A 230686-nucleotide genomic window follows, 5' to 3' on the forward strand; every position below is an offset into this window, starting at 1 on the left:
CTTCAGGCCATGCTCGACGGAATGCACGAGGCTGCTGAACCAGCTGCCGCCGGCAACACCGTCGAGCTGCTCCATCGAGAGTTCGCAATTGGCGTTGTCGTTAATCTGATGGGTCATGTTGTCTCTCCTGTTCACGCTGCGGGATCATCCCTGCAACTGTTGACAGCATGCCGCATGCATCACGCGAGCGCCGTGACCGGTATCACGTTGCTCTCCCTGTCGCGAATTTCGTCGCCGGAGTCCTATCCCTCGTATTGGTCCGGGCCCATCGCCCACGAGGCCTGATCGTGGCTGTAGGCGTAGTTGCGGTTGTTCACCGCCGGATTGCGATTGACCATCGGCCGCATGAACATCGGATGCGTCGCGCTGCGCACCTCGTGCTCGACGGTGAAGAGAGGCTTGCCGCTGTCGAGATCGACGATGTCGCAGAAGCGGTACTGATACTGGTTGTCCTCGCGGGAGATCAGGTCGCGCGCCAGCAGCTTGCGGTAGGGGCCGGAGAAATCGGTGATGTACATCTGCACATGGTGGCCGTCATAATCGGGCTGCGTCCGGTCGGTCTCGCGGAATAGCAGATGCTGGTCGCGGCCGGTCTTCACCGCCGCGACCTTGCCGTCGCCGTTGCGCAAGGCCGCGGGCATGCCCATGATCTCCGGATAGAAGGCGCAGATCGCCTGCGCCGATCCGGCCGGCACCTCGAACTCGACATAGGGGATGCCGAGCGTGATGCGTCCGAAGCGCGCCGCGTCGGGTTCGTGGACGCGGATGCGGTTGCCCCATGGGCAGGTCGCTTCGACATGGTCATTATGCTCGGCGTATGCGAAGGCCGTGCCTTCGAGCTTGCTTTTGACCGAGGCCAGTCGCGCCAGCAGCGCCTCGCGGCCCTCGATCACGAGCCCGGTATGGCCGCGCAGCACCTGCGCCTTGCCGCTCGGCAGATGAAACTGGCTTCGTCCGGCATTGATCCACATGTTGGTGTCGGACACCATCAGATAGGGATCGCGGGTCAGTCCGAGGCCGGTGACGTAGAACAGCGTGGCGAGGCGCTGGTCCGGAACCTGGATGTTGACGTGCTCGAAATGGATGGCGTTGCCGAGATCTTCTGCGGATCGATCGAATTGTTGCGGCATGGATGTGAGCTTCTCGCTGGAGGGACGACTGGGTCCATACTAGAGCAGAATTTCCGCCAGCCGAAACGGTTGAATGATCACATCTTGGGAGCGCGGCAACGTGTGCGCTGCACCTTGCCGTGGCACCCATTCCCTGTAATCTGACCGCAAATCGTGAGCGAAAGAAGAGGTCGATGGGGGGAGTTCTGGAAGGCGTGCGCGTCCTCGATTTCGGGCGCTATATCGCGGGCCCGTATTGCGCGACATTGCTGGCCGAGTTCGGCGCCGAGGTCATTCGCGTCGAAAAGCGCGACGGCAGCGAGGATCGCTTCGTGGCGCCGGTCGGCGAAGGCGGCGAGGGCGCGCTGTTCCTCCAGGTCAACCGCAACAAGAAGTGCATCACGCTCGATCCGATGACGCCGGAGGGGCAGGAGGTGATGCGCCGGCTGGTAGCGACGGCAGACGTGGTCGTCGCCAATCTGCCGCCGCAGACGCTCCGCGCCATGAAGCTCGATTACGACTCGTTGAAGGCGATCAAGCCGGACATCATCCTGACGACCGCCACCGCTTTCGGCGGGCCGGGGCCGTGGTCCGACCGCGTCGGCTTCGATGGCGTCGGACAGGTCATGTCGGGCTCGGTCTACATGACCGGCGCCGGCAATCCGCCTTACCGCGCGGCGGTGAACTGGGTCGATTTCGGCACCGCGCTGCATTGCGCGTTCGGCACGCTCGCAGCCCTGATCGAGCGCGGCAAGTCCGGGCGCGGGCAGATCGTCGAGGGCGCGCTGCTCGCAACCGCATTGTCCTTCACCAATGCGACGCTGATCGAGCAGGCGGTCATCAACGTCAATCGCGTTCCGACCGGCAATCTCGGCCAGACCGCGGCGCCCGCAGATATCTATCGGACCAAGGACGGTTGGGTGCTGTGCCAGGTCACGGGGCATCCGCTGTTCAAGCGCTGGGCGAGACTGATGGGCGAGGAGGAGCTTTGGCTGAACGATCCGCGCTTTGCCGACGACATCAGCCGCGGCAATAACGGACCCGTCATCAGCGAGCGGATGGCGCGCTGGTGCGCGGAGCGCACCACGCAGGAAGCGGTCGATACGCTCGGCAAGGCGATGATTCCAACCGGGCCTGTGCTGAGCCCGCAGCAGGCGCTGGATCATCCGCACATTCGCGCCGCCGGCTTCTTGCAGGACGTCGACTATCCCGGCTTGCCGAAGCAGGCGCCGGTTGCCCGCGCCGCCATCCGGTTGTCGGAAACACCCGGCGAAATCGCGGCGCGTCCGCCGACGCTCGGCGAGCATACTGATTCTGTGCTGGCGGAACTCGGCTACGACAAGGCCGCCATTGCAGCGCTGCGGCAGAGCGGCATCATTTAGCCGCGGCAATCGAGACAGGAGTGGAAATGAGCCGGCGCGTCTGCTAGACGACTGGCGGCTCATCCTCGCGCTTTTTGCGTTGGCCGGCGACCTCTGCGTCGCACGAGGTTGTTTTGGGGAGGCGTGCCTTCGCACGCCTCGTCCCATTTGCATGACCAACCGCGACCGAATCGAGACGAACTCGGCTGCGCGTGCCATTAGCGACTGCCTACGACGAGAAACGGATTCACGTGCGTCATTCCAAGAAATTGCGGCCAGCCAAGAGCTCTCCGAAGAAGGGCTCGCTCAAAAAGCGCTCACTCGCCAAGAGCCCACTCGTCAAGAGTTCGACAAGCAGGCGCTCACTGAGCAAGAGCACTCCCAAGACGAGCAAAGGCGCGCAGCGCGCCACGATCGCGTCGTCTTCGCCGCTGGGCATGATGGCGCTGCACCTGCTGGCGCAGTGGAAGGACTCCGGGCGCAGCGGTCTCGTCTTCCTCGCCGAGAGCGAGAACAGGGCAGAGCGGCTCGGCAGCGTGATTCACGCGCTCGACCCGTCCTGCGAGGTCCTGGTCTTCCCGCGGCTGAACACGCTGCCGTTCGATCAGCTGGAACCATCGCGCGAGATCGCCGGCCGCCGCGCCTCGGTGCTGCGTCGCCTTGCGAAATCCAGGCAGCCGATCTTTCTGGTCTCGACGGCGGAAGCGGTGATGGAGCGCCTGCCGCCGCCGGCGAGCCTGCTGCGCCTGAATACGGGTTTGAAGGTCGGCGGCAGTTTCTCCGAGAGCGAGCTTCGCGTCCGTCTCGAAGAGCTGGGCTATGATCTCGACGACGAGCCGGATTATCCGGGCGGCGCGCTGTTTCACGGCCAGACCTTTGAGATATTTCCCGCAGGCGCGCTGGGGCCGTTCCGGGTGGAGCATTCCGGGCGCATCATCAAACGGATCGTGGCGTTCGATCCGCAAGAGCACGACATCATCTTCGAGACCAAGGAGCTTCTCGTCGATCCCATGTCGGAGCGGCTAGCCATCACTGGCGCGCGGCCTAAGCGCGCGACGCTGTTCGACTATTGCGGCAAGGCCAAATGGATCGCGGATGCCGGCGTTGCCGTGCATGCCGATGCCTGGCTGAGCACGATCGAGGAGGCCGCGGGCCGCGCCGACCGGGAGCGCGAATATCTGGCGTGGAGCGACTGGAAGCAGGCGGCCCGTGGCATGAAGGTGCTGCCGCGGTCCGCTCCATTCCAGCCGACGCCGGAATTTTCCAAGCTCTCATCCGCCAGGAAAGCGCTTCGCGCCTTCGTCGATGAAGCCAGGCGCGCCGGTTCGCGTCTGATCCTCGCTGCCGCGATCGAGGAGGATCTGCGCACGATGGAGCGGATGAGCGGCGTCAAGGCGGAACGCGTCGCAGATTGGGCCGAGGCCGAGGACGCGCGCCCTCGCGACGTGGCGTTGCTCGCCGATCTCGATGGCGGCTTCGTCATTCCCGGCAAGAAGCCTGCTGTCGTCCTGACCGCGACCGACGTGCTCGGCAGCCGCGCGCATCATCCGCAGCCGATGGCGCGCAGCTGGAGCGCGGCGTTCGATCATGCCGACGTGCCGGAGCAGGGCACGGTGGTGGTGCATCTCCAGCGCGGCATCGGCGTGCTCGATGGCTTGCAGACCGTGAACACGGGCGGCGGCGCCATGCGTGAGATGGTCCGGCTGTCCTTCGCCGGCGACAACGCAGTGCTGGTGCCGCCGCCCGATCTGGCGCAGATGTGGCCCTACTCGACGGAGCGTGGCAAGCTCGCACTCGACAAGGCGGATGGCAGCACCTGGTGGGCCCGCCGCAGCGAGGCAGAGCAGGAGATCCAGGCCGCCGGCAAGGTGCTTGCCAAGCACATCAGCCAGCGCAAGCGGCGCAAGGCGGAAAAGCTGGTCCCGCCGGGCTCGGCCTACGAAAAATTCGTCGCGCGCTTCCCCTATTTCACGACGATCGATCAGGCCAAGGCGATCCACGACGTGCTGGATGATCTCGCGTCCGGCCATCCCATGGACCGCGTGATCTGCGGCGACGTCGGCTTCGGCAAGACCGAGGTGGCGCTGCGGGCGGCGGCAGCCGTCGTGCTGTCCGGAAAGCAGGTGGCGATCGCGGTGCCGACGACCGTCTTGGCCCGGCAGCATGTCGCGACCTTCCGCAAGCGGTTTGCGCCGCTCGATATCGAGGTCGGCAGCCTGTCGCGCGCCACCTCCGGTGCCGAGACGCGGGAGACCAGGGAAGGCTTGCGCAGCGGCCGGATCAAAGTCGTGGTCGGAACGCAGGCGCTCACCTCGAAGGACGTGAAGTTCGACGATCTCGGGCTCGTCATCATCGACGAGGAGCAGCATTTCGGCGCCGCCGAGAAGGCAAAGCTGTCCGGGCTCGCCAAGAATGCGCATACGCTCTGGATGAGCGCCACGCCGATCCCGCGCACGCTCGCCGCGGGTCTTGCCGGCTTCAGGGATCTGAGCGTCATCGCATCGCCGCCTGTGCATCGGCTCCCGGTCGCGACCAAGATCGCGCCGCTGTCCGATGCCGCCATCGCCTCGGCCTTGCTGCGCGAGCAGCGGCGGCACGGGCAGAGTTTTCTGATCTGCCCGCGCATCCAAGACCTCGAGCCGATGCTGGCGCGCGTGCAGGCGGTGGCGCCCGATCTCAAGATCGTCTGCCTGCACGGCAAGCTGCCGGCCGACGAGATCGACGAGCGGATGATGACGTTCGTCGAGGGCAAGGCCGATGTGCTGCTCGCCACCAACATCGTCGAGAGCGGCCTCGACATCCCGCGCGCCAACACCATCGTGGTGTGCTGGCCGGAAAATTTCGGTCTCGCCCAGCTGCATCAGCTGCGCGGGCGCGTCGGCCGTGGCGGCATCCGGGCCTTCGCCTATCTCCTCACCGAGTCGGCCTCGGTGCAATCCGAGAAGCGGCTCGCCGTGCTGGAGGAGTTCAGCCGGCCGGGCGCGGGTTTTGCGATCAGCGAGCGCGACCTCGATCTTCGCGGCGCCGGCGATCTGTTCTCGGAGCAGCAATCCGGCCACGTCCAGGTGTTCGGCCCCGTGCTCTACAGTCATCTTTTGAAGATGGCCTCGGAGAAGGTCGATGACGGCATGTCCGTGGTGTGGGTGCCCGACCTCAATCTGCCGGTCGCGGACATGCTGCCCGCAAGCTACGTGCAATCGGCGCCGGTGCGGCTGGAGCTCTATGCCCGCGCCGCGCGCTGCGCCAACGAGGACGAGCTGGACGATCTCGAGGAGGAAACCTCGCGCCGCTTCGGACCGTTGCCGCCGGCTGCCCGCGATTTCTTCGCGGCAGCGCGGTTGAGGCTGGACTGCAAGCGCAGAGGCATCATCCGCCTCGACGTCGGGCAGGCCGCGGTCGCCGCGACGTTCCTGCCGGGACGGTTGCGGAAGTCGAAGGGGAAGACCCTGCAGCGCGACGGCGATCGCGTCGTCTATCACAGCCCGATGCGCGATGCCCCGTTCGAGCGGGTCGAGGAACTGCTGGAGCTGCTCGACGAGTCCTGACCTCGATTGCAACCCCACGAAGTGGGAACTGTCTTACCTCTGCGAATTGGTACATCTCGCCCAATCCTGGAGTGCTCAACCATGCTCACCGTCTATGGCGAAGGCCGGGGCTTCCGTGTTGTCTGGCTGCTCGAGGAATTGGGATTGGCTTACCGGCTGCATCCGGTCGATCTGCTCGCAGCCGAGATTGATCGCGATTTCCTCGCGATCAACCCCGCCGGCTTCATTCCCGCGCTGCAGGACGGCGAGACGATCATGGTCGAATCGATCGCGATTCTCGAGTATCTGCTCGCCCGCCACGGTTCAGGTTCACTCGCCGTCGCCCCGAACGATCCCGCCTTCGCGTCCTATCTGCAATTTCTCCACTTGGGCGAGGCCGGGCTCGCCGGGCCTATGAACGCCGTCATCGTCGGCCGCCAACTGGCGCCCGAAGCCGAGCGAGAGGTGCGGGTGACCCGTTGGGCGCACGAGACCTTCGAGAGCCGGCTGGGGTTGGTGATCCGCCGCCTCGCGGATTGCCCCTATCTCGCCGGCGACCGATTCACGGCTGCCGATATCTCGGTGAGCTACGCCCTCCTGCTCGGCCTGCGAACCGGCAATTACGTCCCGGGTTTGACCGAGCGGGACTATCTCGCCCGCACGACGGCACGCCATGCCTACATGCGAGCGATGGAAAGCTGTCAGGCCACCAAGGCCTGGGCGGCGAGATCGCCGGGATTGTAACTCAAAGCGAACTGCCGCCGCAGATCACGAGCTGCTGGCCGGTGATCGCACCGGCATCGGCCGAGAGCAGGAACGCGACCGTGGCCGCGACTTCATCAGGTTGAATGAAGCGGCCGATCGGCGGGAGTTTTGGCGTGACGTTGGCCCGCGTCGGGTCCTTCAGCATCGGCGTCTCGGTCGCCGCAGGAGCGACGACGTTCACCGTGATACCGCGCGGTGCGAGCTCGCTCGCCCAGGACCGCGCCATTGCGACCAGCGCCGCTTTCGTCGCCGCATATTGGCCACGGCCGGCCGCGCCCGATGCGGTGCGGCTGCCGATGAAGACGATGCGTCCACCCTCCGGCAGACGTGGCGCCAGCGCGTCGGCGAGACGCTCGGCGACATCGACATGCAGCCGCCACATCGCAGCGCCGTCGTCATGGTCGAGCGATCCGAGCGGGCCGACCTTGAGCAGGCCGGCGGCATGAACGAGCGCGGTCGGCGTGAGATCAGCGACGGCGCTCGCGATAGTCTCGACCTTGCCGAGGTCGAGCGACAAATGACCGAACGCCGGATGGTCGAATGGGGCAGGCCGGCGGCTGATGCCCGTGACGCGCCAGCCGTCGCGCAACAGGCGCTCGACGATCGCAGCGCCAATCCCGGAACTGGCACCCGTGACGAGCGCGTGCGGCCTCTTGTCCATCAGTTCAGCCCTGCTTCACCCAGTTCTTTTCACCCAAGCCTCGGTCACGCGCACATATTTAATGGCGCGGCGATGGAAGGTGAAGGCCGTGTGGATCGCGTCGTCGGCGGTCTGCTTGACGCTGGGATAGGACAACTCGCGATTGGTCTGGTCGCGCGAATTGTTGGTCATGCAATAGCCGTCGCCAATTTCCACGTTACGCTTGGCCCAGCTCTTTCCGCCGTCGGTCGAGATCGCCAGCGTCATCGGCGCCCGCGGTGCGCCCCAGAACGCGGTGCGTCCGTCCGACTTGCTGCCGTCGCCGGCGAGCACGGGCGGGAGATCGTCCTCGATCTCGTCATAGAGCGAGAGGCGGCGTCCGGTCGCATCCTTGGAGCTGGAATCGTTGAAGACCAGCGCGAGATGACCGTTGCCGAGCCGGGTGAGCTGGATCGAGGAGTTGTTGTTGGGCAGCGCGGTCGCAACCGGCGCCGACCAGGTGCGGCCATGGTCGGTCGAGCGGCTCTGATAGATATTGTCCGCCCAGCGGCTGCGATACACCGCGATCAGCGAGCCGTCGTCGAGGCGTTCGATGCACATATGCACGCAGCCACGGCTGCCGGGAACATCCACATCGCGCCAGGTCGCACCGGCGTCGGACGAGATCTTGACGGCGCTGGTATCCTCGTCGCCGTTCCATTTCTTGCCCGGCATGCTGTGGCAATAGAACACCGGCAACAGCCAGTCGCCATTGTCGAGCACGACGATCGGCTGCCGGATGAAGGTGCCGCGGCCGCGGTGCTCGGGAAACAGCGTCTCGATCGGACCCCAGCTCTTGCCATGGTCGCGCGAGAGGCGACGGCGGATGATGGCGGTGTCCTGGTTTCCGGCCAGTTGCGCCGTCCACATCAGCCACAGCGTGCCGTCAGGGGCCGGGAATAGCACCGGGTTCTGTTCCGAGCGGCCGGAATCGTCCGACAGCTTCTCCACGCGCGACCATTGCGTCGTGCCGCGGGGAAGCCGCGAGAAATACACCGAGATGTCCGACATGCCCTCCTGCGTGCCGCCGAACCAGACGCAAGCCAAATCGCCATTGGCGAGCGGCATCAGATTGGCGGCATGGTTCTGCACGCAAGGCGAGGGAATGAAGGCGTCGAACCTATCAGGGTCGCCGGCCGCTTGGCGCACGGCGCCGTCGGCCGTGATCTCGAGTTCGGCCATCGCGACCTCGGTACCGATGGTCATGTCGAAGTCCTTTCAACGAAAGCGGTGGGTTGCGCGGTCTGCGGCGCCGCGGGTGTGCGGCCCATCACCAGCCGCTCAATCGCCATCACCAGAAGCGGCGTCACGGCGGCGATGTACATGTTGTCGATTCCGAAGGGATTGCCGAGCAGGTACCAGACCGTGGTCGAGACCGCAGCGCCGATCAGGCCGGCGGTGGCGCCACGGTTGCTGGCGAACAGCGGCAGATAGAAGCCCATCATCGCCACCATCGTCACCGACAGCCGCAGGGCACGCGTGAAGAACGACAGCTTCAGGATCTCCGGAATGAAGAACACGAAGATCAGCGGCACGATCGCGATCACGATCGAGAACACGCGTGTCATCTTCAGCTCGCGCTCCGGCGTCGGCTTCCAATAGGGCACGTAGAAGTCGCGCACCACCAGCGAGGCGATCGCGAGCGCGACCGTGCAGACGCTGACGAAGATCGAGGCGACCAGCGAGGTCGTCACGAAGGCCGAGGCGAGCGGCGGCATCTTCTCCAAAAACACCGGCAGCGCGTAGAGGCTGTTCATGTCCGGGTAGAGATATTTTGCGGCAACCCCGATCAGCGCGAGCAGGAAGCCGAGCGGGAGACAGAACGCGGCGGCATAATACGTCGCCTTGCGGGCGTCATCGGCGCTCGGCGTCGACGAGATCGCTTGCACGATGAATTGCGTCGAGAAGATCGCGCCGACCGTGCCGAAGGTCCAGGCGAAGATGGTCGTGAAGCCGATCTTGCCGTCCCAGGAGAAATAATAAGCCGGCAGCTTGGCCTGGATCGGCGCAATGCCGCCGGTCAGCGACATCGCGACCGTAAAGATGATAATGATGCCGACGACCTTGAAGGCGCTGTGCAGGATCGTCACCCAGGCGACGCCCTTCAATCCGCCGAACACGTAGTAGAAGGTCGAGACGACAGCGATGATGCACATCGCAACGGGCAGGCTGACATGCAGCGCGGTGGCGATCGCAGCGGCGCCGCTGACATAGTTGCCGACATTCACCAGCAGCAGCGCATAGATCATGATCACGGAGACCGTCAGCATGGTCGACTTGCCGTATTTCTGCGCGATCGCGGCCGAGATGGTGTATTCGCCGGAACTGTAGAGCTTCTTCACCATCAGCATGCCGAACAGCAGGAAGCCGATCGAGGCGCCGAGCACGGCCCATCCGGCCGCCATGCCGGACTGGAACGCTTCCTGCGCGGTGCCGACGGTCGACTTGGCGCCGACGAATTCGGACATCATCAGCACGCCGACGACGACGGCCGGCATCGCGCGGGACGCGGTCATGAACTGATCGCTGGTCCGGCTGCGCAGCTTGAGCGTGAGCCAGGAGGTGAAGGCGATGTAGGCGACGATCATCGTGACGACGAGCGTGCTTTCGCCGGAAAGGATGGCTTGCATCGGTGACGTTTCCTCTGATGGCCCGGGACGCGGTGTTGTGGCCCCGCTTCTGCCCGATGGCTGAATGTTCGGAATGCGAACAAATGTTGTTGAAATCCATTAAACCTGTCCGGGCGCCGTGCGTCAAGCACGCGCCGCGAGGCATCGTGGAAATCCGGGTTCCCGAGAGCAGTTGGGCGATCGCATTTGGGAGGGATTCCCTGTGGCCATCCTTCGAGACGCCCGCCGTTGGCGGGCCCTCAGGATGAGGATGGAGTGTGCGGCCGCAGTTTTGACGAGCACCGACGCCGCTTAGCCTCATCGCTGAGGAGACCGCGAAGCGGTCGTCTCGAAGGACGAGGCGCGCGCTCAGGTCGCGCAAAATGCCATTTGCGATCGCCCTGCAGCGAGCATGATGGGGCGCTATGACGCGGCCCTTCAGCGAGAGGGCTTCAACGCGCGTGCGCCATCTATTCGGCGCTGCGCTTCCAGGCGCCGGTGCCGAGCTTGCCGGTGATCACAGCCAGCGCATCGTGGATTTCGTAGGCGCCGCCGTCGCTGTAGCCTGACAGGCCCCTGGTTGCATGCAGGGACCAGCGGCCGTTCGTCGCCGTCATCGTGCCTTCGTGCGGACGTGCCGAGCGCTGTGGCTCGGCGTGGAACCTGTAGGTGCCGTCGCCCATGATCTGCCAGATCCAGCGCGACTGGCCGCGGCCGCTCGGCACCATGATCTCCCAGGTGCCGACCAGCGCGGGATCGATCGTCAGCGTCTGCGGCGGAGCAGGGGAGACGACGGCCGGAAGCGGGCTGGGCGGTGCTGCTGGCTCGCTGCCTGCCGCTGGCCGACCGGCCAGATAGATCGCCTTGCGCGACAGCGAACCGTAGACGAACGGCTGCTGTTCGTTGCGGGTTGCCTCCATCACGTCGTCGCGGACATTGCGGAACATGAACGTCACCTCGACGCCTGATACTTCGATGTTGCGCAGCAGCGCCGCTGCAAACGGGCTGTTGCGCGCATCGCCGTCGAGCGCCGTGGTGCCGTCGCGTGCGGCATAGGCGACGAGAACGTTGCCGACGGGTTCGATGCGGCCGAGCCCGCTGGTGGGGGCCGCCCGCGTGGCGATCGATCGGTTCATCCGTGCTGCAAACGGATTGTTGCGGCAGGCATCGAGGATAACGAGGCCAAGGCTCGTGGTGTTCGACACCTGCAGCATCACGCTTTGCAGGTTGATGGCTTCATTCGCAGCGTCCGTGTCCCGCTTCAAGTCTGCGTCGACAGGGATCAGCCAGTTCTCGCCATTGATCTCCATGCCATGGCCGGCGAAATACACAGCCGCCATGTCGGCGCCGGCGGCGTCGCGCCCCAATGCGATCAGGCCGCGGCGCATGTCATCGAAGCCAGCGTTCGTCGCCAGGAAGACGGTGAAGCCAAGTCGCTTCAGCGCTGCGGCGATGTCGCTGGCGTCGTTCGGCGGATTCGTCAGCGCCGGCACGTTCCGGTAGGCGCCGTTGCCGATCACGAGCGCGACCCGCCTGCCTTCCGCGGCTACGGCGGTCGACGCCACGCCTGCCAACGCAGTCGCCGCCGTCAGTCCCGAAACGAATTCGCGCCGGTTCATCCGGATCTCGCTGGCTAGAACGCGTTCCTATCCTAGCGCAACCGATCCGGGGGAGCCACGGGCCTGTCTCAGTTCGCCGACAGCGCTGTCTTGGCGACTTCGGCCATCCAGCTCGATGCCACGGGGAGGATCGCGTCGTTGAAATCGTAACGCGGGCCGTGCAGCTCGGCGCCGTCGCGCAAGGGGCCGTTACCGATCCACACGAACGCGCCGGGACGCCTCTGGAGATAGAAGGCGAAGTCTTCGCCGGCCATGCTGGGTGCGAGGTCGCGCCGCACCGGCGCACGGACCTTGTCCGCGGCCATGCGCGCGAGGCCGGCTTCCTCCGGCGAGTTGGTCGTCACGCCAACGCCCATGACGATGTCGGGCGTGACCTTGACGTCGAAGCTCGTGGCGATGCCGGCGCAGATCTCGCCGATCCGCGCGAGGATGATGTCCTTCACCTCGTTGCGGTGATGCCGCAGCGTGCCGCGGATCACGACCTTGCCCGCGATTTGATTGGGCGCCGTGCCGCCCTCGATCGTGCAGAGCGAGAGCACGGCGGTGTCGAGCGGATCAACGCCGCGCGACACGATTCCTTGCATCGCCACGATCAGGTGGCCGGCCGCCATCAGGGGATCGCGGGTCAGATGCGGCATGCCGGCGTGCCCCGCATGGCCCTCGATGGTGATGGTGACGCGTCCACCCGAGGCCATCACCACGCCGTCGTGAACCGCGATGGTGCCGGCTTCCAGGCCCGGCCAGTTGTGGAAGCCGAACACGCGATCCATCGGGAACCGCTCGAACAGCCCGGCCGCGACCATCGCGCGCGAGCCGCCAAAACCCTCCTCGGCCGGCTGGAAGATGAAATCGACGGTACCGCTCCAGCTCGTATCCGCGGCGAGCAGCGCCGCTGCGCCAAGCAGCGAGGCGGTGTGCCCGTCATGGCCGCAGGCATGCATCACGCCTGAAGTCTTCGAGGCATAGGCAAGCCCGGTGTCTTCGGTGATCGGCAGCGCGTCCATGTCGGCGCGCAGGCCGACGCGCCCCTCGGCCGATCCGCGCGTCAGCGTTGCGACCACGCCGTGGCCGCCGATGCCTGACACGAAGGGAATGCCGAGCTCGGTGAGTTTTTCCTGCACGAAGGCGGCGGTCGCCTTTTCCTGCAGGGAGAGCTCGGGGTGGGCATGCAGATGCTGGCGCCAGGCGGTCAGTTTCTTGTGCAGTTCAGGGGGCAAGGCGCGGCTCTCTCGCATGATGACGGCTAGCTGCCACTCTAGCCGATTATCCGTGCCCCGCATCAAGCCCCTTGGAATGCCTCGCGTGCAGCAATGCGTCCCTACGGCGCCAGCTTCGCCAGCCCCTTCCAGTCAAAATGGATGCCGTGGCCCAGCCGGTCCGGCGCCAGCGCCTTGCCGTCCTCGAGCACCAGCGGATGCTCGATATACTTGTCGAGCCCGAAGCCGTGGGCTTCCAGATACGACCGGTTCGGGCAGGCCGCAAGCAGATGCACGGTGATGTCGTGCGCGCCGTGGCTGGTGACGGGCAGGTTGAAGGCCTCCGCCAGCCGCGCGATCTTCATGAAGGCGCTGACGCCGCCGCAATTGGTGACGTCGGGCTCGGGATAGGACACCGCGCCCGATGCGATGTAGTTCTTGAACTCCCACAGCGAACGCAGATTCTCGCCCGCGGCGATCGGTACGCCGCCGGCCTGCATGATGCGGGCGTGGCCCGCGACATCGTCGGGGATGATCGGCTCTTCCAGCCAGGTCAAATCGTACGGCACGAAGGCGCGGGCGGCGCGGATTGCTTCCTCCACCGTCCATTTCATGTTGGCATCCGCCATCAGCGGAAAGCCGTCGCCGAGATGGTCTCGCATCGCCGCGACGCGTGCGACGTCGGATTTGAGATCGGGCCGGCCGACCTTCATCTTGATGGCGCGAAACCCCTTGGCGAGGTTGCCGTCGGTCTGCTTGAGCAGCGCCTCGACCGAGAGATCAAGATCGATGCCGCCCGCATAGCACGGCACGTGCGCGTCGAACCCGCCGAGCAGCTGGTACAGCGGCAATTTCGCGCGTCGCGCCTTCAGATCCCACAGCGCGATGTCGAGCGCGGACAGCGCCAGCACCGCCGGCCCGCCGCGTCCGCCATAATGCAGGCCCCACCAGACGTGATGCCAGATGCTTTCCGTGTCGTCCGCCTCGCGTCCCTCGACCAGCGGCGGGATCTCGCGCTTCAGGATATCGGCGGTCGCGCCCCCATTGCGCCCGACGGTGTAAGTGTAGCCGACGCCTTCAGCGCCATCGGCATCACGGATGCGGCAGGTGATCAGCTCGAACGCCGCGATCTCGCCATGGGTGGAATCGGACAGCGTGACGGGCAGGGGAATCCGGTAGAGCGCGGATTCGATTTTCGCGATGCGTGGCATGTGGCCTCCCTGCGTTTTCTTCTTGGTTCGTAGGATGGGTAGAGCGAAGTGAAACCCATCATTGTCATCGCAAGCGTAGCGATGGGTTTCGCTGCGCTCTACCCATCCTACAGTCTGTGCCTCACCGCATCGTCGCGAGCTGCACGGCCAGCGCGCAGGCGCGGTCGTATTCGTCGAGATTGATCCACTCGTCGATGGTGTGCGCCTCGTTCTGGCCGGCGCCGAAGGTCACGGTCGGAACGCCGTGACGGACCATCCAGTTGGCATCGAGGCCGCCATTGGCGGTGCGGACGTTCGGGGTGCCGCCGACCGCGGACACCGCCTCGACCGCGCGCTTGATGACGGGCTGGCTGTCCTTCATGCGGAACGGATAATAGTCGGTCTCGGCCTTGAACTTGACCTTGCCGGACTTGCCTTGCGTGTTCGTCACCTTCTTGGCCGCCTTCTCGAATGCGGTCTTGTAGGCCTTGGTGATCTCCTTGAAGAACTTTCCGTCATGGCTGCGGCTCTCGCCGCGCACATGCACGTAGTCGGTGACGACATTGGTGGCATCGCCCGCGGGGCGGCCTTCGCCGCCGGTGACGGGGCCGACATTGCTGGTGCCCGTCCGCGCGCTGGCGCCCTTGCCCTTCACCACCTTGCCGAACCAGCCGCCGGCCTTCACGTCGGCAAGCGCGAGCGCCATGATCATGGTCGAGGAGATGCCGCGCTCCGGCGCGACGCCGGCATGCGAGGCGCGGCCCATGATCTCGACGGTCCAGCGGTCGGCGCCGACCGCGCCGATCACGACGTTTGAGGCCGAGCCGCCGTCATAGTTGAACGCCATCAACGGCGAGCCGAGCTCGTCGAGCTTGACGTGGCGCGCGCCGTAGAGCCCGCTCTCCTCGCGCACGCAGAACAGCAGCGTGATCGGCGGATGGTCGAGCTTCTGCTTTTCGAGCTCGGCCGCGAGCGTCACCAGCACACCGCAGCCGCAGCGATTGTCGCCGCCGAGCGCGGTCTTGGCCTCGTTGACGATCTTGCGGCCGGATTTCTTCGGCTTGGCGCCGGCGCAGAGCGGCACGGTGTCCATGTGGGTCATGAACATGATGCGCGGCTGGTTGTGCAGCGCGCCGCGGCCGGGCAGGTCGACGATGAGATTGCCGGTCTCGGTCGGCACGGGAATGCGGGTGTTGGCGTCGTCGAGCCGGATCGCCTTGGCCGGCACGCCGCTTTCCTTCAGCGCGGCGGTGAGCTCACGCCCGATCGCCGCCTCCTGTCCGGTGACACCTTCCACGGCGAGGAAGCGCATGAGGCGGTCGGTGGCGGCTTTGGTGTCGACAGGCATGATTATTCCTCAGGTGCACGATCTTGTAGGATGGGTAGAGCGCAGCGAAACCCATCATGTCTCGATGAGAACGATGGGTTTCGCTTCGCTCACCCCATCCTACGAACGCGGTGACGTATAAGTCAAAAAGATCATCACCCCCACGAGCAGCGCAGCCGCCATGAACAGCAGCACCGCCGGCAGCCCCGCGAACGCGGCGACGGCGCCGGTGATCGACTGCATCAGGGCGGTGCCGAGGAAGAAGGCGAGGTTCACCGCCGCCAGCGCCTTGCCCGCGGTCTGCGCGTCCACCAGCTGCCGGCACATGCCGAACAGCAGCGGCTGTGCGGAGGTGGCAAGGCCGATCAGCACGAACAGCACGAGATCGTATTGCGGCGGCATGACCGGCACGCCGAACAGCCATGCAACCGCATAATGCGGCGCACCCAGCGCCATCAGCGCCACCAGCAGCGCGGCGACCGTGTGCGTGCCGGCGACGAGTTCGCGGCGCCGTCCGATCCTGCGGTCGATCATGCCGATGCACAGGGGACCGGCGATCATCGCCAGCGTATAGGCGCCGAGCTGGTTGCCGGCCTCGACCCGCGACAGGCCCTTGATCTCCATCAGCCACGGCCCGCCCCACAAACCGCGCAGCACCAGCGAGGTCGCCAGCGACACCATCGCCAGCGCGATCAGCCCGCGCAGCGGCCGCGACAGGCCGAGCCTGAGCACCTCGATCATCTGCGACAGCGGCGAGGATTCGTCCTTGTGCTCGGCCGGCTGGTTCGGCACCAGCGCGAACACGGCGAGCGCCACCGCGACGCCGCCGGCTGCTGCGATCCAGAACCCGGCGCGCCAGCCATATTGATCGACCACGAAGGCGAGCGGGCTCGACGACAGCAGCATACCGATATTGCCGATCGAGAGGATCGCACCCGACCACAGCCCGAACCGCGCCGCCGACAATTGCTTGGCCGCCAGCGTCATCGGGCACATCAGCATGCCTGAGGTGGCAATGCCCAGCATCAATTGCCCGAAGGCAAAACTCTCAGGTCCCGTCGCGAAGCCCGATGCGATCGCGCCGACGATCGTGCCCGCGAGCAGGCTCAGCGACACCGGCCGCACGCCAAAGCGGTCCATCGCGGCGCCCACCGGGATCTGCGCGGCCGCAAAGGCGAAATGATAGACCGAGGTGAGGCTCGCCAGCGCCTGCGGCTGCACGTGGAAATCCGCCGCCATCAGATCGAGGCTGAGCGCCGGGATGGTGCGCAGCAGGGTCGACAGCATGTGCCCGCAGGCGAGCGCCACCAGCGCAAAGATCAGCGCGCGGGTGCCATGACTCACATCATGTCCCGCTTCATCGTTGGCAACCGCACTCATCAACGTCCCGTCCCGGCAAGGATTTTTGGCAAGGGTTTTAGCAAGCGTTTTGGCCGGGTTACACGATTGGGGGGAGGGTGCCAATGGCGGGAGAGGGCAGCTTATCGCATGGCCCGCCAGCCGTGCCGACGGAGCACATAAAGCTGCGCGCGTTCCATGGACCTGGAACGTCGTTGCTTGTCGATGCAATGCCAATTCGAAGCTATCTAAAGTTGCGCATCCTGCCAGTGTGCTCTATCGTCGAGCAATTATTGGAGGAAGAGGTCGGCTGGATCGGGCGTTGCCTCAGATCAAATTTCGGAATCGCGACGGTGTCGGCAAGGTCCGCGGTTTGCGAACAGCTCAATTAATCCGACGGGCCTCTAATCAAGACCGCCCACCATAAAACAAAGTCGAATTTCTTGGAAGGTATCAATGACTGTCGGCCTAGTTTCCCCGAACGTGCTTTGGTTCTTGCATAAGGATAAAGCTCTAACGCCGTTTCTCAAGAAATGCGCGATCGCACACGAAGCAATCATCGTGAACCCCCATCATATGGGAGTGAACATAAGTTATGAGCTTGGGTTTGCAGATTGGCTCATATCAATGCTCTCTAACGATCCCGGAGATGCGATCGTCCTTGCGCGATTGATCGGGGAGCGTGGGTGCTTTCGAAGGCCAAGGCAATATGGAATAGCGGAGAACTCCATTGCGCATTCCGACTCCAATATTAGGCGAGTGCTGTCTTTGTACCCAACACTTCTGAACGGGAAAGATGAATTTTTGAGAAATTACGAGATCGGCGAAGTGAATCTCTTGGAGACTGTTGCCGACCTCGGGAGAGTCATGTTGCTGAAGGAGTCGATTGCGGATAGCTCTGGATTGTATGATGTTCGCCATCACTTTTTGATGAGCCGCTCGGGCTCAAGCGATCCAAACGAAGTTTCAATGCAATCCGTCGAAGAGTGTGAATTCGAGATTCCGGATTTTGGCTCTATGAGTTGGGAGCAAATCGAGATCCTAAGAAGGGACTCGCACATCCGCTACTTCCGAGAATTTTTGAACGAGAAGAAGAGCCCGGCGGCGACTTCTGATTCATTTTGGAAGCTTGTGGAAGAGCAAAAGCCCAACGCTATGACGACAGCGCTTTGGGGGGTGCTTTCGAATGCCCCCTTAGGTCCCGTCAATCCGATTGGCGTTGCGACGTCTGCTCACCAGCTAGTTCGAGCGGTCAAGGCGGATCAGAATTTTGGCTGGCTTTTCTTTTTGGAAAAGGCTCGTCGCATTGCAAAGTCGGCAAAGGCGAAATGATAGACCGAGGTGAGGCTCGCCAGCGCTTGCGGCTGCACGTGGACCGCTGCCATCAGATCGAGGCTGAGCGCCGGGATGGTGCGCAGCAGGGTCGACAGCATGTGCCCGCAGGCGGGCGTCATTCAATTCATGCACTCCCATTTGTGCAGGCACAAGTTCGATTGCTCTAATCTGTAGAAGTCCTCTGTCGCGATGAAGACGAGGAGGCCGAGCAGAACGATAGCTGCGATGTTCGAGCGCATGCTCGCGCCATTCTCCGCGCTGCGGCGATCCCGTTCGAACTTCGAGAGGTCGAGCATGCGCAGGATGTTCTCGGACCGTACATCGTCAGCGGGAGCTCTCTCGTCTCCTGATCGCTTGCGAAACGGGATGACATTTCCTCCGAAGTCCTGCTGAACGTCCCTCATCTTGCGCCTCGAATGACAATTCGCGTTGCCATCAACGTGTCGATGATAAGGCCCGACTTGAAACGAGCGTTCGTTAAATTTCCTGATCGCTGGCGCAATTCGGCGTGATGCGGGCTGCGATCCTTAACGCCTGTCCATATCGTTTCTGTCTGTTTCTTCCTTGGTTCGTCTCTTGGCGTTGATCATTTGCAATTCCTCGCTGCATCCAGGCGATTGTTTTGTCGCGATGCGCGAACATGACGAATTGTACAGAAAGTCGCACGCGATCGTTATTTTGCGGCGGCGAACCTGTCCGCGATACTTCGGCACGAACGAGCGCGTTTCACGTGCAAGCGGTCGCTTCACCTGAAGACAGGCACAGACAATAAAAATGGCGATGGATATGACAAGGCGACCGAAGCTCAGCCTCACGCTGTTTGGAATGTTTGCAACAGCCGCCGTCGGCTACGGCGCATGGTATGAGCTCGTCGGGAGTGTGAAGCCCGTCGCAGCGGCCGCTCAAGGCGCTTCCAATCAGGCCGCCGTCAAAATTCCCGTCACCTCGTTCGAGGTGAAGAAGGCCGACTTTCCCGTGCACACCTACGGTCTTGGAGTCGTCTCGCCGTTCAAGACGGTGACGATCAAGAGCCGCGTCGATGGTCAGATCACGAAGGTGTTCTTCAAGCAGGGACAGATGGTGAAGGAGGGCGATCCGCTTCTCGAGATCGATCAGCGGCCCTTTACCGCGGCTCTGGAGCAGGCGGTGGCGAAGAAGGCGCAGGACGAGGCCAATTTGCGCAACGACCAGCTCAACCTGCAGCGCTTTCAGACACTCGCGAAGCAGCAATTCGAAACCCAGCAGAATCTCGATACCCAGCAGGCACTGGTCGATCAGGTGACCGCGCAGCTGAAGGGCGACCAGGCCGCCATCGACAATGCGCAGACCAATCTCGGCTACACCTCGATCAAGGCGCCGATCAGCGGACGCATGGGTTTCCGGTTTGTCGACCCCGGCAACATCGTGCATGCCGCGGATACGAACGGGATCGTCACCATCGCGCAGCTGCAGCCGATTGCCGTGCAGTTCACCGAACCGGAAGATCAACTGCTCGCCATCGACAAGGCCTTCCAGACCGGCGACGTGCCGGTCGAGGCGCTGAGCTCGGACGGAACCAGGACGCTGTCGCAGGGCAGGCTCGCGATCATGGACAATTCGGTGAACCAGGCCACGGGCACCATCGGCCTGAAGGCCCGCTTCGACAACAAGGACAACGCGCTGTGGCCGGGATTGTCCGTCACCACGCGCATGCTGGTCGACACGCTCAAGCAGGTCATCGTCGTGCCGCAGGATGGCGTGCAGCACGGGCCGGCCGGCCTGTTCGCTTATGTCATCGGCGACAATGGCAAGGTCAGCGCCAGGCCGATCAAGGTCAGCCAGAGCGGCGATGCAAACGCCGTGGTCTCCGAAGGTCTCAACGTCGGAGACAGGATCGTGGTGGCCGGGCAGTCGCGCCTGTTCGATGGCGCGCTGGTCGATGAGAAGCCGCTGGTTGCCCTGGCAGCCCCGACGGCGGATGCGGGCACCGCTACTGCTCAAGCCAACAGCGCCAAGAACGGTACCACGAGCGAAACCAAAACCGGATCGGCTGACTGACATGGCAGGCGGTATCTCGGCTCCCTTCATTCGCCTCCCCATCGCGACGTCGCTGCTGATGGTCGGCATTCTCTTCGTGGGGATCATCGCCTATCCGCAATTGCCGGTGGCGCCGCTGCCCGAGGTCGATTTCCCCACCATCCAGGTCTCGGCCAGCCTTCCCGGCGCGGATCCCGAGACGATGGCGTCCTCAGTGGCGCAGCCGCTGGAATCGCAGTTCGCCCTGATTCCCGGTGTGTCGGAGATGACGTCGTCGAGCCAGACCAGCTCGACCCAGATCGTTCTCCAGTTTGACCTCGGCAGGAACATCGACGGTGCCGGGTCCGACGTGCTCGCCGCCATCAATGCCGCGAGCGGGCAATTGCCCAAGAACATGCCGAGTACGCCGACCTACCGAAAGGTCAATCCGGCGGACTCTCCCATTCTCCTGCTCGGGGCCACGTCGACGACGCTGCCGATGACGCAGGTGTCGGACGAGGCCTACACCAAGCTCGCGCAGGCGATCAGCCATATCGGCGGCGTCGGTCAGGTCAGTGTCGGCGGCCAGCAGGCGCCCTCGATCCGCGTTCAGATCGATCCCGCCAAGCTGGTGGCGAAAGGCCTGTCGCTGGAGGACGTGCGGACCCCGCTCTCCGTGATCACCGTCAACAATCCCAAGGGCACCCTCAACGGCGACACCCGCACCTACACCGTCTATGCCAATGACCAGTTCACCAACGCGGACGCGTGGAACGACATCGTCATTGCCTATCGCAACGGCAGCCCCGTCAAGGTCGGAGACATCGGCCATGCCGTCAGTGCGCCGCTGGACAATACCCAGTATGGCTGGGCCGACGGCAAGCCCGGCGTCTTCCTGGTCATCTTCAAGCAGCCCGGCGCCAACGTCATCGACACCGTCGACAACGTCATGAAGCAGTTGCCGCATCTGCAGGCGGGCATTTCGCCGGCGATCAAGATCTCGGTGCTGTCGGACCGCACGCAAACCATCCGTGCCGCCGTGAAGGACGTGCAGTTCACGCTGTTGCTGACGATCGGTCTCGTGGTGATGGTGATCTTCGTCTTCCTGCGCAGCGTCTGGGCCACCATCATTCCGTCGATCACGGTGCCGCTCGCGCTGCTCGGCGCCTGCGCACTGATGTGGATGGCCGGCTACAGCCTCGACAATCTGTCGCTGATGGCCCTCACCATCGCGGTCGGCTTCGTGGTCGACGATGCCATCGTGATGCTGGAGAACATCACCCGCTACATCGAGGAAGGCGAGACGCCGATGGCCGCCGCGGTGAAGGGCGCGGGCGAAATCGGGTTCACGATCATCTCGATCTCGGTTTCACTGATCGCGGTGCTGATTCCGTTGTTGCTGATGAGCGGCATCATCGGCCGCCTGTTCCGGGAATTCTCGGTGACGCTGGCGATGACGATCGTGGTGTCGGCCTTCGTGTCGCTGACGTTGACGCCGATGATGGCCTCGCGCTTCCTCAAGTCGCACGGCGAGGAGCATCACGGCCGGCTCTATATGCTGAGCGAACGGATGTTCCAGGCGCTTGTCGACGGCTACGAGCGCGGCCTCGATCTCGTGCTGCGCTTCCGCTTCGCGACCCTGATGGTGTTCTTCGCGACGATGGCGCTCACGGTCTATCTGTTCGTGATCATCCCGAAAGGCTTCTTTCCGCAGCAGGACACCGGCCTGATCACTGGCATCGTCGAAACCTCGCAGGACGTGTCGATCGCTGACATGGCGAAGCACATGCAGGAGATGGGCGAGATCGTGCTGAAGGATCCGGCGATCGACCACATGGCGATGCGGATGGGCGGCAGCGGCAGTACGCTCAACGACGGCAATATGTACATCACCTTGAAGCCGCGCGATGAGCGCACGGCCTCGGCCGACCAGGTCATCCGCCGCTTGCAGGTACAGACGTCGAAGGTTCAGGGCGCGCGCCTCTACCTCCAGTCGGCGCAGGATGTCCGCGTCGGCGGCCGCGCCGCGCGGACGCAATATCAGTTCACTCTGCAGTCGACCGACATGGACCAGCTCAACACATGGGCGCCAAAGCTGCTCGGCAAGATGAAGGAGATGCCCGAGCTGCGCGACGTCGCGTCCGACCAGCAGATGTCAGGGACCACGCTGACGCTGTCGATCGACCGCAACCAGGCGGCGCGTTTCGGGATCACCCCCGACGTCATCGACGCGACGCTGTACGACGCCTTCGGGCAGCGGGAGATCGCGACCTACTCGACCCAGTTGTCCACCTATTATGTCGTGCTCGAGGTGCTGCCTTCGCTGCAGAAAAATCCGTCGACGCTGGAGCAGATCTATCTGCATTCCCCGACGACGGGGGGCGAGGTGCCGTTGTCGGCCTTCACCAAGTGGACCACGGCGCCGGTGCGGCCGCTGGCGATCAATCATCAGGGCCAGTTTCCGGCGGTGACGATTTCGTTCAATCTCGCGCCCGGCGTCGCGCTCGGCCAGGCGACGCAGGCGATCGATGCGATGGAACGGCAGATGGACGTGCCGGCCACCATCACCTCCACGTTCCAGGGCACGGCGAAGGCATTCCAGGAGTCGCTCTCCTCCGTGCCCTTGCTGATCGTGGCGGCGCTGATCGTGGTCTATCTCATTCTCGGCGTGCTCTACGAGAGCTACATTCACCCGCTGACGATCCTGTCGACCTTGCCGTCAGCCGGCGTCGGTGCGCTCGCGACATTGTTGCTGTTCCATTTCGACTTCAGCCTGATCGGGCTGATCGGGCTGGTGCTGCTGATCGGCATCGTCAAGAAAAACGGCATTATGCTGGTCGACTTTGCGATCGTGGCGGAGCACGATCAGGGAATGACGCCGTTAGAGGCGATCCGCCGGGCCTGCCTGCTGCGCTTCCGTCCCATCTTGATGACCACGATGGCCGCCGTGCTGGGCGGCGTGCCGCTGATGCTCGGCCACGGGACCGGCTCGGAGCTGCGCCAGCCGCTCGGCTATGCCATGGTCGGCGGCCTCCTGGTCAGCCAGGTGCTGACGCTCTTCACCACGCCGGTGGTTTATCTCTATCTCGACCGTGTCTCCCAATGGCTCAGTCCGAAACGGCACGCGGGAGAGGACAGGGGAGTCGCAGACGACGGCGATCTGGACATCGTCGACGAGATGGACAGGAAGAAATCCAGGGTCCTTGCGGCAGAGTGACCCCGCCTTACGTCACGTCAGCAGCTCGGCCTTTTAAGCTCTATTGGCGAGGAATTCCTTGTGTTGGACATCCGCTCACCCAGCCCTGAATATACCGTTTATATCCCAGGTCGGCGAAAACCTGATCACCAGGAAGCATAACTTCAATTGCGAACTGGCGTCCCCTGGCGGCTACGCCCGGTTGCTCCGCGATGGTACTGAAAGGACTGTATTCATCGCCTTGAAGGGTCACTCTCACCGTATCGGGACATCTGTTGGTGAGCGTAAGCTTGGCGCCAGGCGGAAAGGGAGAACGATTACCGGCAGAGGGTGCGACTATTCCGGTGTCAGAGACGGGAGCCGGAGGCTCTGGGGGGAATTGCGCGTCGATGCAACTACATTCTGATGCCTTGACGATTCCAGGCTGCACGCCAAGTGTCGACCAACTTACTCCCTTGGCCGGTCTAATCTCGACGTCAGTTTGAGCCAAATGTTTCGCGCGCGGGGCAAGATGCTCTTTCGCTTGAACAACTTCATGGCTGATCAAAATGATGTAAAAGATGCCCTTCGTTATCCGCCAAGCCACCTTCATGATTCCCGATCCTGGTACTTAGCCCAAATGCTCTACACGCGTTTTGGTCCTAGCGTGCAACCATATGTTGTTGTTGACGCCTGTCTTTTCTCAAACGCTTGTGGTCCACCATTAATGGGCAGTTTCGCTGATTCCTGCTCCACGCAATGTTTGAATTCAAGGAAATTTTCGCCTTATAATTGCCGAGCGCAAACTGACGTGGGGCCGGCTTCGAGTGTGTTTCGGCGTGAAGACTTGAGCGCGAATCGGGTCCTGCCCAGTTGCGAGGCGTAAAATTCTTTTACTGAGCCTTTGTAATCGTTTGAGGTTGTCGAAAATGATAACGCGTCGCAATTTAAGCTTGGGCGCCCTTTGTACTGCACTTGTATCCAATGTTGGTAGTTCGGCTCAAACGGTGGACCCCGATCAACTACTTGAGGAGGTAACATATCCGTCTTTTGACGCGCTCGATGGCCGCCGACCGTTTGGTTACGATCCGGCGTCACAAGAAGAAATAGACATTGCTGAACAGATCGTAGCCAGAACTGTACTAGGACCTCGGCCCATCGATATCGCACAGAGCTTTGTCGATCGCTTCTATCGTGAGCACCCGAACTGGATCTCGCAATGGCCATATCCGGGACACTGGAATCCTCTGGTGGTTAAATTCTTCTCCGCTACGAGTTCTCCTCCCAATAACGACATGATTCCCTGGTGCGCGGCCTTCGCCAACTGGTGCATCGAACGCGCTGGGAAGAAGGGCAGTCGTAGTGCTTCGTCACAATCGTTTGTTGACAAGAAGTTTGAGAAAATCTTCGAGAAGACCACCGAGCCCAGGGAGGGAGACCTCGCAGTATTTACCTGCTACTCGCCTGCCGGTGAAAATCTCGGTCTCGGTCATGTTACCTTTTTCAAAGGTAGAGTTTCGGACACGGTGATCAATGTCGTTGGAGGTAATCAGGCGACGAGCGGCCACTCAAGCATCATATCCGCGATACCATTCTCGATCGCGGATAGGCCGACGCGGCGACACATCAACGGTTCGCTGGTACAATGTGTGATGAAGCTCAATACGTATATCCGAGTTTCGTGAGGATGAGCTTGCGCGCGACGTTCTTCCTAATCTCTTTTCTATTTTGCAATTGCGCGACTGCCCGAACCGTGGAGGAGATATTTTCGTCCAGCTCCAACGCGGTATTGTCCGTAGAGCTCTTAGATGAAAATGGTGGAATTGTTGACCGAGGAACGGCTTTCGTTGTCTCACGAGACGGATACGTAGTAACTGCCGCTCATTTGATGCCGCGAAAGCCGTCGCAAAAGTTTGTCGCGCGAGTGGGTGGGCGGCCGATCGAGCTTTATCCGCGAGACGCAGATGAAAAGCAAGATGTCGCCCTGTTGCAGCTTCCACCTTCGGAGCCTTGCCAGGATGCTCTGACGATTTCCTCATCAAGAATTTCGCGAGATACTAAGTTGCTTGCATTGGGCTTTCCTGGCAAGGAAGGACTTACACCTTTTCGTCTGGATGTTGCGACAATCTCAACAGCTGGTCATGGCTTCTATGGGACGGTCGGTCCCCTGCGCCCTGGCACTAGTGGCGGGCCGGTTCTTGATCTTGATAATGGTCGCGTCATTGGTTTCGTGCAGGGCGGTACGATGGATCAGACCAATAGCAATGATATTGTCCCGATATACTCGGCTATAAGCCTCTTAAGAAAGTTGGGGGTCGATGTATCTATAGATAAGGCGGCAGATGCAGGATCGTGTGTGACGAGTCGTCCTGTATCGGAGCCTGCACGGAGAACTACCGAGGACGTTTTTACAACGACAGATGTTATTTATTATTCCAAGCAGGCTGATGGTGACCGCATCGTTGGCGCTCTAAGTCGAGCAAACATTAAATATTCGCTCGGCCCATCTTCAAAGGGGCAGGAGAACGAGTCTGTGGCGATTGCGTGCACAACTGATGTTTCCCTCGATTCTCTGAAAGCGTTGGCTAAACTTCTCCTGCAGGCGGGCATGAACCTCAAGGTCATTAATCAAGTGCAGAATGCTCAGAGGCATCGAACATTGGAGATCACGTCCTGGGTTGCGCCAAGATTCGGCATTTTGCGGTCGCCTAATTTGACGACTGCTCAGATAGAGCAGCTATCATACTGCCCAGTTCGCTTTTCGAACGCATTTACGCAGGTGGAGGACGTCAGCAATGAGAATTTTATACCCTGGTATCGCTCCGATCAAAGCGTAGAGTATGGCGAAGCTGCAGATTATCTTTGCAAGAAAGAGTTTTTCAGCCGGGCTGCGTCCTACACCACGGCGGTGCAGCAACCGGGCGCAGTTCACTTTTTGAACGGGCAGACAGGCTCTTGCCAGAATTGTAGAGCATTCGTGAAGCTGACGTGTGAATACAAGCAATAATGTAAACGGCATCAAAGGAGATGTGAGAATAGCGACGGATACACTAGCACTGTCGTTCAGCTCCTTCAGCTATTCGGCCGCTTCCGCGAGCAACGCCGTCGGATAAACCGGCTTGGTGAAGAATTTTGCGCCGGGCGGCAGGGGGCGGGGCAGCGGACGGCCCGAGATCACGATGATCCGCATATCGGCATTGTGCTGCTGGGCGAAGTGCGCCAGATCGACGCCGTCCATCTTCCCGACCAGATTGATGTCGGTGACCATCAGCGTCGGGTGTTTTGCCTTGAGCGCCAGGGCCGCGGTCTCGGCATCTTCGCACTGCAGGACTTCGAAGTTCCGCTGTTCGAGCAGAAGCGCGAGCATCTCGCGTTGAATGTCGTCATCCTCGACGACGATGGCGGTCGGGCGAAGCGGCTTTGACTGGCCCATGATTGCACCTCACTTCCTATCATTTGTTAAGTGCGAAGGGGGTGAATCTGTTCCCGGTAGGGTGTGTTGGGTTCCACCCTCGCGGGAGTTGCCGATTGTTTCTGACGACGCCGGCAACGTGCGCAGCAGGCTCTCCGCTTCGCTGAGCATGGTGCGGACGAACTTCCGTTCGTCGATCGCTTCGCCGGTGAAAAAGCCGTGCTTGACGGCATTGCCGTTTCCAAACGGCGCGCCGGATCCCCATGCGCCGCCGTGCATGCGGCAGCGCGCCTTGCCGCGCAGTGCCGGCGCGCGGCAGGTTTCACCGTTTCGTGTTTGCGCGCCGCAACGCAGGCTCACCCGCATCGGGCCGGTGTTGCGGGCGTGGCTCATGCGGGGACGGTCGCGTCCGCCAGGCCCGGCTGCGCCGTGATCAGGTTCGCGTGCTGCGTGAAATGGCCGACGACGGCCTTGCCGCCATCCTGCACCGATAAATTCTGCACCGTGATCGCGCACGTGCCGTTGCTGCGATGGCGGCTCAAGGCCTCCATCTGGGCGGCGTAGGTGCGGGCCAGCCGGGTCAGTGCGCGGGTGAGGCTTTCCTGCTGCGGCACGTCGTCGGTGCAGGCGAGGCGGCAGGCGCAGCGCATCGAGGCGACGTGAATGCCGACCATCTGCGCCGACAGCATGGCTTCGAGCGAATCCTTCGGCGCGATGCTCTTGAGCATCGAGACCATGAAGGAGAGATTGCCCTGGTCCGGCTTCCGGGCAACCACGCTGGCTTTCACCAGCTGGCCCAACAGGCCATGCAGCGCGTCGCGGTCGACGGCGCCGATCGCCTCGGCCAGCAGCTTTTCGCCGGTGTGCGGATCGGGATGATCGATCACGATGCGCCTGCGCCGGAGCTTGACCTTCGGGCTTGCGATGATCGGGGTGGGGTCGTTCGCCGCGATGGGCGTCGTCTCGGTCAATGTCGGCAATGTCGTCATGCGCTGTCCTTTGCCGGCGCAGGCACGCGGGTTCGCGGCAAGCGAAGCCGATCGCGCGCTGGGCGGCGATTGAAGTTTTTCAGATGTCGATGAAGCGTGTTCGCGCGGGCCAGGTCGCGCGCGCCTGTGAGCGGGCGGGCCTGGACACGGGCTGATATCGCGATGATGCCACCGTGCGCCTGTTTTGCCCGACGTGTCAAACGGAATGTTCGGGATATACGAAGTCGGCTCTCCAAAGCCGGCTACTGTGCATGGGGTTGTTTTCGCAGTTTTGTCTGGATTAGCGGCGCCCGCCTGCCGTGCGGCGGAATGCCTGACGGAAACCCGATTGCGAAATCCGATGTGGCCGCTATTCATGACCAGCGAACGCGCCGCACCGACAACAAGCAGAGGCGCCGTGGTCCGGGGAGAGAACCAATGCAACGAACGGCCCGCCTGCTGGCGCTCATTGCCGGACTTTTCGCGTCGGCGCTGTCGACGGAGGCCATCGCGCAAAAATACCCGGTGCGGCCGGTGAAGGTCATGGTCGGCTTCAGCGCCGGCGGTCCGGTCGACGTCGTTGCGCGCATCATCGGCGACCGGCTCGGCGCCAAGCTCGGGCAGCCCTTCGTGGTCGAGAACCGCGCCGGCGCCAACGGCATGATCGCCGCCGAAGGCGTCGCGCATGCGGAGCCCGACGGCTACACCGTGCTCGCCTGCAACTCGTCCACGATCACGCTGAACAAGACGCTATTCAAGGATATCCGCTACGATCCGGTCAGCGACTTCGCGCCGCTGACCACCGTCGTCTCCGCGCCGCTGGTACTCGTGGTCAACCCGGAGAATCCCAGGACCGCCGACATCAAGACCGTCGCCGATCTCGTCGCGGCCGCGAAGGCGGCACCCGGCGCGCTCGCCTACGGCTCGGGTGGCAACGGCAACCTCGCCCATCTCGCCATGGAGCTGCTCGGCCAGCGCGCCGGCATCAAGATGATCCACGTGCCCTATCGCGGCGGTGCCGCGTCCGAGGTCGGCATCCTCGCGCAGGAGGTGCTCGCGGTGTTCGATCCGCTCTCCGCGGTGCCGCTGGTGAAGGCCGGCAAGCTGCGCGCGCTGGCGGTGTCCTCGGCCGAGCGGCTGCCGTCGCTGCCGGACGTGCCGACGGTTGCGGAAGCCGGCTATCCCGGCTTCGACCTGTCGTTCTGGGTCGGCTTCTTCATGCCGAAGGCGACGCCGGCGCCGATCCTCGAGACGCTGCACCGGGAGATCGTCGCAGCCGCCAAGGATCCGACGATCGAGGAGCGGCTCGGCTCGCAAGGCGTGGTGAGCGTGCTCAGCCCCGCCGACTACGCCGCCAAGATCGCGAAGGAGACCAAGGAGCTCGCCGAGGTGGTCGCGGCCGCGAACATCAAGGCGGAGTAGGGGCTACAGCCACAGGATCTGCTTGCGATAGCCGAGATCGTTCAGCAGCGGCGCTGCCGGCCCCTGGTGGAACACGGCGCCGCGCTCGAGTGCGAAGACGCGATCGGCCAGCGCCAGCACGAGATCGAGATTGTGCTCGACGATCACGATCGACATGTGGCGGCGGAGCGCATCGAACACTTTGAACAGCTCCAGCGTCACCGCCGGCGCAAGGCCCTCGAACGGCTCGTCCAGCAGCAGCAGGCGGACATTGCCCGACATCGCGCGCGCCACCGCGACCATCTGCTGCTCGCCGCCGGAGAGATAGTCGGCCGCGATGTTCATGCGCTCCTTCAGCCGTGGGAAGTACTGCAGGATCTGCTCCTCGTCCCAGACCACGCCGTCGCTGCCGTCGGTCTTGCGGGCGAGACGCCCGAGCGCGAGGTTTTCGCGCACGGTCATGCCGGCGAACAGGCCGCGGCCCTGCGGGACATAGCCGATGCCGCGGCGGGCGATGTCGGGCGCGGCGAGGCTTGCGATATCATCGCCGCGATAGGCGATGCTGCCGGACGCCGCCGGCACGAGACCCGCAATGGTTTTCAGCAGCGTCGACTTGCCGGCGCCGTTGCGGCCGAGCAGCGCGACGATCTCGCCCTCGCGCACGTCGAGCGCGGCGTCGTTGAGGATGTGGCTCTTGCCGTAGAACGTATTGACGCGATCGAGCCGCAGCACGGTGTCGTGCACGCCGGATGCCCCCTCGTTGCGTCGATGCTCGACGGCGGGAATGCCCTTGCCGGTATAGATCTCCTGCACCCGCAAATCGGCCCGCACGGCGGCGGGGCAGTCGGACATCAGCACCTCGCCCTGATTCATCACCGTGACGGTTTGCGAGAAGCCGAGCACGCGGTCGATGTCATGCTCGACGATCAGAACGGGGATGTTGGCCGCGATGTTCTTGACGAGGTTCGACACGCGCTCGCGTTCGGCCGCGGCAAGGCCGGCGAGCGGCTCGTCGAGCAGCAGCACCTGCGGTTTCGAGCCCAGCGCGATGCCGAGATCGACCAGCCTCTGCCCGCCATAGGAGAGCTCGCCGCCCTCGATCTCCTCGATGCCTTCGAGGCCGAGGAATTTCGTCAGTGCGGCCGTTTCGGCGTGGATCTCCTTGTAGAAGTCGATGTCGTTCCAGATGTTGAAGCGCATCGGCCGCCGCGCCTGCAGCGACAGGCGCAGATTTTCGTAGATCGACAGTCCACGAAACAGGTTCGTGATCTGGAACGAGCGCGCCAGCCCCTGATGGCAGATCGCATTCGCCGGCACGCCTGCGATGTCGCGGCCCTGCAGGCGGATCGTGCCCTGGTCAGGTGCGTAGAGACCGGAGACCAGATTGAACAGCGTGGTCTTGCCGGCGCCGTTCGGCCCGATCAGCGCATGGATCTCGCCGGCGGCGACCGTGATGCTCGCATTCTCGACCGCGCGGATGCCGCCAAACTTTCGGGAGACGTGGCTGACTTCCAGCACCGTGCCCTTCAACGCTTCCGGCCGCAAAAAGTCCGGCAGCGGCAAGCCCTCATAGATCTTGCGCCGGCTCATCGCCGCCGTCTCTTCCGCGGGCGGACGAAGGCGGCGCATGATGAGCGAGCCGATGCCGACGAGGCCGCCGGGCGAATACATTACGAAGGCCACGAAAGTGAGGCCGAACCAGAACAGCCAGTCCGACGTCCAGATCGAGAACAGCTCGCGGAACAGGATGAAGAACACCGCGCCGAGCGCGGGGCCAAGCAGGCTGCGCATGCCGCCGATCACGACCATCGCCAACAGCTCGCCGGCAAACGGTACCGAGACGGCTTCGGCGGAGACGAGATAGTTCAGGAATGCGATCAGCGCGCCGGCAACGCCGGTGATGACGGCCGAGATCACGAACACCGCGAGCTTGTAGCGTTCGACCGGATAGCCCTGAAAGCTCGCGCGCAGCTGGTTCTCGCGGATCGCCACCAGCACATGCCCGAATGGCGAGCGCAGCAGGCGCATCAGCACATAGAGCACGGCAAGCCCGATCACCGCGACCACGATGTAATAGTTGAGCGCGTTGTCGAAGCTCACGGGGCCGATGCCCCCGCGCTTCAGTCCGCCGAGCCCGTCCTCGCCGCCGGTGAGGCTCGTCCAGCGGAACGCGGTGGTGTAGACCAGGGCCGCCAGCGCCAGCGTCAGCAGCGAGAAGTACACCCCGCGCCGGCGCAGGATCAGCATGCCGATCAATGTCGAAGCGATCGCGACAACGACCATCGATCCCAGCAGTGGCAACCAGATCTCGCCGGGAAAGAAGCGCAGCTGGATCAGCCCGGCGGCATAGGCGCCGATGCCGAACCAGGTGCTGTGGCCGAACGAGACGAGACCGGTCGTGCCGATGCAGAGGTTGAGCCCCATCGCGGCGATTGCCAGCCCGACCATCCAGGTGCCGGTGTTGAGCGAGAGGCCGAGGGCGCGCAGCAGGAACGGCAGCGCGATCACCGCGACTGTCGCGATCAGCAGCGGCCTCAGCCGATCGATGGTCCAGGTATCCCTCATTCGAACTTCTCGATGCGTTCGCCGAGCAGGCCGCGCGGGCGTACCAGCAGCACCAGGAACATCAGGATGTAGATCGAGGCTTCGCCGGCTGCAGGCTCGAAATGAATGGCGATGCCGCGCACGACGCCGACGAGGAGGGCCGCGATGACCACGCCCCAGAAGCTGCCGAGCCCGCCGATCACGACCACCACGAAAGCGATGGTCATGATCTCGGCGCCCATGGCGGGATGCACGGTCGTGATCGGCGCAAAGAACGCGCCGCCGAGCGCGGCGAGGCCGACGCCGAGCATCACGATCGCGGTCATGTAGGGCTGCAGGCGAATGCCGAGCGCCGCGACCATGTCCGGCCGCTGGATGCCGGCGCGAACCACGCGTCCGAACGAGGTTTTTTGCAGGAGCCACCAGACGCCGAACAGGATCGTCGCGACGACGGCGAGGATCAGCAGGCGGTAGCGCGAGAACAGGAAGTCGCCGACGATGACCGAGCCGCGAAAGCTCTGCGGGATCTCGGTCGATACGGGCGCGGCGCCCCAGATGATGCGGATCGCCTGCTCTGCGACCATCGCCAGTCCAAAGGTCACGAGCAGGCTGAGGATCGGATCGGCCGTGTAGAAGCGGCGCAGGATGAATCGCTCGAACAGGATACCGAGGAGCGCAACCGCGAGCGGGGAGATCACCACCGACGGGCCGAAGCCGATGCGGCGGGTCAGCTCGACGCAGATGTAAGCGCCGAGCGCATAGAACGCGCCATGCGCGAGATTGACGATGCCGCCGACGGAGAAGATCAGCGACAGCCCGAGCGCGATGAGCAGGTAATAGCCTCCGAGCACGAGGCCATTCACCACCTGTTCCAGCAAGAACTCGAACTGCATGTTGCGTGCGCCTTGCCGGGTGCGGGCCTCACGCCTTCATCTCGCAGGGGTTCTGCTCTTTGGTCGGATAGATCGTCTCCAGAGGGTCGTTCGCTGCCGGCACCGCATCACCCAGCACCAGCATGTCCCACTGGTCCTTCATCTGGTCCTTTGGCTTGACCGTGAACGGATAGGCTTCCTGCACCAGCTGGTGATCCCAGGAGCGGAAGTAGGCCTTGCGCGCCTTGCCGATATCGAATTGCGCCTGCTTCTCGAAATAGGCGATGAGCTCGCCGCTGTCGGTCGACTTGGTGGTGTTGATCGCTTCCGCCAGGAGCTTCAGCGTGACGTAGTCGATCCAGGCATGGTTCTCCGGCGGCTTGCCGTATTTCTTGGTGAAGGCCGTGACGAAGGCCTGCGACGTCGGATTTTGCAGCGTGTGATACCAGACCGTCGGCCAGGTGCCGCTGAGATTGCCCGCGCCCGCGGCCCAGGCATCACCGGTGTTGAGGTTGAAGCCGACCAGCGGGTAGGGGAAGCCGAACTCGGCATATTGCTTGACGAGGTTGGTGACCTGGTTGCCGGCGAGGTTGCAGCAGACCACGTCTGGCTTTGCCTGCCGCACCTTCAGCAGATACGGGCTGAAATCGGTGACGTCGGTTGCGATCAGCTCGTCGCCGATCAGATTGGCATCATGCGCGCCGAAGAACACTTTCGCGGCCTTCAGCAGGTCATGGCCAAAAATGTAGTCGGCCGTCAGCGTGAAGAATTTCTTGCCCTTCACCATGCCCTGCTGCGACAGCGCGGTGCCGACCGCGTTGACCATCACGGTGTTCGGAATGTCGCAGTGGAACGAGTATTTGTTGCAGCTCTTGCCGCGCAGTGCGTCCGAGCGCGCGCCGGTCGAGAAGAACACCTTCTTGTTGCGCTCGGCCACCTGCATGATGGTAAGCGAGGACGCCGACGAGATTTCGCCGAGCAGCACCACCGCGCCGTCCTGTTCCAGCATGCGCTGCGCCTTGGTGGCGGCGGTCGCCGGGTTGATCGAGTCTTCCGAGAGCAGGTCGACCTGCTTGCCCAGAATGCCGCCCGAGGCGTTGATCTCCTCCGCCGCGAGCTTCGCACCCAGCTGCGCGTAGCTGCCGATCACGCCGAGAAAGCCGGTGAGCGGCGTCAGGTGTCCGATCCGGATCTTTTCGGCCTGAGCCCTGACGATCGCGGGAAACCCGAGCGCGGCCGCGCCAGCGAAGGCTGCGCCCGCCCGTAACAACGTCCGTCGTGGGTAGCGGATCATCTCTGTCTCCTCCCGGGTGCATCGCGTGCCTCCCTTCAAAACCGGGTATCCGGTATTGTGAGAGAGCTTTTTCTAATGCTGGAGGATAATCCCGAACGCCATTGCCGGTGTCAACCGGCAAAATCGCCGCTCGGGTTGCGGCTCAGGCTTTCTGCGTGAGCGCCTTGTGTGCCCGGTCCTTGGCGCCGAATTCGACCGACAGGCGATCGGCGGCGGCCTGCACGATTTGCGCGCCGGCATGCAGGGCCTGGTTGGACAGGCGCCAGATCGGCCCGGAAATGCCGAGCGCGCCGATCACCTGACCGGTGAAATCGGTGACGGGGACGGCGACGCAGCGCACTTCCGGATTGAACTCGCCATCGTCGAAGGCAACGCCGGTGCGCTGCACTTCGGCGATCTCGCGCATCAGCGCGCCGGCATCGCTGATGGATTTCGGCGTCGACGGTTTCAGTTCGACGCGATCGATGAAGCGCTTGAGCTGCTCGGGGCGGAGCGAGGCCAGAATGATCTTGCCGAGCGCGGTGCAATGGGCGGGCCGCACCACGCCGACGCGATCGGTGAGCTGGAACGCGCCCGGGCCGCTGGTGCGGGCGATCACAACCACCGCGTCGCCCATTCGCACAGCAAAATGCCCACTTTCGCCCGTCTGGCGTGACAGTTCCTCCAGCACGGGCGTTGCGACGTTGACCATCTCGATCTCGTCGAGCGCTGATGCGGCGAGTGCAAACAAGGGACGGCCGATGCGGTAGCGTTTGCTGTCCTTCTCCTGGCGGAGGTAGCCGAGCGAGACCAGCGTCTTGGCCAGATGAAACGTCGTCGAGTTGTGCAGGCCGACCAGCTTGCTGAGCTCTGCAAGCCCGATACCCTCGCGATGGCGCGCCACCTCTTCGAGGATCGAGAAGGCGCGACCGAGCGATTGAACGCCGCCGCCGCGCTGCTTGTCCTCGGCCTCGTCGTCGCCATCCGCCTTGGGTGCAGGGACCAGTTTGGCAATCGCGGCCTTGCGCGGGCTTGCAGGCTTCTCGCCGGTGGTCGGCTTGGTACGCGATCTCAAGGACTGGGCTCCCTCAGGTGAATCGATATGGCTCCGCATCTGCGACACTAGCACGCAACCAGCGCAGCCGTCGGCGCGGAGCTTCGCGTTTCCTCAGCGAGAAAGCCTATCACAATATAAATTGACGTACAGCATTATGAGAAATAGGCTTCCGGCGGCCCCATGATGACCGGCCGCGTTCTCCGCATCGGTACACAAGAAGTCGACGGGCCGAGAGGGAGACCGGTTGATGTCGAAAAACATGCTCAATGGCGCCCAGGTCATTGTCGATTATCTGATCCAGGAGAAAGTGCCGCAGGTGTTCGGGCTCTGCGGCCACGGCAACATCCAGTTCATCGACGCGCTGTACGAGCGATCCTCCGACATCAAGACGATCTCCGTGCATCACGAGAGCGTCGCCGGCTTCATGGCCGACGTTTACTACCGCGTCTCCGGTCGGCCGACCGCGACCTTCACCTCCTGCGGGCCGGGCTCGGCTAATCTGCCGATCTCCCTGGCGAACGCCTACCTCGATTCCGTGCCGTTCATGGCGATCACCGGCAACGTGCCGACCAGCCAGTTCAATCGCGGTGCGTTCCAGGAAATGTACCGGCACTATCAGGCCGACTTTCCCTCCACCGTGCGCACGATGTGCAAGAAGGTGTTCCAGCCGACGCGCGGCGAGATGGTGCCGCTCGCGGTGCGGCAGGCCTGGAAGACGATGGTCACGGGACGGCCGGGGCCGGTCGTGGTCGACGTGCCCTTCGACGTCTTCATGGAATCGGCGGCCGAAGAGGCGCCGAAGGCTGCCGAGTGGAGTGCCAACATCTCCAGCCGTTGCGGCGCCGATCCGGAAGGTGTCGAGAAGGCCGTCGACATGCTGCTCTCGGCTGAACGGCCGGTGATGCTGGTTGGACAGGGCGTGCGCTATGGCGGCGCGGCGGAGGAGTTGCGCAAGCTCGCCGAGCGGCTACAGATTCCGGTTGCGGCGTCCGCAAGCGGCCTCGGTGCGCTCGACGTCAATCATCCGCTGGCGCTCGGCCTCGTCGCACGTGCCGGGCACTATCAGGCCAATCACGCCGCGCGGCAGGCCGACGTCCTGCTTGCGCTCGGCGTCCGCTTCGACGACCGCACGTCGAGCTCGTGGATCCCCGGCTATTCCTTCACGATCCCGCCGACGCGGTTGATCCATGTCGACATCGACCCCGAGGAGATCGGCCGCAACTATCCTGTCGCGCTCGGCTTGATGGCTGACGTCCGTACCTTCCTGCGGCAGGTGCATGCCGAGCTCGATCGCCGCGACAACCTTTTCAAGAAGTCGGATGCGCGCAAGAAGTGGCTGGCGCAGATCGATGGCTATCGCAAGGAGTGGGACAAGTTCGTCGCGCCCGGCTTCTCCGACGACACCACGCCGATCAATCCGCAGCGCGCGGCGGCCGAGATCGACAAGGCGTTGCCGGAGGATGCCATCCTCGTCTCCGACATCGGCGTGCACCACAATTGGCTGCTCGGCTTCTGCAAGCCGAAGCGGCCGGATTCGCTGATCGGCTCGATGGGGTTCGGCCCGATGGGCTTTGGCGTTGCCGGTGTGATGGGTGCAAAATTCGCCGCGCCCGATCGCCCCTGCGTGTCGGTCTGCGGTGACGGCGCCTTCTTCATGCATGCCAACGTGTTGGGGACGGCGGTCGAGTATAATCTGCCAGTGGTCTGGGTGGTCTGGAACAATTACGCCTATGCCTCGATCCGCGGATTGCAGCGCGGCTATCTCGGCGGCCGCGAGCTTGCGACTGACTTCAAGCATCCGGAGACCGGCGAGCGTTACAACCCTGACTTCGCGGCGATGGCGCGCGCCTGCGGCGTCGAAGGCGTGCGCGTCGATCGCGCCGGCGATCTCGGCGAGGCGATCCGCAAGGGCATCGCCGCCAACAGGCCCTACCTGATCGACGTCGATATCGCCGCGGACGTCAATCCCTCGGGCGCCGGCGTCTGGGAGTTGCCGGGTCTCGGCCAGAGCAAGGCCGGCATCGGCACGCGTTTCCAGCCGGGCTGATCGCGGTTCGCAGAAGCAATCAACAAAATATCGGGAGATGGGAATGACGCTCGCAGGCAAGAAAATCGTCGTGATCGGCGGCTCCTCAGGCATTGGCCTCGCCACGGCGGAGCTTGCAAAATCACAGGGGGCCGACGTCGTCATCGCCTCGCGCAGCGCCGCGAAGCTCGATCCGGTCGCCGAGCGGCTGAAGGTGACGGCGATCCCGACTGACGTCACCAGCGATCAGAGCGTGGCCGAACTGTTCAAGCGCATCGGCGCTGTCGATCATGTCGTGCTGACGGCTGCGCAGCTTCGCACCGGGCCGTTCAAGACCGTCGCGATGGAGGATGTGCGGGCCACGATGGAAGGAAAATTCTGGGGCGCCTGGCGGGTGGCACGTGAGGCCGCCATCCGGCCCGGTGGCTCATTGACGCTGGTCACCGGTTTCCTCAGTGTCCGGCCGCGGCCGAACTCTGCGATCGTCAGCGCGGCCAACGGTGCGCTGGAGTCGCTGGCCCGGGCACTGGCACTCGAGCTTGCGCCGGTGCGTGTCAATGCAGTCTCGCCCGGCGTGATCGACACGCCGATCCGGGCTGCGATGCCTGAGGCTGCTCGGAAGGAAATGCTGGCCAAGACGGCGGCAGCACTTCCGGTCGGCCGCGTCGGCATGGCCGAGGACATCGCCCAGCAGATCGCGAGCTTCATGAACAACGGCTTTGCCACCGGCTCGATCGTCTATGTCGACGGTGGTGCGCTGGTGAATTAGGGAGCACTGGCATGACCGAGGAAAGCAACGGCGCCTTCATCCGCAACATCGCGGAAGTGCCCTGGCGCGAATTCCCCAACCACTTTGGCGGCGCGCTGTCCAAGCCGCTGGTGATGCCGGAAACGGCGGGCTCGCGCCGCATCGACTACCGCATCTCGATGTACCAACCGATGGCCTATGTGGCACGGCATCACCACAAGGTGCAGGAGCAGGTCTATCACGTGCTCGACGGCGAAGGATTGATGGAGATCGCCGGCAAGAACCATGTCGTCCGCAAGCACGACGTGATCTTCCTGCCACCCGGCGTCGAGCACGCGATCTCGAACTCCGGTCTGACCGATCTCGTTTTCCTGGTGGTGACCTCACCGGTCACCGACGACGAGAAGCCGGTCTAAGCTAGCCCGAGGAGCGCTCGCGCGCCGCAACGCGGATGGCGCGAGCCTTCGCACCCTTCGCGCGGGCCGCGATCATTCCGCGCGCCTTGCCGTGGGCCGCGCCGCTCTTGCGGAGCAGGACAACGAGGCGCTTGCGGGCGCGGTTCGCGGATAGCCGCGCCGCCAATTGCTCGGCCTTGCGAATGATGGTGGCGGTCGAAGGCGCGAGGTTGGCGGGTACCCAGGCGATGTCCTTGGTCTTGGACAGGCTTCCGATGCCTTCGCAAGGCGCCTCGCGCGGGAGGTCGATCCGGATCGCGAGCGCTTCCGACCGCTCGATCCAGTCTTCGGCCTTGGTGCCGGTGATGATGCGAACATAGTCGCGGGTCTCGCGCGGCAGCTCGCTCTCGCGAGCGAGCCATTTCTGGATGCGACCGGGGCCCGCATTGTAGGCGGCCGCGGCAAGGCCGAGATTGCCGAAATCGTCGCGGAGCTTGCGCAGGAATTTTGCCGATGCCGGCAGCGCCTTCATGGCATCGAAGGGGTCATCGAGCCCGACCTCGGCGGCGGTCTCCGGCATGAATTGCGCGACTCCTTGCGCGCCGGCCTGGCTGACCTCGTTGGAACGGAAGCGGCTCTCCTGCCAGAGCAGGCGGGCGAAGAACGGCACGGGAATGCCGCTCTCCTCGGCCGCTTGCTTGAGCGCGCGGCAAAACTGTTCAGTCGGTGACGCCGGAGCCTGCAAGGCGGTTTCGACGGCGCGCGGCGGCTCGATCGTCTCCTCGTACGATGCGCGTGCATTGGCGAGCTCGATGGCCTGCACGCTTGCAACAAACAGCTCGACAAGGGGAACCAGTGAGGGTGCGCGATCGGCCTTGGGTGTTGCGTTGTCGAAGCTGGAAGCTTGCCAGGTCGGCGGTGTGCTGACGTCGCACATCAAAATCAGGAACGCAGCGCAAGCCGCGACGAGAAATCGCATCTCGGTAAAAGTCCTCGAACTGTGGGGGAACGACCAGCGCGCGCCGGTGACAAGGACTTCTTAACCGTAATTGCGGCGAAGCTGCGATTCCGCGAGACGGCAGGTGTTAGTACGGTGTTCCCATCGCAGGAACGCGACATCGCTCCCGCGGTTCTGATGGAACCGCAGGAAACTCTGGACGGCTAGCGGTATTGAGGCAGGCCTGCAGCGCTTATGCCTTGGGGAAATCCTTGCGCATTGCGATCTCGGCGGCATCGCCGGGCGACAGCACGGTCTGCTCGAAGGCCGGCTGCGGCTTCGTCATGATGTCGTAGAGCGAGATGCCCTTGATCGGCTTGTCCATGAGGACACGAACGCAATCCGCCAGCGTGCCGTTGTAGACGAGATAGGGCGGACCACGGTCCTTCTGCCGCTCGCCCTTCAGCGATGGCCACTTCTTCAGTTCGGCCGGCGCGTCGTATGCGATCGGCGATCCCTCTTTGAACATGCGCGTGGCCCCGGGCGGCTTGGACTATCGGGGAATCCTAGAGCCGCCAGGTAAACGCGCGTTAAAGAATTAGTTCAAATCAGCCGGCAATGAAGGCGAGCAGGGTGCCGTTGGCTTTGGCCGGGGGCACGACGATCGCAGCTCCGCTGCGAACAGCCGCCGAACCCAGCGCCTTCTCCGTGGCCGCGAGATCGCCGCTGACGAGCACCAGCCCCGCGCCGCCGCGCTCGGAGAGGCCGGCGAGTGGCACGCCGGGATAGCGTTTGCCGAGTTGGTCGAGCGTCAGATAGACGAAATCGGCGCGGTCCCCGCCCGACGTCACCGTCACCGCGCCGTCGGCCTCTGCCTTCGCCTCGCGATCGATCAGCCGCGCCAGATGGGCTGCTTCCTTCGCCGGCTCGGGCGTCGCGATCAGCACCTCGCTGATCCGCTTCGCTGCATTGGCGTGCCTCATCAGTTCGGGGATCCACACCGTCTCGCGGGTCTTGTGCTGGCAGGCGAAGATGCGCACGCCGCCTGGCGCTTCCGCGGTCGGCCACATGAAGGTACGGAATTTGGCGGCCGAGATCGTGCCGTTCGGCAGCGTGACCGGCCGCTCGAAATCGGTCGGGCCGATCGGCGTCAGGCCACGCGCGCGGATCTCTTCGGCGCCGGCGGCGCTGTCGACCGCTGTGAACGCGATGCGTTCGATGCCCTCACCGTGGCGCTCGACGAAGGCCCGCGCCGGCGCGTTGTGTTCGGTTGCCACCAGCACGCCGAGCAGCTCCATATAGTCCGGGTCGAACATGATGGTGTAGTTGCCGGTACCCATATGTGCGCTGTGGGTGCCGCGCGGTGAAAGGGTGAAGCCGAGCTGCCTGTAGTTTTCGGCGGCCTTGTCGAGGTCCTTCACCATGACCACGGCGTGGTCGATACCGATGACGTTCTTGAGGGCCACTGTGATTTCCCCGGCAATTGCAAACTGACTTTGGACGGCTCGCGGCCGCTGGTCCTGTCTACGCCGGATGGGCGATCAAGTCATTTTCAAATCGGCGGGGGATACGGAATTTCGTTCCGCGAAAAGCGCGATCGACGCAAAGGTCGAGGATGTCAGCGATCCTGCTCGCTGATATAGGCGGCGAGGATGGCGCGCTCCTCGCTGGTCATTTCCGTGATGTTGCCCGGCGGCATCGCATTGGACCATGCCGCCACGCGCCCGATCAGGCGGATGTTGCGGTGGATGTGCTCGGGCGCGTCGAGCAAAATGCCCTTCGGCGCGGTGACGATGCCGGCCCAGACCGGCTCGGCGGCGTGGCACATGCTGCAGCGGGACATCACGATCTCCTCGACATTGGCGAGTGTCGGCGGTGCCGACAGCGCGCCCGTCTTCACCTCGCGCGGGCCGGCCGCGGACAGGAAGAGGATCGCGATCGCGCCCGCTGCTGCGACGCCCCACACCCACCACGGCGATTTACGCCCGGCATGGCCCTCGTTGAAGAAATGGCGGATCACCGGCCCCAGCGCCAGCACGATCGCGACGATGATCCAGTTGAAGCGGGTGGCGTAGAGCAGGGGATAGTGGTTGCTGATCATCAGGACGACGACCGGCAGAGTCAGATAGTTGTTGTGGACCGAGCGCTCCTTGCTGGTCTTGCCGAGTTTCGGGTCGGGCGCCTGGCCCGCGATCAGGCTCGCGACGATCTTCTTCTGGTTCGGGATAATCACCGCAAAGACGTTGGCGACCATGATGGTGCCGATGAGCGCGCCGATCTGGTTGAAGGCGCCGCGACCACTCAGGACATGGGTGAAGGCGTAGGTCAGCGCGACCAGGAACAGATAGCCGCCGATGGCAAAGGGCAGCTCGCGCTGCGCGAGCCCGGTGCGGCATGCGGCCTCATAGAGCAGCCACGCCAGCGCGAGGCTACCGAAGCTGAACAGCCCGGCCTGGATCGGCGTCAAATCGAGGATCGACTTGTCGACGAGGAATAGATCGGCGTCGAGATAGTACACCACCACCATCAGTGCGAAGCCGGACAGCCAGGTGGTGTAGGCCTCCCATTTGAACCAGGTGAGCTCGTCCGGCATCTGGCTCGGGGCCACCAGATATTTCATGATCCGGTAGAAGCCGCCGCCATGGACCTGCCAGGCCTCGCCCTGCACGCCATCAGGCAGATCACTCTTGGGCTTGAGGCTGAGGTCGAGGGCGATGAAATAGAACGAACTGCCGATCCAGGCGATCGCGGCCACCACGTGCAGCCAGCGCAGCAGCAGGCTCGCCCATTCCGATAAGACCGATCCCCACATGATCACCCCATCAATCGCGACGTCGATGCCGCAGCTTTGATGACCGCAACCGGCGGCCGCGCCCTTACAATCTGTCGCACCGATCCGCGCCGTTTTCCAGTACGATGGGTCATACCAAATGCACATCGTGCGGGCATGAGCTGACGTGGGATTTGGCAGAAAAAGTCCGGGAGGAAGGCGACGTGATATCTCGTGTTTCGCTCATGACGGCGCCCGCATGGCTGTTGGTGGCCTGCGCCGGCGTTCAAGCCGAACCCGTGCTGCAGGGCAAGGATGCCTATGGCAGCTGGCAGGCCGACAAGCCCGGCGTGGTCAGGCTGATCCGCCCGGAGGATCTGCCGAAGCCCGGGGCTTCGCCGTCGGTCTCCAATTCCACGCGGGTGACGTCGCGTGGCAGCGCCGCACCACTAGTACCTCCCGGATTCAAGATCGAGCTGTTGACCGACGGCCTGTCCGACGCGCGCGTGCTGCGCGTCGCACCGAATGGCGACATTTTCGTTGCCGAGACCGGGCCCGGGCGCATCCGCGTGCTGCGTCTTGGGGAGGGCGGCAAGGTCGTCTCGAACGAGGTCTTTGCCAGCGGACTCACCCGCCCGTTCGGGATCGCCTTCTTCCCGAACGGTGACAATCCGCAATGGGTCTATGTCGCCAATGTCGGCAACGTTGTCCGCTTTCCCTATCATGCCGGTGACCTGAAGGCGTCCGGCAAAGCTGACGTCGTGGTGGCGAGCCTGGCGCAGGGATCGGGCCATTCCACCCGCGACATTGTGTTCACGCCGGATGGCAAGCGCATGCTGGTGTCGGTCGGCTCCGCCAGCAATGTCGCCGAGGGCATGGGGAACCCGCCCGGCGGGCTCGAGGCCTGGTCCAAGGCGCAGGCAGTCGGCGCCTCCTGGGGCTATGAGGCCGAGCGTGCGGCAGTGCTCTCGTTCGATCCCGAAGGCAAGGACCGCAAGCTCTACGCCACCGGCATACGCAACTGTGTCGGTCTGGCGATCCAGCCGCAGACCGGCCTGCCCTGGTGCTCGACCAACGAGCGCGACGGCCTCGGCGACGATCTCGTGCCCGACTACGTCACCAGCGTGAAGGAGAGCGCCTTCTACGGCTGGCCGTGGTTCTACATCGGCAGCAACGAAGACCCGCGCCATGCCGGCGCGCGGCCGGACCTCAAGGACAAGGTGACGGTGCCCGATGTGCTGGTGCAGGCGCATTCGGCCTCGCTCGGCATGACCTTCTATCAGGGCACGCAGTTTCCATCCGAATATCAGGGCGACGCCTTCGCCGCCGAGCACGGCTCCTGGAACCGCTCGAAGCGCGCCGGCTACAAGGTGATCCGCATCAGGATGAAGGACGGCAAGCCGACCGGCGAGTACGAGGACTTTGCCACCGGTTTTGTCGTGAACGATACGCAGGTGTGGGGCCGGCCGGTGGGGATCGCGGTGGCGAAGGACGGTGCGCTGCTGGTGTCGGAGGATACGGGCGGCACGATCTGGCGGGTGACGCATTGACTTCACCCTCCCCTGGAGGGGGAGGGTAAGAAGGCACTGCGCTCGCCTTGCGCTACCCCCGCCGCACGCTTGCCCCGCCATCCACCGGCAGCGTCACCCCCGTGATGAAATTCGCCTCATCCGACGCCAAAAACAGCGCGGCGTTGGCGACGTCCCAGCCCGTGCCCATCTTCTTGCGCAGCGGCACCTTGCTGTCGCGTTCGGCTTCGACTTCGGCGCGCGTCTTGTGCCATTCGCGGGCGCGGGTGTCGACGGCCATCGGCGTGTTCATCAGGCCGGGCAGGATGACGTTGGCGCGGATGCCGTATTCGGCGTTCTGATAGGCGAGCTGCTCGGTGAAAGCGATCATCGCCGATTTCGTCGCCTTGTAGGCGACATAAGGATAGGTGGTGATCGCGGCCATCGAGGAGATGTTGATGATGGCGCCGCCGTTCTGCGCGCGCATGATCGGGATCACCTCCTTGGCCGCGAGGATGCAGCTCTTCAGATTGATGGCGACGACGCGGTCGAATGCTTCCTCCGTGATCTGAAGCAGCTCGGCATCGCCGCCGGACAGGCTGACGCCGACATTGTTGTGCAGCACGTCGATCCGGCCCCAACGCGATTTGGCGTCGGCGACCATCGCCTTGATGTCGGCAGACTTGGTCACGTCGGCCTTGAAGGCGGCCGCGATGCCTTGCTTCGCCGCAATCAGGTCGACCGTCTCCTGCGCAGACTCCAGGTGATGGTCGACGCACAGCACCTTCGCGCCCTCACGTGCGAAGGTCAGCGCGGTGGCGCGGCCGTTGCCCATGCCTTCGCCGGGGCTCTGGCCGGCGCCGACGATGATCGCAACCTTGTCGTTCAGGCGCATGTCACTTCACTCCCGGGATCGGGTACTGCTGGAGTACCTCTTTGTAAGTGGGCTCGTTGTCGATCTTCATGGTGGCGAGCACACGCACCACGCCGCAATAGAAGGCGATGGTGAGCACGAGGTCGACCATGTGCTCGTCGGAGAGATGTGTCTTGATCTCGGCGAAGGTCGCATCCGACATTGCGAGCTCGCGCACCATCTCGCGGGCGCCTTTGAGGATGGTCTTGGCGAGCGGCTCCAGCTTCGACGGCTTGCCCTCGGTCTCCGCCATCAGGCCGGCGATGTCCTCGTCGGTGACGCCGAACTCCTTGCCGATCTTCACGTGATGGGTGAATTCGTATTCCGACTTTTCCATCCAGCCGACCTGCAGGATCGCAAGCTCCCGCAGGCGCGGGTCGAGCTTGCTCTTGAAGCGGATATAGCTGCCGACGCCATTGAAGGCGCGCGCCATCTCCGGCGAGTTGACCAAGAGCTTGTGCAGATTGGTGTTGCGCTTGAGCATGTCGCGATATTCGGGCGCGACCTGGTCGGCTTCGAGATAGGGCAGGCGGGCCATTTCAGTGTTTCCTCTAGTGTTCTTGTGACTCGCGTTCGGGCGCTTGCAACGTCACGCCGCCGTCGACCACCAGCACCTGGCCGGTGATGTAGCGCGCGAAATTGCTGAGCAGGAATTTGACGGCATGGCCGACGTCCCAGCCGGTGCCTTCGGTCTTGAGCAGCGAGGCCCTGGCGCGGTTGGCGCGAGCCTGCTCGCTCATGCCGCGGGCATAGACCATCGGCGTGTACATCGGTCCGGGGCAGATGCAGTTGACGCGGATGTTGTCGCGGCCGTGATCGACCGCCATGGCGCGCGTCAGCCCGATGATGGCGGCCTTCGACGTGGTGTAGGTCGTGAGCCCGCGCGGCCGCAGCGCCGAGATCGAGGAGATATTGACGATCGCGCCGCCCTTGGCGGTCTTGATCATGGCGGGGATCGCGTGCTTCGAGAGCAGGAACATGGTCTCGACATTGACCTGCATGACGCGGCGGTATTGCTCGGGCGCCTCGTCGACGACGCTGCCGCGGCTGCCGATGCCGACATTGTTGTCGAGGAAATCGAGCCGACGCCAGCGGTCGAGCGCGGCTTCGATCAGCGCCTTGCAATCGGCTTCGCTGGTGACGTCGCCACCATGAGCCGCGGCCGTACCGCCTTCCGCCGTGATCATCTCGACGGTGCGCTCGGCGAGCTTCAGGTCGCGATCGGCCACCAGCACTTTTGCGCCGGCGCGGGCGAGCAGAATTGCTGCAGCGCGGCCGTTGCCGATGCCGTCGCCAGCGGCCCCGCCGCCACTGATCAGCGCCACCCTGCCGGTGAGGCCGGCATCGTCCTCAGGGCCCTGCATGTCGTTTCATCCCGATATTTTCGTGCAAACTAGCAATGGACCGCAGAGGTGAGAAGGCCGGCCGTCCCGCGCCGATGTCATTGACATCGCACGGAATTGCATGCCGCCGGACGAGATGAGCCGCGCTTGAGCGACGACGGTGCGGAACCCTCTTCACGCAACTGCGTTTGCGGCGGGGGAGTTTTTCGCGTTAGCTTCCCCTCGGGGTCTCCCAATCGCCAGTGGCTTGCCGATGAATCTGCTCGATCCACAAGGGCCGGTGGCTGCCGCCAACAGCACCATCCTGGTCGATTCCGTCGTCATCATGCTCGCGATCGTGGTGCCAACCATTTTCGCGATCCTGGCTTTTGCGTTCTGGTTTCGCGCGTCCAATCCGAAGGCGCGCTTTCAGCCCGACTTCGTCTATTCCGGACGCGTCGAGATGGTGGTGTGGGCGATCCCCGCGCTGACCGTGATCCTGCTCGGCGGCGTCGCCTGGATCGGCTCGCATAAGCTCGATCCCGCAGCGCCGGTGCCCGGCACGGGCAGTCCGGTGCGCATCCAGGTCGTCTCGCTCGACTGGAAATGGCTCTTCATCTATCCCGACCAGCGCATCGCCACCGTCAACACGCTGACGGTGCCGGCCGGCGCCGAGCTGAACTTCCAGCTGACATCGTCGAGCGTGATGAACGTGTTCTTCATCCCGCAACTCGGAAGTATGATCTACACCATGAACGGTATGGTGACGCGGCTGAACCTGCGTGCTGACAATGAGGGTAAGCTCCAGGGCCTGGGGGCGCATTTCTCCGGCGACGGCTTTCCGGAGATGATGTTCGACGTCAACGTGATCTCGCCGCTGTCATTTCCGGATTGGGTCGCGGCCACGGCGAAGAGCGACGCCGTGCTGAACGAGGACAGCTACAAGAAGCTGATGCAGCAGGGCGTCGAGAGGGGCAGGCCGACCTATCGGCTCGAGGACCCGCGCCTGTTCGACCTGATCGCAACCCAGCACATTCCGCCGGGGCCGGGACCAGAGCTCGTCTCCGATGCCGGCCGTCCCCACAGTGGAGGCCACGATGCTCGGTAAGCTCGACTGGTCGGCTATCCCGTTCGATCAGCCGATTCCGCTGATCGCGGGCGGCGTGGTGCTGGTGGGAATTCTCGCGGTACTGATCTGGGTCGTCGTGAAGGGGCATCTGCCCTATCTCTGGCACGAATGGATCACCAGCGTCGATCACAAGCGGATCGGCGTCATGTACATCCTGCTGGCCTCGGTGATGCTGCTGCGCGGCGGCAGCGACGCCATCATGATGCGGATTCAGCAGGCGATCGCCTACCAGTCGCAGGGCTATCTCCCGCCGGAGCACTACAACCAGATCTTTTCAGCGCACGGCACCATCATGATCTTCTTCGTGGCGATGCCGTTTGTGATCGGGCTGATGAATTTGGTCGTGCCGCTGCAGCTCGGCGTGCGTGACGTCGCTTTCCCGACGCTGAACTCGGTTGGCTTCTGGCTGACCGCGACCGGCGCTCTGCTGGTCAATCTGTCGCTCGTGATCGGCGAATTCGCCCGCACCGGCTGGCTCGCCTTCCCGCCACTGTCCGAGCTGTCCTATTCGCCCGGCGTCGGCGTCGACTATTACGCGTGGTCTCTGCAAATCTCCGGCGTCGGCACGCTGGTCGCCGGCATCAACCTGGTGACGACGGTGCTGAAGCTGCGGACCAAGGGCATGAACTATCTGCGGATGCCGATGTTCTGCTGGACCACGCTGGCCTCGAACCTGCTGATCGTGGCGGCGTTCCCGATCCTCACGGCGACGCTGGCGATGCTGCTGCTTGATCGTTACCTCGGCTTCCACTTCTTCACCAATGAAGCCGGCGGCAACGTCATGATGTTCATGAATCTGATCTGGGCCTGGGGCCATCCGGAGGTCTACATCCTCGTCCTGCCGGCCTTCGGCATCTTCTCCGAAGTGGTCTCGACCTTCTCCGGCAAGGCGCTGTTCGGCTATCGCTCGATGGTGCTCGCGACCATGGCGATCTGCGTCATTTCCTTCATGGTCTGGCTGCATCATTTCTTCACGATGGGCGCCGGCCCCGATGTCAACGCCATCTTCGGCATCGCCAGCATGATCATCGCGGTGCCGACGGGGGTGAAGATCTACAACTGGCTGTTCACGATGTATGGCGGCCGCATCCGCTTTGCGACGCCGATGCTGTGGGCGGTCGGTTTCATGGTCACCTTCATCATCGGCGGCTTGACCGGCGTGCTGGTCGCGGTACCGCCGGCCGACTTCATGCTTCACAACAGCATGTTCCTGGTCGCGCACTTCCACAACGTCATCATCGGCGGCGTGCTGTTCGGCGCGTTTGCCGGCTTCGAATACTGGTTTCCGAAGGCCTTCGGGTTTCGCCTCGACGAGCGCTGGGGCAAGCTGGCGTTCTGGTTTACCTTCACGGGCTTCTACATCACCTTCGTGCCGCTCTATGTGGCCGGCATGCTCGGCATGACGCGGCGCATGCAGCACTATGATGTCGCAGAGTGGCAGCCCTGGATGATCGTGGCGGCGGTCGGCATGGCCGTGCTGTCGATCGGCGTCATCTGCCAGATCATGCAGCTCGTGGTCAGCATCAGGAATCGCGAGGCCTTGCGCGATCGCACCGGCGATCCCTGGGACGGCCGCTCGCTGGAATGGGCGACCTCATCGCCGCCGCCGGTGTTCAATTTCGCCTTTCACCCGGACGTTCGTGGCGAGGATGCCTATTGGGACATGAAGATCGCGGCCCAGCAGCAATCGCTCGAACACGAAGCGCCCGAGTATCACGACATCGAGATGCCCAGGAACTCGCCGACCGGCTTCGTCTGTGCGTTCTTCGCCACCATCATGGGCTTTGCGCTGATCTGGCACATCTGGTGGATGGTGATCCTGGGCGGCATCGGCGCGTTCGCGACCTTCGTCGTGTTCGCCTGGCGCGACCACGACGAATACGTCATTCCGGCCGCGGAGGTCGCCGCGATCGACCGCATCAATCTCGAGGAACGGCGCAGTCTCGTCAGCATGGCGGGAGCGATCTGATGGCGATGACCGCAACCGTCGGCCACGCGCACGCGGATCCCCACCACATCGGCGTCGTTGTCGAGCATCCCGGGCCCGCGTCGAAGCGGATCGTCACCGCTTACGGATTCTGGGTGTTCCTGCTCTCCGACATCGTGATGTTCTCCTGCTTCTTTGCGGCCTATGCGGTGCTGGTCAGCCAGACCGCCGACGGCCCCAAGGGCTCGGAGATCTTTGAGCAGCGCAACGTTGCGATCGAGACGGTCTGTCTGCTGTTCTCGAGCTTTACCTGCGGCATGGCCAGTATCGCGGCCGACGTTCGCAACCGGTTCTGGTTCTATCTCGGCATGGCCGTGACCTGCGTGCTCGGGCTGATCTTTCTGGCCATTGAGTTCAAGGAATTCGCGGACCTCGTCGCCCGCGGCTATGGCCCGTCACGCAGCGCCTTCCTGACTGCGTTCTTCTCGCTGGTCGGGTGTCACGGCCTGCATGTGTCGGCCGGCGTGCTGTGGCTGCTCACCATGATGGCCCAGGTCTTCGCCAAGGGCTTTCGCGCCGACGTCTTGCGCCGGATGATGTGCTTTGCGCTATTCTGGCATGCGCTCGACATCATCTGGGTCGGCGTCTTTTCCGTCGTCTATTTGCTTGGGAGTGGCGTATGAGCGATCAGGCGCACACGCATGTCGAGCGCGACATCGCCCCCGGCGATGAAGAACAACATAGCGTCGGCGAGCGCATCGTCGGCTATGTCGTCGGTCTCGTCCTCGCGTTGCTGCTCACGGCGACCTCGTTCTTCATCGCCGGCACCGATCTGGTCTGGCAGCCGTCGATCCCGGTTGCGCTGATCGTGCTCGCGATCGCGCAGATGGGCGTGCACCTCGTGTTTTTCCTGCACATCACCACGGGCCCGGATAACACCAACAACGTGCTGGCGCTGGCCTTCGGATTGCTGGTCGTCTTCCTGGTGGTGGGCGGAACCGTCTGGATCATGTCCCATCTCAACCAGAACATGCCGCCGATGGATCAGTTCATCCGGATGCACAGCTAGAACAGCACAAAAAAGAAGAGCCGCTTGTTTGTGACAAGCGGCCCAAGTCTAGGGAGGAAACGCCCGAGCAAAGCAATCGGACCGAAGCCGGATTGCCGCCAAGGAAACGCTCGCGCAAAGCGCTTGCGTACACATATAGGTGTAGCAACTCCCCTTTGAGTTCAATCCCGGATCAATACTGTCTCGGACTACCACTCACGGCTGCGTGAACCAAAAGTTCACTTTGGCCGGCGGCAGTTATAGGCCTTGCGGAAGCCCGAGGCCTGCGCGTCGTCCTCCGAGCAGAACCAGCGGTCCGGCCTGGTGGTCGCGGCGTAGCTCGGGCAGCCCCGCAGATGGTAGATGCCGATATTGCCGGTGACGCGCGCGCGCACCGCAAGCTTGCCCTTGATGGCGCAGCTCGGCGGCGCCGTCAGCTCATCCGGAAAAAGCACCGCGCGAATCTCCTTATCACGGTCGGCGCGGCAGGCGGCGCCGAGCAGGGCGCCGTCCTTCTTCCCGGTGCGGAATTCTTGCGGTGCAACAAAGCAGCCCTTCCAGATCCCGGCCGAGGCCGTCTTGGCTTCGGCCGCCGCCGGCTTGACGTTGGCCTTGAGGGGTTCGCGCGCGATGGCAAAGCCCAGTTTGACCAGTTGCTCGTTCAACGAAACCTTGTCGCCCTCGACCGTGCAGATCGCGCGGTGGCGCTTGCCAAAATTCTTCTCGGGACCGACATCGTCGCAACGCACGGACTTTCCGCCGATCAGCTTGGTGAGCTGGTCGCGAGCCTCGATGCCACAGGTCCAGGGATCGGCGTGGTCGTCGATGCAGACCTGGTCCAGCTCGGGCGCGTCGACGCCGTCGAGCCGGTAGGTGACGTCGCCGAGCTGGATCGAATTGGCGTCCCGGACCGTCGCGGCCGCGGTCAGCGCGCTGGCGGGGCTGGAGGTCCCCAGAAATCCGGACAGAGCGAGAAACAAGACAAGCGCGAAGGTGCGGGTGGCGGCAAATGAATTCTCGACGGACATAATTTCTCGCTATCGATTGCGCGTGCCCCTCGTTCCTAGCATCCGGATAGGACGATACCAATGGTCTGCGCTGTGCGAAGTGCGACATTCGCCCGCCAGCCTTTACTCGCCGGCCGGTCTGCCCCTATCGTTTGTCGGCCTTGCGAGCCGTGATGGCCGAATCGCCCGGGAAGTGGCGAGGGCTGGAGGAAGACATCTTGACGAAAGACCCCGTGGACGTCCTGATCATCGGCGCCGGCGCTTCGGGCGCCGCGGTGGCGTGGTCGCTGGCCGAGACCAAGATGCACATTCTCTGCCTCGAGCAGGGTGGCTGGATGAACCCGGCGGAATATCCCAGCACAGGCCGCGACTGGGAGGCCAAGTTCTACGGCGAGTGGTCCTCGAGCCCCAATGTCCGCGGCCGGCCCGAGGACTACCCGATCAACGACGACAATTCGCCCATCAAGGTCGTCAACTACAATGCGGTCGGCGGCTCGACCGTGATGTACACCGCGCACTGGCCGCGGCTGCATCCGTCCGATTTCAAGGTGAAGACGCTGGACGGCGTCGCCGACGACTGGCCGATCGACTACGACGCGCTGACCCCGTTCTTCGAAGAGAACGACCGGATCATGGGCACGTCCGGTCTATCGGGCGATCCGCTGTCGCCGCTGACGCATCCGCCGATGCCGCAGCAGCCGCTCGGATTGTCCGGCGCGATCATCGGCAAGGCCATGAACAAGCTCGGCTGGCACTGGTGGCCGTCGGATACGACGGTCGCGACCACCGACTATGAGGGCCGCGCCCGCTGCATCAATCTCGGCCATTGCACGCCGGCCTGCGCGCAAGGCGCAAAATCCTCGACCGACATCACCTATTGGCCGCAGGCGGTCCGCGCCGGTGTCGAGCTGCGCACCCATTGCCGGGTGCGCGAGATCACGACCGACGAGAACGGCATGGCCACGGGCGTGGTCTATTACGACAAGGACGGTGTCGAGCAGTTCCAGCCGGCGCATGTCGTCATCATCGCCTGCAACGGCGTCGGCACGCCGCGGTTGCTCCTGAACTCGAAATCCGATCGCTTCCCGAACGGGCTTGCCAATTCGTCAGGTCTCGTCGGCAAGAATTTGATGTTCCACCCCTATGCGCAGATCTACGGCTACGTGAAGGAGCCGACCGATTCGAACCGCGCGCCGCCGACCTGCCTGTGGAGCAAGGAATGGTACGACACGGATCTCTCTCGCGGCTTTGTCCGCGGCTATGGCGTCCAGTTCGTGCGCGGGGCAGGGCCGGTGTTCGAGGCTGTCGTCAGTGAGCAAAAGGGCATTCTGCCCTGGGGCGCGGATCATCACCGCGTCTTCCGAAAGCTCAACGGCCACCGGCTCGGTTTCTCCGCGATCTGCGAGGACCTGCCGGAGGAGCACAACCAGGTTACGCTCGATCCCGTGCTGAAGGACAGCCACGGCATACCCGCGCCGAAGATCAACTACACGATCTCCGAGAACAGCCAGAAGATGATGGATCATGCGCTCGCCCGCGGCCGGGAGATCCTGGAAATGGCGGGAGCGACCGACATCTGCGTCAATTCGCCGATCCCGTGGGGCGGCTGGCATCTGCTCGGCACCGCGCGGATGGGCACGGATCCCAAGCGCTCCGTCGTCAACGAATGGGGCCGCGCGCACGACGTGAAGAACCTCTTCATCGTCGACGGCAGCATCTTCGTCACCTCGGGCGGCGTGAATCCGACCTCCACCATCCAGGCCCTCGCGCTCTACATCGCCGATCAGATGAAGCAGCGCCTTGCCAATCTGTTCGACTGAGGCCGCCATGTCCGCAGACACTCAACTCACGCGCGCCCAGCGCGACGACCTCCGCACCATCGCCGGCATGATCGTGCCCGCAAGCGACGAGTACAAGGTGCCGGGCGCCGACGACGGCGCGATCCAAGCCGACATCCTGGCAACGCTCGGCCGCGACACCAGATTGGTGATAGCGGCGCTGGACCATCTGGCACGGCTGGCAGGAGGTCAGCTCGCAGAGCTCGATGCCGCGAAGCGCGACGCGGTCGTGCAGGAGTTTCGCAAGAACGGTGGTGCGGCTGCGGCAACGCTCGTTCGTGTCGTCCTGCAATGCTATTACCGCGACGACCGCGTGCTGCGTTCGCTCGGACTCGAGCTGCGCGCGCCGTTCCCCAAAGGCTATGTGCTCCCGGACGGCGACTGGTCGCTGCTCGATCCGGTCAAGGAAAGGGCTGGCACGCTGCGGCGGGCGCCCTAGCCACCTGGGTAGTCAAGCACTGGCAGTCCAGCCTTGCGCCCCGGGCGGGTCACTTGCGCGGCACGGAACAGGCCACCATCTGTGTGAGCCTCAAGGACTTTTGCCATGCTGGATTTTACCTCAGATATCGTCGATGACGCTGCGTCATCGCGAGCCACTGCCGCCGCTCCGGTCGATGACCGGGCGCTGCTGGACGCCTATTCCAATGCCGTGATCGATGTGACCGACCGCGTCGGTCCTGCGGTCGTGCGGGTCGAGACGGGGCCGAAAACGCCGAGCGGTCGCGAGCGCGGCGGGCTCGGCTCCGGCATCGTGATCTCGCCGGATGGGCTCGTCCTCACCAATAGCCATGTGGTCGGTGCCTCCAAGGAAATCCGGCTGCGGGATGTCGAAGGCCATGTCGGCGATGCCCGGGTGCTCGGCGTCGACCCCGATACCGACCTGGCGCTGTTGCGCGCCAATGGCGTGCGTGACTTGCCCTATGCCGCGCTCGGCAATTCGAAGACGTTGCGTCGCGGCCAGCTCGTGATCGCGATCGGCAATCCGCTCGGTTTTGAATCGACTGTCACCGCCGGCGTCGTCTCGGCGCTCGGACGCTCGATCCGTTCCGTGAGCGGGCGCACCATCGAGGATGTGATCCAGACCGATGCCGCGCTCAATCCCGGCAATTCCGGCGGACCGCTGGTGTCGTCGAATGCGGAGGTGATCGGAATCAATACCGCCATCATCAATGGCGCGCAAGGCATCTGCTTCGCGGTCGCCAGCAATACTGCGCAATTTGTGCTGTCCGAGATCATCCGCCACGGCTATGTCCGCCGCGCCTTTATCGGCGTCGCCGGACAGACCGCGCCGGTGCCGCGACGGCATGCGGTGCTGGCCGGCGTCGAGAACAAGATGGGCGCACTGTTGATGCAGATCGAGCAGGACGGCCCGGCGGCGAAGGCGGGCCTGTTGCCCGGCGACGTCGTGATCAAGCTCGACGGCGTCGATATCAACGGCGTCGACGACCTGATCCGTGTGCTCGACCGCGACCGGATCGGCCGCAGACTCGCCATGGACGTGCTGCGGCGTGGCCAGCTGAGGGCGTTCGATATCGATCCGATCGAGCGGAAGCCGCAGCGCTAGCTGCGAGCCCGCGGGCGGGGTATGACGGTGTCATGCCTCGCCTCCGGACCCCTGCGGCATGATGCCGGCGCATGAGACCTACGACGTCGTTGTCATCGGCGCTGGCGCCGGCGGCATGACGGCTGCGGCGGTTGCTGCCGCCGAAGGTCTGCGCGTGCTGGTGATCGAGAAGACTGCCTTTGTCGGCGGCACGACCGCGTGGTCCGGCGGCATGGTCTGGATCCCCGCCAATCCCAAGATGAAGGACGCGGGGCTCTCCGACAGCATCACGGATGCCGTCCAGTATCTGTCGAGCACCGTGCCTGAGCCCGCGAATGCGGGCCTGCGCGCAGCTTTCCTCGCGCGGGGGCCCGAGGCGGTGGCTTATCTCGAAGCCAACACGGACGTGCGTCTGCAGCCGGTGAAAGCCTATCCGGATTATTATCCGGAGCGGCTCGGTGCGACGCCGGGCGGGCGCGTGCTGGAGCCGGTTGCGTTCGATGGCACCCGGCTGGGTGCGCAGTTCGCGCGGCTGCGCGCGCCGCTGCCGGAATTCACGCTGTTCGGCGGAATGATGGTCAACCGTCTCGACATCCCGCATCTGCGCCGGATCGGAAAATCGCTGCGTTCGACCTTGCGTGCGGCGCGGCTGGTTTCGGAGTACGCGCTGCAGCGGCTGCGCTGGCCCCGCGGCACGACATTGCATCTCGGCAATGCGCTTGCTGCGCGGCTTTATGCCTCGCTCCTGGCGCGGCAGGTCGACATCCTCTTCAGCACGGATGTCGAGGATCTGTCGATGCAGGGCGATCGCATCAGTGGCGTGGTCATCCGCCATGGCTCACGCGACCGTTCGATTGCCGCGCGCCGCGGCGTCGTGCTCGCGACCGGCGGCTTCTCGCACGATGCGATTTTGCGCAAACGCCTTTTCCCGGTGGCGGCCGGCTTCGTCTCGGCCACCAACACGGCAGGCACGGGCGATGGGCTTCGCCTTGCGGCCGCTGGCGGCGCCGCGCTCAACACGGACGCAGTGAGCCCGGCCTATTGGGTGCCGGCCTCACTATTCCGCCGCGCCGACGGCAGCCGAGGCGTGTTCCCGCATACGGTGACCGACCGTGCCAAGCCCGGCGTGATCGCCGTGAATGCTGCGGGCCGGCGTTTCGTCAATGAGGCGCTGTCCTACCACGAGTTCGTGCTTGCCATGCTGCGCGATGGCCAGGGCGAGCCGGATCGGCCGTTCTATCTGATCTGCGACCGTCGGTTCCTGTGGAGCTATGGCCTTGGTCGCATCAAGCCCTTTGCGCGCAGCGTGCGGCGCTACGTGGCGAGCGGCGAGTTGATCGAGGCGCCCGATATCGCGCAGCTCGCGGCGACGATCGGCATCAAGTCGTCTGTGCTCGGTGCGACGATTGCGAGCTACAATTCCGATGCGAAGGAGGGCCGCGATCCCGAATTCGGCCGTGGCAGCACCATCTATCAGCGGCACCTCGGCGATATCGACCACAAGCCCAACCCTTGCGTCGCGCCGATCATCCGCGCGCCGTTCTTCGCGATGCGCATCTACCCGGCCGATCTCGGCACCGCCATCGGCATGAAGGTGGACGCCCAGGCGCGCGTGCTGCGCGAGGACGGTACGCCGATCGCGGGCCTTTACGCCTGCGGCAACGACATGGGCTCGATCATGAATGGCAATTATCCGGGCCCGGGAATCACGCTGGGGCCGGCGCTGACGTTCGGCTACATCGCGGGGCGGCATCTGGCGGAGAGGGCGGGGATGGTGGTGACGCCAAGCGCAGCCACGACGTCACTCTAACCATCTCCACCGCTGTCATGCCCCGCGAAGGCGGGGCATCCAGTATGCCGGGGCCTATCGGCTCAACCACAACCGTCTCGGAGTACTGGATCGCCCGCCTCAGTGCGCAAGTGCACACAAGACGGGCGATGACACCGAGAGTGTGGCGCCAGCCTGCTCCTACTCCGCCGCCGCAGCAAACCGGCTGTTCTCGAGTTCCGCCTCGAGCCTCGCCTTCTCGGCTGCCGCCAGCTTGACGTTGGCTTCCTTGACGTGGCCAAACCCGCGGATGGTCTCCGGCACGCGCGCTAGTCGCGCCAGCAGCGGGATCTGCTCCGCCTTCAGCCCAGCTACCCGCTGATCTATCATCGCCAGATAATCCGCGACCAGCTTCCGCTCGGTCCGGCGTTCCTCGGTGCGGCCGAACGGGTCGAGCGCGCCGCCGCGCAGAAACCTGAGTTTTGCCAGCACGCGGAAGGCGTGGAGCATCCAGCCGCCGAATTCCTTCTTCTGAAGCCGTCCCGTCGTCTTGTCGCGCTTGGCGAAGATCGGCGGCGCGAGGTGGTACTTCAGCGTAAAATCGCCGTCGAATTTCTCAGACACCTTTTTGGCAAAGCTGCCGTCGGTGTAGAGCCGCGCGACTTCGTATTCGTCCTTGTAGGACATCAGCTTGAACAGGTTCTTTGCCACGGCGTCCGTCAGCTCCGTGGACGCGGGCGAGGCGGCGTTCTCCGCCTTGCGCACCTTGGCCAAGGCCGCGAGATAGCGGTCGGCATAGGCCTTGTCCTGATAGCCGGTCAGGAATTCGGCGCGCGTCGCGATGATGTCGTCGAGCGTCTTGGTCGGTGCGGACGCCCGGCTCTTGAATTGCAGCACGCTGCGCACCCGCGACATGTCGTGGGCGGCCAGCCGCCCCCAGGTGAAGGCGAGCTTGTTCATCTCGATCGCGGCGCCATTGATCTCGATGGCGCGCAGCAGGGCCTCCAGCGACAGCGGGATCGCGCCTTTCTGGAAAGCGAAGCCAAGCATGAAAGGATTGGTTGCGATGCTGTCGCCCATCAGCGCCGCGGCAATGCCTGTCGCGTCGATGATGTCGAGGTTCTTGTCGCCGACGGCATCGCGCAGCACGGTCTGCATCGTGCCCATCTCGAAATCGATATCGGGGTTTTGCACGAAGCTGGCGGTCGGCTGCAAATCAGCGTTGATATAGGCCCTGGTGACGCCGCGTTCGGCGCGGCTGAGCGCGGTCGGGCCGGCCGAGACGATCATGTCGCAGCCGAGGATGACGTCGGCGCCGCCGGTGGTGATGCGCACCGCGGAAATATCTTCAGGCTTTGGCGCGATGCGCACATGGCTCATCACGGCGCCGTTCTTCTGCGACAGGCCGGTGAAGTCCAGCGCCGAGCAGCCGCGGCCGTCGACATGAGCGGCCATGCCGAGCAGGGCGCCGATGGTGATGACGCCGGTGCCGCCGATGCCGGTGACGAGGATGTTGTAGGGGCCTTCCAGCTCACGTGCGGGCGGCAGCGGCAAGTCTGCGAACAGCTGGCCAGAATCCACCGCCGACGTCTTCATCCGCTTCAATGTGCCACCATGCACGGTCACAAAACTCGGGCAAAAGCCCTCGACGCAGGAAAAATCCTTGTTGCAGTTCGACTGGTCGATCTGGCGCTTGCGGCCGAACTCAGTTTCCAGCGGCTGCACCGAGACGCAGTTGGAGGCCTGCGAGCAATCGCCGCAGCCTTCGCAGACGAGCTCGTTGATGAAGGCGCGTTTGGCGGGATCGGGATAGAGACCGCGCTTGCGGCGGCGGCGCTTTTCCGCGGCGCAGGTCTGGTCGTAGATCACGACCGTCAGACCGTTGATGTCGCGCAACTCGCGCTGCACGGCATCGAGCTCGCGGCGGTGATGGATGGTCGCGCCTTGCGGGAAGTAGTTACCGTCAGGATATTTGGTCGGATCGTCCGAGACGATCGCAAGCCGCTTCACGCCCTCGGCCCAGACCTGGTGCGCGATCTGCGCGACGTTAAAAGCGCCCTCGGCCGGCTGGCCGCCGGTCATCGCGACGGCGTCGTTGTAGAGGATCTTGTAGGTGATGTTGATGCCGGCGGCCGATGCCGCACGAAGCGCGAGAAGCCCGGAATGCGTGTAGGTACCGTCGCCGAGGTTCTGGAAGATGTGCTTCTCGGTGGTGAAGGGCGACTGGCCGATCCAGTTCACGCCCTCGGCGCCCATATGCGAGATCAGGTCGGTGCGGCGGGTCGGCATGCTCAGGGCCATGCCGTGACAGCCGATGCCGGCCATGGCGCGGCTTCCTTCCGGCACGCGCGTCGAGGAATTGTGCGGGCAGCCCGAGCAGAAGAACGGCGTGCGCGCGAGCTTGATCTGCGACGTCGTGGTGACGGGATTGTCGAAGGCCTCTAACCGGGCGAGGCGCTGCTCCAGCACCGGGCTGTGATGGCCGAGCTTGCGCAAGCGCGCCACCAGCGCACCGGCAACGATCGTCGGCGTCAGCTCGCCCTCGCTCGGCAGCAGCGGCGCGCCGCTCTCGTCGCGTTTTCCGGTGACGGTCGGGCGGCGGGACGCATCGATGTTGTAGAGGATGCGCATGAGCTGGTCTTCGATGAAGCCGCGCTTCTCCTCGACCACCAGCACGTCCTGAAGGCCTTCGGCAAAGCGCTTGGCGCCGCTTTCCTCCAGCGGCCAGGTCAGCGCAACCTTGTAGATGCGAAGTCCGAGATCCTGCGCGTCCTTGTCGGTGATGCCCAAATCGGCCAGCGCCTGGCGCAGATCGAGATAGGCCTTGCCGGTGGCGACAATGCCGAGCCGGGCCGGCTTGGAATCGAGCACGATGCGGTCGAGCTGGTTGGCGCGGGCAAAGGCCTGCACCGCGGCCATCTTGGGGCCGAACAGCCGGCGCTCCGCGTCCAGCGGCGGATCGGGCCAGCGGATGTTGAGGCCGCCGGGCGGCATCTCGAAATCATCGGGGAGCTTGATCTGGATGCGTTCGGGATCGCTGTAGATGGAGGCCGAGCTCTCCACGGTCTCGCTGATCGCCTTGAAGCCGACCCAGCAGCCGGAGAAGCGCGACAGGGCGAAGCCATAGAGGCCGAGGTCGAGATAATCCTGCAGCGTTGCCGGATTGATCACGGGGATCAGGGCCGCCGCGAACACCTGCTCGCTCTGATGCGCCAGCGTCGAGGACTGGCAGCCGTGGTCGTCGCCGGCGAGCGCCAGCACGCCGCCATTGAGCGAGGTGCCGGCCGCATTGGCGTGCTTGAGCGCGTCGACGGAGCGATCGACGCCGGGGCCCTTGCCGTACCAGATGCCGAATACGCCATCGACCTTGGCGCCGGGAAACAGGCCGACCTGCTGGCTGCCCCAGACGGCGGTCGCAGCTAAGTCCTCGTTCAGACCGGGCACGAAGGCGATGTCGTGCTGCTGGAGGTGCGACTTCGCGCGCCACAGCGCGTGGTCATACATGCCGAGCGGGGAACCGCGATAGCCGGAGATGAAGCCGCCGGTGTTGAGCCCCTGGAGCCGGTCGCGCTCGCGCTGCAGCATGGGCAAACGGACCAGGGCCTGGGTGCCGGACAGGAAGATCCGCTTCGATTCGAGCCGGTATTTGTCGTCCAGCTCGACCTGCATCAGCGTCATTTCGAAAGTCCTTGTTTTTCTTGGTTCGGCGGGGATTTTGCGCCGCGGAAAAAGTTGCGGCTTGCGAAGCGGGTCTTTGCAGTCAAGAGCATGGGTGGCCGAAGTCAATACGGCTAGCCGCATCCGTGGCGCTCCTGCTAGTCATGGCTTCGACCGGAGGACACCATGACTGCAAGCGCATTCGACACCGAGATCACCGAGACCGCCGAGGGCCTGATCGGGCCATGGCGCCAGCCTCGGCAGATGCTGCATGCGCAGGTTTACGACGCGCATGCTTCCATCCACGACGATGCCACCGCGCAGAAGCTCGGCTTCAAAGGCGGGACCATCGAGGGGCCGACGCATTTCAGCCAGTTCGCGCCGCTCGGTGCCCGGCTGTGGGGACAGGCGTGGTTCGAGAGCGGCTGTCTCTCCGCGCATTATCGCAATGCCTGCTTCGAAGGTGAGGATGTGCAGGCGATCCTGTCGAAACCTCTGCCTGGAACGAGCCAGTGCCAGATCCAGATGATCAAGCGCGATGGCACCGAAGTGCTGCGTGGCTCGGCGTCAGTCGGCGAACCCCGCGCAGCGACCGCGCTGGAGACGCGCCTGACCGAGCTCAAGCCGCTCGCCGATCCCGTGATCCTGCGCGACGTGAAGGTGGCGCAGACGAGCAAGCGGCAGTCGGTGCGGATGGCGTTCGACCAGAACATGGGCGACCTCTATCCGTTCTCGCTGCGGCAGAAGCTCGCAGTCATCACCGAGAACTCGCCGTACTATTCGGGCGCTGACAATCCATGGGGCAGGGCCATCATCCCGATGGAGATGCTGAGCGTGCTGTTCCAGTACCGCTCCAAGGACGATCCGCTGCCGGCCAAGGGGCCGGCCGTCGGCCTGTTCGCGGACCAGGAGATCCGGCTGGTGAAGGGGCCACTGTTCGTCGACGAGGACTACGACGTCGAGCGCGAGGTCGTCGCGCTGTCCGGCAGCCGCCGCACCGAGAGTGCCTGGATCAAGACGCGTGTGTTCGACAAGGCGGGTGCGATGGTTGCGACCATGTTGCTCAACATGGCGACGCTGAAGGATTCCTATGCGCCGTATGAGGAGGAGCATCGGCGGCTGTATGGAAATACTGCCCGCTGACAAGCGAGCTTCGCGGCCGCTCATCCTTTGAGCAAATGCACGTCGCAAAGCCGTCGCACAGCGAATAAGCAGACGCGATCTCTTCCGATAACAGTCTGATAGCGCAGCGAATTTCTCCATGCTGCGCGGCCAATTGCAATTGTACACAATGGCACGGCGCTTGCAGAACTCCTGGCAAAGAGAGTTCTCGCGGGGGCCTGCGTCATGTTGAACTCAACCAAGTCGACACTGGGCGTCATCAGCGCCGAGCCAGAGCCGATCAAGCTCGACTGGTCGTCGACCGCGCTCGTCATCATCGACATGCAGCGCGACTTCATGGAGCCCGGCGGCTTCGGCGAGACGCTCGGCAATGACGTCAGCCAGCTTGCGCGCGCGGTGAAGCCGATCGGCGCGCTGCTGAAGGCCGCGCGCGACACCGGCATGCTCGTCGTCCACACCCGCGAGGGACATCTGCCTGATCTCTCCGATGCGCCGCCGGCGAAAGTCGAGCGTGGCGCGCCGTCCTTGCGCATCGGCGATCCCGGTCCGATGGGCCGCATTCTCATTCGCGGTGAAGCCGGCCACGACATCATCCCGGAGCTTTATCCGCTCGACAGCGAGGTCGTGATCGACAAGCCGGGCAAGGGCGCGTTCTACGCCACCGAGCTGACCGACGTGCTGGAGAAATACGGCATCGAGAATCTTCTGGTGTGCGGCGTCACCACCGAAGTGTGCGTCAACACCACCGTGCGCGAAGCCAATGACCGCGGCTATCGCTGCGTCGTCATCTCGGATGGCTGCGCATCCTACTTCCCCGAGTTTCACGAGATGGGCCTGAAGATGATCAAGGCCCAAGGCGGCATCTTCGGCTGGGTCGCGGACTCAGCCGCAGTACTGGAGGCGATGAAGGTTTCGACCACATAGGGGTAGCATCATGAGCACATTGACGGGGACGGCCGGCAAATCTGAGAGCAATGGGTCCGAGTTCAAGCCGGCATTATGGACATCGGGCGACTGGAACGCGTTTTTCGGCTTCGGCACCAACATCCTCGTCAACATGCTGGTGCTCACGGGCTTGCTTCGTTTCGTACTGAAGATGCCGGACAGCCTCGTGTTCGGCCGCATCCTGCCCGCGCTGGGGCTGATGATGTGCCTTTCCACCTTCTACTATGCGTTCCTCGCTTATCGCCTTGCGCAGAAGACCGGCCGCACCGACGTCTGCGCACTGCCCTCGGGCGTCAGCGTGCCGCATATGTTCATCGTGACCTTCGTGATCATGCTGCCGGTGACGCTCAAGACCGGCGATCCCCTAAAGGGATGGTCGGCCGGCCTGGTCTGGGTGTTCTTCCAGAGCTTCATTCTGATGATCGGCGGCTTCATCGCACCGTTTATCCGCAAGATTACACCGCGCGCTGCACTGCTCGGCACGCTTGCCGGCGTTTCGCTGACCTTCATCGCGATGCGCCCTGCGCTCGAGATGTACGTGACGCCGCAGATCGGTCTGGTCTGCTTCGCCATCATTCTGGTGAGCTGGTTCGGTGGCGTGAAATATCCGAAGAGTATCCCGGCCGGTCTGGTCGCGATTGTGGTCGGCATGATCATCGCCTGGGGCTCGAACCTGTTCGGTCTCGGCCTTGGCGGATTGAGCATCAAGGGCGTCGGGGATGCCTTCGCCAATTTCGGCTTCTCGGTGCCGATCCCGGCGGCGAGCTACGTCTTCTCTGGCTTCGAGTACCTCGGTGTCATCCTCGTCACTGCCATTCCGTTCGGCATCTATGACCTCGTCGAGGCCATGGATAACGTCGAGAGCGCGGAAGCCGCCGGCGATGAATATCCGACCACGCGGGTGCTGACCGCCGACGGCGTCGTCAGCCTGATCGGCTGCCTGATGGGCAATCCCTTCATCAACGCCGTCTATATCGGTCATCCCGGCTGGAAGGCGATGGGCGGCCGGATCGGCTATTCGGCCGCGACCGGCATCATGGTGGTGGTGTTGTCCTGGTTCGGCGTCATCTCGGTCCTGCTGGCGCTGGTGCCTGTCGTCGCGATCTCGCCGATCCTGCTCTATATCGGCATGCTGATGACTGCGCAGGCATTCCAGACCACGCCGTCGAAGCACGCGCCCGCCGTGGCGCTCGCCTTCACGCCGCATCTCGCCGCCTGGGCCAAGCTGCAGATCGACACCATGCTCGGCTCGACCATGAATGCGGCAGCAACCGTCGGCGGTATGGCGGCTGACAAGGCTGATGCGGTCAAGGCGGCGGCCATCGCGGCGCTGCCGCAACAGGGTGTGATCTATCACGGGCTCGAAGTGATGGGTGGCGGCTCTATCCTCGCGGGCCTCATCCTCGGCGCAGTCGGTGTCTTCATCATCGAGCGCGACTTCGAGAAGGCCTCGGCGTTCGCGCTGGTCGGTGCCGTGCTGACCTATTTCGGCTTCATGCACGGCGAAGCCGTCGGCATCGGCGGCGGCTTTGGCGTCACGCCCGCGGTGGCGTTCGCCTATGCCGTGATGGCGGCCGGTCTGTTTGCGGCCAGCAGGCTCGGCTCCACCGAGCATTATGCCGCGCATCCGGAGATGCACGCTGCACCTGCGGAGTAGGTTGTTTTGACATCAAACGCGGCCGGACGACATTATGTCGCCCGGCCGCTTCATTTGTGAGCGGCTAGATCGCCACACCCAGATCGGACAGGATATCGGCCCCGGCTCGAACTTCGTGACTAGACCCTTCGAAATCCTCGCCAACGGGCTCGCAGGCGCCGCCCAGATGCCGTGCAAAGAACGCTTCGGCAATTGCGAGATGGGAGAGCTGGTTCGGCGGCCTCTGGAATCCGTGTCCCTCATCGGGATAGACGATGTAGGTCACCGGAATGTTCCTGGCCCGCATGGCGGCGACGATGGTGTCGCTCTCTGCGATCTTGCAGCGAACGTCGTTGGCGCCATGAAAGATCAGCATGGGCTTCGTGATGTTGTCGACCTTGTTGATCGGTGAGCGTTCGGCGAGAAGCTTGCGGCCCTCCTCGGTGCGGGGATCGCCGTAGCTGCGATACATGAATTCGGCGAAACCAGCCCAATAAGGTGGCATCGATTCCAGTAGCGTTTGCAGGTTCGAGATTCCGACCACCGGTACCGAGCAGCAGAACACCTCCGGCGTGAAGGTCGCTCCGATGAAGGAGGCCAGTCCGCCATAGGATATGCCGAGATCGCAACCTTGTCCTCTTGGGCGATCCCCTGCGCGATCGCCCAATCGACCATGTCGATGAGATCATCGTGCATCTTTCGCGCGTGCTCTTTCTCGCTGGCTGCGACAAACGCCTTGCCGAAACCGGTCGATCCCCGATAGTTGATCGACAGCACGGCGTAGCCACGGTTGGCCAGCCACTGGTGATCCCGGCGATAGCCGTAGATGTCCCGGCCCCACGGGCCGCCATGGACGATGAGGACCATCGGCAGCGGCCGGGGCGGGCGGTCGCCCTCGATATCAGACGGCAAGGTCAGGTACGAGACTAGTGTGAGGCCATCGCGCGACTTGCCTTGCACTTCCTGCATCCGCGCCAGGCGATACGGCTTCAATTCCGGGCGCGCGTTGAACAGCTCGGTGATGGTTTGCTTGTCGCGGTCGAGGAGATGATATGCGACGGGTCGATTTGGCGCGTGGCCCGCCACGATCCACCGGCGGCCATCGTCGCTCTGGCTTTCGATGTGAAACGCATGATCCGGCAGTCTGGCTTTGATCAGATCAAGTTCGTCCGCAACCGCTGGCGTTAGCGCCGTCCATTCCGGCCGGCCGGGGTCGATGCAAACCGCTTCCGGTTCGAAGGTTCTGGCGTTGAAGATAGCGCCGGTCACATCGGCGCGGTCGCTTTGATACAGGATGTGCTCTTCGCCGGTCGCCCAGTTCATCCGCAACAGCGCCGATTTGTCTTGCTCCAGGCTCGAGCTCATGTGCAGGTGGTTGCATCCGGCATCGAACGTCCAGAGCCGCGTGCTGATGTAGGCCTCGTAGGGGACATCGCGCCAATGCGTCACCTTGCCGTCGTCGATGCGCCAGAGCCGCGTACCTCCGTCAGGCGCATTGCTCTGCGCGTAGCGGGGCCTCAACTGCCAGTCGAGTCCGACGTAGTGAAACTCCTGGCGATTTTCCCAAACCAGCGTGCGTTCACCGGTTGAGAGGTCGAGTACGAAGACATCATGCCAGCGCGCGTCGCGATCGTTGAGATTGACCGCAATCTTGTCCGGCACGATGTGCGACCAGTAGATCGGCACTGCACGGACATTGGCAAAGGGCGTCAGATCCCGGAGCTCCAGCGTATGGGGATCGACCACGAACAGATGTAGGTTTTCATCGCCGTTCTCGTCGTTGAGGAACATGATGTAGCGGCCGTCCGGGCTCCAGTCCTGCCAGTTGATCGGCCGGCCCCTGGTGCGCGTTACGGGCTGGCCGGCCGCAATGTTGTCGACCGGCGACACCCAGACATTCAGGACTCCCTCGACAGGGGCGCCCCAACACAACCATTGACCATCCGGCGACAGCTTGGCGCCGACGTAGGTCGGATTGCCAAACAGTTTTCGGCGCGGGATCAGGGGGCGAGCTGACATGTGGCGTCTCGCTGCTCAATGCTACGGTATGTAGCATATGAGCGCGAAACCCTTGCGTCAACTCCAAGTAGAACGCACCCTGGAGGATTGAGATTGGCGTGACTACCCGCCCTTGACCGCGCCTGCCGTGAGTCCAGCCACGATCTGCCGCTGGGCGAAAACCGTCAGCAGCAGCACCGGGAGGGTGACGATCAGCGCCGCGGCCGCCAGCGGGCCCCAGCTCAGCTGGTCGAACGAGATCATGTTGTAGACGGCGACCGGCAGCGTGCGGGTCTCGCGCCCGGCCAGCACGATGCCGAAGACAAAATTGTTCCAGGAGAAGATCACCGCGAGGATGAAGGCGACCGCGATGCCGGGCTTGGCGATCGGCAGCGCGACGTGGCGGAACACCTGCCAGCGGCCTGCACCGTCGATGAGGGCGGCTTCCTCCAGCTCCAGCGGCGTCGTCTCGAAATAGCCGATCATGATCCAGATCACGATCGGTACCGTCACCACGAGATGGATGATGATCTGCGGCACCAGCGTGCCGAGCAGTCCCAGCCACTGGAACAGCAGGAACAGCGGGATGAGGTAGGACAGGCCGGGCGTGATGCGGGCGATCAGGATCACGATCGCGGACTTATGCGCGGCCATGCGGGCGATGCCGTAGCCGGCGGGGACGCCGACGATCAGCGCGAGCGCCGTCGCGCTCCCGGTCACGATCAAGCTGTTGAAGAAATAGGTCACGAAGCGGTTGGAGGCGACCACGTCGGCATAGTTCTTCCATGCGAAATGCTCGGGGATGAAGACCGGCGGGTAGGCGGCGTTGTCGACCTCGAATTTGAGCGAGAGCGACAGCATCCAGAGGAAAAACAGGATCGCCGGCGACACGATGACGAGCACCGCGAACCACAGGCTGATCTTGCCGATGATTTGCTTCGGGGTCATGCGTCGCTCGCGATCTCGGTCCACAGCATGCGCTGGCGGGCATAGAGCATCACCGCCGCAAGCAGGACAATCAACAGGAAGAACACGACCGCGATCGCCGAGCCGTAGCCGAGGTCGTAATAGGTGAAGGCGACGCTATAGAGATAGATGTTGATCGTCTCCGACGCCGAGCCTGGTCCGCCCTGCGTGATCGCGAAGATGATGTCGAAGCTCTTTACCGCGTCGATCATACGGATCATGCCGGCGATGAACAGGAAAGGCATGATCAGCGGCAGGGTGATGAATCGGAACACCTGCCACATATTCGCGCCGTCGATCTGCGCGCTCTCATAGGGTTCGGTCGGGATCGCGGCGAGGCCGCCAAGCACGATCAGCATGACGAGCGGCGTCCATTGCCAGGTTTCGACCAGCACCAGCGAAGGGATCACCGTTCCCGGGTGGAATACCCAGAGCTGCGGAGGGATTCCGACCAGCGACAGCAAATAGTTCAGCACGCCGAGCTGCGGGTGGAACATCATGGTCCAGACCAGCGCGATCGCCACCGGCGTCGCCATCATCGGCATGATGAAGATGCCGCGCAGGAAACCGCGGCCGGCGAATTTCTGGTGAAACACCACGGCCGAGAACGTGCCGAACACGAGCGGCAGCAGCACGGACAGCACGGTGTAGACCAGCGTATGTCCGATCGCCTCGATGAAGCGGGGATCGCTGGTCAGCCGTAGATAGTTGGAGAACCCGACGAAGGTGGTCGACGAGCCGACCTTCCACTCGTTCAGGCTCATCCAGATGGTAAAGACCCACGGGAAGATGATGATGGCGAGAACGACGACCAGCGCCGGCACCACGAACGGCCAGTACGACGGCGGCCGCAATTCCTTCTCCGGCGCGGCATCAAACTGTGCCGCGTCCGGAGTCGATTGTGTCAACGCACTCACGCCTTTTCGCTACGCTCCAGGATCGGCCGGTACTGATCGTTGGCCTTCTTCAATTCAGTCGCGGGATCGGCACCCGACAGGGTCGCCGTCAGCGCCGCGCCGACGATGTCGCGGAATTCAGCGACCGGGATCACGACGGGCAGGCCGAGCTTGCTGATCTTGCCGGAATCGATCACCGACTGCAGCCATTCCTTCGGCATCTTGACGCCACTCTGGACCTCCGCATCGTTCAGGATCGAATTGCGGAACGGTACGCCGCCACCAGCCTGCAACAGCCGCGCGCCTTGCTTCTTCGAAACGATCCACTGGCAGAGCAGATAGGCGGCTTCCTTGTTCTTGCTCGCCGCGGCAATGCCGATGCCGTCGCCATAGGTGGCCGAATATTGGCCTTTCGGTCCGGCGGGCACCACGGTGTAGCCGACCTTGCCGACGACGCGCGAGGCGGCCGGATCTTCCAGCGGCGGCGCCCAGCCGACCCCGTCGATCCACATCGCCGAACGTCCTTGCGTGAACGAAGCCATCGACTCCATCCAGTTGAAGCCGGCGACGCCGGGCGGGGCGACTTTCGTCAGCAGCGTCTGATAGAGCTTGGTCGCCGCGATTGCTTCAGGACCGTCCGTCAGGATATTGCCCTTCGCATCGAGGAATTCGCCGCCATAGTTGAGGAAGAAGTTGGTCCACAACGTCATGTTGGCGTTGCGCAAGCCGCGGCCGACGAAGCCGAAGGTGCCTTCCTTGGGGTCTGTGAGCTTCTCCGCGGCCGCGACCATCTCGTCGAGGGTCTTGGGCACGGCAACGCCCTTCTTCTGGAAGAGCTCCTTGTTGTAGTAGAGGATGAAATAGTCGACCGACCAAGGCAGCGACAGCATCTGGCCCTTGTCGTTCTTGGCGTATTGCAGGCCCGCGGCCGAGAAATCGCTCTCGACAAGGTCGGGCGCGGTCAGCGTCGGATCCTTCATGAAGGGCGTCATGTCGGCAAGCCAGCCGGCTTTTTCGAACTGCCGCTTCTGCACGTGATAGCTGATATGAACCACGTCGAAGCTCGGCCGGCCCGAGGTGAGCTCGATGACGCATTTCTGGCGCTGCTGCTGCTCGGGAATCTGCTCGGACTCGACCTGGATACCGGTGAGCTCGGTGAATTCCTTGACGTATTTTTGCAAGTTATCGCCGCGCGGTCCCTTGGCGAGGATCACCTCCAGCTTGGTCCCGGCATATTTCTTCCAGTTCACCTCAGCGCGCGCCGGCAATCCCGTCAGGCTGAGCGCGCCAGCTGCGGCAGTGCCGGTCAAAAGCGTACGGCGCGAGATTTTGTGGTCAGCCACTTTAATTCCTCCCTGTGACTCAATTTGGGGGGATACTAGCGACCGTTCCACGCCTGCCTAGCCCTAATTTGGGCGTTACGGTCGCACCGCCGGCGTTTCCATCGGCATTCCGCGGGCCCGCGACATCAGATACAGCTCGAGCGCGACCAGCTCGGGCGCGCCATACTCGTAGGCCTGGGCGCGGACGCCGGTCATGCAGCTGCGCAGGCGCCGCTCCAGCGATCCCAGCATCTGCCATTCCAGCCGATAGAGCGGATATCCGGTCGGCTGCGCTTGCGTGATCGGCGAGCCGGCGAGGCGCTTCTCAACGTTGTCGTCATGGCAATTGGTGCAGGCCAGGTTGAGTTGCCCCTCGCGTTGCATGAAGAGAGTGCGGCCCTGTTCGACGAAAGGTTTTAGTTGTGGGTCATCGCCCGCGGTGATCGCAATGCCGCGCGACTGGTGGGCAACGAAGGCGGACAGCGCCAGGATGTCGCGGCTCTCGTAAGGCAGCGGGTTCGCCTGCTGATGATTGGCGCGGCAGAGGTTGATGCGCTGGTCGAGCGTGACGGGGCGTGCGAGGGTCTTGTCAAAGGCAGGGTAGCGTGCCGCGACGCCCTTCATGCTGCTCTTGGCATCGCCATGGCAGTCCGCGCACGCCTTGTTCGCGCTGCCGGTCTTCTTTGTCCACAGCGCCTCGCCGTCGAGCACGAACAGCATGCCCGGATTGGAGGTATCGTCATCCTGCATGGCGCGGGTGTCAGGGCCCATGAAGGAATAGCCGGAGCGGCGCGCATCGGGCGGGATTTCACCGGCGAGCAGGGCAGGGGCCGTGGCGACAAGCGCCGCCAGCACTATCGCGCGCCACAAATTCATTCGACCGTGATCGATGCCGACGCGGTGGACGAATAGCCGTTGTCGCCGATCCATTCGAACTCGAACTTGCCGCTCTCCTTGGCGACCGTGAAGAAGGACAAATACGGATTGGCGGCGATGGCCGGAAACAGATCGGCGCGAAAGATCTCGGCGCCGTTGTAGCGGCAGGTGAAGCTCGTGATGATGTCGCGCGGCACCAGCGCGCCGTCCATGGTGTGGCGAAAGCCGGTTTCCATGATGTGCGAAGTCAGCGTGCGAATCTCGATGATGTCGCCGCGCTTGGCCTTTGCGGGAACATTGATGAGGGCGGCCATCAGTTCACCTCCTCGGTGCAGGCGGCCAGCGTCACGACAATATCCGCCGAGACCTGCCAGAAGCTGTCGTCGGAGAGGCGGGCGATCGCGACCACCTTCTGGGTGTCGGCGAGCCGGATCCGCGTCGAAATCTGGGCGCGGCCCGAAGACGGGTTCAGATAGAAATTACCGATGTTCGGCTGCGGGTTCTTCTCGTTGAAGACGTGGATGCTCTTGACGTAGTCGTCCGCCGTCATCTGGCTCGCGACGCTCACCGTCATCGGCACGGTGTTGCCGTTCTCGACCAGCGGCGGAATGTCGAGCTTGACCTTGCCGGTGCGAATTGGCGCTTCGCCGACGACGTTGCGGATCGCGGTGTTGAGCATCGCCGGCGTTGCTTCGACCGGCCGCAGCGTGACGATCGGAATCGCGCCGACGGCAGTGACGCCGCCGGCAAGGCTCAGGAAATGTCGTCGCGTCGTTGGCATAAACAATCCTAGTCCCGAAGCGTTGCAAGAAAGGCCACGATGTCCTCGATCTCCGCAGCCGACAATATCGGTTTGCCCGCGAAATTGCGTCCGACGCGGACGAGGCCATCCGCACGATAATAGGAGGGCATGATGGTGTCCGGGTTGAAGCGCGCGGCGTCAACCATCCGAAGCCGCAACTGGCTCGCCGTCCAGCGGTTCCCGGCACCGGTGAGATCCGGCGCGAGGTCGCCCTGGAACCGCGTTTCCGGGAAGGGGCCGGAATGGCAGAGGATGCAGGTCGTCGTGCGCGCCAGCACCAGTGCGCGTCCGCGCGCGGCATCGCCGGGCGTACCCGTCAGCGAATTCGCGATGCCGTCGCCGGTGATCTGATAGGGCGCCAGTCCCTCGGCGCGCGCGCTGGAGACCAACACGAGACTGGCGATCAGTGCAGCGATGTAGACCCTCGATCTAGCCAAAGGTGTCCGCCGTGATGGTTTGAAACCAGCGCTCCGCCTCGGTCGCCTCGCGAGCGCGCAGTTCGCGCGGCGCATCGACCGGACTTGTCGCACCGCCCTCGACCTCCGCAAAGATGTCGCCCCTGGGCTGATAGTTGCCGGCGAGCGAGAAGCCGTAACCGGGCGCGACCGTATTGTAGCAGACGCCGCTCAGCCGTGGCGCTTCCGGCGTGCGCCCGGCGAGCAGATTGACGACGGCCGCAGCGCAGGCCTTGCCTTGTGCACTCGCGGCCGATGCCGATTTGGGAATGCCGCCGCCGAGGCAGGCGTCGCCGATGACGTGGACGTTGTTGACGAGCTTCGACTCGAAGGTGACGGGATCGATCGGGCACCAGCCGGTGGCGTCGGTTGCGCCCGCAATCTCGGCAATGTGGCCGGCGCGCTGCGGCGGGATGACGTTGGCGACATCGGGTGTGTAGTTGCCGAACTCGGTGACGATGGTTTTGGTCGCGGGATCGACCGAGGTCACGCGGCCGCCTTGCGACAGGCCGATGCGTTCGATCATGTCGCCGTAGAGTTCCTTCCACGCCTTCTCGAACAGCCGCTGCTGCGAGAAATTGTCCTTGGCATCGAGGATCAGCACTTTCGAGCGCGACTTCCTGGTCTTCAAATAATGCGCGATCAGGCTGGCGCGCTCGTAAGGAGCCGGCGGGCACCGCGAGGGATTGGGAGGAATCGCGATGGCGACCGTACCGCCGTCATCCATCGCCTCCAGCTGCCTGCGCAGCAATAGCGTCTGCGCGCCGGCCTTCCAGGCGTGCGGCATCTTTTCCGATGCGGCCTCGTCATAGCCGGGCAGGGCTTCGAAGCGGAAGTCGATGCCGGGCGAGAGCACGAGGCGGTCATAGGGCAGGGCGACGCCATCGGCCGTCAGGACGCTACGCAGCTGCGGTTCGATGGTGGTCACGGCCTGGCCGATCACGGTGACGCCCTCGGCAGCCAGCTTGTCGTAGTCAAACTGCTGCGCTTCGATGTCGCGCAGGCCCGCGATCACCTCGTTGCTGAAGGGGCAGGTGGTGAAGACCGCATTGGGTTCGATCAGGATGACTTGCAAGTCCGCTTGCGCGCGCTTGAGCGCGCGGGCGCAGGCCGCTCCGCCGAAGCCGCCACCGACCACGACGATGCGGCTTGTCGATTGCGCGCGCAGGACCGACGGCCGCGCCAATGTCGCGGTCGCGGCGGTGATGCCGAGCACGGCAGTTCGCCGTGTCATCGGTCGCGTTGTCATGCGGATCATCCAGGCAAATGCCGCGGCGGCCGTCATGGCCGCCGCGGCGTCTCTTACGCGAAGCTGATGTTCTGGTCGCGCAGCGGCACCGAGCGGATGCGCTTGCCGGTCGCCGCGAAGTAAGCGTTGAGCACCGCCGGCGCCGCAACGCCGATGGTCGGCTCACCGACGCCGCCCCAGAATCCGCCGCTCGGCACCATCACCGATTCCACCTTCGGCATCTCGTTGATGCGCATCGAATTGAACGTGTCGAAGTTGGTTTGCTCGATGCGGCCGTCTTTGACGGTGCAGCCGCCGTAGAACAGCGCCGAGAGGCCATAGACGAAGGAGCCCGCGATTTGCCGCTCCACCTGCGCCGGATTGACGACGTAGCCGGGATCGGTGGAGGCGACGATGCGAAGCACCTTGATCTTGCTGCCATCGGTCACCGAGATTTCGGCGGCGCCGGCGACATAGCTGCCATACCCCATCACCTGCGCAATGCCGCGATAGACGCCTTGCGGTGCCGGCGTGGTCCAGCCGATCTTCTCGGCCACGGCATTGAGCACCGCCAGATGCTTGGGGTTCTTGCCCATCAGCTTGCGGCGGAATTCGAGCGGGTCCTGGCCTGCGGCATGGGCGAGCTCGTCCATGAAGCATTCCATGTAGATCGCGTTGTGATTGACGTTCACGCCGCGCCAGAAGCCGGGCGGAACGTGCGGGTTGCGCATCGAATGCTCGATCAGGAGGTTTGGCACCGAGTAGCCGATCGCGGCCTCGCCGGATTGGGCGACGCCCTGGAACGCAGCCGGATCCATGCCGTTCTGCAGTGCTTCGGGGCGCACCGAGAACAGGATCGATTGCCCGGACAGGCGGTAGTGCAGAGCGATGAGATTGTTGTCGGCATCGAATGCGCCGGTCAATTTGCACTGGGTGATCGGGTGATATTTCCCGTGCGTCATGTCCTCTTCGCGCGACCACAGCAGCTTGATCGGCGTGCCCGGCATCTGCTTGGCGATCGCGACGGCCTGGCGGACATAGTCCGTCATGCCGCGCCGGCCGAAGCCGCCGCCGAGCATCACCTTGTGCACGTCGCACTTCTCCGCCGGCAGGCCGGAGGCCTCCAGCACTGCCGCGAACGCCGCCTCGCCATTCTGCGTCCCGCACCAGACCTCGCATTTGTCCGCGGTGTAGAGCGCGGTGGCGTTCATCGGCTCCATCGTGGCGTGGTTCTGGTAGGGATAGTTGTAGACGGCCTCGACCTTTTTCGCGGCGCCGGCAATTGCCGCCTTCACGTCACCGTTCTTGTTGCCGACATAGGCCGGCTGCGAATCGTCGAGGCCCTCGGCCAGCCACTTCGCAATCGTCTCGCTCGAGACCTTGGCGTTGTCGCCTTCGTCCCAGACGATCGGCAGGGCTTCCAGCGCGGTCTTGGCGTGCCACCAGGTGTCGGCAACGACCGCGACCGCGGAATCGCCGACCTTGACGACCTTCTTGACGCCTTTCATGCCGGCGACCTTGGCCTCGTCATAGCTCTTCACCTTGCCGCCGAACACGGGGCAATCCTTGATCGCGGCGTTCAGCATGCCCGGTAGCTTGATGTCGATGCCGTACACCATCGTGCCGGTGGTCTTGTCGGCGGTGTCGAGCCGCAGCAAGCCTTTGCCCGCGATGGTCCAGTCCTTGGGATCCTTGAGCTTGACCTCCGCCGGCGGCGTCAGCTTCGCCGCGGCCTCGGCAACCTTGCCGTAGGTCGTGGTCTTGCCCGATGCCTTGTGCGTGATGACGCCCTTGTCGACGGTGCATTCGGACGCCGGCACCTTCCACTCGTCGGCCGCGGCCTGGATCAGCATCACGCGCGCGGTGGCGCCGCCCTTGCGGACATAGTCCTGCGAGGTGCGGATGCCGCGGCTGCCACCGGTCGAGAAATCGCCCCAGACGCGCTTGCGGGCGACGCTCTGGCCGGGGGTCGGATACTCGGTCGTGACCTTCGACCAGTCGCATTCGAGCTCCTCGGCGACGAGCTGGGCGAGTCCGGTGAGCGAGCCCTGGCCCATCTCGGAGCGGGCGATGCGGATCACCACGGTGTCGTCGGGCCTGATCACGACCCAGGCATTGACTTCGGGCGAGCCGTCTGCCGCGCGGACCACGGCGGGGCCGCCGAAGGGGATATCGAAGCCGATGGCCAGGCCTGTGCCGACGGCGGCGGTGCCGATGACGAAGGCGCGGCGGTTCATCTTGGGGGAAACGTGCTTGTTCATGTGCCGGCTCCTTTAGGCGCTTGCGATCGTGTGGATCGCTTCGCGCACCTGCTGGAAGGTGCCGCAGCGGCAGATGTTGGTGATGGCTTCGTCGATATCGGCGTCGGTCGGCTTGGGCTTCTCGCTCAGCAGTGCCGCCACGGCCATGATCATGCCGCTCTGGCAATAGCCGCACTGCGGAACGTCCTTGGCGATCCAGGCCTGCTGCACCTTGTGCAGCGTGCCGCCGGAGGCGAGGCCCTCGATCGTGGTGATCTTCTTGCCCTCGGCCTCGGCGACCGAGATCCCGCAGGAGCGGGTGGCGACCCCGTCCATGTGAACGGTGCAGGCGCCGCATTGTGCAATGCCGCAGCCATATTTGGTGCCGGTCAGCCCGGCATTTTCGCGGATCGCCCACAGCAGCGGGGTGTCCGGCTCGACGTCGAGCGTGAAGGTTTTTCCGTTGATTGTTAGGTTTGCCATCGCAAGTCCCCTGATTGGCCCATCCACCGATGGACTCAGGCGCGCAATGTGTCCGGCAAATTGGAACCTTTCAAATCAATAGTCTGAGGGGCAGCTATCGAAGATTCTCGCATCTGCGGGAAGATTGTGGACCAGGCGGTGTTGTGCGCGTCTTGAGAAGGGCGGCCCGGCGCCCAAATCGCGCCATCTCCCTGAACGCCAGCGGCATGGTCTGAGGCGACGTCGGAACTGAAGTGTGAGCGACAGTTTGTCCCTTTTGCCGGGGTGCAAGGCGGAGCCGCTTTGGTACACTGGAGCAAAGCGAAAGGGGTTCCATGAACGCGCCGCGCCCTTGCAACGTGCTGATGCTCTACCCGCTGTTTACGGCGGAGTCGTTCTGGAGTTTTGGTGAGTCCTGCAAGCTGATGGGCGTCCGGCGTCCTGCTGCGCCGCTGGGCCTGATCACCGTCGCGGCGATGTTGCCGGAGAGCTGGACGGTGCGGCTGATCGACTGCAACACGCAAGCTTTCGGCGACGATGATCTCGCCTGGTCCGATGTGGTCTTCACCGGCGGTATGCTGCCGCAGCAGGCCGATACGCTGCGACTGATCGACCAGTGCCGCGCTGCGGGCAAGCCGGTGGTGGTCGGCGGACCCGATCCGACGTCGAGCCCGCACATCTACGCAAATGCGGACTTTCAGGTGCTCGGCGAGGCCGAGGGCGTGATCGACGAGTTCATCGCGGCCTGGAACAGTGGCGCGCGCGCCGGCGTCTTCACCGCGCCGAAATTCCAGGCCGATGTCACCAAGACGCCGGTGCCGCGCTTCGACCTGCTCAAATTCGAAGACTATCTTTATCTCGGTGTGCAGTATTCGCGCGGCTGTCCATTTACCTGCGAATTCTGTGACATCATCGAGCTCTACGGCCGCGTGCCGCGGACCAAGACGACCGAGCAGATGTTCGTCGAGCTCGAGCGGCTCTACCAGATGGGCTATCGCGGCCATCTCGATTTTGTCGACGACAATTTCATCGGCAACAAGAAATCGCTGCGCCAGTTCCTGCCCCAGCTCGCCGAATGGCAGCGCGCGCACGGCTACCCGTTCGAGCTGTCGACGGAAGCCTCGGTCAATCTCGCCGACGATCCCGAACTTTTGGCGCTGATGGGGGCTGCGAATTTCTTTGGCATCTTCGTCGGCATCGAAAGTCCGGATCCCGCGACCCTGGTCGCGATGCGGAAGAAGCAGAACACGCGGCGCAACATCGCCGAGAGCATCCACAAGATCTACGGCGCCGGCATGCTCGTCACTGCCGGCTTCATCGTCGGCTTCGACAGCGAGAAGGTCTCGATGGCGGAGGCCATGATCGATTTCATCGAGGAGGCCGCGATTCCCGTCGCGATGGTCGGTCTGCTCTATGCTTTGCCGAACACGCAGCTCACGCGCCGGCTCGCGAAGGAGGGCCGGTTGCACGCGGACCATGATCTGGCGTCCACGACGGGCGGCGATCAGTGCACCGGCGGCATCAATTTCGATCCGGTGCGCCCGTTGCGCGACATCCTGATGGACTACAAGACGGTGCTGGAGCGCGTCTACAGCCCGGCCGCCTATGCGGGTCGTGTCGACAAGCTGATGACGCTGCTCGACCGGTCGAGACAGCGCCACGAGCTCGCCGAAGGAGATATCCGTTCGCGGGTCGGCGCGATGGAGACCGTGCATCGCGTGGTATCCGCCATTCCGGACGGGCGCCCGCTCTGGCAGACCTTCATGAACTGCGCCAAGCGCGACACCTCCTCGGCGCGCATCGCGGTGCAGATGATCGCGGCCTATGCGCATCTCGGGCCGTTTTCGCGCAAGGTCATCGATGCCATCGACGCGCGCCTCGCGGCACTGGATGAGCAAGTGCCGGTTCCGGTCGTCGCCGACGCTGCGACCGTGGCGCGAAATCTGGCCTGACATTCCGCCAAATTCAGGATTGCGAGTGTGAGCCCCTCGCTTGACAGCACAACAACCTGGGGGCGATCGTCGTTGGATTAACACCGGGGTGTCATCGATTGCGGCGACTCGGCGAATTTCCAAGTTCATCGGTCATCCAGACCGGCATTGCGACGAACGGCTTTAGCGGAGTGGGGCATGTCCAGGAAGGTGATCGGCTGGTCGATCGCGGCGATCGTCGCGGTCATTCTGCTCCTGAATTATCTTCCTTCGTTCGTCGCTGACTCCCTCTACAAGAATGTCGACGACATTACCGACGGGGAGATGCCCGCCACCGTCACCTCCTTCGAATCCGGGCCGGAGGTCGTCAGCACGATCGGCGGCAGCGGCGAGGGACTGAATTGCAGCCTTCCCGCGCTGACCAACATCTTCTTCGACGGAAGCAGGGACGACAAGGGCAGACGCCACCTCGTCCTGCAGCGCTTCCGGCAGGCCTGCGTCTTTCACGATCTCTGCTATCGGCACGGCCTCGCCACCTACGGCTACAATCAGAACGATTGCGATCGCATCCTGCAAAATGCGGCGTTCCGGCTGTGCACCTATATCCGCAACGGCAGCGGGACCGGCAGTGCGACGCGCTGCCAGACCGATTCGAAGATGGTCCTCGCCGGCGTCAGCATGGGCGGGTACAACGCCTTTCGCGGATGGGATCGATCGACCTATTTCGAGTTCGAATCCGACCCGTTCCGCTCGGACGGTTTTCAGGCCAGCCGCGTGGTGGATCACCCGTTCAAGGCCGTCGATCCCGCCAAATATCGCAACGACCCCGATCAGGTCATCCTGTCCTTCGAGAACGTGCGATCCGACATCGCCGTCACCTGCATGACTTGCGGAAAGCTGCCCGTGTTCGAGTACACGCAGGATCCGAACGAGGTCGACGCCGAACTGCGCTCGGTCGGGGTGACCAGGCTTCCGGAGGCACTGCTCAAGCGCGAGCCGATGCTGTCGGAAACCGTTCCGATCTGGCTGCCGCCGCGCCGCCATCATGCGGCACCGCATTTGCTGGTCGATGCTGCGGGCAAGGATCATCTGATCTGGATGAGCCGGAACAATCCGCAGGACACCATGTCCTGCATCGTTGGTGGCGACGCCGCGCGGCTGCTGACCAATACGCTGCCGCGGCGGGATCTGTGCTCAAAGGATTCCGGCTCGTCGCTGAGCATGGTGGAGGTCGACATGTTCGCGACGTCTCCGCTGCCGATGGAAATTCCAGGCGCGCCGGAGCCGATCTATGCGACGGCCATCAGTCCGCAGAAGACGACCAGCCACGATCTCAGCTTCTGCTCGCGTTCGGCATCCCGCGCGGTCGAACAATCCGGCAATGACGATCGCTCCAGATGCATCAACTTCACCGGAGAGGCCGTCAGCAAGGGCGCAGCACTTGGCGCATTCCAGAATTTTCCGGTCGTTCGCCGCGGACAGCAGATCGTCTTCGCGCGGGACGTCGACCAGCGGACGAGTTCGCCGCTGACGGCGCTCTGGCAGCGCGTCTTCGGCGATACCTATTCACCGGGTGGCACGCTGCTCGTGATCGACGTCGCGCCGCCGGCCACGCCCAAGGCGGCCGCGTCCGCCACGCTGAAGAAGATCGTCCGGTTCAACATCGACGATCGCTTCGATCCGATGATGCCGATCACCCGCAAGGTCGACGATCTGCGTTTCCTGAGCCTGGAGGCATCGAAGCAGAGCGCTCACCTCCGCATGATCGATTTCGTCAAGGACAATCCCGCGGTCGGCAATGTCAGGCTGACGATGGGCGACGCTGACGTGGAGCTGGATCGTTCCTGGGCCGCAAGACCCCCGATGGTGCTGGAGACCAGGGATGCTCGGCCCACGACCAAGCTGGTGTTTTCGCGCGGTGACATCGCGATCAATCCCGACAAGCCCGTCTCGCCGGATGCGACGACGGAAACATTGACATTGCAGACCCTGGTGTTCGAGCGCGATGCCGCTGCGCCTTCGGATGCGCCGTTTGTGAAATCGGCCGGTGCGGCTTGCAGGATCACCTATGAGTTCGCGCCCGGTCACTCCGATTTTCCATGCTATCGCGCATTCAATCCTGATCGTTCGATGCGGGCCTCGCCGGCCGCGCGGATGCAGGCGTCGCAGATGCTGGTCGGGCATTTCTCGAAAGGCGCCGGACACGGCATTGCGTTTCCCGACGCCTGCCTGAAGTCGGAGCCGATCATCCTGGCGTCGCAGGGGGCTACGTTCACGCCCGTGAGCGACACCGCCGGTTGGGACGGTGCGTGGAAGCTGAGACGGACGGTCAAATGCGAACCGCTCGATGCGGCAGCCATCGTCAGTCGGCCGATCGCGCAGACGGCGCAATAGAGCCGGCCTACTTCACCGCCAGCCGCAGGAAGCTCATCACGCTGCCGAGCGCGGCAAAGCCTGCACCTAGCGCCAGTGCGACGGTGGCGCCGTTGTGGCCGGCGAGCGCAAAGCACGCCGCGGCAAGCGCCGCGCCGGTGGTCTGTCCGGTCAGGCGCGCGGTCGCGACGATGCCGGAGGCGCTGCCGCCACGGTGCGGCGGCGCGCTTCCCATGATCGCCTTCATGTTCGGTGCCTGGAAGAAGCCGAAGCCCATGCCGCAGATCATGATCCGCCAGACGATATCGGGAATACTCGGGCTTGCCGGCAGCAGCGCGAGCAGCGCCATGCCGAGGCCGAGCAGGATCAGGCCGATGCCGCCCAACAGACCGACCGGATGACGATCGGAGAGGCGGCCGGCGATCGGCGCCATGATGCCGACCACCAGCGGCCACGGCGTCATGAAGAAGCCGGTCTCGACCTGCGAGCGACCGAGTACGTCCTCGAAATAGAACGGCAGCGAGACGAAGGCGAGGCCTTGCACGGCGAAGGAGCAGACCGCGGTCGCCGCCGACAGCGCGAACATCGGCCGGCTGAACAGATCGATCGGCAGCATCGGCGCCGGATGGTCGGCGTGACGCCGCGTCAGGACGAAGCCGAGCGCGAGCGCCGTGGCCAGCTCGATGCCTACGATTACCGGCGACAGATTATGCGCGGCACTGCCGATGCCGGTGATGAACAGGCCGAGGCAGACGGCGGCGAGGAGCGCGCCGAGGAAATCAAAGCCGTGATCGGCCCGCGGCGTCTTCGGCAGCATCGCAAAGCCGATGCCGGTGGCGACGAGCCCGAACGGGATATTGACGGCGAACAGCCACGGCCATGGGCCGACCGCGAGGATGGCGGACGCGATCGAGGGCCCGAAGGTGAAGGCGGTGGCGACCACCAGCGCGTTGTGGCCGAAGCCGCGGCCCTGCATCCGGCCGGGATAGACGAAGCGCACCAGCGCGGTGTTGACGCTCATGATGCCGCTGGCACCCAAGCCCTGCAGCGTGCGCGCGACCAGCAAACTGTCCAGCGACCAGGCCACCGCGCACAACAGCGAGGCGACGGTGAATAGGACGAGGCCGCCGAGATAGATGCGCTGGTGCCCGACGATCTCGCCAAGCGCCCCTAACGGCAGCAACGTCGCCACCAGTGCGATCTGGTAGACATTGACCACCCAGACCGACTGCTCAGGGCTGACATGCAGATCGGCGGCAATGGCAGGCAGCGCGATGTTGGCGATCGCGGTGTCGAGCGAGGCCATCGCCAGCGCGGTGAAGATCGCGGCGATCGCCCAGCGCCGCTGCTCGGCCGGCAGGCCATCGGCTTTGGGGTGATCGGGCTCGCGCGCAGCGGCAGGTAACGTGATTGTCATTGCCTCTGCGCTTTGCTCCGGCGGCCTGGCTTCGATGATCTCCGGCATGTACTACGCTTGAGGCCGCTTCCACAGGCATATGCTTGCATGCATTGTATGCGCGAAGGTCAGGCGATGAGCCTGCGCCCTGGCGTATGATCGCGCCAGCTGCCGCTCTCGGAAGGGGATCACCATGCAAATCGTCGTTCTGCCGGGGGACGGCATCGGACCTGAGATCACGGCCGCGACGACGGGCGTGCTGCGCGCGGCGTCCGAGCGCTTCCAGCTCAATCTGCGGCTGGAGGAACATGCGGTCGGCCACGCGAGCCTCAAGCAGTTCGGCACCACCGTGCGGCCCGAGCTGCTCGACACCGTGCGCGCCGCCGACGGCCTGATCCTGGGACCGACCGCGACCTTCGACTTCAAGGACGAGGCGCATGGCGAGATCAATCCATCGCGCCACTTCCGCAAGAGCCTCGACCTCTATGCCAACCTCAGGCCCGCCCGCACCTATGCCGGCCGGCCCGGCCGCATCGGCGATTTCGATCTCGTCGTCGTCCGCGAGAACACCGAAGGGTTTTACGCCGACCGCAACATGGAGCAGGGCAATGGCGAGCTGCTGGTCACGCCCGATGTCGCGATCTCGCTGCGCCGGATCACGCGGCTGTGCTGCGAGCGCATCGCGCACGCCGCCTGCCGTCTCGCGATGAAACGACGAAAACATCTCACCATCGTGCACAAGGCCAATGTGCTCAAGATCGGCGATGGCATGTTTCTCGATATCTGCCGCGAGGCGGCGAAGGCGTACCCGGGCCTCGCGGTCGACGACATCCTGGTCGACGCGATGATGGCGCATGTGGTGCGCAACCCCGATCGTTTCGACGTGATCGTCGCCACCAACATGTTCGGCGACATCCTGTCCGATCTCACCGCGGAGCTCTCGGGCAGCCTCGGTCTCGGCGGCTCGCTCAATGTCGGCGACCGCTATGCGATGGCGCAGGCCGCACACGGCTCGGCGCCCGACATCGCAGGGCAGGACGTCGCCAACCCCATCTCGCTGATCCTCTCGACCGCGCTGCTGCTCGGCTGGCACGGCGAGAGAAGCGGCGCGGTCCGCTACGAGGAGGCCGCGCGTGCGATCGAGACGGCGGTGGCGAAAGCGCTTCGTGAGGGCAGGGCGACGCGCGATGTCGGCGGCAAGCTCGGAACCATCACGGCGGGTGCTGCGATCGCGGAGATCCTGCAGGCGGAGTGAAATTTTTTCTGCTTTTTCTTTCGGGCGAGGACCAAACGGCTCGAAAACAACCCCATGCACAGTAGAAGGCCTCTTGTTCGACAAGGCGTTTTTCGGCTGAACTCCGCTGCGACCTCTGGCGCGTCGGAAAAGTTGACACGTCGGGCAAAACACCGGCACGATGTCATCCTGGTGGTGATCCGGCTAAGCGAGAGACAAACGCAAGGAGGGTCGGACCATGCAGTTTGCAAAGCCCTTGTTCGCCGCTTTTGCTCTGGTCCTGCTTGCGCCACCGGCGCATGCCGAGCTTGACGTCGCGAGCCTGAAGCAATCGATCGAGGCTTCGTTCGAACGGGATTATCCAAAGCTCGATGCGCTCTACAAGGACATCCACGCCCATCCCGAACTCGCTTTCCAGGAGGAGAAGACCGCCGCAAAGCTCGCAAGCGAGATGCGCGCGGCCGGCTTCGAGGTGACGGAGAAGGTCGGCAGGACCGGGCTGGTCGCGCTCTACAGGAACGGCGACGGTCCGACCATCATGGTCCGCACCGAACTTGATGCGCTCCCGATGGAGGAGAAGACCGGCCTGCCTTATGCAAGCCACGACAAGACCAATTGGCAGGGGCGCGAAACCTTCGTCGCCCATAGCTGCGGCCACGACATCCACATGGCGAGCTGGCTCGGGACGGCGAAGACGCTGGTCGGACTGAAGGACCGATGGAAGGGAACGCTGATGTTCGTCGCCCAGCCCGGCGAGGAAGTGGGCGCCGGTGCGATGGCGATGCTGAGCGACGGCCTGTTCATTCGCTTTCCCAAGCCGGATGCCGCCTTTGCCCTGCATGACCAGCCGTTTCCCTACGGCACCGTCAGATACCGGGTCGGGGCTGGCTCTTCCAGTGCCGACGACCTCTTCATCAGGTTCAAAGGCCGCGGCGGTCACGGCGCGGTGCCACAGGCAACCATCGATCCCGTGATGATGGCGTCGCGCTTTGTGGTCGATGTGCAGAGCGTCATCAGCCGCGAAAAGGACCCCACCGAAACCGGCGTCATCTCGATCGGCTCGTTTCATGCCGGCACCTCGAGCAATATCATTCCCGACGAGGCGGTCCTGCGCGGCACCATCAGGACCTTCAAGCCGGAGGTGCGCGCCAGGATGCGCGATGGAATCGAACGGACCGCCAGGGCTGTTGCCGCCATGGCGAACGCGCCGGCACCTGACATCGTCATCACCGAGGGCATCAAGGCGGTCATCAATGATCCCGCGCTGGTCGCGACTGCCGAGAAGGCGCTGAAGCCGGCGTTTGGCGAGAAGCTGAGCCTGTCGCCGGCGAACACCACCAGTGAGGATTTCTCCGAGTTCGGTGACTCCGGCGTGCCGTTGATGATGTTCAATATCGGCGTGTACGAGGAGGATGCGTGGGCGGCGGCCAACAAGAGCGGGACGCCGCTTGCCGGCAATCATTCCCCGCTGTTCGCGCCGGTGCCGAAGCCGACCATCCAGACCGGCGTCACCGCGATGACGCTCGCCGTGCTCAGCGCGTTCGACCAGAGGGCCGGGGCGCCGTAACGACACGCCGTTGCTTCTCCAAGTCCAGGCAGCTGCTGTTTGGCCTCAATAAGCATGCAGCAATTGCTCGGAGCCGGGCATCGCTTTTCTGTTAGCTGCTCCTGCCGCTCTGCGCTTCCAAGTTGATGTATTTCTGCAACGCCACCGGCGAAAACAATCCAATATTCCGCATATCGCGCTGATATTGGCGAGCCTCAACCGAATGGTTGAGGCCGTGTTGCGGTCGGCTCGATATGGTTTTCTCCTCTCGTGCCGCTGTGGCCGGGAGGATCCGGCACAACCGCCGATCTCCGATAGCATGTCGATGTTGCCGCAATGAGCTTTACGACCAGGGGTGATGCCGGAACCAGCTTCCGGCGGAGGCTGTTCGGCGCGACGGCGCTGGCCGGTGCTGCCACTTTAATGGTCACCGGCGAGGCCGCGGCGCAAACCTGGCAGGTCAATGCAGGCAATTGGGGGACGGCGGCAAACTGGTCGCCGGCGGCGGTGCCGAACGCGACCGACGCGACGGCGACTTTCATCGCGACGCAGGTGGCGTCTTCCTACAGCGTGAGCCTCACCGGTGGACCGTTCACGGTCGGCACGCTCAATTTGAATGCCGCGGTTGGCGGCAGCGGCTATGTTTTTGGCGGCGGCACGCTCAATTTGCAGACGAGCGCGGGCACGGCCGCGATCAATGTTCAGACCAGCAACACCGTTGCGGACTTTCAGGGTGCCACCCTGTCCTTGAACGCGAACACGGTCATCACGACGGAATCGTCGGCGGCCACTCTTGGATTCGATGCGGCTTCGGTCATCACGGGCACGGGATCATTGACGATCGCGGGCTCCGGCACGATCAGGATCCAGAGTGCAAATACGTATACCGGCGGCACGATCATCAATGGCGGAACGCTCGTGCTGTCGGGGGCGGGCAATCTCGGCGCCAGCGCAAACAGCCTGACCGTCAATGGCGGAACACTCGATCTCGGCGGTAGCACGCAAATCCAAAACGGTGGCTTCGCCCAGGCCGGCGGTACGATCCAGAACGGCCTGCTGACGACCACGACTTATCAAATGACGGGAGGCACGCTGGCCTCATCGGCGACGGTCAATGCCTCGACCATGCTGGACATGCAGGCGGGTACAGTGAGCGGCGTGCTCACCGGCACTGCGGTCCTCGTCAAGACGACGGGCGGCACCGTCACGCTGGCCGGCTCCAATCTTTATACCGGCGGAACGACGGTCGACGCGGGATCGCTCGTCATCTCCGGCGGCGGAACGCTCGGCACCACCGCCAACAGCATTGCAGTGAATGGCGGCACGCTCGATCTCGGAACCACCACGCAAACCCAGAACGGCGGCGTCACGCAGGCCGGCGGCGCGATCCAGAACGGCGGTTTGATCACGGCGACGTACCAGATGAGCGGCGGCATGCTGGCCTCGTCGGCGACGATCAATGCGTCGACCGCGTTCGACGTCCGCGCCGGTATCGTCAACGGCGTCCTTGCCGGTGCGGGCGATCTGACGAAAACGACCAATGGCACTGTGGTCCTCGGTGGGGCCAACACCTACACCGGAGCGACCATCGTCAACGGCGGCACGCTGGAAGTCGATGGCTCGATCGGCTCGACATCGGTGACGGTGAATGCGGGGGGAACGTTGTCCGGCGTCGGCAGCGTCGGCTCGGGAGGAACGACCACGATTGCGAGCGGCGGCACGTTGGCGCCCGGCAACGCGGCCAATCCGACCGGCACCCTCGCGATCTCTGGCAATCTCGCCTTCGCCTCCGGTGCGATGTATTTCGTCCAGATCAACGGCCCGGCCGCATCTTCGACCAGCGTGACGGGGACCGCGACGCTTGGCGGTGCGACCGTGGATGCCGTGTTTCGCTCCGGCTCCGTCGCAAGGCAATACCGGATCCTGAGCGCAGGCAGCCGATCCGGCACGTTTGCGCCGACGGTCGTCACCAACATGTCCAACCTTCAAACGTCGTTGAGCTACGACGCTGGCAATGTCTACCTCGATATCGCGCTGAACTACTCAGCGGCTGGCGATCTGAACATCAATCAGCAGAATGTCGCCAACAGCCTGACCGGTGCTTTCGCGAGCACCGGCAGCCTCCCGGTCAGCCTTGCGCAGCTATCGCCGGCCGGATTGACGCAGGCCTCCGGCGAGCTCGCGACACGATCGCAGCAGACGACGTTCGACGCCATGGACATGTTCCTCGGTCTGTTAACCGATCCTTTCATGGAGCGCCGCGCTTCTTCGGCGGCGAGCGCATCGGCCTCTGGCTTCGTCGAAAGCGGCGAGGGTGCCGCAAGCTATGCCGCGACCAGGCGATCCGACGCATTCGCGATGTTCGCCAAGGCGCCGCCTCGCCCGTTTGAGCAACGGTGGAGCGTTTGGGGCGCTGGCTTCGGCGGTTCGCAGACCACCAGCGGAAATGTTGTGACCGGATCGAATGATGCTGCCAGCCGTATTTTCGCGAGTGCGGTCGGTGCTGACTATCTGTTCTCTCCGGACACGATCGCGGGCTTCGCGCTCGCCGGCGGCGGTACCAATTTCAGCGTGACGGGGTCCGGCTATGGCCGTTCCGATCTGTTCCAGGCCGGCGCTTACGTTCGCCACACCAGCGGCGCGGCTTATGTCTCTGCCGCACTTGCCTATGGTTGGCAGGACGTGACGACCGACCGCACGGTGACGGCGGCCGGGCTCGATCGCCTGCATGCGGAGTTCAAGGCAAACGCCTATTCCGGCCGGCTCGAAGGTGGCTATCGATGGGTCTCGTCCTGGATGAGCGGCCTCGGCGTGACGCCCTATGCCGCCGCGCAATTCACGACCTTTGATCTTCCGGCCTACGCCGAAACGGTCACTGTCGGCGCTGGCGCGTTCGCACTCGCCTACGGCGCAAAGAGCGTCACCGATCCGCGCAGCGAGCTCGGCGTGCGGTTCGACAAGTCGCTGGCCATGCCGGACGGCGTAGTGACACTGCGAAGCCGCGTCGCCTGGGCGCATGATTTCAATCCGGATCGCGCGATTGGCGCGACCTTCCTGGCGGTCCCGGGCGCCAGCTTCGTGGTCAACGGCGCTGCGCAGGCACCGGATTCCGCGCTGGTTTCCGCGTCGGCCGAAAAGCGGTGGCTGAACGGCTGGTCACTGGCCGCGACCTTCGAGGGCGAGTTTTCCAACGTCACCAGCAGCTATGGCGGCAAGGGCGTGGTTCGCTATGCATGGTAGATCGACCGTGTCTTAGGGGTGTTTCGGCGGATTGATGAGGGATTGCCGGCAGGCAGATGTCTACTTCTCAAATTGGGAGCGCGAGCTCACGTCTTCCGTAAGCTCGCGCCCAAGTTCGATCTCGCTCCAAGTGCGCTCAGTAATCCCAGAACACCGGCACCCAGCGGAAGGCGTCGCCGGCGACTGCGACGTGTCCGACGGACGGGAACGGCATGTGCGTGGCCACCAGCAGCTCGCCGCTCTTTGCGATCTCGCGCAGGAGACGGACACGAACGCGCGCCGCTTCTTCGGGATCGTGCTCAAAACCGTTGTGCCATTCGGGCTGGTCGAACCCGACGGTGAACACGGCGTCGCCGGCGAATGTCAGTGCTGCGTTGCCGGATGCCACGCGGACCACGCTATGTCCGGGGGTGTGGCCGCCGGTGCGGCGGACGACGACACCCGGCGCGACCTCGTGCTGCTCGTCGAAGGGACGAATCTGGCTGCCGTACTCCTTGACGAACCGCTTGGCGGCGGCGCGAAGCGCATCCGGGAAACCCTGCGGCATGTTGGTGTGGGTGAAGTCGGGCGCCTCCCAGAACTTGAGCTCGGCCGCCGCCACGTGGATGCGCAGGTCCTTGCGCAGCCGCTCCTTCACGCCGTCGACGAGCAGGCCGCCGACATGGTCCATGTGCATGTGGGTCAGCACGAGGTCGGTCACGGATGCCAGATCAATCCCGGCGGACTCCAGTCGCTTGATCAACTGACCCGCCCGCGGCAGGTGCAGGTCCGGGTCGGAGCCCAGTCCGGCGTCGATGAGGATGGTCTTGTCGCCGCTTCGCACCATCACCGCGTTCAGCGCCCAGTCGAAAGCATCCGGCGGCAGGAACATGTCGTGCAGCCAGTTGGCCCGGACGGCGGGGTCGGCGTTGTGCGCCAGCATCGTGGTCGGAAGCGGCAGCACGCCGTCGCTGACCACCAGAACGTCGATGTCGCCGATGCGCACCGCGTAGCGTGATGGGACGAGCTCTTCGGATTTCGAGGCAATGGACGTGTTGTGCAGATTCATCTTCGTCTCCTGTTGAAGGTCGAGGGTGGTGGTTGCTCAGAGAGCGGTGACGCGCTCGGGATCGGCCGAGGCGAGCGCTGCGGCACGTTCGGCCTTGGGCGGGTAGATCCAGACCGTGTTGATTTCCTGCTTGGTCTTCTTGGCGACGTCGCCGACCATCTCGACCGTGCGCTCCCAGCCGCGGGTAAAAAGCGCGCCGGCTTCGCCGAGGTCGAGGCAGGTGACGTAGGCTTTCTGGTGATAGGGCCTGGTCGAAACGCCGAGCAGTTCGGCCGCAGCATTGTTGCCGGCGAAGGCGCCCATCCGGGTCGCATGCTGACACGACATCAGCGCGTAATTGCCGTTGTCGTCACACGCGGCCCGCGCGGCATCGCCGGTGGCGAAGACGCCCCCCACCGATGGCACGCGCAGATCGCGGTCGACCAGCAGCCGGCCGAACTGGTCGCGCTCGGCGGGGATCTGCGCCGTCAGCGGGGCCGCGCGGATGCCGGCGGCCCAGATCACGGTTTCGCATGCGATATGCTCGCCGCTGGAGAGCGTGACGCCGGATTTGTCGAGCGAGGCGACGCCGACACCGAGCCTGGTCTCGACGCCGAGCTTGCGCAGGGCCTCCTCGATGATCGGGCGGGGGCCTGCGCCCATGTCGGGGGCGATTGCCTGGTTGCGGTCGACAATGACCACGCGCAACTCCGCGTCCTTGCCGAGAATTTTGCGCAGGCGCGACGGCACTTCAGTCGCGGCCTCGATGCCGGTGAAGCCGCCGCCGGCGACGACAACGGTGTTGCGCGCCTTCGAGGCCGGGCGGCTCGACAGGCTGTGCAGGTGACGATCGAGCGCGATGGCGTCGTCGAGCTGGTCGACGCTGAAGCCGTGCTCGGCAAGGCCGGGAACGTTCGGGCGGAACAGGCGGCTGCCGGTGGCGACGACCAGCCGGTCATAGGCCAGCTTCTTCCTGGCGCCTTCCGCGGCGGCGATCTCGACGACCTTGGACTTGGTGTCGATCGCCTCGGCGCTGCCCTTGATATAGACGACGTCGATCGCCTTCAGCACATCCTGCAATGGGGCCGTCAGGGTTTCGGGCTTCGGTTCGTAGAGCCGCGGGCGGACGACCAGCGTCGGCTCCGGCGAAACGAGCGCGATCTCGAGCTTGTCGGGCGAGACGCCCTGGATGTCGCGCAGGCGGGCGGCTGAAAGGGCGGCATACATGCCGGCGAAGCCGGCGCCGATGATGACGATACGCATGTGGGGGGTGACTCCTTGGTTGAGATGTTTGCGATGAGGGCGCGGGCTACGCCGTCACGAATTTGAGCAAGTCGGCGTTGATGATGTCGGGATGCGTCGTGCAGAGGCCGTGCGGCAGCAGGTCGTAGATCTTCAAGGTGCTGTGCTTCAGAAGCCCGGCCGACAACAATGCCGAGTCCGTGACGGGGACGATCTGATCGTCGCCGCCGTGCAGGACCAGCGTCGGCACGGTGATGGCCTTCAGGTCTTCGGTGAAGTCGGTCTCGGAGAAGGCCTTGATGCCTTCGTAATGGGCCTTGGCGCTGCCCATCATGCCCTGGCGCCACCAATTCCAGATCGCGGCCTGCGACGGCTCCGCGCCCGGACGGTTGTAGCCGTAGAAGGGTCCGCTCGCGAATTCGAGATAGAATTGCGACCTGCCGGCGGCGAGCTGCCGGCGCAAGCCATCGAACACCTCGCGCGGCAATCCGCCGGGATTGGACTCCGTCTTCAGCATCAGCGGCGGCACTGCGCCGATCAGCACCAGCCTGGCGACGCGATCCCGGCCGTGACGCGCGACGTAGCGCGCGGCCTCGCCGCCACCGGTGGAGTGGCCGATGTGGATGGCGTTGCGGAGATCGAGATGCTCGACGAGGGCCGCGACGTCGGCGGCATAATGATCCATGTCGTGGCCGTCGCTGACCTGGCTCGAGCGGCCATGGCCGCGGCGATCATGCGCGATGACGCGAAAGCCCCTAGCGAGGAAGAACAGCATCTGGGCATCCCAGTCGTCGGCGCTGAGCGGCCAGCCGTGATGGAAGACGATCGGCTGCGCGGACTTTGGTCCCCAGTCCTTGTAGAAGATCTTGACGCCGTCGCTGGTGGTGACGGAGGTCGCGACGTCGCTCTTCCCGGTCGAGAGCGCCGCGGTTTTGACATCGCTGCCTGCGGCCGAGGTGGAGCGGACAGTCACCGAAGCTGCGTACATAAGCGTCGTTGCGAGAATCTTTCGTCGTGAGGTGGTTGCGATCCGGCTGACGGAACTGATCAAGGCCATTTGAAATTTCCATTCCAGGAGTGGGGGCGCCACGATTCCTAGCGAACCGCATGTGCCGATGCCCCAGCGCGATTGACGCGATTGCAGCGCTATTGCTGCTAACGCGCGCGCCGCCGCCAATCGCGCGGCGATTCCCCGGTGAGCTTTCGAAACGCGGCGGCAAAGGCGGTCTGCGAGGAATAGCCGAGCGTGGCCGCGACCGAGACGACGGATGCGTCGGTGTCGCGCAGCATGTTCATGGCCTGCTCGAGCCGGTGCTGCCGCAGCCAGGCATGCGGTGAAAGCCCGGTGCTGTCCTTGAATGCGCGGCAGAAGTGAAAGCGCGACAGGCCGGCTTCGGCCGCAAGTGCCGCGAGCGAGACGTCGGCATCGCTGTCCGAGCGCAGCCGCTCGATCGCGCGCAGCAGCGTCTTCGGCGCCAGGCCACCCCTTGTCGGTGCGATCGCGTTCGGCGTGCCGCTGTGCGCCGCGAGAAGGCGTGTCGCCAGCAAATCCATCAGCTGCTGCCTGAATAGCGTGTCCAGCGCCTCATTACCTTCCAGGACATCCGCCGCGCTCAGCAGCAATCGCGACGTCACGGGATCGGGATGCGCGGTACGTTCCAGCAGATCGGCCGGCGCGGCGGCTTCGTCCGCGACACGCTGCAGCGTGGCCTGCGGAAGATAGAGCTGAACGACGTCGACGGGCTTTGGAATGTCCCACCGTGAGCTCGATCCTTCCGGAATGATGATCACGGCGCCGGGGCGAAAGGTCCCGATCGCGACGGATCGTCCGGACCGCCGCTCCATGCGCTGGACCGCGCCGTTGTAGGCCATGATGACATGATGGTTCATGGGTTCGACGACGTCGTGCAGCGGCTCGTGCTTCCAGTGCGCGATCCCGGCGCCGGAGGAATCCAGTGCCATGCGAAACGGCACCGTTCCGAGCACGCGCGCCATCTCCACATCGGCAGCGGGCCGGTCGCCGGCCGGCGCTGCGTCGCGCTGGGCCGGAGAGGCGGCGGGGATTTCGTTGGGAGACTCGCGCAAGACAACCTTGCTCATGGACTTTCGCTCGTGTGGGGGTGCGTCGCTGGGGGCGCGACGTCGTGATCATGGCGCCAGCCGCCGCATGGCGGGGCGGAACGGGCCGGTCTGGTGATCCCTGCGCAACGGTTGAACCGAGGGTTCGAAGGCGATCCGCCGCAGTTCCGTCACCGTTGATTTGCGGGTTTTAGGCGGCGCGAGAATCCGCGTCTTTCCTGAAACTGCCCTGCGTTGCCTGATCCTGCTCCGCGGACGCCGCATGCGTGCAGCCCGCGTGCGTTTGTGAAAAGTCGTGATGTCCTGTTTCGGTTCGATGACACCCGCGCGTCGTCAGGGTGTTCACTGGATCGCATTGAAATAATTGCTTAATTTTGATGTGGGCCGATCGGGGGCGAAGCTACGCGCCCGCCGGGTGCGACGTCGTCGGTCGTGGACAGCAAGGGGTGGATGGCCGATATACCGGTCTCGAACTGGCGGGTTGCTGTGGCCTGCTCTCGGACCATCACAGAAGAGACAGACGATGACCAGGACAGGCGCTTACGGTGAACGGCTCGGCGAATTCCTCCGCCTAGAGCAAGCGCCGCCCACGCTGGTGACCCGCTCGTTGCGCAGCACCGAGATCGCGGTTACCGAAACCCGCAACGACAATCCCGTGCCCGGTCTTTCCGGTTCGTTTGCCGCGGAAGATGCCTATCTCGTCGGCCTGAAGCTGCGCGACTATCCGGAGTGCGAGATCTGGGAGCAGGGCCGTCACTTCAAGAAGACGGATGTTCACGCCGGCACGACCTATATCTACGATCTCAAGGCCGACCCGCGTTACGTGATCGACAAGCCGCTTCACTCGCTGCATTTCTACGTGCCGCGTTCGGCGCTCGACGGCCTTGCCGATCAATCGGGGGCGCGGCGCATCGATACGCTCGACTGCAGCCTTGTCGGGCACGACGATGCCATCGTCCGCCATATCGGCGCGTCCTTGCGCCAGGCACTGCGCCGGCCGGATGAGGCCAACCAGATCTTCATCGATCACATGATGATGGGGCTGACCGCCCACGTCGCGCAGGCCTATGGAGGCTTTCGACACAAGGCCGAAACCATCCGCGGTGCGCTTGCGCCATGGCAGCTGGCGCGCGCCTGCGACAAGCTCGAAGCGGATCTCGGCGGCAAGCTGCCGTTACAGGCCATCGCCGCCGAACTCGGCCTCTCGGTCAGCCATTTCTCGCGCGCGTTTCGCGCGTCGACCGGCCTGCCGCCGTATCGCTGGCTGCTGCATCACCGCGTGCGAACCGCCAAGAGCTTGATGAGCGTGCGCGGCCTGTCGCTGTCCGACGTTGCGATTTCGGCCGGCTTCGCCAACCAGAGCCACTTCACGCGGGTGTTCTCCGCGATAACAGGCGTCAGCCCGGGCGCGTGGCGGCGCGATGCGTTGGGAACAGCAAGCCGCGTGGGGTGAGCGTACTTTGGTCGGGCCTGCGCGCTAGAACTGATATCGCCGCAATCCGCCATCGACCGGGATCACCGTTCCCGTGATATAGCGCGCCACGGGTGAGGCCAGAAACACCGCGAGTGCCGCGAGATCTTCCGGCTCGCCCCAATAGCCGACAGGAATCTCTTCCTCGGCAAAACGCTCGCGATAATCCGGCGGATAGTTGCGGCGGATCTGCTCGCTCATGATGCGGCCGGGCGGGATGCAGTTGATGGTGATGCCGTGCTCGCCGATCTCGCGCGACAGGCCCTTGGCCCAGGCGTGCACGGCGGCCTTTGCCGCGAAGGCGGCGTTGAGGCCTTCCGGCTCGGACTTGCCGGTGATGTTGACGATGCGGCCCCATTTGCGTTCGATCATCTGCGGCAACAGCGCGTGCGCGATGCGGCGGTAGCTGGTGAAATTCAGCGCGATCGCCTCGTCCCATTTGCTGTCGGGCGCATCGACGGGCAGGGGGCGGCTGCCGCCGGCATTGTTGATGAGGATGTCGACATGGCCGAGTTCTTTCAGCGCGAACGCGGCGATCTTTTCGGCTGCGTCCTTGGCCATCACGTCCTGCTCAAGCGGCGTAATCAACCCGCCGCCGACCTCCTTCACCAGCTCGGCCAGCAGGTCGGTGCGGCGCGCGACGCCGACCACGCGCACGCCTTCGGCGGCCAGGCCCTTGGCGATGGCGCGGCCGATGCCGATGCTTGCTCCGGTGACGACAGCGGTTTTCGATTTCAGCCCGAGGTCCATGGTCACACGCTCTCTTGATTGCTTCTTTGGTTTTTGGTGTTCGTTTTCCGCCCTGTCCCGGGTGCGGCGATTTGCCCGACCGGGACGAGCAGTGGTAACCAAGGCCGACACCGAAGGAAACACGAAAAAGAAAAGGCGTGAGTGATGGTCTGGGATCCGCAGCAATATCTGAAATTCTCCGGCCACCGGCTCCGGCCCGCAGTGGACCTGTTGATGCGGATTCCCGATGTCGCCCCGCGCACGGTCGCGGATCTCGGCGCCGGCGCCGGCAATGTCACGAAGCTGATCAAGGAACGCTGGCCCACCGCCGCGGTGACCGGCGTCGAAGGCTCGGCCGAGATGGTTGCCGCCGGGCGCAAAGCCGCGCCGGACGTGGAATGGTCGCATGAGGACCTCGGCCATTGGCGCCCGGCCAAGCAATATGACGTCGTCTATTCCAATGCCGCACTGCACTGGTTGCCCAATCATGCGGCACTCTTCCCCTCGGTGATGGAGAAGGTCGCGCCCGGCGGCATGCTTGCGGTGCAGATGCCGCGCAACTTCCTGGCGCCGTCGCATGTGCTGATCGGCGAGACCGCCCTGAACGGGCCGTGGCGGTCCAAGGTCGAGCACCTCGTCACGCCGCCGCCGGTCGAGGGGCCGGCCTTCTATCACGACGTCCTCGCGCCGCTGTCACAGAATATCGACATCTGGGAGACCGAATATCTCCAGGTCCTCGAGGGCGAGAATCCCGTGAAGGAATGGACCAAGGGCACCTGGCTGACGCGCTATCTCGACGTGCTCGCGGGCGACGAGAAGGCCGCGTTCGAAGCGGCCTATGGCGAGCGAGTCGCCAAGGCCTATCCCAAGAATGCGGCGGGCCAGACGCTGTTTCCGTTCCGGCGGCTGTTCATGGTTGCCCAGCGCAAGGGTTAATGCTCTTCGGCGATGCGACATAAGCGCTCGCTTCGCGGGGCCGGAGCGGGCGCCGGGTTGCGCATGCGACGGCCGCCAAGATAGCTTCCCTGCGGCATAGCTTCGCTGCGGCAAATTGGGCTTAGGTCTAGTTGTTCGGGGTTGGGATTGCTGCCACTACTGAAACCGTAAAACAAAAAAGAACCCGGTTTCCGAGGTTGTTGGGGAGGTCCTTCTCATGCGCAAACTGCTCTTCGCGGTCGCTGCGGCCGCGTTTGCTTTGGCCCCGGCTATTGCTCAAGCCCAGAGCCCGATCGTCATCAAGTTCAGTCACGTCGTCGCCAACGACACCCCGAAGGGCAAGGGCGCGCTGAAGTTCAAGGAGCTTGCCGAGAAGTACACCGACGGCAAGGTCAAGATCGAAGTCTATCCGAACTCCTCGCTCTACAAGGACAAGGAGGAGATCGAGGCGCTGCAGCTCGGCTCGGTGCAGATGCTCGCGCCCTCGACCGCGAAGTTCGCGCCGCTCGGCATCAAGGAATTCGAGGCGCTCGACCTGCCCTGGCTGTTCAAGGACGACGCGACCTATTCGGCGGCGATGAAGGGCACCGTCGGCAAATGGCTGTTCCAGAAACTCGAGGCAAAAGGCATCACCGGTCTCGCCTACTGGGACAATGGTTTCCACATGGTGTCGTCGAATCGTCCGCTGATGAAGCCGGAGGATTTCAAGGGCCTGAAGTTCCGCATCTCCGGCTCCAAGATCGCTGACCAGTATTTCCGCCTGATGGGTTCGATCCCGCAGATCATGGCGTTCTCGGAAGTCTACCAGGCGCTGCAGACCGGCGTGGTCGACGGCTGCGAGAACACCGCATCGAACTATCTGACGCAGAAATTCTACGAGGTGCAGAAGGACATCACCGTGTCCTATCACGCGCATCTGCAATACGCCGTCATCGTCAATTCGAAATTCTGGTCCGGCCTGCCGCCTGACATTCGCGCTCAGCTCGACAAGGCGATGGCGGAAGCGACCGAATACACCAACCAGATCGCGCATCAGGAAAACGAGGACGCGCTGGCCGAGATCAAGAAGGCGGGCAAGACCACGCTGCATTATCTGACCGACGCCGATCGCAAGGCATGGCAGGAAGCGATGCGGCCGACTTACACCTGGGCCAAAGGCCGGGTCGGGCAGGAAGTGCTCGACCTCGTCGCCAAGGAACTCGACGTCAAGATGAACTGACGCGGTTTCCGGGAGAATAATACCAACGGTCGGGAGTGTGCGCACTCCCGACCGTTTCGCATCGATAGGGGGGCTTTGATTTGCTTCGCGTGCTGAACCAGGGGCTCAACCATCTCGAAGAATGGTTGATCGCGACGCTCATTGCGGCTGCAACCGGACTGATCTTCATCGCCGTCGTGCACCGTTACGGTGCGGGCGAATCGATCGTGTTCTCGCGATGGGCCGCCGCGCACGGCATGACCTGGCTGGCATCGGCATCGATGGCCGTGTTCACCTTCCTGTCCGAGCTCGACCTGTCCTGGGCGCAGGAACTCTGCATCTACATGTTCATCTGGATGGCGAAGTTCGGCGCGGCCTATGGCGTGCGCACCGGCATCCATGTCGGCGTCGACCTGCTCGTCAACCGCCTGCCCGAGCATTCGCGCAAGCATGTCATCCTGTTCTCGCTGCTGTGCGGCGCGCTGTTCACCGGCATGATCGCCGCCTTCGGCGCCTCCTTCGTGCGCGAGATGTTCCACACCGGGCAGCAATCCAACGATCTGGAAGCGCCGATGTGGTTCGTCTATCTGGCGATCCCGCTCGGCTCCGGCCTGATGTGCTTCCGCTTCCTCCAGGTGTCCTGGTCCTACTACTGGACCGGCGAGTTGCCGCATCATGACGAGACCCATGTCGAGGGCGTCGAAGCCGATGGCTCGCCGGCGCTGCATCCGCAGCCCGCCGGTGCGGCAACAAGGGCTGCTGCGCGAAAAGTCTCGCCGCTCGGCGTGATCCTGATCATGGCGCCGATCCTGATCTTCATGCTCTGCCTCGGCGAGAAGACCGGCTTCATCGTGCTGCCGCACTGGATGCGCGCGGCGACCGTATTCGCCTTGCTGATCGCGCTGATGCTGACCGGCATTCCGGTCTCGATCGCGCTCGGCCTCACCGTGATGACGTTCCTGTTCACGCTGACCGCGGTGCCGATCGAAGCCGTCTCGATGAAGCTCTTCACGGGCATCGAGGGTTTCGAGATCATGGCGATCCCGTTCTTCATCCTCGCCGGAAATTTCCTCACCCATGGCGGCGTGGCGCGGCGCATGATCAATTTTGCGACCTCGCTGATCGGGCACTGGCACGGCGGCCTCGGTCTTGCCGGCATCGTCGCCTGCGCGATGTTCGCGCTGGTGTGCGGCTCGAGCGTGGCGACGGTCGCGGCGATCGGCGCCATCGTGCTGCCCGAGATGGTCCGGCACGGCTATCCGATGCGCTTCGGCGCCGGCATCATCACGGTCGCCGGCTCGCTCGGCATCCTGATGCTGCCGTCGATCCCGAAGATCGTCTATGCGGTCTCGACCAACACCTCGATCGGCGCGCTGTTCGTCGCCGGTCTGTTGCCGGGCATCCTGCTGACGACGATGCTCTGCATCGTCACCTGGTGGCTCGCGCGCAAGCGTGATTATCCGCGGCTGCCGAAGGCGACCTGGGGCGAGACCCTCCACGCTTTCCGCGAGAGCATCTGGGGATTGATGCTGGTCGTCATCATCATCGGCGGCATCTATAGCGGCCTGTTCACCGCCACCGAAGCCGCCGCGATGGCCGCGGTCTATTCCTTCATCATCGCCGTGTTCGTCTACAAGGCGATCAAGATGGTCGACGTGCCGCGCGTGCTGCTGCGTGCCGCCAACACCAGCGCGATGCTGCTCTACATCGTCACCAACGCGGTGCTGTTCTCCTTCGTGCTCTCCAACGAGAACCTGCCGGCGACGCTCGCCGACTGGATCGCGGCGCAGAATCTCGGCTGGGTCGGCTTCCTGCTCGTCGTCAACGTGCTGCTGCTGCTCGCCGGCAATTTCATGGAGCCGAACTCGATCATCCTGATCATGGCGCCGATCCTGGCGCCGGCCGCGAAGAAGCTCGGCATCGACCTCGTTCATTTCGGCATCGTCATGGACGTCAACATGGAGGTCGGCCTCTGCCATCCGCCTGTCGGCTTGAACCTCTACGTGGCCTCGATGATAGCCCGAATGCGCATCACCGATCTCGCCGGCGCGGTGATGCCGTGGCTGCTCACCATGCTCGGCTTCCTCGTCATCGTGACCTATTGGCCCGATCTGACGCTGTGGCTGCCGCGGGTGCTGGGCATGCACTGAGCTTGATCCGGAAAAGTGTGAAGCGGTTTTCCGAAAGGATCATGCTCGAACAATAAGCAGGGCCGGCGCGCGACATGGCTAACGCGCGGTAAACCTGCGCGCTCTAATGCTATCGGTGCGCTGGGAACCGATCTTTACGGGTCTGCGGTAGAAACATGCCCGCGAGGATCGGTGCTGGCATGTTGTTCAACAGAATGGAATCCGGACGGGCGTCGATTTCCGACGCCGTCTATGTGGAAGTCATCACGGGCCTGCACGGCACGACGATGCCCAACATTCTCGCGGCCGCCTGCCTGGCGATGGTGGGCGCCATCACGACCTACGAGACCGGCGACCTGGTGACGGCGGCCCTGACGGTCGCCGGCATCGTGGTGGCCATTGTCCGCCTGTTCGAGATTTTCGCATTCCGTCGCCGCCTCGCCCGTGCGCCGCAGCTCGGTCGGGCCGAGGGCGCGCGCTGGGAGCGGCGCTATGTGGCCGGTACCGTCGTGACGGCCCTGATCCTCGGCCTGTTTGCCGCGCGCAGCATCGTGCTGGGCGATGCGCTCTGCTGCGTGATGGCGATCGGCATCGGCTTCGGTTTTGGCGCCGGTGTGGTGGCGCGGCTGGCGCTGCGCCCGGTCGCGGCGCTGCTCGATCTGATCGCGATCGCCGCGCCCGCCGCGATCGTCACCTTCATGCAGCCTGATCTGCGCCATGTCGGGCTCGGGCTCCTGATCCTGATGTATGTGGTCGCGAGCTTCGAGATGGTGCGGCTGAGCTTCAACGCCTCGATCAACCAGATCACGCTGAAGCGTCAGTTCGAGCAGCTGTCGCGCGTCGATCCGATGACTGGTGTAGCCAATCGTTCGGCGCTGGCGACGGACCTGCCCGCCATGCTCGCGGTCGGGGCGATTGCGGTCCATACGCTCGATCTCGACCGCTTCAAGGAAGCGAACGACCGCTTCGGTCATCCCGTCGGCGACGCGCTGTTGAAGCAGGTCGCCGGACGGCTTGGCGCGATCGCCGCGACCGACGACCTCGTGGTGCGGATGGGCGGCGACGAATTCGTCCTGGTTCAACGCACCGCGCGTGATGCGGAAGCGATGGCAGAGCGTATCGTTCAGTCGATCAGCGCGCCTTATGACGTCGATGGACAGGCCATCGAGCTCGGCGTGAGCGTTGGCGTGGCCGTCGCGCCGGACGATGGCCGAACCGCGGAGGCGCTGCTGTCGCGCTCCGACAGGGCGCTCTACCGGGCCAAGCAGGATCGCGGCGGCTATGTGCTGGCGCGGGAATTGCGGATGGCGGATCCGACTGTGCCTGCCGCCGAAGGGCTCGCCGCGTAGACGGCGCACCCTCTCCCCCAAGGGGACAAGGAAGAGTGCACCTTCCTTGCCGCTGCACAGACTCCTGCCGATGGCAATCGACCGCGAGATGCGGTTAGATGCCGCGCATCAGGCCGGGAGGACAAAAATGACCGAGATTTCCAGCAATGAGCCGAAGGACGCAACGCCGTCCGTCATTGCGCAGCAATCGGCGATGCTGAATGCGCTGCCGTTTTCCGACACACGGGATTTCGACGACGCTGCGCGCGGCTTTCTCGGCACGATCGACAACGCGAAGATTACAAACCCGCAGGGGCGGACGGTCTGGAGCCTCGAGCCCTATGGCTTTCTGTCCGCCGAGCAGGCGCCGCCGACGGTCAACCCGAGCCTGTGGCGGCAGTCGCGGCTCAATATGCAGCACGGCCTGTTCGAGGTCGTGCCGGGCGTCTACCAGGTGCGCGGGCTCGACATCGCCAACATGACGCTCATCGAGGGCGACAGCGGCGTCATCGTGGTGGATACCCTGACCTCGATCGAAGGCGCGCGCGCCGCGCTCGATCTCTACTACAAGCACCGCGGCCTGAAGCCGGTCGCGGCCATCATTTTCACCCACACCCATACCGACCACTGGGGTGGCGCGCGCGGTGTGCTGGAAGAGGATGCGCTGGCGACAGGGCGCGTGCCGATCATCGCGCCGAACCTGTTCATGGAGCACGCCGTCTCCGAGAACATCATCGCGGGACCGGCGATGCTGCGGCGGGCGCAATACCAGTTCGGGCCGTTCCTCGCCAAGGGCGTGCGCGGGCAGGTCGATTGCGGCCTCGGCAAGACCATGGCAGCGGGGGCGGTGGCGCTGCTGCGGCCGACCGACCTGATCATGGCGACCGGCGACAAGCGCGTCATCGACGGCGTCGAATTCGAATTCCAGATGGCGCCGAACAGCGAAGCGCCGGCGGAGATGCACTTCTTCCTCCCGCGCTACAAGCTCTTGAACCTCGCCGAGAACTGCACGCACAATTTCCACAATCTGCTGCCGTTCCGCGGCGCCGACGTGCGCGATGCGCTGGCGTGGTCGAAATATCTCAACGAGGCGCTGCAGTTGTGGGGCGGCAGGGCCGAAGCGATGTGCGGCCAGCATCACTGGCCGGTGTGGGGACGCGAGCGCATCGACACCATGATCCGCGAGCAGCGCGACCTCTACAAATTCGCGCATGACCAGACCATCCGGCTGATGAACCACGGGCTGAATGCGGCCGAGATCGCCGAGGCGATCCAGCTGCCGAAAAGTCTCGAAGGCGCCTGGCACGGCCGCGGCTATTACGGCCATATCCGCCATAACGTGAAGGCGATCTACCAGAAATATCTCGGCTGGTACGACGCCAACCCGGTCAATCTCGATCCGCTGCCGCCCGTGGAGTCGGGCAAGAAATATGTCGAGTACATGGGTGGCGCCGACGCGATCCTGACGCGCGCTGCTGCGGATTTTGACAAGGGCGAATTCCGCTTCGTGGCGCAGGCGCTCGGCCATCTCGTCTTCGCCGAGCCGGACAATCCGGCTGCGCGCGTATTGCTGGCCGATACGCTGGAGCAGCTCGGTTATGCCGCCGAGAGCTCGACCTGGCGCAACGCCTATCTGTTCGGTGCCCAGGAATTGCGGCAGGGCATGCCGAAGACGCCGCCGCGCGCACCGATGCCGCGCGAGACGCTGGCCGCGCTGCGCACCTCACAGCTGTGGGACGTGCTCGGCATCCGCCTCAACGGCCCGAAGGCGGAGGGCAAGCATATCGTGCTGAACTGGAATTTCTCGGATACCGGCGAGACCTTCGTGCTCAATCTCGAAAACTGCGCGCTGACCTATACGGAAGGCGTGCAGGCCGACAACGCCGATGCCAGCTTCACGCTGGCGCGGGCCACGCTGGATGAGGTGATCGCGAAGCTGACGAGCTTTCCGGAAGCAGTCGCGGCCGGCAAGGTCAAGCTGTCGGGCAACCCGATGAAGCTCGCCGAGCTGATGGGATTGATGGATGAATTCCCGCGGATGTTCGAGATCGTGGAGCCGAAGCGGGCGGTGGTGGGGTAGCGATCTGTCACAACAATCTCGGTGTCGTCCCGGCGCAGGCCGGGACCCATAACCCCAGAGAGAAGTTTGGCGCGAGACTGGTCACTCCGAGTCTTCGCCAAACCGTTGCTGCGGCGTATGGGTCCCGGATCTGCGCTTCGCTTGTCCGGGACGACACTGTTGGTGGGAGTTACTTACTCCGCGCTGCTCACCAGCTTGATCCGCGGCGCAGTGGCCTCGGTCAGGCTGCGATAGGCGGCGAGATAGTCGAGTGCCATGCGCCGCGCCGTGAAGCGCTTCTCGAACTGCTTGCGGATGGCGGTGCGGTCGAGCTGCGCCAGGCGGTTGACGACGCCGGCGGCGCTGAGGATGTCCTCGACCACGAAGCCGGTGAGGCCCTCGTCGATGATCTCCGGCACCGAGCCTCGGTTGAAAGCGACCACCGGCGTGCCGCAGGCCATGGCCTCGATCATGACGAGGCCGAACGGTTCCGGCCAGTCGATCGGCAGCAGCAGGCCGAGCGCGCCGCTGAGGAAATCGGACTTCTCGTGATCGCTGATCTCGCCGATGAAATCCACCAGCGGGTTGTTGACGATCATCGGCTTGATCAGCTCGTCGTAATAGTCCTGATCGGCGCGATCGACCTTGGCCGCGATCTTCAGCGGGATACCGCAATGCATCGCGATCTTGATGGCGCGATCGACGCCCTTCTCCGGCGCGATGCGGCCGAGCACGGCGAGATATTCCTGCTTCGCCGGCTTCGGCGTCAGCAGGGTCTCCGGCAGGCCGTGGTGGATCGTCGTCACCCAGTTCGCCTGCGGCACCGGCCGGCGCTGAGCGTTCGAGATCGAGATGACAGGCATTTTGGAGAATGTGTTGAAGACAGGCTGATGCTCCGGCAGATCGAGCCGGCCATGCAGCGTGGTGACGAAAGGCGTCGGCTGCCGGTGGAACAGCGACCACGGATAATAGTCGAGATGGAAGTGGAGGAAGTCGAACTCCTCGTCGTCACATTTTTGCCGCACGCGTTCCAGGAGCACCATGTGCAGGGCATTGGGATCGCGCACGGAACCGTCGAGGCGAAGCGCCCGCGGCCATAATGCGTCCAGCTTCGCCGACGTCTGCGAGTCGCCGCTGGCGAACAGCGTGACGTCGTGACCAAGGGCAACCAACTCTTCCGTCAACCAATGCACCACCCGCTCGGTGCCGCCATACAGCTTGGGTGGAACAGCCTCCGTCAACGGAGCTACCTGCGCGATGCGCATCTCACCATCTCCTTTGTGCGATCATGGAAGTTTAAGCCCCTACCGAGTTCGGCACCGGCATGCCGGGGAGGGAACGTTCTCGCATTTGCGAAGTTCCTTCTCCCGAACGTTACTTCTTCGACACACTGCAGCGTGGCCGCGATGATGCCATCACCTCATCTCACATCGTCCGCATCCGCATGTCGTGATGGTTTCGCCCGGGAACCGAGGCGAAGCGGTCGATGTTCAATCGGCTAAGAGAAAAATTGAAACCATCACGACGGGGTCGCAGCGAATGGATCATCTCTCTGGATATGCGCGCAGGCCATTTGCCTTTGTCTTGCGCTATCTACGGCGTCGATTGGCGTCACATCTGGTGATCCTTGGCGCCGTCGTTGCAGCAGTTGCCTGCTCGGTAGGCACGCAGTATGGCGTCAAATCGCTTGTCGACGCCTTGTCCGCGGGAACCTCTCATGGCGGAAGCGTATGGCTGGCATTCATTCTGCTCATGTCGCTGATCGCCGCCGACAACTTCCTGTGGCGGATCGCGAGTTGGACAGCGAGCTTCACCTTCGTGCGTGTCACGGGTGATCTACGCCGTGACATATTTCGTCATCTGACCGGACACGCGCCGAGCTACTTCTCGGACCGCATGCCAGGCATGCTGACCAGCCGCATTACCGCCACATCCAATGCGGTGTTCACCGTCGAGAACATGTTCGTCTGGAATGTGTTGCCGCCGTGCATTGCCACAATTGCGGCAATCATGCTGATTGGAACCGTGAGCCCTTATATGGCCGCGGGCCTGATCGTGATCGCCGGCGGCATGGTGATCGCCATGTTCCGTCTGGCCGCGGCCGGCAAACCTTTGCATGACGACTTCGCCGACAAGGCGGCCGCCGTCGATGGCGAGATGATCGACGTCATCAGCAACATGCCGCTGGTGCGCGCCTTCTGCGGCATCGGCCACGAGCATGAGCGGTTCGATGCCACAGTGAACCGGGAAGTCAATGCGCGCGGGCGCAGCCTGCGTTATCTGGAGAAGCTGCGGTTGTTCCACGCAGCCGTGACCGTGCTTCTGACCGTCGCGCTGATGGCCTGGGCGGTCACGCTCTGGCAACAGGGTGAGGCGACCACCGGCGACGTCGTGCTGGTCTGCACCCTCGGCATTTCCATCCTGAGCGCGACGCGCGATCTCGCGGTGGCGCTGGTCGACGTCACGCAACATGTCGCGCGCCTGACCGAGGCGATCGCCACGCTGCTGACGCCGCATGAACTGAAGGATCACCCCGAGGCGGAGCCGCTGGTCAAGAGCGGCGCTGCGATCGCGTACAACAATGTCACCTTCGGCTATCCCGGCGCGGAGAAGATCTTCGAACGCTTCAGCCTGCGGCTGCAGCCCGGCCAGCGCGTCGGCCTGGTGGGCCAATCCGGCGGCGGCAAGTCGACCCTTTTCACGCTGCTGCAACGTTTCTACGATGTGGACGAGGGCAGTGTGACCGTCGACGGCCAGGACATTGCCATGGTGACGCAGCAGAGTCTGCGCGAGGCGATCTCGGTGGTGCCGCAGGACATTTCCCTGTTCCACCGCTCGATCCGCGAGAACATCCGCTACGGTCGGCCGAACGCAACCGACGACGAGGTGCTGCGGGCGGCGATTGCCGCGCGTTGCGATTTCATCGACAGCCTGCCGGACGGGCTCGACACCATGGTCGGCGACCGCGGTGTGAAGATGTCCGGCGGCCAGCGCCAGCGTATCGCGATCGCGCGCGCCTTCGTCAAGGACGCGCCGATCCTGCTGCTCGACGAGGCGACTGCGGCGCTCGACAGCGAGTCGGAGGAGGCAATCCGCGAGGCGCTGGCGCGCCTGATGCGGGGCCGCACCGTGATCGCGATCGCGCATCGCCTTGCGACGCTGCGCAATTTCGACCGGGTGATCGTGCTCAAGCACGGCAAGATCATCGAAGACGGCGCGCCCGACCGGCTGATGCAGGGCCACGGTCCGTACCGTGAACTGGTGACGCAGGAAATGAGCCGGCTCGCGAAGTTCGCCGCGTAAACCCAACAGTTGCGTTTGCGTTGGTCGCGTTCGAAACACAGGCCGCAGGGGAGCAGCTCATGGCAGCCGAAGCCGCAACCAAGATCGTCCCGGCATCGCAGACGATGGAGACCGTCGCGGAGCAAGCGTTCTACATTCCGATGACGGGGCCTGCCGCGCGGCCCCGTCGCTCGCTCAAGCACGACGATACATTCATCGTGCTGGACAGCCATGGCGACATCGGCGCGTCGGCCGGCGGGCCGGATGGCCTGTTCAACCATGACACGCGCTATCTGGCGCGACTGGAGCTCGTGCTCGACGATCTCCAGCCGCTCCTGCTCGGCTCGAACCTGCGCGACGACAATTCGGGATTGACGGTCGACCTGACGAATCCCGACATCTATCGCCAGGGTCGCATTGTCCTGCAAAAGGACCTGCTGCACATCGTGCGCACGATCTTCCTGTGGCGCGGCACGGCGTATCAGCGCATCGGGCTGCAGAACCACGGCGAGCAGCGCGCCAGTTTCGAGCTGACGCTGCTGTTCGATAACGATTTTGCCGATCTGTTCGAGGTGCGCGGCGAGCGGCGGCCGCGCCGCGGCACCGGCACCAGCAAGCTGCTCGGGCCGACCGACGTCCTGTTCGAATATCGCGGTCTCGACGAAGCCGAGCGGACCACGGGGCTCCATTTCGATCCGCGTCCGACACGGCTCTCGGTCAATGCGGCGACCTGGCAGCTCGAGCTGGATCCGCATGAGTCCAAGTCGCTGTTCGTCGCCGTGTCCTGCAACCGTCCGATCGCGGAGAAGCCGGCGCGTTTCTTCAGGGGTCTGCTGGCGCATCGCCGCGAGATGCGGCAGTCGACGGTCGGCGCGGCCAGCATCGAGACATCCAACAACATCTTCAACGAGGTGCTGTGCCAGGCCATGGCCGACCTCAACATGCTGATGACGGAGACGCCGCAAGGGCGTTACCCCTATGCCGGCATTCCCTGGTATTCGACGACGTTCGGCCGCGATGGATTGATCACGGCGCTGCAGATGCTGTGGGTCGATCCGCGGGTGGCCAAGGGCGTGCTGCGGCGGCTGGCGCATTTCCAGGCCAAGGCCGTCGATCCGCTCGCCGATGCTGCGCCGGGAAAGATCCTGCACGAGATGCGCGGCGGCGAGATGGCGGCGCTGCGCGAGGTGCCGTTCTCGCAATATTACGGCAGCGTGGATTCGACCGCCTTGTTCGTCCTGCTCGCCGGACGTTATTTCGAGCGCACCGGCGACGAGAAGACGTTGACCGAGCTGTGGCCTGCGATCGAGGCCGGGCTCGCCTGGATCGACGGCCCCGGCGACCCCGACCAGGACGGCTTTGTCGAATACCAGCGCGCGACCGAGAAGGGGCTCGCCAACCAGGGCTGGAAGGATTCTTTCGACGCGATCTTCCATGCCGACGGCAAGCTCGCGGAGGGCAACATCGCGCTCGCAGAAGTCCAGGGCTATGTCTACGCCGCAAAGCAGCTCGCCGCGCGTTGCGCGCTGCGGCTCGGCAAGCCTGATATCGCCGGGAAGCTCGAGGCGGAGGCCAAGGCGCTCGCCGAGCGTTTCGAGGAGGCGTTCTGGTGCGAGGAGCTTGGCACCTACGCGCTTGCGCTCGACGGCAAGAAGCGGCGATGCGAGGTCCGCACCTCGAATGCCGGGCAGGTGCTGTTCAGCGGCATGATCCGCGAGGACCGCGCCCGTCTTGTGGCTGCCGATCTGATGCGGCCGCACTTCTTCTCGGGCTGGGGCATTCGCACCGTCGCGCGCGGTGAGGTGCGCTACAACCCGATGTCCTATCACGACGGATCGATCTGGCCGCACGACAATGCGCTGATCGCGCTTGGGCTCGCCTATTACGGGCTCAAGCACTCGGTCGCACATGTGTTCAAAGGCCTGTTCGATGCCGCAACCTATATGGATTTGCGACGGCTGCCGGAGCTGTTCTGCGGCTTCCGCCGCGAGAAGCGGCGCGGCCCGACGCTGTATCCGGTCGCCTGCGCCCCGCAGGCCTGGGCCAGCGCAACGCCGTTCACGCTGCTGGAGGCGGCGCTCGGCATCGAGTTCGATGTCGCGCGCGGCGAGATACGCCTGCGCAATCCGCATCTGCCGCCGTTCCTGAACGAGGTCATCCTGCACGATCTGCAACTCGGGGAGTCCAGCGTCGATCTGCGGGTTATCCGCCACGGTCACGACGTGGCGCTGGAAGTGTTGCGCACGCGCGGCCAGATCCAGGTGTCGATCGTGCTGGCGCGCTAGGGAGCCGCGGCAAGGAGGGTTCATGCGTAGCGCCGGATGGTTGGCCTTGAGCGCCGCGATCGTCGCGGGATTGACGGTTGCGGTATCGCGCGCCGCGGAAGACCCGCCCGCGGCCGCGACCGAGGCGAATGCACCGCCGACGGCGCAGCCGCCGGCTTCGGTGGTGCCCGTCACGCCGAAGGATGCGGCGCCGCCGCCGTCGGTGACGATCATCGGCGCCAGCGACGCCCACGGCGTGCTCGGCCGTGACGTGCGCAGTGCTGCGGATGAGGACATGGGCCATATCGTCGACGTCATCGTCGATCTCACCGGCCATGTGCGCGCCGCCGTGATCGACTTCGGCGGCTTCCTCGGCGTCGGCAGCCGCAAGATCGTGGTGGATTGGAACGCGATGCGGTTCGGCAAGATCGTCAACAAGAAGGACAGCATTACGCTGGAATTGACCAAGGCGCAGGTCGCGGCCGCGCCGGAATACAAGGAGGACACGCCGATGGTCGTGCTCGGCGCGTCCGGCAGCCTTCAGCCGCTGCAAGCCATCCAATGAGGAGGGGGGAGGGCTGACCACCTGTGCTGTTGTCCAGGAAGCCGAACCATGCAGATCGCGAGGGACGCGTTGAACACGACAACGTCGCCGCACCCGTCGTTGCGGCCATTCCAGAGCCGTCGCGCCGGAGCCTGCGCGGCCTTGACTGGTTCATCTTCTTCCTCGCCGACGTGCAGACCGGTTTCGGGCCCTTCATCGCCGTCTACCTGACCACGCAGAAATGGACGCAGGTCGAGATCGGCTTCGTGCTGTCGATCGGCGGCATCGTCGCGCTGATCGGGCAGATGCCGGGCGGCGCCATCATCGATGCCGCGAAATCCGAGCGGCTGGTCGCGGCGCTCGCGATCGTGACCATCGGCTGCTGTGCGCTCGCCTATGCGGCGATGCCGATCTTTCCCGTCGTGGTGGCCGCCGCCACGCTGCACGCCGCGGCGAGCTGCGTGCTGGGGCCTGCGATCGCGGCGATCAGCCTTGGTCTGGTCGGTCCACTCAAGATCGGCGAGCGGCTCGGCCGCAACGCGCGCTTTGCCTCGCTCGGCAACGGCGTCGCCGCCGCGGTGATGGGGACCGCCGGATATCTTCTCTCCAGCCGATCGGTGTTCCTCGTCACCTTCCTGCTCGCGATCCCGACGCTGATCGCGCTGTCGCGCATTCGCGAGGAGGAAGTCGATATCGCGCGCTGCCACGGCGAGATGCCGCGTGAGGCGCCGGTTCCGGGCGACACCAATATCTGGCATCTGATCCGGCAGAAGCCGCTGATCGTCTTCGCGCTCAGCGTCCTGCTGTTGCAGCTCGCCAACGCCTCGATGATGCCGCTGATGGCGAGCGCGGTGACGGCGCGGTCGAGTCAATGGGCGACGGTGCTCGTTGCCTTCTGCATTGTCGTGCCCCAGGCGATCGTCGCGTTGTTGTCGCCGACGGTCGGGCGCAAGGCGCAGCTCTGGGGCCGGCGGCCGCTGCTGCTGATCGGGTTCGGCGCGCTGACGATCCGCGGCCTGCTGTTCGCGACCGTGCGCGATCCCTATCTGCTGGTGCTGGTGCAGGTGTTCGACGGTTTCACCGCGGCGGTGTTTGCGGTGATGATCCCGCTGATCGTGGCCGACGTCGCCTTCGGCAGCGGGCACTTCAATCTGGCGCAGGGCATCGTCGGCACGGCAACCGGCATCGGCGCGTCCTTGAGCACCGCGCTCGGCGGCTATGTCAGCGACCAGTTCGGTAATGCCACCGCGTTCTTCGGGCTGGCGAGCATCGCGGCGGCAGGGCTGTTGCTGATCCTGTTCGTGATGCCGGAGACCCGGCGCACGGGCATCGCGGCCAAAGAAATGGCCGGCTGAACGCGATCAGCCGGCCATCAGTGGGGGAAGAGAAGACGATCAGGCGTCGAGATTGTGCAGGCGCTGGCGGTTGCGCAGCACGATCTGGCGGGCGCCGGAAAATCCCAAGATGCCCTGGGCGTGAAGCTGCGACAGCGCGCGCGACACGGTTTCGAGCGTCAGGCCGAGATAGTCGCCGATGTCGCGGCGGCACATCGGCAGCGCCATCATGCCGGCAACGGCCAGGCGACGATCCATTTCCAGCAGGAAGGTCGCAACCCGCTCCATCGCGGTCTTGCGGCCGAGCAGCAGCATGTGGTCTTCGGCATGGCGCAACTCGCCGGCCGTCATGGCCCAGAGCTTGCGGGCAACCTGCACGTCGGTGCCGGCGGCCTTCTCGAGGCTCGCCCGCTTCACCAGGCGCACATTGGTGTCGATGATGGCTTCGGCGGCGAGGCGATGGCTGGCACCGGATTCAAGGCCGAACACGTCGCCGGGAAGGTGGAAGGCGCCGATCTGGCGGCGGCCGTCGGAGAGCAGCTTGTAGGTGCGGACCGCGCCGGAGACGACCTGGTAGACATATTCCGCCGGCTCGTCCTCGCCGTAGATCTCCTCGTCCTTGCGGTAGCAGAACTCGGTAGCGACCAGGCCGACATGACCGGTGATCGCACCGAATTGGTCGGACGCGGGACGGGCAGGGGCGATCTTGCCACGAACTTGCGTGTTGATCGCCTGGGTGTTGAGCGTCTCGGTCAGCATCTGCGCCATCTCCGTTGTGATGACGCCTTGGTACGCGGTATCGGGTGCTTCGAAAATTTCGCGAGATATCTTAAGGGGAGCCCCTTACGTAGAATCCCGTAGGTCGGGGCCGCCGCAGAGCCGGGATACCCCGATCTTCACACTTCGGTGTCCGGGAAATATCTGGTCTCCAGGGCAAGTCATGTCATCGGAAGCGTTCACGCCAGCGGAGATGCCCGATGACAGCGAGATTTATCCCACTTCTGGTCGCCTTGTTGTTGCTGCCGTCGCTGGCCACGGCAGGGACAGCCCGGCCGCGAGTCGACACTGTCGCCGGCCGATTGTATTCAAATCCGATCGAAGGCCGCCAGATCGCAGCTCCGCCGTGGAGCGCGGCCTGCACGACCGATCACGGCCCAAGCGAGTGCGGCGAGCCGATGTGGATTTACGGTCCTCACAGCGAGCTTTCGCAGTACAGGAGCGCGTTCTGAGGCCATGCCTAGTTTCCGCGTCTGTTCTGGATGGCATGGCGGATGCGTTTGACCAGGTTCTCGTCGAGAAGCGGCTTCAAAATCACGTCTTTCACGCCTGCGGCCGCGGCGCGGGCCGAGATGTTGCCGTCGGGATAGCCGGTGATCAGGATCACCGGGGTGTCGCCGTCGGACTGGCGCAAGCGGCCGGCCAGCTCGATGCCGTTGATATCGGGCATCTTGTAATCGATGACGTAGCAGTCGGCGCCGGGCGGGTTCGTCGCGTTGAGCAGCGCGGTGGCGTTCCGGAAGGTCCGCACCGCAAAGCCGTCGGTTTCCAGCAGGAAGCGCAGCGATCCCAGCACGGCGTCGTCATCGTCGACCACGTAGACGATAGGCTGTGCGGATGATGCCATTGGCCGCTGCTGGTGCGAGACGATCTCGATCATCCCACCTGGCTAGCACAGCTGGACCCTTCCGTTTTGACTTAGCTCAACCGGGCCTGTCTCAAGCCGGTTTGCCTCAATCCTTCAGCATGCCGGCGCGCATCGCCAGCCGCACCAGCTCCGACAGGCTGCCCGCCTGCATCTTGGTCATGACATTGGCGCGGTACACCTCGATGGTGCGCGGGCTGATGTCGTAGTCGCGGGCGATCAGCTTGTTGGAGAGGCCGGCGACCAGCCCTTCCATGACCTGTCGCTCCCGGGGACTCAGCGAGGCGACGCGGGCGGCGATGTCGTGGGCAATGGCCTCGTTCTTGGCGGCAGGCTCCGCCTGGCGGATCGCGGTCTCGATCATGGTGGTGAGACGGTCGTCCTCGAACGGTTTTTCCAGGAAGTCGACGGCCCCTAACTTCATCGCCTCGACGGCCAGCGGCACGTCGCCGTGGCCGGTCATGATCAGGATCGGAAACGGCGAGCTCTGTGCCTTCATCCGCTTCAGCAGCTCGATCCCGTCGAGGCCCGGCATCCTGATGTCGGAGACGACGCAGCCGAAGGCGAGACCGGGCAGGGCGTCGAGAAAGCTTTGCGCGTTGTCGAACAGCGTGACGCCGAAGCCGGACGAGTCCAGCAGGAAGTTCAGCGAGTCCCGCATCGCCTCGTCGTCGTCGATGACGTAAACATGTCCCTTGGTCGTCATGGCTCAGGTCTCGTCGGCTGCCGGCAGGGTGAAGCGGAATGTCGCGCCGCCCGATGCGTTGCTCTCGGCCACCATGCGGCCGCCGTGAGCTTCGATGATCGAGCGGCTGATCGACAATCCCACGCCCATGCCGGTCTCTTTGGTGGTGAAGAAGGTCTGAAACAGGTTTGGAATGACGTCGTCCTGGAAGCCGGAGCCGGAGTCCGACACCTCGACCTCGATCATGTCGTCATCGATGCGCTTGTTCGTCACAACGAGTTCGCGCCGCGACGACTGCGCCATCGCTTCCAGCGCGTTGCGGAACAGATTGACCAGCACCTGCTGGATCTGCACCCGGTCGGCGAGCACGAGGTCGGCGCCGGGATCGAGATTGAAGCGCAGCTGCACGCTCTGCTCGCGCGCGCCGGCAAGGCCGAGCGCGCCGGCTTCCTCGATCAGCTTCGACAGGCTCTCGACCCGCTTCTCGGATTCGCCGCGGGAGACGAAGTCGCGCAGGCGACGGATGATCTGGCCGGCGCGCAGCGCCTGTTCCGAGGCGCGGTCCAGCGCGCTCTCGATCTTCGCAGTGTTGGGATCGGTGCTGCCGGCGAGCAGCCGCCGCGATCCCTTCATGTAATTGCTGATCGCCGCCAAGGGCTGGTTGATCTCGTGGGCGAGCGCGGAGGCCATCTCGCCCATCGCCGTCAGCCGCGAGACGTGGACGAGTTCGGACTGCAATTCCTGCAGCCGTGCCTGGGTCTTCTGATGCTCGGTGAGGTCGCGGACGAAGCCGGTGAAATAGGGTTCGCCGCCGGACTGCATCTCGCCGATCGACAGGTGCATCGGGAAGGTGGTGCCGTCGCGACGTTTGCCGGTGACGATGCGGCCGATGCCGATGATGTGCGGATCGTTGGTGGAGCGATAACGCGCGATGTAGCTGTCGTGGCGGGTGCGGTCCGGCTCCGGCATCAGGATGCTGACGTTCTGGCCGATCGCCTCCTGCTCGGACCAGCCGAACAGGCGCTCGGCGGCGGTCGAGAACAGCTGCATGATGCCGCGACCGTCGATGACGATCATGGCGTCGGGAATGGTATGCAGGATGGAGCGGAGGTGGGTCTCGCGCGTGCGTAGCGCTTCCTCGACCTGCTTCTCCTCGTCGATGTCGAGGAGGATGCCGCTGAGATGGCGTGCGAGGCCGGCCTCATCCCTGATCAGGCCGGCGCGGGCCCTGATCCATTGGCCCCGGTCGGAGGTGCCGGCGATCCTGAAAGAGACGTCGAAGCCGCCGCCATGCTCGGAGACCTGTTTGATCGCGGTCTCGACGCGCGCGCGGTCGTCGGGCGCAAGGCGCGACAGGAACAGGTCGTAGCTCGCAGGTCTGCCGCGCTCGACGCCGAGCAGCATCCGCGCGGTTTCCGACCATTCCAGCTCGCGCGTCGTGAGGTCGAGATCCCAGGTCCCAACGCCGAACCCCTCGATCCGGACCCGGAAATGCTCGCCGCGATGATCGTCTGGCGGATGCGTCACGCGGGTCGGCGACAAGCAAGGGCTCCATTCTGTTGCGTGACGAGGTGTTGCGAACGTCTCGACAATTTCGCCCAAGGGCGGCTCCGAAGCAAGTTCGGATGTCTGATTCCATTGACGGATTTGCCGCTGAATCGCGTGGGGCGATTTGATCTATCTCATCTTGCTCCGCGCCGGCGAGGCTAGATTTCGCGCCAATCGATTGGTTCGGAGACGCCCCATGACATATGCCACCGTGATGGTCAGCCTCGCGCTCGATCAGCCGAACGAGCCGCGCCTTCGGGTCGCAGGCGAGCTCGCCGAACGATTCGAGGCCGCGCTCGTCGGGGTCGCCGCGGCAAAGTTCGCGCCGCCGCTTTTTTTCACCGATGGTGCCGAGGCCCAGCGCCTGCTCGATGAGGAGGAGGATTCCGTCAAGCGGTGCCTGGCCGATCTGGAGGCGGAATTCCGCGGCGCGACCAGCACTCGCGGTGCGCGCGTCGAATGGCGCAGCGCCACGGATTTTCCGGCACGATACGTCCTGGCGCAGGCGCGCTGTGCCGACATCATCGTCAGCGGCGGGCAGAGCCCGGTCTTCTCCGATGCCTTTTCGCTGGTAAGCCCGAGGGATCTGGTGATGCAGGCCGGCCGGCCGCTGCTGTTCGTGCCCGACCGGATCGACTGGCTCGATCTGCGCAGCGTGCTGGTGGCCTGGAAGGACACGCCCGAGTCGCGGCGGGCGGTGGCCGATGCGCTGCCGTTGCTGCGCAAGGCGAAGGACGTCGCTATCGTCGAGATTCCGGAAGAGGGCGACGACCGGTCGGCAGCGATGGCGCGTGTTGGCGATGTTGCCGCCTGGCTTGCCCGCCACGGCGTCACCGCGACAGCGCGCGTCCCCGAAGCCACGGGGAACGAAACCGCTGCCGTGCAATTGGAGCGGGTTGCCGGCGATGTCGGTGCCGGCCTGATCGTCGCAGGCGCATACGGTCATTCCCGCTTCCGCGAGCTGATTCTCGGCGGCGTCACTCAATCTCTGGTCACGCAAACCGCACGCTGCGTGCTGCTGTCGCATTGACGGCCTCGAACACAGCCACAATCGATGAGGACGCGCCGTGTACAAATTCCTTGAGCAGACCGCCAGCGGCTACATGACCCGGAACGTCAGGACGGTGCAGCGCGACCATGATCTGCTCGCGCTCAGCGAGATGTTCGAGCGGGACGATTTCAACTCCTATCCGGTCGAGGACGACGGGCAAATCGTCGGCATCGTCACCAAATTCGACATCCTGAAGTGCTTTGCCTTCACGCCGAGCCAGATGCTGCCGCGCTATCACGACCTGATGAGCCGCAAGGTCGGCGACGTCATGACGCCCGAGTTCATCTATGTCAGCCCCGACACGCGCCTGACGCGCGTCCTCCAGATCATGGTCGAGCATCGCATCCGCAGCATCATCGTGCTCGACGGCACGCAAAAACTGGTCGGAATCATCGCGCGCGAGGATGTCATCGCAGCGCTGAAGGCGACCGCGAGCGAGTGACTTCTTCCTTCCTTCTCCCCTTGCGGGAGAAGGTGGCGCGAAGCGCCGGATGAGGGGTCTCTATCCTCGGAGAGACTGCTTCTGAGCAGCACACCCCTCACCCAAGCGAGCCTGCCGCACTGTCCTCGCTGCCCTCTCCCGCAAGGGGAGAGGGCACTGTCACTGGCCGCGCCGCAAAACGCGGGACACTCCCAAAAATTGCCCCTCGGATATGAAGAACTGAACCGCAAGTCTTGATTTCAATCAATTCCCCGCGAGGGTGAATGTGGTTTCTGGCGGCGTGTTCTTTCAGAGAGAATCCGCGATGCCCCAGCCCACCATCACCAAAACCATGACGACAGGCGAAGCCGGCCTGGCGCTCGTCTTCGCGGTCTTCGCCTTCCTGTGCCTGGTCGCCTCGGCCAAGGCGCTCGACGCGCCATTCGCCTTCCACGCCGGTCTCAGCGCCGCCGCGAGCCTGGCCGCGGTGTTCTTCATCATCAACCGCTACTACGATCGCCCGGCGGCGCTGCCGCCCGCGGAGATCAACGGCCGTCCCAACTACAATATGGGCCCGATCAAGTTCACCGCCGTCATGGCGATGGTCTGGGGTATCGCGGGCTTTCTGGTCGGCCTCATCATTGCCTCGCAGCTGGCCTGGCCCGCGCTGAACTTCGATCTGCCCTGGATTCAATTCGGCCGGTTGCGGCCGCTGCACACCTCCGCCGTGATCTTCGCCTTCGGCGGCAACGTGCTGGTCGGCACCTCGCTCTACGTCGTGCAGAAGTCCTGTCGCGCGCGGCTGGCCGGCGATCTCGCGCCCTGGTTCGTCGTGCTCGGCTACAATTACTTCATCCTCGTCGCGGGCACGGGCTATCTGCTCGGCGTCACCCAGTCGAAGGAATATGCCGAGCCGGAATGGTACGCCGATCTCTGGCTGACCATCGTCTGGGTCACGTATCTGCTGGTCTTCCTCGGCACGATCATGAAGCGCAAGGAACCGCACATCTTCGTTGCGAACTGGTTCTATCTCGCCTTCATCGTGACGATCGCGGTTCTCCATCTCGGCAACAACCCCGCGCTGCCGGTGTCGTTCTTCGGCTCCAAATCCTATGTCGCGTGGGGTGGCATCCAGGACGCCATGTTCCAGTGGTGGTACGGCCATAACGCGGTCGGCTTCTTCCTGACCGCCGGCTTCCTCGCCATCATGTACTACTTCATTCCGAAGCGCGCGGAGCGGCCGATCTATTCCTACCGGCTCTCGATCATCCACTTCTGGGCGCTGATCTTCCTCTACATCTGGGCCGGCCCGCACCATCTGCACTACACGGCATTGCCGGACTGGACGCAGACGCTCGGCATGACCTTCTCGATCATGCTGTGGATGCCGTCATGGGGCGGCATGATCAACGGCCTGATGACGCTGTCGGGCGCCTGGGACAAGCTGCGCACCGATCCCGTGCTGCGCATGCTCGTCGTCTCCGTCGCCTTCTACGGCATGTCGACCTTCGAAGGTCCGATGATGTCGATCAAGGTGGTCAACTCGCTCAGCCACTACACCGACTGGACCATCGGCCACGTGCATTCCGGCGCGCTCGGCTGGGTCGGCTTCGTCTCTTTCGGTGCGCTGTACTGCCTGGTTCCGTGGGTCTGGAATCGCAAGGGGCTCTACAGCCTGAAGCTCGTCAACTGGCACTTCTGGATCGCGACGCTCGGCATCGTTCTCTACATCTCGGCGATGTGGGTGTCCGGCATCCTGCAGGGCCTGATGTGGCGCGCCTACACCTCGCTCGGTTTCCTCGAATATTCCTTCATCGAGAGCGTCGAGGCGATGCACCCCTTCTACGTCATTCGCGCCGCCGGCGGCGGTCTGTTCCTGATCGGCGCGCTGATCATGGCCTACAATCTCTGGATGACGGTTCGCGTCGGCGAGCAGGAAGTCCAGATGCCCGTCGCTCTTCAGCCGGCGGAATGAGGAGCTTTCCATGTCGTTCTGGACACGCCACCAAATCTTCGAAAAGAACTCCATCATCCTGATCGTCGGCATTCTGCTGGTGATCGCGATCGGTGGTCTCGTCGAGATCACGCCGCTGTTCTACCTCAAGAGCACGATCGAGGTGGTCGACGGTGTCAGGCCCTACACGCCGCTGGAGCTGGCGGGGCGCAACGTCTATGTCCGCGAGGGCTGCTATCTCTGTCATTCGCAGATGATCCGTCCCTTGCGCGACGAGGTCGAGCGCTACGGCCACTTCTCGCTCGCCGCCGAGAGCATGTTCGACCACCCGTTCCAGTGGGGCTCGAAGCGCACCGGTCCCGATCTCGCCCGTGTCGGCGCGAAATATTCCGACGACTGGCACGTCACCCATCTGACCAATCCGCGCGCGATCGTGCCGCAGTCGGTGATGCCGGGTTATCCGTTCCTGAGCTCGACCGAGGTGGATCCCGCGACGATCGCCGACCACATGCGTACGCTGCGGGCCGTCGGCGTTCCCTACACCGACGACCAGATCGCCAACGCGGCCGCCGACATGAAGGCCCAGGCCGATCCGGACAATGCCGGCACCGATGCCTTCGCCAAGCGCTACGCCAAGGCGGCCGTGCGCAATTTCGACGGCAAGACGGGAACGCCGACCGAGATGGACGCGCTGATCGCGTACCTGCAGATGCTCGGCACCCTGGTCGACTTCAAGCTGTACAACGAGAAAGCCAATCTTCGCTGAGAAGGCATCACCGATGAAAGCCATCCTGACACTCGACAATCTCGCATCCAGTCTCGTGACCACCATCTGGACGCCGGTCTTCGTCGCGATCTTTCTCGCGATCATCGCCTACGCGTTTTGGCCCCGCAACAAGGCCGCGTTCGACGAAGCGGCCAGCCTGCCGCTGCGGGAGGAGTGAGAGATCATGACCGATCATCATGGCGAATTCGATTCCGTCACCGGCAAGTCCACGACCGGACATGAATGGGACGGCATCAAGGAGCTCAACACGCCGCTGCCGCGCTGGTGGGTGATCTCCTTCTACCTCACCATCGTCTGGGCGATCGGCTACTGGATCGTCTATCCGGCCTGGCCGCTGATCGCGAGCAATACGACGGGCCTGTTCGGCTACTCCTCGCGCGCCGACGTCGCGGTCGAGCTTGCCAATCTCGAGAAGATCCGGGGTGAAAAGATGGCCGCCCTCGGCGCGGCCTCGCTCGCCGACATCGAGAAGGACCCGGCCTTGCTGGCGCTCGCGCGAGCCAAGGGCAAGACCGTGTTCGGCGACAATTGCGCGCCGTGTCACGGCTCGGGCGGCGCCGGCGCCAAGGGCTTTCCGAACCTGAACGACGACGACTGGCTGTGGGGCGGCACGCTCGACCAGATCATGCAGACCATCCAGTTCGGCGCGCGCTCCGGCCATGCCAAGACCCATGAGGGCCAGATGCTCGCCTTCGGCAAGGACGGCGTGCTGAAGCCGGACGAGATCGTCACGGTCGCCAATTATGTCCGCTGGCTGTCGGGCCTCCCGACCCGAAAGGGTTTTGACGCCGCCAAGGGCGAGAAGATCTTCGCGGACAATTGCGTCGCCTGCCATGGCGATGGCGGCAAGGGTAACCCGGAGCTCGGCGCGCCCAATCTGACCGACAAGATCTGGCTCTATGGCTCGGACGAGGCGACCCTGATCGAGACGATCAGCCAGGGCCGCGCGGGCGTCATGCCGGCCTGGGAAGGACGGCTCGATCCCTCCACCATCAAGGCGATGGCGGTCTACGTCCACTCGCTGGGCGGCGGCAAGTAGAAGTGGTGAGGAGCTTGTCCTTTGTGCGCGCTCCCTCCCCCGCAAGGGGGGAGGGAACGCACCTTCTTCGGGGGACCAGTCGAGTCTCATCTCGGACTTAGGCCACGCAACCGCGTGAACAAAAATGCCCCTGCTTGAGCTGGATCAATCGACGCGGCGGCGCCGGGGCTAGGTTTAATCGCACCTTTTCGAGACGCCTCAAGCGATGAACAAGACCGTGAACCCGAACGAGCTCACATCGGACGACGACAACGGACCGCTCTATGTGGCCCAGAAGAAGGTGTATCCCCAGAGCATCTCCGGCACCTTCCGCCGGATCAAATGGGGCCTGATGGCGTTCTGCCTCGGCGTCTATTATTTCCTGCCCTTCGTGCGCTGGAACCGCGGCCTTGGCGCCCCGAGCCAGGCGGTGCTGATCGATCTTCCCAACAGCCGCTTCTACTTCTTCTTCATCGAGCTGTGGCCGCAGGAGATCTACTACTTCACGGGCCTGCTGATCGTCGCCGCGGTGGCGCTGTTCCTGATGAACTCGGTCGGCGGCCGCATCTGGTGCGGCTATCTCTGCCCGCAGACGGTCTGGACCGATTTGTTCTACGCCGTCGAGCGCTTCGTCGAAGGCGACCGCCGCGAGCGGATGCGCAAGGACAAGTCTGGCGGCGGGCTGACGCTCAGGCGCGTCTCGGAGATCGCGTTCAAGCATGCGATCTGGCTGATGATCGCCTGGTGGACCGGCGGCGCGTGGGTGCTCTATTTCAACGACGCCCCGACGCTGGTGAAGGAGCTCCTGACCTTTCAGGCGCCGATGATCGCCTATATCTGGATCGGCATCCTCACGGCGACGACCTATTTGCTCGCCGGCTTCATGCGCGAGCAGGTCTGCACCTATATGTGCCCCTGGCCGCGCATCCAGGCCGCGCTCACCGACGAATGGGCGCTCAACGTCACCTACCGTTACGATCGCGGCGAGAAGCGCACCTCGGTGAAGAAGGCCGCCGAGCTGCGTGCGCTCGGGCAGCCGGTCGGCGATTGCGTCGACTGCTATCAATGCGTCGCGGTCTGCCCGACCGGCATCGATATCCGCAATGGACCGCAGCTCGAATGCATCCAGTGCGGGCTCTGCATCGACGCCTGCGACAACGTCATGACCAAGATCGGGCGGCCGAAGCGGCTGATCGGCTATGACAACGACATCAACATCCAGCGGCGCCAGGAAGGCAAGGCGCCGATCTATCGCATCGTCCGCGCCCGCACCGTCGCCTACAGTGCGATCATCGCGGCCGTCGGCGGCATCATGCTCTACGTGCTGGCGACCCGCACTCTGCTCGACATCAACGTGCTGCACGACCGCAACCCGGTCGCGGTCAAGCTCAGCGACGGCTCGATCCGCAACGCCTATACGGTGCGGCTGCTCAACAAGAGCGGTTATGACCGCGTCGTCGCGATCGACGCGGACGGCCCGGTCAATCTGACCACGCACGTCGTCGGCGTCGATTCCGTGACGCCCGACAGGCCGATGATCGTGATCCCGCGCGATTCGACCAGCGAGCTGCGGCTGCTCGTCACCGCGCCGGCCGACAGCAATCCGGAGAAGTCGATCCCGGTGCGCATCCACGTTACCGATATCGGGCTCGGCGAGGTCGCCACCACCACCGACAATTTCGTCGCGCCGTAAGAGTCGCATGTAGGATCTGGAGACTGAAATGGCCATCAAGCCGCTGACCGGAACCAAGGTGTTCCTGATGCTGGTCGCCTTCTTCGGCGTCGTGATCGGCGTCAATGTCACCATGATGAAGCTCGCGATTGCGACGCTGCCCGGCACCGACGTGGACAGCCCCTATGCCGCGGGCCTCGCCTACGATCGCGAGATCTCGGCGGCGCAGGACCAGGCCGCGCGCGGATGGAAGGTGAGCGCGCATATCGAGCGACGCGCCGACGGCAATGCCGTGCTTCAGGTCGAAGCGCGCGACGCCGCCGGCCAGCCGCTGACCGGGCTGAAGTTCGGCGGCCGCCTGGAGCGTCCGACCGACAAGCGCGCCGACCTCGCGGTCGCGCTCGCGGAGGCCGGTATCGGCATCTATCGCGGCAATGCCACCTCCGTCGCGCCTGGCCAGTGGGATCTCGTCATAGAAGGCGACGCCAGGGGCGAGCGCGTGTTCCTGTCGCGCAACCGCGTGATCCTGAACTGAGGTCTCGCCATGCAGGTGACACGTGATTTCTCTCACTACGTCCGCGCCGCGGGCACCGGCCTCCGGCACATCGATCTCGCGGTCGAGGGCGTTCACTGTGCGGGCTGCATGGCCAAGATCGAGCGCGGCCTCTCGGCCATTCCCGACGTCACGCTGGCGCGCGTGAACCTCACCGACCGGCGCGTCGCGCTGGAATGGAAAGAGGGCGCGCTCGATCCCGCACGCTTCATCGATCGCCTCGAGGAGCTCGGTTACAAGGCCTATCCCTACGAGACCGAGAGTGCAGAGGCGAGCGAGGTCGCGGAATCGCGCTTCCTGCTGCGCTGCCTCGGCGTTGCCGCGTTTGCCACCATGAACGTGATGATGCTGTCGATCCCGGTGTGGTCGGGCAACGTCTCGGACATGCTGCCGGAGCAGCGCGACTTCTTCCACTGGCTGTCGGCGCTGATCGCGCTGCCGGCGGCGGCCTATGCCGGCCAGCCGTTCTTCCGCTCCGCCTGGCACGCGCTGTCGAACAAGACGACCAACATGGACGTGCCGATCTCGATCGGCGTGTGCCTTGCGCTCGGCATGTCCGTGGTCGAGACCATCCATCACGCCGAGCACGCCTATTTCGACGCGGCGATCATGCTGCTGACCTTCTTGCTGATCGGCCGTTTCCTCGACCAGAACATGCGGCGGCGGACGCGTGCGGTCGCGGGCAATCTCGCCGCGCTGAAGGCGGAAACCGCCGCAAAGTTCGTCGGGCTCGATGAGATCTCGCAGGTTCCGGTCGCGGCGATCCATCCCGGTGACATCGTGCTGCTGCGGCCGGGCGAGCGCTGTGCCGTCGACGGCACCGTGATCGAGGGCCGTTCCGAGATCGACCAGAGCCTGATCACCGGCGAGACGCTCTATGTCACGGCCGAGCAGGGCACGCCGGTCTATGCGGGCTCGATGAATATTTCCGGTGCGCTGCGGGTGCGGGTCTCGGCGGCGTCGGAAGCGACGCTGCTTGCCGAGATCACGCGGCTGCTCGACCACGCGCTGCAGGCGCGCTCGCGCTACATGCGGCTCGCCGACCGCGCCTCGCGGCTCTATGCGCCCGTGGTGCATGCGACCGCGCTGATCACCATCCTTGGCTGGGTCGCGTTCGGCGCGAGCTGGCATGATGCGATCGTCACCGGCGTCGCGGTGCTCATCATCACCTGTCCCTGCGCGCTCGGGCTCGCGATTCCGACCGTGCAGACGGTGGCCTCGGGTGCGATGTTCAAGTCCGGCGTGCTGCTCAATTCCGGCGATGCCATCGAGCGCCTCGCCGAAGCCGACCACGTCATCTTCGACAAGACCGGCACGCTGACGCTGCCCGATCTCGACGTGACCAATGCGGCCGATATCCCCGCCGACATTTTTGCGCTCGCCGGCCGGCTCGCGCTGTCGAGCCATCATCCCGTCGCCGCCGCGGTCACGCAGGCCGCCGGCGCGACATCGCCGATCGTCGGCGCGGTTGAAGAGGCGGGGCAGGGCGTCCGCGCAACTGTCGACGGCGTCGAGATCCGTCTCGGCCGTCCGTCCTTCTGCGGCGCCGAGGCATTGGTCGTCGGCGCCGATCTTGATCCCGAAGCCTCCGTTGTGGCCTTCAGGAGGGACGACGAGAAATTCATCCTGTCGGTGCGGCAGGGCCTGCGTCCGGATGCGCAGGCCGTGATTGCCGCGCTCAGGGATCGCCACATCGGCATCGAGATTCTCTCCGGCGACCGCGAGCCCGCGGTGATTGCGGCGGCCCACGCGCTCGGCATCGCCGAATGGCGCGCCGGCGTCACGCCGGCCGACAAGATCGCGCGGATCGAGGAGCTGAAGCGGCGCGGCGCCAGGGTGCTGATGGTCGGCGACGGCATGAACGATGCGCCGTCGCTCGCGGCCGCGCATGTCTCGATGTCGCCGATTTCGGCTGCACATCTCAGCCAGGCCACCGCCGATCTCGTCTTCCTCGGCCGGCCGCTGGGCCCCGTCGTCGCCGCGATCGATTCCGCGCGAAACGCGCTGCATCTGATGCGGCAGAACCTCTGGCTTGCGATCGGGTACAATGTGATCGCCGTGCCCGTCGCGATCAGCGGCGTGGTGACGCCCTTGATTGCCGCGGCCGCCATGAGCGGATCCTCGATCCTGGTGATGCTGAACTCGCTGCGGGCCCGCAGCCGCACGCGGGAGATCATGTGATGGAGATACTCGTCTTCCTGGTGCCGCTGGCGCTGATGCTCGGTCTTGCTGGCCTTGCCGCCTTCCTCTGGTCGCTCCGCAGCGGCCAGTACGACGATCTCGACGGCGCCGCCTGGCGCGCCATTGCGGATGATGAGCCGCCGCCACAGGAATTGTCTGCCAAGCGCTAGCGCTTCAGGCCGAAGGTGAGGAGAGCGGCGGCAGCAAGGGCTGCGCCGACGCCGGCAACGCAGGCGTGCCAGCCAAAGGCGTCGAACAGCCGGCCCAGCACGGCCGTGCCGACCAGTCCACCGCAGAAATAGCAGGCGAGATACGTGCCGCTGGCGACGCCGCGGTTGTCGGTAGCCATCTGACCGACGAAGCCCGTGGTGGCTGCTTGGGCAAAGAAAGTCCCGACTCCGACCAGAACCATGCCGGCGAGCACCGCGCCGAGATGAGACGTCAACATCAGCGGCAGCCCGGCTCCGGCGACAACAAGCGATCCCCAGATTGTCGACCGCGTCCCAAGGCGCGAGGCGACCTTGCCGGCCAGCAACGTCGTCACCACCGACGGGAGGAAGACGAAATAGATCAGGCCGAGGTCCATCATCCCGAGCGAGAGCGGCGGCCGGACCAGCACGAAGTTGACGAATGTGAAAGTGCCGATGAATGCGAACAGGATGCAGAACCCGATGCCGAAGGCTGCACGCAGGGGCGGTCTGCGCCAATGGGACATCATCGCTGCCAGCGGCGATGACACCGGCATCATCGGGCGCATCGGTCGCACGCGCTTGATGGTAAAATAGACAAGTGCCGCACCGGCCAGATTAAGGGCGGCGAAAAAGTAGAAGTTCCAGGCGAGGCCGAGGCTGTCGACGACCGCCGCTGACACCAGCCGACCGACCAAGTTACTCGCGACATTTCCAGTGATATAGGCGGCAAACGCGCCGCCGGCATCCATGGCGCTGCACTGTTCGCCGAGATAGGCGAGCGTGAGGGCGAAGGCCGCGGCCATGCACAGGCCCTGCGCGACCCGCAAGGTTGTGAAGACGGCAAGATTAGGCGCGGACGCCAGCAGGCTCGTGGGGATCGCGAGCAGCAGGAGGCTGAGCAGGATGCCGGTCCGACGCTCGATGCGTGGGCTGAGGACGCCAACGACGAGGCTGGATGCCGCCATACCGAAGGTGCTGGCGTTCACGGCAAAGCCCATCGCCGCCGGCGTGACGCCGTAATGGCGCGTGAGCGAGGGCAGGATCGCCTGCGTCGCGAACAGGTCGACGACGGTCAGGAACGCGATGAGGCCGATCACGAGCGAGCGCAACGCGAAACCCGGGGAATGCGCATCCATCGCCATCACGGTCGGCTTCATCTGTGCGGACAGATCGATCATCTCGCGGCATCTCCGATGAACAAGTGGCGCCCGGCACGCCTGGGGCAGGGAGGCCGGACGCCACATCATGTAACGAGTACGCTGGGGCTGGGGCGCTCGTTACATGTTGTGGTCGGCAGGGTCCTTGCGGACGTCGCCGACATAGAGAATGACCGTTTCCTTGCCGAGGTTCTTCCACCAATGCGAGGTGCCGGACACCTCGGGGCGAATGTCGCCTGCCTTGTGCACGATCGGATCGATGCAATTGGAAGCGTGCTCGACGATCTCGCCTTGCTGCACGAAGATCAGGGCAGGGCGATCGTCATGGCTGTGCCAGGGCACGATGCCGCCGGGCTCGATGGTCAGCTTGCGGAAGCGCAGCTCCCGGCCTTCGATGTGCGCCGGCTGCTTGCCGAGGTCGATCGCGCCGAGCGTGACGTCGGTGACGCCGACTGGTTTATAGTCCACCATCTGGTGTGCGTTCGCCTTGATCTTGTCGGCCGGGCATTCACCGGCGAACACCGGTTGCGCGGAGAGCGTCAACGCGCCGAAGAGGGCGAGGCCCGGCCAGATCACGTGCGACAATGTGCGATGCTTGAGCATGGAAGTCTCCTGTGTTGGCCGCTACCGAGATGGTTACCGGCTATGCCAGGAGTTTCGTCGAAGCGGCGCTCGTCCTGAAATGCCCTTTCGCTCTCGGCGCGATAGCCCGGCGCTATGGTGGCGCGATACGCTGGCGCTATCGAACCGATTGTGAAACGGCATTTCCGCACGATCGGGATCAGGTGTTGGATCGCGGTTATCCCTTGCATGGGGCGCGGAACGCTAAAATAATGCAAACTCTTGCCGGAGCCGGAGATGACAGCACTTTCGCCAGCCGATGCCGAGCGGCTCAAATCCGCCTTCCAGCGTTGCCGCGACATGGACGGCACGCTGAACGAGCAGCTCCGCGCCTATGCCGATGCCAGCCGCGAGGTCTTCCCGGCCTATGGCGAGGCAGTCGATCGGCTGGTGGCGCGATTGGGATGGAACGGCGGTGGCGGGAGCGCGCCGCGTCCGGGCGATGCAATGCCAATGTTCGTCTTGCCGGATGAAAGCGGGCGTCTCGTCAATTTGGCTGCGCTGCTCGAGCGCGGGCCAGTCGCGGTGATGTTCTTCCGCGGACATTGGTGTCCGTATTGCCGGCTCAATGTCCGCGCCGTCGTGCAGGCACTCGATCGCATCGCGGCGATCGGCGCGCGGATCGTGGCGATCATGCCGGAGACGCAGGAATATACGCAGCAGGTCAAGGCCGATTCCGGCGCACCATTTCCGATCCTGACGGATCTCGACAACGGCTATGCGTTGTCGCTGAATCTCGCGATCTGGCTCGGTGCGGAAATCCAGAACCTGTTGTCCTATCAGGACATGAGCAAATTCCATGGCAATAATGCCTGGATGCTGCCGATCCCCGCCGTATTCGTTGTCGGGCGCGACGGCCTTGTGAAAGCCCGCTTCGTCGACCCCGATTTCCGCAAGCGCATGGAGATCGACGATCTGCTTGCGGCACTCGAAGGCGCGAGCCGCGAGAGCTGATCTCGTTTTGTCGGACGGGTGCGAACCTATCCCGCGATTGCCCGCCAGTCCGCTCCGCGCAGCATTCGCATCACGGCGTTGGCGACTGCCGTGCGTTGCCGGCCAGCCACCCCGTAAAGGCTGACGGTCCGGCGGGCGTCCAGCCCGGTGACCGCGGCGCGCGTCATGCCGTCCGGTACGGGCGAGGTGTGAGGCACCATGGCAACGCCGATGTCGGCCTCGACAAGCTCGATCAGATCGTGCTCGTTCGAGATCTGATGGTCGTGCTCGACGTCGACGCCGTGTTCGCGCAGGCTCGCCGAGATCCGGCCGGAGTGTTCGCAGAACGTCCGGCTCAACAATTGCTCGGAGCGCAGATCGTCCAGCTCGACCGAGCTGCGGCCGGCAAGCCGATGTCCGTCGTTGACGACGAGCTCGAAGGCCTCGGTGAAGAGCGGCCAGATGTCGAGTCGATCCCAGGCTTCGTCGATCTCGGCGGCGATGCCGAGCTCCGCCTCGCCTTTCCTCAAGAAATCACCGACCTCGCGGCTGGTCCCGCGCAGGAAACGCAGTTCAAGCCGGTTGAATTGCCGCCTGATCTCGTTGAGATGCGGAATCAGCAGCGCGAGATCGATCGAGTGCGTCAGCGCGATACGCAACGCGCCAATCTCCCCGCTCTTGAACGAGGACGCCAGCGAGCGTGCGCCGGTGGCGGCGTCGTAGCACTGCTTCAGCAGTGGATGCATGCGTTGGCCTAGCTCGGTCAATTGGGCCGCAGGGCGTTCGCGACGAAACAGGTCTCCGCCAAGCTCGGCCTCGAGCTGTTTGATCGCGCGCGTCAGCGAGGGCTGCGTCACGTTGCACTCCTCGGCGGCGCGCGTGAAATTCAAGAGTTGCGCCACCGCGAGGAAATAGCGAACCTGGTGCATTTCCATGGATCGGCTCCCAGCAGGATCAGTGCGGACCCTAGCCGATTGGGGCGAGGAATGACATCCCGGCCGCTATAGCTCGGACGTATGGACTTGGAAGCCAGCCGGCATTTCAAAAGGTCCCGCGATCTCGTAAAACGATCAGGCGTAACAAAACCACGCGTTCGACGAATATTCGACCAGTACGGGCTCATCAGGAGCAAACCATGAACGGCATGCAAGGCAGAGGTGCTAACCTTCCGGGTCAAGTCGTCCTCGTGCTTCAGGGCGGCGGCGCTCTCGGCTCCTATCAGGCGGGCGTCTACCAGGCCCTCCACGAGGCGGGCATCGAGCCGGACTGGATCATCGGTACCTCGATCGGCGCCATCAACGCGAGCCTCATTGCAGGCAACGCTCCCGAGCACAGGCTTCCGCGCTTGAGGGAGTTCTGGAAACGGATGGAGCAGAAGCCGGTCTGGGACTGGCGCTCGGCGTTTCCCGGCTTCAACGAGAAGCTGGCCTATTGGTCAACCGTCACCCACGGCATCCCAGGTTTCTTCCGGCCCAATCCGCTGGCGCATGCGGGAGATTCCTATCCGCTGGGCGCCGATCACGCCGGATACTATTCCACCGTGCCGCTGGAGGCGACTCTGAGCGAGCTTGTCGATTTCGATCTGGCCAATCGCTGCACGCCGCGCCTGACTGTCGGTGCGGCCCATGTCGGCACCAGTGAAATGCGTTATTTCGACAGCCGCGACGGCGAACTGACAGTGAAGCATGTGATGGCCTCCGGCGCGTTGCCGCCGGCCTTCCCGGCGGTGCGCATCGATGGCGAGCTCTATTGGGACGGCGGCATCCTGTCGAACACGCCGACGGAAGCGGTGTTCGACGACAACCCACGCCGGGATTCGCTGATCTTCTCGGTGCATTTGTGGAATCCCGTCGGCGCCGAGCCGACGACGATGGCGGAGGTGATGAACCGTCACAAGGACGTGCAATATTCCAGCCGCATTGCAAGCCAGATCGTGCGACAGCAACAGGCCCATCGCCTGCGTCACGTCATCAACCAGCTCGCGGCGCGCCTGCCGGAGAGCGAGCGCAACGACCCCGCGGTCAGGGAGCTGACGAGCTACGGCTGTCCGACCCGCATGCATGTGGTGCGGCTGCTGGCACCGCAGCTCGAGCGCGAGACCCATACCAAGGATATCGACTTCAGCCCATCCGGCATCTCGCTGCGCTGGAATGCAGGCTATGCCCATACGAAGTCGGCGCTTGCGCGCAAACCGTGGGTCGGCGAATTCGATCCGCTGGCGGGCGTGGTGCTGCACGAGCATATCGACCAGATGCCGCTGGCCGCGGAATAGCGCCACGGCCACCGTCGGCTTCATCGAATTGCCACAGGCCTTGGGAATCGTCGGCTTTCGCCCGCAATCGATGAGGCCCTGCAAGTGGTGACCGGGAACGATCTGGAATTGGCCCTCGATCAGGTCCGCGCCAATGCGGCGGGACCGGTGGGCGGTGTGTTCGGCCCCGACACGGTGACCTGGCGGATCGACCGCGAGGCCGTCATCTTTCTCGGTGCCGGTCGTGCGTTGCTGCTCCAGCTCGCGCATCCCTGGGTCGCCGCCGCCATCGCCGAGCATTCCAAAACGTTTGCCGATCCGATCGGCCGTTTCCATCGCACCTTCGACATCGTCTTTGCCATGGTGTTCGGCACGCTCGACCGAGCCATGCTGTCGTCGCGGCAACTGCATCGGCGCCACGCGATGATTGTCGGCGAGATGCCCGAGACGGTCGGTCCCTTCGCGGCGGGCTCGCGCTACACTGCCAACGACATCCCCTCGCTGCGCTGGGTTCACGCGACGCTGGTCGAGACTGCGCTGATGGCGCACGATCTGGTCCTGCCGCCGCTCGCGACGGAGGAGCGCGAGCGCTACTGGACCGAGAGCCGGGCCTTTGGCGCGTTGTTCGGACTGACGGGCGATGATCTGCCGGCAGATTGGTCCGGCTTTGCCGCTTACACCGCAGCGATGGCGCAGTCGGACACGCTGACCGTCAGCCCGGCCGCACGCGAGATCGCCGCGCAGATTTTTGGCGGCGCGCGTCCGTGGCTGCGGCCGCCGCGATGGTACCGCGCGCTCACGGCGCGGATGCTACCGGAACGCCTGCGCGCAGGCTTCGGGTTGCAGCTCGATGAGCGCGACTCAAGAGCCGCCGACAATGCGCTGCGATGGATCAAGCGGGTCTATCCGCAATTGCCGGAACGGCTGCGCTATGTCGGTCCCTACCAGGAAGCGCAGGCGCGGCTCCGCGGCGAGCCACAGCCGGACTGGATGATCCGCTGTCTCAACCGCGCCTGGATCGGCCGGCCGCAGATGGATGTGCGCGGGAAGGGGTGAGGCTCTAATCTTAATCCGTCATCCTGAGGTGCGAGTGGCGCGATGCAAAAGCATCGCGCCGAGAGCCTCGAAGGATGCACGGCCCTGCTGTTGCAGCCGGGCCGTCGCCCTTCGAGGCTCGCCGAAGGGGCGAGCACCTCAGGGTGACGGGAGATAGAGTGTCGTGCTCCCCAGTCTCACACCGCCGCCAGTCTCCGGTACAGCGCGCTGTAACTCCCCGCCGAGATGCTCCACGAAAACGATCGGCCCATGGCGCTGCGGCGCATGGTGTCGAGCTGGTCGTGGGCCATGAACGCCGAGAAGGCGCGGCGGACGCCGCCGAGGAAGGACTCGTGCGAGGGTCTGGAGAACAGGAAGCCGGTCTCGCCGTCGGTGATGGTCTCGGCGAGGCCGCCGGTCTGGTGGCCGATCGGAAGCGAGCCGAAACGCTGGGCGTACATCTGGCTCAACCCGCAGGGCTCGAAGCGCGACGGCATCAATGTGAAATCGCTGCCGGCGAAGATGCGGCGCGCCTGCGCGTCGTTGAAGCCGATGGTGACGCCGATGGCGTCGGGACGGCGGCGATGGGCATCGATCAGCGCCTGCTCGAGCGCGGGCTCGCCCGAGCCGGTGACCACGATCTGCCCGCCGGCATCGATAATCTCGTCGGCGGCCGACAGCACGAGGTCGATGCCCTTCTGGTGCACGAGGCGTGCGACGATCGCGAACATCGGCCCGCGCGAGACCGCGAGGCCGAATTGCTTGCGGACATAATCCGCATTGGCCTTCTTGCCGACCCAGTCGCCGGCGCCGAACTGCTGCGCGAGCTGGGCGCAGGAGCGCGGGTCCCAGCTCTCGTCGATGCCGTTGAGGATGCCGGTGAGCTCGGACGCATCAGAGCGGACGCGCAACAGGCCTTCGAGGCCGCAGCCGAATTCCTCCGTGGTGATCTCGCGCGCATAGGTGCCGCTGACGGTGGTGAGGTGCGAGGCATAGACGAGACCGGCCTTGAGGAAGGAGAGCTGGTCGTAGAACTCGACGCCGTCGATATGGAAGGAGCTTTCGGGAACACCGATCCGCCGCAGCGAGTCCTTCGGGAAGAGACCCTGATAGGCGAGGTTGTGGATGGTCAGGATCGACGGCAGCTTGGCGCCGCGCCAGGCGAGATAGGCCGGCACGAGCGAGGCCTGCCAGTCGTTGGCATGGACCAGGTCTGCTGCCCAATTCTTGTCCAGCTTGCCCATGGCAAGCTCAGCGGCCGCCGAGGCAAATCGCGCGAAGCGGATGTCGTTGTCCGGCCAGTCGAGCCCGGATTCGTCGCCGTAGGGGTTGCCGGGACGGTCGTAGAGTTGTGAGCACAACAGCACATAGACCGGCAGGCCGTCCTTGGTGGCGGCCCGGCCGAGCGAGCAGGGGGGCATTTCCGCGAATGCCGGGCAGCGGCCAACGATCTGAATATGCGTCAGTTGCTCGATGATGTCGCGATAGCCGGGCAGCATGATCCGGATATCGGCGAAGGGGCGGAGCGCGCGGGGGAGGGCAGCGGAAACGGCACCGAGTCCGCCGACGCGGACGAAGTCGTCCATCTCCGTGGTGACGAATAAGACCCTCAAGAACGATTGCCCTCTTCCGATCCCGATTGCTGCTATGCAAGATCGGGTCCAGTTGCCCCTGGATATCTCAAGCCCCCCGCGAGACGCGTTCGTTCGGTAAAGACTTTCCTACTCAGCCGCCGCCATCTAGGGTCGGCGCACCAACAAGAGAGAACATCGATAGTTCCTAAAGGGCGGGCCAAGGACTAAGCAGGGATGCAGCTACCAGATAAGCACGAAGACACGACGACAAAGGCCTTCGCCGGCCTGCGTGTCCTGGATTTTTCGACCACGATCGCCGGCCCCCATTGCGCGCGGATGCTGGCCGACATGGGCGCCGAGGTCATCAAGATCGAGAGCGATGGCGGCGAGACGATGCGGACGCGGCCGCCGCTGCGCAACGGCTGCAGCACCGTCTTCGGCCAGCTCAATGTCGGCAAGAAGAGCGCAGTGCTCGACCTCAAATCCGAGGACGGCAAGGAGGCGGTCCGCCGGCTGGTTGCCACCGCCGACATCCTGGTCGAGAATTTTCGTCCGGGTGTGATGCGCCGGCTGCGGCTCGACTACGACAGCCTTCGCCCGGTCAATCCCAGGCTGATCTACTGCTCGATCTCCGGCTACGGCCAGACCGGTCCCTCGGCCGAGCTGCCGGCCTATGCGCCGGTGATCCATGCCGCCTCCGGCTACGACATGGCGCATCTCGCCTATCAGCCCGGCCGCAACCGTCCGGACTATTGCGGCATCTACCATGCCGATGTCGTCACCGGCACCTACGGCTTCGGCGCGATCGCCTCCGCGCTCTATCAGCGCACCGCGACCGGGCTCGGCCAGCACATCGACGTCTCCATGCTGGAATCGATGCTGACCTTGACGGTGATCGAGCTGCAGAGCTCGCAATTCGCGGTGAAGCCGCCGCCGCGACCGATGTTCGGGCCGACCGAGACCGCCAACGGCTATGTCATGATCACGGTGGCCAGCGAGAAGACGTTCCAGGCCTTGATGGGCGTGATCGGCCGGTCGGAATGGATCTCCGATCCGCGCTTCTCCTCCTACGCCCCGCGGCGCGAGAACTGGGCCGACATGATGGACGGCGTCGAAGTCTGGTCGAAGCTGCTCACGACCGATGCGTGTCTCGTGGCTCTGAGCGCAGCCGGCGTGCCGGCCTCGGCCTATCGCACCATCAAGGAAGCTCTCGCCGATCCGCAGCTCGCGCACCGGCAGGCGCTCTCGTCGGTGGAAGACGGAGGCGGCGCGTTCAGGGTGATCAACCTGCCGTTCCGGATGACGGGCGCCGACACCACGCCGGGCAAGACCATGGCCGAGCTCGGCGAGCATACGAACGAACTGCGCGAGGAGATCGGCCTCGGCGACGCCGCGCCAATTCCGTCAGGCAAAACACAAGCGACCAACTGAGCTCATTGCGCTGCGCGTGCGGCATCGAACCTCGCGTGTTCCTCTTGCCGTCGCGTGCATTTGTCGCCAATCTCGCTCCCGAGTCATTCACGATCCGAAACATCGGACGAGGATCCCGGGAGGAACCATGACGAACATTGCTGCCGCGGCGTGCAAGCGCGCGCCGATTTTCCTTGTTGCGGCATTTGCGTTCCTTCCGCTGGCTCATCCGGTGCAGGCGCAGAAGGCCGGCGGCAGCATCACCGTCGGCCAGGAGCTGGATATTCCCGGCTTCGATCCGCTCAAGGTCGGCGTCTTCGATTCCTCCGGCTACACCGCGGCGGCCCTGATCTTCGACACGCTCACGACGCTCGACGACAAGGGCGAGGCCGCGCCGAAGCTTGCGGAATCCTGGACGCATTCCGACGACTACAAGAGCTGGACCTTCAAGCTGCGCAAGGGCGTGAAATTCCACGACGGCACGCCGTTCAATGCGGAAGCCTTCAAGGCGAATTTCGACCGGCAAAAGGATCCCGCCAACAAGTGCCGTTGCGCCTTCTACATCACCACCGTGAAGGAGGTGCTGGCGCCGGACGAATACACCATCGTCTATAACCTGACCGATCCGTCCGTGAACCTGCCGGCGACGATGAGCATCCAGAGCACCAACAACGTGGTGCAGTCGCCGACGGCGTGGAAGACCAAGGGCGACGATTATAACCGCAACCCTGTCGGCACCGGTCCCTACATCCTGAAATCATGGACCGCCGGCGACCGCATGGTGCTGGAGAAGAACCCCGACTATTGGAACAAGGGCCATCCCTATCTCGACCGCATCGTCCTGAAGCCGCTGCCGGACGCGCAGTCGCGCTTCGCCTCGCTGCAATCGGGCGAGGTCGACATCATCTGGGACGACGAAAACGACTCCGACAATATCCTGAAGGCGCAGAAGGACTCCAAGCTGACCGTGCACACCTACAAGGGCTCGGGCGCGCAGGTCTATGCCTTCAACACCAAGGTGGCGCCATTCGACGACGTCCGGGTGCGGCAGGCGCTGGTGATGTCGATCGACCGGCCCAAGATGTCGCAGGCGATCAGCAACGGACTGAGCCGGCCCGCCACCAACCCCTACGGCGACGGTTCCTGGGTCAAGTGCAAGGACGACGGCGCGCTGCCTTACGACCTCGAGAAGGCCAAGGCGCTGCTCAAGGATTACGGCAAGCCGGTCGACTTCAAGATGCTGGCGACGGCAACGCCGCGCGGCCGCGTGATCGGCCAGGTGCTCCAGCAATTCTGGAAGCGGGCCGGCGCCAATATGGAGATCGACCAGGTCGACCAGGCGACGATCCCCTCGCGCGCCTTCTCGCGCCAATTCCAGCTGACGCCGTGGCGCATCGTCGATCTCGCCGACCCCGATCCGCAGATGTACGCGAATTTTCGTACGGGCAGCCCGGTCGCGCTCGCCGGCTTCTCCGATCCGGAGCTCGACAAGCTGCTCGACCATTCGCGCGTCACTGCCGATGTCGCCCAGCGTACCGAGGATTATTGCGCGATCAGCCGCCTGATCAACAAGGAGGCGATCTGGTTCTGGACCTTTCAGAACACCTACTATGCGCTGTCGAGCGCCAGGCTGAAGGGCTTCCCGAAGATCTATAACGGCGTGATCGACGTCTCGAACACCTGGCTGGAATGACCGCGCGATGCTGACTTTCGTCGTGCGGCGGCTGCTGGCCATCCTGCCGGTCCTGCTTGCCGTCTCGCTGCTCACCTTCCTGATCGCCTCGCTGCTGCCTGGCGATCTCGCCTTCGTCATCCTCGGCGATCAGGCGACGCCTGAGAATGTCGCGGCGCTCCGTCATGACATGGGGCTCGACCAGCCGATCTGGTGGCGCTACCTGAGCTGGCTCGGCCACGTGCTGCAGGGCGATCTCGGCCGCTCGTTCCGCACCGGGCAGACCGTGCTGCAGGCGGTGAGCGAGCGCATCCCGGTCTCGCTCGAGCTGATGCTGATGGCGGAGTTCATCGGCCTCCTGATCGGCGTTCCCCTCGCGATCGCCTGCGCCGCGCGCGCCGGCGGTGCGTTCGACCGCTTCATGACCGGCAGCGCCTTTGCGATGCTGTCGATGCCGTCCTTCCTGATGGCGATCCTGCTGATCTACCTGTTCGCGGTCGAGCTGCACTGGCTGCCGGCGACCGGCTATGTGCCGTTCACCGAGGAGCCGCTCGCCAATTTGCGCTTCTTCGTGCTGCCGGCGCTGACGCTGGCGCTGGCCGAATGGCCGGGCATCATGCGGGTGCTGCGCTCCGACATGATCGCGACCCTGCAGGAGGACTACATCGCCCTCGCGAAAGCGAAAGGCTTGAAGCCTTCGCGCATCCTGTTCGTGCATGCGCTGAAACCGTCGTCGCTGACCCTGGTGACGGTGACGGGCATCAATATCGGCCGCCTGCTCGGCGGCACGCTGATCGTGGAATCGATCTTCGCCCTGCCGGGCATCGGCCGGCTGCTGGTCGGCGCGATCTACACCCGCGACCTCGTCATCCTCCAGGGCGTGGTGCTGCTGGTCGCCTGTGGCTTCGTCATCGTGAACTTCATCGTCGATATGCTCTACGCCGTGCTTGATCCGAGGATCCGCCATGGCCACGCTTGAGCTTTCGATGCAGGACGAGGTGTCGGCGCCGGTTCGGCGCAAGCGGAAGCTCGGGCTGCTGTTCTGGGTCGCGAGCCTGTGGCTCGCGGCCATCATTGCGCTCGCGATCCTCGCACCGGTGCTGCCGCTGCAGAATCCCGTCGACATGGACATGCTGGAGCGTCGCGCCGCGTTCTCGACCGAGCACTGGCTCGGCACCGACGGCCTTGGCCGCGACGAGCTTGCCCGGCTGATCTTCGGGGCGCGCGTCTCGCTGACCGTGGGGCTGATCGCGCCGATGATCGGCCTTGGTATCGGCGGCGCGCTGGGCCTGCTCGCCGGCTATTTCCGCGGCCGGTTCGAGACGCTGGTGGTCGGCAGCATGGACGTGCTGCTCGCCTTTCCGCCGCTGATCTTCGCGCTCGCGGTGACCGCCTATCTAGGCCAGTCCATTCCCAATCTCACCATCATCCTCGGCGTGCTCGGCATTCCCGCCTTCATGCGGGTGGCGCGCGCGGCGACGCTGACACTGGCGCGGCGCGAATTCGTCATCGCGGCCGAGGCGCTCGGCGCCAGCCATGCGCGCATCCTGCTGCGCGAGTTGCTGCCGAACGTCATCTTGCCGCTGCTGGCGTTCTTCCTGCTTGGCGTCGCCGTCACCATCGTGGTCGAGGGCGCGCTGTCCTTCCTCGGGCTCGGCGTACCGCCGCCGATCGCGAGCTGGGGCAGCATGATCGGCGAGGGGCGCGATAGCCTCGACGTCGCGCCGCGGCTGGCATTCCTGCCGGCGGTCGGATTGTTCCTGACCGTGCTGGCGTTCAACCTCGTCGGCGACACCATGCGGGCATTGACTGACCCGCGTCAGGGGGCGCTGTGAGCACGCCGCTACTGACCATCGAGGACGTCGCGGTCGAGCTGCCGACCCCACGCGGCAATTTGCGCGCGGTCGATCACGTCGACCTGTCGCTGGAGCCGGGTCGCACGCTCGGAATCGTCGGCGAATCCGGCTGCGGCAAGACCATGCTGTCGCGGGCGATCCTTCAACTGCTGCCGAAGAAGGCAAAGCTTTCCGGGCGCGTGATGTTCGACGGCCAGGACCTGGTCCGGCTCGCGCCTGAACGTCTGCGGCGCCTGCGTGCGCGCGACCTCGCGGTGGTGTTCCAGGACCCGATGACCTCGCTCAATCCGGTGCTGACGATCGGAACCCAGTTGATGGAGACGATCCAGGAGCACCTCGAGCTCGACGCACCGGCCGCGCGGAAGCGCAGCATCGAGCTGCTCGCCGCCGTCGGCATTCCTGCGCCGGAGCAGCGGCTCGCGCAATATCCGCATCAATGTTCCGGCGGCATGCGCCAGCGCATCGCGATTGCGATCGCGCTGTCCTGCGAGCCGAAACTTCTGATCGCGGACGAGCCGACCACGGCGCTCGACGTCACCATCCAGGCGCAGATCCTCGATCTGCTGGCGCGCGAGCAGCGCCGCCGCCACATGGCGATGATCATCATCACCCACGATCTCGGCGTGGTCGCCGGGCGTGCCGACGAGGTCGCGGTGATGTATGCGGGCAGGGTGGTGGAACGTGCGCCGACGCAGGCGCTCTTCAAACGCATGCACATGCCCTACACCGAGGCGCTGCTGGCCGCGATCCCGAAGCTGGAGACCGCGCCGCATACGCCGTTGCCTGCCATCTCCGGCCGTCCGCCCGATCCGACACGGCCGCTCAAAGGCTGCTCCTTTGCGCCGCGCTGCCGCTATGCGGCCGGGCGCTGCCACGAAGCCAAGCCCGAGTTGAAGAGCGCCGAGATGCCGGGGCATCTCTACGCCTGCTTTCACCCGATCCAGATGACGGAAGGGATTGGCGCGTGATGCAGCTCGCCGTGCAGAAGCAGCCGTTGCTGAACGTCGACAATCTCGTCGTCGAATATGGTCTCGGCAACAAGACGGTGCACGCGGTCTCCGGCGTCAGCCTTCACGTCGCGCGCGGCGAGACGCTGGGGCTGGTCGGCGAGTCCGGCTGCGGCAAGTCGACGCTGGGCCGCGCGGTGCTGCAATTGCGGCGTGCCAAAAGCGGCCGCGTGCTGTTCGACGGCGAAGACCTCACCGCGATGGAGGGCGATGCGCTGCGAAAGATGCGCCGCCGTGTCCAGCTGATCTTCCAGGACCCGATCGCCTCGCTCAATCCGCGCCGGCGCATCGGTGACATCGTCGCCGAGCCGCTGATCATCGCGGGTGTCAAGGATGCCGCCGAGCGCAAGCGGCGCGTTCACGAGGTTCTCTCCGCGGTCGGGCTCGATCCCGATCTCGTGGCAGGGCGGTTGCCGCACGAGTTTTCCGGCGGCCAATGCCAGCGCATCTGCATCGCGCGATCGCTCGTGCTCAACCCCGAGTTCATCGTGTGCGATGAGCCGGTCTCCGCGCTCGACGTCTCCATCCGCGCGCAGATCCTCAACCTGCTGGAGGAGATGAAGACGCGGTTCGGCCTGACGTTGCTGTTCATCGCGCATGACCTTGCCGTGGTCAAAGCGGTCAGCGATCGCGTCGCGGTGATGTATCTCGGCCGGCTCTGCGAGGTCGGCCCATCGGAGCAATTGTTCGCAAAACCTGCGCATCCCTATACCGGGCTGTTGCTGGAGGCGATCCCGGTGCCTGATCCGGACGTGCGTCCCGCCGAGAGCGTGGCGATCGGCGAGCCGCCATCGCCGATTGCGCCGCCATCCGGTTGCCGTTTCCGCACCCGCTGCCCGCGGGCGGACCAGCGATGCAGCGCGGAGATACCGGAGTTGCGCGAGGTAGCAATCGGCCAGTTCGCCGCTTGCCACCATCCGCTGGGCTAAACTAAGACAGGTCCCGGGTTTGTCTCGCCCTGCCGGCCGTGGCATGGTGGCGCGACGAAGAGTATGCCGGGAGGACGCCATGAAGAGTTTCAAGGTCGCCGATTTCAAGGCGCCGCTGCAGGAGTTCGACGAGGCGACGCCGCAACCCTCGGGCACGCAGGTGCTGATCAGGGTGAAGGCCGCCGGCGTCTGCCACAGCGACCTCCACATCTGGGAAGGCGGCTACGATCTCGGCCACGGCCGCAAGCCGCTGTCGTTGAAGGATCGCGGCATCAACCTGCCGCTGACCATGGGCCACGAGACCGTCGGCGAAGTTTTGGCGTTCGGGCCCGACGTGAAGCCGACCGATCAGGGCGGCCTCAAGCTTGCCGATGTCGGCCTGGTCTATCCCTGGATCGGCTGCGGCAAATGCGCCACCTGCCTCGCCGGTGACGAGAACATGTGCCTGACACCGCGCTCGCTCGGCGTCTATTGCGACGGCGGCTATTCCGATCACATGCTGGTGCCGCATCCACGCTATCTGCTCAACCTGAAAGGTCTCGATCCCGCATCGGCTGCGCCTTACGCCTGCTCGGGCGTCACCACCTACAGCGCATTGAAGAAGGTCGAGCAGCATTTCGATACGCCGATCGTGATGTTCGGTGCCGGCGGTCTCGGTCTGATGGCGCTGTCGCTGCTGAAGGCGATGGGCGGCAAGGGCGCGATCATGGTTGATATCGACGCGAAGAAGCGCGAGGCCGCCGAGAAGGCCGGCGCACTCGCGACCGTCGATCCCAAGGCGGGCGATGCGCTGGAGCAGCTCGCGAAGAAAGCCGGCGGGCCGATCCGCGCCGTGATCGATCTCGTCGGCAATGCCGCGACGACGCAGCTTGGTTTCGACTGCCTGACCAAGGGCGGCAAGCTCGTCATCGTCGGCCTGTTCGGCGGCGGCGCGACCTGGGCCTTGCCGCTGATCCCGATCAAGGCGGTGACGATCCAGGGCAGCTACGTCGGCAATTTGCGTGAAACGCAGGAGCTGCTCGACCTCGTCCGCGCCAAGAACGTGGCGCCGATCCCGGTGACGAAGGCGCCGCTCAACAAGGCCAACGACGCGCTGCTGCAGTTGCAGCAGGGTGCCGTGGTCGGGCGCACGGTGCTGACGCCGTAATTCGCCGCCGTTTGCTTCTCGTCATGGCCGGGCTTGTCCCGGCCATCCACGCCTTCCCGTGGAAATGGCATTAAGACGTGGATGCCCGGGTCAAGCCCTGGCATGACGGAGAGAGTAGGAAATCCTTAAATGTCCGCAAACAACGCCTTCCACATCGCTGTGCTCGCCGGTGACGGCATCGGTCCCGAAGTCATGGCGCCCGCGCTCGAAGTGCTGCGCAAGATCGAGTCCAAATCCGGCTTGAGCTTCCGCTTCACCGAGGCGCCGGCCGGCGCGAATAATTATCGCGCCACTGGCAAGTCGATGCCGGAGTCCACGATCAAATTGTGCGAGGAAGCCGACGCGATCCTGCTCGGGGCCTGCGGCCTGCCGTCGGTGCGTTACCCCGACAATACCGAGATCGCGCCGCAGATCGAGCTGCGCTTCATCTTCGATCTCTACGCCGGCGTGCGCCCGGCGCGGCTCATTCCGGGCGTGCCGAGCCCGATCGTGGGCGCCGACAAGCGCGGCATCGACCTCGTCGTGATCCGCGAGTCCACCGAAGGCCTGTTCGCCTCGATGGGCAAGGGCGTCGTCACCCATGAGGACGCGCGCGAGACCATGGTGATCACGCGCAAGACCTCCGAGCGGCTGTTCGATTTCTCGTTTCGCCTGGCCGAGCGGCGCAAGGCACGCGGCAAGCCGGGATCGCTCGCCTGTGTCGACAAGGCGAATGTGTTCAAGGCCTTTGCCTTCTTCCGCGGCATCTTCGATGAGATCGCGAAGAAGCATCCCGAGGTGAAGACCGATCGCCTCTATGTCGATGCCTGCTCGGCCATGCTGGTCAAGCGTCCCTGGGATTTCGACGTGATGGTGATGGAGAACATGTTTGGCGACATCGTCTCCGACATCACCGCGAGCCTGATCGGCGGCCTCGGCATGGCGCCGTCGGCCGATATCGGCGACAAATACGCCGTGTTCCAGCCGTGCCACGGCACCGCGCCCGACATCATGGGGCAGGGCAAGGCCAATCCCACCGGCATGATCCTGTCGGCGGCGATGATGCTGGACTGGCTCGCCGACAAGCACGGCGTCGAGAGCGCGGCGGAGGCCGGTGAGCAGATCGAACGCGCGGTCGATCAGGTCTATGCCGGCGGCCTCAAGCCGATGGAGTTCGGTGGCAGCAACGGCACGGCCGATATCACCAAGGCGGTGCTCGCCGCGTTGTAGGAGGGGATCGCGCCGCAAGGCGGCGGCCCTGAAGGGCTTGGACCACCATGAACAAGCCGGTGCCCGAACGATATCAAGATCTCCGGACGTTTGCCTTCGGCGACAGTCCGGCGCTTGCCGATGAACTGCTCGAGCTTGTTGTCAAGGGCATCAAGACGGCGACCTGCAGCACGGAAGACGAGCCCAACACGTCGACGCCCGGTGAGCGCTGGGTCGTGCTCGACGGGCGGGGAGAGCCGCGCTGCGTCATCGAATCTGTCGAGATCGCCTACCGGCGCTTCGATGATGTCGACGCGGCCTTTGCCTACGATGAGGGCGAGGGCGATCGCAGCCTCGCCTATTGGCGCAACGCCCATCGCACCTATTTCGGCCGGCTCGGACGGTTCAGCGAAGACATGATGCTCATGTGCGAGCGCTTCCGCCTGATCGAGGTTTTCGGCGATTGATCGCGTACGACGTCTTCCAGGAAAAAGGGGCCTTGCGGCCCCTTCGTCATCTACCAGCGGTGCCAGTGGCGATAGCCCCCGCCCCACGGACGCGGGCCGTAACCGTAGAAGCGTCGCGGACCGCCGTAATAGCCGTAGGCGCCGTAATAGTTCGGGCGCCACCAGCAGCGGCCCCAGGCGTTGCAGACCATGCGCACCTGGTCGACATGCGCGGCCGGTCCGCCGGTGACCTGATCGGCCTGCGGAATGCCGTTCGGCATCGCCGCGAGCGCTTGTCCCGACGCCAGCGCAGCACTGCCAAGGGCAACCAGGCCAAGAACAGCAAGTTTGAGTCTCATCGCGATCTCCCTCGTTGGTGGCGGGAGAACTTGCGGCGGATCAATTGGTTGCTATCGCAGCGCTGGGCCGCGAGGAATTTAATCTTGGTGAACAAGTGTTCAGAGGAACGACGTCGTCGCGATCCTGGTCCGTGGGGCGTTGTTCAAGCACGCATCCCCATCGGAGGCCGAAATGGCGGGTCATGCTCGGGCGATGGTGCCGGGGCATAATGATCGAATTCCATTGTGAAGGTCGCGCGCCCCTGGCTCATCGAGCGCAGATCATTCGCGTAACCGAACATGTTCATGAGCGGCACCATCGCTTTGATGGCGGTGGCGCCGCCACGCATCTCTTGCCCCTGGATCTGCCCGCGCCGCAAATTCAAGTCTCCGATAACGAGCCCCATACAGTCCTCGGGGGGCACCACCTCTACCGTCATGATCGGCTCGAGCAGTAACGGCCCGGCCTCCTGAAGTGCCTGTCGGAAGGCCGCACGTGCGGCAATCTCGAAGGCAAGCACAGAAGAGTCGGTGTCATGATATTTGCCGTCAATCAGTTCGACCTTGATGTCGACCACCGGGAAGCCGGCGACCACGCCCGAGGGAAGCACGCTCTCGATCCCCCTTTCGACGCCGGGGATGAATTTTTTCGGTACCGCGTTGCCCGCGATCCTGGACTCGAACCGGTAGCCTTGGCCGGGCTCGTTCGGCTCGACATGCAGCTTGACGGCCGCGAACTGGCCCGAACCACCCGACTGCTTCTTGTAGATGTATTCCATCTCGACGGGCCATGTGATGCGCTCACGGAACGCCACCTGCGGTGCCCCAACTCTGAGATCGATGTCGTAAGTACGCTTGAGGGTCTCGAGTTTGGCGTCGAGATGGAGTTCGCTCACGCCCTTCAAGATGATCTGTCCCGACTCGTGATCGATCGACATGTCGAAAGCAGGGTCTTCGGTCGCGAGCTTCGCCAGCGCAATGCCGAGCTTCTCCGCATCGGCCTTCGAGTTCGGCTCGATCGCGATCTCGACGAGCCGCGGCTGTGAGAACATTTCGTTCGCCGTGACATACGGATTGATTCTGGGAGTGCCGGACTTCCAGTTCACCCATTCCTGAGCTTCGCGGAACGAAACAAAGTCGGCGATCGGCAGATCGGTGAGATCAGCCCGCCGGTGAATGACGCGCCAGCCACCTTCTTGAAGGCGCTGGATAATGAAAGATTCCATGGGCAAGCCGGTCATTCGACGTATCAGACCTTAAGTAGCCCTATTACAATCCCTATGCTGGTCCAATCGTGACGCCGATCTTTATCAGCCGCCGTGATGTTATTTTGTCGGTGTTTTGCCCGACGTGTCAAATCTGATGGCCGCACGGCTCAAGCGATGTCGGCCCATTGTTCCGGTCCCGCTCGCTTCAGCGACCCCAAAAATGCTTCCACATCGTCGCTCAACGACCGCACGAGCGTCACAATGAATCATCAAAGCGCCGTTTCGAGAGCGGTCAATGAGGCAGGAGCTGGGTCTACTCTGTACGGAGGGAAACCATGGCGCTCCATTTCCGCACCATCGACGGTTCAGACAACAACCTTGCGGACCCGGCCCTCAATCAGGCCAACACAGACTTTGCACGCGTGGGGCCGGCGAATTTCGCCGATGGCTTCGACGCCATGCAGCCTGGTCCGAACCCGCGCGAGATCAGCAACATCGTGGTGGCGAACGCGCCGGACACCCATCTTGAGGTCAACGGCGTCGCGCTGTCCGGGATGATGTATGCATGGGGTCAGTTTGTGGATCATGACCTCGATCTGGAAAAGAGCGGGGTCAACACGGCGGATATTTCAATTCCCGTTCCGGCGGGCGACACGCTGCCTCAAGGCACCGTGATTCCCGTGACGCGGGTGGCAATCGATCCGGCGACCGGCGTGCCCGGACATCCCGCAACTGCCATCAACACAGTGACCGGCTGGCTCGATGGCTCCCAGGTGTATGGTTCCGACCCCGTCACCGCGGCCAGCCTGCGCACCGCGGATGGTCACATGAAGGTGTCGGCCGGGGACAATCTGCCGATCGTCATGACCGCGCAGGGACCCGCCTTTGCGGCGGGGGATGTGCGGGCGCAGGAGAATCCCGATCTGACGGCGCTGCAGACCTTGTTCGTTCGCGAACACAATTACCAGGTCGATCAATTGCAGCAGGAGCATCCGGGCTGGAGCGGCGACCAATTGTACGAGATGGCCAGGGCGATCACGACCGCGGAAATGGTCAACATCACCTATAATGAGTTCCTGCCGCATTTGCTGGGAAAGAATGCGATTCCGGCCTATCACGGCTATGATCCCAACGTTAACGCCCGCATCACCGAGGAATTTGAGGGAGCGGCCTATCGTTTCGGTCACTCCATCGTGTCGGCCGACATCAATGGCATCAGCAATCTGGGCGCGACCACAGCCGAACAATCGCTGGCGGACACCTTCTTCGAAGCGCCGGCGGCGTTCATTGCCAATGGCGGCGCCGATGGGCTGTTGCGGCATCTTGCCAGCGATACCGCGCAACCGCTCGATACTCATATCGTTGAGGAGCTCCGCAGTTTCCTGAGTGATCCTCCGGATGCAATCGATCTGGCCGCGACCAACATCCAACGCGCGCACGATCTGGGTCTCGGGACACTGAACCAGACGCGGGAGGCGTTGGGACTTGCTCCCTACAAGAGCTTCGACCAGATCACCTCCGATGCGGCCACGGCTTCGGCGTTGAAGCAGGCTTATGGCTCGGTCGATGCCGTAGACCTGTGGACGGGCGGGCTGGCGGAGGATCATACCGCGGGAGCGGCCATCGGTCAGACCTTTGGCAGGATCATCGCTGACCAGTTTACGGCGTTGCGCGATGGGGACCGGCTGTATTTCGAGAACCAGGGTTTCGATCGGCAAACCCTGCAGGACATCAAGTCGACCACACTCTCGGACATTATCGAACGCGATACGACAGGTACGACCGCCATGCAGGCGGATGCGTTCGTATCAACCGAGCGACATTCCGGCACCCTTGGTGGGGTCGATCCGACCGGAGCGAACGCCGTGAGCGGCCAGGCTCAGCTGGTGGTGGGATCTCCAGGCAAGGACACGCTGACCGGCGGAAGCCTGGATGACACCCTGGTGGCGGCAAGTGGTCACATGACGATGACCGGCGGCGCCGGCGCCGACACGTTTGTTTTCGATCTTGGCAACCTCACGGGACAACACAACACGGCGGTCATCACCGACTACGATCCCAAGGTCGATAAGCTGCAACTGCTGCAGAACGGTGGCTTTGCTGCCGTCAGAGTATCCTCCGATCATCACGGCGGAACCCTTTTGCATCTCCGCAACGAAACGATCGACCTGCTCGGCGTGAACCCCAACGAATTGCACCATCACGATTGGGCCTGAGTTCAAAATGCCGCGTCGCCCAAAGCGCGCGACGCGGCAGATTACTTCCCCGAAAACTGCGGCTTGCGCTTGTCCATGAAGGCCTGTCGGCCCTCGCGGAAATCCGCGGAGTCCATGCAGGCCGTGCCGACCGCCTTGATCGCGTCCATGTCGCGCTGGCTTTCGTCCTTCAGCACTTCTGCGATGGTGACCTTGGCGGCCTTGATCGCGAGCGGCGCGTTGTGCGAGATCGTCTCGGCGATCGCCATGGTCTCGCCCCAGAGTTGATCGTCCGGGATCACGCGCTCGACGAGGCCGATGCGCAGCGCTTCGGTGGAATCAATGCGCATGCCCGTGTACATCAAGAGCCGCGCCCAGGACGGGCCGACCAGCGACACCAGGTGCCGCAGGCCGTCATAGCCATAGGCGATGCCGAGCTTCGCGGCGGGGATGCCGAACTGGCTGTCATGCGCTGCGATGCGGATGTCGGCGAGCATTGCGACCTGCATGCCGCCGCCAAGGCAAAAGCCCTGGATGCAGGCAATCGTCGGCTTCGGGTAATCGGCGAGCAGCGCGCGCTGGGCGGCGCTGCGCTTGCCGTAGTGTTCGGAGGCGGCCGCGTTGTGGCGGGTCTTCTCGAACTGGCTGATGTCGGCGCCCGAGACGAACGCCTTGCCGCCGGCACCGCGCATGATCACGACGCGCACCGTCTCGTCGTCGCGCAAGGCGGTCAGCGCCTCGCCAAATCCCTCCCACATCTCCAGCGACATCGCGTTGCGCTTGTCGGGATTATTGAAGGTGATCACGCCGACGCCGTCGGTGACCTGCTTGAGGATCTTGCCGTCGGCGTAGGGAGTATTTTGGGACAGATCTGGCATCGCGCGCTCGCTTGTCGTTTGGCGAGCGCAATGTGCGACCGGGCGAAGGCCCGGGTCAACCGCGGCGGGGGATGCAGCCTTGCATTCGCCCGTGCCGCGATTGCATGCCTACTGCGCCATATGCGCGGTCAGCGGATGGCTGCCGGCATTGCTGAAGAAGGCGGCTTCTTCGGCGGTCGCCTCCAGCAACTGCTCGTCCTGATTATAGACGTCGTTGCGGAACTGGATGGTCTGGTCCTTGGTCATCCACGCCGTCAGATAGATCCAGGCCACGGGCACCTTCCTGGCCATGGCGACCTCCTGATGCTGCCCGGTGGCAATCTCGGCGTCGATCGCGGCACGGCTCCATTTCGGCTGGTCCTTGAGCAGCCAGGCGGCGAGATCTCGCACATTGTCGACGCGGGAGCAGCCGTGGGAATCGAAACGGTAATCGTCGCTGAACAGATTACGCTGGTTGGTGTCGTGCATGTAGACCGAATAGGAGTTCGGCATGTCGATCTTCACCGCGCCGAGCGCGTTGAAGGTGCCGTTCTGCTGGCGCACGGTGAAGTTCGGCGTATGCGTGCCCGACCAGTCGACCGAATGCGGGTCGATCGGATTGTCGTGGCCGTCGAGCACCTCCATGTGCATGCGCGACAGATAGGTCGGGTCCTTGCGCATATGCGCGGAGATCTCGGTCTTGGCGATCGAGGACGGCACGGTCCAGGTCGGGTTCAGCACCACGGCGGTGATCTGGGCCGTCAGCGTCGGCGAAGGTTTTTCGGTCTTGCCGACGATGACGCGATAGCGCCGCACCACGACGTCGTTCTCGACCGCCTCGGCAAAGGCGGCGGGGATGTTGACCACGACATAGCGCGGGCCGAAGCTGAAATTGGTGTTCTCGAGCCGCTCGAGCGACGCCTCGAGTTGCTTGATGCGCTTTTGCACGGTGACGTTCATCGCCGCGAGCGTGCGCGGCGTGATTGTGCCCGTCGGCGCAAGGCCGTGGCGGGCCTGGAAGCGCTTCACACCGTCGGCGAGATCCTGGTCGAAAGCGCCGCTCGCCTTCTCCGCGGCGAGGTCGCCCGAGAGGATCAGCCGCTTGCGCAGGAGGTCGTCATTGGCGCCTTGTACGCCGAGCGCGAACTTGGCGTCCGCGGGAATCGTCGGCCAGCCGCCGCGCACCGCGAGATCGGAATAGCTCAGCGCCGCATCCTTGATCCGTTGGGCGGTGCCCTCGTCATAGGTCGGCTCATGCGTCAGCGCGAGCGCCGCGGCCGAGCGGCTCTCGGCGGTCGAAGCCGGTGCCGCAGTGGCGGCTTTGGGGGCCGCGGCGTGAGCCGGGTTGGCGGCTGCCGGCACCGTGCCGGACGGGGCGGCGGGCTTGGAGCCGGCCTGGCCCGTGGTCTCGGTCTGCGCGAGCGCGGAGGCACTGGCGAGGAGGCCCATGGCAATGATCACGGCATGGCGTTTCGACATCTGTCTGGTTTTCCCCATGAGGCAATTCCCGGCCGCTTGCTGCGTGCGCCGATTCGCGAAATCGGCGGGAAGCTAGGGCATCAGGGTTGCGGTCCCATTAAGCGCATCGAGGCCTCCGCGGTCCACGCGGAGGCTCTCGATTAGGTCGCAACAAGGTTGGGGCGGGTTCGCGTCACCGGCGACGAATGCCAAAAAAAAGAGGGCGGCTATGCCGCCCCAAAAACCGAAGGCCGCGCGCGTAGGGCGCGCTAGCCCTTATCCTGCAAGTCAGGTCTCATCCTGCCAATCGGGCCTCGCCCAATCCAGCCGCGCCCCCGCGACGCGGCGGATTGAACATTGGCCCTGAAGGCCAGACCGTCGACCGGCTCAGCTCTCGTTGGCTGCGATCGATTCCATCAGCGAGACGAGCTGACGCTGCACCGTCTGATCCTTGATCTTGCTGTAGGCGCGCAGCAGGCGGAGGCTGAAAGCCGAGTCCAGGAACAGGAGGCTTTCGACTTCGCGGGCCTTGTTGTCGCCGTCATAGAAGAAGGTCACGGGCACATCGAGGGCGGAGGCGATCTGCTGCAGCCGAGCCGCGCCGACGCGATTGACGCCCTTCTCGTACTTCTGGACCTGCTGGAAGCTCACGCCGAGCTTTTCACCGAGCTCGGCCTGCGAGATCTTCATCTCGACGCGCCGCAAGCGAATCCGCTTGCCAAGCTCGATGTCCGGCTTGCCGGCACTGCGCTGCTTCATTCTCTTCGCCGCTGCTTTCATTTTATTTTTCACCTTTGTTCTTCGGTTGAAAATCCCCCGAAGAGCTGGGTCAGGGGTTCGCCCATATACGAGTCCTTGAATTCATGCGGGTGCACGAATTCTTCCTTAAACCACGGGAAGCGAGCTGGATTGAAAGCTTCGATCAGCCAGTCAATCATGTGCCGCACGCGGGGAATCCGGCCGCTACCAGGGTGGTAGGACAACCAGATATCCAGCGGTCGGTTCAACTCGACCTCCAGTGGAATCAACTTCCCGCCCAGCGCAATGGCATAGCTCGGGAATACGCCGATGCCGGCGCCATTCGCGACGGCCCAGTAGTTGGCGCTTGAGACGTTGGTCTTCATGACCAGAAGGTCACGTTCCGGAATGCCCGGGAAGAAGCTCTCAAAGGTTTCCTTGGCGGCGAGCTGGTCGGCGAATTGCAGCACCAGGCGGTGCTTGATCAATTCGAGGGCCGAGCGCGGCGTGCCGTATTTCTCAAGGTATTTTTCCGAAGCCCAGAACATCAGATGCATGCGGCCGAGCCGCACCAGCTTGACGTCGAGTGCCGACGGCCGCGACAGATGGATGGCCACGTCGGCCTCGTGGCGGGAGACGTCGGCCGAGCGCATCGCGCAATGCAGGTCAACGATGATCTTCGGATAGGCCTGCTGGAATTCGACCAGCCGCGGGGCGAGCCAGAACGTGCCCAGTCCCTCGGTGACGGCGACGCGGACCTCGCCAGTGAGGGCGTTGGCGGTCGAGTCGCTGGTACGCAGCACGTCGAAGGCGGCCGCCTCCATGCGCTCGACGGCGGAAACCACCAGCGCACCTTCGTCGGTGAGATGGGTGCCGTGGACGTCGCGGGTGAACAGGGTGGTGCCGGTCTGGCGCTCGAAATCATCGATCCGGCGGCGGACAGCGTTGATCGACAAAGACAAGCGTTCGGCCGCCGAGCGGAAACTGCCGCATCGAACGACTTCCAGGAAAATGCGGGCCGCATCCCAATCGGAGAGGCCGCTGATATTTGTCTTTAGGCGTTCCTCCAGTGGAACGCCCCTTTCCGCCAAGGAGTGCATACAAGTCCTTTCGGGTCGCTAAACTGGCAGAATCTAGCGCAAACCACAACCACGACGGGTTGGGGATCGGTGAGTTTTGAACGCCATACTTACCGCGCCCGAGGTGGTATTTTAGTGTGCTTAGGTCTGGGAATCGGGCAAATTGTTGCCCGGAAGAGGGGTTAGTCGTGCGTTCCGTTGCGAGCCTTACCGTGGCTGCGGGATTGCCGGGTCCATGTGGACCGGAGGGTAGCGTGCGAAATGCCGCGTGCGCTCGCGGGATGGATCGATCGCGCAGGCCCAAACGTTTCAGCTTTGATCGCTCCGACCTGCGTCGCCTAGCGATGCCGTCTGGAACAGTGGTTTCGGCGCAGAAACACATTGAAATCATCTTCGAGGGCGCGGACTCCCCATGTTATCCTCGGCTCGCTTTGGGGGCGAAGGGGATCGTATCAAGCACGTCTCGTAGCCCGAACTAACGGAAAGAACGCCGTGTCGCATTCAGACGAACAGCTACAGTCGGTGCTCGAGACGCTCGAGGAGTGCCGCAAGGTTCTCAATGAGAGCAACAGCCGTGAGTCGGCTGAGCTGCTCTCGATCGTCATCCTCGATGTCAGGATGAAGCTCAAAGGAATTGACGGTGCCGACCTCAAGGCGCTGTGCGACGAAATGCTGCGGAGCGCTGCCAGCGAACCGCTGCCCCCCTCCAAGCAGACGCAGGACCAGCCCCGGCGTCCGCTGCTCCGCGTGGTGAAGTAGCCGCGCCGCCGAATCTCGCTTTTCGGCGAGGTTTGTGCGCGTCCCGATGCCGCATCTGTGATCGCAGACGGCATCGGGAGGAGCCCTGGTTTGATCGCGCCTCTGTTGCGCATTCCCCGGCATCGGCTACACCAGAGCCGGTTCGGCTCCGGTTGTGTGCGCATTTCCCGCGCGCTGCCCGAGGGCCCGGGATGGCTCCGACTGCATCATGCAAAATGTTTCGATTACGGCCGCGCTGATTGCCGGCCTCGTCAGCTTCCTCTCGCCTTGCGTCCTGCCTCTGGTTCCGCCCTATCTGATCTATCTCACCGGCGCCACGATCGAGCATGTCGAGAGCGGCGAGCCTGACAGGGCCTCCAAGCGCGCGATCATGATGGCGGCGCTGCTGTTCGTGCTCGGCTTCTCCACGGTGTTCGTGGCGCTCGGTGCCAGCGCCTCGCTGATCGGCGGGCTGATCCGCGCCTGGTCGGCCGAGCTGTCGATCCTGGCCGGCATCGTCATCATCATCATGGGCCTGCATTTCCTCGGGCTGACGCGGATCGGCCTGTTGATGCGCGAGGGGCGCCTGACCGCGCCCAGGCCTGTCGGCCTCTGGGGCGCTTATGTGATGGGGCTCGCCTTCGCGTTCGGCTGGACCCCCTGTATCGGCCCGATCCTCGCCGCGATCCTCTCGATTGCCGCGGCCGAGGCGACCGTGACGAAGGGCGCAGGGCTGCTGGCGGTCTACTCGGCCGGTCTCGGCATTCCCTTCCTGATCGCGGCGCTGATGATCGAGCAGTTCTCGAAACTGTTCGCGCGCATGAAAGGCCAGCTCGTCAATGTCGAGCGTGCCATGGGCGTGTTGATGGTCATCACCGGAATCGGCTTTCTCACCGGCGCGGTCTCCAATGTGAGCATCTGGTTGCTGGAAACTTTTCCGGCGCTGCAGACGATCGGGTAGCGCCGAGGCCTACGCGATCTTTCTTGTCACGTCCGACGGTCGCTCCGAGAACGGATCCTGATAGAGCCAGGCGAGGTTCTCGCAGAAGCGCTCCAGGCTGGTCTCGCGCATGAGCTGATTGCGCAGCAGCGCGTGGACGCCTGAGGGATGATAGACGTGGTCGCCGAGCTCGCGCGCCCCAAGCTGGACGCGTGCGGTGCGCAGCAGTCGCGCATTCCTGTATCGCTCGAGCGCGTGGGCGGGGTCGCCTTCGGCGGCATCGAGTTCGTCGGCGAGAGCGACGGCATCCTCCAGCGCCATGCAGGCGCCTTGCGCGAAATATTGCAGCATCGGATGCGCGGCGTCGCCGAGCAGCACGACGCGCCCGTCGATCCAGCGATCGGTCGGATCGCGATCGCAGGTCACCCACGCCTTCCAGTCCTTGCCGTGATGAATGATCGCCTTGGCGCGCGGATGCACGTCGCGAAAACCTTCGAGCACCTCGTCATGGGTCACGGGTCTGGCCGCGAACGCCTCCGCGGGATCGTTGTGACAGGTGATTGCGAGGTTGAACACCTTCCAGCCTGACAGCGGGTAGTGCACGAGGTGGCATTTGGCGCCGGCCCACAGCGTCGCCGCGTTCCAGCGCAGATCCTCCGGCATCTCTTCGGTCGGGATCACCGAGCGATAGGTGGTGTGGCCGGCGATCCGCGGCGCGCCGTCGCCGACCATCTGCTGGCGAATGCGGGAACGCAGCCCGTCGGCGCCGATTAGCAGGCATCCCGAGATGCGCTCACCGGACTTGAGCAGGGCCGTGGCGCGTGTGCCAATCTGCTCGTAGCCGACCACATCGCAGTCGGTTCGCAGTGTGATGTTCGCATCCGCCTCGCAGGCACGGACGAAGATGCCGTGCAAATCGCCGCGGTGGACCACGGCATAGGGATTGCCGAAGCGCCGGCGAAAATAGCTGGTCAGATCGATATTGGTGATCTCCTCCGCCGAGATCGCGTCCATCAAGCGGAGCTGATCGATGAAGACGGCAATCGCGCGCGCGGCATCACCGAGCGCAAGACGATCGAAGGCGTGAAATGCATTGGGACCGAGCTGAATGCCGGCGCCGATCTCCTGATAGCGCGATGCGCGCTCGAGGACCGTGACCTGGAAACCCTTTTGCGCCAGCGCGATTGCGGCTGCAAGTCCGCCGATGCCGCCGCCCGCAATGATGATGGGATCCTGTCGCATGTCCTCTCCTGTTTCTCTATTTCCTTGATGTCTTTCCGCGCGGTAGGCTCGCCTTGCCGCGTGTCTCGGCGCGCTCGTCCTTCGACTTGGCCGGCGGCGCGACGCTGATCAAACCGGCTTCGACTTCCTGCTCGAGCCGATCGATGTTGTGGTAGAGATCGACCAGCACGCGCTTGAGCTCGACCGCCTCCTTGGCGGACATGCTGCCGGTGACGACCTCTTCATAATAGGCGGCGAGCGGCATCAGCCGTCCGGCAAGCTCCGCGCCCTTGGGCGTCAACGCGACTTGAAGGCTGCGCTGGTCATTCTCCGGTCGGTCGCGCGTCAACAGGCCCGTGCGGCTCATCTCCGCGACGATGCGCGACAGCGTGGATACGTCGGCCGACGTGAGCTCGGCGATCTCGCCGAGGCGCAACGGATGGCCCTGCTCCGACAGCGCGGCCAGCACACGGTACATCGGCAGCGTCAACTTCTCGTGACGTATCACACGCGTGAACAGGTCGCCCATGCGGACGCCCAACCGAGCGAGCAGATAGGGAAGCGAATTCGAAAATCGATACATGAGTTTAGGTCCGGGCTTGGGTCCTGGCAGGACAGCTCCGCCCGGATTAAGCGCCAACCTTCGCATGTGCAATATTTGCGTTTCAATCATTTGCAAATGCAACTTTCTCATTGACAAGTATTTGGATCAGGTGCTTTGCATTGTCAACGCCGAAAGCAAGCCGAAGGAACGACGTCATGCAGGGCAAGATCGCGCTCGAAGAGCATTTCGCGATGGAGGACACCGTCCAGGACAGCGCGGGCTTCGCGCCAGCCCGGGACTGGATCGAGCTCAAGGCGCGGCTGCTCGACATCCATGAGCGGCGTCTCGCCGAGATGGACGCTCATGGCATCGAGCTGATGCTGCTGTCGCTGAACGCACCGGCCGTGCAGGCGATTCCGGATCGCAATCGTGCTCTGGACCTGTCGCGCAGGGCCAACGACTTTCTCGCTGAGCAGGTCGCAAGGCGGCCGGACCGTTTTCAGGGGCTTGCGGCGCTTCCGATGCAGGATCCGGAAGGCGCTGCGCGCGAGCTCGACCGCTGCGTCAGCACGCTCGGCTTTCGTGGCGCGCTGGTCAACGGCTTCAGCGAGCTCGCGGGCACCGATCACGCCATCTATTACGATCGCAAGGAGTTCTGGCCGTTCTGGGCGGAAGCCGAGCGCCTCGGCGTTCCCTTTTATCTGCACCCGCGCAATCCCCTGGCGAAGGACGCGGCGATCTACGGGGGACATCGCTGGCTGTTGGGGCCGACCTGGGCGTTCGGTCAGGAAACCGCGGTGCATGCCTTGCGCCTGATGGGCTCCGGCCTGTTCGACGCCTATCCGAACCTGCAGATCATCCTCGGTCACATGGGCGAGGGGCTGCCTTACTCGATGTGGCGGGTCGACAATCACAACAAGTGGATGCGGACCCAGAATACCTATCCGGCGCAGCGCAAGATCGCCGACTATTTCCGGGAGAATTTCTACATCACAACGTCGGGCAATTTCCGCACCCAGGCGCTGATCGACGCGATGCTCGAGATCGGTGCCGACCGCATCCTGTTCTCCGCCGACTGGCCGTTCGAGAACATCGACCACGCCGCCGAATGGTTCGACACCGCGACGATCTCCGAAGGAGATCGCATCAAGATCGGCCGCGACAACGCCCGCGCCTTGTTCGGGCTCGGCGCGACGACAATTCAATCTGCCGCAGAGCAGAAGACATCATCAATTCCAATGGAGGATACCCGTGAGCATCTCGCCCGAAATCGACGTGCATGAGGAGCTATCCGGCGCCGCGATCGGTCCATTCCACAAGCTGCTCGGAATCCTGATCACGCTCATCACACTGTTCGATGGCTATGACACCTTCAATCCGGCCTATGTCATCCACTATGTCATGCAGCCCTGGGGGCTCGCGCCAAGTCAGGCGGGGCTTCTGGTGAGCTCGGGTCTGTTCGGCTTCCTGTTCGGTGCAATCGGCCACGGCAGCATCGCCGATCGCTTCGGCCGGCGCGGCACGCTGCTGGCGGGCCTGTGGATCGTCAACATCTTCACATTGCTGACCGCGATGCTGGCCAGCGATTTCTGGAGCTATTGCGCCTTGCGCTTCGCCACCGGGCTGGGTCTCGGCGTGCTGCTGCCGCTCGGGACGACCTTCATCAACGAGCTCGCGCCGAAGCGCGTCAGCAACACGTTCTCGCTGTGGGGCGTGACGCTGGGCTGGTCGCTCGGCGGCGTCGCGGCCGGTCTCGTCGGTGTGTTCCTGACACCGCAACATGGCTGGCAGATTCTCTATTATGTCGGTGCGCTGTCGATCCCGTTGACTTTCGTGGCCCACGCCATTCTGCCCGAGAGCCCGCGCTTCCTGGCTTCGCGCGCGCGTGTCCCGGAGCTGCGTGCCTTGCTTGCGCGGCTGCGACCGGAGCGGGCGGCGACCTATCGGGACGCGACGTTCGCAGCCGTCGACAGCGAGGTTTCCGGGAGCACGATCCGCGCGTTGCTGGGCCCGCGCTATCGCCGCGTCTCCCTGACCATCTGGTTCACGGCGTTCCTAACGCTGTTTGCGATCTTCGGCCTCACCGGCTGGATTCCGACCGTCATGCTGAAACGCGGCGAGACTTTTGCGGCTTCCTTCGGCTTCGGCGCGCTGATGCAGGCGATGTCCTTCATCGGCGGTCTTACGCTTGCGATGCTGGCCGACCGCAATTTTGCGCTGACGCCCCGCTACCTCGCGACCTGGTGGATCACCGGTGGCATTGCCGTGCTGGCGCTCGTCTTCGTCAGCGGTCACGGCGTCAATCTCGCCATCGTCGCGATTGCCGGCTTCTGCATCATCGGCGCGCAGCATGTGCTGAACAATTTCACCGCGGGTTCCTACGAGACCTGCTTCCGCGCCAGCGGCGTCGGGATGGAGTTGGGTATCGGCCGCGTCGGTGCGATTCTCGGGCCTTATGTCATCGGCCTGCTGCAGCAGGTCACCGGCGGCCCGGATGCGGTGTTCTGGGCGATCGGCGGCGCGTCGATCGTCGGTGCGCTGGCGATCGGATCGCTCAGCATCGCCGCGGCCAACCGCCTGCCGCGCGCGGATGTTGCGCCGGCGGAATGACGAGATATTCACCACAGGAGACAGGACATGCCGACTTCGACCCGTTCCGCTGATACCGCAAGCCCGCTCGATAGCTGGGTGCTTCTGTTCGCGCGCGTCGCGATCGCGCCGCTGTTTCTCTATAGCGGCGTCGGAAAGGTGATGGCATTCACTGCGACGGCGAGCCGGCTGCCTGGTGGCGCCGACGGCTTCGGCGCGTTGCTCGCCGCGGGGGCACTGACGGTCGAACTCGGAGGCGGCGCGGCGTTGCTGCTCGGCCTGTTCGCGCGGCCTGCCGCGGCGATCCTGATTCCGTTCACCATCGCGGCCACGCTAATGTTCCACAATTTCTGGGCCGCGCCGGAAGCTCAGGTCGTGATGCAGACCATCAACTTCCTGAAGAATCTCGGCCTGCTCGGGGCTCTCGCGATGATCGCGACTTACGGACCGGGGGCCTATAGCGCGCAGGCGGCCCTGAAGTCCGGGCCCAATGGTGTTCCCGGACTGTCGTGATCCCCAGCGGACGTTAAGTTGACGAGCCGATCGCGAAGCGCGTCAGCGCCTCGCGGTCGATCTCGATGCCGAGCCCAGGGCCCTCGGGCACGCGAACGACGCCGTTTGCGTGTTCGATCGGCTCTTTCAAGATCGCCTGCCGGATTGGATGCTCGGTGCGGTCGAATTCCAGCAGCGGCTCGAGCGGTGCCAGCGATGTCGGCGTGTGCGACGGCAACACGGCGAGGAGCTGCAGCGAGGCCGCGATCGCAATCCCGGTGCCCCAGACATGCGGATTGTAGCGGATGCCGAACGCCTCGCTCATGTCCGCGATCTTCTTGCATTCGGTGAGGCCGCCGGCCGCACAGGTGTCGGGCTGGGCGATGTCGAGCGCGTGCGAAGCAAACAGGTCGCGGAAGCCGAAGCGCGTGAATTCGCACTCGCCGCCGGCGATCGGAATTGTCAGCGCGGATTTCACGGCGCGATAGCCCGCGACATCTTCCGGCGGTACCGGCTCCTCGAACCATCCGATGTCGTGGGGTTCGATCAGCCGGCCGAGCCGGATCGCGGCGACCGCATCATAGGCGTGGTTGGCGTCGACCATCAGCGCGACATCGTCGCCGATTGCCTCGCGCACGGCGCGCGTCACGGCGGCGTCCTCGGCGATGCCGAAGCCGACCTTCAGCTTCACGGCGCGGAAGCCTTCCGCGGCATAACCGGCCGCTTCCTCCGGCAGATATTTGAGCGGATCACCCGATCTTCGCCGGTAGAGCCCGGTCGCATAGGCCTGCACTTCCTTGCGCGCGGCGCCGCCCAGCAGTTGATGTGCGGGCACGCCGAAATGCTTGCCCTTGATGTCCCACAGCGCGATGTCGATGCCGCTCAGGCCCTGGATCACGACGCCCTTCTGGCCGTGATCGCGCAGGCGGGCATAGATCGTCTGCCACAGCACGTCGGTGCGCAGGGGATCCCCGCCGACCAGCCACGGTGCCACGCTGCTGACCACGGCCGCCGTCATCCGTGCCGGCCCGTAGCACTCGCCCCAGCCGGTCAGGCCGGCGTCTGTCTCGATCTCGACCAGCATCGCGGTGCGGCTGTCGTACCAGGCACGCGAATAGGCGAAGGGTTGCGAGAGCTTTGCCTCGAGGATGTGCGTGCGAATTTTTGTGATCTTCATCGCCGATGTCCCCCGTTCAGCGCTCCTCATCCAGCGCGCATGTCACCGTGCAGACCACGCCGCGCGGCAAAAAGTCCACCGTTGCCTCGCCGCCGAGTTGGTCCCGCGCGCTGCGCTCGATCAGGCGCGAGCCGAAACCGCGCTGCACTGGCGCCGTCACCGGCGGGCCGCCGATCTCGGTCCAGATCAGTCGAAGCCGCGGCTTCGGCGCGTCGGCAATGATTTCCCAGTCCAGTGTGACCCGGCCGGTTTCGTTGGACAGCGCACCGTATTTCGCGGCGTTGGTCGCGATCTCGTGCACGATCATCGAGAGCACGACCGCAAGCCGCGGCGACAAAGGAACCGCGGGGCCGGCCATCCGGATGCGGTCGGGATTGGCCAGCAGGAATGGCCGCAGCGCGCGGGCGATCACGTCCCTCAGCTCCGATCCTGCCCACTTTTCCTGGCTGAGGAGATTGTGCGCTTCTGCGAGCGCGCCGAGCCGGCCCTCGAACTTGGTCCGCTCGTCGCGGCTGGCGCTGCGAAACGTCTGCACCGCGATGGCCTGCATCAGCGCCAGCGTGTTCTTGACGCGGTGATTAAGCTCTTCGATCAGCAGATTGTGTAGCATGTCGCCGCGCGCGATCGTGGTCGCCATCCTCACTGCAAAGGTGAGGCCGACCAGCAGCAGTACGCCGCCGATCAGGCTGGTGATCGCGATGTTGCGCCAGAGCGGCGCGATCAGCGAGCTCTCGGTGACACCGGCCGCGACGGTCCAGCCGGTCAGCCGCGAGCGCGTATAGGCCGAGGCGAGGGCGACGCCATCGAGCGACACGCTCGACAGAGCCGCCTCGGGTGAGCGGAACATCGCCTCGTACAGCGACGGCGAGGCCTGCTTGCCGAAGGTCTCATTCGGGTTGGGAGTGCGCGCGAACACGACGCCCTTGCTGTCCAGCAGCGAGACGGTCCATTGGTCGTCGGGACGCTGCCGCTCGACCAGATGCTGGAAGATGTCGATCGGCGGGCTGAAGGAGAGCGCGTAGACGACCTCGCCGTCGCGCAGCACCGGGACTTCGACCGTGACGATCGGCCGCTTCTTGGACGAGCCGGTGAACAGATCGGAAAATTGCGGCGTCTTGCTCGCGAACACCCGTTCGACGATGTCGCGGTTGTTGCGCGGCGGCAGGCTCGCCGTGTCGGTCGTCAGCGTCGAGAACAGCTGCTGCCCGGACTTGTCGGCCAGCAGCAGGACGCTGTCCTCGCCATACTGGTTGATGAACCCGACTGCGGAGCGGCGGAAACTCTCGAAGTCGCCTTTGCGCAAAGACTCGCTGAGCGCGAGCACCTGCAGGCCGCCCGTCATCCGCTGGACCTCGGAATCGAGCACGAGGCGCATGCTTCGCACCGTCTCGAGCACGCGGCGCGTGGCGTCGCTGCGGTCCTGGCGATAGTTGGAATAAGCGAGGCCGACGGCGAAAACGATCAGCGGCAACATCGTTCCCGTGACCAGGAGAGCGAGCCGGACCGGCAGGGTGAGCTTTGACAACGCGGGCGTCCCGGTTCCGGCGCTGTGGCGCCGGATTTATGATTTTGTCGAACCATACGGGCAGGACCCGCGCCGCGCCATGGTTTTTGCATCCGGCGGTGCCGACTTGGGCATGGGATTTTGCAGCGCAGCCGCCAACGCTTCAGCTCATGCTGATGGCGGTAAGCAGCAGGCACACGGCGTAGACGGCCGCCAGGCTGAGGCCGGCGATCCGGGCTTCTCGATGCGATGTCATGTGATCAACTCCGAGAGGGCGACCGCTGCCGGGGCGGCCGCCCATCCGTTACGTCTCAGTCGATTTCCTGCACGACCGTCCGTGTGCCGGGATCCACCAGCATCACGCGTTCGCCGGAGTAGACGTAGCGATATTGCGTAAGCGAGGGCCCCCAATCGGCCGGGACCGCCTCGAGCTCGACATCGCCTGGAACCGTCGCGCCGACGATAATCTTCTCCTTCGTCGTCACCGGCCGCAGGTGATGCTCGGTGACGTAGGACTTGATCCGCGTCCGGTATTGCGGCTCGATTTGAATTGCCGCGGCGTGACCGGTTCCGGTCGTGGTCACCACGGTGGATTGCGCGAACGCGCCGGTCGAGATCATCAGCGCCGCAGCAGATAGCAGGAACAGCTTCTTCATTTTGTCCTCCTCCTCGAGATAAGCGCGGCGTCAACCTCTTACGTCGGACGGCGTTCCTGCTGCTTAGGAACAAATTGCTAGTTTTTCCCGTTCGTGTTTCGACCGGGCGCGGAAGCCCGGCAATTGGAGGAGGAGAGAATGAAGCTGAGGATCGCAACCGCAGCATTGATGATTGCTGCGTTTTCCCTGCCGGCGTTCGCTGCCGACGAGTTTTACGTCGTGCAGGACGTCAAGACCAAGAAGTGCACCGTCGTCGACAAGAAGCCGATGGACACGTCGATGACCGTCGTCAGTCCCTCGGGCACGATCTACAAGTCGCGCACCGAGGCCGAGAGCGGCATGAAGACCGTCAAGGTCTGCACGTCAAACTGAGGAGGACGACAAATGCCGGTTCTGATCTTGTGGGCCGTGCCGGCCGTGCTGGTTGTCGGCGGCGGCATCTATCTGATCGGCCACTTCCACTAGGCAGAGTAGCATCGGGCTCCCCGATGACTCGCGGAGCCCGATGCAACAAATGTCAGGAACGTCAGAGATTGCTCTCGGTGATCGCGGCGTAGACCATGCTGCGCAGCTCACGGCGGAGCGGGTAGGCGCTCGACGGCAGCACCTGCGTCATGAAGATCGTGATCAGCTCTTCGGCCGGGTCGATCCAGAACGAGGTCGTGGCGGCGCCGCCCCAATTATATTCGCCGGGGCTGCCGGCAATCAGCGTCTCCGCCGGGCGCATTGTCACGGCAAAACCGAGACCGAAGCCGATGCCGTTGTAGCTTGCCTCGGAGAACAGCGAGCGCGACATTTCCGGCAGCGACTGTCCGCCCGGAATGTGATTGCTCGTCATCAGCGCCAGCGTCTTCGGTCCGATCAGGCGCACGCCGCCAAGCTCGCCGCCGTTCAGCAGCGCACGGCAGAAGGTGAGATAGTCCGCCATCGTCGAGCACAGCCCGCCACCGCCGGAGATGAGGGAAGGCGGTGACAGGAACGAGCTCTTGGTCGGGTCGTCCTGGAGCGTCAGGCCCTCGCGGCGCTGGCCGGCGTGGAAGGTGAATCCGCCGGCGGGATCGGCGTTGTAGCAGGCGGCGAAGCGGTGCGCCTTCGAGGCTGGCACGTAAAAATCGGTATCGGTCATGCCGAGCGGATCGAGGATGCGTTGCTTCAGGAACTGCTCGAAGGGCATCCCTGAGATCTTGCCGACGAGATAGCCGATCACGTCGGTCGAGACCGAGTAGTTCCAGGACTCACCCGGCGAGAACTCCAGCGGGATTTTGGCGAGGCTCTCGATCATGCCCTGGAGCGTGCCTGACTTCTCGACCTCGCCGATTTTCTCGGCGCGATAGGCCGCATCGACATTGGAGCGTTGCTGGAAGCCGTAAGTCAGCCCCGAGGTGTGGCGCAGGAGGTCGACGATCAGCATCGGCCGGGCCGGCGGCCGGGTCAGGAAGTTCGGCGAAGTGCCGGCGACGAACACGCCGAGATTCTTCCATTCGGGAATATATTTCGCAACGGGCTCGTCGATCGCGACCAGGCCTTCCTCGACCAGCATCATGAAGGCGACGCTGGTGAGCGGCTTGGTCATGGAATAGACGCGGTAGATGGTGTCGTCCTTGACCGGCACCTTGCGCTCGACATCGGCAAGGCCCTGCAGCGAACTGTGGGCGATCTTGCCGCGGCGGTAGACGAGCAGATGCGTGCCCGGGAAGCGGCCGGCGTCAATATAACGGTTCTTCAGATGGGCATCGACGCGGTCGAGCGCGGCCTTGGACATGCCCACGGATTCGGGCGAGGCGGGGGTAGGGGCGAGCATCGGTTCCTCCGGGCAGTTTTGTCGGCAAGTTGATAGCCGAAATGACGCCCTCATTCCAAGCGGGTCGCGCTTGGCCCGGCGGTTGGTGTAGGCTCCAGTCTGGAACGCCTCCAGGGAGCCCCCAAGGATCTCTTGTGGGCCAACGAGAAAAGCCAAGGGCAAACGCACCATGACCCAGTTCAACGAGACCGAACTCACCGAAGCGGTCGTCAAAAGCTTCGACAACACGCCAAACCCGCGTGCGAAATTCCTGCTCCAGGAATTGGTGAGGTCGCTGCACGATTACGTGAGCAAGACCGGTCTCACCTTCGAGGAGTGGGAATACGCCATCGATTTCCTGACCCGCACCGGCCAGAAATGCACCGACGCCCGCCAGGAGTTCATCCTGCTCTCCGACGTGCTCGGCGTCTCCATGCTGGTCGATGCCGTCAACCACCGCGACCGCGATGGTGCGACCCAGACCACCGTGCTCGGCCCGTTCTATGTCGGCGAGCACAAGATCACCGCCCACGGCACCGATATCTCGCCGAACAATCTCACGGGCGAACGGATGTTCGTGCAGAGTCGCGTCACCGATCTCGAGGGCAAGCCGCTCGCGAATGTCCCCGTCGACGTCTGGCATGCCGACGATGACGGCTTCTACGATTCACAGAAGGCGAACTATGACGAGGTCGGTGCCTCGGCGCGGGCGCGCTTCATCACCGATGCCGACGGCCGCTTCTTCTTCCGCACGATTCTGCCGTGCAGCTATCCGATCCCGACGGACGGCCCGGTCGGCGAGATGATCGTGCAGACCAAGCGCCACCCGATGCGGCCGGCGCATGTGCACTTCCTGGTCAACGCCAAGGGCTACGAGCCGCTGATCACCCACGTCTTCATGGACGGCGACAAATATCTCGATTCTGACGTGGTGTTCGGGGTCAAGGACGACCTGGTCGCCAAGGTTGAGCCCCGCAACGACCGCGAGATGCCCGACGGCACCAAGGCGAGCGGGCAGTGGCACCTGATGACCTATGAATTCCACCTCAAGCCGGGCGGCGGGATCGCGCCGAAGCCGCTGGGGACGAAGGCGGCCGAGCCGGCCTGACCGGAACCGGCCCTACTAGCGCGCGTGCAGCGCAGCGAGCAGGGCCACGACGGCGCAGGCCAGGATCACGGTGGTGAGCTTCCAGAACAGCAGCGGATTGCGCTCGAGCAGGGGCGTCGTCCGTGTGCTGAGATAGGCCGGATTGGGGTTCCGGAGCTCATAGGCGAATTCGGACAGGTCCTCGTGGCGCTTGTTCGGATCGGGATGCAGCGCCTTTCGAAGCGCACCGTCGATCCAGACGGGGACGGCCCGGTCATCGTGGCCGGCCGGACGATATCGGAGTTTCCATGCGTCCGATCGCCCCCTGATGCGGGCGACCTGAGCGCCATAGGGCAGGCTGCCAGTCAGCATCTGGTAGCAGATGGTCGCCAGCGAGAACATGTCCGAGCGCGGCGAGCCGCCCTCGCCGAGAAAATATTCAGGCGCCGTGTACTGCACCGTGCCGAGGATTTCGGCATCAGCCGGATTTGCCGCCGCCTCGACGATTCCGGCGACCTTGACTGCTCCGAAGTCGATGATCTTCGCGGTGCCGGTCTTGTCGATCAGGACGTTGTCGGGTCTCAGATCCTGGTGCAGCATCTCCATGCGGTGGAAGGCGCGCAGGCCCGCAGCGATCTGGTCCACGATGTCGCGGACGGTCTCAAGATCGGGACGCGGATTGTCCAGCATCCATTGCCTCAGCGTCTGCCCCTCGATGAATTCGGTTGCGACATAGAGATAGTTGCGCCGCTTGGACCGCGAGCGCGGCTTCAGGACGTGGGGGCTGTCGATCCTGCGCGCGATCCACTCCTCCATCAGGAAACGCTTCAGATAGCCCGGATCGTCGCGAAGAGCGATCGAGGGGATCTTCAATGCGACCATCTCTTCGGTCTCGGTGTCGACCGCAAGATAGATGTGGCTCCGGCTGCTCGCGTGCACCTCCCGGATGATTCTGTAGCCGTCGAACAACGCTCTCGGCTCCGGGAGTGGGGGGAGTGGCAGTTCGTGTGTGCCGCCGAAAAAGTCGGATGTCGCGGTCTGCGGCAACTCGTCGATGCGCAGGATCTGGACTGTGATGTTGTCGTCGCTGCCGCGCCGGTAAGCCTCCTCGGCGATGGCTTGGGCTGCTGCATCGAGATCGGCGGAGTGCGCGGCGAGCGTACCGGTGATGAAGCGATGGTCGACGAACTCGTAGGCGCCATCGGTTGCCAGCAGGAAGATGTCGCCTTGCGCGACTTGCAGCGCCTGGTAGTCGATCTCGATCTGCGGATTGATCCCGAGCGCGCGGCCAAGATAAGTCTGCTCCGGCGACACGATGATCCGGTGATCCTCGGTGAGCTGTTCGAGGGCCTTGCCGGCGACGCGGTAAATCCGGCAATCGCCGACGTGGAAGATGTGGGCCATGGTCGATTTGACGACCATGGCCGTGAAGGTGCAGACGTAACCCTTGTCGCGATCATAAGCGTATCGGCTGCGCCGCGTTTCCGCGTGCAGCCAAGAGTTCGTCGCTTCCAGAACGCGACGCGCCGACGTTTTCACCGTCCAGGATTCGGAAGTGCAGTAATAGTCGGTCAGGAAGCTTTTGACCGCCGACTCGCTCGCGACCTGACTCACGGCGCTGCTGGAGATGCCGTCGGCGAGGACGACGGCGATGCCCTTCAGGCTCAGCAGCGGCTCGGCCGGGACGAGCGCGCCGTGAAAGTCCTGGTTGACCGGCTTGCGTCCCTTGTCGGAGTGCTGCCCGATCGAAATTCGCAAGCCTCGGCCCATCCTCGCCACCAATGCAAAGGGAGCTTCACCCTAGCAGGCAAAGCTCCCCCTCAGACAAGGCTCCCTCGTCGATGCCCAATCAGGCCGCAGCGCGGGTCGACGCGTTGGCTGCCGGCTGGCGCTTCGGCTTCGTCAGCACGTGCGTCGTGTAGAGCGTCAGTCCGGTGAAGGCGAGGCCGCCGACCAGGTTGCCCAGCACGGTCGGGATCTCGTTCCAGATGAAATAGTCCATGATCGAGAATTTGGCGTGGAGCATCAGCCCCGACGGGAACAGGAACATGTTCACGACCGAATGCTCGAACACCATGTAGAAGAACACCAGGATCGGCATCCACATCGCGATCACCTTGCCCGGGACCGTGGTGGAGATCATTGCGCCGACGACGCCGGTCGAGACCATCCAGTTGCAGAGCATGCCGCGAATGAACAGCGTCGCCATGCCGGCCGCACCGTGCGCCGCGTAACCCAGCGTACGGCCCTCACCGATGTTTCCGATGGCTGCGCCGACCTTGTCGGGATCCTGGGTGAAACCGAACGTCGTGACGAAGGCCATCATGAAGGCCACCGTGAGCGCCCCGCCGAAATTGCCGATGAACACGAGACCCCAATTGCGCAACACGCCGCCGAGCGTGACGCCGGGCCGCTTGTCGATCAGCGCGAGCGGGGCGAGCACGAAGACGCCGGTCAACAGGTCGAAGCCCAGCAGATAGAGCATCGAGAATCCGACCGGGAACAGCAGGGCGCCGACGATCGGCTGGCCGGTGTTGACGTTGATGGTGACGGCGAACCAGGCGGCGAGCGCCAGGATGGCGCCGGCCATATAGGCGCGGATGACTGTATCCCGGGTGGACATGAAGATCTTGGATTCGCCTGCATCCACCATCTTGGTGACGAATTCCGAAGGCGCGAGATACGACATTACAGCTCCCTTGCTCCTGTGATCGAGCCGGCCTGTGCCGGATCGACGGTTCTGGCAAACCAGTGAGCTTTCGCGTCCCGTAGAACGGTGTGCGTACCGGTGAAGGACCATGCGCAAAGGGACAGCGTCACGATGACCGCGCGTTAGCGGACCAGCGAACAGGCTTCCCAGTGGCCTTCGGTGGCTCGACGCTCCGGCTCACTGTCAGTCATCGTTGACTAGGCAGAATGGAAGCAATCGATGTGCCAGACGATCTGGCCTGACGGGCTGCCTTTCGAAGGAGATTTGCCCGCTCTGGACGTGAGATAGCCTCCAGGCGCAAGTCGCATCCGGCATCTGTCGCGATCGGCTGCCGCGAAAACGGGCTCATGCCCAACGCTTGTGCGACGCACAATCAACGGGCGAATCCGCATTCAAGAAATGAGCGGTCCGCAAGTTTTTGATGCAATTATAGGCGTGATTATATTTTCATCATATCGTTCAAGCCATTTAAATCGCTGGTGTTTTTACTACAGACCGATTTGGCACGGAGCTTGAATTAGAGCTTTCGACGCCATCGACGCCGTCAACGAGCATCATTCAAATCGTGACACCGCCGAAAACGGGGGCTTCCCCGAGCGTGCATCTTTGCGCCTCCGCGTCCGTCGGTGTCCCGCTTCCTAGCGAAAGGGACTTTTTCCAATGAAGGAAGGCAATCCGACGTGGATTTCTGACTGGCGCCCCGAAGATGAGGCGTTCTGGAATGCGGGCGGCAAGGCCGTCGCCCGGCGTAACCTGATCTGGTCGATCGTGGCCGAGCATATCGGCTTTTCCGTCTGGCTGATCTGGAGCATCGTTGCGACCAAGCTGCCGCAGGCGGGGTTCCACTATTCGACCGACGAACTGTTCCAACTCGTGGCCGTCCCCGGCCTGATCGGCGCTCTGATGCGCTTCCCCTATACGTTCGCGGTGACGACCTTCGGCGGTCGCAACTGGACCATCTTCAGCGCGGCGATCCTGTTCATCCCGACACTGTCGCTCGCCTATTTCGTGAGCCAGCCCGACACACCGTTCTGGCTGATGCTGCTGATCGCGTCGACCGCGGGCCTCGGCGGCGGCAATTTCGCCTCCAGCATGACCAACATCTCGTTCTTCTTCCCCGACCGGATGAAGGGCTCGGCGCTGGGTCTCAATGCCGCCGGCGGCAATATCGGCGTCTCCAGCGTGCAACTCCTGACCCCGATCCTGATGACGCTCGGTGTCATCAATCTGTTCCAGGCAACGCCGGTCGGCGGCGTGTACTTGCAGAATGCCGGCTTGATGTGGGTGCTGCCGATCGCGATCGCGGTGTTCGGGGCGGTGTTCTTCATGAACAACCTCACCTCGGCCAAGTCGTCGATCAAGAACCAGCTTGCGATCGTCAAGCGCAAGCACACCTGGATCATGGCGTTCATCTATATCGGAACATTCGGCTCCTTCATCGGCTACTCGGCGGCGTTCCCGCTGCTGATCAAGACGCAGTTTCCGACGGTGACGATCTCGATTGCCTTCCTCGGTCCTCTGCTCGGTTCGCTCTCGCGTCCGTTCGGCGGCTGGCTCGCCGACAAGGTCGGCGGCTCCATCATCACGTTCTGGAATTTCCTCGCGATGGCGGCGGCGACGATCGGTGTGCTCTACTTCGTCGGGCAGAAGGATTTCACGGGCTTCCTGGCGATGTTCCTGATCCTGTTCCTGACGACGGGCATCGGCAACGGCTCCACCTACCGCATGATCCCTTCGATCTTCCGCGAGCAGAATCTGTTCAGGGTGCGCGGCAAGGGCGACGCGGCGCGTGCGGATGCGTTGAAGACGGCGAGCGTCGAGAGTGGCGCAGCAGTCGGGTTCATCGGCGCGGTCGGTGCCGTCGGCGGTTATCTGATCCCGAGCAGCTTCGGCAAGTCGATCGCTGCGACCGGTGGTCCGTCGCTCGCGCTCGCCATCTTCCTCGCGTTCTACGCCGTCTGCCTCGGTTTGACCTGGTGGTTCTACCTGCGTCGCAGCCCGCAGGCTGAAGGCGCGCCAAGCCTCGCCGAAGCGCGAGTCTGACATCTGGCATGAAACACGCCTCTCCCCGTACGCGGGGAGAGGTCGCTCTGATGACGTTTGACCCATGAACTTTTTCCGCAACGGCGCGGACAAAGGCAGACCGAAACAGACAGGAGAACATCATGACGCCCCAGCAGATCGCCCTCGTGCAGCAAAGCTTTTCCAAGGTCGCGCCGATTTCAGAAGCAGCCGCCGTGCTGTTCTACGATCGCTTGTTCGATGTGGCGCCGTCCGTCCGTGCGATGTTTCCCGAGGACATGACCGAGCAGCGCAAGAAGCTGATGGGCATGCTCGCCGCTGTCGTCTCTGGCCTGTCGAACCTCGAGACGATTCTTCCCGCGGCCTCCGCGCTCGCCAAGCGTCACGTCGCCTACGGCGCCAAGGCCGAGCACTATCCCGTGGTCGGCGCAACCCTGCTGTGGACCCTGGAGAAGGGGCTCGGCGAGGCCTGGACGCCCGAACTCGCCACCGCCTGGACCGACGCCTATGGCGTGCTGTCCGGCTACATGATTTCCGAAGCCTACGGCCCGCAGGCGCAGGCCGCCGAATAGGAGATGCCTTGTGAGTGAACCGCTCGTCATCGTCGGAAACGGTATGGCAGCAGCTCGTCTGGTCGACGAGCTCGCCAAGACCGCGCTCGGCCGCTATGCGGTCGCTGTGATCGGCGAAGAGCCGCGGCTCGCTTACAATCGCGTCTTGCTCTCCTCGGTGCTGGCCGGCGAGACCGGCTCGCACGAGATCGAGCTCCGTCCGGCAGACTGGTGGCGCCATCGCGGCGTCACCGTGCGCTACGGCTATCGTGTCACCGAGATCGACACCGGCCGCCGCGAGCTGAAGATCGCCGGCGAAGAGAGCATGGAATATTCAAAGCTCGTGCTCGCCACCGGATCGACGCCGCTGCGGCTCAACGTGCCGGGCGCCGATCTCGCCGGCGTGCACACGTTTCGCGACACCCGCGATGTCGACCTTCTGTTGACGCTGGCGGCCGCGAAAAAGCGCGTCGTCGTGGTCGGCGGCGGCCTGCTCGGGCTTGAGGCAGCCTACGGCCTTGCCAAGGCAGGCGCGCCCGTGACGCTGCTGCATCTGATGGACCGGCTGATGGAGCGCCAGCTCGATGGGCCGGCCGCCGATCTGCTCAAGACGCTGGTCGAGCGCAAGGGCATCCGCATCCTGCTCAATGCCTCGACCGCACGCATCCATGGCGAGCGCCACGTCGAAGCCGTCGAGCTTGCCGACGGCAGCCGCATCGAGGCCGATGCCGTGATCTTCGCCGCCGGGATCAGGCCGAACATCGCGCTGGCCAAGGAGGCCGGCATCGCCGTCAATCGCGGTATCGTCGTCAATGACGAGATGCAGACCGCATCGCCCGACATCTACGCGCTCGGCGAATGCGCCGAGCATCGCGGCACCTGTTACGGCCTGGTCGAGCCGGCCTACGAGCAGGCCCGTGTGCTGGCGCGGCATCTCGGTGGCCGCCCGGCCGCCTATCAGGGCAGCGTGGTCTCGACCAATCTGAAAGTCTCCGGCGTCAGCGTTTTCTCCGCCGGCGACTTCATGGGCGGCGAGGGCAGCGAGAGCCTCGTGCTGACCGACCGCCGGCGCGGTACCTACAAGAAGCTCGTGATCGCTGACGGATGCCTCACCGGTGCCGTGCTGATCGGCGATACCGCCGATGCGCTTTGGTATCTCGAGCTGATCCGCACCCGCGAGAAGATCGCCGGAATCCGTGCTGACATGATGTTCGGCCGCGCGCTCGCGCTTCCTTCCAAAGCGGCGTGATGGAGGCAGCTTGATATGACGGCGATCGACCCGAATCTCCGCGCCACCAAGACGACGTGCCCTTATTGCGGCGTCGGCTGCGGCGTGCTCGCAACGCCCGATGGCGCGGGTGGCGCGGCGATTGCGGGTGATCCCGATCATCCCGCCAATTTCGGCCGGCTCTGCTCGAAGGGTTCTGCGCTCGGCGAGACGGTCGGGCTTGAAAGTCGTTTGCTCTATCCGATGATCCGCTGCAAGGGCGTGCTGGAGCGCGTTGCCTGGAGCGATGCGCTCGATCACGTCGCTCATCGCATGCAGCACATCGTCGCGCGCGACGGCGCCGATGCGGTCGCGTTCTATCTCTCGGGTCAGTTGTTGACTGAGGACTATTACGTCGCCAACAAGCTGATGAAGGGCTTTGTCGGCACGGCGAACGTCGATACCAATTCGCGGCTCTGCATGTCGTCCTCGGTCGCCGGCCACCGCCGTGCCTTCGGCGCCGACACCGTGCCGGGCTGCTACGAGGATCTCGACCAGGCCGATCTGCTCGTCTTCGTCGGCTCGAATGCGGCCTGGTGCCATCCGGTGCTGTTCCAGCGCATGCTGAAAAATCGCCAGGAGCGCGGCGCGCGGATGATCGTGATCGATCCACGCCGCACGGACACCGCGAGCGATGTCGATCTGTTCCTCGGCCTCAAGCCCGGCACCGATACCGCGCTGTTCTCGGGCCTGTTCGTCCATCTCGCCGACAGCGGCGCACTGGATCAGGCGTACATCGCTCAGAACACGTCGGGCTTTGATGATGCGCTGGCGCGCGCGCGCAACATCGCCGGCAGCGTCACCGCGACTGCACTGGCGACCGGTCTCTCCGAGCAGGACGTCGCCGACTTCTTCAAGATGTTCCGTGATACCGAGCGGGTCGTTACGCTCTATTCGCAGGGCGTGAACCAGTCGGCGCAGGGCACCGACAAGGTCAACGCGATCTTGAACTGCCATCTCGCGACGGGCCGTATCGGCAAGCTCGGTGCCTCGCCGTTCTCGCTCACCGGCCAGCCCAACGCGATGGGCGGCCGCGAGGTCGGCGGCCTCGCCAACCAGCTCGCCGCGCACATGAACTTCACGCCGCCCGACATCGACCGCGTCAGGCGGTTCTGGAAGGCGCCGCGCATCGCCACCCATGAGGGGCTGAAGGCGGTGCAGCTGTTCGAGGCGATCAACCGTGGCGAGGTCAAGGCGCTCTGGGTGATGGGAACCAACCCCGCCGTGTCGCTGCCCGATGCCGACTTCGTGCGCGAGGCGCTAAAGAAGCTCGAGCTGTTCGTCGTGTCCGAAAACGTGCTCTCCAACGATACGGTCGATGCGGGCCCGCATGTGCTGCTGCCGGCGCTGGCCTGGGGCGAGAAGTCGGGCACGGTGACCAATTCCGAACGCCGCATCTCGCGCCAGCGTTCGTTCCTCCCCGCACCCGGCGAGGCGCGCCCCGATTGGTGGATCCTCAGCGAAACCGCCAAACGCCTCGGTTTCGGCGACAGCTTCAACTACAAATCCGCAGCCGAGATCTTTCGCGAGCATGCCGCGCTGTCCGCGTTCGAGAACGACGGCAGCCGCGATTTCGACATCGGCGCGCTGACGTCGCTGTCGGACGAGGATTTCGACGCCCTGAAGCCCGTGCAATGGCCGGCGCGCGAGGGCGAGGCGTCGGGCGAGCGTTTCTTCGCGCGAGGCGGCTTCTTCACCAATGACGGCAAGGGCCGCTTCGTCGCACCGGAAGTGCCGGCGCTCCGCAGCGAGACCGGACCGTCGCGTCCGCTGCGGCTCAACACCGGACGCATCCGCGACCAGTGGCACACTATGACGCGCACGGGGTTGAGCAAGCGGCTGGGCGCGCATCTGCCCGAGCCGTTCGTCGAGATTCATCCCGACGACGCCAACAAATACGGCATCGTCCATGACGGCTATGCCCGTATCACCACCGATTACGGCCAGTGCATTCTGAAGGCCGTCGTCAGCGAGCGGCAGCAGCGCGGTGCGCTGTTCGCGCCGATCCACTGGAGCGCCACGAATGCCTCGCACGGCCGCGTCGGTGCGCTGGTCGCGCCGTTCACGGACCCGTTCTCCGGGCAGCCGGAATCGAAGGCGACGCCGGCCGCGATCGCCCCCTATGAGTACGTTTTCCGTGGCTTTGCACTCTCGCGGAAGCAGCTCGATCTGCCCTCAAGCTTGCTGTGGACCCGCGTCAGCGTCGCCGGTGGCTTCGGCTATCTCTTCGCCGACAATGCGGACCTCGCGCGCTGGCCGGCCTGGCTCGACGGGCTCGCCGGCGAGGACGTCGCCGACTACCGCGATTTCGGCGGCGGCGTTTATCGCGCGGCCTCGTTCGCGGGCGATCGCATCGAGACCTGTCTGTTCGTCGGCCCCGCGCACGATGCGGGCGATTGGGAGGTGGTGAAGAGCGTGTTCGCCGCCGATCGCGTCACCGATGATCAGCGCCGCATGCTGCTGTCAGGCAAGTCCAGCGAAGGCGCTGCTGCAACCGGTCCGATCGTCTGCGCCTGCTTCGGCGTCGGTCGTGGCACCATCTGCGACACCATCGCGGCAGGCGCGCGTACCGCCGCCGAGATCGGCGCCAAGCTCAAGGCCGGCACCAATTGCGGTTCCTGCATCCCCGAGCTGAAGCGGCTCATTGCGACGACCGAGGTGGCGCCGGCGAAGCAAGCCAAGCTCGCGGGCGCGGCCGGGTAGGGCTCCACTTCTCAAGACAGATAAGACGGTCTCGTGCCCCGGACGCTGCGCAGCACGAAGTGATGCGCAGCAGAGCCGGGGCCCATCTAACAGCTGAGTGTTTGGCCTTTCTGGGTCCCGGCTCTGCGCAGCAGCGTTTCACGCTGCGGCGCGTCCGGGACAAGAGAGTGGTGTGGACGCGACCACGCACCTCCCCAATCGACGCGCCCGCGATTGTGGCCTATGTTGCCGCGCGCTCCCCTCAACAATCATAAAAACCATGATGTACCTGGAAACGCCGCCGCGCCTGATCGAAACCACAATCTTTTCCACGATGCCCGACAATTTCCGCCGCAAGGGCGTGCGGACGGATTGGGCCGACGCCAACCGGCCGGGCGTGCCGACGGACAGTTTTATCGAAGGGCCCTCGTTCGACAAGGACGGCAATCTCTACATCGTCGACATCCCGTTTGGTCGCATCTTCCGCATTGCGCCGGATGGGATGTGGTCGCTCGTGATCGCGTATGAGGGCTGGCCGAACGGGCTGAAGATCGCCGCTGACGGTCGCATCCTGGTGGCCGACTACATGCACGGCATCATGGAGCTCGACGCCGGCGCGGGGCGCATCAAGCCCATCCTGACCGCGCGCAATTCGGAATCGTTCCGCGGCTGCAACGATCTGCATCTCGCCTCCAACGGCGACATCTATTTCACCGACCAGGGTCAGACCGGCCTGCATGACCCGAGCGGTCGCGTCTACAGGCTGGTGCCGGGCGGCCGGCTCGATTGCCTGATCGACACCGGCATCAGCCCGAATGGACTGGTGCTTGATCCGACCGAGACCGTGCTGTTCGTCGCGATGACGCGCGACAATGCGGTGTGGCGGCTGCCGTTCATGAAGGATGGCAGCGTGTCGAAGGTTGGCCGCTTCTGCTCGCTGTTCGGCACGTCGGGCCCCGATGGCATGACCATGGATGCGAGCGGCCGCCTGTTCGTCGGTCACGCCTCGCTCGGCCATGTCTTCGTGTTCGCGCCGAATGGTGAGTTGATCGCGCGGATCAAGTCGTGCGCCGGGCCGAATTGCACCAATGTCGCCATCGGTGGCGCGAGCAAGGATCGGCTCTATATCACGGAGTCAGCGACCGGCAGCGTGCTGGTCGCTGACATCGGTGGCCTCTAAGCATCTGAGGGAACAGCCATGAACACAAAACCCTTCGGCAAGACCGGCGCCAACGTCTCCGTGATCGGGCAAGGCACGTGGTATCTCGACCATGGCGATCGCAAACGCGCGGTCGGGGCGCTGCAGCGCGGGCTCGATCTCGGCATGACACATATCGACACCGCCGAGATGTATGGCGATGCCGAGCTGGTCATTGCCGATGCGATCGCCGGCCGCCGCGACGAGGTGTTCCTCGTGTCGAAGGTGCTGCCGAGCAATGCCTCGCGCCGTGGCACCATCACCGCCTGCGAGCGCTCGCTGAAGCGGTTGAAGACGGATCGTCTCGATTGCTATCTGCTGCACTGGCGCGGCTCGTATGACCTCGAGGACACCGTCGCCGCGTTCGAGGAATTGGTGACGTCCGGCAAGATCAAATCCTGGGGTGTCTCTAACTTTGATGCCGACGATCTCGACGAAATCCTCGATGTCTCCGGCGAAGGCAGGATCGCCTGCAATCAGGTGCTCTATCATTTGAAGGAACGTGCGATCGAGCACGCGGTCATCCCCTGGTGCGAGAAGCACGGCGTTGCCGTTGTCGCTTATTCACCGTTCGGTCACGATGATTTTCCCGATGAGCGCAGCAAGGGCGGCGCGGTGCTCGCGCGCATTGCCGAGGCGCGTCGTGCAACGCCGCGTCAGGTCGCGCTGAGCTTCCTCACCCGTGCGACTACGGTGTTCGCGATCCCGAAGGCGTCGTCCGCGGAACATGCCGGCGAAAATGCGGCCGCCGGTAATCTTGTGCTGACGAAAGAGGAGATTTCAGCACTGGATGCGGCGTTTCCGCGCGGTCCAAAGCCGCGTGGGCTGCCCATGCTGTAGTGCACAAAGGCCTATTATTAATGGAGTATTGACGCGCGCGGACGTGAGCGCATATCGGCATCCTGTTTTCGGAAGTTGTGAAAGCGGCTGATTTGTCGTTTTTTAGGGCTGCACTCGATTCGAATTTTTTCCCCGAGTTTCAGCCGTGACACCGCCGCCCGCCGCAGCCGCAAGGCTCGATAGTATTCCTATGTCCTTGCCCGAGAAGAAGCAGGAGGCTCGCCGCGCGCCTGCGCGCGTCGATCATCCCTTCAAGGGCATCGCGCTGGTGCTGCTGTCGACGATCTTCCTCGGCTGTTCCGACGTCACCGCGAAATATCTCTCGACCAGCCTGCCGTCGATCGAGATCACCTGGATCCGCTTCCTCACCTTTGCGCTGATGTTCACGCCGGTGATGCTGCCGGGCTCGCCGCTGCATGCGATGCGCACCGAACGTCTCGGATTGCAGCTGATGCGCGGCGTCGCGCTGCTCGGCTCCTCGCTGTTCTTCATCACCGGTTTGCGCTTCCTCCCCATCGCGGAAGCCTCTGCGACCGGCTTCGTCTCGCCGCTGTTCGTCACCGCGCTGTCGATCATCTTCCTCAGCGAGAAAGTCGGCATGCGCCGCTGGATCGCGACCGGGATCGGCCTCGTGGGCGTGATGATCATCCTGCGGCCGGGCTCGAACGCGTTCCACGTCGCCGCATTCTTCCCGATCGTCTCGGCGTTCTGCTGGGCCGCCGCGCTGATCCTGACGCGCCTGATGAGCGGCCGCGAAGCGGTGCTCACCACGATGGCGTACTCGGCTCTCACCGGCGTTGCGATCCTCACCGTAATGGTGCCGTTCGTCTGGGTCACGCCGAGCTGGACCGCAATCGGTCTCGGCATCGTGATCGGTGTCGCCTCCACCGTCGGCCAGTGGATCATCGTGCTCGCCTATCGCTACGGCGATGCCTCGGTGCTGGCGCCGTTCTCCTACACGCAGCTGCTCTGGGTCAGCATTCTGGGCTTCTTCCTGTTCGGCGAGTTGCCGGACGTCTGGACCATCACTGGCGCGGCCTTCATCGTCGCCAGCGGCCTCTACATCGCCCATCGCGAGCGTATCCGCCGCGCCCAGTTGTTGGTGCAGGCCGCGCGTTCGCCGAACCCCTGACGCAAGTCCGCACGCCCTGAACCGTGCTATCAACGGCTCCAACAAGCATGGGAGGAGCCGGATGCGCGCTGCGATCTTCAGGAACGGTGAGATTGTCGTTGACCGGATAGCTGAGCCGAAGCCCGGTCCGGGCCAGGTGCTGGTCAAGACACTCGCCTGCGGCATCTGCGGCTCCGACCTGCATGCCCGCCAGCACGCGCCGCGGATGGTGGAGATGGCGAAGAAGACCGGACGACCGCCGATGGATCTGTCGCGCGACGTCGTCTTCGGCCACGAGTTCTGCTGCGAGATCCTGGACTACGGCCCCGGCACCGCGCGAAAACTCAAGCCGGGCACGCATGTGTGCTCGCTGCCCGCACTGCTGACGCCGGAGGGCATCAAGGGCATCGGCTATTCCAACGACTTCGTCGGCGGCTATGCGGAGCAGATGCTGCTCAGCGAGCCGCTGCTGCTGGAGGTGCCGAACGGCCTTGCGCCCGAGCATGCCGCGCTGACCGAGCCGCTCGCGGTCGGCGTTCACGCGGTCGAAAAGGCCAACATCCGCGGCGGCGAGGTGCCGCTCGTCATCGGCTGCGGCCCGGTCGGGCTCGCCGTGATCGCCGCGCTGAGGATCAAGGGCCTGCATCCGATCGTGGCTGCCGACTATTCGCCGGCGCGGCGCGCGCTCGCCGCAAAACTCGGCGCCGATATCGTCGTCGATCCCAAGGTGTCGCAGCCCTATGCGACCTGGGCCGAGCACGCGCAGATGTCGGAGGCGGAGAAGGCGGCGCGGCCGCCGCTCCAGGCCATGCTGCCGGCGCTGAAGCCTGCGGTGATCTTCGAATGCGTCGGCGTGCCCGGCGTGCTGCAGCAGGTGTTCGAAGGCGCGCCGCGCGATGCCAAGATCGTCGTGGTCGGTGTCTGCATGGAGAGCGACAAGAGCGAGCCCATGCTCGGCATCATGAAGGAGCTCAACGTCCAGTACGTGCTGGGCTACACGCCGGATGAGTTTTCGGCGTCGCTGCGCCTGATCGCGGAAGGGCAGGTGGACGCGGCTGCCATGGTGACGGCGGAGGTCGGCATCGGTGGCGTTGCAAAGGCGTTCGCCGATCTCGCCAATCCGGAGGCGCACACCAAGATCATCGTGCAGCCGTGGAAATAGGGAAGGGCTGAAGCACGGCGCCGTCGGGTTTTTGCGCGGCGTCGGCATGGCCGATCTGGGCGATCACGGCCCGGCGGTCGACGATCGCCTGATGGAATTGCGCCAGCACGAGGCCGAAGGCGGCGAGATCGCCGTCTTCGATGGCGCCGTCTTCGTGACAGATCAGCGTTTCGCGCAGGATGTCGTCGGCGGCGCTCTGCATGGCGGCGAGATCGTCGAGCGAGGTCGCCTCGCGTACGCTGGAGATCGCGGTGAGCAGGCGGTCGCGGTGCAGCGCGTTCTCGCTGCGCTCCTCGCGCCGCAGATAATGCCGCAGCCATGCTGCGACCGAGCCAAGGCCTGAGAGCAGCAGCACCACGCCCCAGATATAATCGCTGTACTTGTCCATGAAGCTGCGCTCGTTGCCGTCGATATAGGCGGCGGCTCCCGCATGCGCCGGCAGCGCGGCGTCCTTGTCGGTGTCGGGCTTCTGGATGTGGCTGGCGCCGGAGAGTTCCTTGACCAGCGACGGCTTGACCGCGAACAGGTCGCGGGTAAAGGCGCCGACCGTGTCGTCGGACAGCGTGCTCGGCGCCACGATCAGATGGTTGACGGCGATGGTCTCGATCTTGTCGTCCGGCCGCTGCGGTGAGGCGGCGAATGCGCCCGCCGGGATCTCCTCGGATTCGTAGAGCGGATGCCGCTCGGCGATGGCCTCGGAGACATCGACGGACAGGAATTTCGGCTCGCCGCGCAGGCGCGTGGTGGCGGCAATCGTCTCGGCGATGACCTTGTCGTCGAGCGCGCCGACCATCATGAAGGCATCGAGCGCGGTGTCCTGGGTCATCTCGGAGATGCGGTCGGTGCCGAACTGGGCGATCGTCACCTTCTGCGGGTTGACGCCGGATTCGCCGAGGATGACGCGCAGCAGATTGGGATTGGCATCACCGAGGCCGACGATGCCGATGCGGCGACCGCTGAGCGAGGCAATATCTGCGACCTTCGACTTGGGCACGCCCTTGCGCCCCGTCGGCGCCCACATCACCACGAAGTTCCGGCGCAGGATCGCGACCGAATTGGTATCGGGCGGCATGGTGAGATCGCCGCGTGCGACGGCGAGGTCGGCCTTGCCGGAGCCGAGCAGATTGAGGCTTTGCAGCGTGCCGTCGGTCTCGATCGGCGTCAGCCGCACCGCGCCGCTCTTCGCCTCGATCGCCTTGGCGATGGCCAGCACAAGCGTCTGGTCATCGCTGCCGGCCGGGCCGACCGCGATGCGCAGCGTCGCCGGCTGCCAGAGCCAATAGGCAAGCGCGAGCGCGACCGTCAGAAGCGACAGCAGGCTCGCCACCGCGAGCCACGGGCCGAGGCGATTGCGGCGGCGGGAGGGAACGCCCCTCGTTACGCTCAGATCGCTCGGCACGGGCATCTCGCTTTCCTCATCCGGAAGCTCGCCCGCCAACGCGGCGGGTGCCGTCAGTATTTCGAGGGAACGTACATCTCCGACGGGATCGGGCCGCGGTGATAGTCGGGATTGCGGACGCGCGCCGGCAGCACCACGGGAACGTGCGCCACATCCTGGTACGGAATCTGGCTCAGGAGATGCGAGATGCAATTGAGGCGGGCGCGCTTCTTGTCCACGGCATCGACGATCCACCATGGCGAATCCGGCAGATGCGTGTGCTCCAGCATCGTCTCCTTTGCCTTGGTGTAGGCTTCCCAGCGGCTGCGGGCTTCGACATCCATCGGACTCAGCTTCCACTGCTTGAGCGGATCCTTGATACGCATGGTGAAGCGGAACTGCTGCTCGTCGTCGGTGATGGAGAACCAGTATTTGACGAGGATGATGCCGGAGCGGATCAGCATCCGCTCGAACTCGGGAACCGTCTTGAAGAACTCCTGATACTGCTCGTCGGTGCAGAAGCCCATCACGCGCTCGACGCCGGCGCGATTGTACCAACTGCGGTCGAACAGCACCATCTCGCCGCCTGCGGGCAGGTGCGAGACATAGCGCTGGAAATACCATTGCGTGCGCTCGCGCTCGCTCGGCGCCGGAAGCGCCGCGACGCGGCAGATGCGGGGATTGAGGCGCTGGGTGATGCGCTTGATGACGCCTCCCTTGCCGGCGGAGTCGCGCCCCTCGAACAGAACCACCACCTTCTTCTTCTCGCTCTGCACCCAATCCTGGAGCTTGACCAGCTCGCCCTGGAGGCGGAGCAGCTCCCGGAAATAAAGCCGGCGATCGACCGTCGGACCGACGGCGTCGGTCTCGTCCAGGAGCTCGTCGAGACGGGCGTCATCCAGCTCCATCTCCAGCTCCTCGTCGAGATCGTCGGTCATTTCCCGGATGATGCGCTCGCGTTTGGCCATCTCAGGGGTGCGGTCGGATGCAGTCATGGGTCTCTCTCTCGGGCCGGAATGCCTGTCACCCGGGACCATCGACGGGGTTTATTGCGTCCATGTGACACCAGCGGCCGGCCGGGCCGGCCGGCCGGAAAATGGCCGGATCGGGGCCGTCAGACCGGCAACGCGATCGAATATTTGACCTGGCTGAGCGCAAAGCTCGACTCGATCGAGGCAATACCGTCGAGCCGGGTCAGCTTGGTCTTGAGGAACGTCTCGTAGGAGGCGAGGTCGGCCGCGACCACGCGCAGCAGATAGTCGCGGTTGCCGGTCATCAGATAGCACTCCAGCACCTCGTCCCATTTCGAGATGGCGCGGGCGAAACGATTCAGGTCCTCCTCCTTCTGCCGCGCCAGCTTGATCGAGATGAACACGCTGACATGCAGCCCCAGCGCCTTCTGGTCCACCGTTGCGATGTAGCGCGAGATGACGCCGCGCTCCTCCAGCAGCTTGACCCGGCGATGGCAGGGGGAGACCGACAATCCGACCTTGTCGGCGAGCTGCTGCATGGTCAGCCGGCTGTCGGTCTGCAGCAAGGCGAGGATCTTGCGGTCGATGGCGTCGAGCTCAGGCATTGGGATGAAACCTCTATTTTAGGGCCAGTCATTGGTACGGTATCCCAATATTGGCGGGTATGGCGCGAAAGATTGAGAAATCTGGTGCTGCCCGCAGGCGTATGATCCGCCTTATTTCCCGGAGCATCGCCATGCCCGCTGATTCCGCGCGTCTCGATACCCTGACTGCACTGGCCCGCAAGGCGTTGTGGCTGTCGTCATGGACCATCCACCACGCCAATCACGTCCGATCGAACACGGATGGACTGAAGGTCGGCGGTCACCAGGCCTCGTCGGCCTCGCTCGCCACCATCATGTCGGCGCTTTATTTCCATGTGCTGCGCCCCGAGGATCGCGTCGCTGTGAAGCCGCATGCGAGCCCGGTGTTCCACGCCATCCAGTATCTGTTCGGCCGGCAGACCCGCGAGAAGCTGGAGAATTTCCGCGGCTTCAAGGGCGCCCAGTCCTATCCGTCGCGTACCAAGGACGTCGACGACGTCGATTTCTCGACCGGCTCGGTCGGTCTCGGCGTCGCGCAGACGCTGTTCGCCTCGCTAGTGCAGGATTACGTCAAGGCGCATGGCTGGATGAAGGATCGCCGCGAGGGGCGGATGATCGCGCTGGTCGGCGATGCCGAGATGGACGAGGGCAACATCTTCGAAGCCCTGGCCGAAGGCTGGAAGCACGGCCTGCGCAACACCTGGTGGGTGGTCGACTACAACCGCCAGTCGCTCGACGCCGTCGTGCGCGAAGGTCTCTGGGAAAAGTTCGAGACCATGTTCCGCAATTTCGGCTGGGACGTGGTCATCGTGAAATACGGCCGCCTGATGCGCGAGGCCTTCGCCGAACCCGGCGGCGAGGCGCTGAAGAGCTGGATCGACAATTGCCCGAACGCGCTCTATGCGGCGCTTTGCTTCCAGGGTGGCGCGGCGTTCCGCAAGCATTTGCACGACGAGATCGGCGACCAGGGGCCGATCACGAAGCTGATCGACAAGCGCAGCGACGAGGAGTTGCTGGCGCTGATGTCGAATCTCGGCGGCCATGACATGGCGAGCATGGTCGAGGCGTTCGAATCGATCGACCACGACCGCCCAGTCTGCTTCATCGCGTACACCATCAAGGGTGTCGGCCTGCCGTTCCAGGGCCACAAGGACAATCATGCCGGCCTGATGACGGTCGCGCAGATGGAGAAATATCGCGAGAGCCAGAACATCCGTCCCGGCCACGAATGGGACAAGTACGAAGGCCTGATGCAGGACGCAGCCGAGCTCGACGCGTTCCTCGCGCGCGTGCCGTTCAACAAGGACGGTCGCCGGCTGACCGCGCCGGTCGTCGAGGTGCCGCAACAGCTCGCCTTCAAGCCGTCGCCGCAGATGTCCACGCAACAGGGCTTTGGCCTGGTGCTGAACGAGATCGCGCGCGGCGACAGCGAGCTCGCAAAACGCATCGTCACGACCTCGCCCGACGTCACCGTCTCGACCAATCTCGGCCCATGGGTGAACCGGCGCGGCCTGTTCGCGCGCGGCGAGAAGGCGGATTTATTCCGCAGCGAGAAAATTCCATCCACTTTCAACTGGGACTTCTCGCCCAAGGGCCAGCATCTCGAGCTTGGCATTGCCGAGATGAACCTGTTCATCATGCTCTCGGCGCTCGGCCTGTCGCACCAGATCAACGGTGCGCGGCTGCTGCCGGTCGGCACGCTCTACGATCCCTTCATCGAGCGCGGCCTCGATGCGCTCAACTACGCCTGCTACCAGGATGCGCGCTTCATGGTGGCGGCGACGCCATCAGGTATCACGCTCGCCCCGGAGGGCGGCGCCCACCAGTCGATTGCGACACCGCTGATCGGCATGGCGCAGGACGGGCTCGCCTCGTTCGAGCCGGCCTTCGTCGACGAGCTCGCCGTGATCATGGGCTGGGGCTTCGAGCACATGCAGCGCGATCCGGGCGAGGGCGGCTCGGTCTATCTCCGCCTCTCGACGCGCAGCATCGAGCAGGCGCAGCGCATCATGACGCCCGAACTGCAGCAGGGCATCACGGACGGCGCCTATTGGCTGCGCAAGCCGGGCCCGAATGCCGAGCTCGTGATCGCCTACACCGGCGCAGTCGCACCGGAGGCGATCGAGGCGACCGGGTTCATCGGCGAAAGTCGCCGCGACATCGGCCTGCTTGCAATCACCTCGGCGGATCGCCTCCACACGGGCTGGACCGCCGCGCGAAAATTGCGGCGTGACCGGCGCGGCGTGCAGCATCTCAGCCATATCGAGAAACTGCTGGCGCCGCTGCCGCGCGACTGCGGCATCGTGACCGTGATCGACGGCCATCCGTCTGCGCTCGGCTGGCTCGGCAGTGTCCGCGGCCATCGCGTCGAAGCGCTGGGTGTCGAGCAGTTCGGCCAGACCGGCACCATTGCGGACCTCTATCGGCACTATGGCATCGACGCGAATGCGATCATCGATGCGGCGGAAAGCCTCACCGCCGGCGCGCCGATCGTCCACCGCAAGATGGCGGTTTAATCGGGGTAACCACCTTGTCGCCCCGGCGAAGGCGGGGGCCCATACGCCGCGGCAGTCGTTGTAAGCCGCAGGTGGTCGACGCCAGAGCAAGCCAACTAAGCTTTGTGGTTATGGGTCCCGGCCTTCGCCGGGACGACAATACGTGTGAGGCGAGAGCCTTGCCACGTTCCCGCCATCGGCTCATATAACCTCCGTCTGCCGCAACGCTGGCCCCGCATATGGCGGGTTCAATTGCCGGCGCTTTCGTGCAAGGATGCCTGCCGAAACGCCCCCCAAGCCCCCAAGAAGAGGTTAACGATGGTCAATCGCATGCAATTCTACATCGACGGCGCCTGGGTCGATCCCGCCGTCAAGAAGTCCACCCCGGTCGTCAATCCGGCGACGGAAGAGGCGATGTACGAGATTGCGCTCGGCTCCAAGGCCGACGTGGACAAGGCGGTTGCCGCCGCCAAGCGCGCTTTTGCAACTTTCTCCCAGACCAGCCGTGAAGAGCGCGTCGCGCTGCTCACGAAAGTCATCGAGGTCTACAAGGGCCGTCTCAAGGAGATCGGGGCTTCCGTCTCCGACGAAATGGGCGCGCCGCTGCCGATGGCCGAAAAGCTCCAGGCCGGCGCCGGTCTCGGCCATCTCATGACCACGCTCGACGTGCTCAAGAACTATCATTTCGAGGAGCCGATCGGCACCGCCATGGTGCTGCGCGAGCCCGTTGGCGTGGTCGGCATGATCACCCCCTGGAACTGGCCGCTCAACCAGATCGCCTGCAAGGTCGCGCCCGCGCTTGCCGCCGGCTGCACCATGATCCTGAAGCCGTCGGAATTCACGCCGACCTCGGCTTTGATCTTTGCGGAAATCCTCCATGAAGCCGGCGTGCCGAAGGGCGTCTTCAACCTCGTCAACGGCCTCGGCCCCGAGGTCGGTGCCGCCATGAGCGAGCACCCCGACATCGACATGATCTCCTTCACCGGCTCGACCCGCGCCGGCATCGACGTTGCGAAGCGCGCGGCGCCGACCGTGAAGCGCGTCAGCCAGGAGCTCGGCGGCAAGTCGCCGAACGTCATCCTCGAAGGCGCCGATCTCACGAAGGCGGTGACCGGCGGCGTGATGCACATGTTCAACAACTCCGGCCAGTCCTGCAATGCGCCCTCGCGCATGATCGTGCCTTTGTCGAAGATGAAGGAAGTCGCCGCGATCGCGAAGGCCGTCGCCGACAAGACCAAGGCGGGCGATCCGCGCGCCGAAGGCACCACCATCGGCCCGGTCGTCAACCGCGGCCAGTGGGACAAGATCCAGGCGCTGATCAAGAAGGGTATCGACGAGGGCGCAACGCTCGTCGCCGGTGGCCCGGGCCTGCCCGAAGGCGTCAACAAGGGCTTCTATGTCCGCCCGACCATCTTCGCCGACGTCACCCCCGAGATGACGATTGCGCGCGAAGAAATCTTCGGACCGGTGCTGACCATCCTCGGCGCCAAGGACGAAGCCGAAGCCGTGCACATCGCCAACGACACGCCGTACGGTCTCGCTGGTTACGTCTCCGGCGCTTCGGTCGAGGACGCCAAGCGTGTCGGCCGTCAGATCCGCGCCGGCAACGTCAACCTGCAGGGCGTGCCCAACGATCGCACCGCGCCGTTCGGCGGCTACAAGCAGTCGGGCAACGGCCGCGAGTGGGGCAAGTACGGCCTCGAGGACTTCCTCGAAGTGAAGGCGGTTGCCGGCTTCAACGCCGCGTAAGCGTCAGCGATTGAACAGAATGACGCCGGAGCGGGAAACCGCTCCGGCGTTTTTTTGCTCAGGTGTGTCGACAACGCGACGTGCCCACGATCTCGCGCGACGAACAGGCAGTGGTGGGCACGCTTCGCTTTGCCCACCCTACGAGACCGTCATCGCGGCGCGTCTATCCCCCCACCGCGCCCTGCGTATTCACATACAGCGCGTAGATCGACTGGCTCGCCGCCATGAACAGGCGGTTGCGCTTGACGCCGCCGAAGCAGAGATTGGCGCAACGCTCGGGCAGCGCGATGCGGCCGATCATGACGCCGTCGGGTGCGAACACCACGACGCCGTCGAGCTCCGGATCGCCCATGCCCCAGCCGCACCAGAGATTGCCGTCGATGTCGCAGCGCATGCCGTCGGGCGTGCCGGGACCGGCATCGATGTGGACGCGCTTGTTGGAGATCGTGGTGCCATCCGCCGAGACGTCATAGGCGAGGATCTTGCGGTTCGGCACACCGCGCGATTCCACCACGTAGAGAATCTTCTCGTCCGGCGAGAAGCACAGCCCGTTCGGACCCAACACGCCCTCGGCGACGACGCTCGCCTTGCGGGTCACGGGATCGAGCCGGTAGACGTTCGGTTCGATCTCGGGCTCCGCCTTGTAGCCCTCGTAATTGCCGAGCAGGCCGAAGGTCGGATCGGTGAACCAGATCGAGCCGTCCGATTTGACGACGATATCGTTCGGCGAGTTCAATCGCTTGCCGTTGAATTGATCCATCAGCACCGTGATCTCGCCGTCATATTCGGTGCGGGTCACGCGGCGTCCGCCATGCTCGCAGGTGACGAGCCGGCCCTGCCGGTCGCGCGTGTTGCCGTTGGCGAAATTGGAGGGTTTTCGGAAAATCGAAACAGCGCCGGTCTCTTCTTCCCATTTGATGATGCGCTGGTTCGGAATATCGCTACAGAGCAGATAGCGCCCGTCGCCGAACCAGACCGGCCCTTCCGCCCAGCGCAGGCCGGTCGCCAGTCGCTCCACGGCCGAGAGTTTCAACCAGTATTTTTCGAAACGGGGGTCGAGGACGTGAATGGCCGGATCGGGGTAATAGGTCGCCGGTCGCCAGCCTGGCCGTTCCTGGGTGTGGGACGATGCCTCATTCATGTCGGTTCTCTCGTTTCGTTCCCTCTGGACATTCCTGCTATCATTAGAGACACGTGACCGCAAATTGGTTGCCAAAGACGAGGAAAGACATGCCGCGCATCTTGATGACGGGAGCTTCGGGCGGAATCGGAACGCGCCTGCGAAAACTGTTGCCGCCGATCTATCCGGACCTCCTGCTCAGCGACATCAAGCCGCCTGCCGATCTCGCGCCGAACGAGCAGTTCAAGGCGGCCGACCTGTCCGACCTTGCCCAGTGCGAGGCGATCTGCGAGGGCGTCGACGGCATCCTGCATTTCGGCGGCTATTCGGTCGAAGGCCCCTGGAACGACATCCTGCAGGCCAACATCATCGGCGGCTACAATCTGTTCGAGGCGGCGTATCGCAAGGGCGTCAAGCGCGTGGTGTTCGCGTCCTCGAACCATGCCGTCGGCTTCTATCCGCGCCACCACAAGATCGGCACCGACGTCACCCCGCGCCCGGACGGCCGCTACGGCGTCAGCAAAGTATTCGGCGAAGCGCTCGGCGCGCTCTATGCCGACAAGCACGGCCTGAAGGTGACGTGCCTGCGCATCGGCAATTTCGGTGATGTGCCGCTGGACCTTCGCCGGATCTCGATCTGGCTGAAGCCGGAAGATCTGGTGCAGCTCTGCCAGATCGGGCTCGAGCATCCCGGCATCCATTTCGAGGTGTTCTATGGCGCCTCGCTGAACGAGCGCGCCTGGTGGGATAACCACCGCGCCTACGAATTCGGCTATCGCCCCACCGGCCGCTCCGAGGATCACGTGGCGCATGCCATGGCCGAGCAGGCCAAGCTGAAGCCCGATCCGGTCGGCGACCACTACCAGGGCGGCGCGTTCTGCAGCAACGAGTTCGACGGCGACGAGAGCCGGATCATCGACTGGAATAAGCGGTAGGACGCAGTGTTCTCTCTCGTCCCGTTTTCGGGGCGAGAGAGCCCTTGGCAGCAAGCGCCTGCAGCCTAGTCCAATCCCTCATCGGGAATGTTCAAAATGGTCCCGCAGGCCTTGCAATGCACTGCGTCCACGTCGTGGCGCTGCAGGCCGCAGACCGGGCAGGGGAAGCGCACCTTCGAGGGCGCGAGCAGCGCCTTGGCAAGATTCAGGAACAGGGTCACGCCGAAGATCATGATGACGACGGTGATCAGGCGTCCGACGGTGCCGGGCAGGGTGATGTCGCCGAAGCCGGTCGTGGTCAGTGCGGTGACCGTGAAGTAGAGCGCGTCGGCATAATTGCCGATCTGCGGGTTGTGCGACTTCTGGGTCTCGTAGACCACGCCCGTCATGATGAAGACGAACACGCCGAGATTGGCGACGGCAAAGATGACCTCTTCGTTGCGTCGGAAGAAGGCGCTGTCGATCCGCAGGCGCGCCACCATCTGGTTGTCGCCCAGAAGCCGCAACGTTCGAAATGCGCGCAGGAAGCCGCCGGCCTCGCCCGCGAGCGGTGCAAGGAACGAGATGATGACCACGACGTCGGTCCAGGTCGATAGCCGCGCGAGGTCGTGCAGCGGGTGGCGACTGATGATCATCCGTGCGGAGAAGTCCGCCAGGATCAGGACACCGAACACGACATCGAGGGACTCGACGATCCCGCCGCGCGGCAGGAACGAGGTCGCGATGATGAACAAGACCGTCACGATGTCGAGCACGAGCAGCGCATAGCGGAATCGGATGCAGCCGAAGGTGTCGCCTTCGTAAAGCTGTCGAAGCCAGCCCTTCAGGATCTCGAACGGGACGCTGATCGCGTCGAGCGGCCCATGTCCCTTGGTGCTGTCGTGATCAAGTGCCATGGCCAGCGATCGGCGCGCGGATATTCCGGCGGCCTATCCCTCCGAAGGATCGAGCATTTCGCCGATCTTGTGAACGGCAACATTGATCGACATGCCCAAATAGTCGCCGGCATCGCCGAACCACGAACCGGCCAGCGGCACGGCCTGGCCCGGGTGCCGCGCGATGGCGACCGGGATGAGATCAAAGCCCGCGTTCAGGCTGTTGGTCGGATCGTAATCGAGCCAGCCTGCGCCGGGCAGGAACACCTGCACCCATGCGTGGGTGGCGCCAGAGCCGGTCATGCCGACAGCGCCGCCGTCGAGTGCCGCATCGTAGAGATAGCCACTGACGAAGCGGGAGGCGAAGCCGAGCCGCCGGAGCGTCTCGACCATCAGCCAGGCGAAGTCCCGGCAGGTGCCTGATTTCATACGCAGCGTGTCGCCCGGAGACTGGGTGCCCTCGGCGTCTCTGCCGTGATATTTGAACTCGCTGCGAAAGATGCCCAGCATGCGGCGCAGCACATCCGCGGTCCGGTCCTGATCGCCGGCGACGAAGCTCTTGGTCCACGCCGCGTGGCTGCCGTCCGCGTCGTCGGCATGCGGACGCAGATAACCGGCAAGGTCGGTCCATTCGTCCGGCGTATATTGCACGGGCACCTCCTCGGCCCGGGCTTCCAGCGGAAATGCCTCAAGGCCCTTGATGCCGAAATAGACGCCGCGGACCTTGAAGGTGAACGTCAGCTCGCTGGCAGGTTCGCTGAAATCCATCACCGTGACGGCGTTGGAGCGGGAGTCGCTGATCCACAGCACCTTCGACGGCACGCTGGTGTGAGCGGACCAGCGCAGCAGGCGGGTCGAAGCGCCGCGCCGCGGCAGGAACATGGCGCGATGCGTGCCGAACGTCACCGGCTTTGCGTAGCGGTAGGTCGTGGTGTGCGTGATCTCGCCGATGATCGCCATGCATCGATCCGCTATGCGCGTGCGGACTGGTCGAGCGCCGGTCCGCACGGGAGGGGCGGCCGCCAGCTTTCGGTTTGGCCACATCCGCCCGTTGATCTAGATCAACATTGCCCCCGGCATCGTCTGGCTCTTCAGGCAATCATGCATTCCTTCAGACGTTGATGCGCGAATTGGCCGAATGGAGCGGTGGACATGGGTATCCTTTGGACGATCATCATCGGATTCATCGTTGGACTGGTGGCGATATTCATCATGCCCGGCGGCAACGAGCCCAAGGGGTTCATCTTGACGACGGTCCTGGGAATCGTCGGCGCGTTCGTTGCGACCTGGCTCGGTCAGGCCGTGGGGTGGTATCATTTCGGAGAGGGCGCGGGCTTCATCGGAAGCGTGGTCGGCGCGATCATCCTTCTCTTCCTGTACGGGCTTGTCCTCGGTCGTCAGGGGCGCGCTTGAAGATCGCGCTGCTCGTCATTGCGACGATCGTGTCGGGACCGGCGCGGGCCGCCGCGCTCAGCGATGCCGAGGCGACGTTCCTCGACCAGCTCGTGACGGCATCCGCCGTGCTCGAACAGCGATGCGACGGTTACGAGGCCGATGGCGCGGGCGGCGTTCAGCTCGGCGCGCGGCTGCTCGGCAGCCCCAATGCCGCGATGGCGATGATCGACGCCTACTCGGCAGCGATCAAGGCGCATGACGGCGAGAGCTACGATCCCGGCAAGTTTCGCCCCGAGGTGTTCGAGGCGGCCAGCAGGACGATCAAGCGCGTCCTGGCGGATCTGGTGAGGGATCCGACAAACGCCTGCGTCAGCTATGGCGATGCCAGCGTGGATAGCGGCATGCTGCGGCGTTACTGAACGGGCCCCCGAAAATCCCGCAGCGATGAGCTCCGACTGGTTCTAGCCTCCACCCGCAAATCCCACGAACGTCGTCGCTTCATCGACCGACTTGCGCTCGGAGACGACGGCATTGGCAGGAAAGCTGTGATCAGGCCAGCCGAGCGCGATGCTTTTCATGATCACCTGATCATCCGCGATCCCGGCATGCTCGCGCACGACGGGGGATTGCATGATGCCCTGGCTGTTGATCACGGCGCCAAGCCCCCGCGACCAGGCCGCGTTGACGAGCGCGGTCGCCACGGCGCCACAGTCGAAGGCCGTATCGTCACTGGAGGCCAATTGGCGATCGTATGTGATGATCACGCAGACAGGCGCGTCGAACTGGCGAAAGCCGCGCAGGACCCAGTCTTGCCGCTGCTGCTTGTCATCTCGCGCAATTCCCATGGCGCTGAACAACTGCTTGGCAACGCCGATCTGGCGTTCGCGATGCACGCCCTCAAATGCCTGTCCGGTTCGAAATTCGCGTGAGTGCGGCACGCCCGCCAGATTGCGCTCGGTATTGCCCCTCCGGATACGATCCAGCGGCGCTCCGGTGATGACATAGAAATTCCACGGCTGAGTATTCATCGACGACGGCGCGCGCATGGCCAGCGCGAGGATTTCCTTGATCAATTCCGGCGGGACAGGATCGGGCTTGTAACCGCGAATGCTGCGCCGGCCGAGAATGACGTCATCAAATTCCATCTTACGGTTTCCTGAATTTGGCGTGATGCCGCGTTCTCGCTCACGGTTCCGATCATGTCTAGTCCAGTGAGCTCGATCGCTGGCGATCCTCCTCCGCAATCCGCGCCAAGTAGTCTGCCTTGCTGAACTGCATGTGGTCCACGCACAGCTGCGCCAGCGCCCAGCCGTCGCGGCCCTTCAACAGCTCGATCATCAACTCGTGCTGGCGGCGCGACTGTGCGAGCCCGTCGCGGTCGGCGAGGTTCTTGGCGCGCATCGGCAGCGTCAGGCTCATATAGTCCTGCAGCGAACGCACCAGATAGGGATTGCCGCAGGCGGCGAACAGCGCGACGTGGAAGGCGTCGTTGGCTTCGTGAATGCCACGCAGATCGCGGATGTCGGCCTTCGCGCAATAATCGCGCTGCAGGGCGGTCAACTCGTCGATCAAGGCTTGCGGCGCGGGCAGGGGGATCATCAGCGCGGCCTGCCGCGTCAGCATCTCCCTGACTTCGTAGATCTGCCGAACCTCCTCGGCTGAATAGAACCGTACGGTGGCGCCGACATTCTTCTCGCGGCGGACGATGCCGCGGCGCTCGGCATCCACCAGCGCCTGCCGCACGAAGTGCCTTGAGGTGCCGTAGCGCGACATCAGCGCGTCCTCGGTGAGGCGCGCACCCGGCGCGAGGCGGCCGAAGATGATGTCTTCCTCCAGCCGCGCGACGACGTCGTCCGGATCGTCGCGCCGGATAGCCATGGCGTCTGCTGTGCGAATGTCGGACATGCCCTCAGCCTCCGGCGGGGCTCGCCGGTCCGCCTTGTGGAGCAGGGCAGGCTCCGATTGTCAATAATTTGTGTCCGCCGGCGCTGCCCGGAGCAGAAAGACCGGCGATCCGGTCCTATCTTATTGACAATCAGGGGGCAGGCTGTAGCACAATGGCAAGCGAGAAGGAGTGGTCTGATGACGAGTGGTTTGCGCAAGGGTCTGACGAGCTATGGCGATGCCGGCTTCTCGCTGTTCCTGCGCAAGGCATTCATCAAGGCCATGGGCTATTCCGACGACGCGCTGGAGCGCCCGATCGTCGGCATCACCAACACCTACAGCGACTACAATCCCTGCCACGGCAACGTTCCGCAGATCATCGAGGCCGCCAAGCGCGGCGTGATGCTGTCGGGCGCGATGCCGTTCGTGTTCCCGACCATCTCGATCGCCGAGAGCTTTGCGCATCCGACCTCGATGTATCTGCGCAATCTGATGGCGATGGACACCGAGGAGATGATCCGGGCCCAGCCGATGGATTCGGTGATCGTGATCGGCGGCTGCGACAAGACGCTGCCGGCGCAGGTGATGGCGGCGATCAGCGCCGATCTGCCGACCGTTGTCATTCCCGTCGGCCCCATGGTGGTCGGCCATCACAAGGGCGAAGTGCTCGGCGCCTGCACCGATTGCCGCCGCCTCTGGGGCAAGTATCGCGCCGGCGAGATCGACGATGCCGAGATCGAGGCCGTCAACGGTCGACTCGCGCCGTCCGTCGGCACCTGCATGGTGATGGGTACAGCGTCCACCATGGCCTGCATGATCGAAGCCATGGGCCTGTCGCTGCCGATGAGCGCGACGATCCCGGCGCCGCATGCCGAGCGCTTTCGTCTCGCCGAGGCCAGCGGGCGGGTTGCCGCCGAGATGGCCAAGACCAAGGGGCCGAAGCCGAGCGAATTCCTGACGCCGGCCTCTTTCAAGAATGCGCAGGTCGTGCTGCAGGCGATCGGCGGCTCGACCAACGGCCTGATCCATCTGACCGCGATGGCGCATCGCTCGCCGCACCGGCTCGATCTCTCCGTGTTCGACCAGATCGGCCGCGAGGTGCCGGTGCTGGTCGATCTCAAGCCGTCGGGCGAGCACTATATGGAGCATTTCCATCACGCCGGCGGCGTGCCGAAATTGCTGAAGCAGCTCGGCGACCTCGTCGATCTCGATGCCAAGACGATCTCCGGGCAGACGCTGCGCGACGTCGTCGCGAACGCAGAGGACGTGCCCGGCCAGGACGCGATCCGGTCCCGCGACAATCCGATCAAGAAGGAAGGCGGTCTCGCCGTCCTGCACGGCAATCTCGCGCCGCGCGGCGCCGTCATCAAGCAATCGGCGGCGAGCCCGAAACTGTTGCAGCACACCGGGCGCGCGGTGGTGTTCGAATCCGTCGAGGACATGACCTTGCGGGTCGACGATCCCGAGCTCGACGTCACCGCCGACGACGTGCTGGTGCTGCGCAATGCCGGCCCGAAGGGCGCGCCGGGCATGCCCGAGGCGGGCTACCTGCCGATCCCGAAGAAGCTCGCGCGCAATGGCACCAAGGACATGGTGCGTATTTCGGATGCGCGCATGAGCGGCACCGCGTTCGGCACCATCGTTCTGCACATCACGCCCGAGTCCGCCGTTGGCGGGCCGCTGGCGCTGGTGAAGAATGGCGACAAGATCAGTCTCGATGTGGCCAAGCGCAGCATCGAGCTCTTGGTTGATGCCGCCGAGCTGGAGCGCCGGCGCGCCGCCCTGAAGCCGACCGCTGCGCCCGACGAAGCGCGACGCGGCTATGCCTGGCTGTTCAACGAGACCATCATGCAGGCCGACGAGGGCTGCGACTTCGACTTTATGCAGAGGACTGGGAAGAAGACTGAAAAGGGCTGATCATTAACTAGCGCCTAGACCGCTAAAAGCGGCGGGCGATAAAAACAGGGGGAGACGATGATTGTACGATCCATGCCAGGATTCCTACACGGCCTGGTGGCTGCGGCCGCCGTGCTGTTCGTCACGAGCGCCGGGGCACAGGAGGTGAAGCATTATCGCTTCGCCTATGACCAGCCCCGCAACACCGGCTATTCGATCGCCGGCGACCTCTTTGCCGACAAGCTCAAGGAATTGAGCAAAGGCACCATGATCATCGACCAGTATCCCGGCGCGCAGCTCGGGCAGGAGCCGCAGGTGCTTCAGCTCGTGAAAGCCGGCGACGTCGAATTCTCCATCGTCTCCTCGGCCAACACCGCGACGATCTCGCCGCAGGCCGGCGTGATGTCGCTGCACTATCTGTTCCGCGACGAACAGCATGTGATCAAAGGCCTCGCCGACCCGAAGGTGTTCGAGGCCCTCAAGGCCATGATCGATGAGACCACGCAGGGTCTGCATCTCATCGGCACGGGCTCGCAGGGCGTGCGCCACATGTACTCCAAGAAGGAGATCCACAATGTCGGCGATATCAAGGGCCTGAAGGTCCGCGTGCAGGCGACCGCGACCGAGGACACCATGTTCCCGGCCTATGGCGCCCAGACCGTGCACATGCCGTTCGGCAGCGTCTATACGAGCTTGCAGACCGGCGTCGTCGATGTCGCCGAGAACAGCATCAACGTCTACCTCGTCAACAAGCACTACGAGGTCGCGCCGGTGCTGAACATCACCGAGCACGAGGCCAACAACGCGCTGGTGTTCGTGTCCGACAAGCTCTGGCAGAGCCTCTCGGCCGAGCAGAAGGGCTGGGTCCAGGCCGCGGCGAACGAGATCAGCACGAAGGAGCCGGCGAAGGCGTTCGACCTCGAGCGGGCCGCAGCCGAGAAGCTGAAGAAGATGGGCGTCAAGGTCGTCGATAACGTCGACAAGAAGAGCTTTTCGGCAATCGCCGATCCCTATCTCGACAAGCTCGCCAAGGATCTCGGCCCGCATGCCGAGAAGATCAAGGATCTGATCCGGTCGATTAAGTAGCCTCCGTCGCCTCCACGCGTCGTCCCGGCGAAAGCCGGGACCCATAACCACAGGATTGAGTTTGGCGATGACTTGGAGTCGCCAGCTCGCGCAACAACTCCCTTTGGGGATTATGGGTCCCGGCGTTCGCCGGGACGACGGAGAGGTCAATGGCCATCGCCGACAAGCTCGTACTCCAACGCCAGCGCCATCTGAAATGGCGCTGGCTCGACTGGCTCGAGCTCGCGCTCATGATCCTCTGCGGCGTGTTGTGCTTCGGCTTCTCGCTGTCGGTCACGGCCGACATCGTCACCCGCACCATCGGGCATCCCTGGCTGTGGTTGCAGGAAGTCACCTCGACGTTGTTCATCTACGCGATCTTCATCGGGACGGCGGTTGCGACCCGCCGCAACGATCACCTCTATCTCACGGCGATCTCCGAGGCGATGCACGGGACGCCCAGGATCATCGTCGAAATCATCATCCGCCTCGTGGTCCTCGGCGTCGCCTTCTGCCTGATCTGGTACGGCTACCAGAACTATCTGCGCGGCTTCGGCAGCTTCCGGCTGCCGTCGGGCACGCCGATCGCATCGCTTTACGCCATCATCCCGCTGTCCGGTATCCTGGTTGGCCTGTTCACCATCGAGCAGCTCGTCAACGGCCTTCGCAACGGCTTCGACCATCGCGAGCCGCCCGACGAGGAATCGGCGCCTGTCGTGACCGAAGCACAGGTGAGGGCGCAGCCGTGAGCGCACCCATTGTCCTGGCGTTGATGTCGATCTGCTTCCTGTCGTTCGGCTATCTCGGCGTGCCCGTGCCGTTCTCGCTGATGGCCGGCGTGTTCATCGGCGCGGTCCTGTCCGACGTCTCGCTCGCCGCAATCATCCAGAAGATCTTCGACGGCGTCGATTCCGAGGCGCTGCTGGCGATCCCGTTCTTCCTGCTGGTCGGCGAGCTGATGAGCTCGGCCAATGTCGTGGTGCGAATAGCCAATCTCTCGGTGTCGCTGGTCGGGCATATCAGGGGTGGGCTGTCGCAGGTCGTCGTCGTCTTCAGCATGTTCTTCTCGGAAATGTCGGGCTCGACCACCGCGGACGTCGCCGTGATGAGCCGCGCGCTCGGCGGTCCGATGAAGCGCGAAGGCTACGAGCCCGCCTTCATCGCCGCGATCATCGCGTCTGCCTCGACCATCGCGGCGCTGGTGCCCCCGAGCATCACGGCGGTGGTCTATGGTGCCGTCGGTAACGTCTCGATCGCGGGCCTGTTCATGGCGGGCGTGGTGCCGGGTCTGATGATCGGCTTCGGTCTGATGATCTATTGCTATTTCTTCGGCCCGTCCGGCTTGCGCAAGCCGCGCGCGCCGCTGCGGCAGGTGATGTTCGCGGCCGGCGACGCGGCGTTGCCGCTGATGATCCCGGTCATCCTGCTCGGCGGCATCCTGACCGGCTGGTTCACGCCGACGGAGGCCGGCGTCGTCGCCGTGGCCTGGATCATCCTGGTCGTGATCCCCGCGCTCAACCGCGGCCATTTCAGGAAGATCCCGTACGATTTCTGCCTCGCCGGCCTGATCTTCTCGCTGCCGCTGATCACGATCGGCGCGGCCAACGCCTTCGGCTGGATGCTCGCGTACCTGCGCGGCGCCAGCTACATCGCCGACATGATCACCTCGATCGCCGGCAACGATCCGCATCTGATCATGCTGCTGATGGTGCTGCTGTTCACCGTGGTCGGCGATTTCATCGAGCCGGTGCCGACCATCATCATCTTCATGCCGCTGGTCAACACGCTGACGGAAGCGGGCGACATCAACGGCGTGCACATGGGCGTGGTGCTGATCGCGACGCTCGCCTTCGGCCTGATCACGCCGCCTTACGGGCTGGTGCTGCTGATGGCCTCGAAATTCGTCGGCATCAGCTTTGCGAAGGCGTTACGCGCGGCGCTGCCGATTTATGTCGTGTTCTTCGCCACGATCGCGTTCGCGATCTATTTCCCGAGCGTGGTGCTGTGGCTGCCGCAGCATGTGCTGCCGGAATCGGTCGGCTGCTTCAAATCGCCGGCTGGGACAGGCTACATCTGTCCCAAGTGATCTCTTCAAGCGATCTCTTCAAGTGATCTCGTCACGTGACGATCTGCTCGATGCGCCAGCCGGTTCCGTCGCAGGCGTAGCGAAACGGCGTGCCGTGGCTGTTCTTGAAGTAGCTGCCGGAGAGCGCCTTGGCCATGCCCTGCATCACCGCGTCATGGCAGACGAACAGCAGATGGTCGCCGGGATAACGGTCGAGCGACGCGGAAACGCAAGCCAGCGCGCGCTCGGTCATGGCGTCCCAGTTCTCGCCATCGGCGGGCAGGATCGAGACGAGGCCGGTTGCCGAGTTGACGCCATGCTTGATCATGAGATCGCGGACGGGCAGGCCCTCGAAACTGCCGAAATCGAACTCGATGATGCCGGCGTCGATCGTGAGCGGCACCGTGATCGCGTCCGCGATGATCTCGGCCGTTCGGGCCGCACGCACCAGCGGGCTTGCGACGATGCGGCTGATGCCGGCACTGCGTAACAGGTCTGCGGCCTCATGCGCCTGGCGCAGGCCGTCCTCGTTCAGCGGGTTGTCGGTCCGGCCCTGGAACAGTCCCTGCCGGTTCCAGTCGGTCGCGCCGTGGCGCAGGCCGCAGAACGAACGCGATGGCGTCGTCGCGCTCACTTGCTCTTGCTCGTGAACTTCTTCACGGCCACACGAAACTCCTCCGTGTTCATCGCCATGATGATCTTGTGTTCCTCGGCATCGAGCTGCTGCTTCACCGGCGTGGTGGCGGCCGCATAGACCAGCGACTTGGTGCCGGCGATGGCCGCGGGCGGGTTCTGCGCCAGCCGCTCGGCGAGTTTTCGCGTGGCTGCCTTCAGCTCGGCCGCAGGAACGGTCTTGGCGACGAGGCCCCACTCGTAAGCCTGCTGCGCCGTAAAATTGTCCTCGGCGAGGAAGATCTGCAGCGCGCGGCGCGAGCCGACCGTGCCGACGATCCCGACCGTCGAGCCGCCATCGGGCGACACGCCGATCTTGGCGTAAGCGGGTGTGAACTTCGCATCATCGGCGGCGATGCAGAGGTCGGTGACGAAGGCGAGTCCCATGCCGGCGCCGGCCGCGGAGCCGTGTACACTCGACAGCGAGATCTTCGGCATGCGCCGGATGATCTCGATGAAGGAATGGTAGTGCTTCAACAGCTCGCCGACGACCGGCGTCACCGTGTTGGCTTCGGCCGCAGCCCCGATCGTCTGCAGATCGCCGCCGGCGGAGAAGGCCCGGCCTTCGCCCTCCAGCACGACGACGCGGATGGCATCGTCGCCTTCGATAGTGGCCGCGAGCTGTTCGAGCTTTTGCGCGATCGCAAGGTTGATCGAGTTGAAGCCGGCGGGGCGGTTGAGGGTGATGGTCGCGATTGCGCCGTCGATCCGCAGCAGCGCGGGATCATCGGGTTGGGAGACGGGAGCTGGCATTTTTGAAATCCCCGGCATGAGGTTCGTTGCTGCAACTAAATCGCAGAAGGCGAGGGGTGACAATCCCCGGTCGCCAGTGCCCCGCGTACGGGCCTTGCGTCGCGCGGAATGTTCGGCTCAAATGGGTCCGCCTTCGTTTAGGGACGGACACGAGCGCCGGCTCCTCCTAGGCTAGCCAAGCCAGATTTTGCGAGAGGAGACGACATGGGTGACGCTCGTGTCTTGCGGAAATGGGCTGTCCAATGACGGATGGACCCGTGATCATTGTCGGTGCCGGCCATGGTGGCTACCAGGTCGCAGCATCCCTGCGCCAGGCGGGCTTTTCGGACCGGATCTGCCTGATCAATGACGAGGCGCATCTGCCCTATCAACGGCCGCCGCTGTCCAAGGCCTACATCAAGGGCTCGGCCGGGCCGGAAAGCCTGATGTTCCGGCCGGAGAAATTTTATCACGACCAGGCCATCGAGCTGATCGCCGGCCGCGCCGTATCGATCGACCGCGCGGGGCGCAAGGTGCTGCTCGCGTCCGGCGAGATGCTGCCTTACGGCCATCTCGTGCTGGCGACGGGCGCGCGCAACCGGCTGCTCGATCTGCCCAATGCCAATCTGCCCGACGTGAAATATCTGCGCATCCTCGACGACAGCGAGGCGCTGCGGACCATCATCCCGTCGAAGACGCGGGTCGTGGTGATCGGCGCCGGTTTCATCGGCCTGGAATTCGCCGCCACCGCGCGAATCAAGGGCCTCGAGGTTGACGTGCTCGAGCTTGCACCCCGCGTGATGGCGCGCGCGGTGACGGCCGAGGTCTCGGAGTATTTCCAGGCGCGGCATCGCGAGGCCGGTATCCGCATTCACCTCGGCGTGCAGGCGACCTCGATCGAAGCCGAGAACGGCAAGGTCACCGGCGTCTCCTTGAGCGACGGAAGGCATCTGCCCGCCGACCTCGTCGTGGTCGGCGTCGGCGTGCTGCCGAACATCGAGCTTGCGGCCGAGGCCGGGCTGCCGGTCGCGGCCGGCATCATCGTCGACGAATATCTCGCGACGGCTGATCCGAACATCTCCGCGATCGGCGATTGCGCGCTGTTTGCCAGCCCGCGCTTCGGCGGCTCGCTGCGGCTGGAATCGGTGCAGAATGCCACCGATCACGCCCGCTGCTTGGCAGCGCGGTTGACTGGCGACAAGAAGGTCTATGACGGCCATCCCTGGTTCTGGAGCGACCAGGGCGACGACAAGCTCCAGATCGCGGGCCTCACCACCGGCTACGACCGCGTCGTGCTGCGCGGCGATCCCGCCAAGAAAGCGTTCTCGGTGTTCTGCTATCACGGCGACAAGCTGCTTGGCATCGAGTCGATCAACCGCGCCGGCGATCACATGTTCGGCCGTCGCTTGCAGGCCATGGACCGCTCCATCACGCCGGAGCAGGCCGCGGACGAGAGCTTCGACCTGAAGAGCGCGCTGGCCTGAGGATTTCTCCCTCTCCCCGCTTGCGGGGAGAGGGGCGGGGTGAGGGGGACTCTCCGCGGGGACGGTTGCAATTCGACTCGCGGAGACTCCCCCTCACCCGGATTGCATCTGCGATGCAATCCGACCTCTCCCCGCAAGCGGGGCGAGGTGAAGAAAGCAGCTCCGTCTTACAGCACCGCCGCCACCTCGGCGGCCGTCGGCATCGACGGCCCGGCCCCCATGCGCTGCACGCTGATCGAGGCGGCAGCGTTGGCGAAGGCGAGGGCGGCGCGCAATGGCTGGCCATCTGCGAGCTGCGATGCGAGCGCGCCCACGAAACAATCGCCTGCGCCTGTGGTGTCGACCGCCTTCACCACGCGGCCAGGCACCGCAAACTCCTCGCGACCGGCGAGTGCGAGCACGCCGCGCTTGCCGAGCGTGACGCAGATGGTCTGGTCCGCGCGCGCTTGAAGGTTTCTCGCGACATCGATGATCTTTGCAGCCTCGTCGTCGTCCGAGAGTTCGGTGCCGGCGAGGAAGCCGAGCTCGGTCTCGTTCAGCACGAGAATATCGACGAGCGCGAGCAGCTCGGCCGACATGCTTTGCGCCGGCGCCGGGTTGAGCAGCGTCGTGGCTCCGGCGCTACGGGCGCGCTGGAAGAACGCGGCAATGGTCGGCAGCGGGATTTCGAACTGGCTGACGGCGACATCGCCCTTCGTCAGCGGTACGCTCGCGACATCATCAGCGCTGACCAGCGCGTTGCTGCCGGGAATGACGACGATGGTGTTGTCGGAGGCCGCCACCGTGATGATCGCGGTGCCGCTATGCGTGTCGGCTTCGCGGACGGAACCGAGATCGACGCCCTGCGCGCCGAGGAACGCGCGAAGCTCGGCCCCGAACGCATCCTTGCCCAGCCGCCCGATCAGCGTGGTCTTCGCGCCAAGTCGCGACGCGGCCACGGCCTGGTTCGCGCCCTTGCCGCCCGGAAAATACAGCACCTCGCGGCCGGCGACCGTCTCACCGACCCTGGGGTGGCGATCGGCGGTCGCCACCACATCCATGTTGATGCTGCCGGCGACGAATACACGCCCCATGATCGTCCCTTACAAAATCCCTAGACCCTGACTTCGAACTCGTGCCTGACTTTGGCGATGTCCACAAGGGTCGGCAGGCCGGCTTCGTTGCCGAGCCGCTGGATCTTGAAGGTCGAGGCGGCGCGGGCAAAGTCAAAATGCTCGCGCCAGCTTTTGCCGGGGTGCGCGAGGTAGGAATAGACATAGGCGCCGTGGAAGACGTCGCCGGCACCGTTGGTGTCGATCACGCGCTCACGCGGGATTGGCATCGCCGGCATGATCTCGACTGCGCCGGTCTCGTTGTACCAGAGCAGGCCCTTCTCGCCCATCGTGACGCCGCCGATCTTGCAGCCGCGGCCCTTGAGATAGTCGAGCATCTTCTCCGGCGTCAGGTCCATCTGCTCGCACAGCCGCTCGGCGACGATCGCGACGTCGATGTATTCAAGCAGCTCATGCGTGTTGGTGCGCAGGCCGCCGCCATCGAGCGAAGTCAGGATGCCGGCCTCGCGGCAGACCTTTGCGTAATGAATCGCCGCATCGGGCTGATGGCCGTCGATATGCAGCGCGCGGCAGCCGCCGAGATTGAGCATCGGAAAGGGGTGGATGTGCTCGTCGTCGCGGCAGCGGACGATGGCGCGCTTGCCGTCCTTCGGCATGATAAAGGAGAGCGACGACTGGTTCACCTTCCGCCCGTGCAGCGAGATCGCGTATTTCGCGCACATGTCCTGGAACATGCGCCCCAGCCAGTCATTGGCCGCGGTGGCGATCAGGTCCGGCACGATGCCGAGCTTGGCGCAGCAGAATGCGGCCGTGACCGCGTTGCCGCCGAAGGAGACTGCGTAGTCAGTTGCCACGTGCTTCTCGTCGCCGGTCGGCATGTGGTCGGTGATGAAGACGACGTCGATATAGGTCTGTCCGATAAAGAGAGCCTGCATTGGTTGTCCGTAACTGCGCTGGGTGGTCCCGGCCGGCGATCTTACTCTAGCACCGGTTCCGCGCGGAGAACGCGGAAATTATTCGCAAAACCGTCACGAGACGCTTGAGGTCGGTGGGGGGCCGGAATACGACCATGACAGGGCAATGCCAAGCCCGGACAAATGCCGTATTTCGGCCGGTTGTTCCAGGTCCATAAAAGGGGGGAATATGATCACCGGCCTCGATCACATCGTCGCTCTGGTCCAGGATATCGGTGCTGCCAAGGCGGCCTATCAGACGCTGTTGGGGCGCGCGCCGGCCTGGCAGAATTCGGGCGAGGGCGCCGACCGCGTGCTGTTCACCCTCGAGAACATGACGATCGAGCTGATGGCTCCGAGCGGCTTCAGCGTGGCCGCGGACCGGATGCGCGCGCTGCTCGATGACCGCGAGGGTGTGCTCGCCAGCCTGTGCTTTCGTGTCGCAGACATGAGCAAGATGCACCGGCGGCTGGACCGGGTGGCGCTGAAGCCGGATGCCGTCGCCGAGGTCGAGAGCAGCGACGATGCGAGCGGTGCCGCCCTGCACTGGAAGCGCACGCGAGCCGCGACCGAGCTGACGCGCGGCGTGCGCATGTTCTTCCTCGAGCTGGCCGACGAGCGTCCGAAGTCGGTTGCTTCAGACGTCGCGCCGATCGACGGGCTCGATCATGTCGTGATCACCACCGAGGATTCCGATCGCGCCGCCGCGCTCTACGGCGCGCGGCTCGGGCTCGATCTGGCGCTCGACCGCTCGCATCACGACTGGGGGCAATTGATGTTCTTCCGCTGCGGCGATCTCATCGTCGAGGTGGTGCGCCGCCCCGTGGCGGGCGGGGATTCCCTGCATGACCGGCTCTGGGGTCTGAGCTGGCGCGTGGCCGACATCGAGGCCACCCGCGCCCGACTGCTCGCCGCCGGCCTCGATGTCACCGAAGTGCGAAACGGCCGCAAGCCGGGCACGCGCATCATGACGGTGCGAAACGGCACCTGCGGGATCCAGACCGTGCTGCTGGAGCGTTCGCCGAAGCCGGTGGAGTGATTTTGCTCAGCTCTCGTGTCCCGGACGCGCTGCAGCGCGCAGCGCTGCTGCGCAGAGCCGGGACCCAGAAGATTGTCACCGCTCACTTTGAGATATGGGCCCCGGCTCTGCAGCGCACCGCTGAAGAAGCGCTGGGCTGCGTCCGGGGCACGAGAGCGTTCTCAAACGCACGCGCGCGTGGTACATGGCATACCTTGACACACCCAGCGAGCACCCGGTTTGGCGAAGACAACGGCAAAGCGAACTCTGAAATGGCAGCGCGATCCCGAAGGGATGCGGCTGCGCATTCTCGAGGCGGCCAAGCAGGAGTTTTCCGCTCACGGGCTCGCCGGCGCCCGAGTCGACCGCATCGCGGCGAATGCCGGCGCCAACAAGCGCATGCTCTACTACCACGTCGGCAACAAGGACGACCTCTATCTCGCCGTGCTCGAGGGCGCCTATGACAAGATCCGCAGCGAGGAGCGGGGCCTCGATCTCGAACATCTCGATCCGTCCGAGGCGATCAAACGGCTGATCGAGTTCACCTGGGGTTATTTCCTGCGCAATCCCGAGTTCCTGTCGCTGCTCCAGACCGAGAACCTCGCGCGCGCAAAGCACCTCAAGCGCTCGACCAAGGTCAAGTCGATGCACTCGCCCTTCGTCGAGATGATCCGCACCGTGGTGCGGCGCGGCGTCGAGAGCGGTGATTTCCAGGTCGCGGTCGATCCGGTGCAACTCTATATCTCGATCGCGGGCCTCTGCTTCTTCTATCTCTCGAACTCGGCGACACTGAGCGTGATCTTCGGCCGCGATCTGCTCGCCAAGGACGCCAAGGACGAGCGGCTCGCGCACATGGTCGGTCTCGTGCTGGCCGCGCTGACGGGGCAGTCGGCCGCGTTGTTCGAGATGGCGAAGGCGCCGAAGTCGCGGAGCGTGGTGGCACAGACGGTTTAGCCCCCCGTCGTCGTCCCGGCGGAAGCCGGGACCCATACCGCGTGATCTGTCGATTGCGCACGGTGCTAATCCCGAACGACCAATCTTCGCCAAACCACTCCCTGTGGCTATGGGTCCCGGCCCCCCGTGCGCAATAGCGCACTCGGCCGGGACGACACCTGAGTTCTTGGTGCGGTCCCCAATTCCCGGACGACACGGGCCCCCAAAGAACCGCCGCAAAACGCCACAGGGAAACCTCTGGACAGTATTTATCCAACGGGTTAATTTCTCCCCCGAAACGAAAAAGACGACCGGGAGTGAGACGTGGCTGAGTTGAAGCCGCAGAGTGCGGTGTCCAAGATGCTGAATGCGGCCTGGGTGCGGCCGTTTCTGTTCCTGGTCTTCATCGTCGTGGCCTGGGATCTTGCGATCCGGCTGTTCAAAATCCCCGCCTATCAAATCCCGTCGCCGGCCGACGTCGTCGCGGTGCTGCGCTCGGATTGGCCCGAACTGCTGCGCCAATGCTGGCCGACGACCTATGCGACCGTCTGCGGCTTCCTGCTGTCGGCGCTGTTCGGCATCCCCGTCGCGATGTTGATTGCGGGCTCGAAGACGGTGGAGAGCTACGTCTACCCGCTGCTGGTGTTCTCCCAATCCGTGCCGAAGATCGCGATCGCGCCGCTGTTCGTGGTGTGGTTCGGCTTCGGTATCATTCCCAAGGTGATCTCGGCGTTCCTGCTCGGCTTCTTCCCGGTCGTTGTCTCGGCCGTGCAGGGCTTCAAGTCGGTCGATCCCGACATGGTCGATCTCGCCCGCGCCATGCAGGGCAGCCGCTTCCAGGTGTTTTGCGCGGTGAACCTGCCGCATGCGCTGCCGGCGATCTTCTCCGGCCTCAAGGTCTCGGTGACGCTCGCCGTGGTCGGCGCGGTCGTTGGCGAGTTCGTCGGCTCCAATTCCGGCATCGGCTATGTGATGCAGCGCTCGATCGGCACGTTCGACCTGCCGACGATGTTCGCGGCGCTCGTGATCCTCGCGCTGCTCGGCGTCATCCTGTTCTGGATCGTCGACCGGATCGAGAAGCTGGTCATTCCCTGGCACGTCAGCCAGCGCGAGGACGTGATTTTCGCATCTTAACTCAAGCAACGAACGGCCACTAACGGCCGAAACATAACGACAGGGAGAGTGACGATGAAGCGGTGGATTGGGGCTGCAGCAGTGGCGCTCATGACGTTTGCGGTTGCGCCGGCGCAAGCGGCCGACAAGGTCGTGCTGATGCTGAACTGGTACGTCTATGGCGAGCACGCGCCGTTCTATTACGGCAAGGCCAAGGGCATTTACGCGGCCGAGGGCATCGACCTCGAGATCCAGGAAGGCCGCGGCTCGGCTGCGACCACGCAGGCGGTTGCCGCCAAGACCGCCGATTTCGGCTATGTCGACGTTCCCACCATGATGCGCGCCGCGATCAAGGGCGCACCGGTGATTGCGACCGGCGTGCTGCTGCAGACCTCGCCGATGTCCGCGATGGGGTTCGTCGACAAGAACATCAGGAAGCCCGAAGACATCAAGGGCAAGACGGTGGCGATCACGCCGGCCGATTCCATGACCCAGATCTGGCCGCTGTTCCTGAAGAAGACCGGCCTGAAGGAGAGCGATTTCACCACCGTTGCCGGTGATGGCCAGACCAAGCTCAACGCCGTCATCAACGGCCAGGCTGATCTCTTGCTCGGCTACGTCATGGACCAGTCGATGAAAATCAAGGATGCCACCGGCAAGGACGTGTTCCCGATCAAGTTCGCCGACTACGGCATCAACATGGTCTCGTCAGGCATCATCGCCAACTCCGACTATGTGAAGGCCAACGCCGATCTCGTCCGCCGCTTCATGTCGGCGACGACGAAGGCTGTCGAAGCCGCCGAGAAGGAGCCGAAGGCGGCCGCGCAGTCGATCCTCGATGCCAATCCCAAGGGCGGCAAGATCGACACGCTGACGCAGGGATTCGAGCTGACCATTCCGCTGTACCGGACCGCCGAGACCAAGAGCAAGCGGCCGTTCCAGGTCACCGACCAGAACATGACCGATAGCGTCAACCTGATGGTCGAATATGGCGGGCTCGACGCCAAGGCCAAGGAGAACCCGAAGGCCTTCTACACCAACGATTACCTGCCGAAGAGCGGCACGTGAAGCAAGCCGCGATCGCGAGTGAAGCCGTGCAGCCGGCCGCGCATCTGAGACTGGTGAGCGACCGGGCGGCCGGCGATGCGTCGGGCATCACACTGTCCGGCGTGTCGAAGACCTATCGGACGCGCGACGGCGATGTGCCGTCGCTGCGTCCGCTCGATTTCCACATCAACGACGGCGAGTTCTTTGTCGTGGTCGGCCCAAGCGGCTGCGGCAAGTCCACGCTGCTCAAGTTGATCTCGGGGCTGCTGCCGCCGACCACGGGCGAGGTGTTGGTCGAAGGCGAGAAGGTGACCAAGCCGCACGGCAATGTCGGCATCGTCTTCCAGAACGCGCTGCTCCTGCCCTGGCGCAACATCCTCTCCAACGTGATGCTGCCGATCGACATGAAGCGGCTGCCGCGGGATGAGTATCTCACCCGCGCCAAGGCGCTGTTGAAGCTGGTCGGGCTGGAAGGGTTCGAGAAGAAGCTGCCCTGGCAGCTCTCCGGCGGCATGCAGCAGCGGGCTTCGATCTGCCGCGCGCTGGTGCACGACCCGAAGATCATGCTGATGGACGAGCCGTTCGGTGCGCTCGACGCACTAACGCGCGAGCGCATGAATGTCGAGCTGATGCGGATCCAGCGCGAGACCAAGAAGACCGTACTGCTGATCACGCATTCGATTCCGGAAGCCGTATTCCTGGCCGACCGCGTGCTGGTCATGACCGAGCGGCCCGGCGCAATCGCCGCAATCTACGATGTGCCGCTGCCGCGCCCGCGCTCGCTCGACGTGATGGCCGACCCTGTCTTCACAGAGCTGGTGCAGCGCATCCGCAAGCATTTCTTCTCGCAGGGGTCACTGGACTAAAATCATGGCGCCGCGCCTGAAGCTGCGAGATATCGCCTTCTTCGAACGCCCCGTGCATTTCGCGCGGCCGTTCCGCTTTGGCGCGATCACCATCAACGCGACGCCGCAACTGTTCGTGCGGGTCGAGATCGAGGTCGAAGGAAAGGGGACCGCCGTCGGCGCCAGCGCCGAGATGCTGGTGCCGAAATGGTTCGACAAGCGGCCGGAGCTGTCTCCGGCGCAGACGGTCGACGGCCTGCGGCGCTCGCTGGAGATCGCGCGCGGTCTTTATCTGGCGCGAACCGGATTTCAGACGGCGTTCGATCTGCATGCCTCCTGCATCGGTGCGCAGATCGCGACCTGCGCGAAAAAGAACATTCCAGCGCTGGCGGCGGCCTATGGTCCGGCCGAGATCGACAAGGCGATCCTCGATGCCCTGCTCCGCGGCGTCGAGACCAGCTTCTTTGAGGGCATGGCCGGCAATATTGCGGGTATCGATGCGCGGCTCTCGCCCGACCTGAAGGACGCGGACCTCACGACGTTCCTCGCCAGCCGCAAGCCGCTGCCGCGTGTCGCGATCAGGCATACCGTCGGCCTCGACGATCAAGTCGAAGGCGAGGGCGGCGTTGCCGATGCGCGCGAAGACGCCGGCGCGAATTACTTCAAGCTGAAACTATCGGGTGATCCTGCAGCCGATGCAGTGCGGCTGGCGCGAATCGGCAGGGAGCTCGACACGCTCGGTCGTGACTACAAGGTGACGCTCGATGCCAACGAGCAATATGCAGATCTCGCCGCGCTGCAAGTGCTGATCGGTCGGCTCGATCGCGAGCCCGCGCTGCGGTCGATCGCATCATGTCTGCTCTATGTCGAGCAGCCCATGCCGCGCGACATCACCCGGCAATCGCCGCTCGGCTCGCTGGCGGCGCGCGGCTTCATCATCGACGAGGCCGACGATTCCTACGACGCATTCCCCGCGGCGCGGGCGCTCGGCTATCACGGCATTTCCTCGAAATCCTGCAAAGGGCTCTACAAGTCCATCGTCAACGCGACGCGTGCGGCGAAATGGAGCGCGGACGGCGAGAAATTCTTCGTCACCGGCGAGGATCTCACCTGCCAGGCAGGCCTTGCCGTGCAGCAGGATCTCGCGCTCGGTGCCTTCATCGGCGTCACCCACGCCGAGCGCAACGGCCACCACTACGTCGACGGCTTTGGCGACACCCCGACCACTGAAGCGCAGGCCTTCGTGGCTGCGCATCCCGATCTCTATGCCGATGCCGGGCAAGGCATCCGGCTCAAAATTCACAACGGCGATCTCCTGACGGGATCGCTCAACACAGTGGGCTTTGCGACGTCGGTCCATCCGGACTGGTCGGCGCTCCGCCCGCTCGAACAGCCAAAATCACTTCAGGAGCAAACGGCATGACCACGCAACGCCTCGGCCTCATCATGAACGGCGTCACCGGCCGCATGGGGCTCAACCAGCATCTGATCCGCTCGATCGTGGCGATCCGCGACCAGGGCGGCGTCCGCCTGAAGAACGGCGACCGCATCATGCCCGACCCGATCCTGGTCGGCCGCAGCGCCGAGAAGGTCGAGGCGCTCGCCAAGCGCTACAACATCACGCGCTGGACCACCGACCTCGATGCCGCGCTCGCCGACAAGAACGACACCATGTTCTTCGACGCGGCGACCACGCAGGCGCGGCCCGGCCTTCTCACCCAGGCCATCAATGCCGGCAAGCACGTCTATTGCGAGAAGCCGATCGCGACCAACTTTGAAGAGGCGCTCGAAGTCGTCAAGCTCGCCAATGCCAAGGGCGTCAAGCACGGCACGGTGCAGGACAAGCTGTTCCTGCCCGGCCTGAAGAAGATCGCCTTCCTGCGCGATAGCGGCTTCTTCGGCCGCATCCTCTCGGTGCGCGGCGAGTTCGGCTATTGGGTGTTCGAAGGCGGCTGGCAGGAGGCGCAGCGGCCGTCGTGGAACTATCGCGACGAAGACGGCGGCGGCATCATTCTCGACATGGTCTGCCACTGGCGCTATGTGCTCGACAACCTCTTCGGCAATGTCCAGAGCGTGGTCTGCATCGGCAACACCGACATACCGGAGCGTTTTGACGAGCAGGGCAAGAAGTACAAGGCGACCGCGGATGATTCCGCCTACGCGACCTTCCAGCTCGAGGGCGGCGTCATCGCTCACATCAATATGTCCTGGGTCACGCGCGTCTATCGCGACGACCTCGTCACCTTCCAGGTCGACGGCACGCACGGCTCGGCGGTCGCGGGCCTCACCGACTGCATGATCCAGGCGCGCCAGGCGACGCCCCGTCCGGTCTGGAATCCCGACGAGAAGCGGCTGCACGATTTCTACGGCGACTGGCAGAAGCTGCCCGACAACGTCACCTACGACAACGGCTTCAAGGAGCAGTGGGAGATGTTCATCCGTCATGTCTACGAGGATGCGCCCTACAAGTTCACGCTGCTCGAAGGCGTCAAGGGCGTACAGCTCGCCGAATGCGCGTTGAAGAGCTGGAAGGAGCGGCGCTGGATCGACGTCGCCCCGATCAAGGCCTGAGGAGGGACAAGATGAACAAGCCCGTCCAGCCGATGTCGTCCTTGTCGCTCAAACTGCCGAAGGCCGATCGCTCGATCGAGACCTACCGGCTCGCGGCCTCGCGCACGTTTCCCGCCAAGCTCGAGGGACCGCTGAACCGCATCGCCTTCTCGGCCGTGCATACGGTGGCCGATCCCTTTGCCGACAACGACCCCTGGCTGTCGGCGGCCGTCGACTGGGACAAGACCATCGCCTTTCGCGAGCACATCTGGGATCTCGGCCTCGGCGTCGCCGAAGCCATGGACACCGCGCAGCGCGGCATGGGGCTGGACTGGCCGACCTCGCTGGAGCTGATCACGCGTTCGGTCGGCGCCGCCAAGCGGCGCAACGCGCTGGTGTTCTCCGGCGCCGGCACCGATCACCTCGCGGTGGAGGACGCCAAACATCTGGACGACGTAATCCGCGCCTATGAGGAGCAGATCTCGGCGGTCGAGAAGGTCGGCGGCCGCATCATCCTGATGGCCTCGCGCGCGTTGGCAAAACTTGGCCTGGGCGCCGACGATTACGCCAAGGTCTATAACCGCGTGCTGTCGCAGGTCCGCGAGCCCGTCATCATCCACTGGCTCGGCGACATGTTCGATCCGGCGCTGACGGGATATTGGGGCACCAAGGATCTCGACAAGGCGATGAACACGGCTGTGGCCATCATCAATAACAACGCGGCCAAGGTCGATGGCGTCAAGGTTTCGCTGCTCGACAAGCAGCGCGAGATCGACATGCGCCGTCGTCTGGACAAGCGCATCAAGATGTACACCGGCGACGATTTCAACTACGCGGAGTTGATCGCCGGCGACGAAAAGGGCTTCTCACACGCGCTGCTCGGCATCTTCGATGCCATCGCGCCGGCGGCCTCCTACGCGCTGTCGCGGCTTGCGGCGGGCGACGATGCCGGTTTCCACGATGTGTTGGGCCCGACGGTGCCGCTGTCGCGCCATATCTTCAAGGCGCCGACGCGCTTCTACAAGACGGGCGTCGTCTTCATGGCGTATCTCAACGGTCATCAGGATCATTTCACCATGGTCGGCGGCCAGGAGAGCACGCGCTCGATGCTGCACCTGGCCGAGCTGTTCCGGCTCGCCGATCAGGCCGGCCTGCTCGCCAATCCGGAATTGGCGGCGCAGCGGATGAAGACGGTGCTTGCCTCGCACGGACTGGAAGACTGATGCGCGATTTCTCGTCCGACCATCGTTGGCTGTCGTTGAACACGGCGACGGTCCGCAAGCAGGGTGACCTCGTTCAGATCATCGATGCCTGTGCGAAGCATGGCATCCGTGCCATCGATCCCTGGCGCGATCAGGTTGCGACCGTCGGCCTCGATCGTGCCGTACGCGCCGTGCGCGACGCCGGTCTCGATCTCTCGGGCTATTGCCGCGGCGGCATGTTTACCTCCGACGCATCGCGCCGAGGCGAAGTGCGTGACGACAACCGCCGCTGCGTCGACGAAGCCAAGGCGCTGGGTGCGCCCTGCATCGTCCTCGTCGTCGGCGGCCTGCCGCAATATTCGCGACCGGGCAGCGAGGCGTCGAAGGATATCGCCGGCGCGCGCGGGCAGGTCGAGGAAGCCCTGGCCGAGATGCTCGACTACGCCAGGCAGGCAAACCTTCCGCTGGCGATCGAGCCCCTGCATCCGGCATATGCCGCGGACCGCGCCTGTGTGAACACCACCAAGCAGGCGCTCGACATCTGCGATCGTCTCGATCCAGCCCGCAGCGGCATGCTCGGCGTCGCGCTCGACGTCTATCACATCTGGTGGGATCCGGAATTGATGGATCAGATCGCGCGCGCAGGCAAAGACCGGTTGCTGGCGTTCCACGTCTGCGACTGGCTGGTGCCGACCAGGGACATCCTCAACGACCGCGGTATGATGGGCGACGGCGTCATCGACATCAAGTCCGCGCGCGCGGCCGTCGAGGCGCGAGGTTTTGCCGGCTATTCGGAGATCGAGATCTTCTCCAACGACTGGTGGAGCAAGCCGATGGACGAGGTGCTGCGCACCTGCATCGAGCGGCATAAGACGGTGGTGTAGCTCCCACCAACGTTGCCTCACGAGCTCGCGAGTTGTGGCAGCGTGTCGAAGCGCGCCTTCGGAGCGCTGCTCGGCGTGGCATAGAGCTCGTCCAGGGCAGGTTCGGCCAACCCGACGGTTGTGATGGACCTGATGCTCTACTCCCGCTTTCGGCGGCGGAGCGGACATGGTCGGCCTGTTGCCGCTCGATCCGGTCCCGAATGCCCGAGGCAGATGTTGGCATTTCTGCAGGGTAATGCCGGCATTTTTGGCAGGGGACGGACGCAAAATCTGGTTTGAGGACCACCTCGTCGTTCGGCCCTCCATGTCGCAAGACACTGGCCGGACAACGAGTTGCAAGCGGTCGGCTCAATGATGGTCGCGCGGGTCAACCAAATGTTGTAGGGTTCAGAGATCGCGCGTCACTGCTCGGAAGGTGTCCGGGTACTTGTTCCTTTAATAATGACAAGGTGCGCATGAGTCAGGCCGAGCAAGCGACAGAGGCGCCGTCCATCGCAACGTCGATGATTACGAGGCGGCTTGCGGCCATCGCCTTTGCCGATGTCGCCGGCTTTTCCCGGCTCATGGGTCTGAAGGACGTCGACACCGTCATGCGCTGGAAGGCGTTGCGGACCGAGATCATGGAGCCTCACATGGCTCGCCACGGTGGACGGATCGCCGAGATCGCGGGCGACGCCGTGCTGGTCGAATTCCCGAGCGTCGTGAACGCGGTGCGTTGGGCGACCGACGTTCAGCGTGTTCAGGAGCGCGCTGTCGGCGACAAGGATCCATTCGCGCTGCATCTTCGCATTGGCATCAATGTCGACGATATCATCGACGAAGATGGAATCTTGCAGGGCGATGGCGTCAACGTTGCGTCTCGTATCCACCAGGCCGCTCAGCCCGGCCAGATCGTCGTCACGGCGGCCGTCCGCGACTACGTCATGAATCGACTGCCACTGACGTTTCATCACCTCGGCGCGCCCGTGATGAAAAATATCATGCGAACCGTTCACGTCTATTCCGTCGAGTGGACCGAGGGAGACGGAGACCGCCAGATCGCGCAGCCATACCTGCAATGGGCGTCGCGGCCGACGCTCGCCGTGCTGCCGTTCCGGACGATCGGCGGGACCGACGACGACAGCTATTATGGTGAGGGGATCACGGACTCGATCATTACCGGCCTCTCCAGAAATCGATCACTCTACGTCATCGCGCGCAATTCGACCCTTCGTTATAGCGCCGGCGGAAAAGACCTGCGACAGATTGCCACTGAGCTCGATGTTCGTTACCTGCTGGACGGCAGCGTGCAACGCCAGGGCACGCGACTGAGAATCAATACGGAGTTGACCGACATTTTGGGGAATGTCTCGATCTGGGCCCAACGGTACGAGGGGTCTACCGACGATCTGTTTGAGTTTCAGGATCGAATTGCCTCGAGCATATTGTTCTCGATTGAGCCGCGCGTGCGTGCAGTCGAGATGGCTCGCGTCGCTGACCGTCCGACCGAGAGTCTGGATGCATTCCATTGCGTCCTCCGTGCGATGTCGCTTCTGTATCTCCTGACCGAAGAAAGCCACCGGGAAGCGGGTCAACTCCTGGAACGGGCGATCGAGCTCGATCCGTCCTATGCTCAGGCCCATGCCTACCTTGCGTGGTGGCTGAACTTCCAGCTTGGCGAAGGTTGGTCGCTGGATCCGGACCGCGACCGGGCGCGCGCCCTCATCGTGTCGCGGCGCGCCATCGAACTCGATCCCGACGATCCGTTTGCGCTGGCCGTGGCCGGGCACATCCTCTCCTTCATGGGAAAATCACCAGGAGAAGCGATGGAGCTGTTCGGGCGGGCGCTGGCCCTCAACGAGAACCTGGCGTTCGCCTGGGGGTTGAGCGCCCTGACGCTCGCCTATTTGGGGCGGCCCGACGAGGCGCTGGAGCGATTGCAGAACGTGTGGCGTCTTAGTCCCTTTGATCCCTTGAACTTTTATTTTTGGATCGTGGCGGGAATTGCCGAGTTCGTCGCTGGGCGATACGATGAAGCGATTGTTTACCTGAACAGGTCACGGCGGGCAAATCTGCTTTTTCGTCCGTGCATACGAACTCTGGCCGCCGCGCTTGCCCTTTCGGGTGACGAAGCTGGAGCTGAATTGGCAGCTCGACAGCTTCTCGAAATTGAACCGTCGTTTAGAGTCTCGACTTTCGTGTCCTGGTATCCGCTGCGTAAGGATGATCTGGATCGTTTAGCGAAGGGATTGCGCGCCGCGGGGTTGCCGGAATAGCCGCATGTAAATTTTTGGCGTCAGGGAGGCTTGTCATGGGAGCTGGAGCTGGTGCAGGAGCGGGGGCAGGTGCTGGAGCGGGCGCAGGTGCCGGAGCGGGCGCAGGTGCCGGAGCGGGCGCAGGTGCCGGAGCGGGCGCAGGTGCCGGAGCGGGCGCGGGTGCCGGAGCGGGCGCAGGTGCTGGAGCAGGTGCAGGTGCCGGAGCGGGCGCCGGTGCAGGAGCGGGAGCAGGTGCGGGCGCAGGAGCCGATGCGGGGCCCGGCACGGGGCGCAGTTTTTATGCGACCCCCTCGGACCTGGGCTTTCGACCTTGGGCACTCGACTTCACACCAGATGACGCTGGGTATCCGCCGTATCCGTGGGCGGAAATCGTAAATCCCTATCAGGTCGACGCAACCGGGCAGGATGCGTTCCTCGAATGGACGACCGATGATTGGGACCCGGCATTGCGGTTCTGGACGCTTCCTTTCGACCGTCATCTCACGCAATGGCTGCAGGCAGTCGATCCATCTCGACCATCAATCATGGTGGCGCGGGAATTTGGCGGCCAGAAAGATCAATGGCAATTCGATCGGGCTCATCTGCTAGCGATGAGCTGGCTCGAGGACCTCGATCTGGCGTGGCAACCCGATCCCCTTTTAAATCCCCAAAATCCTAACGCGAACGCCGGCGCCTCGACTGCCGGATGGAACGCGGCGAAGGACGCGGCCTTCAACTCGATCCTCGGCGAGATCGAAGAACTGCAAATGTTGATGCAGGACGATCGCGATCGCTACATGGCCGAAATCATCGAGCAGGCGGATGGCAGTGGCGGCTATATTACTGCCTTCATCGATACGAATGAATCACGGCGCCCATGGACAATGGAGCTCATCAACTGCGGGTACGCCATCGGCAACGTCGCATATTTTTATTACAAGCAGCAGTTCAGGCGCGTTCGCCCATCGACGTTGTGCCCGGGTCTGGCGCCTCCGTTCGGTCCTCCCGCCCATCCGTCGTTTACCAGCGGGCATTCCTTCATCGGTCATTTCATCGCGCTTCTGCTCCTGGAGATACCGGCGCTTCGCCAGCGCTACGGCATGTTCGCCGCTCCATACAACCAAATGCCGGGAAAGCTGGGAACGGCAGTCGACCCCAATCCGGCCGTGACGATTTCGTTCGCCAACACCGCCGTCGCCACCTTGAGTGCGTTGACCGCGCACGGGCTGAGCGCCGGAGATCCGGTCCGGTTTCAGCAGGTGTCTCCTGCGCTGAGGGTGACGATTTCGCAAGCCAACCCCGGAGTTGTTACCGTAAGCGTGTTGAATGCGCACGGGCTGAGCGCCGGAGACCGGGTCCAGTTTCAGCCGATCCCTGGTGCGCCTGCGCTGCCGACGCACATCGGGCCACCACCTGACACCTATTACGTGCTACCCGCCAACTTGACGGCCAACAGCTTTGAAGTTGCCACCACCGCCGGCGGCAACCCGATTGACACGACCCCCGTGGGTGGTGGGACGCCGCCGCCTGTGCCGGCCGTGCTTCTGCGAAATCCGCCGCCGGCGCCGATCGTCGTGGACACAACCTATTTTGTACTGGCCCCCGGCCTGACCGCCAACAGCTTTGGAATTGGCGATGCCGTCGGCAACCCGATTAACACCACCCCCGTGGGTGGGGGGGCGCCGCCGGCTGTGCCGGCCTTACTTCTGGCAAACCCCTTGATGGGGCGAGGCGAACTCACATCGCCGCTGCTTTGGCTTGCCGGGCGTATCGCCAAGAACCGCGAACGTCTTGGCGTCCACTATGCTTCCGACTCGACTGGAAGTCGTCACCTTGCAGCCGGCATTTGGCGAGCGCTGCTGCACGACAGCACGCCGAGCCGCATCTATTGTCCAACGCTCCGTTCGGTGCTCGCCCACGCAACCGCCGAGTGGCCGACCAAATGGCCCTGACCGGGCCTTGTCCGTTTTGCTGCGCGGACCCGAACAACGAAGCGCATGCCAGACCATCGGGCTGCGGCTAGAGCATGATCCGGAAAAGTACGAAGCGGTTTTCCGGAAAGATCATGCGCAGACAACAACCTGAAGCGCGATGACGATTCATCCAAATCTCATCGCGCTTTAGGGGCCAACGACGATGAGACCAAGGTTGTTGTCATTGGGCACGAGGTCAATGAGTTCCGTGGGCAATTGGCTGCACGGGAAGAGGGTCGTTGGATCCGTGTTGGCGGCATCGTCCACGCAGGTTGCGATAGCCAGCACCAGATAGCGGGTGCCGGATGGCGGTGGATTGAACGTGAAATCAAATTCGACAGGCGGCGCACCTGAGTCAATGGCTTGGCCGGAGGAGCCTGGTGACGGGTCGCACGGTGTCCATGTCGTTGAAACTGGTGAAGTCCATTTCGGCGGAGGGCTGCCACCAGGCCATGCCTGCCACCAAACGGTGACTACAACATTCGTTGCCTGTTGACCGCCGCGGTTTCCGACCTTCACGGAGATATTGCCCCCCGAGACAACGATCGCGCTTTGGTGGGCCTGCCACAACGGCGGAGTACCTGAACCCGCCTGGTGCAGATCCCAATCGAGCGAGACCGGATTGTAACTGCCTGGTCCATACGCGATATCGCCGTACGGCGAGACTTCCGAAAGTGGCCGCCGGTCCAGGATGTAGATGTCGACCGGCGGTGGAAGGCCTGGGGCGTTGGTGATCGTTCCGGCAACGGCATACAGGCCCTGGACTTCGAACGCCCAGCGAATGACCTTGTGCACACAGCCGCCGATCCTGTGGAACGGGAACGATTGGATGCTGTACGACGGGGGTGGAGGAAAGGTCACTGTAACGTTGACGTCCCAGAGAATGGTGCCGATGTCGGCGTCGATCAGCGCCGAGACGAACTGATCCGGCTCGTTGGTCAACACGGTGGTCGATGTCGGCAGAAGCTGAATCCCCCTCATGATGAGGTAGACGGAATAGTGCGAAGCCGACTCGCGGGCGGATCGGTCAGGCTGGTCTTGCAGGCCCACCAGTTTCGTGTCGCCGCCAATAGCGCGGTACAGCCGGAACAGTGATGAAGAGAGGATCTGTTCGGTCCAGTAACCCTTGCGGCGGGGCGGCGTTGAATCGGGCACCTGCGACATCGCATAGTGCAACGTGCCGCCCCAGCTCCATCCATGCGAGATGCATCGGTCATGGCGACGCGGCGTAAACACCCACGGAAATGTCGCGCCGCGCCAATTGCCGTCTCCCGCCAATTGCGATTGCGGGTCCGAGGCGATCGCTGCGAGTGCGTCTCCGGCGCTGTGGGCGAAACGGAATTCCAGCTCACCGACCGAGCACATCAAAAGTACGTGCCCGATCTCATGCCAGATCCAGCGCGCGTCGGCCGCGATGCCGAGCGGCTCCGCTTGTGAGCGGTTGGTTCCGTCCCACGGCTTGCGTGCACGGGTTGAAAGGTCGGCCAGCGCCAAATGCAGTTGCAGGATCGGACGATCGCTGAGCTTGGTCGGTCCGACGTAGTCGACCGGCCAGCCCTCCGGAAGAACACGCGCATTGACGGTCTGGCCGTCCTTGCCGGGGCCGGGTCTCACCCCGGAGCGATAAAAGACCTTGAGCGGCAGTCTGGCGATCCGAAAGTACGAAACCGCATCAATTCCATACGCCTCGAGCCGATGAAAGAATTGCCTGACATTGTTGTAGGCGCTGATTGCCGAGAAGTCGTTCGATCGAACGAGAGGTGTCGTCAACGTGTCGGGCAGATTGACTGTCTTCGGATCTCCTGGGTTGGGGTAATGCGGCGGGGGATAGGGATAGGGAGGGGGAGGGCCGTCGGCGAGAACAAATCCGGGGCAAACCACCACCTCCTCTTCAATGGATCCGGCTGATTGGTAAATCAACGGATCCGCCTGATGCGCGGTGATTTGCTCATTGTCGCGATAATACTCGAGTGCTTCTTCGCTGCGTGTCGGACGCCGTTTGCGAAGATCGGTCGGCGGCTTCTGCGACGCGGGATCAATCGGAAACACCCACGCATATCCAGGTGTCACCGCATCGGCGACGAGCTCAACCCTGCTGACAAGAGCGCCAGCCTCCGTCGGCGTCCCCGAGAACACCAGCGAATACGGGGTAGCGCTGGTTCGGCCGCTCTCCGTCCCGGGCTTGCTCGCGGCTTGCCACTGGACACGCGGTGATTTTCCGTCGGGGGTGGTGGCGATCCGGGCGCCGCGAATGGAGACGGATTGATTTTTCAAGCCGAGCTGACTGGACATCTGGGCCTTGACCCGCGAAAGCCTGTCCGTTTGGAAGATCGGTGCGAACGCGTTGTTCTTGTCCTTCTCGTCCTTCCCTAACAAACTGAACACTGCCGCGGTGCTGTAAAGGCCGAACGGAAGTGACGCGGTCATCCCGGTGATGCGTACTTCGTATCCTCCGTTCTTCGGCCGAACATGCGCAATCACGCGGATGCCGAACCCGGAGCCCAGAAAATGGCCGGGTGGTGTAAGGTCGGAGTTAGGATCGGGAATCCACTCGGACGCCACCAGAACCACGGTCTGATCGAGAAGTTCGCCCGTCGGCGACTTACGCTCAACTCGGAACGACACGAACGGGTTGCCGGCATCGCGGTTGGCATCGTCGTCGTGCGGATTCGCGGGAGGCCAGCCAAGGGGCATCCACCGGATCAAACTCGAAAGGCCAGGCTTGAAGAAGTCTCTCGAGTCGGTTGGGAGCACGTCCGGCAGTTCGATGGGCGGATCGATCCTGGGATTCCTCACCACCGCTTCGAGGTAGTCATTTCCCACGCGCTGCATATTGCCATCAACAATAGCGTCGACGGTTTTCAGAAACGGAGCCGTTGGATGACGCAGCAAGATAGAGGTCGGTGCGTTGGCCGCGTCGCCCCAGCGCTCACTCCAGAGCGCATATTTGCTGGGATTCCACTCCGCTGAATCGCGCGGTCCGCGAGCAACTTCGTCTGCCATCTGCCACCCCTCCTGCTTGAGGCGTCCGCCACCCTGTGACGGAGCTCAATGGTGTACGGAACGTGTGCCTGGCGTCGTTGTCGATGAATTCTACTCCATGCCGGCATCTTGCGATAGCCAATCCGTTCCAGCGGGTATGGCCTCATAACGGTGGCGGCGTGTTGCAACCTGCGAGCTGAACGGCCGGCCGAATGAGGCGCGATTGCGTGCTCGAGCGTCGGCAAGCCAGCACCAATCAAGCTCGGCTTATGAGCCCGTAGGGTGGGTTGAGCGCTTGCTAAACCCATCGTTTTGATAACCAGTGCAGTGTCCAGCCCCTCTTGTTCGTCCCAATTGCAAAGATGAAGTTTGATTTGTTTCGCTTCCGCTCTAGCCATCGTACGAGCTCGACGTCCATCCCATCTGGTGGGACGCGGAGCTTCCGTTTTTCGCGTCGCCCCAATCACGTGCGTCACGCCCGCTGATCGCCATGAAAATCGCGTCTGGCAGCGCGCTGGTTGGGGTACCCCCAATGACGAGGTGGACAGCCATCGGCTTTCCGGCAGAATGTCATCATCCCGATGCCGCAGCCTCGCCACAGTCAGTGCAAGATCGGATGCGGTCATCAGTGGCATCAACGATCAGCAGGCACGGCGGATGTACCTATGCCCGATGATCTTGAATGGCCCCGACGTGCAATCGTCGGGGCCATTGCCGTAATCAGCGTGGCAAAGCTGGCGACTTTTACCAAAGGCCCCGGCGTGGTCCAGCGCTCCCTCAAGAGAAATCCTGCGTCAGGATCGCGGCGAACTGCTCGAGTGCCCAGTCAGTGGCGGCGTGCGCGGCCGGCCTCGGGATGCAGTTCGACCGCCCGCATGGCCATCTGAATAGACTTTTCTTTCAGCGGCAGACTTGCCGCTGGCTCGCCCCGCTCACGCGGAGGGCAAAAGGTAACGGCTCCTGCCTCAAATCCCGTTACGTAGCGGGGGCGTCGCCCGCATGCATGACCTGCAACGGCGCGATTGTCCCGCCGATGGTTCGGCGGACGCTGTGGTTGCGTCGTTTTCCGCCTGCTCATTGCGCTTGCCGCGCCTTGGCTCATACTGACGTGTTTCCAACAGGACCACCCGTCATGTCGACTGCCGCCTTGAGCCCCCTGGACGAGACGATCACGATCGCTGACCTCACGCGCGACCCCTATCCGATCTACAAGCGCCTGAGGCGCGAAGCGCCCGTATTGCGCGTCAGATCCGTGGGCCGCACGTTTCTCACCAAGGCCGCCGACACCAAGTTCGTGAAGGACAACGCGGCGTTGTTCAGCTCCGACGATCCGAACACGCCCATGAAGCGCGCCTTTCTCGCGCATACGCTGATGCGCAAGGACCACGACGAGCACCGGGCCGAACGCATGGCGATGATGCCGGCCCTCATGCCCAAGACGATCGAGTCCGTATGGGGCCCGCTGTATGCGAAACTGGCGGTGGCGTATCTCGATCGGCTGCCGCGCGGCGAGGTTGTCGATCTCTTTCCTGCCCTCGCGGGACCGCTTGCCGCGCGGATACTGGCGCACGCGATCGGCGTTCCGGACGCGAGTGATGAGGAGATGCAGCGGTGGTCGCAGACGTTGATCGACGGTGCCGGCAATTTCGGCTGGACGCCAGGGCCTTTCCAAGCGACCGACATCGCCAACGGGGAAATGGACAAATGTATCCGCGCCAACGTCGAACGCGTGCGGGCCGAGCCGGACTCCTCGGCGCTCTCCTTCATGGTGAACGCGAAGAATCCTATTTTGGAAAGCCAGATGATCGCCAATGTGAAGATCGCGATCGGCGGCGGCATCAACGAGCCGCGCGACGCCCTGCTGACGATCCTCTACGGCCTGCTCACAAATCCCGATCAGCTCGATTCAGTGCGCGCAGACGGCAAATGGCGCGCCGCCTTCGAGGAAGGGGTCCGGTGGGTGGCGCCGATCCAGGCGAGTTCACGGCTTGTCATGGAGGACACGGAGTTGCGCGGCTGCTTCATCCCGAAGGGCGACACGGTGATGACGATCCAGGCCTCAGCCAACCGAGACGAGGACGTCTTCGAAGATGGCGAGAACTACAACGCGCTTCGCGAGCCCAATCCTCACCAGGCCTTCGGTAATGGCCCGCATCATTGCGCGGGTGCGCATCTGTCGCGGCGAACTGTCGGCGAGATACTGCTGCCGATGCTGTTCGAGCGCTTCCCAAATATGACCTTACCTGATCCCGCGAGCGTGCGCTGGCACGGATTCGGTTTCCGCGGCCCGCTCAATCTGCCGCTGCTGCTGCAATAGGATCGGCGCGAGGGGCGACCTCCTCAAACCGCACGTGCGATTTCGCTTCTTGGCCCTCAGCGTCTGTTGGCGCATTGCAGCCGCATGTCCGGATCTGGGGGTAGATCGGAAGTCCCGAACTCTGGGGCGGACCGACGCGATTGACCCAGAACGAACCTCGCGCCGCTTTGGCTTAGGTGCGGACTTCAAGAATTTTGCACCAGAATTGCGGTCGAACAATTCCAGCAGGTTGCGCAGCGGCTTAGTTTGTTGGCGGGTTGCGTCGCCGCATCAATGCGTTACCACGATGAAATCCGTGTCTTTTCCGGTCTCATGGCTAAATCCGTTGTCGGAAATAATCAATGAAGAGGCCGGCGTCAAAAGTTGAGAGATCCTCTCAACCGTATCCTGAGGTATTTCGATGCGGTTGAGGACAGCGTTGGCCTGATCGGGCGACGGTACCGATAGGGCGGTTTGCTTCACGGGCGTCTCGCGCCTCTTCGTGGCACCCTCGATGCGAGGAAATTCGTCCGGAATCGACACGACGGTCCAGCGAATAGCCGTTCCCTCGTTCTGGAATTCCATTGCGGTAAACACGTGTGTTCCCAGCGGCTCCTCCGGATTTTCGATTTTGACCGGGACATCAAACAACGGCGTGAAGCCCTGACGCACGAACAGCTTGCTCAACTTACGACTGACGAAGATGGAGATTGGGACGATCTTTTTGGGCGCGCTTGCAGCGGGAACCGAGCCCGGCACCTGGAGGCTGGCGGCTTCCGGAGTCTCAGCGTTTGACACCGGGGATCCCTGCGTTGCTGCGACTGTACCGATGCTCTTGGTTGCGACCGTGGCAGTTTGGAATTCCGACGAAGCGGACGCGGCTTTCGGTTGAAAAAGATGCGGATTGGTTATCTCGACCGGCGGCTGGACATCATCGTGCGCAATGATCACGCGCGTGCCGCGCTTCGTGAGATGCCAGAGTCGAACGGCAAAATCATTTTTCAAACGGATGCAGCCGTGTGACGCTGGATGCCCAGGCACGACACCGGCGTGCAACGCTATCCCTGACCAGGTGATGCGTTGCATGTAGGGCATGGGGGCGGCGCTATAAATATTTGAACGGTGCCATCGTTCTTTGCTGATAACGCTGAACACGCCGAGGGGCGTAGGATGCCCCTCCATTCCCGTGGACACCGAAGAGCGTGCAATCAGGGCGCCGTTGTCAAAAAGCGAGACTCGTTGGTCTGCTATTGAGATGATGATCTGGAGCGGGCCCTTCGGAAGGGGCTCGGGCGCGGTTTCAGAGTTTGTCTGCCGGTGGTGGTGCTTGTGTTTGTGGGGAGCGTATTGACCCGGCCAGAACGTGTGTTGGGGTCCAAACAGAAATTGAGCGTGTGCGATCCCCGCAGGGAGCATGAAAATGGCGAATACAGCCGTTGTTATCGCGCGCTGCACTGCTAGTAATCCCCTAGCGAACTTCGTCCGGTCCCATAGGCGCGGATCCATCGTTTCCAAACGATGCGCGAAGCCGACGCCTGATGCGTCATCCGGACCAGCGCGCCAAGCCTCTGCTTCAAATCTGGTCGCAGTGGGTCGAAAATTGGACCGTACTCACAAATTGCGGTGGGAGTTGCCGTTGTAACGGGCGCAATCGCTTGTCATCGACGCGTTGCAATCGAGCAACATGTTTTGAAGAAATGGACGAGCGGCCGTTTGCGCCATTGCGCGACCCACATTGATCCCAAGAATAAGCCTCTTCGCATGCTTGGCTTTTCTACACGGCTCCGGCGGAGCCCATAGAGGCGACGGCATCATGAACCCGTGGCGACTTGCGATAGTGGCGCCAACGATTTGCGGAACGGTCGTTCTCGCGGGGTGGATCGTTGGCTGGTTGGCCGGCTTCGGTTCGGCCGGCACCGAGAACGCCCGCGCAGTGTCAATCGAGGACCGCGCAGCATCTCTCTCCGTCACCGCTAGGCTCGCGGATGAACTACAGGCGATCGCAATGGCCGACGCCGTTGTCGCTGACACCGTTTTCGCGAACGCCCCTGTCGCTAGCGTCGAAGTGGCGACGGCCGCCGAACCCGCGGCAGGGACGACCACCGACACGACGGCGGCATCGGATAAGCCGGAATCGATCGTCGCGTTGCCCGGTCCGTCGCAGATGCTGTTGGCCGATTTATCGCCTGTGCAGGAATCGGTGGTCTTGGGCCACCGTGCTGTCGACCAACCGGCGCCGACAACGTGCGGTGCATCCGGCGGTTCCTCCAACTCGGGGCCGCAGGATTTCCGGTATCTCATTTGTTATGTCTGGTCCGAACTGCCGCCTGCCGAGAAGCCGGCTGCGATCGTCTTGCGTTCCTTCAAGGACATCCCGGTCGGAACGCCGGTGGAAGAGATCAAGCGCGCGTCCGACGCTTTCGGTCTGGATTTCACTTTCATGAAGGCGGTGGCTAAGGTCGAGTCCGGTTTCAACCCCAAGCAACGCACCGGGTCGTATATCGGGCTGTTCCAGTTGAGCAAATACGAGTTCGGCAAATTCGGCTCCGGGGACATTCTCAATCCCCGCGATAATGCCGTTGCGGCCGCCTACAAGGTCATCACCGAGGGCATTCTGTTTCAGTGGGTGACGCACAGGGAGCCGGACTTGAACGATCTCTACCTGATCCATCAGCAGGGCTGGGAGGGCGCCGCGGAACACCTCAGCCAACCCAATCGCATCGCCTGGAAATCGATGTGCGCCACCAGCGAAGGCAGGGAGAAGGGCGAAAAATGGTGCAGGCGCGCGATCTGGGGCAATACGCTTCCGGCCGTCAAAGAGGCGTGGAAATCGGTGGAGAAGCTGACGTCGGAGGCGTTCGTCGGAATGTGGCGCGAGCGGGTTGCTCGTTTCTATTCGAAATACACGACCACCGCCACCGCCGATGCCGAGCGGGCGCACCAGTAAATTTCCGTTGAGTGGTTGGCAGGAGTTGCCGCACCCTCGGGCCGAGCGGGGCCTCACCGCCGCTGGTCGCGCGGATGCACTTTACGTCGTCAACGACGCGCTCGGGTCGTTCCTGCTGCGCGCTAGACTAGCGAGGTGATCGATCAGGTGGCGATGTCTGTTTGTGGCCCATCACGTCGTTCGCCGTTGGCCGCAGCCGGGATTGCGATCTTCCGGAGCAGGCAACCTCACGACAAATCCTGTGTCAGGGTCGTGGCGAACTGCTCCAGCGCCCAGTTGACCTGGTCGCTGGTGATCACCAGCGGCGGGGCGATGCGGATCGTGTGCTCGTGGGTATCCTTGGCGAGAATGCCCTTGCCCTGGAGCGCCTCGCAGTAGCGGCGTGCGCGGCCGGCCTCGGGATGCAGCTCGACGGCCAGCATCAGGCCGCGCCCGCGCACGTCGCGGATCGTGTTGGCGCGGATGTCCTTCAAGCCTTGCAGGAAGCGCGCGCCCTGCGCGGCCGCGTTCTCGATCATGCCTTCCTCCACCAGCACGCGCATCGCCGCGCGCGCCACCGCGCAGGCAAGCGGGTTGCCGCCGAAGGTCGAGCCATGTTGCCCGGGTCGCAATGTCCCGAGCACGTCGTTGTTCGAGAGCACGGCCGACACCGGATAGAAGCCCCCGGACAGGGCCTTGCCGAGCAGGGTCACGTCCGCCTCGATGCCCTCGTGCTGCTCGGCGAGCAGCTTGCCGGTGCGGCCGAGCCCGGTCTGGATTTCGTCGAGCACCAGCATGACGTTGTTGGCGGTGCAGAGCTCCCGGACCTCTTTGAAATAGCCGGCCGGGGGAATGATGACACCGGCTTCGCCCTGGATCGGCTCGACCAGAAAGGCGACGGTGTTCGGCGTGATCGCCGCGTCCAGCGCTGCGGCGTCGCCGAACGGGATGATCCTGAAGCCCGGCGCGAACGGCCCAAAGTGTCCGCGTGTCTCGGCGTCCGTTGAGAAGCCGACGATGCCCAGTGTGCGTCCGTGGAAATTGTCGGCACAGACGATGACCTCGGCCTGGCCGTCCGCCACGCCTTTCACCTCATAGCCCCATTTGCGCACCGACTTGATGGCGCTTTCGACCGCCTCGGCGCCGCTGTTCATCGGCAGCACCTTGTGGGAGCCGGTCAGCGCCGCGATCTCCTCGTAGAACAAGGCGAGCTGGTCGTTGTGGAAGGCGCGCGAGGTCAGCGTCAGCCGGCCTGCCTGTTCCACCATCGCCGCCAGGATCTTGGGGTGGCAGTGGCCCTGGCTGACCGCGGAATAGGCGGAGAGGCAATCGAGATAACGGTTGCCTTCGATGTCCCAGACCCAGACACCTTCGCCGCGCGTCAGGACGACCCCGATCGGCTGATAATTTTGGGCACCGAACCGTGCTTCGGTTGCGAGGAGATCAATGACCGACGAGCTCATTTTTCGTCACTCCCATTGGGCCGCCCGGGATGTGCGCGATGCTGCCGATTTGCTCCGGCGTGTCAAATGGTTCTGCGTATCCACCTTGCATTTTCAGCCGCGCGGCCGGCTACTGTGCATGGGGTTGTTTTCGACTTTTGGGGTCGGCCGAGGCTAGTCAGGAGTCCTGCCTGCGGTGCTCGATCTCGAGCGTGACCAGGCGCGCCAACAATGTCGCCGGAAAGAGCTGGCCAAAGATGGCTTCCATGTTGCACAGGCTGCGCGCAACCGGATGCAGCGGGGCGACGTCGCCGTATCCGGTCGTGGTCATCGTCGCGAAGCTGAAATAGATGACGTCGCTTGCGAGCCTCGGACTGTCTTGCACCTTCATGCTCACAAAGGCGTCTTGATCGAGCGAGCCGATGAAGGTGTAGAGTGCGGCGAAGATCACGGCGACCGCCAGATACAATAGCACGGCGCCGATCACGCGATGATAGGTCACGCGGCCCGGCGCGAAGGTCTGGCGCGCCACCGCCCAGGCCATGGTCGTTCCCACGATGAGCCACGAACCGGCGAACAGATTGAGGTCGAGAATGGATGGCGATCTGATCCGGAGGATCGCACCGACCGTGATCATGACGAGCGCGATCAGCATCGCGACAACAGCGACCGGACTGCCTGATATCACGAAGATGCCGCAGACCAGCAGCAGCGCCAGCACAAGCTCCGACACCTGGAATGCAAAAAGCCCCAGCGCCTGCAACGGCGAGATCACGAACATCATGATCGCCAGCAGGACTGTCAGGACGATGAGGGCCGGATCGGCCCAGCGTTCGCGCAATTGGTCGATGTTCATGACGCCTCAGCCGATCGAGCAGGGGACGCTCAGGAAGCCGCGGAACCGGACGCGGCCGCCACGCACGGGCTGGCCGCTCACGGCATAGTCCGGGAAGCGTGCCAGGAAACGTGAGATCGCAATCGCGCCTTCGAGCCGCGCCAGCGCCATGCCGGCGCATTGATGTGCGCCGGTGGCAAACGCAAGGTGCCGGTTCGGCGTTCGCGCGACGTCGAAGCGTTCAGGATCCGGAAACTGCGCGGGGTCGCGATTGGCTGCGCCGATGCAGAGCGTCACCGACGTGCCGGCCTCGAGCAGCACGCCGCCGAGCTCGATCCGCTCGGTCGTCATGCGGTTGCCGAGCTGGTTCGAGCTTTCGTAGCGCAGGATCTCTTCGACGCCGGTCTTGATGAGATCCGGATTGTCGATCAGCCGCTGCTTCTGGTCCGGATTCCGATGCAGCGCGACGAGGCCGTTGCCGATCAGATTGGTGGTCGTCTCGTGGCCGGCATTGAGCAGGAAGATGCAATTGTGCAGCAGCTCCTTCTCGGTCAACCGTTCACCGTTGTCTTCTCCCTGGATCAGGCGCGTCAGCACGTCGCGGTCGGGGTTGCCCGGTGTCTCGCGCCGGCGTGCAACCAGCGTCTCGAGATAGGCAAGGAAATCCGTCACCGCCTTGTTGCCGCGCGCGGCGACCTCAGTGGATACGACCGGCTCCAGCGCGCCAAGGATCGCCAGCGACCAGTCGCGCAGCGGCGCACGTTCGTCATGGGGGACGTCGAGCAGATTACCGATCACCTCGATCGGGATCGAGGCGGCAAAATCCTCGATCAGCTCGCAATCGCCCTTGTCGGCGATGGCGTCGAGCAGGCCGTCGACCAGCCTGACGATATCGCCCTCCATGCCCGCGATCGCGCGCGGCGACAGCGCGCCCATGATCAGGCGCCGCACGCGGGTGTGTGCAGGAGGATCGTTGAAGACGAGGCTCGTGGTGTGGTGCTCGTAGAGCGGCGTGTCGCCATATTTCGGAGCAAACTCGCGCTTCTTGTCCGAGCTGAACGATTTGGTGTTCTTGTAGGTGGTGACGAGGTCGTCGTAACGGGTGAGGAACACGGTGCCGCTCGGCAGACGCTTGACCGGCTCGTTCTCCCGCAGTGCACGATAAGTCGGGTAGGGATCGTCGTAGAATTCGCTCGTCAGCTTCGCCAGATCGAAATTGGCCGCCAATTCTTTCGCATCTGCGTTCATGCGCCATACTCACCGGTTGAGACCGATATGCCGTTTTCGCTCTTTCGAGCTTTGCCGGTCACCGTCTACAGTCGTGCCGTGATTTGCAAGCCGACCGGACAGGAAAATGCACGCCCGCGCTGACGCTTCCGACACGGCCCCGAACTGGCCGGACGATATCTTCGCGACCTTGCAACGCTTCGACGTGCGGCAGGTGCCTTACGTGCCCGATGCCGGCCACTCGAAGCTGATCCAGCGCGTGCTGGGCTCATCCACGATGCGCGGCATTGCGCTGACGACGGAGGAGGAGGGCGTCGCGCTGCTCGCCGGCGCCTGGACCGGCGGCCAGCGTGGTGTGCTGCTGATGCAGTCGAGCGGCGTCGGCAATTGCATCAACATGCTGTCGCTGATCCCGATCCTGCGCTTTCCGTTCCTCACCCTCGTGACAATGCGTGGCGAATGGGGCGAGTTCAATCCGTGGCAGGTGCCGATGGGGTCGACCACGCAGGGCGTGTTCGAACTGTCCGGCATCAAGGTGCTGCGTGCCTCGAATGCAGCCGAGGTGCCGGCGGTGTTGGAGGCGGCCGCAGCGCAAGCCTACAACGCGCTGACGCCCACCGCCGTCCTTTTGTCGCAGCGCCTGATCGGCGCCAAGGTTTTCACCAAATGAGCAAGGCCAATCTCCTCGACCGCCGCCAGGTGGTCGCCGCGCTGCTCGCAAACCGCAAGGACGTCGTCGCAATCGGTGGCCTCGGTGCCTCCACCAACGACATCACCGCGGCCGGTGACCACGCCCGCAACTTTTATTTGTGGGGAGGCATGGGTGGCGCCGCCATGATCGGGCTCGGGCTTGCCCTGGCGCAGCCAAAATTGCCGGTGCTGGTCATCACCGGCGATGGCGAGATGCTGATGGGGATGGGCAGCCTTGCCACCATCGGGCTGCAGAAGCCGTCCAACCTCTCGATCGCAGTGCTCGACAACGAGGCCTATGGCGAGACCGGGGGCCAGACCAGCCACACCTCGGCAGCCGCCGATCTCGTCGGGGTCGCCAGGGCCTGCGGCATCGCCGACAGCCGGGCAATCTCGACCATGGCCGAGGTCGAAAGCTTCGCCAAAGCCATCCACGACCTCTCGGCCGGGCCTCGCTTTGCCAATGTGAAGATCGACAGCGCCAGCGTCGAGCGCATCCTGCCGAGTCGGGACGGAACCTACATCGTCAACCGGATCCGCGGCGACCTCGGGTTCCAGCCGATCTGACGCCAATCCGGATTTGCGGACGGCGTTCGCTCCCGCGGGCGGTAACCTGTGACCAATTTCCAACAGATTCTGACGCACTTAGGTTGCGTCGCAGCAATTTGCTTGACTTTGGCGTGGGTGAGTGCTTACTCACTAACATGAGCTCATTGCGTATGACGAGCGACCTGAGGCGTCAATTGATCCTCGGAGCCGCGAAACGCTGCTTTGCCCGACACGGCTATAACGGCACCACGACGAAGAGCGTGGCGGCCGCTGCTGCCATTTCCGAGGCGCTGCTGTTCAAGCACTTCCCGTCCAAGGCGGCACTCTATGCCGAAATCCTCAGCGACGAGTGCGAGGCGGACCCGGCGCTAACCGAACTCCTCGAGCGGGAGCCGTCGACGGCCACCCTGGTCGAACTGATCCGCGGCATGGTCCAGCACTTCCTGCAGATCGCCGACGGCCCCGACCAGGAGGAGGCCCAACGCCTGCGACTGATGGCCACCAGTCATCTGGATGACGGCGAATTCGCGCGTTTGCTATATGCCAAGATCGAGACGCTGATCGGAGCCGTCTTCGTCGCCTCGCTCGAACGCGCGGTCGCCGCCGGCGATGCGCGGGCTTGTGGCAATGAACCGCTCAACCTGTTCTGGTTTGCGCATCACACGGTGATGACCGCTGCGCTGACCAGGCTGCCGTCCGTGCCTTGTCTCGCTTACGGCAGGGCGAACGAGTTGGAGCGGCAGCTCTGTGAGTTTCTCCTGAGAGGCATCGGACTTAACGACGCCGCAATTGCTTCGCATCTGGGCCGCGATCAGGCCACGGGTGTCGGCAAGACGGCGATTGCAGAAAGCGCATGACAATGAACATCGTAGCCGAAAACAAGATTTCGGGCGAACCGATCGACAGCAAGGCTCCCAAGCGCCCGGTCCGGCCGGTGCTCTGGTTCATCATCATCGGCACGCTCCTCGGCGCGCTGGTCGGTGGCCTCGTCTGGTTCAATTATTTCCGTGGCCAGATGATCAAGCAGTTCTTCGCCAACAACAAGCCGCCGCCGACCGCAGTCAGCGCGGCGGAAGCGAAGTCGGAGGTGGTGCCGAACCTGCTGACCGCAGTCGGCAGCCTCGTTGCCGTGCATCAGGTCGACGTCAGCGCCGACGTCAACGGTCGCGTCACCGAGATCAAGTTCGAGCCGGGTGCCCATGTCGAAGCCGGCATGCCGCTGGTGCAGCTGTTCGACGCGCCGGACCAGGGCGACCTCGCCAACTTCAAGGCGCAGGCGACCGTCGCGCAGCTGTCGCTCGATCGCGCCAAGCAGCTGGCCTCGCGCCAGTTTGGTCCGCAGGCGACGGTCGACCAGGCACAAGCATCTTATGACCAGGCGCTGGCAGGCATCGCCAAGACCGAAGCGCTGATCTCGCAGAAGCTGGTGCGCGCACCGTTCTCCGGCGATCTCGGCGTCCGCAAGGTCGAGGTCGGACAATATCTCACGGCAGGCACGGCGATCGTCTCGCTGACCGATCTGTCGGAGCTGTGGGCGAACTTCACGGTGACGGAAAAGGACTCCGCCAACCTCAAGGTCGGACAAGTGGTCCGGTTGAAGGTCGACGCCTATCCGGGCCGTACCTTCGACGGCAAGATCACCACGATCGAGCCGCAGATCGCGACCGACACGCGCAACATCCGCGTGCAGGCAACCATCGCCAATCCGGAGAAGATCCTGAAGCCGGGCATGTTCGTGAGCACCACGGTGGTGCTGCCGGAGAAGCCGGCCGTGATCACCGTTCCGGAAACGGCCGTTGACTACACGCTGTATGGCGACTCCGTATTCGTGATCACCGAGAAGAAGGAAGAGGACGGCAAGACCAGCCTGAGCGCGGTGCGCACGTTCGTTCAGACCGGCAACCGGGTGAACGGTCGCGTCGAAATCATCAAGGGCGTCAAGCCTGGCGACAAGGTCGTCGCCGTCGGTCAGCTCAAGCTGCAATCGGGTGCTGCCGTTGCGATTTCGACCGACCCGTCTCCGCAGATCCCGGCGCAACCGCCGCGCTACTGACAATACACTCGCGTGATCCGGCCTGGCCGGATCACGTTTCTTGAGACTTAGAAATCGAGATCGCCGCGATGGCCTTTACTGATATTTTCATCAAGCGCCCGGTTCTGTCGGTCGTCGTCAGCCTGCTGATCCTGCTGATCGGTCTGCGCGCGGCGATGGTGCTGCCGATCCGGCAGTATCCGAAGCTTTCGAACACGGTCATCAACATCACGACCGTTTATCCCGGCGCGTCCGCGGACCTGATCCAGGGCTTCATCACGACGCCGATCGAGCAGGCGGTCGCCTCGGCTGAAGGCGTTGATTACATGACCTCGTCCTCGGTGCTCGGCACCTCGACGATTCAGGTCTACATCAAGCTGAACTTCGATCCGAACCAGGCGCTCACCGAGGTGCTCGCGAAGACGAACTCGGTCAAGTACCTGATTCCGAAGGAATCGAACGACCCGATCGTCACCAAGACAACCGGCCAGACCACGGCCGTGATGTATCTGGGCTTCTCCTCCGAGGAGCTATCGGGCTCGGCCATCTCCGATTATCTGACGCGCGTGGTGCAGCCGGTGCTGTCGACCGTCGATGGCGTGGCCTCGGCCGACATTCTGGGTGGCCAGACCTTTGCCATGCGGCTGTGGCTTGACCCCGTGAAGATGGCCGGCCGCAACGTATCGCCGGGCGATGTCGCGACCGCGATTACGGCCAATAACTTCCAGTCGGCGGCGGGACAGACCAAAGGCTATCTCATCGTTTCCAACATCTCGACGAACACCAGCCTGACCGACGTCAACCAGTTCCGGAAGATGATCGTCAAGGCCAAGGACGGTGGCTTTGTCCGGATGGAGGATATCGCCACGGTCGAACTCGCGGCGCAGAGCACCGACGCGAGCGTCGCCTTCAATGGCGAGCATGCGATCTTCATCGGCGTGAACGCGACGCCGCAAGGCAATCCGCTGACGCTGGTCAAGGGCGTGCGGGCGCTGTTCCCGGAGCTCGAGCGCAATCTGCCGCCGTCGATGAAGATGAAGGTCGCCTACGACTCGACCAAGTTCATCCAATCCTCGATCGACGAGGTGGAGAAGACGCTCGGCGAAGCGATCATCATCGTGATCGTGGTGATCTTCCTGTTCCTGGCGTCGTTCCGCTCCGTCATCATTCCGGTCGTCACCATCCCGCTGTCCATGATCGGCGTCTGCACGCTGATGTTGGCGCTGGGCTTCAGCTTCAACCTGCTGACCCTGCTCGCGATGGTGCTTGCGATCGGCCTTGTGGTCGACGACGCCATCGTGGTGGTGGAGAACATCCATCGCCATCTGGAGGAGGGCAAGACGCCCGTCCAGGCCTCGCTCGAAGGCGCGCGCGAAATCGTCGGCCCCGTCGTCTCGATGACCATCACGCTCGCGGCGGTGTATGCCCCGATCGGCTTCCTCGGTGGCCTCACCGGTTCGCTGTTCCGCGAATTCGCCTTCACGCTCGCCGGCTCGGTGATCGTGTCGGGCGTGATCGCGCTGACGCTGTCGCCGATGATGTGCTCGGTGCTGCTCAAGAACACCGAAGAGGGCCGTTTCGCCAAGCTCGTCAACAAGGTGTTTGGCGCGCTGACGCGTTGGTACGGCCGCAGGCTCGACCGCTCGCTCGACTACAAGGCCATCACCGGCCTGTTCGCGATCACGATCCTCGGGCTCGTCGGCTTTCTCTATATGCACACCTCGAAGGAGCTGGCGCCCGAGGAAGATCAGGGCATCGTGTTCGCGGTGACCAAGGCGCCGAAATACGCCAACATCGACTATGTCGATTTCTACGGCGACAAGCTCGACAAGGAGTTCCAGAAATTCCCCGAGACTGATCTGCGTTTCGTGCTGAACGGCATCAACGGTCCGCAGGGCGGGATCGCCGGCATGCTCCTGAAGCCGTGGGACGAGCGCAAGCGTTCGTCTATCGCGCTGAAGCCGCTGGTGCAGGCCGAGCTCTCCAAGATCGAGGGCGTGCAGGCCTTCGCGTTCAACCTGCCGCCGTTGCCGGGTGGTCCGGGCGGTCTGCCGGTGCAGATGGTCATCAACTCCACCGCGGGCTACCAGACCGTCTTTGAGCAGATGGAGAAGCTGAAGGACGCTGCCCGCAAGAGCGGCATGTTCATCGTCTCCGACAGCGACCTCGCCTATAACCAGCCGAACGTGGAGGTCACGATCGACCGCACCAAGGCGCAGGATCTCGGCGTCAACATGCAGAACCTCGGCTCTACGCTCGCGGTTCTGCTCGGCGGCAACTACATCAACCGCTTCAATCTCGAGGGCCGGTCCTATCAGGTGATCCCGCAGGTGCCGCGTAGCGATCGCCTCTCGCCGGAATCGCTCGGCGGCTACTATGTGACCACCACCACCGGACAGCAGCTTCCGCTGTCCACGGTGGTTTCGATCAAGACCAAGACCGACCCGAACTCACTGACGCACTACAATCAGCTCAACTCGGCGACGTTCTCGGCGGTGCCGATGCCCGGCGTGACAGTCGGCGCTGCGGTGGACTTCCTCGAGGGCGAAGCCAAGAAGATGCCGCAGGGCTTCAGCCACGATTATCTCGCGGATAGCCGGCAGTATGTTCAGGAAGGCAATCAGCTCGCGATCACCTTCGGTTTCGCGCTGGTCATCATCTTCCTGGTGCTCGCCGCGCAGTTCGAGAGCTTGCGTGATCCGCTGGTGATCATGATCTCGGTGCCGATGGCGATCGTGGGAGCGCTGATCCCGCTGTTCTTCGGTGTGGCGACCATGAACATCTATACGCAGGTCGGCCTGCTCACCCTGGTTGGCCTGATCACCAAGCACGGCATCCTGATGGTGGAGTTCGCCAACGAGCTCCAGGTCAACGAGCGGCTCGACCGCCGCTCGGCCATCGAAATGTCGGCCCGTATCCGCCTGCGGCCGATCCTGATGACGACGGCCGCGATGGTCACGGGTCTGATCCCGCTGCTGACGGCAACCGGCGCCGGCGCGGCCAGCCGCTTCTCGATCGGCCTCGTGGTCGTCGCGGGCATGTCGATCGGCACGCTGTTCACCCTGTTCGTGCTGCCGGCGGTCTACGTCGTGCTGGCGACCGACCATCGCGCTGCGGCCGATTCCGAGCGTAACAAGCAGGTCAATGAACTCGACGTCGGGGCCAAGGCGCTGCGGCCGACCTGACCCAAGCCCGATTTGCGTGCGAAGCGGCAACAGCCATCGCTGTTGCCGCTTTTTTTTGTCGCGCGATATCCGGTAATATGATGGCTGGAGCGCCCGGAGTGGGCGCCTGGGCAGGTCGTCGGATGAAAAGACGCGAATTTCTGGCGGTGCTCGGCGGGACGGCACTTGCGCGGTCGGGCATGGCATTGGCGGATACGCCGGGCCGCATTTTTCGCCTTGGCACGGTGACGCCGATCGCGCCGGTCACGGCGGAGAGCCGGGGCGGCAAGATCCTGATCAAGGTGCTCGAGGAGCGCGGGTTCAAGCTCGGTCAGAATTTGACCTTTGAAGCGCGGGGCGCGCTTGGCGACGTCACGATGCTGCCCGCGCTGATCGCAGAGCTGCAGGCCAAGAACGTCGATGTCATCGTGATCATCGGCTACCCGACGGCAATGGCCGCCAAAGCGGCCGGCATCGCGACTGTCGCGGCCAGTGGCGTCGGTGATCCCGTCGAGACCAGGCTGATCGAGAGCCTTGCGCATCCGGGCGGCAAGATCACCGGCATTTCGGACGTCGCGGCGACACTCGGCGCCAAGCGGCTGTCGTTGCTCAAAGAGGTGTCGCCGAAGCTGACCAAGGTCGCGATGCTCTGGAACAAGGACGACCTCGGCATGACCATGCGCTATCAGGCGTCCGCGAAAGCGGCCCAGGCACTTGGGCTAGCCGTGCAAGCGCTCGGCGTGCGCGAGCCCGACGATTTCGACGAAGCCTTTTCGGCGATGAACAGCGATCCGCCCGATGGCATTCTGATGGTGGCGGACGCGCTGACCATTCTCAATCGCGAGCGCGTGTTCGAGTTCGCCGCCGTCCGGAAGCTGCCGGCGATCTACGAATTCGACGAATTCGCCCGCGACGGTGGACTGATGTCCTATGGTGCGGATTCGTCGGAATCCTTCGAGCGCGCGGCCGCGCTGGTCGCTCGCATTTTCAACGGGGCAAATCCCGGCGACCTGCCGTTCGAGCTGCCGACCCGCTATCCCTTGGTGCTCAATCTCAAGACGGCGAGAGCGACCGGACTTGAAATTCCCCCGACCATGCTGGCACTTGCCGACGAGGTGATCGAGTAACCTTGTGCGCTGCAGCGAGAGACAAGGTCCGGCCTTCTTGATAGGCTTGGGGCAATGAGCATTTCCGTCCATCCCGATACCCCACAAACCAGGCCGCTGCCGCGCGCGGCTGCGGACGGCGTCGCCTCCGGCGAGGCGGGACGGGGGATCAGGACCCGGCTGTTCACCAAATATGTCGCGTTGTTTGTGGTCGTGGTCGCCGTCGCCCTGCTGGCCAATGGCCTGTTCGAGGTCTTCTTCTACTATCGGGAGCACAAGGCCTCGCTGATCCGGGTCCAGCACGAGCAGGCCGAGGCGGCAGCCGCCAAGATCAGCCAGTTCGTCAAGGAGATCGAGAGCCAGCTCGGCTGGACCACGCAACTGCCATGGTCGGCGGGCTCGATCGAGCCGCGCCGGTTTGACGCGCTGCGGCTGCTGCGTCAGGTGCCGGCGATCACTGAACTGGCCCAGGTCGACGCGTCCGGCAGGGAGCGGTTGCGGGTTTCGCGGCTGGCGATGGACGCGATCGACAGCGGCATCGACCTGTCGAACGACCCGAAGTTCACCGAAGCCGTCGCGCACAAGGTCTATTACGGGCCGGTTTATTTCCGCCGGGAGTCAGAGCCCTACATGACGCTGGCGCAGGCCGGTGCCCGCAAGGATGCGGGCGTCAGCATTGCAGAGGTCAATCTCAAGCTGATCTGGGATGTCGTGTCCCAGATCAAGGTCGGCGAGCACGGGCATGCCTATGTGGTCGGCCCGGAGGGGCGACTGATCGCGCATCCCGATATCAGCCTCGTTCTGCGCAACACCGACCTGTCGGGGTTGGCGCAGGTGCGTGCTGCGCTCGCTGGCGGCGGCGTCATGCCGGACGCCTTGCAGGAAGCGACCAACATCCAGGGGCAGAAGGTTCTGACGGCGTCAGCGCCGATCGCCCCGCTCGGCTGGACCATGTTCGTCGAGCTGCCGGTCGAGGAAGCCTATGCGACGCTCTATGCGTCGCTGGAACGGCTGGCAATCGTGCTGCTCGCGGCCTCGATCTTCGCGGTGCTCGCTGGAATATTCCTCGCGCGCCGCATGGTCGGGCCGATCCAGGCGCTGCGCAGCGGCGCCGAACGGATCGGCGGTGGCGACTTCGCCCAGCGAATCTCGATCAAGACCGGCGACGAGCTCGAGGAGCTCGCGGACCAGTTCAATCACATGGGCGAACGGTTGCAGGAATCCTATGCGGATTTGGAAAAGAAGGTCGAGGTCCGAACGGCTGAATTGAGGGAGTCGCTGGAGCAGCAGACGGCGACGTCGGAAGTCCTGCAGGTGATCAGTTCGTCTCCGGGCGAACTCGGGCCGGTGTTCGACAAATTGCTCGAGAATGCCACGCGCGTCTGTGGCGCGAGTTTCGGGATCATGAATCTGTGGGACGGCGAAGGCTTCACCATCGCGGCTGACTACAACGTGCCGCCTGCGTTCGCCGCTTCGCGACGGGATGTGGCGATCCGTCCTCATCCGGAGAGTGCGCTCGCGACCGTTGTCAGGACACATCAGGTCGTCCACGTTCACGATGTCCAAAGCACGCCTGCCTATATTGCCGGAGGACCCAGCATCCGCGGAATCTCCGATGTGGCCGGCGCCCGCACGATCGTCGTCGTGCCGATGCTGAAGGAGAGCGAGCTGATCGGCACAATCGC

At 64.0% G+C, this 230686-nt stretch carries 191 protein-coding genes and 4 pseudogenes (2 of these 195 running past the window's edge); 109 read left to right on the top strand and 86 right to left on the bottom strand.

Features of this window, described 5'->3' with window-relative positions:
* Positions 1-117: the 5' portion of a hypothetical protein gene (locus NLM32_RS15335; protein WP_254129786.1), read on the bottom strand. The gene continues 108 nt to the left of window position 1, outside the view; 117 of the gene's 225 nt are visible here — the first part of the coding sequence; it begins with the start codon at positions 115-117; its stop codon lies beyond the left edge, outside the window.
* Positions 118-242: 125 nt separating this feature from the next.
* Entirely contained in the window at positions 243-1130 is an 888-nt protein-coding gene (locus tag NLM32_RS15340; protein WP_254129787.1) for a hypothetical protein, read from the bottom strand.
* A gap of 173 nt (positions 1131-1303) precedes the next feature.
* Between NLM32_RS15340 and NLM32_RS15345 the strand changes: the two genes are divergently transcribed.
* The 3 genes from NLM32_RS15345 (at position 1304) to NLM32_RS15355 (ending at position 6738) form a co-directional block, all read left to right on the top strand.
* Positions 1304-2491: a CaiB/BaiF CoA-transferase family protein gene (locus NLM32_RS15345; RefSeq protein WP_254129788.1), complete on the top strand. Its 1188-nt coding sequence runs from the start codon at positions 1304-1306 to the stop codon at positions 2489-2491.
* Between the two features lie 230 nt (positions 2492-2721).
* On the top strand, positions 2722-6015 hold the full coding sequence (locus NLM32_RS15350) for a DEAD/DEAH box helicase (protein ID WP_375143560.1): 3294 nt from the start codon (positions 2722-2724) through the stop codon (positions 6013-6015).
* Between the two features lie 81 nt (positions 6016-6096).
* Positions 6097-6738 (top strand): glutathione S-transferase family protein, encoded by a 642-nt coding sequence (locus NLM32_RS15355; RefSeq protein ID WP_254129789.1) that lies wholly within the window; start codon positions 6097-6099, stop codon positions 6736-6738.
* 1 nt (position 6739) lies between these two features.
* On the opposite strand, the gene NLM32_RS15360 is transcribed toward NLM32_RS15355, so the two are convergent.
* The 8 genes from NLM32_RS15360 to NLM32_RS15395 form a co-directional block, all read right to left on the bottom strand.
* Positions 6740-7420, bottom strand: coding sequence for an SDR family NAD(P)-dependent oxidoreductase (locus NLM32_RS15360; protein WP_254129790.1), 681 nt, complete (start codon positions 7418-7420; stop codon positions 6740-6742).
* Positions 7421-7435: 15 nt separating this feature from the next.
* The gene (locus NLM32_RS15365; protein ID WP_254129791.1) at positions 7436-8644 is read right to left on the bottom strand and encodes an exo-alpha-sialidase; all 1209 of its coding nucleotides are present in this window, start codon (positions 8642-8644) and stop codon (positions 7436-7438) included.
* Positions 8641-10068 carry a sodium:solute symporter family protein gene (locus tag NLM32_RS15370; protein ID WP_254129792.1) on the bottom strand — a complete coding sequence of 476 codons (1428 nt, stop codon included), beginning with the start codon at positions 10066-10068 and terminating at the stop codon, positions 8641-8643. Before NLM32_RS15370 ends, NLM32_RS15365 begins: the two co-directional genes overlap by 4 nt.
* Before the next feature lie 449 nt (positions 10069-10517).
* Complete coding sequence (locus tag NLM32_RS15375; RefSeq protein ID WP_254129793.1) at positions 10518-11666, bottom strand: caspase family protein; 1149 nt, start codon at positions 11664-11666, stop codon at positions 10518-10520.
* Between the two features lie 68 nt (positions 11667-11734).
* A complete protein-coding gene (locus NLM32_RS15380) occupies positions 11735-12883 on the bottom strand; it encodes an amidohydrolase (protein WP_254129794.1) in 1149 nt (382 codons plus the stop codon).
* A gap of 101 nt (positions 12884-12984) precedes the next feature.
* Positions 12985-14073 carry a mandelate racemase/muconate lactonizing enzyme family protein gene (locus NLM32_RS15385; protein WP_254129795.1) on the bottom strand — a complete coding sequence of 363 codons (1089 nt, stop codon included), beginning with the start codon at positions 14071-14073 and terminating at the stop codon, positions 12985-12987.
* A gap of 121 nt (positions 14074-14194) precedes the next feature.
* A complete protein-coding gene (locus NLM32_RS15390; RefSeq protein ID WP_254129796.1) occupies positions 14195-15400 on the bottom strand; it encodes a M20/M25/M40 family metallo-hydrolase in 1206 nt (401 codons plus the stop codon).
* A gap of 99 nt (positions 15401-15499) precedes the next feature.
* On the bottom strand, positions 15500-16759 hold the full coding sequence (locus NLM32_RS15395; protein ID WP_254129797.1) for an MFS transporter: 1260 nt from the start codon (positions 16757-16759) through the stop codon (positions 15500-15502).
* A gap of 414 nt (positions 16760-17173) precedes the next feature.
* Between NLM32_RS15395 and NLM32_RS15400 the strand changes: the two genes are divergently transcribed.
* Positions 17174-18049, top strand: coding sequence for a hypothetical protein (locus NLM32_RS15400; protein WP_254129798.1), 876 nt, complete (start codon positions 17174-17176; stop codon positions 18047-18049).
* Here the strand turns inward: NLM32_RS15400 and NLM32_RS15405 are convergent.
* Together NLM32_RS15405 and NLM32_RS15410 are read right to left on the bottom strand one after the other, a co-directional pair.
* Positions 18034-18162, bottom strand: a pseudogene (locus tag NLM32_RS15405) (MFS transporter); the annotation flags it as partial. The gene NLM32_RS15400 and the pseudogene NLM32_RS15405 sit on opposite strands and share 16 nt — an antisense overlap.
* Before the next feature lie 9 nt (positions 18163-18171).
* Positions 18172-18456, bottom strand: coding sequence for a hypothetical protein (locus NLM32_RS15410; RefSeq protein ID WP_254129799.1), 285 nt, complete (start codon positions 18454-18456; stop codon positions 18172-18174).
* A gap of 382 nt (positions 18457-18838) precedes the next feature.
* Between NLM32_RS15410 and NLM32_RS15415 the strand changes: the two genes are divergently transcribed.
* Positions 18839-20089 carry an efflux RND transporter periplasmic adaptor subunit gene (locus tag NLM32_RS15415; protein WP_254129800.1) on the top strand — a complete coding sequence of 417 codons (1251 nt, stop codon included), beginning with the start codon at positions 18839-18841 and terminating at the stop codon, positions 20087-20089.
* Position 20090: 1 nt separating this feature from the next.
* The gene (locus NLM32_RS15420) at positions 20091-23264 is read left to right on the top strand and encodes an efflux RND transporter permease subunit (protein WP_254129801.1); all 3174 of its coding nucleotides are present in this window, start codon (positions 20091-20093) and stop codon (positions 23262-23264) included.
* Positions 23265-23304: 40 nt separating this feature from the next.
* Here the strand turns inward: NLM32_RS15420 and NLM32_RS15425 are convergent, their stop codons facing one another.
* Complete coding sequence (locus NLM32_RS15425; RefSeq protein WP_254129802.1) at positions 23305-23835, bottom strand: hypothetical protein; 531 nt, start codon at positions 23833-23835, stop codon at positions 23305-23307.
* A 316-nt stretch (positions 23836-24151) separates the two neighbouring features.
* Here NLM32_RS15425 and NLM32_RS15430 point away from each other — a divergent pair, with 316 nt between their 5' ends.
* Together NLM32_RS15430 and NLM32_RS15435 are read left to right on the top strand one after the other, a co-directional pair.
* Positions 24152-24907, top strand: a complete 756-nt coding sequence (locus tag NLM32_RS15430) for a CHAP domain-containing protein (RefSeq protein ID WP_254129803.1) — start codon at positions 24152-24154, stop codon at positions 24905-24907.
* Between the two features lie 8 nt (positions 24908-24915).
* Complete coding sequence (locus NLM32_RS15435) at positions 24916-26229, top strand: serine protease (RefSeq protein WP_254129804.1); 1314 nt, start codon at positions 24916-24918, stop codon at positions 26227-26229.
* Positions 26230-26298: 69 nt separating this feature from the next.
* Here NLM32_RS15435 and NLM32_RS15440 read toward each other — a convergent pair whose 3' ends face one another.
* Genes NLM32_RS15440 through NLM32_RS15450 form a run of 3 tightly spaced genes read right to left on the bottom strand, consistent with a single transcriptional unit; the run spans position 26299 to position 27623 of the window.
* On the bottom strand, positions 26299-26655 hold the full coding sequence (locus NLM32_RS15440; RefSeq protein ID WP_254129805.1) for a response regulator: 357 nt from the start codon (positions 26653-26655) through the stop codon (positions 26299-26301).
* Between the two features lie 9 nt (positions 26656-26664).
* On the bottom strand, positions 26665-27027 hold the full coding sequence (locus NLM32_RS15445) for an HGGxSTG domain-containing protein (RefSeq protein WP_254129806.1): 363 nt from the start codon (positions 27025-27027) through the stop codon (positions 26665-26667).
* Positions 27024-27623, bottom strand: a complete 600-nt coding sequence (locus tag NLM32_RS15450) for a hypothetical protein (RefSeq protein ID WP_254129807.1) — start codon at positions 27621-27623, stop codon at positions 27024-27026. The genes NLM32_RS15445 and NLM32_RS15450 overlap by 4 nt, the downstream gene beginning before the upstream one ends.
* Before the next feature lie 417 nt (positions 27624-28040).
* Between NLM32_RS15450 and NLM32_RS15455 the strand changes: the two genes are divergently transcribed.
* Entirely contained in the window at positions 28041-29024 is a 984-nt protein-coding gene (locus NLM32_RS15455) for a tripartite tricarboxylate transporter substrate binding protein (RefSeq protein WP_254129808.1), read from the top strand.
* A gap of 3 nt (positions 29025-29027) precedes the next feature.
* Here NLM32_RS15455 and NLM32_RS15460 read toward each other — a convergent pair whose 3' ends face one another.
* From NLM32_RS15460 to NLM32_RS15475, 4 genes are all read right to left on the bottom strand, one after another.
* Positions 29028-31568, bottom strand: a complete 2541-nt coding sequence (locus NLM32_RS15460; RefSeq protein ID WP_254129809.1) for a branched-chain amino acid ABC transporter ATP-binding protein/permease — start codon at positions 31566-31568, stop codon at positions 29028-29030.
* Positions 31565-32440, bottom strand: a complete 876-nt coding sequence (locus tag NLM32_RS15465; protein ID WP_254129810.1) for a branched-chain amino acid ABC transporter permease — start codon at positions 32438-32440, stop codon at positions 31565-31567. The genes NLM32_RS15460 and NLM32_RS15465 overlap by 4 nt, the downstream gene beginning before the upstream one ends.
* 28 nt (positions 32441-32468) lie before the next feature.
* On the bottom strand, positions 32469-33713 hold the full coding sequence (locus NLM32_RS15470) for an ABC transporter substrate-binding protein (protein ID WP_254129811.1): 1245 nt from the start codon (positions 33711-33713) through the stop codon (positions 32469-32471).
* Between the two features lie 142 nt (positions 33714-33855).
* A complete protein-coding gene (locus tag NLM32_RS15475; RefSeq protein WP_254129812.1) occupies positions 33856-34767 on the bottom strand; it encodes an IclR family transcriptional regulator in 912 nt (303 codons plus the stop codon).
* A 229-nt stretch (positions 34768-34996) separates the two neighbouring features.
* On the opposite strand from NLM32_RS15475, the gene NLM32_RS15480 reads away from it, so the two are divergent.
* From NLM32_RS15480 to NLM32_RS15490, 3 genes are read left to right on the top strand one after another with little or no spacing between them, the layout of a single operon-like run.
* Complete coding sequence (locus NLM32_RS15480; RefSeq protein ID WP_254129813.1) at positions 34997-36796, top strand: thiamine pyrophosphate-binding protein; 1800 nt, start codon at positions 34997-34999, stop codon at positions 36794-36796.
* Between the two features lie 43 nt (positions 36797-36839).
* Positions 36840-37544 (top strand): SDR family oxidoreductase, encoded by a 705-nt coding sequence (locus tag NLM32_RS15485; protein ID WP_254129814.1) that lies wholly within the window; start codon positions 36840-36842, stop codon positions 37542-37544.
* An 11-nt stretch (positions 37545-37555) separates the two neighbouring features.
* Entirely contained in the window at positions 37556-37939 is a 384-nt protein-coding gene (locus tag NLM32_RS15490) for a cupin domain-containing protein (protein ID WP_254129815.1), read from the top strand.
* A gap of 1 nt (position 37940) precedes the next feature.
* On the opposite strand, the gene NLM32_RS15495 is transcribed toward NLM32_RS15490, so the two are convergent.
* From NLM32_RS15495 to NLM32_RS15510, 4 genes are all read right to left on the bottom strand, one after another.
* Positions 37941-38897, bottom strand: coding sequence for a lytic transglycosylase domain-containing protein (locus NLM32_RS15495; protein ID WP_254129816.1), 957 nt, complete (start codon positions 38895-38897; stop codon positions 37941-37943).
* Positions 38898-39108: 211 nt separating this feature from the next.
* Positions 39109-39384, bottom strand: a complete 276-nt coding sequence (locus NLM32_RS15500; RefSeq protein WP_254129817.1) for a hypothetical protein — start codon at positions 39382-39384, stop codon at positions 39109-39111.
* Positions 39385-39463: 79 nt separating this feature from the next.
* Positions 39464-40321: a VOC family protein gene (locus tag NLM32_RS15505; RefSeq protein ID WP_254129818.1), complete on the bottom strand. Its 858-nt coding sequence runs from the start codon at positions 40319-40321 to the stop codon at positions 39464-39466.
* 152 nt (positions 40322-40473) lie between these two features.
* The gene (locus NLM32_RS15510; protein ID WP_254129819.1) at positions 40474-41667 is read right to left on the bottom strand and encodes a urate hydroxylase PuuD; all 1194 of its coding nucleotides are present in this window, start codon (positions 41665-41667) and stop codon (positions 40474-40476) included.
* Positions 41668-41870: 203 nt separating this feature from the next.
* Here NLM32_RS15510 and NLM32_RS15515 point away from each other — a divergent pair, with 203 nt between their 5' ends.
* Positions 41871-43175 (top strand): sorbosone dehydrogenase family protein, encoded by a 1305-nt coding sequence (locus NLM32_RS15515; protein ID WP_254135312.1) that lies wholly within the window; start codon positions 41871-41873, stop codon positions 43173-43175.
* 52 nt (positions 43176-43227) lie between these two features.
* Here NLM32_RS15515 and NLM32_RS15520 read toward each other — a convergent pair whose 3' ends face one another.
* Genes NLM32_RS15520 through NLM32_RS15530 form a run of 3 tightly spaced genes read right to left on the bottom strand, consistent with a single transcriptional unit; the run spans position 43228 to position 45410 of the window.
* Positions 43228-44028, bottom strand: coding sequence for an SDR family NAD(P)-dependent oxidoreductase (locus NLM32_RS15520; RefSeq protein WP_254129820.1), 801 nt, complete (start codon positions 44026-44028; stop codon positions 43228-43230).
* Position 44029: 1 nt separating this feature from the next.
* On the bottom strand, positions 44030-44584 hold the full coding sequence (locus tag NLM32_RS15525; protein WP_254129821.1) for a carboxymuconolactone decarboxylase family protein: 555 nt from the start codon (positions 44582-44584) through the stop codon (positions 44030-44032).
* A gap of 13 nt (positions 44585-44597) precedes the next feature.
* A complete protein-coding gene (locus NLM32_RS15530; RefSeq protein ID WP_254129822.1) occupies positions 44598-45410 on the bottom strand; it encodes an SDR family NAD(P)-dependent oxidoreductase in 813 nt (270 codons plus the stop codon).
* 232 nt (positions 45411-45642) lie between these two features.
* On the opposite strand from NLM32_RS15530, the gene NLM32_RS15535 reads away from it, so the two are divergent.
* The 4 genes from NLM32_RS15535 to cyoD are packed head-to-tail and all read left to right on the top strand — an operon-like array spanning position 45643 to position 49493.
* Positions 45643-46476 (top strand): cytochrome ubiquinol oxidase subunit II, encoded by an 834-nt coding sequence (locus NLM32_RS15535; RefSeq protein WP_254129823.1) that lies wholly within the window; start codon positions 45643-45645, stop codon positions 46474-46476.
* On the top strand, positions 46466-48466 hold the full coding sequence (gene cyoB / locus NLM32_RS15540; protein WP_254129824.1) for a cytochrome o ubiquinol oxidase subunit I: 2001 nt from the start codon (positions 46466-46468) through the stop codon (positions 48464-48466). Before NLM32_RS15535 ends, cyoB begins: the two co-directional genes overlap by 11 nt.
* A complete protein-coding gene (locus NLM32_RS15545) occupies positions 48466-49107 on the top strand; it encodes a cytochrome (ubi)quinol oxidase subunit III (RefSeq protein ID WP_254129825.1) in 642 nt (213 codons plus the stop codon). The genes cyoB and NLM32_RS15545 overlap by 1 nt, the downstream gene beginning before the upstream one ends.
* The gene (cyoD, locus tag NLM32_RS15550; RefSeq protein ID WP_254129826.1) at positions 49104-49493 is read left to right on the top strand and encodes a cytochrome o ubiquinol oxidase subunit IV; all 390 of its coding nucleotides are present in this window, start codon (positions 49104-49106) and stop codon (positions 49491-49493) included. The genes NLM32_RS15545 and cyoD overlap by 4 nt, the downstream gene beginning before the upstream one ends.
* Positions 49494-49711: 218 nt before the next feature.
* On the opposite strand, the gene NLM32_RS15555 is transcribed toward cyoD, so the two are convergent.
* The gene (locus NLM32_RS15555) at positions 49712-50500 is read right to left on the bottom strand and encodes a thermonuclease family protein (RefSeq protein WP_254129827.1); all 789 of its coding nucleotides are present in this window, start codon (positions 50498-50500) and stop codon (positions 49712-49714) included.
* 152 nt (positions 50501-50652) lie between these two features.
* Here NLM32_RS15555 and NLM32_RS15560 point away from each other — a divergent pair, with 152 nt between their 5' ends.
* The 4 genes from NLM32_RS15560 (at position 50653) to NLM32_RS15575 (ending at position 55670) form a co-directional block, all read left to right on the top strand.
* Positions 50653-52299 (top strand): GMC family oxidoreductase, encoded by a 1647-nt coding sequence (locus tag NLM32_RS15560; protein ID WP_309144849.1) that lies wholly within the window; start codon positions 50653-50655, stop codon positions 52297-52299.
* Between the two features lie 7 nt (positions 52300-52306).
* Complete coding sequence (locus NLM32_RS15565; protein WP_254129829.1) at positions 52307-52756, top strand: gluconate 2-dehydrogenase subunit 3 family protein; 450 nt, start codon at positions 52307-52309, stop codon at positions 52754-52756.
* Positions 52757-52861: 105 nt separating this feature from the next.
* Complete coding sequence (locus NLM32_RS15570; RefSeq protein ID WP_254129830.1) at positions 52862-53881, top strand: S1C family serine protease; 1020 nt, start codon at positions 52862-52864, stop codon at positions 53879-53881.
* 58 nt (positions 53882-53939) lie between these two features.
* Positions 53940-55670 carry an FAD-dependent oxidoreductase gene (locus NLM32_RS15575; protein ID WP_254129831.1) on the top strand — a complete coding sequence of 577 codons (1731 nt, stop codon included), beginning with the start codon at positions 53940-53942 and terminating at the stop codon, positions 55668-55670.
* Positions 55671-55829: 159 nt separating this feature from the next.
* Here NLM32_RS15575 and NLM32_RS15580 read toward each other — a convergent pair whose 3' ends face one another.
* Positions 55830-59306 (bottom strand): indolepyruvate ferredoxin oxidoreductase family protein, encoded by a 3477-nt coding sequence (locus NLM32_RS15580; protein WP_254129832.1) that lies wholly within the window; start codon positions 59304-59306, stop codon positions 55830-55832.
* A 165-nt stretch (positions 59307-59471) separates the two neighbouring features.
* On the opposite strand from NLM32_RS15580, the gene NLM32_RS15585 reads away from it, so the two are divergent.
* From NLM32_RS15585 to NLM32_RS15595, 3 genes are all read left to right on the top strand, one after another.
* Entirely contained in the window at positions 59472-60428 is a 957-nt protein-coding gene (locus NLM32_RS15585) for a hypothetical protein (protein ID WP_254129833.1), read from the top strand.
* Positions 60429-60632: 204 nt separating this feature from the next.
* Complete coding sequence (locus NLM32_RS15590; RefSeq protein WP_254129834.1) at positions 60633-61331, top strand: cysteine hydrolase family protein; 699 nt, start codon at positions 60633-60635, stop codon at positions 61329-61331.
* Positions 61332-61341: 10 nt separating this feature from the next.
* Complete coding sequence (locus NLM32_RS15595; RefSeq protein WP_254129835.1) at positions 61342-63009, top strand: regulator; 1668 nt, start codon at positions 61342-61344, stop codon at positions 63007-63009.
* A gap of 64 nt (positions 63010-63073) precedes the next feature.
* On the opposite strand, the pseudogene NLM32_RS46100 reads toward NLM32_RS15595, so the two are convergent.
* From NLM32_RS46100 to NLM32_RS15650, 11 genes and pseudogenes are all read right to left on the bottom strand, one after another.
* A pseudogene (locus NLM32_RS46100) lies at positions 63074-65007 on the bottom strand (S9 family peptidase).
* 102 nt (positions 65008-65109) lie between these two features.
* Positions 65110-65934, bottom strand: a complete 825-nt coding sequence (locus NLM32_RS15605) for a carbohydrate ABC transporter permease (protein ID WP_254129836.1) — start codon at positions 65932-65934, stop codon at positions 65110-65112.
* Positions 65931-66869 (bottom strand): carbohydrate ABC transporter permease, encoded by a 939-nt coding sequence (locus NLM32_RS15610; protein ID WP_254129837.1) that lies wholly within the window; start codon positions 66867-66869, stop codon positions 65931-65933. The genes NLM32_RS15605 and NLM32_RS15610 overlap by 4 nt, the downstream gene beginning before the upstream one ends.
* Positions 66866-68191 carry an extracellular solute-binding protein gene (locus tag NLM32_RS15615; protein ID WP_254129838.1) on the bottom strand — a complete coding sequence of 442 codons (1326 nt, stop codon included), beginning with the start codon at positions 68189-68191 and terminating at the stop codon, positions 66866-66868. Before NLM32_RS15615 ends, NLM32_RS15610 begins: the two co-directional genes overlap by 4 nt.
* 75 nt (positions 68192-68266) lie before the next feature.
* Positions 68267-69046, bottom strand: a complete 780-nt coding sequence (gene soxA / locus NLM32_RS15620) for a sulfur oxidation c-type cytochrome SoxA (RefSeq protein ID WP_254129839.1) — start codon at positions 69044-69046, stop codon at positions 68267-68269.
* The gene (soxZ, locus tag NLM32_RS15625) at positions 69043-69360 is read right to left on the bottom strand and encodes a thiosulfate oxidation carrier complex protein SoxZ (protein ID WP_148773619.1); all 318 of its coding nucleotides are present in this window, start codon (positions 69358-69360) and stop codon (positions 69043-69045) included. The genes soxA and soxZ overlap by 4 nt, the downstream gene beginning before the upstream one ends.
* The gene (locus NLM32_RS15630) at positions 69360-69827 is read right to left on the bottom strand and encodes a SoxY-related AACIE arm protein (RefSeq protein ID WP_254129840.1); all 468 of its coding nucleotides are present in this window, start codon (positions 69825-69827) and stop codon (positions 69360-69362) included. The genes soxZ and NLM32_RS15630 overlap by 1 nt, the downstream gene beginning before the upstream one ends.
* 8 nt (positions 69828-69835) lie before the next feature.
* Positions 69836-70285: a sulfur oxidation c-type cytochrome SoxX gene (soxX, locus tag NLM32_RS15635; protein ID WP_254129841.1), complete on the bottom strand. Its 450-nt coding sequence runs from the start codon at positions 70283-70285 to the stop codon at positions 69836-69838.
* The gene (locus NLM32_RS15640) at positions 70278-71561 is read right to left on the bottom strand and encodes an NAD(P)/FAD-dependent oxidoreductase (protein WP_254135313.1); all 1284 of its coding nucleotides are present in this window, start codon (positions 71559-71561) and stop codon (positions 70278-70280) included. Before NLM32_RS15640 ends, soxX begins: the two co-directional genes overlap by 8 nt.
* 44 nt (positions 71562-71605) lie before the next feature.
* Entirely contained in the window at positions 71606-73792 is a 2187-nt protein-coding gene (locus tag NLM32_RS15645) for a molybdopterin cofactor-binding domain-containing protein (protein WP_254129842.1), read from the bottom strand.
* Between the two features lie 12 nt (positions 73793-73804).
* The gene (locus NLM32_RS15650; protein ID WP_254129843.1) at positions 73805-74254 is read right to left on the bottom strand and encodes a (2Fe-2S)-binding protein; all 450 of its coding nucleotides are present in this window, start codon (positions 74252-74254) and stop codon (positions 73805-73807) included.
* A gap of 314 nt (positions 74255-74568) precedes the next feature.
* On the opposite strand from NLM32_RS15650, the gene NLM32_RS15655 reads away from it, so the two are divergent.
* Positions 74569-76185: a B12-binding domain-containing radical SAM protein gene (locus tag NLM32_RS15655; protein WP_254129844.1), complete on the top strand. Its 1617-nt coding sequence runs from the start codon at positions 74569-74571 to the stop codon at positions 76183-76185.
* 177 nt (positions 76186-76362) lie between these two features.
* Positions 76363-78558, top strand: a complete 2196-nt coding sequence (locus NLM32_RS15660) for a hypothetical protein (RefSeq protein ID WP_254129845.1) — start codon at positions 76363-76365, stop codon at positions 78556-78558.
* Positions 78559-78565: 7 nt separating this feature from the next.
* Here the strand turns inward: NLM32_RS15660 and NLM32_RS15665 are convergent, their stop codons facing one another.
* Positions 78566-79954, bottom strand: a complete 1389-nt coding sequence (locus NLM32_RS15665) for an MFS transporter (RefSeq protein ID WP_254129846.1) — start codon at positions 79952-79954, stop codon at positions 78566-78568.
* A gap of 172 nt (positions 79955-80126) precedes the next feature.
* Between NLM32_RS15665 and NLM32_RS15670 the strand changes: the two genes are divergently transcribed.
* The 3 genes from NLM32_RS15670 to NLM32_RS15680 all read left to right on the top strand — a co-directional run bounded on the left by NLM32_RS15670 (position 80127) and on the right by NLM32_RS15680 (position 85953).
* A complete protein-coding gene (locus NLM32_RS15670; RefSeq protein WP_254129847.1) occupies positions 80127-81188 on the top strand; it encodes an isocitrate/isopropylmalate dehydrogenase family protein in 1062 nt (353 codons plus the stop codon).
* A 217-nt stretch (positions 81189-81405) separates the two neighbouring features.
* The gene (locus tag NLM32_RS15675; RefSeq protein ID WP_254129848.1) at positions 81406-82734 is read left to right on the top strand and encodes an amidohydrolase; all 1329 of its coding nucleotides are present in this window, start codon (positions 81406-81408) and stop codon (positions 82732-82734) included.
* A gap of 315 nt (positions 82735-83049) precedes the next feature.
* The gene (locus tag NLM32_RS15680) at positions 83050-85953 is read left to right on the top strand and encodes an autotransporter domain-containing protein (protein ID WP_254129849.1); all 2904 of its coding nucleotides are present in this window, start codon (positions 83050-83052) and stop codon (positions 85951-85953) included.
* A gap of 136 nt (positions 85954-86089) precedes the next feature.
* On the opposite strand, the gene NLM32_RS15685 is transcribed toward NLM32_RS15680, so the two are convergent.
* The 4 genes from NLM32_RS15685 to NLM32_RS15700 form a co-directional block, all read right to left on the bottom strand.
* Positions 86090-87001: an MBL fold metallo-hydrolase gene (locus NLM32_RS15685; protein ID WP_254129850.1), complete on the bottom strand. Its 912-nt coding sequence runs from the start codon at positions 86999-87001 to the stop codon at positions 86090-86092.
* A gap of 36 nt (positions 87002-87037) precedes the next feature.
* A complete protein-coding gene (locus NLM32_RS15690) occupies positions 87038-88243 on the bottom strand; it encodes an NAD(P)/FAD-dependent oxidoreductase (RefSeq protein WP_254129851.1) in 1206 nt (401 codons plus the stop codon).
* Positions 88244-88289: 46 nt separating this feature from the next.
* Positions 88290-89279, bottom strand: a complete 990-nt coding sequence (locus NLM32_RS15695; protein ID WP_254129852.1) for an alpha/beta fold hydrolase — start codon at positions 89277-89279, stop codon at positions 88290-88292.
* 98 nt (positions 89280-89377) lie between these two features.
* Entirely contained in the window at positions 89378-90322 is a 945-nt protein-coding gene (locus tag NLM32_RS15700) for an AraC family transcriptional regulator (RefSeq protein WP_254129853.1), read from the bottom strand.
* Between the two features lie 502 nt (positions 90323-90824).
* Between NLM32_RS15700 and NLM32_RS15705 the strand changes: the two genes are divergently transcribed.
* Entirely contained in the window at positions 90825-91754 is a 930-nt protein-coding gene (locus NLM32_RS15705) for an AraC family transcriptional regulator (protein WP_254129854.1), read from the top strand.
* A gap of 24 nt (positions 91755-91778) precedes the next feature.
* On the opposite strand, the gene NLM32_RS15710 is transcribed toward NLM32_RS15705, so the two are convergent.
* Positions 91779-92522 carry an SDR family NAD(P)-dependent oxidoreductase gene (locus NLM32_RS15710; RefSeq protein WP_254135314.1) on the bottom strand — a complete coding sequence of 248 codons (744 nt, stop codon included), beginning with the start codon at positions 92520-92522 and terminating at the stop codon, positions 91779-91781.
* Positions 92523-92666: 144 nt separating this feature from the next.
* On the opposite strand from NLM32_RS15710, the gene NLM32_RS15715 reads away from it, so the two are divergent.
* The 6 genes and pseudogenes from NLM32_RS15715 (at position 92667) to NLM32_RS15735 (ending at position 100172) form a co-directional block, all read left to right on the top strand.
* Complete coding sequence (locus NLM32_RS15715) at positions 92667-93437, top strand: methyltransferase domain-containing protein (RefSeq protein WP_254129855.1); 771 nt, start codon at positions 92667-92669, stop codon at positions 93435-93437.
* A 217-nt stretch (positions 93438-93654) separates the two neighbouring features.
* Positions 93655-94656: a DctP family TRAP transporter solute-binding subunit gene (locus NLM32_RS15720; RefSeq protein ID WP_254129856.1), complete on the top strand. Its 1002-nt coding sequence runs from the start codon at positions 93655-93657 to the stop codon at positions 94654-94656.
* A 260-nt stretch (positions 94657-94916) separates the two neighbouring features.
* Positions 94917-95261: pseudogene (locus NLM32_RS46105) on the top strand (TRAP transporter small permease); the annotation flags it as partial.
* Positions 95262-95501: 240 nt separating this feature from the next.
* A complete protein-coding gene (locus NLM32_RS46110) occupies positions 95502-96785 on the top strand; it encodes a TRAP transporter large permease subunit (protein ID WP_309144883.1) in 1284 nt (427 codons plus the stop codon).
* Between the two features lie 179 nt (positions 96786-96964).
* Positions 96965-98113: a GGDEF domain-containing protein gene (locus tag NLM32_RS15730; RefSeq protein ID WP_254129857.1), complete on the top strand. Its 1149-nt coding sequence runs from the start codon at positions 96965-96967 to the stop codon at positions 98111-98113.
* A gap of 127 nt (positions 98114-98240) precedes the next feature.
* Positions 98241-100172 (top strand): alkyl/aryl-sulfatase, encoded by a 1932-nt coding sequence (locus NLM32_RS15735; RefSeq protein WP_254129858.1) that lies wholly within the window; start codon positions 98241-98243, stop codon positions 100170-100172.
* A 173-nt stretch (positions 100173-100345) separates the two neighbouring features.
* Here the strand turns inward: NLM32_RS15735 and NLM32_RS15740 are convergent, their stop codons facing one another.
* Positions 100346-101416, bottom strand: coding sequence for a glycosyltransferase family 4 protein (locus NLM32_RS15740; RefSeq protein ID WP_254129859.1), 1071 nt, complete (start codon positions 101414-101416; stop codon positions 100346-100348).
* 274 nt (positions 101417-101690) lie between these two features.
* On the opposite strand from NLM32_RS15740, the gene NLM32_RS15745 reads away from it, so the two are divergent.
* Genes NLM32_RS15745 through NLM32_RS15760 form a run of 4 tightly spaced genes read left to right on the top strand, consistent with a single transcriptional unit; the run spans position 101691 to position 107596 of the window.
* A complete protein-coding gene (locus tag NLM32_RS15745; protein ID WP_254129860.1) occupies positions 101691-103454 on the top strand; it encodes an ABC transporter ATP-binding protein in 1764 nt (587 codons plus the stop codon).
* 59 nt (positions 103455-103513) lie between these two features.
* The gene (locus NLM32_RS15750) at positions 103514-105718 is read left to right on the top strand and encodes an amylo-alpha-1,6-glucosidase (protein WP_254129861.1); all 2205 of its coding nucleotides are present in this window, start codon (positions 103514-103516) and stop codon (positions 105716-105718) included.
* Positions 105719-105740: 22 nt separating this feature from the next.
* On the top strand, positions 105741-106262 hold the full coding sequence (locus NLM32_RS15755) for a PRC-barrel domain-containing protein (RefSeq protein ID WP_254129862.1): 522 nt from the start codon (positions 105741-105743) through the stop codon (positions 106260-106262).
* A 23-nt stretch (positions 106263-106285) separates the two neighbouring features.
* Complete coding sequence (locus NLM32_RS15760; RefSeq protein ID WP_254129863.1) at positions 106286-107596, top strand: MFS transporter; 1311 nt, start codon at positions 106286-106288, stop codon at positions 107594-107596.
* A 39-nt stretch (positions 107597-107635) separates the two neighbouring features.
* Here NLM32_RS15760 and NLM32_RS15765 read toward each other — a convergent pair whose 3' ends face one another.
* From NLM32_RS15765 to fixL, 4 genes are all read right to left on the bottom strand, one after another.
* Positions 107636-108334, bottom strand: a complete 699-nt coding sequence (locus NLM32_RS15765; protein ID WP_254129864.1) for a helix-turn-helix domain-containing protein — start codon at positions 108332-108334, stop codon at positions 107636-107638.
* Positions 108335-108812: 478 nt separating this feature from the next.
* On the bottom strand, positions 108813-109232 hold the full coding sequence (locus NLM32_RS15770; RefSeq protein ID WP_254129865.1) for a response regulator: 420 nt from the start codon (positions 109230-109232) through the stop codon (positions 108813-108815).
* A gap of 73 nt (positions 109233-109305) precedes the next feature.
* Positions 109306-109923: a response regulator FixJ gene (gene fixJ / locus NLM32_RS15775; RefSeq protein ID WP_254129866.1), complete on the bottom strand. Its 618-nt coding sequence runs from the start codon at positions 109921-109923 to the stop codon at positions 109306-109308.
* Positions 109924-109926: 3 nt separating this feature from the next.
* The gene (gene fixL, locus NLM32_RS15780) at positions 109927-111444 is read right to left on the bottom strand and encodes a sensor protein FixL (RefSeq protein WP_254129867.1); all 1518 of its coding nucleotides are present in this window, start codon (positions 111442-111444) and stop codon (positions 109927-109929) included.
* Between the two features lie 202 nt (positions 111445-111646).
* Between fixL and NLM32_RS15785 the strand changes: the two genes are divergently transcribed.
* From NLM32_RS15785 to ccoS, 10 genes are all read left to right on the top strand, one after another.
* Positions 111647-112480, top strand: a complete 834-nt coding sequence (locus tag NLM32_RS15785) for a universal stress protein (RefSeq protein WP_254135316.1) — start codon at positions 111647-111649, stop codon at positions 112478-112480.
* A gap of 37 nt (positions 112481-112517) precedes the next feature.
* On the top strand, positions 112518-112943 hold the full coding sequence (locus NLM32_RS15790) for an HPP family protein (RefSeq protein WP_254129868.1): 426 nt from the start codon (positions 112518-112520) through the stop codon (positions 112941-112943).
* Between the two features lie 304 nt (positions 112944-113247).
* Positions 113248-114897: a cytochrome-c oxidase, cbb3-type subunit I gene (gene ccoN / locus NLM32_RS15795; RefSeq protein WP_254129869.1), complete on the top strand. Its 1650-nt coding sequence runs from the start codon at positions 113248-113250 to the stop codon at positions 114895-114897.
* Between the two features lie 10 nt (positions 114898-114907).
* Positions 114908-115642, top strand: a complete 735-nt coding sequence (gene ccoO / locus NLM32_RS15800) for a cytochrome-c oxidase, cbb3-type subunit II (RefSeq protein WP_254129870.1) — start codon at positions 114908-114910, stop codon at positions 115640-115642.
* A 13-nt stretch (positions 115643-115655) separates the two neighbouring features.
* Positions 115656-115820, top strand: a complete 165-nt coding sequence (locus tag NLM32_RS15805) for a cbb3-type cytochrome c oxidase subunit 3 (RefSeq protein ID WP_128953085.1) — start codon at positions 115656-115658, stop codon at positions 115818-115820.
* 6 nt (positions 115821-115826) lie between these two features.
* A complete protein-coding gene (gene ccoP, locus NLM32_RS15810) occupies positions 115827-116702 on the top strand; it encodes a cytochrome-c oxidase, cbb3-type subunit III (RefSeq protein WP_254129871.1) in 876 nt (291 codons plus the stop codon).
* Between the two features lie 205 nt (positions 116703-116907).
* The gene (gene ccoG, locus NLM32_RS15815) at positions 116908-118374 is read left to right on the top strand and encodes a cytochrome c oxidase accessory protein CcoG (RefSeq protein WP_254129872.1); all 1467 of its coding nucleotides are present in this window, start codon (positions 116908-116910) and stop codon (positions 118372-118374) included.
* A gap of 28 nt (positions 118375-118402) precedes the next feature.
* The gene (locus NLM32_RS15820) at positions 118403-118888 is read left to right on the top strand and encodes a FixH family protein (RefSeq protein WP_254129873.1); all 486 of its coding nucleotides are present in this window, start codon (positions 118403-118405) and stop codon (positions 118886-118888) included.
* A 9-nt stretch (positions 118889-118897) separates the two neighbouring features.
* Positions 118898-121087, top strand: a complete 2190-nt coding sequence (locus NLM32_RS15825) for a cation-translocating P-type ATPase (protein WP_254129874.1) — start codon at positions 118898-118900, stop codon at positions 121085-121087.
* Positions 121087-121257, top strand: a complete 171-nt coding sequence (gene ccoS, locus NLM32_RS15830) for a cbb3-type cytochrome oxidase assembly protein CcoS (RefSeq protein ID WP_254129875.1) — start codon at positions 121087-121089, stop codon at positions 121255-121257. The genes NLM32_RS15825 and ccoS overlap by 1 nt, the downstream gene beginning before the upstream one ends.
* Here ccoS and NLM32_RS15835 read toward each other — a convergent pair.
* Positions 121254-122456 (bottom strand): MFS transporter, encoded by a 1203-nt coding sequence (locus tag NLM32_RS15835; RefSeq protein ID WP_254129876.1) that lies wholly within the window; start codon positions 122454-122456, stop codon positions 121254-121256. The two genes, ccoS and NLM32_RS15835, sit on opposite strands and share 4 nt — an antisense overlap.
* A gap of 99 nt (positions 122457-122555) precedes the next feature.
* A complete protein-coding gene (locus NLM32_RS15840) occupies positions 122556-123038 on the bottom strand; it encodes a cupin domain-containing protein (RefSeq protein ID WP_254129877.1) in 483 nt (160 codons plus the stop codon).
* A 255-nt stretch (positions 123039-123293) separates the two neighbouring features.
* On the opposite strand from NLM32_RS15840, the gene NLM32_RS15845 reads away from it, so the two are divergent.
* Positions 123294-124010, top strand: coding sequence for a peroxiredoxin-like family protein (locus tag NLM32_RS15845; RefSeq protein ID WP_254129878.1), 717 nt, complete (start codon positions 123294-123296; stop codon positions 124008-124010).
* Between the two features lie 26 nt (positions 124011-124036).
* On the opposite strand, the gene NLM32_RS15850 is transcribed toward NLM32_RS15845, so the two are convergent.
* Positions 124037-124924, bottom strand: a complete 888-nt coding sequence (locus NLM32_RS15850) for a LysR family transcriptional regulator (RefSeq protein ID WP_254129879.1) — start codon at positions 124922-124924, stop codon at positions 124037-124039.
* Positions 124925-125124: 200 nt separating this feature from the next.
* Here NLM32_RS15850 and NLM32_RS15855 point away from each other — a divergent pair, with 200 nt between their 5' ends.
* Together NLM32_RS15855 and NLM32_RS15860 are read left to right on the top strand one after the other, a co-directional pair.
* Positions 125125-126261 carry a patatin-like phospholipase family protein gene (locus tag NLM32_RS15855; RefSeq protein ID WP_254129880.1) on the top strand — a complete coding sequence of 379 codons (1137 nt, stop codon included), beginning with the start codon at positions 125125-125127 and terminating at the stop codon, positions 126259-126261.
* 84 nt (positions 126262-126345) lie between these two features.
* Positions 126346-127296, top strand: a complete 951-nt coding sequence (locus tag NLM32_RS15860; RefSeq protein WP_254129881.1) for an oxygenase MpaB family protein — start codon at positions 126346-126348, stop codon at positions 127294-127296.
* A gap of 176 nt (positions 127297-127472) precedes the next feature.
* Here NLM32_RS15860 and glgA read toward each other — a convergent pair whose 3' ends face one another.
* Positions 127473-128888, bottom strand: coding sequence for a glycogen synthase GlgA (glgA, locus tag NLM32_RS15865; RefSeq protein WP_254129882.1), 1416 nt, complete (start codon positions 128886-128888; stop codon positions 127473-127475).
* A gap of 195 nt (positions 128889-129083) precedes the next feature.
* On the opposite strand from glgA, the gene NLM32_RS15870 reads away from it, so the two are divergent.
* The 9 genes from NLM32_RS15870 to NLM32_RS15910 all read left to right on the top strand — a co-directional run bounded on the left by NLM32_RS15870 (position 129084) and on the right by NLM32_RS15910 (position 138525).
* Positions 129084-130280 (top strand): CaiB/BaiF CoA-transferase family protein, encoded by a 1197-nt coding sequence (locus NLM32_RS15870; protein WP_254129883.1) that lies wholly within the window; start codon positions 129084-129086, stop codon positions 130278-130280.
* Positions 130281-130407: 127 nt separating this feature from the next.
* Positions 130408-131952: an ABC transporter substrate-binding protein gene (locus NLM32_RS15875; RefSeq protein WP_254129884.1), complete on the top strand. Its 1545-nt coding sequence runs from the start codon at positions 130408-130410 to the stop codon at positions 131950-131952.
* Between the two features lie 7 nt (positions 131953-131959).
* Positions 131960-132910, top strand: coding sequence for an ABC transporter permease (locus tag NLM32_RS15880; protein ID WP_254129885.1), 951 nt, complete (start codon positions 131960-131962; stop codon positions 132908-132910).
* Positions 132897-133766: an ABC transporter permease gene (locus tag NLM32_RS15885; protein WP_254129886.1), complete on the top strand. Its 870-nt coding sequence runs from the start codon at positions 132897-132899 to the stop codon at positions 133764-133766. The genes NLM32_RS15880 and NLM32_RS15885 overlap by 14 nt, the downstream gene beginning before the upstream one ends.
* The gene (locus NLM32_RS15890; RefSeq protein ID WP_254129887.1) at positions 133763-134755 is read left to right on the top strand and encodes an ABC transporter ATP-binding protein; all 993 of its coding nucleotides are present in this window, start codon (positions 133763-133765) and stop codon (positions 134753-134755) included. Before NLM32_RS15885 ends, NLM32_RS15890 begins: the two co-directional genes overlap by 4 nt.
* Positions 134755-135723, top strand: a complete 969-nt coding sequence (locus NLM32_RS15895; RefSeq protein WP_254135317.1) for an ABC transporter ATP-binding protein — start codon at positions 134755-134757, stop codon at positions 135721-135723. The genes NLM32_RS15890 and NLM32_RS15895 overlap by 1 nt, the downstream gene beginning before the upstream one ends.
* A gap of 79 nt (positions 135724-135802) precedes the next feature.
* Positions 135803-136870 carry an alcohol dehydrogenase gene (locus NLM32_RS15900; RefSeq protein ID WP_254129888.1) on the top strand — a complete coding sequence of 356 codons (1068 nt, stop codon included), beginning with the start codon at positions 135803-135805 and terminating at the stop codon, positions 136868-136870.
* Between the two features lie 129 nt (positions 136871-136999).
* A complete protein-coding gene (locus NLM32_RS15905; RefSeq protein ID WP_254129889.1) occupies positions 137000-138079 on the top strand; it encodes an isocitrate/isopropylmalate dehydrogenase family protein in 1080 nt (359 codons plus the stop codon).
* 47 nt (positions 138080-138126) lie between these two features.
* Positions 138127-138525: an ASCH domain-containing protein gene (locus tag NLM32_RS15910; RefSeq protein ID WP_254129890.1), complete on the top strand. Its 399-nt coding sequence runs from the start codon at positions 138127-138129 to the stop codon at positions 138523-138525.
* A 50-nt stretch (positions 138526-138575) separates the two neighbouring features.
* Here NLM32_RS15910 and NLM32_RS15915 read toward each other — a convergent pair whose 3' ends face one another.
* Both NLM32_RS15915 and fusA read right to left on the bottom strand, forming a co-directional pair.
* On the bottom strand, positions 138576-138863 hold the full coding sequence (locus NLM32_RS15915) for a hypothetical protein (protein ID WP_254129891.1): 288 nt from the start codon (positions 138861-138863) through the stop codon (positions 138576-138578).
* Between the two features lie 143 nt (positions 138864-139006).
* Positions 139007-139891 (bottom strand): annotated as a pseudogene (gene fusA, locus NLM32_RS15920) (elongation factor G); the annotation flags it as partial.
* 494 nt (positions 139892-140385) lie between these two features.
* On the opposite strand from fusA, the gene NLM32_RS15925 reads away from it, so the two are divergent.
* Positions 140386-142266 (top strand): peroxidase family protein, encoded by a 1881-nt coding sequence (locus NLM32_RS15925; RefSeq protein WP_254129892.1) that lies wholly within the window; start codon positions 140386-140388, stop codon positions 142264-142266.
* Between the two features lie 41 nt (positions 142267-142307).
* On the opposite strand, the gene NLM32_RS15930 is transcribed toward NLM32_RS15925, so the two are convergent.
* The 4 genes from NLM32_RS15930 to NLM32_RS15945 form a co-directional block, all read right to left on the bottom strand.
* Positions 142308-143123 carry an enoyl-CoA hydratase gene (locus NLM32_RS15930; RefSeq protein ID WP_254129893.1) on the bottom strand — a complete coding sequence of 272 codons (816 nt, stop codon included), beginning with the start codon at positions 143121-143123 and terminating at the stop codon, positions 142308-142310.
* Positions 143124-143231: 108 nt separating this feature from the next.
* Positions 143232-144581: a murein L,D-transpeptidase gene (locus NLM32_RS15935; RefSeq protein ID WP_254129894.1), complete on the bottom strand. Its 1350-nt coding sequence runs from the start codon at positions 144579-144581 to the stop codon at positions 143232-143234.
* 366 nt (positions 144582-144947) lie between these two features.
* Entirely contained in the window at positions 144948-145319 is a 372-nt protein-coding gene (locus NLM32_RS15940; protein ID WP_020608151.1) for a helix-turn-helix domain-containing protein, read from the bottom strand.
* Between the two features lie 29 nt (positions 145320-145348).
* A complete protein-coding gene (locus NLM32_RS15945; RefSeq protein WP_254129895.1) occupies positions 145349-146398 on the bottom strand; it encodes a LysR family transcriptional regulator in 1050 nt (349 codons plus the stop codon).
* Positions 146399-146869: 471 nt separating this feature from the next.
* Here NLM32_RS15945 and NLM32_RS15950 point away from each other — a divergent pair, with 471 nt between their 5' ends.
* Positions 146870-147136, top strand: a complete 267-nt coding sequence (locus tag NLM32_RS15950) for a hypothetical protein (RefSeq protein WP_254129896.1) — start codon at positions 146870-146872, stop codon at positions 147134-147136.
* 208 nt (positions 147137-147344) lie between these two features.
* Positions 147345-148076 (top strand): cytochrome c biogenesis CcdA family protein, encoded by a 732-nt coding sequence (locus NLM32_RS15955; RefSeq protein WP_254129897.1) that lies wholly within the window; start codon positions 147345-147347, stop codon positions 148074-148076.
* Between the two features lie 9 nt (positions 148077-148085).
* Here NLM32_RS15955 and NLM32_RS15960 read toward each other — a convergent pair whose 3' ends face one another.
* On the bottom strand, positions 148086-149297 hold the full coding sequence (locus NLM32_RS15960) for a 3-hydroxybenzoate 6-monooxygenase (protein WP_254129898.1): 1212 nt from the start codon (positions 149295-149297) through the stop codon (positions 148086-148088).
* 16 nt (positions 149298-149313) lie between these two features.
* Positions 149314-149859 carry a MarR family winged helix-turn-helix transcriptional regulator gene (locus tag NLM32_RS15965; RefSeq protein WP_254129899.1) on the bottom strand — a complete coding sequence of 182 codons (546 nt, stop codon included), beginning with the start codon at positions 149857-149859 and terminating at the stop codon, positions 149314-149316.
* Between the two features lie 176 nt (positions 149860-150035).
* On the opposite strand from NLM32_RS15965, the gene NLM32_RS15970 reads away from it, so the two are divergent.
* Genes NLM32_RS15970 through NLM32_RS15980 form a run of 3 tightly spaced genes read left to right on the top strand, consistent with a single transcriptional unit; the run spans position 150036 to position 152922 of the window.
* On the top strand, positions 150036-151103 hold the full coding sequence (locus NLM32_RS15970) for an amidohydrolase family protein (RefSeq protein WP_254129900.1): 1068 nt from the start codon (positions 150036-150038) through the stop codon (positions 151101-151103).
* The gene (locus NLM32_RS15975) at positions 151072-152430 is read left to right on the top strand and encodes an MFS transporter (RefSeq protein ID WP_254129901.1); all 1359 of its coding nucleotides are present in this window, start codon (positions 151072-151074) and stop codon (positions 152428-152430) included. Before NLM32_RS15970 ends, NLM32_RS15975 begins: the two co-directional genes overlap by 32 nt.
* Before the next feature lie 27 nt (positions 152431-152457).
* Positions 152458-152922 carry a DoxX family protein gene (locus NLM32_RS15980; RefSeq protein WP_254129902.1) on the top strand — a complete coding sequence of 155 codons (465 nt, stop codon included), beginning with the start codon at positions 152458-152460 and terminating at the stop codon, positions 152920-152922.
* Between the two features lie 13 nt (positions 152923-152935).
* On the opposite strand, the gene NLM32_RS15985 is transcribed toward NLM32_RS15980, so the two are convergent.
* The 3 genes from NLM32_RS15985 to NLM32_RS15995 all read right to left on the bottom strand — a co-directional run bounded on the left by NLM32_RS15985 (position 152936) and on the right by NLM32_RS15995 (position 156238).
* Positions 152936-154078 carry a mandelate racemase/muconate lactonizing enzyme family protein gene (locus NLM32_RS15985; protein ID WP_254129903.1) on the bottom strand — a complete coding sequence of 381 codons (1143 nt, stop codon included), beginning with the start codon at positions 154076-154078 and terminating at the stop codon, positions 152936-152938.
* Positions 154079-154094: 16 nt separating this feature from the next.
* The gene (locus NLM32_RS15990) at positions 154095-155552 is read right to left on the bottom strand and encodes a sensor histidine kinase (protein ID WP_254135318.1); all 1458 of its coding nucleotides are present in this window, start codon (positions 155550-155552) and stop codon (positions 154095-154097) included.
* A 341-nt stretch (positions 155553-155893) separates the two neighbouring features.
* Positions 155894-156238, bottom strand: a complete 345-nt coding sequence (locus NLM32_RS15995; RefSeq protein WP_254129904.1) for a DUF1236 domain-containing protein — start codon at positions 156236-156238, stop codon at positions 155894-155896.
* Positions 156239-156376: 138 nt separating this feature from the next.
* On the opposite strand from NLM32_RS15995, the gene NLM32_RS16000 reads away from it, so the two are divergent.
* Positions 156377-156610 carry a hypothetical protein gene (locus NLM32_RS16000; protein WP_254129905.1) on the top strand — a complete coding sequence of 78 codons (234 nt, stop codon included), beginning with the start codon at positions 156377-156379 and terminating at the stop codon, positions 156608-156610.
* 154 nt (positions 156611-156764) lie between these two features.
* Here NLM32_RS16000 and NLM32_RS16005 read toward each other — a convergent pair whose 3' ends face one another.
* Positions 156765-158039, bottom strand: a complete 1275-nt coding sequence (locus NLM32_RS16005; RefSeq protein ID WP_254129906.1) for a serine hydrolase — start codon at positions 158037-158039, stop codon at positions 156765-156767.
* Between the two features lie 169 nt (positions 158040-158208).
* Here NLM32_RS16005 and NLM32_RS16010 point away from each other — a divergent pair, with 169 nt between their 5' ends.
* Positions 158209-159126: an intradiol ring-cleavage dioxygenase gene (locus NLM32_RS16010; protein WP_254129907.1), complete on the top strand. Its 918-nt coding sequence runs from the start codon at positions 158209-158211 to the stop codon at positions 159124-159126.
* Positions 159127-159141: 15 nt separating this feature from the next.
* Here NLM32_RS16010 and NLM32_RS16015 read toward each other — a convergent pair whose 3' ends face one another.
* Together NLM32_RS16015 and NLM32_RS16020 are read right to left on the bottom strand one after the other, a co-directional pair.
* Positions 159142-160875, bottom strand: a complete 1734-nt coding sequence (locus NLM32_RS16015) for a bifunctional protein-serine/threonine kinase/phosphatase (protein ID WP_254129908.1) — start codon at positions 160873-160875, stop codon at positions 159142-159144.
* A 79-nt stretch (positions 160876-160954) separates the two neighbouring features.
* Complete coding sequence (locus NLM32_RS16020; RefSeq protein ID WP_254129909.1) at positions 160955-161794, bottom strand: formate/nitrite transporter family protein; 840 nt, start codon at positions 161792-161794, stop codon at positions 160955-160957.
* A gap of 681 nt (positions 161795-162475) precedes the next feature.
* Here NLM32_RS16020 and NLM32_RS16025 point away from each other — a divergent pair.
* The 8 genes from NLM32_RS16025 to NLM32_RS16060 all read left to right on the top strand — a co-directional run bounded on the left by NLM32_RS16025 (position 162476) and on the right by NLM32_RS16060 (position 172648).
* Complete coding sequence (locus NLM32_RS16025) at positions 162476-163858, top strand: MFS transporter (RefSeq protein ID WP_254129910.1); 1383 nt, start codon at positions 162476-162478, stop codon at positions 163856-163858.
* Between the two features lie 122 nt (positions 163859-163980).
* On the top strand, positions 163981-164409 hold the full coding sequence (locus NLM32_RS16030) for a globin family protein (RefSeq protein ID WP_254129911.1): 429 nt from the start codon (positions 163981-163983) through the stop codon (positions 164407-164409).
* 10 nt (positions 164410-164419) lie between these two features.
* A complete protein-coding gene (locus NLM32_RS16035; protein WP_254129912.1) occupies positions 164420-165637 on the top strand; it encodes an FAD-dependent oxidoreductase in 1218 nt (405 codons plus the stop codon).
* Between the two features lie 15 nt (positions 165638-165652).
* Positions 165653-168358, top strand: a complete 2706-nt coding sequence (locus tag NLM32_RS16040; RefSeq protein WP_254129913.1) for a nitrate reductase — start codon at positions 165653-165655, stop codon at positions 168356-168358.
* Positions 168359-168620: 262 nt separating this feature from the next.
* Positions 168621-169517: an SMP-30/gluconolactonase/LRE family protein gene (locus NLM32_RS16045; protein ID WP_254135319.1), complete on the top strand. Its 897-nt coding sequence runs from the start codon at positions 168621-168623 to the stop codon at positions 169515-169517.
* A gap of 18 nt (positions 169518-169535) precedes the next feature.
* Positions 169536-170375 (top strand): aldo/keto reductase, encoded by an 840-nt coding sequence (locus tag NLM32_RS16050; RefSeq protein WP_254129914.1) that lies wholly within the window; start codon positions 169536-169538, stop codon positions 170373-170375.
* Between the two features lie 190 nt (positions 170376-170565).
* Complete coding sequence (locus tag NLM32_RS16055; RefSeq protein ID WP_254129915.1) at positions 170566-171507, top strand: DMT family transporter; 942 nt, start codon at positions 170566-170568, stop codon at positions 171505-171507.
* Between the two features lie 61 nt (positions 171508-171568).
* Positions 171569-172648 (top strand): zinc-binding dehydrogenase, encoded by a 1080-nt coding sequence (locus NLM32_RS16060; protein WP_254129916.1) that lies wholly within the window; start codon positions 171569-171571, stop codon positions 172646-172648.
* Here the strand turns inward: NLM32_RS16060 and NLM32_RS16065 are convergent.
* The 3 genes from NLM32_RS16065 to NLM32_RS16075 form a co-directional block, all read right to left on the bottom strand.
* Entirely contained in the window at positions 172626-174053 is a 1428-nt protein-coding gene (locus NLM32_RS16065; protein WP_254129917.1) for a TAXI family TRAP transporter solute-binding subunit, read from the bottom strand. The genes NLM32_RS16060 and NLM32_RS16065 overlap by 23 nt on opposite strands.
* Before the next feature lie 47 nt (positions 174054-174100).
* The gene (gene ppk2 / locus NLM32_RS16070) at positions 174101-175021 is read right to left on the bottom strand and encodes a polyphosphate kinase 2 (protein WP_254129918.1); all 921 of its coding nucleotides are present in this window, start codon (positions 175019-175021) and stop codon (positions 174101-174103) included.
* 119 nt (positions 175022-175140) lie between these two features.
* A complete protein-coding gene (locus tag NLM32_RS16075) occupies positions 175141-175602 on the bottom strand; it encodes an Lrp/AsnC family transcriptional regulator (RefSeq protein ID WP_254129919.1) in 462 nt (153 codons plus the stop codon).
* Between the two features lie 131 nt (positions 175603-175733).
* On the opposite strand from NLM32_RS16075, the gene NLM32_RS16080 reads away from it, so the two are divergent.
* Complete coding sequence (locus NLM32_RS16080; protein ID WP_254129920.1) at positions 175734-178097, top strand: transketolase; 2364 nt, start codon at positions 175734-175736, stop codon at positions 178095-178097.
* 297 nt (positions 178098-178394) lie between these two features.
* Positions 178395-179825, top strand: coding sequence for an aldehyde dehydrogenase family protein (locus NLM32_RS16085; protein WP_254129921.1), 1431 nt, complete (start codon positions 178395-178397; stop codon positions 179823-179825).
* 163 nt (positions 179826-179988) lie between these two features.
* Here NLM32_RS16085 and NLM32_RS16090 read toward each other — a convergent pair whose 3' ends face one another.
* Positions 179989-180966 (bottom strand): SMP-30/gluconolactonase/LRE family protein, encoded by a 978-nt coding sequence (locus NLM32_RS16090; protein ID WP_254129922.1) that lies wholly within the window; start codon positions 180964-180966, stop codon positions 179989-179991.
* An 89-nt stretch (positions 180967-181055) separates the two neighbouring features.
* Here NLM32_RS16090 and NLM32_RS16095 point away from each other — a divergent pair, with 89 nt between their 5' ends.
* Positions 181056-181880 carry an NAD(P)-dependent oxidoreductase gene (locus NLM32_RS16095; RefSeq protein WP_254129923.1) on the top strand — a complete coding sequence of 275 codons (825 nt, stop codon included), beginning with the start codon at positions 181056-181058 and terminating at the stop codon, positions 181878-181880.
* Between the two features lie 65 nt (positions 181881-181945).
* Here NLM32_RS16095 and NLM32_RS16100 read toward each other — a convergent pair whose 3' ends face one another.
* Both NLM32_RS16100 and NLM32_RS16105 read right to left on the bottom strand, forming a co-directional pair.
* The gene (locus NLM32_RS16100) at positions 181946-182776 is read right to left on the bottom strand and encodes a potassium channel family protein (RefSeq protein ID WP_254129924.1); all 831 of its coding nucleotides are present in this window, start codon (positions 182774-182776) and stop codon (positions 181946-181948) included.
* A 33-nt stretch (positions 182777-182809) separates the two neighbouring features.
* The gene (locus tag NLM32_RS16105; RefSeq protein WP_254129925.1) at positions 182810-183715 is read right to left on the bottom strand and encodes a transglutaminase family protein; all 906 of its coding nucleotides are present in this window, start codon (positions 183713-183715) and stop codon (positions 182810-182812) included.
* A 192-nt stretch (positions 183716-183907) separates the two neighbouring features.
* Between NLM32_RS16105 and NLM32_RS16110 the strand changes: the two genes are divergently transcribed.
* Together NLM32_RS16110 and NLM32_RS16115 are read left to right on the top strand one after the other, a co-directional pair.
* On the top strand, positions 183908-184168 hold the full coding sequence (locus tag NLM32_RS16110; RefSeq protein ID WP_254135320.1) for a GlsB/YeaQ/YmgE family stress response membrane protein: 261 nt from the start codon (positions 183908-183910) through the stop codon (positions 184166-184168).
* Complete coding sequence (locus NLM32_RS16115) at positions 184165-184569, top strand: hypothetical protein (RefSeq protein ID WP_254129926.1); 405 nt, start codon at positions 184165-184167, stop codon at positions 184567-184569. The genes NLM32_RS16110 and NLM32_RS16115 overlap by 4 nt, the downstream gene beginning before the upstream one ends.
* Positions 184570-184611: 42 nt before the next feature.
* Here the strand turns inward: NLM32_RS16115 and NLM32_RS16120 are convergent, their stop codons facing one another.
* Positions 184612-185295 carry a nitroreductase gene (locus NLM32_RS16120; protein ID WP_254129927.1) on the bottom strand — a complete coding sequence of 228 codons (684 nt, stop codon included), beginning with the start codon at positions 185293-185295 and terminating at the stop codon, positions 184612-184614.
* Between the two features lie 58 nt (positions 185296-185353).
* Positions 185354-186055, bottom strand: a complete 702-nt coding sequence (locus NLM32_RS16125) for a GntR family transcriptional regulator (protein ID WP_254129928.1) — start codon at positions 186053-186055, stop codon at positions 185354-185356.
* 177 nt (positions 186056-186232) lie between these two features.
* Here NLM32_RS16125 and NLM32_RS16130 point away from each other — a divergent pair, with 177 nt between their 5' ends.
* From NLM32_RS16130 to NLM32_RS16145, 4 genes are all read left to right on the top strand, one after another.
* A complete protein-coding gene (locus NLM32_RS16130) occupies positions 186233-187951 on the top strand; it encodes an IlvD/Edd family dehydratase (RefSeq protein WP_254129929.1) in 1719 nt (572 codons plus the stop codon).
* A 57-nt stretch (positions 187952-188008) separates the two neighbouring features.
* On the top strand, positions 188009-189016 hold the full coding sequence (locus tag NLM32_RS16135) for a TRAP transporter substrate-binding protein (RefSeq protein WP_254129930.1): 1008 nt from the start codon (positions 188009-188011) through the stop codon (positions 189014-189016).
* A 149-nt stretch (positions 189017-189165) separates the two neighbouring features.
* The gene (locus NLM32_RS16140; protein WP_254129931.1) at positions 189166-189744 is read left to right on the top strand and encodes a TRAP transporter small permease; all 579 of its coding nucleotides are present in this window, start codon (positions 189166-189168) and stop codon (positions 189742-189744) included.
* Positions 189741-191081 (top strand): TRAP transporter large permease, encoded by a 1341-nt coding sequence (locus NLM32_RS16145; RefSeq protein ID WP_254129932.1) that lies wholly within the window; start codon positions 189741-189743, stop codon positions 191079-191081. The genes NLM32_RS16140 and NLM32_RS16145 overlap by 4 nt, the downstream gene beginning before the upstream one ends.
* Before the next feature lie 31 nt (positions 191082-191112).
* On the opposite strand, the gene NLM32_RS16150 is transcribed toward NLM32_RS16145, so the two are convergent.
* Positions 191113-191694, bottom strand: a complete 582-nt coding sequence (locus NLM32_RS16150) for a histidine phosphatase family protein (RefSeq protein ID WP_254129933.1) — start codon at positions 191692-191694, stop codon at positions 191113-191115.
* Positions 191691-192485 (bottom strand): enoyl-CoA hydratase/isomerase family protein, encoded by a 795-nt coding sequence (locus NLM32_RS16155; RefSeq protein ID WP_254129934.1) that lies wholly within the window; start codon positions 192483-192485, stop codon positions 191691-191693. The genes NLM32_RS16150 and NLM32_RS16155 overlap by 4 nt, the downstream gene beginning before the upstream one ends.
* 242 nt (positions 192486-192727) lie before the next feature.
* On the opposite strand from NLM32_RS16155, the gene NLM32_RS16160 reads away from it, so the two are divergent.
* Positions 192728-193948 (top strand): NAD(P)/FAD-dependent oxidoreductase, encoded by a 1221-nt coding sequence (locus NLM32_RS16160; protein WP_254129935.1) that lies wholly within the window; start codon positions 192728-192730, stop codon positions 193946-193948.
* A gap of 167 nt (positions 193949-194115) precedes the next feature.
* Here the strand turns inward: NLM32_RS16160 and rbsK are convergent, their stop codons facing one another.
* Positions 194116-195021, bottom strand: coding sequence for a ribokinase (gene rbsK, locus NLM32_RS16165; protein WP_254129936.1), 906 nt, complete (start codon positions 195019-195021; stop codon positions 194116-194118).
* A gap of 20 nt (positions 195022-195041) precedes the next feature.
* Positions 195042-195935, bottom strand: a complete 894-nt coding sequence (locus tag NLM32_RS16170; protein WP_254129937.1) for a sugar kinase — start codon at positions 195933-195935, stop codon at positions 195042-195044.
* 208 nt (positions 195936-196143) lie between these two features.
* Here NLM32_RS16170 and NLM32_RS16175 point away from each other — a divergent pair, with 208 nt between their 5' ends.
* The 12 genes from NLM32_RS16175 (at position 196144) to NLM32_RS16230 (ending at position 209731) form a co-directional block, all read left to right on the top strand.
* On the top strand, positions 196144-196992 hold the full coding sequence (locus NLM32_RS16175; RefSeq protein ID WP_254129938.1) for a VOC family protein: 849 nt from the start codon (positions 196144-196146) through the stop codon (positions 196990-196992).
* Between the two features lie 273 nt (positions 196993-197265).
* Positions 197266-197925, top strand: coding sequence for a TetR/AcrR family transcriptional regulator (locus tag NLM32_RS16180; protein WP_375143641.1), 660 nt, complete (start codon positions 197266-197268; stop codon positions 197923-197925).
* Positions 197926-198228: 303 nt separating this feature from the next.
* Positions 198229-199038, top strand: a complete 810-nt coding sequence (locus NLM32_RS16185) for an ABC transporter permease (protein ID WP_234681510.1) — start codon at positions 198229-198231, stop codon at positions 199036-199038.
* Between the two features lie 54 nt (positions 199039-199092).
* Positions 199093-200085 carry an ABC transporter substrate-binding protein gene (locus NLM32_RS16190; protein ID WP_254129940.1) on the top strand — a complete coding sequence of 331 codons (993 nt, stop codon included), beginning with the start codon at positions 199093-199095 and terminating at the stop codon, positions 200083-200085.
* Positions 200082-200930, top strand: coding sequence for an ABC transporter ATP-binding protein (locus tag NLM32_RS16195; protein ID WP_254129941.1), 849 nt, complete (start codon positions 200082-200084; stop codon positions 200928-200930). The genes NLM32_RS16190 and NLM32_RS16195 overlap by 4 nt, the downstream gene beginning before the upstream one ends.
* A 4-nt stretch (positions 200931-200934) precedes the next feature.
* A complete protein-coding gene (locus NLM32_RS16200; RefSeq protein ID WP_254129942.1) occupies positions 200935-202332 on the top strand; it encodes a hypothetical protein in 1398 nt (465 codons plus the stop codon).
* On the top strand, positions 202329-203480 hold the full coding sequence (locus tag NLM32_RS16205; protein WP_254129943.1) for a Gfo/Idh/MocA family protein: 1152 nt from the start codon (positions 202329-202331) through the stop codon (positions 203478-203480). The genes NLM32_RS16200 and NLM32_RS16205 overlap by 4 nt, the downstream gene beginning before the upstream one ends.
* An 11-nt stretch (positions 203481-203491) precedes the next feature.
* Positions 203492-204682, top strand: a complete 1191-nt coding sequence (locus tag NLM32_RS16210) for a dihydrodipicolinate synthase family protein (protein ID WP_254129944.1) — start codon at positions 203492-203494, stop codon at positions 204680-204682.
* Positions 204682-205545 (top strand): sugar phosphate isomerase/epimerase, encoded by an 864-nt coding sequence (locus NLM32_RS16215; RefSeq protein ID WP_254129945.1) that lies wholly within the window; start codon positions 204682-204684, stop codon positions 205543-205545. The genes NLM32_RS16210 and NLM32_RS16215 overlap by 1 nt, the downstream gene beginning before the upstream one ends.
* A gap of 455 nt (positions 205546-206000) precedes the next feature.
* On the top strand, positions 206001-207800 hold the full coding sequence (locus tag NLM32_RS16220) for an adenylate/guanylate cyclase domain-containing protein (RefSeq protein WP_254129946.1): 1800 nt from the start codon (positions 206001-206003) through the stop codon (positions 207798-207800).
* Between the two features lie 30 nt (positions 207801-207830).
* Positions 207831-208175 carry a hypothetical protein gene (locus NLM32_RS16225; protein WP_254129947.1) on the top strand — a complete coding sequence of 115 codons (345 nt, stop codon included), beginning with the start codon at positions 207831-207833 and terminating at the stop codon, positions 208173-208175.
* Positions 208176-208246: 71 nt separating this feature from the next.
* The gene (locus tag NLM32_RS16230) at positions 208247-209731 is read left to right on the top strand and encodes a hypothetical protein (RefSeq protein WP_254129948.1); all 1485 of its coding nucleotides are present in this window, start codon (positions 208247-208249) and stop codon (positions 209729-209731) included.
* Between the two features lie 168 nt (positions 209732-209899).
* Here the strand turns inward: NLM32_RS16230 and NLM32_RS16235 are convergent, their stop codons facing one another.
* The gene (locus tag NLM32_RS16235) at positions 209900-212755 is read right to left on the bottom strand and encodes a hypothetical protein (RefSeq protein ID WP_254129949.1); all 2856 of its coding nucleotides are present in this window, start codon (positions 212753-212755) and stop codon (positions 209900-209902) included.
* 1111 nt (positions 212756-213866) lie between these two features.
* Between NLM32_RS16235 and NLM32_RS16240 the strand changes: the two genes are divergently transcribed.
* Positions 213867-215051 (top strand): cytochrome P450, encoded by a 1185-nt coding sequence (locus NLM32_RS16240; RefSeq protein ID WP_254135321.1) that lies wholly within the window; start codon positions 213867-213869, stop codon positions 215049-215051.
* 270 nt (positions 215052-215321) lie between these two features.
* Here the strand turns inward: NLM32_RS16240 and NLM32_RS16245 are convergent, their stop codons facing one another.
* Complete coding sequence (locus tag NLM32_RS16245; RefSeq protein ID WP_254129950.1) at positions 215322-216485, bottom strand: L,D-transpeptidase; 1164 nt, start codon at positions 216483-216485, stop codon at positions 215322-215324.
* Positions 216486-216843: 358 nt separating this feature from the next.
* Here NLM32_RS16245 and NLM32_RS16250 point away from each other — a divergent pair, with 358 nt between their 5' ends.
* Positions 216844-217977, top strand: coding sequence for a transglycosylase SLT domain-containing protein (locus tag NLM32_RS16250; protein WP_254129951.1), 1134 nt, complete (start codon positions 216844-216846; stop codon positions 217975-217977).
* A 227-nt stretch (positions 217978-218204) separates the two neighbouring features.
* On the opposite strand, the gene rocD is transcribed toward NLM32_RS16250, so the two are convergent.
* The 3 genes from rocD to NLM32_RS16265 all read right to left on the bottom strand — a co-directional run bounded on the left by rocD (position 218205) and on the right by NLM32_RS16265 (position 221481).
* Entirely contained in the window at positions 218205-219419 is a 1215-nt protein-coding gene (rocD, locus tag NLM32_RS16255; protein WP_254129952.1) for an ornithine--oxo-acid transaminase, read from the bottom strand.
* A 157-nt stretch (positions 219420-219576) separates the two neighbouring features.
* On the bottom strand, positions 219577-220254 hold the full coding sequence (locus NLM32_RS16260) for a potassium channel family protein (RefSeq protein ID WP_254129953.1): 678 nt from the start codon (positions 220252-220254) through the stop codon (positions 219577-219579).
* Positions 220255-220260: 6 nt separating this feature from the next.
* Complete coding sequence (locus tag NLM32_RS16265; protein WP_254129954.1) at positions 220261-221481, bottom strand: cytochrome P450; 1221 nt, start codon at positions 221479-221481, stop codon at positions 220261-220263.
* Positions 221482-221587: 106 nt separating this feature from the next.
* Between NLM32_RS16265 and NLM32_RS16270 the strand changes: the two genes are divergently transcribed.
* From NLM32_RS16270 to NLM32_RS16300, 7 genes are all read left to right on the top strand, one after another.
* Positions 221588-222130, top strand: coding sequence for a phosphonopyruvate decarboxylase (locus NLM32_RS16270; RefSeq protein ID WP_254129955.1), 543 nt, complete (start codon positions 221588-221590; stop codon positions 222128-222130).
* The gene (locus tag NLM32_RS16275; protein ID WP_254129956.1) at positions 222127-222717 is read left to right on the top strand and encodes a thiamine pyrophosphate-dependent enzyme; all 591 of its coding nucleotides are present in this window, start codon (positions 222127-222129) and stop codon (positions 222715-222717) included. Before NLM32_RS16270 ends, NLM32_RS16275 begins: the two co-directional genes overlap by 4 nt.
* 137 nt (positions 222718-222854) lie before the next feature.
* On the top strand, positions 222855-223556 hold the full coding sequence (locus NLM32_RS16280) for a TetR/AcrR family transcriptional regulator (protein ID WP_254135322.1): 702 nt from the start codon (positions 222855-222857) through the stop codon (positions 223554-223556).
* 2 nt (positions 223557-223558) lie between these two features.
* Entirely contained in the window at positions 223559-224752 is a 1194-nt protein-coding gene (locus NLM32_RS16285; RefSeq protein WP_254135323.1) for an efflux RND transporter periplasmic adaptor subunit, read from the top strand.
* Positions 224753-224820: 68 nt separating this feature from the next.
* Positions 224821-227916 (top strand): MexW/MexI family multidrug efflux RND transporter permease subunit, encoded by a 3096-nt coding sequence (locus NLM32_RS16290; protein ID WP_254129957.1) that lies wholly within the window; start codon positions 224821-224823, stop codon positions 227914-227916.
* Between the two features lie 122 nt (positions 227917-228038).
* On the top strand, positions 228039-229022 hold the full coding sequence (locus NLM32_RS16295) for an ABC transporter substrate-binding protein (RefSeq protein ID WP_254129958.1): 984 nt from the start codon (positions 228039-228041) through the stop codon (positions 229020-229022).
* Between the two features lie 54 nt (positions 229023-229076).
* Positions 229077-230686 carry the 5' portion of an ATP-binding protein gene (locus NLM32_RS16300; RefSeq protein WP_254129959.1) on the top strand. Its footprint extends 985 nt past the window's final position, so 1610 of the gene's 2595 nt are visible here — the first part of the coding sequence; its start codon is at positions 229077-229079; its stop codon lies beyond the right edge, outside the window.

The organism is Bradyrhizobium sp. CCGUVB14 (genome assembly GCF_024199935.1).
Classification (GTDB): domain Bacteria; phylum Pseudomonadota; class Alphaproteobacteria; order Rhizobiales; family Xanthobacteraceae; genus Bradyrhizobium.

Bases quoted from the DNA above. Each gene is read 5' to 3' on its own strand.
- NLM32_RS15340 (WP_254129787.1), bottom strand. From the start codon at position 1,130: ATGCCGCAACAATTCGATCGATCCGCAGAAGATCTCGGCAACGCCATC.
- NLM32_RS15345 (WP_254129788.1), top strand. From the start codon at position 1,304: ATGGGGGGAGTTCTGGAAGGCGTGCGCGTCCTCGATTTCGGGCGCTAT.
- NLM32_RS15355 (WP_254129789.1), top strand. From the start codon at position 6,097: ATGCTCACCGTCTATGGCGAAGGCCGGGGCTTCCGTGTTGTCTGGCTG.
- NLM32_RS15360 (WP_254129790.1), bottom strand. From the start codon at position 7,420: ATGGACAAGAGGCCGCACGCGCTCGTCACGGGTGCCAGTTCCGGGATT.
- NLM32_RS15365 (WP_254129791.1), bottom strand. From the start codon at position 8,644: ATGACCATCGGTACCGAGGTCGCGATGGCCGAACTCGAGATCACGGCC.
- NLM32_RS15370 (WP_254129792.1), bottom strand. From the start codon at position 10,068: ATGCAAGCCATCCTTTCCGGCGAAAGCACGCTCGTCGTCACGATGATC.
- NLM32_RS15375 (WP_254129793.1), bottom strand. From the start codon at position 11,666: ATGAACCGGCGCGAATTCGTTTCGGGACTGACGGCGGCGACTGCGTTG.
- NLM32_RS15385 (WP_254129795.1), bottom strand. From the start codon at position 14,073: ATGCCACGCATCGCGAAAATCGAATCCGCGCTCTACCGGATTCCCCTG.
- NLM32_RS15390 (WP_254129796.1), bottom strand. From the start codon at position 15,400: ATGCCTGTCGACACCAAAGCCGCCACCGACCGCCTCATGCGCTTCCTC.
- NLM32_RS15395 (WP_254129797.1), bottom strand. From the start codon at position 16,759: ATGAGTGCGGTTGCCAACGATGAAGCGGGACATGATGTGAGTCATGGC.
- NLM32_RS15400 (WP_254129798.1), top strand. From the start codon at position 17,174: ATGACTGTCGGCCTAGTTTCCCCGAACGTGCTTTGGTTCTTGCATAAG.
- NLM32_RS15410 (WP_254129799.1), bottom strand. From the start codon at position 18,456: ATGAGGGACGTTCAGCAGGACTTCGGAGGAAATGTCATCCCGTTTCGC.
- NLM32_RS15415 (WP_254129800.1), top strand. From the start codon at position 18,839: ATGACAAGGCGACCGAAGCTCAGCCTCACGCTGTTTGGAATGTTTGCA.
- NLM32_RS15420 (WP_254129801.1), top strand. From the start codon at position 20,091: ATGGCAGGCGGTATCTCGGCTCCCTTCATTCGCCTCCCCATCGCGACG.
- NLM32_RS15425 (WP_254129802.1), bottom strand. From the start codon at position 23,835: ATGAAGGTGGCTTGGCGGATAACGAAGGGCATCTTTTACATCATTTTG.
- NLM32_RS15430 (WP_254129803.1), top strand. From the start codon at position 24,152: ATGATAACGCGTCGCAATTTAAGCTTGGGCGCCCTTTGTACTGCACTT.
- NLM32_RS15440 (WP_254129805.1), bottom strand. From the start codon at position 26,655: ATGGGCCAGTCAAAGCCGCTTCGCCCGACCGCCATCGTCGTCGAGGAT.
- NLM32_RS15445 (WP_254129806.1), bottom strand. From the start codon at position 27,027: ATGAGCCACGCCCGCAACACCGGCCCGATGCGGGTGAGCCTGCGTTGC.
- NLM32_RS15450 (WP_254129807.1), bottom strand. From the start codon at position 27,623: ATGACGACATTGCCGACATTGACCGAGACGACGCCCATCGCGGCGAAC.
- NLM32_RS15455 (WP_254129808.1), top strand. From the start codon at position 28,041: ATGCAACGAACGGCCCGCCTGCTGGCGCTCATTGCCGGACTTTTCGCG.
- NLM32_RS15460 (WP_254129809.1), bottom strand. From the start codon at position 31,568: ATGAGGGATACCTGGACCATCGATCGGCTGAGGCCGCTGCTGATCGCG.
- NLM32_RS15465 (WP_254129810.1), bottom strand. From the start codon at position 32,440: ATGCAGTTCGAGTTCTTGCTGGAACAGGTGGTGAATGGCCTCGTGCTC.
- NLM32_RS15470 (WP_254129811.1), bottom strand. From the start codon at position 33,713: ATGATCCGCTACCCACGACGGACGTTGTTACGGGCGGGCGCAGCCTTC.
- NLM32_RS15480 (WP_254129813.1), top strand. From the start codon at position 34,997: ATGTCGAAAAACATGCTCAATGGCGCCCAGGTCATTGTCGATTATCTG.
- NLM32_RS15485 (WP_254129814.1), top strand. From the start codon at position 36,840: ATGACGCTCGCAGGCAAGAAAATCGTCGTGATCGGCGGCTCCTCAGGC.
- NLM32_RS15490 (WP_254129815.1), top strand. From the start codon at position 37,556: ATGACCGAGGAAAGCAACGGCGCCTTCATCCGCAACATCGCGGAAGTG.
- NLM32_RS15495 (WP_254129816.1), bottom strand. From the start codon at position 38,897: ATGCGATTTCTCGTCGCGGCTTGCGCTGCGTTCCTGATTTTGATGTGC.
- NLM32_RS15500 (WP_254129817.1), bottom strand. From the start codon at position 39,384: ATGTTCAAAGAGGGATCGCCGATCGCATACGACGCGCCGGCCGAACTG.
- NLM32_RS15510 (WP_254129819.1), bottom strand. From the start codon at position 41,667: ATGTGGGGATCGGTCTTATCGGAATGGGCGAGCCTGCTGCTGCGCTGG.
- NLM32_RS15515 (WP_254135312.1), top strand. From the start codon at position 41,871: ATGACGGCGCCCGCATGGCTGTTGGTGGCCTGCGCCGGCGTTCAAGCC.
- NLM32_RS15520 (WP_254129820.1), bottom strand. From the start codon at position 44,028: ATGCGCCTGAACGACAAGGTTGCGATCATCGTCGGCGCCGGCCAGAGC.
- NLM32_RS15525 (WP_254129821.1), bottom strand. From the start codon at position 44,584: ATGGCCCGCCTGCCCTATCTCGAAGCCGACCAGGTCGCGCCCGAATAT.
- NLM32_RS15530 (WP_254129822.1), bottom strand. From the start codon at position 45,410: ATGCAGGGCCCTGAGGACGATGCCGGCCTCACCGGCAGGGTGGCGCTG.
- NLM32_RS15535 (WP_254129823.1), top strand. From the start codon at position 45,643: ATGAATCTGCTCGATCCACAAGGGCCGGTGGCTGCCGCCAACAGCACC.
- cyoB (WP_254129824.1), top strand. From the start codon at position 46,466: ATGCTCGGTAAGCTCGACTGGTCGGCTATCCCGTTCGATCAGCCGATT.
- NLM32_RS15545 (WP_254129825.1), top strand. From the start codon at position 48,466: ATGGCGATGACCGCAACCGTCGGCCACGCGCACGCGGATCCCCACCAC.
- cyoD (WP_254129826.1), top strand. From the start codon at position 49,104: ATGAGCGATCAGGCGCACACGCATGTCGAGCGCGACATCGCCCCCGGC.
- NLM32_RS15555 (WP_254129827.1), bottom strand. From the start codon at position 50,500: ATGTCCGTCGAGAATTCATTTGCCGCCACCCGCACCTTCGCGCTTGTC.
- NLM32_RS15560 (WP_309144849.1), top strand. From the start codon at position 50,653: ATGGCCGAATCGCCCGGGAAGTGGCGAGGGCTGGAGGAAGACATCTTG.
- NLM32_RS15565 (WP_254129829.1), top strand. From the start codon at position 52,307: ATGTCCGCAGACACTCAACTCACGCGCGCCCAGCGCGACGACCTCCGC.
- NLM32_RS15570 (WP_254129830.1), top strand. From the start codon at position 52,862: ATGCTGGATTTTACCTCAGATATCGTCGATGACGCTGCGTCATCGCGA.
- NLM32_RS15575 (WP_254129831.1), top strand. From the start codon at position 53,940: ATGATGCCGGCGCATGAGACCTACGACGTCGTTGTCATCGGCGCTGGC.
- NLM32_RS15580 (WP_254129832.1), bottom strand. From the start codon at position 59,306: ATGACGCTGATGCAGGTCGAGCTGGACGACAAATACCGGCTCGAATCG.
- NLM32_RS15585 (WP_254129833.1), top strand. From the start codon at position 59,472: ATGACTGCAAGCGCATTCGACACCGAGATCACCGAGACCGCCGAGGGC.
- NLM32_RS15590 (WP_254129834.1), top strand. From the start codon at position 60,633: ATGTTGAACTCAACCAAGTCGACACTGGGCGTCATCAGCGCCGAGCCA.
- NLM32_RS15595 (WP_254129835.1), top strand. From the start codon at position 61,342: ATGAGCACATTGACGGGGACGGCCGGCAAATCTGAGAGCAATGGGTCC.
- NLM32_RS15605 (WP_254129836.1), bottom strand. From the start codon at position 65,934: ATGACCCCGAAGCAAATCATCGGCAAGATCAGCCTGTGGTTCGCGGTG.
- soxA (WP_254129839.1), bottom strand. From the start codon at position 69,046: ATGAATTTGTGGCGCGCGATAGTGCTGGCGGCGCTTGTCGCCACGGCC.
- soxZ (WP_148773619.1), bottom strand. From the start codon at position 69,360: ATGGCCGCCCTCATCAATGTTCCCGCAAAGGCCAAGCGCGGCGACATC.
- NLM32_RS15630 (WP_254129840.1), bottom strand. From the start codon at position 69,827: ATGCCAACGACGCGACGACATTTCCTGAGCCTTGCCGGCGGCGTCACT.
- NLM32_RS15640 (WP_254135313.1), bottom strand. From the start codon at position 71,561: ATGATCCGCATGACAACGCGACCGATGACACGGCGAACTGCCGTGCTC.
- NLM32_RS15645 (WP_254129842.1), bottom strand. From the start codon at position 73,792: ATGAACAAGCACGTTTCCCCCAAGATGAACCGCCGCGCCTTCGTCATC.
- NLM32_RS15650 (WP_254129843.1), bottom strand. From the start codon at position 74,254: ATGGCAAACCTAACAATCAACGGAAAAACCTTCACGCTCGACGTCGAG.
- NLM32_RS15655 (WP_254129844.1), top strand. From the start codon at position 74,569: ATGAACGCGCCGCGCCCTTGCAACGTGCTGATGCTCTACCCGCTGTTT.
- NLM32_RS15660 (WP_254129845.1), top strand. From the start codon at position 76,363: ATGTCCAGGAAGGTGATCGGCTGGTCGATCGCGGCGATCGTCGCGGTC.
- NLM32_RS15665 (WP_254129846.1), bottom strand. From the start codon at position 79,954: ATGACAATCACGTTACCTGCCGCTGCGCGCGAGCCCGATCACCCCAAA.
- NLM32_RS15670 (WP_254129847.1), top strand. From the start codon at position 80,127: ATGCAAATCGTCGTTCTGCCGGGGGACGGCATCGGACCTGAGATCACG.
- NLM32_RS15675 (WP_254129848.1), top strand. From the start codon at position 81,406: ATGCAGTTTGCAAAGCCCTTGTTCGCCGCTTTTGCTCTGGTCCTGCTT.
- NLM32_RS15680 (WP_254129849.1), top strand. From the start codon at position 83,050: ATGAGCTTTACGACCAGGGGTGATGCCGGAACCAGCTTCCGGCGGAGG.
- NLM32_RS15685 (WP_254129850.1), bottom strand. From the start codon at position 87,001: ATGAATCTGCACAACACGTCCATTGCCTCGAAATCCGAAGAGCTCGTC.
- NLM32_RS15690 (WP_254129851.1), bottom strand. From the start codon at position 88,243: ATGCGTATCGTCATCATCGGCGCCGGCTTCGCCGGCATGTATGCCGCC.
- NLM32_RS15695 (WP_254129852.1), bottom strand. From the start codon at position 89,279: ATGGCCTTGATCAGTTCCGTCAGCCGGATCGCAACCACCTCACGACGA.
- NLM32_RS15700 (WP_254129853.1), bottom strand. From the start codon at position 90,322: ATGAGCAAGGTTGTCTTGCGCGAGTCTCCCAACGAAATCCCCGCCGCC.
- NLM32_RS15705 (WP_254129854.1), top strand. From the start codon at position 90,825: ATGACCAGGACAGGCGCTTACGGTGAACGGCTCGGCGAATTCCTCCGC.
- NLM32_RS15710 (WP_254135314.1), bottom strand. From the start codon at position 92,522: ATGGACCTCGGGCTGAAATCGAAAACCGCTGTCGTCACCGGAGCAAGC.
- NLM32_RS15715 (WP_254129855.1), top strand. From the start codon at position 92,667: ATGGTCTGGGATCCGCAGCAATATCTGAAATTCTCCGGCCACCGGCTC.
- NLM32_RS15720 (WP_254129856.1), top strand. From the start codon at position 93,655: ATGCGCAAACTGCTCTTCGCGGTCGCTGCGGCCGCGTTTGCTTTGGCC.
- NLM32_RS46110 (WP_309144883.1), top strand. From the start codon at position 95,502: ATGCGCGCGGCGACCGTATTCGCCTTGCTGATCGCGCTGATGCTGACC.
- NLM32_RS15730 (WP_254129857.1), top strand. From the start codon at position 96,965: ATGTTGTTCAACAGAATGGAATCCGGACGGGCGTCGATTTCCGACGCC.
- NLM32_RS15735 (WP_254129858.1), top strand. From the start codon at position 98,241: ATGACCGAGATTTCCAGCAATGAGCCGAAGGACGCAACGCCGTCCGTC.
- NLM32_RS15740 (WP_254129859.1), bottom strand. From the start codon at position 101,416: ATGCGCATCGCGCAGGTAGCTCCGTTGACGGAGGCTGTTCCACCCAAG.
- NLM32_RS15745 (WP_254129860.1), top strand. From the start codon at position 101,691: ATGGATCATCTCTCTGGATATGCGCGCAGGCCATTTGCCTTTGTCTTG.
- NLM32_RS15750 (WP_254129861.1), top strand. From the start codon at position 103,514: ATGGCAGCCGAAGCCGCAACCAAGATCGTCCCGGCATCGCAGACGATG.
- NLM32_RS15755 (WP_254129862.1), top strand. From the start codon at position 105,741: ATGCGTAGCGCCGGATGGTTGGCCTTGAGCGCCGCGATCGTCGCGGGA.
- NLM32_RS15765 (WP_254129864.1), bottom strand. From the start codon at position 108,334: ATGCTGACCGAGACGCTCAACACCCAGGCGATCAACACGCAAGTTCGT.
- NLM32_RS15770 (WP_254129865.1), bottom strand. From the start codon at position 109,232: ATGATCGAGATCGTCTCGCACCAGCAGCGGCCAATGGCATCATCCGCA.
- fixJ (WP_254129866.1), bottom strand. From the start codon at position 109,923: ATGACGACCAAGGGACATGTTTACGTCATCGACGACGACGAGGCGATG.
- NLM32_RS15785 (WP_254135316.1), top strand. From the start codon at position 111,647: ATGACATATGCCACCGTGATGGTCAGCCTCGCGCTCGATCAGCCGAAC.
- ccoN (WP_254129869.1), top strand. From the start codon at position 113,248: ATGCCCCAGCCCACCATCACCAAAACCATGACGACAGGCGAAGCCGGC.
- ccoO (WP_254129870.1), top strand. From the start codon at position 114,908: ATGTCGTTCTGGACACGCCACCAAATCTTCGAAAAGAACTCCATCATC.
- NLM32_RS15805 (WP_128953085.1), top strand. From the start codon at position 115,656: ATGAAAGCCATCCTGACACTCGACAATCTCGCATCCAGTCTCGTGACC.
- ccoP (WP_254129871.1), top strand. From the start codon at position 115,827: ATGACCGATCATCATGGCGAATTCGATTCCGTCACCGGCAAGTCCACG.
- ccoG (WP_254129872.1), top strand. From the start codon at position 116,908: ATGAACAAGACCGTGAACCCGAACGAGCTCACATCGGACGACGACAAC.
- NLM32_RS15820 (WP_254129873.1), top strand. From the start codon at position 118,403: ATGGCCATCAAGCCGCTGACCGGAACCAAGGTGTTCCTGATGCTGGTC.
- NLM32_RS15825 (WP_254129874.1), top strand. From the start codon at position 118,898: ATGCAGGTGACACGTGATTTCTCTCACTACGTCCGCGCCGCGGGCACC.
- ccoS (WP_254129875.1), top strand. From the start codon at position 121,087: ATGGAGATACTCGTCTTCCTGGTGCCGCTGGCGCTGATGCTCGGTCTT.
- NLM32_RS15835 (WP_254129876.1), bottom strand. From the start codon at position 122,456: ATGATCGATCTGTCCGCACAGATGAAGCCGACCGTGATGGCGATGGAT.
- NLM32_RS15840 (WP_254129877.1), bottom strand. From the start codon at position 123,038: ATGCTCAAGCATCGCACATTGTCGCACGTGATCTGGCCGGGCCTCGCC.
- NLM32_RS15845 (WP_254129878.1), top strand. From the start codon at position 123,294: ATGACAGCACTTTCGCCAGCCGATGCCGAGCGGCTCAAATCCGCCTTC.
- NLM32_RS15850 (WP_254129879.1), bottom strand. From the start codon at position 124,924: ATGGAAATGCACCAGGTTCGCTATTTCCTCGCGGTGGCGCAACTCTTG.
- NLM32_RS15855 (WP_254129880.1), top strand. From the start codon at position 125,125: ATGAACGGCATGCAAGGCAGAGGTGCTAACCTTCCGGGTCAAGTCGTC.
- NLM32_RS15870 (WP_254129883.1), top strand. From the start codon at position 129,084: ATGCAGCTACCAGATAAGCACGAAGACACGACGACAAAGGCCTTCGCC.
- NLM32_RS15875 (WP_254129884.1), top strand. From the start codon at position 130,408: ATGACGAACATTGCTGCCGCGGCGTGCAAGCGCGCGCCGATTTTCCTT.
- NLM32_RS15880 (WP_254129885.1), top strand. From the start codon at position 131,960: ATGCTGACTTTCGTCGTGCGGCGGCTGCTGGCCATCCTGCCGGTCCTG.
- NLM32_RS15885 (WP_254129886.1), top strand. From the start codon at position 132,897: ATGGCCACGCTTGAGCTTTCGATGCAGGACGAGGTGTCGGCGCCGGTT.
- NLM32_RS15895 (WP_254135317.1), top strand. From the start codon at position 134,755: ATGCAGCTCGCCGTGCAGAAGCAGCCGTTGCTGAACGTCGACAATCTC.
- NLM32_RS15900 (WP_254129888.1), top strand. From the start codon at position 135,803: ATGAAGAGTTTCAAGGTCGCCGATTTCAAGGCGCCGCTGCAGGAGTTC.
- NLM32_RS15905 (WP_254129889.1), top strand. From the start codon at position 137,000: ATGTCCGCAAACAACGCCTTCCACATCGCTGTGCTCGCCGGTGACGGC.
- NLM32_RS15910 (WP_254129890.1), top strand. From the start codon at position 138,127: ATGAACAAGCCGGTGCCCGAACGATATCAAGATCTCCGGACGTTTGCC.
- NLM32_RS15915 (WP_254129891.1), bottom strand. From the start codon at position 138,863: ATGAGACTCAAACTTGCTGTTCTTGGCCTGGTTGCCCTTGGCAGTGCT.
- NLM32_RS15925 (WP_254129892.1), top strand. From the start codon at position 140,386: ATGGCGCTCCATTTCCGCACCATCGACGGTTCAGACAACAACCTTGCG.
- NLM32_RS15930 (WP_254129893.1), bottom strand. From the start codon at position 143,123: ATGCCAGATCTGTCCCAAAATACTCCCTACGCCGACGGCAAGATCCTC.
- NLM32_RS15935 (WP_254129894.1), bottom strand. From the start codon at position 144,581: ATGTCGAAACGCCATGCCGTGATCATTGCCATGGGCCTCCTCGCCAGT.
- NLM32_RS15940 (WP_020608151.1), bottom strand. From the start codon at position 145,319: ATGAAGCAGCGCAGTGCCGGCAAGCCGGACATCGAGCTTGGCAAGCGG.
- NLM32_RS15945 (WP_254129895.1), bottom strand. From the start codon at position 146,398: ATGCACTCCTTGGCGGAAAGGGGCGTTCCACTGGAGGAACGCCTAAAG.
- NLM32_RS15955 (WP_254129897.1), top strand. From the start codon at position 147,345: ATGCAAAATGTTTCGATTACGGCCGCGCTGATTGCCGGCCTCGTCAGC.
- NLM32_RS15960 (WP_254129898.1), bottom strand. From the start codon at position 149,297: ATGCGACAGGATCCCATCATCATTGCGGGCGGCGGCATCGGCGGACTT.
- NLM32_RS15965 (WP_254129899.1), bottom strand. From the start codon at position 149,859: ATGTATCGATTTTCGAATTCGCTTCCCTATCTGCTCGCTCGGTTGGGC.
- NLM32_RS15970 (WP_254129900.1), top strand. From the start codon at position 150,036: ATGCAGGGCAAGATCGCGCTCGAAGAGCATTTCGCGATGGAGGACACC.
- NLM32_RS15980 (WP_254129902.1), top strand. From the start codon at position 152,458: ATGCCGACTTCGACCCGTTCCGCTGATACCGCAAGCCCGCTCGATAGC.
- NLM32_RS15985 (WP_254129903.1), bottom strand. From the start codon at position 154,078: ATGAAGATCACAAAAATTCGCACGCACATCCTCGAGGCAAAGCTCTCG.
- NLM32_RS15990 (WP_254135318.1), bottom strand. From the start codon at position 155,552: ATGTTGCCGCTGATCGTTTTCGCCGTCGGCCTCGCTTATTCCAACTAT.
- NLM32_RS15995 (WP_254129904.1), bottom strand. From the start codon at position 156,238: ATGAAGAAGCTGTTCCTGCTATCTGCTGCGGCGCTGATGATCTCGACC.
- NLM32_RS16000 (WP_254129905.1), top strand. From the start codon at position 156,377: ATGAAGCTGAGGATCGCAACCGCAGCATTGATGATTGCTGCGTTTTCC.
- NLM32_RS16005 (WP_254129906.1), bottom strand. From the start codon at position 158,039: ATGCTCGCCCCTACCCCCGCCTCGCCCGAATCCGTGGGCATGTCCAAG.
- NLM32_RS16010 (WP_254129907.1), top strand. From the start codon at position 158,209: ATGACCCAGTTCAACGAGACCGAACTCACCGAAGCGGTCGTCAAAAGC.
- NLM32_RS16015 (WP_254129908.1), bottom strand. From the start codon at position 160,875: ATGGGCCGAGGCTTGCGAATTTCGATCGGGCAGCACTCCGACAAGGGA.
- NLM32_RS16020 (WP_254129909.1), bottom strand. From the start codon at position 161,794: ATGTCGTATCTCGCGCCTTCGGAATTCGTCACCAAGATGGTGGATGCA.
- NLM32_RS16025 (WP_254129910.1), top strand. From the start codon at position 162,476: ATGAAGGAAGGCAATCCGACGTGGATTTCTGACTGGCGCCCCGAAGAT.
- NLM32_RS16030 (WP_254129911.1), top strand. From the start codon at position 163,981: ATGACGCCCCAGCAGATCGCCCTCGTGCAGCAAAGCTTTTCCAAGGTC.
- NLM32_RS16040 (WP_254129913.1), top strand. From the start codon at position 165,653: ATGACGGCGATCGACCCGAATCTCCGCGCCACCAAGACGACGTGCCCT.
- NLM32_RS16045 (WP_254135319.1), top strand. From the start codon at position 168,621: ATGTACCTGGAAACGCCGCCGCGCCTGATCGAAACCACAATCTTTTCC.
- NLM32_RS16050 (WP_254129914.1), top strand. From the start codon at position 169,536: ATGAACACAAAACCCTTCGGCAAGACCGGCGCCAACGTCTCCGTGATC.
- NLM32_RS16055 (WP_254129915.1), top strand. From the start codon at position 170,566: ATGTCCTTGCCCGAGAAGAAGCAGGAGGCTCGCCGCGCGCCTGCGCGC.
- NLM32_RS16060 (WP_254129916.1), top strand. From the start codon at position 171,569: ATGCGCGCTGCGATCTTCAGGAACGGTGAGATTGTCGTTGACCGGATA.
- NLM32_RS16065 (WP_254129917.1), bottom strand. From the start codon at position 174,053: ATGCCCGTGCCGAGCGATCTGAGCGTAACGAGGGGCGTTCCCTCCCGC.
- ppk2 (WP_254129918.1), bottom strand. From the start codon at position 175,021: ATGACTGCATCCGACCGCACCCCTGAGATGGCCAAACGCGAGCGCATC.
- NLM32_RS16075 (WP_254129919.1), bottom strand. From the start codon at position 175,602: ATGCCTGAGCTCGACGCCATCGACCGCAAGATCCTCGCCTTGCTGCAG.
- NLM32_RS16080 (WP_254129920.1), top strand. From the start codon at position 175,734: ATGCCCGCTGATTCCGCGCGTCTCGATACCCTGACTGCACTGGCCCGC.
- NLM32_RS16085 (WP_254129921.1), top strand. From the start codon at position 178,395: ATGGTCAATCGCATGCAATTCTACATCGACGGCGCCTGGGTCGATCCC.
- NLM32_RS16090 (WP_254129922.1), bottom strand. From the start codon at position 180,966: ATGAATGAGGCATCGTCCCACACCCAGGAACGGCCAGGCTGGCGACCG.
- NLM32_RS16095 (WP_254129923.1), top strand. From the start codon at position 181,056: ATGCCGCGCATCTTGATGACGGGAGCTTCGGGCGGAATCGGAACGCGC.
- NLM32_RS16100 (WP_254129924.1), bottom strand. From the start codon at position 182,776: ATGGCACTTGATCACGACAGCACCAAGGGACATGGGCCGCTCGACGCG.
- NLM32_RS16105 (WP_254129925.1), bottom strand. From the start codon at position 183,715: ATGGCGATCATCGGCGAGATCACGCACACCACGACCTACCGCTACGCA.
- NLM32_RS16110 (WP_254135320.1), top strand. From the start codon at position 183,908: ATGGGTATCCTTTGGACGATCATCATCGGATTCATCGTTGGACTGGTG.
- NLM32_RS16120 (WP_254129927.1), bottom strand. From the start codon at position 185,295: ATGGAATTTGATGACGTCATTCTCGGCCGGCGCAGCATTCGCGGTTAC.
- NLM32_RS16125 (WP_254129928.1), bottom strand. From the start codon at position 186,055: ATGTCCGACATTCGCACAGCAGACGCCATGGCTATCCGGCGCGACGAT.
- NLM32_RS16130 (WP_254129929.1), top strand. From the start codon at position 186,233: ATGACGAGTGGTTTGCGCAAGGGTCTGACGAGCTATGGCGATGCCGGC.
- NLM32_RS16135 (WP_254129930.1), top strand. From the start codon at position 188,009: ATGATTGTACGATCCATGCCAGGATTCCTACACGGCCTGGTGGCTGCG.
- NLM32_RS16140 (WP_254129931.1), top strand. From the start codon at position 189,166: ATGGCCATCGCCGACAAGCTCGTACTCCAACGCCAGCGCCATCTGAAA.
- NLM32_RS16155 (WP_254129934.1), bottom strand. From the start codon at position 192,485: ATGCCAGCTCCCGTCTCCCAACCCGATGATCCCGCGCTGCTGCGGATC.
- NLM32_RS16160 (WP_254129935.1), top strand. From the start codon at position 192,728: ATGACGGATGGACCCGTGATCATTGTCGGTGCCGGCCATGGTGGCTAC.
- rbsK (WP_254129936.1), bottom strand. From the start codon at position 195,021: ATGGGGCGTGTATTCGTCGCCGGCAGCATCAACATGGATGTGGTGGCG.
- NLM32_RS16170 (WP_254129937.1), bottom strand. From the start codon at position 195,935: ATGCAGGCTCTCTTTATCGGACAGACCTATATCGACGTCGTCTTCATC.
- NLM32_RS16175 (WP_254129938.1), top strand. From the start codon at position 196,144: ATGATCACCGGCCTCGATCACATCGTCGCTCTGGTCCAGGATATCGGT.
- NLM32_RS16180 (WP_375143641.1), top strand. From the start codon at position 197,266: ATGCGGCTGCGCATTCTCGAGGCGGCCAAGCAGGAGTTTTCCGCTCAC.
- NLM32_RS16190 (WP_254129940.1), top strand. From the start codon at position 199,093: ATGAAGCGGTGGATTGGGGCTGCAGCAGTGGCGCTCATGACGTTTGCG.
- NLM32_RS16200 (WP_254129942.1), top strand. From the start codon at position 200,935: ATGGCGCCGCGCCTGAAGCTGCGAGATATCGCCTTCTTCGAACGCCCC.
- NLM32_RS16205 (WP_254129943.1), top strand. From the start codon at position 202,329: ATGACCACGCAACGCCTCGGCCTCATCATGAACGGCGTCACCGGCCGC.
- NLM32_RS16210 (WP_254129944.1), top strand. From the start codon at position 203,492: ATGAACAAGCCCGTCCAGCCGATGTCGTCCTTGTCGCTCAAACTGCCG.
- NLM32_RS16215 (WP_254129945.1), top strand. From the start codon at position 204,682: ATGCGCGATTTCTCGTCCGACCATCGTTGGCTGTCGTTGAACACGGCG.
- NLM32_RS16220 (WP_254129946.1), top strand. From the start codon at position 206,001: ATGAGTCAGGCCGAGCAAGCGACAGAGGCGCCGTCCATCGCAACGTCG.
- NLM32_RS16235 (WP_254129949.1), bottom strand. From the start codon at position 212,755: ATGGCAGACGAAGTTGCTCGCGGACCGCGCGATTCAGCGGAGTGGAAT.
- NLM32_RS16240 (WP_254135321.1), top strand. From the start codon at position 213,867: ATGTCGACTGCCGCCTTGAGCCCCCTGGACGAGACGATCACGATCGCT.
- NLM32_RS16250 (WP_254129951.1), top strand. From the start codon at position 216,844: ATGAACCCGTGGCGACTTGCGATAGTGGCGCCAACGATTTGCGGAACG.
- rocD (WP_254129952.1), bottom strand. From the start codon at position 219,419: ATGAGCTCGTCGGTCATTGATCTCCTCGCAACCGAAGCACGGTTCGGT.
- NLM32_RS16260 (WP_254129953.1), bottom strand. From the start codon at position 220,254: ATGAACATCGACCAATTGCGCGAACGCTGGGCCGATCCGGCCCTCATC.
- NLM32_RS16265 (WP_254129954.1), bottom strand. From the start codon at position 221,481: ATGAACGCAGATGCGAAAGAATTGGCGGCCAATTTCGATCTGGCGAAG.
- NLM32_RS16270 (WP_254129955.1), top strand. From the start codon at position 221,588: ATGCACGCCCGCGCTGACGCTTCCGACACGGCCCCGAACTGGCCGGAC.
- NLM32_RS16275 (WP_254129956.1), top strand. From the start codon at position 222,127: ATGAGCAAGGCCAATCTCCTCGACCGCCGCCAGGTGGTCGCCGCGCTG.
- NLM32_RS16280 (WP_254135322.1), top strand. From the start codon at position 222,855: ATGAGCTCATTGCGTATGACGAGCGACCTGAGGCGTCAATTGATCCTC.
- NLM32_RS16285 (WP_254135323.1), top strand. From the start codon at position 223,559: ATGAACATCGTAGCCGAAAACAAGATTTCGGGCGAACCGATCGACAGC.
- NLM32_RS16290 (WP_254129957.1), top strand. From the start codon at position 224,821: ATGGCCTTTACTGATATTTTCATCAAGCGCCCGGTTCTGTCGGTCGTC.
- NLM32_RS16295 (WP_254129958.1), top strand. From the start codon at position 228,039: ATGAAAAGACGCGAATTTCTGGCGGTGCTCGGCGGGACGGCACTTGCG.